General features: G+C 63.5%; 217 protein-coding genes, 2 tRNA genes and 1 pseudogene (1 of these 220 cut by a window edge). 112 read left to right on the top strand and 108 right to left on the bottom strand.

Annotated elements, in window-relative coordinates; all coding sequences use genetic code 11:
• Positions 1–201, top strand: partial view of a hypothetical protein gene (locus tag VB618_RS14650; RefSeq protein WP_329797443.1) — the 3' end only. The gene continues 714 nt to the left of window position 1, outside the view; 201 of the gene's 915 nt are visible here — the last part of the coding sequence; its start codon lies off the left edge, out of view; its stop codon occupies positions 199–201.
• 62 nt (positions 202–263) lie between these two features.
• On the opposite strand, the gene ssb is transcribed toward VB618_RS14650, so the two are convergent.
• The 4 genes from ssb to VB618_RS14630 all read right to left on the bottom strand — a co-directional run bounded on the left by ssb (position 264) and on the right by VB618_RS14630 (position 2,324).
• Entirely contained in the window at positions 264–761 is a 498-nt protein-coding gene (gene ssb / locus VB618_RS14645) for a single-stranded DNA-binding protein (protein WP_329797442.1), read from the bottom strand.
• 233 nt (positions 762–994) lie between these two features.
• Positions 995–1,270 carry a hypothetical protein gene (locus VB618_RS14640; RefSeq protein WP_329797441.1) on the bottom strand — a complete coding sequence of 92 codons (276 nt, stop codon included), beginning with the start codon at positions 1,268–1,270 and terminating at the stop codon, positions 995–997.
• Positions 1,271–1,299: 29 nt separating this feature from the next.
• Positions 1,300–1,713, bottom strand: coding sequence for a hypothetical protein (locus VB618_RS14635; protein ID WP_329797440.1), 414 nt, complete (start codon positions 1,711–1,713; stop codon positions 1,300–1,302).
• Positions 1,714–1,718: 5 nt separating this feature from the next.
• A complete protein-coding gene (locus tag VB618_RS14630; protein ID WP_329797439.1) occupies positions 1,719–2,324 on the bottom strand; it encodes a hypothetical protein in 606 nt (201 codons plus the stop codon).
• A gap of 292 nt (positions 2,325–2,616) precedes the next feature.
• Between VB618_RS14630 and VB618_RS14625 the strand changes: the two genes are divergently transcribed.
• The 3 genes from VB618_RS14625 to VB618_RS14615 are packed head-to-tail and all read left to right on the top strand — an operon-like array spanning position 2,617 to position 5,728.
• Positions 2,617–2,913, top strand: a complete 297-nt coding sequence (locus VB618_RS14625) for a hypothetical protein (protein ID WP_329797438.1) — start codon at positions 2,617–2,619, stop codon at positions 2,911–2,913.
• A gap of 2 nt (positions 2,914–2,915) precedes the next feature.
• Positions 2,916–4,730: an AAA family ATPase gene (locus VB618_RS14620; RefSeq protein WP_329797437.1), complete on the top strand. Its 1,815-nt coding sequence runs from the start codon at positions 2,916–2,918 to the stop codon at positions 4,728–4,730.
• Complete coding sequence (locus VB618_RS14615) at positions 4,727–5,728, top strand: metallophosphoesterase (RefSeq protein ID WP_329797436.1); 1,002 nt, start codon at positions 4,727–4,729, stop codon at positions 5,726–5,728. Before VB618_RS14620 ends, VB618_RS14615 begins: the two co-directional genes overlap by 4 nt.
• Here VB618_RS14615 and VB618_RS14610 read toward each other — a convergent pair.
• The gene (locus tag VB618_RS14610) at positions 5,725–6,375 is read right to left on the bottom strand and encodes a hypothetical protein (protein WP_329797435.1); all 651 of its coding nucleotides are present in this window, start codon (positions 6,373–6,375) and stop codon (positions 5,725–5,727) included. The two genes, VB618_RS14615 and VB618_RS14610, sit on opposite strands and share 4 nt — an antisense overlap.
• A gap of 361 nt (positions 6,376–6,736) precedes the next feature.
• Here VB618_RS14610 and VB618_RS14605 point away from each other — a divergent pair, with 361 nt between their 5' ends.
• From VB618_RS14605 to VB618_RS14595, 3 genes are all read left to right on the top strand, one after another.
• Positions 6,737–7,408, top strand: a complete 672-nt coding sequence (locus VB618_RS14605; RefSeq protein WP_329797434.1) for a trna delta -isopentenylpyrophosphate transferase — start codon at positions 6,737–6,739, stop codon at positions 7,406–7,408.
• A 91-nt stretch (positions 7,409–7,499) separates the two neighbouring features.
• Positions 7,500–9,689, top strand: a complete 2,190-nt coding sequence (gene recD2 / locus VB618_RS14600) for an SF1B family DNA helicase RecD2 (protein ID WP_329797433.1) — start codon at positions 7,500–7,502, stop codon at positions 9,687–9,689.
• A 65-nt stretch (positions 9,690–9,754) separates the two neighbouring features.
• Entirely contained in the window at positions 9,755–9,922 is a 168-nt protein-coding gene (locus tag VB618_RS14595; protein ID WP_329797432.1) for a hypothetical protein, read from the top strand.
• On the opposite strand, the gene VB618_RS14590 is transcribed toward VB618_RS14595, so the two are convergent.
• Complete coding sequence (locus VB618_RS14590; protein ID WP_329797431.1) at positions 9,865–11,751, bottom strand: glycosyltransferase family 2 protein; 1,887 nt, start codon at positions 11,749–11,751, stop codon at positions 9,865–9,867. The genes VB618_RS14595 and VB618_RS14590 overlap by 58 nt on opposite strands.
• Before the next feature lie 137 nt (positions 11,752–11,888).
• Between VB618_RS14590 and VB618_RS14585 the strand changes: the two genes are divergently transcribed.
• Both VB618_RS14585 and VB618_RS14580 read left to right on the top strand, forming a co-directional pair.
• Positions 11,889–12,704 (top strand): transporter substrate-binding domain-containing protein, encoded by an 816-nt coding sequence (locus VB618_RS14585; RefSeq protein WP_329797430.1) that lies wholly within the window; start codon positions 11,889–11,891, stop codon positions 12,702–12,704.
• Positions 12,705–12,917: 213 nt separating this feature from the next.
• Entirely contained in the window at positions 12,918–14,651 is a 1,734-nt protein-coding gene (locus tag VB618_RS14580) for a lysine--tRNA ligase (RefSeq protein WP_329797429.1), read from the top strand.
• A gap of 4 nt (positions 14,652–14,655) precedes the next feature.
• Here VB618_RS14580 and VB618_RS14575 read toward each other — a convergent pair whose 3' ends face one another.
• The gene (locus VB618_RS14575; RefSeq protein WP_329797428.1) at positions 14,656–15,288 is read right to left on the bottom strand and encodes a helix-turn-helix transcriptional regulator; all 633 of its coding nucleotides are present in this window, start codon (positions 15,286–15,288) and stop codon (positions 14,656–14,658) included.
• 154 nt (positions 15,289–15,442) lie between these two features.
• On the opposite strand from VB618_RS14575, the gene VB618_RS14570 reads away from it, so the two are divergent.
• Complete coding sequence (locus VB618_RS14570; protein WP_329797427.1) at positions 15,443–15,787, top strand: DUF952 domain-containing protein; 345 nt, start codon at positions 15,443–15,445, stop codon at positions 15,785–15,787.
• A complete protein-coding gene (locus VB618_RS14565) occupies positions 15,784–16,869 on the top strand; it encodes a quinone-dependent dihydroorotate dehydrogenase (protein WP_329797426.1) in 1,086 nt (361 codons plus the stop codon). The genes VB618_RS14570 and VB618_RS14565 overlap by 4 nt, the downstream gene beginning before the upstream one ends.
• 9 nt (positions 16,870–16,878) lie before the next feature.
• On the opposite strand, the gene VB618_RS14560 is transcribed toward VB618_RS14565, so the two are convergent.
• On the bottom strand, positions 16,879–18,216 hold the full coding sequence (locus VB618_RS14560; RefSeq protein ID WP_329797425.1) for an MATE family efflux transporter: 1,338 nt from the start codon (positions 18,214–18,216) through the stop codon (positions 16,879–16,881).
• A gap of 8 nt (positions 18,217–18,224) precedes the next feature.
• Positions 18,225–18,488 (bottom strand): DUF6460 domain-containing protein, encoded by a 264-nt coding sequence (locus VB618_RS14555; RefSeq protein ID WP_329797424.1) that lies wholly within the window; start codon positions 18,486–18,488, stop codon positions 18,225–18,227.
• Positions 18,489–18,583: 95 nt separating this feature from the next.
• Here VB618_RS14555 and VB618_RS14550 point away from each other — a divergent pair, with 95 nt between their 5' ends.
• Positions 18,584–19,525 carry an alpha/beta hydrolase gene (locus VB618_RS14550; RefSeq protein WP_329797451.1) on the top strand — a complete coding sequence of 314 codons (942 nt, stop codon included), beginning with the start codon at positions 18,584–18,586 and terminating at the stop codon, positions 19,523–19,525.
• On the opposite strand, the gene VB618_RS14545 is transcribed toward VB618_RS14550, so the two are convergent.
• The 4 genes from VB618_RS14545 to VB618_RS14530 all read right to left on the bottom strand — a co-directional run bounded on the left by VB618_RS14545 (position 19,522) and on the right by VB618_RS14530 (position 23,814).
• Entirely contained in the window at positions 19,522–20,193 is a 672-nt protein-coding gene (locus tag VB618_RS14545) for a response regulator transcription factor (protein WP_329797423.1), read from the bottom strand. The genes VB618_RS14550 and VB618_RS14545 overlap by 4 nt on opposite strands.
• Before the next feature lie 242 nt (positions 20,194–20,435).
• Entirely contained in the window at positions 20,436–20,888 is a 453-nt protein-coding gene (locus VB618_RS14540; RefSeq protein ID WP_329797450.1) for a secondary thiamine-phosphate synthase enzyme YjbQ, read from the bottom strand.
• Positions 20,889–20,890: 2 nt separating this feature from the next.
• On the bottom strand, positions 20,891–22,636 hold the full coding sequence (locus VB618_RS14535; protein WP_329797422.1) for a cisplatin damage response ATP-dependent DNA ligase: 1,746 nt from the start codon (positions 22,634–22,636) through the stop codon (positions 20,891–20,893).
• The gene (locus VB618_RS14530) at positions 22,633–23,814 is read right to left on the bottom strand and encodes a ligase-associated DNA damage response exonuclease (protein WP_329797449.1); all 1,182 of its coding nucleotides are present in this window, start codon (positions 23,812–23,814) and stop codon (positions 22,633–22,635) included. The genes VB618_RS14535 and VB618_RS14530 overlap by 4 nt, the downstream gene beginning before the upstream one ends.
• Before the next feature lie 730 nt (positions 23,815–24,544).
• On the opposite strand from VB618_RS14530, the gene VB618_RS14525 reads away from it, so the two are divergent.
• Positions 24,545–25,474: a class I SAM-dependent DNA methyltransferase gene (locus tag VB618_RS14525; protein WP_329797421.1), complete on the top strand. Its 930-nt coding sequence runs from the start codon at positions 24,545–24,547 to the stop codon at positions 25,472–25,474.
• 263 nt (positions 25,475–25,737) lie between these two features.
• On the opposite strand, the gene VB618_RS14520 is transcribed toward VB618_RS14525, so the two are convergent.
• Together VB618_RS14520 and VB618_RS14515 are read right to left on the bottom strand one after the other, a co-directional pair.
• Positions 25,738–26,112, bottom strand: a complete 375-nt coding sequence (locus VB618_RS14520) for a nuclear transport factor 2 family protein (protein WP_329797420.1) — start codon at positions 26,110–26,112, stop codon at positions 25,738–25,740.
• A gap of 83 nt (positions 26,113–26,195) precedes the next feature.
• Entirely contained in the window at positions 26,196–27,014 is an 819-nt protein-coding gene (locus tag VB618_RS14515; RefSeq protein ID WP_329797419.1) for an SDR family oxidoreductase, read from the bottom strand.
• Between the two features lie 274 nt (positions 27,015–27,288).
• Here VB618_RS14515 and VB618_RS14510 point away from each other — a divergent pair, with 274 nt between their 5' ends.
• Positions 27,289–29,985, top strand: a complete 2,697-nt coding sequence (locus VB618_RS14510; RefSeq protein ID WP_329797418.1) for a ligase-associated DNA damage response DEXH box helicase — start codon at positions 27,289–27,291, stop codon at positions 29,983–29,985.
• Positions 29,982–30,683 (top strand): ligase-associated DNA damage response endonuclease PdeM, encoded by a 702-nt coding sequence (gene pdeM, locus VB618_RS14505; RefSeq protein ID WP_329797417.1) that lies wholly within the window; start codon positions 29,982–29,984, stop codon positions 30,681–30,683. The genes VB618_RS14510 and pdeM overlap by 4 nt, the downstream gene beginning before the upstream one ends.
• A 102-nt stretch (positions 30,684–30,785) precedes the next feature.
• On the opposite strand, the gene VB618_RS14500 is transcribed toward pdeM, so the two are convergent.
• The 4 genes from VB618_RS14500 to VB618_RS14485 form a co-directional block, all read right to left on the bottom strand.
• The gene (locus tag VB618_RS14500) at positions 30,786–31,763 is read right to left on the bottom strand and encodes a nitrilase family protein (RefSeq protein ID WP_329797416.1); all 978 of its coding nucleotides are present in this window, start codon (positions 31,761–31,763) and stop codon (positions 30,786–30,788) included.
• A gap of 76 nt (positions 31,764–31,839) precedes the next feature.
• Positions 31,840–32,601 carry a TIGR02186 family protein gene (locus VB618_RS14495; protein ID WP_329797415.1) on the bottom strand — a complete coding sequence of 254 codons (762 nt, stop codon included), beginning with the start codon at positions 32,599–32,601 and terminating at the stop codon, positions 31,840–31,842.
• Entirely contained in the window at positions 32,598–33,527 is a 930-nt protein-coding gene (locus VB618_RS14490; RefSeq protein WP_329797414.1) for a sulfite exporter TauE/SafE family protein, read from the bottom strand. The genes VB618_RS14495 and VB618_RS14490 overlap by 4 nt, the downstream gene beginning before the upstream one ends.
• Positions 33,528–33,629: 102 nt before the next feature.
• Complete coding sequence (locus tag VB618_RS14485) at positions 33,630–36,776, bottom strand: hypothetical protein (protein WP_329797413.1); 3,147 nt, start codon at positions 36,774–36,776, stop codon at positions 33,630–33,632.
• A gap of 369 nt (positions 36,777–37,145) precedes the next feature.
• Between VB618_RS14485 and VB618_RS14480 the strand changes: the two genes are divergently transcribed.
• The 8 genes from VB618_RS14480 (at position 37,146) to VB618_RS14445 (ending at position 45,854) form a co-directional block, all read left to right on the top strand.
• A complete protein-coding gene (locus tag VB618_RS14480; protein WP_329797412.1) occupies positions 37,146–37,556 on the top strand; it encodes a MerR family transcriptional regulator in 411 nt (136 codons plus the stop codon).
• Positions 37,557–37,801: 245 nt separating this feature from the next.
• Positions 37,802–39,595, top strand: coding sequence for an acyl-CoA dehydrogenase C-terminal domain-containing protein (locus tag VB618_RS14475; protein ID WP_329797411.1), 1,794 nt, complete (start codon positions 37,802–37,804; stop codon positions 39,593–39,595).
• 127 nt (positions 39,596–39,722) lie between these two features.
• Positions 39,723–40,931, top strand: coding sequence for an acetyl-CoA C-acetyltransferase (locus tag VB618_RS14470; RefSeq protein WP_329797410.1), 1,209 nt, complete (start codon positions 39,723–39,725; stop codon positions 40,929–40,931).
• Positions 40,932–41,055: 124 nt separating this feature from the next.
• Positions 41,056–43,266, top strand: a complete 2,211-nt coding sequence (locus VB618_RS14465; RefSeq protein ID WP_329797409.1) for an FAD-dependent oxidoreductase — start codon at positions 41,056–41,058, stop codon at positions 43,264–43,266.
• 148 nt (positions 43,267–43,414) lie between these two features.
• The gene (locus tag VB618_RS14460; protein ID WP_329797408.1) at positions 43,415–43,924 is read left to right on the top strand and encodes a DinB family protein; all 510 of its coding nucleotides are present in this window, start codon (positions 43,415–43,417) and stop codon (positions 43,922–43,924) included.
• Positions 43,921–44,469: an acyl-CoA thioesterase gene (locus VB618_RS14455; protein ID WP_329797407.1), complete on the top strand. Its 549-nt coding sequence runs from the start codon at positions 43,921–43,923 to the stop codon at positions 44,467–44,469. Before VB618_RS14460 ends, VB618_RS14455 begins: the two co-directional genes overlap by 4 nt.
• Positions 44,470–44,524: 55 nt before the next feature.
• Positions 44,525–45,148 carry a 2-hydroxychromene-2-carboxylate isomerase gene (locus VB618_RS14450; protein WP_329797406.1) on the top strand — a complete coding sequence of 208 codons (624 nt, stop codon included), beginning with the start codon at positions 44,525–44,527 and terminating at the stop codon, positions 45,146–45,148.
• A gap of 7 nt (positions 45,149–45,155) precedes the next feature.
• Positions 45,156–45,854, top strand: a complete 699-nt coding sequence (locus tag VB618_RS14445) for an aspartate/glutamate racemase family protein (protein ID WP_329797405.1) — start codon at positions 45,156–45,158, stop codon at positions 45,852–45,854.
• Positions 45,855–45,959: 105 nt separating this feature from the next.
• On the opposite strand, the gene VB618_RS14440 is transcribed toward VB618_RS14445, so the two are convergent.
• Together VB618_RS14440 and VB618_RS14435 are read right to left on the bottom strand one after the other, a co-directional pair.
• Complete coding sequence (locus VB618_RS14440) at positions 45,960–49,469, bottom strand: PAS domain-containing hybrid sensor histidine kinase/response regulator (RefSeq protein ID WP_329797404.1); 3,510 nt, start codon at positions 49,467–49,469, stop codon at positions 45,960–45,962.
• A gap of 72 nt (positions 49,470–49,541) precedes the next feature.
• Positions 49,542–50,456, bottom strand: coding sequence for a LysR family transcriptional regulator (locus VB618_RS14435; protein ID WP_329797403.1), 915 nt, complete (start codon positions 50,454–50,456; stop codon positions 49,542–49,544).
• Positions 50,457–50,558: 102 nt separating this feature from the next.
• On the opposite strand from VB618_RS14435, the gene VB618_RS14430 reads away from it, so the two are divergent.
• From VB618_RS14430 to VB618_RS14410, 5 genes are all read left to right on the top strand, one after another.
• Positions 50,559–50,993, top strand: a complete 435-nt coding sequence (locus VB618_RS14430) for a DoxX family protein (RefSeq protein WP_329797402.1) — start codon at positions 50,559–50,561, stop codon at positions 50,991–50,993.
• Positions 50,994–51,004: 11 nt separating this feature from the next.
• The gene (locus VB618_RS14425) at positions 51,005–51,532 is read left to right on the top strand and encodes a VOC family protein (protein ID WP_329797401.1); all 528 of its coding nucleotides are present in this window, start codon (positions 51,005–51,007) and stop codon (positions 51,530–51,532) included.
• A 55-nt stretch (positions 51,533–51,587) separates the two neighbouring features.
• On the top strand, positions 51,588–52,022 hold the full coding sequence (mscL, locus tag VB618_RS14420; RefSeq protein ID WP_329797400.1) for a large conductance mechanosensitive channel protein MscL: 435 nt from the start codon (positions 51,588–51,590) through the stop codon (positions 52,020–52,022).
• A gap of 114 nt (positions 52,023–52,136) precedes the next feature.
• Positions 52,137–53,339, top strand: a complete 1,203-nt coding sequence (locus tag VB618_RS14415; RefSeq protein WP_329797399.1) for a pyridoxal phosphate-dependent aminotransferase — start codon at positions 52,137–52,139, stop codon at positions 53,337–53,339.
• A 115-nt stretch (positions 53,340–53,454) separates the two neighbouring features.
• On the top strand, positions 53,455–54,519 hold the full coding sequence (locus tag VB618_RS14410; RefSeq protein WP_329797398.1) for an AbrB family transcriptional regulator: 1,065 nt from the start codon (positions 53,455–53,457) through the stop codon (positions 54,517–54,519).
• A gap of 3 nt (positions 54,520–54,522) precedes the next feature.
• Here VB618_RS14410 and VB618_RS14405 read toward each other — a convergent pair whose 3' ends face one another.
• On the bottom strand, positions 54,523–55,410 hold the full coding sequence (locus VB618_RS14405; protein ID WP_329797397.1) for a MurR/RpiR family transcriptional regulator: 888 nt from the start codon (positions 55,408–55,410) through the stop codon (positions 54,523–54,525).
• A 125-nt stretch (positions 55,411–55,535) separates the two neighbouring features.
• On the opposite strand from VB618_RS14405, the gene VB618_RS14400 reads away from it, so the two are divergent.
• From VB618_RS14400 to VB618_RS14380, 5 genes are all read left to right on the top strand, one after another.
• Positions 55,536–56,324 carry an N-formylglutamate amidohydrolase gene (locus VB618_RS14400; RefSeq protein ID WP_329797396.1) on the top strand — a complete coding sequence of 263 codons (789 nt, stop codon included), beginning with the start codon at positions 55,536–55,538 and terminating at the stop codon, positions 56,322–56,324.
• Between the two features lie 63 nt (positions 56,325–56,387).
• A complete protein-coding gene (locus VB618_RS14395) occupies positions 56,388–57,923 on the top strand; it encodes an amino acid permease (RefSeq protein WP_329797395.1) in 1,536 nt (511 codons plus the stop codon).
• Positions 57,924–57,984: 61 nt separating this feature from the next.
• On the top strand, positions 57,985–59,355 hold the full coding sequence (locus tag VB618_RS14390) for a glutamine synthetase family protein (RefSeq protein WP_329797394.1): 1,371 nt from the start codon (positions 57,985–57,987) through the stop codon (positions 59,353–59,355).
• A 72-nt stretch (positions 59,356–59,427) separates the two neighbouring features.
• The gene (locus VB618_RS14385) at positions 59,428–60,819 is read left to right on the top strand and encodes an aldehyde dehydrogenase family protein (protein ID WP_329797393.1); all 1,392 of its coding nucleotides are present in this window, start codon (positions 59,428–59,430) and stop codon (positions 60,817–60,819) included.
• A gap of 11 nt (positions 60,820–60,830) precedes the next feature.
• The gene (locus VB618_RS14380; RefSeq protein WP_329797392.1) at positions 60,831–61,994 is read left to right on the top strand and encodes an iron-containing alcohol dehydrogenase; all 1,164 of its coding nucleotides are present in this window, start codon (positions 60,831–60,833) and stop codon (positions 61,992–61,994) included.
• Between the two features lie 72 nt (positions 61,995–62,066).
• Here VB618_RS14380 and VB618_RS14375 read toward each other — a convergent pair whose 3' ends face one another.
• Positions 62,067–62,663 (bottom strand): NADPH-dependent FMN reductase, encoded by a 597-nt coding sequence (locus VB618_RS14375; protein ID WP_329797391.1) that lies wholly within the window; start codon positions 62,661–62,663, stop codon positions 62,067–62,069.
• 103 nt (positions 62,664–62,766) lie between these two features.
• Between VB618_RS14375 and VB618_RS14370 the strand changes: the two genes are divergently transcribed.
• Positions 62,767–63,162: a winged helix-turn-helix transcriptional regulator gene (locus tag VB618_RS14370; RefSeq protein WP_329797390.1), complete on the top strand. Its 396-nt coding sequence runs from the start codon at positions 62,767–62,769 to the stop codon at positions 63,160–63,162.
• Positions 63,163–63,164: 2 nt separating this feature from the next.
• On the opposite strand, the gene VB618_RS14365 is transcribed toward VB618_RS14370, so the two are convergent.
• The 5 genes from VB618_RS14365 to VB618_RS14345 form a co-directional block, all read right to left on the bottom strand.
• On the bottom strand, positions 63,165–63,824 hold the full coding sequence (locus VB618_RS14365) for an HAD family hydrolase (RefSeq protein WP_329797389.1): 660 nt from the start codon (positions 63,822–63,824) through the stop codon (positions 63,165–63,167).
• A 226-nt stretch (positions 63,825–64,050) separates the two neighbouring features.
• A complete protein-coding gene (locus VB618_RS14360; RefSeq protein WP_329797448.1) occupies positions 64,051–65,154 on the bottom strand; it encodes an ABC transporter ATP-binding protein in 1,104 nt (367 codons plus the stop codon).
• Between the two features lie 5 nt (positions 65,155–65,159).
• Entirely contained in the window at positions 65,160–67,349 is a 2,190-nt protein-coding gene (locus VB618_RS14355; RefSeq protein WP_329797388.1) for an ABC transporter permease, read from the bottom strand.
• A gap of 112 nt (positions 67,350–67,461) precedes the next feature.
• Entirely contained in the window at positions 67,462–68,508 is a 1,047-nt protein-coding gene (locus VB618_RS14350; RefSeq protein WP_329797387.1) for an ABC transporter substrate-binding protein, read from the bottom strand.
• A 123-nt stretch (positions 68,509–68,631) separates the two neighbouring features.
• Positions 68,632–69,426, bottom strand: coding sequence for an inositol monophosphatase family protein (locus VB618_RS14345; RefSeq protein ID WP_329797386.1), 795 nt, complete (start codon positions 69,424–69,426; stop codon positions 68,632–68,634).
• 194 nt (positions 69,427–69,620) lie between these two features.
• Between VB618_RS14345 and VB618_RS14340 the strand changes: the two genes are divergently transcribed.
• From VB618_RS14340 to VB618_RS14305, 8 genes are all read left to right on the top strand, one after another.
• Positions 69,621–70,046, top strand: coding sequence for an NUDIX hydrolase (locus VB618_RS14340; protein ID WP_329797385.1), 426 nt, complete (start codon positions 69,621–69,623; stop codon positions 70,044–70,046).
• A gap of 137 nt (positions 70,047–70,183) precedes the next feature.
• On the top strand, positions 70,184–71,356 hold the full coding sequence (locus tag VB618_RS14335; RefSeq protein ID WP_329797384.1) for a zinc-dependent alcohol dehydrogenase: 1,173 nt from the start codon (positions 70,184–70,186) through the stop codon (positions 71,354–71,356).
• 11 nt (positions 71,357–71,367) lie between these two features.
• A complete protein-coding gene (locus VB618_RS14330) occupies positions 71,368–71,943 on the top strand; it encodes a cyclase dehydrase (RefSeq protein ID WP_329797383.1) in 576 nt (191 codons plus the stop codon).
• A gap of 9 nt (positions 71,944–71,952) precedes the next feature.
• The gene (locus VB618_RS14325; protein WP_329797382.1) at positions 71,953–72,402 is read left to right on the top strand and encodes a DUF488 domain-containing protein; all 450 of its coding nucleotides are present in this window, start codon (positions 71,953–71,955) and stop codon (positions 72,400–72,402) included.
• A 38-nt stretch (positions 72,403–72,440) separates the two neighbouring features.
• Positions 72,441–72,983, top strand: a complete 543-nt coding sequence (locus VB618_RS14320; RefSeq protein WP_329797381.1) for an MOSC domain-containing protein — start codon at positions 72,441–72,443, stop codon at positions 72,981–72,983.
• A gap of 308 nt (positions 72,984–73,291) precedes the next feature.
• Positions 73,292–75,103 (top strand): ABC transporter ATP-binding protein, encoded by a 1,812-nt coding sequence (locus VB618_RS14315; protein ID WP_329797447.1) that lies wholly within the window; start codon positions 73,292–73,294, stop codon positions 75,101–75,103.
• A gap of 43 nt (positions 75,104–75,146) precedes the next feature.
• Positions 75,147–75,644, top strand: a complete 498-nt coding sequence (locus VB618_RS14310; protein ID WP_329797380.1) for a GAF domain-containing protein — start codon at positions 75,147–75,149, stop codon at positions 75,642–75,644.
• 10 nt (positions 75,645–75,654) lie between these two features.
• The gene (locus VB618_RS14305) at positions 75,655–76,944 is read left to right on the top strand and encodes an NAD(P)/FAD-dependent oxidoreductase (RefSeq protein ID WP_329797379.1); all 1,290 of its coding nucleotides are present in this window, start codon (positions 75,655–75,657) and stop codon (positions 76,942–76,944) included.
• 295 nt (positions 76,945–77,239) lie between these two features.
• Here VB618_RS14305 and VB618_RS14300 read toward each other — a convergent pair whose 3' ends face one another.
• Positions 77,240–78,919 carry a M10 family metallopeptidase gene (locus tag VB618_RS14300; protein WP_329797378.1) on the bottom strand — a complete coding sequence of 560 codons (1,680 nt, stop codon included), beginning with the start codon at positions 78,917–78,919 and terminating at the stop codon, positions 77,240–77,242.
• A 785-nt stretch (positions 78,920–79,704) separates the two neighbouring features.
• Between VB618_RS14300 and VB618_RS14295 the strand changes: the two genes are divergently transcribed.
• Positions 79,705–79,827, top strand: a complete 123-nt coding sequence (locus VB618_RS14295) for a hypothetical protein (RefSeq protein WP_329797377.1) — start codon at positions 79,705–79,707, stop codon at positions 79,825–79,827.
• A 48-nt stretch (positions 79,828–79,875) separates the two neighbouring features.
• On the opposite strand, the gene VB618_RS14290 is transcribed toward VB618_RS14295, so the two are convergent.
• Positions 79,876–79,950, bottom strand: a tRNA-Thr gene (locus VB618_RS14290).
• Positions 79,951–80,014: 64 nt separating this feature from the next.
• A complete protein-coding gene (gene hemA, locus VB618_RS14285) occupies positions 80,015–81,241 on the bottom strand; it encodes a 5-aminolevulinate synthase (protein ID WP_329797376.1) in 1,227 nt (408 codons plus the stop codon).
• A gap of 154 nt (positions 81,242–81,395) precedes the next feature.
• Here hemA and VB618_RS14280 point away from each other — a divergent pair, with 154 nt between their 5' ends.
• From VB618_RS14280 to VB618_RS14255, 6 genes are all read left to right on the top strand, one after another.
• Positions 81,396–81,563 (top strand): hypothetical protein, encoded by a 168-nt coding sequence (locus VB618_RS14280; RefSeq protein ID WP_329797375.1) that lies wholly within the window; start codon positions 81,396–81,398, stop codon positions 81,561–81,563.
• 62 nt (positions 81,564–81,625) lie between these two features.
• A complete protein-coding gene (murA, locus tag VB618_RS14275) occupies positions 81,626–82,915 on the top strand; it encodes a UDP-N-acetylglucosamine 1-carboxyvinyltransferase (protein ID WP_329797374.1) in 1,290 nt (429 codons plus the stop codon).
• 130 nt (positions 82,916–83,045) lie between these two features.
• Positions 83,046–83,486 (top strand): DUF2948 family protein, encoded by a 441-nt coding sequence (locus VB618_RS14270; protein WP_329797373.1) that lies wholly within the window; start codon positions 83,046–83,048, stop codon positions 83,484–83,486.
• On the top strand, positions 83,487–84,779 hold the full coding sequence (gene hisD, locus VB618_RS14265) for a histidinol dehydrogenase (protein ID WP_329797372.1): 1,293 nt from the start codon (positions 83,487–83,489) through the stop codon (positions 84,777–84,779).
• 15 nt (positions 84,780–84,794) lie between these two features.
• Complete coding sequence (locus VB618_RS14260) at positions 84,795–85,280, top strand: UPF0262 family protein (RefSeq protein ID WP_329797371.1); 486 nt, start codon at positions 84,795–84,797, stop codon at positions 85,278–85,280.
• A gap of 3 nt (positions 85,281–85,283) precedes the next feature.
• On the top strand, positions 85,284–85,778 hold the full coding sequence (locus VB618_RS14255; protein ID WP_329797370.1) for an arsenate-mycothiol transferase ArsC: 495 nt from the start codon (positions 85,284–85,286) through the stop codon (positions 85,776–85,778).
• On the opposite strand, the gene VB618_RS14250 is transcribed toward VB618_RS14255, so the two are convergent.
• The 3 genes from VB618_RS14250 to VB618_RS14240 all read right to left on the bottom strand — a co-directional run bounded on the left by VB618_RS14250 (position 85,743) and on the right by VB618_RS14240 (position 87,510).
• Entirely contained in the window at positions 85,743–86,066 is a 324-nt protein-coding gene (locus tag VB618_RS14250; RefSeq protein ID WP_329797369.1) for an AzlD family protein, read from the bottom strand. The two genes, VB618_RS14255 and VB618_RS14250, sit on opposite strands and share 36 nt — an antisense overlap.
• A complete protein-coding gene (locus VB618_RS14245) occupies positions 86,063–86,764 on the bottom strand; it encodes an AzlC family ABC transporter permease (RefSeq protein WP_329797368.1) in 702 nt (233 codons plus the stop codon). The genes VB618_RS14250 and VB618_RS14245 overlap by 4 nt, the downstream gene beginning before the upstream one ends.
• 74 nt (positions 86,765–86,838) lie before the next feature.
• A complete protein-coding gene (locus VB618_RS14240; RefSeq protein ID WP_329797367.1) occupies positions 86,839–87,510 on the bottom strand; it encodes a TerC family protein in 672 nt (223 codons plus the stop codon).
• A 434-nt stretch (positions 87,511–87,944) separates the two neighbouring features.
• On the opposite strand from VB618_RS14240, the gene VB618_RS14235 reads away from it, so the two are divergent.
• The 5 genes from VB618_RS14235 (at position 87,945) to rarD (ending at position 92,476) form a co-directional block, all read left to right on the top strand.
• Positions 87,945–88,613 (top strand): tripartite tricarboxylate transporter TctB family protein, encoded by a 669-nt coding sequence (locus tag VB618_RS14235; protein WP_329797366.1) that lies wholly within the window; start codon positions 87,945–87,947, stop codon positions 88,611–88,613.
• Entirely contained in the window at positions 88,613–90,115 is a 1,503-nt protein-coding gene (locus tag VB618_RS14230; protein WP_329797365.1) for a tripartite tricarboxylate transporter permease, read from the top strand. Before VB618_RS14235 ends, VB618_RS14230 begins: the two co-directional genes overlap by 1 nt.
• 62 nt (positions 90,116–90,177) lie before the next feature.
• The gene (locus VB618_RS14225) at positions 90,178–91,152 is read left to right on the top strand and encodes a tripartite tricarboxylate transporter substrate-binding protein (protein ID WP_329797364.1); all 975 of its coding nucleotides are present in this window, start codon (positions 90,178–90,180) and stop codon (positions 91,150–91,152) included.
• Positions 91,153–91,274: 122 nt separating this feature from the next.
• Positions 91,275–91,351 (top strand) — tRNA-His (locus VB618_RS14220).
• Between the two features lie 306 nt (positions 91,352–91,657).
• The gene (gene rarD / locus VB618_RS14215) at positions 91,658–92,476 is read left to right on the top strand and encodes an EamA family transporter RarD (RefSeq protein ID WP_329797363.1); all 819 of its coding nucleotides are present in this window, start codon (positions 91,658–91,660) and stop codon (positions 92,474–92,476) included.
• 129 nt (positions 92,477–92,605) lie between these two features.
• Here rarD and VB618_RS14210 read toward each other — a convergent pair whose 3' ends face one another.
• The 5 genes from VB618_RS14210 to VB618_RS14190 form a co-directional block, all read right to left on the bottom strand.
• On the bottom strand, positions 92,606–94,111 hold the full coding sequence (locus VB618_RS14210) for a polysaccharide lyase family 7 protein (protein ID WP_329797361.1): 1,506 nt from the start codon (positions 94,109–94,111) through the stop codon (positions 92,606–92,608).
• A 979-nt stretch (positions 94,112–95,090) separates the two neighbouring features.
• Entirely contained in the window at positions 95,091–95,336 is a 246-nt protein-coding gene (locus VB618_RS14205; protein ID WP_329797360.1) for a hypothetical protein, read from the bottom strand.
• A gap of 226 nt (positions 95,337–95,562) precedes the next feature.
• A complete protein-coding gene (locus VB618_RS14200) occupies positions 95,563–96,348 on the bottom strand; it encodes a phasin family protein (RefSeq protein ID WP_329797359.1) in 786 nt (261 codons plus the stop codon).
• A 444-nt stretch (positions 96,349–96,792) separates the two neighbouring features.
• Positions 96,793–97,101: a hypothetical protein gene (locus VB618_RS14195; protein ID WP_329797358.1), complete on the bottom strand. Its 309-nt coding sequence runs from the start codon at positions 97,099–97,101 to the stop codon at positions 96,793–96,795.
• 214 nt (positions 97,102–97,315) lie between these two features.
• Positions 97,316–97,489, bottom strand: coding sequence for a hypothetical protein (locus tag VB618_RS14190; RefSeq protein ID WP_329797357.1), 174 nt, complete (start codon positions 97,487–97,489; stop codon positions 97,316–97,318).
• Positions 97,490–97,910: 421 nt separating this feature from the next.
• Between VB618_RS14190 and VB618_RS14185 the strand changes: the two genes are divergently transcribed.
• Positions 97,911–98,078: a hypothetical protein gene (locus VB618_RS14185; RefSeq protein WP_329797356.1), complete on the top strand. Its 168-nt coding sequence runs from the start codon at positions 97,911–97,913 to the stop codon at positions 98,076–98,078.
• A gap of 77 nt (positions 98,079–98,155) precedes the next feature.
• Here the strand turns inward: VB618_RS14185 and VB618_RS14180 are convergent, their stop codons facing one another.
• From VB618_RS14180 to VB618_RS14165, 4 genes are all read right to left on the bottom strand, one after another.
• Positions 98,156–98,863 (bottom strand): outer membrane protein, encoded by a 708-nt coding sequence (locus tag VB618_RS14180; RefSeq protein ID WP_329797355.1) that lies wholly within the window; start codon positions 98,861–98,863, stop codon positions 98,156–98,158.
• A 314-nt stretch (positions 98,864–99,177) separates the two neighbouring features.
• Positions 99,178–99,603, bottom strand: a complete 426-nt coding sequence (locus tag VB618_RS14175; protein ID WP_329797354.1) for an NUDIX hydrolase — start codon at positions 99,601–99,603, stop codon at positions 99,178–99,180.
• 61 nt (positions 99,604–99,664) lie between these two features.
• Positions 99,665–100,168: a hypothetical protein gene (locus VB618_RS14170; RefSeq protein ID WP_329797353.1), complete on the bottom strand. Its 504-nt coding sequence runs from the start codon at positions 100,166–100,168 to the stop codon at positions 99,665–99,667.
• 33 nt (positions 100,169–100,201) lie between these two features.
• Complete coding sequence (locus VB618_RS14165; RefSeq protein ID WP_329797352.1) at positions 100,202–100,582, bottom strand: phasin; 381 nt, start codon at positions 100,580–100,582, stop codon at positions 100,202–100,204.
• 200 nt (positions 100,583–100,782) lie between these two features.
• Here VB618_RS14165 and VB618_RS14160 point away from each other — a divergent pair, with 200 nt between their 5' ends.
• From VB618_RS14160 to VB618_RS14150, 3 genes are all read left to right on the top strand, one after another.
• Positions 100,783–103,485, top strand: a complete 2,703-nt coding sequence (locus tag VB618_RS14160) for a PAS domain-containing sensor histidine kinase (RefSeq protein ID WP_329797351.1) — start codon at positions 100,783–100,785, stop codon at positions 103,483–103,485.
• On the top strand, positions 103,485–103,943 hold the full coding sequence (locus VB618_RS14155) for a GNAT family N-acetyltransferase (RefSeq protein WP_329797350.1): 459 nt from the start codon (positions 103,485–103,487) through the stop codon (positions 103,941–103,943). Before VB618_RS14160 ends, VB618_RS14155 begins: the two co-directional genes overlap by 1 nt.
• Before the next feature lie 150 nt (positions 103,944–104,093).
• Positions 104,094–106,817 carry a bifunctional acetate--CoA ligase family protein/GNAT family N-acetyltransferase gene (locus VB618_RS14150; RefSeq protein ID WP_329797348.1) on the top strand — a complete coding sequence of 908 codons (2,724 nt, stop codon included), beginning with the start codon at positions 104,094–104,096 and terminating at the stop codon, positions 106,815–106,817.
• 58 nt (positions 106,818–106,875) lie between these two features.
• Here VB618_RS14150 and bfr read toward each other — a convergent pair whose 3' ends face one another.
• The 8 genes from bfr to VB618_RS14110 all read right to left on the bottom strand — a co-directional run bounded on the left by bfr (position 106,876) and on the right by VB618_RS14110 (position 112,389).
• Complete coding sequence (bfr, locus tag VB618_RS14145; RefSeq protein WP_329797347.1) at positions 106,876–107,361, bottom strand: bacterioferritin; 486 nt, start codon at positions 107,359–107,361, stop codon at positions 106,876–106,878.
• 81 nt (positions 107,362–107,442) lie between these two features.
• Complete coding sequence (locus VB618_RS14140) at positions 107,443–107,700, bottom strand: (2Fe-2S)-binding protein (RefSeq protein WP_329797346.1); 258 nt, start codon at positions 107,698–107,700, stop codon at positions 107,443–107,445.
• A 118-nt stretch (positions 107,701–107,818) separates the two neighbouring features.
• The gene (locus VB618_RS14135; protein ID WP_329797345.1) at positions 107,819–108,388 is read right to left on the bottom strand and encodes a putative glycolipid-binding domain-containing protein; all 570 of its coding nucleotides are present in this window, start codon (positions 108,386–108,388) and stop codon (positions 107,819–107,821) included.
• A 72-nt stretch (positions 108,389–108,460) separates the two neighbouring features.
• On the bottom strand, positions 108,461–109,036 hold the full coding sequence (locus VB618_RS14130) for a hypothetical protein (protein ID WP_329797344.1): 576 nt from the start codon (positions 109,034–109,036) through the stop codon (positions 108,461–108,463).
• Between the two features lie 58 nt (positions 109,037–109,094).
• Positions 109,095–109,766: a LutC/YkgG family protein gene (locus VB618_RS14125; RefSeq protein ID WP_329797343.1), complete on the bottom strand. Its 672-nt coding sequence runs from the start codon at positions 109,764–109,766 to the stop codon at positions 109,095–109,097.
• The gene (locus VB618_RS14120; protein WP_329797342.1) at positions 109,763–111,196 is read right to left on the bottom strand and encodes a LutB/LldF family L-lactate oxidation iron-sulfur protein; all 1,434 of its coding nucleotides are present in this window, start codon (positions 111,194–111,196) and stop codon (positions 109,763–109,765) included. The genes VB618_RS14125 and VB618_RS14120 overlap by 4 nt, the downstream gene beginning before the upstream one ends.
• A gap of 9 nt (positions 111,197–111,205) precedes the next feature.
• Positions 111,206–112,003, bottom strand: coding sequence for a (Fe-S)-binding protein (locus VB618_RS14115; protein WP_329797341.1), 798 nt, complete (start codon positions 112,001–112,003; stop codon positions 111,206–111,208).
• Positions 112,000–112,389, bottom strand: coding sequence for a c-type cytochrome (locus VB618_RS14110; protein ID WP_329797340.1), 390 nt, complete (start codon positions 112,387–112,389; stop codon positions 112,000–112,002). The genes VB618_RS14115 and VB618_RS14110 overlap by 4 nt, the downstream gene beginning before the upstream one ends.
• A gap of 134 nt (positions 112,390–112,523) precedes the next feature.
• Between VB618_RS14110 and VB618_RS14105 the strand changes: the two genes are divergently transcribed.
• From VB618_RS14105 to VB618_RS14090, 4 genes are all read left to right on the top strand, one after another.
• Entirely contained in the window at positions 112,524–113,957 is a 1,434-nt protein-coding gene (locus tag VB618_RS14105; protein WP_329797338.1) for an FAD-linked oxidase C-terminal domain-containing protein, read from the top strand.
• A complete protein-coding gene (gene glcE / locus VB618_RS14100; RefSeq protein ID WP_329797337.1) occupies positions 113,954–115,138 on the top strand; it encodes a glycolate oxidase subunit GlcE in 1,185 nt (394 codons plus the stop codon). Before VB618_RS14105 ends, glcE begins: the two co-directional genes overlap by 4 nt.
• Before the next feature lie 62 nt (positions 115,139–115,200).
• Complete coding sequence (gene glcF / locus VB618_RS14095) at positions 115,201–116,556, top strand: glycolate oxidase subunit GlcF (protein ID WP_329797336.1); 1,356 nt, start codon at positions 115,201–115,203, stop codon at positions 116,554–116,556.
• Positions 116,557–116,827: 271 nt separating this feature from the next.
• Positions 116,828–118,177: a chromosome partitioning protein ParA gene (locus VB618_RS14090; RefSeq protein WP_329797335.1), complete on the top strand. Its 1,350-nt coding sequence runs from the start codon at positions 116,828–116,830 to the stop codon at positions 118,175–118,177.
• On the opposite strand, the gene VB618_RS14085 is transcribed toward VB618_RS14090, so the two are convergent.
• Positions 118,178–118,537: a hypothetical protein gene (locus VB618_RS14085; RefSeq protein ID WP_329797334.1), complete on the bottom strand. Its 360-nt coding sequence runs from the start codon at positions 118,535–118,537 to the stop codon at positions 118,178–118,180.
• A 17-nt stretch (positions 118,538–118,554) separates the two neighbouring features.
• Between VB618_RS14085 and VB618_RS14080 the strand changes: the two genes are divergently transcribed.
• Both VB618_RS14080 and VB618_RS14075 read left to right on the top strand, forming a co-directional pair.
• A complete protein-coding gene (locus VB618_RS14080) occupies positions 118,555–118,905 on the top strand; it encodes an NUDIX domain-containing protein (RefSeq protein WP_329797333.1) in 351 nt (116 codons plus the stop codon).
• Between the two features lie 57 nt (positions 118,906–118,962).
• Entirely contained in the window at positions 118,963–119,673 is a 711-nt protein-coding gene (locus VB618_RS14075) for a DUF2076 domain-containing protein (RefSeq protein WP_329797332.1), read from the top strand.
• 140 nt (positions 119,674–119,813) lie between these two features.
• On the opposite strand, the gene VB618_RS14070 is transcribed toward VB618_RS14075, so the two are convergent.
• Positions 119,814–120,587 (bottom strand): L,D-transpeptidase, encoded by a 774-nt coding sequence (locus VB618_RS14070; protein ID WP_329797331.1) that lies wholly within the window; start codon positions 120,585–120,587, stop codon positions 119,814–119,816.
• Positions 120,588–120,793: 206 nt separating this feature from the next.
• Between VB618_RS14070 and VB618_RS14065 the strand changes: the two genes are divergently transcribed.
• Positions 120,794–121,639: a DMT family transporter gene (locus VB618_RS14065; protein WP_329797330.1), complete on the top strand. Its 846-nt coding sequence runs from the start codon at positions 120,794–120,796 to the stop codon at positions 121,637–121,639.
• On the opposite strand, the gene VB618_RS14060 is transcribed toward VB618_RS14065, so the two are convergent.
• Together VB618_RS14060 and VB618_RS14055 are read right to left on the bottom strand one after the other, a co-directional pair.
• The gene (locus VB618_RS14060) at positions 121,636–122,124 is read right to left on the bottom strand and encodes a PaaI family thioesterase (protein ID WP_329797329.1); all 489 of its coding nucleotides are present in this window, start codon (positions 122,122–122,124) and stop codon (positions 121,636–121,638) included. The two genes, VB618_RS14065 and VB618_RS14060, sit on opposite strands and share 4 nt — an antisense overlap.
• 60 nt (positions 122,125–122,184) lie before the next feature.
• Positions 122,185–122,619, bottom strand: coding sequence for a MarR family winged helix-turn-helix transcriptional regulator (locus VB618_RS14055; protein ID WP_329797328.1), 435 nt, complete (start codon positions 122,617–122,619; stop codon positions 122,185–122,187).
• Positions 122,620–122,813: 194 nt separating this feature from the next.
• Between VB618_RS14055 and groES the strand changes: the two genes are divergently transcribed.
• Both groES and groL read left to right on the top strand, forming a co-directional pair.
• Positions 122,814–123,104 carry a co-chaperone GroES gene (gene groES / locus VB618_RS14050; protein WP_036357429.1) on the top strand — a complete coding sequence of 97 codons (291 nt, stop codon included), beginning with the start codon at positions 122,814–122,816 and terminating at the stop codon, positions 123,102–123,104.
• Between the two features lie 53 nt (positions 123,105–123,157).
• Positions 123,158–124,807: a chaperonin GroEL gene (gene groL, locus VB618_RS14045; RefSeq protein WP_329797327.1), complete on the top strand. Its 1,650-nt coding sequence runs from the start codon at positions 123,158–123,160 to the stop codon at positions 124,805–124,807.
• A gap of 86 nt (positions 124,808–124,893) precedes the next feature.
• Here groL and gstA read toward each other — a convergent pair whose 3' ends face one another.
• Both gstA and VB618_RS14035 read right to left on the bottom strand, forming a co-directional pair.
• Entirely contained in the window at positions 124,894–125,511 is a 618-nt protein-coding gene (gene gstA / locus VB618_RS14040; protein WP_329797326.1) for a glutathione transferase GstA, read from the bottom strand.
• Between the two features lie 20 nt (positions 125,512–125,531).
• Positions 125,532–125,981 (bottom strand): DoxX family protein, encoded by a 450-nt coding sequence (locus tag VB618_RS14035; RefSeq protein ID WP_329797325.1) that lies wholly within the window; start codon positions 125,979–125,981, stop codon positions 125,532–125,534.
• Between the two features lie 96 nt (positions 125,982–126,077).
• On the opposite strand from VB618_RS14035, the gene VB618_RS14030 reads away from it, so the two are divergent.
• The 5 genes from VB618_RS14030 (at position 126,078) to VB618_RS14010 (ending at position 129,021) form a co-directional block, all read left to right on the top strand.
• The gene (locus VB618_RS14030) at positions 126,078–126,527 is read left to right on the top strand and encodes a MarR family winged helix-turn-helix transcriptional regulator (protein WP_329797324.1); all 450 of its coding nucleotides are present in this window, start codon (positions 126,078–126,080) and stop codon (positions 126,525–126,527) included.
• A gap of 105 nt (positions 126,528–126,632) precedes the next feature.
• Complete coding sequence (locus tag VB618_RS14025) at positions 126,633–127,178, top strand: VOC family protein (protein ID WP_329797323.1); 546 nt, start codon at positions 126,633–126,635, stop codon at positions 127,176–127,178.
• A gap of 90 nt (positions 127,179–127,268) precedes the next feature.
• Positions 127,269–127,655: a hypothetical protein gene (locus VB618_RS14020; protein WP_329797322.1), complete on the top strand. Its 387-nt coding sequence runs from the start codon at positions 127,269–127,271 to the stop codon at positions 127,653–127,655.
• A gap of 56 nt (positions 127,656–127,711) precedes the next feature.
• Positions 127,712–128,221, top strand: a complete 510-nt coding sequence (locus VB618_RS14015) for an RNA polymerase sigma factor (RefSeq protein ID WP_329797321.1) — start codon at positions 127,712–127,714, stop codon at positions 128,219–128,221.
• The gene (locus tag VB618_RS14010) at positions 128,218–129,021 is read left to right on the top strand and encodes an anti-sigma factor family protein (RefSeq protein WP_329797320.1); all 804 of its coding nucleotides are present in this window, start codon (positions 128,218–128,220) and stop codon (positions 129,019–129,021) included. The genes VB618_RS14015 and VB618_RS14010 overlap by 4 nt, the downstream gene beginning before the upstream one ends.
• 16 nt (positions 129,022–129,037) lie before the next feature.
• On the opposite strand, the gene VB618_RS14005 is transcribed toward VB618_RS14010, so the two are convergent.
• From VB618_RS14005 to VB618_RS13990, 4 genes are all read right to left on the bottom strand, one after another.
• A complete protein-coding gene (locus tag VB618_RS14005; protein WP_329797319.1) occupies positions 129,038–129,865 on the bottom strand; it encodes an aldo/keto reductase in 828 nt (275 codons plus the stop codon).
• 155 nt (positions 129,866–130,020) lie between these two features.
• Positions 130,021–130,809: a MetQ/NlpA family ABC transporter substrate-binding protein gene (locus VB618_RS14000; protein WP_329797318.1), complete on the bottom strand. Its 789-nt coding sequence runs from the start codon at positions 130,807–130,809 to the stop codon at positions 130,021–130,023.
• A gap of 34 nt (positions 130,810–130,843) precedes the next feature.
• Positions 130,844–131,509 (bottom strand): methionine ABC transporter permease, encoded by a 666-nt coding sequence (locus VB618_RS13995; protein WP_329797317.1) that lies wholly within the window; start codon positions 131,507–131,509, stop codon positions 130,844–130,846.
• Positions 131,499–132,593: a methionine ABC transporter ATP-binding protein gene (locus VB618_RS13990; RefSeq protein ID WP_329797316.1), complete on the bottom strand. Its 1,095-nt coding sequence runs from the start codon at positions 132,591–132,593 to the stop codon at positions 131,499–131,501. Before VB618_RS13990 ends, VB618_RS13995 begins: the two co-directional genes overlap by 11 nt.
• Before the next feature lie 262 nt (positions 132,594–132,855).
• On the opposite strand from VB618_RS13990, the gene VB618_RS13985 reads away from it, so the two are divergent.
• The gene (locus VB618_RS13985) at positions 132,856–134,952 is read left to right on the top strand and encodes an ABC transporter ATP-binding protein/permease (protein WP_329797315.1); all 2,097 of its coding nucleotides are present in this window, start codon (positions 132,856–132,858) and stop codon (positions 134,950–134,952) included.
• Between the two features lie 68 nt (positions 134,953–135,020).
• On the opposite strand, the gene VB618_RS13980 is transcribed toward VB618_RS13985, so the two are convergent.
• From VB618_RS13980 to VB618_RS13950, 7 genes are all read right to left on the bottom strand, one after another.
• Positions 135,021–135,503, bottom strand: a complete 483-nt coding sequence (locus VB618_RS13980; RefSeq protein ID WP_329797314.1) for an META domain-containing protein — start codon at positions 135,501–135,503, stop codon at positions 135,021–135,023.
• Positions 135,504–135,716: 213 nt separating this feature from the next.
• On the bottom strand, positions 135,717–136,691 hold the full coding sequence (hisG, locus tag VB618_RS13975) for an ATP phosphoribosyltransferase (RefSeq protein ID WP_329797313.1): 975 nt from the start codon (positions 136,689–136,691) through the stop codon (positions 135,717–135,719).
• Complete coding sequence (locus tag VB618_RS13970) at positions 136,691–137,785, bottom strand: ATP phosphoribosyltransferase regulatory subunit (RefSeq protein ID WP_329797312.1); 1,095 nt, start codon at positions 137,783–137,785, stop codon at positions 136,691–136,693. Before VB618_RS13970 ends, hisG begins: the two co-directional genes overlap by 1 nt.
• 165 nt (positions 137,786–137,950) lie before the next feature.
• Entirely contained in the window at positions 137,951–138,409 is a 459-nt protein-coding gene (locus VB618_RS13965; RefSeq protein ID WP_329797311.1) for a hypothetical protein, read from the bottom strand.
• A 70-nt stretch (positions 138,410–138,479) separates the two neighbouring features.
• A complete protein-coding gene (hisS, locus tag VB618_RS13960) occupies positions 138,480–139,964 on the bottom strand; it encodes a histidine--tRNA ligase (RefSeq protein ID WP_329797310.1) in 1,485 nt (494 codons plus the stop codon).
• A gap of 321 nt (positions 139,965–140,285) precedes the next feature.
• A complete protein-coding gene (locus tag VB618_RS13955) occupies positions 140,286–141,635 on the bottom strand; it encodes an aspartate aminotransferase family protein (protein WP_329797309.1) in 1,350 nt (449 codons plus the stop codon).
• Between the two features lie 100 nt (positions 141,636–141,735).
• Complete coding sequence (locus VB618_RS13950) at positions 141,736–141,957, bottom strand: heavy-metal-associated domain-containing protein (RefSeq protein ID WP_329797308.1); 222 nt, start codon at positions 141,955–141,957, stop codon at positions 141,736–141,738.
• A gap of 167 nt (positions 141,958–142,124) precedes the next feature.
• On the opposite strand from VB618_RS13950, the gene VB618_RS13945 reads away from it, so the two are divergent.
• From VB618_RS13945 to VB618_RS13930, 4 genes are all read left to right on the top strand, one after another.
• The gene (locus VB618_RS13945) at positions 142,125–143,372 is read left to right on the top strand and encodes an EAL domain-containing protein (RefSeq protein WP_329797307.1); all 1,248 of its coding nucleotides are present in this window, start codon (positions 142,125–142,127) and stop codon (positions 143,370–143,372) included.
• Between the two features lie 129 nt (positions 143,373–143,501).
• Positions 143,502–143,909 (top strand): hypothetical protein, encoded by a 408-nt coding sequence (locus VB618_RS13940; RefSeq protein WP_329797306.1) that lies wholly within the window; start codon positions 143,502–143,504, stop codon positions 143,907–143,909.
• Between the two features lie 106 nt (positions 143,910–144,015).
• On the top strand, positions 144,016–144,891 hold the full coding sequence (locus VB618_RS13935) for a TIGR01459 family HAD-type hydrolase (RefSeq protein WP_329797305.1): 876 nt from the start codon (positions 144,016–144,018) through the stop codon (positions 144,889–144,891).
• A gap of 93 nt (positions 144,892–144,984) precedes the next feature.
• Positions 144,985–145,929 (top strand): bifunctional riboflavin kinase/FAD synthetase, encoded by a 945-nt coding sequence (locus tag VB618_RS13930; RefSeq protein WP_329797304.1) that lies wholly within the window; start codon positions 144,985–144,987, stop codon positions 145,927–145,929.
• A 241-nt stretch (positions 145,930–146,170) separates the two neighbouring features.
• Here the strand turns inward: VB618_RS13930 and VB618_RS13925 are convergent, their stop codons facing one another.
• Together VB618_RS13925 and msrB are read right to left on the bottom strand one after the other, a co-directional pair.
• Positions 146,171–147,319 (bottom strand): DUF3095 domain-containing protein, encoded by a 1,149-nt coding sequence (locus VB618_RS13925; RefSeq protein ID WP_442931785.1) that lies wholly within the window; start codon positions 147,317–147,319, stop codon positions 146,171–146,173.
• A gap of 30 nt (positions 147,320–147,349) precedes the next feature.
• Positions 147,350–147,853, bottom strand: coding sequence for a peptide-methionine (R)-S-oxide reductase MsrB (gene msrB / locus VB618_RS13920; RefSeq protein ID WP_329797302.1), 504 nt, complete (start codon positions 147,851–147,853; stop codon positions 147,350–147,352).
• 291 nt (positions 147,854–148,144) lie between these two features.
• On the opposite strand from msrB, the gene ileS reads away from it, so the two are divergent.
• The 7 genes from ileS (at position 148,145) to mutL (ending at position 158,732) form a co-directional block, all read left to right on the top strand.
• Entirely contained in the window at positions 148,145–151,093 is a 2,949-nt protein-coding gene (gene ileS / locus VB618_RS13915) for an isoleucine--tRNA ligase (protein WP_329797301.1), read from the top strand.
• Between the two features lie 149 nt (positions 151,094–151,242).
• Positions 151,243–151,713: a signal peptidase II gene (lspA, locus tag VB618_RS13910; protein WP_329797446.1), complete on the top strand. Its 471-nt coding sequence runs from the start codon at positions 151,243–151,245 to the stop codon at positions 151,711–151,713.
• Positions 151,714–151,798: 85 nt separating this feature from the next.
• Positions 151,799–152,446, top strand: a complete 648-nt coding sequence (locus tag VB618_RS13905) for a hypothetical protein (protein ID WP_329797300.1) — start codon at positions 151,799–151,801, stop codon at positions 152,444–152,446.
• Between the two features lie 215 nt (positions 152,447–152,661).
• Positions 152,662–153,993: a M16 family metallopeptidase gene (locus VB618_RS13900; protein WP_329797299.1), complete on the top strand. Its 1,332-nt coding sequence runs from the start codon at positions 152,662–152,664 to the stop codon at positions 153,991–153,993.
• Between the two features lie 28 nt (positions 153,994–154,021).
• The gene (locus tag VB618_RS13895; protein WP_329797298.1) at positions 154,022–155,299 is read left to right on the top strand and encodes a M16 family metallopeptidase; all 1,278 of its coding nucleotides are present in this window, start codon (positions 154,022–154,024) and stop codon (positions 155,297–155,299) included.
• 154 nt (positions 155,300–155,453) lie between these two features.
• Positions 155,454–156,770, top strand: coding sequence for a glucose-6-phosphate isomerase (locus tag VB618_RS13890; protein ID WP_329797297.1), 1,317 nt, complete (start codon positions 155,454–155,456; stop codon positions 156,768–156,770).
• A 111-nt stretch (positions 156,771–156,881) separates the two neighbouring features.
• The gene (gene mutL, locus VB618_RS13885) at positions 156,882–158,732 is read left to right on the top strand and encodes a DNA mismatch repair endonuclease MutL (protein WP_329797296.1); all 1,851 of its coding nucleotides are present in this window, start codon (positions 156,882–156,884) and stop codon (positions 158,730–158,732) included.
• 46 nt (positions 158,733–158,778) lie between these two features.
• On the opposite strand, the gene VB618_RS13880 is transcribed toward mutL, so the two are convergent.
• The 6 genes and pseudogenes from VB618_RS13880 to VB618_RS13855 all read right to left on the bottom strand — a co-directional run bounded on the left by VB618_RS13880 (position 158,779) and on the right by VB618_RS13855 (position 166,887).
• A complete protein-coding gene (locus VB618_RS13880) occupies positions 158,779–159,183 on the bottom strand; it encodes a PilZ domain-containing protein (RefSeq protein WP_329797295.1) in 405 nt (134 codons plus the stop codon).
• A 115-nt stretch (positions 159,184–159,298) separates the two neighbouring features.
• Positions 159,299–160,342 carry an L-glyceraldehyde 3-phosphate reductase gene (mgrA, locus tag VB618_RS13875; RefSeq protein ID WP_329797294.1) on the bottom strand — a complete coding sequence of 348 codons (1,044 nt, stop codon included), beginning with the start codon at positions 160,340–160,342 and terminating at the stop codon, positions 159,299–159,301.
• Positions 160,343–160,429: 87 nt separating this feature from the next.
• Complete coding sequence (locus VB618_RS13870) at positions 160,430–161,470, bottom strand: zinc-dependent alcohol dehydrogenase family protein (protein ID WP_329797293.1); 1,041 nt, start codon at positions 161,468–161,470, stop codon at positions 160,430–160,432.
• 260 nt (positions 161,471–161,730) lie between these two features.
• On the bottom strand, positions 161,731–163,866 hold the full coding sequence (locus tag VB618_RS13865; protein WP_329797292.1) for a calcium-binding protein: 2,136 nt from the start codon (positions 163,864–163,866) through the stop codon (positions 161,731–161,733).
• A gap of 114 nt (positions 163,867–163,980) precedes the next feature.
• A pseudogene (gene rsmD, locus VB618_RS13860) lies at positions 163,981–164,541 on the bottom strand (16S rRNA (guanine(966)-N(2))-methyltransferase RsmD); the annotation flags it as partial.
• Between the two features lie 162 nt (positions 164,542–164,703).
• A complete protein-coding gene (locus tag VB618_RS13855) occupies positions 164,704–166,887 on the bottom strand; it encodes a pseudouridine synthase (protein WP_329797291.1) in 2,184 nt (727 codons plus the stop codon).
• 58 nt (positions 166,888–166,945) lie between these two features.
• On the opposite strand from VB618_RS13855, the gene VB618_RS13850 reads away from it, so the two are divergent.
• Positions 166,946–167,422 (top strand): nucleoside deaminase, encoded by a 477-nt coding sequence (locus VB618_RS13850; protein WP_329797290.1) that lies wholly within the window; start codon positions 166,946–166,948, stop codon positions 167,420–167,422.
• A 62-nt stretch (positions 167,423–167,484) separates the two neighbouring features.
• Here VB618_RS13850 and VB618_RS13845 read toward each other — a convergent pair whose 3' ends face one another.
• The 4 genes from VB618_RS13845 to purD form a co-directional block, all read right to left on the bottom strand.
• Complete coding sequence (locus VB618_RS13845) at positions 167,485–168,423, bottom strand: YsnF/AvaK domain-containing protein (protein ID WP_329797289.1); 939 nt, start codon at positions 168,421–168,423, stop codon at positions 167,485–167,487.
• A 169-nt stretch (positions 168,424–168,592) separates the two neighbouring features.
• Positions 168,593–169,027: a YsnF/AvaK domain-containing protein gene (locus VB618_RS13840; RefSeq protein ID WP_329797288.1), complete on the bottom strand. Its 435-nt coding sequence runs from the start codon at positions 169,025–169,027 to the stop codon at positions 168,593–168,595.
• A 91-nt stretch (positions 169,028–169,118) separates the two neighbouring features.
• Positions 169,119–170,027, bottom strand: coding sequence for an alpha/beta hydrolase (locus tag VB618_RS13835; protein WP_329797287.1), 909 nt, complete (start codon positions 170,025–170,027; stop codon positions 169,119–169,121).
• 147 nt (positions 170,028–170,174) lie between these two features.
• Positions 170,175–171,452 (bottom strand): phosphoribosylamine--glycine ligase, encoded by a 1,278-nt coding sequence (gene purD / locus VB618_RS13830; protein WP_329797286.1) that lies wholly within the window; start codon positions 171,450–171,452, stop codon positions 170,175–170,177.
• Positions 171,453–171,636: 184 nt separating this feature from the next.
• On the opposite strand from purD, the gene xseA reads away from it, so the two are divergent.
• Positions 171,637–173,211, top strand: a complete 1,575-nt coding sequence (gene xseA / locus VB618_RS13825) for an exodeoxyribonuclease VII large subunit (protein ID WP_329797285.1) — start codon at positions 171,637–171,639, stop codon at positions 173,209–173,211.
• 72 nt (positions 173,212–173,283) lie between these two features.
• The gene (locus VB618_RS13820) at positions 173,284–173,505 is read left to right on the top strand and encodes a DUF2093 domain-containing protein (RefSeq protein WP_329797284.1); all 222 of its coding nucleotides are present in this window, start codon (positions 173,284–173,286) and stop codon (positions 173,503–173,505) included.
• A gap of 9 nt (positions 173,506–173,514) precedes the next feature.
• Here VB618_RS13820 and lpxK read toward each other — a convergent pair whose 3' ends face one another.
• The 7 genes from lpxK to VB618_RS13785 form a co-directional block, all read right to left on the bottom strand.
• On the bottom strand, positions 173,515–174,522 hold the full coding sequence (gene lpxK, locus VB618_RS13815; protein WP_329797283.1) for a tetraacyldisaccharide 4'-kinase: 1,008 nt from the start codon (positions 174,520–174,522) through the stop codon (positions 173,515–173,517).
• The gene (locus VB618_RS13810; protein WP_329797282.1) at positions 174,522–175,811 is read right to left on the bottom strand and encodes a 3-deoxy-D-manno-octulosonic acid transferase; all 1,290 of its coding nucleotides are present in this window, start codon (positions 175,809–175,811) and stop codon (positions 174,522–174,524) included. Before VB618_RS13810 ends, lpxK begins: the two co-directional genes overlap by 1 nt.
• The gene (locus VB618_RS13805; RefSeq protein ID WP_329797281.1) at positions 175,808–176,542 is read right to left on the bottom strand and encodes a lysophospholipid acyltransferase family protein; all 735 of its coding nucleotides are present in this window, start codon (positions 176,540–176,542) and stop codon (positions 175,808–175,810) included. Before VB618_RS13805 ends, VB618_RS13810 begins: the two co-directional genes overlap by 4 nt.
• A 10-nt stretch (positions 176,543–176,552) precedes the next feature.
• Entirely contained in the window at positions 176,553–176,786 is a 234-nt protein-coding gene (locus tag VB618_RS13800; protein WP_190844795.1) for a DUF4170 domain-containing protein, read from the bottom strand.
• A gap of 60 nt (positions 176,787–176,846) precedes the next feature.
• Positions 176,847–177,653, bottom strand: a complete 807-nt coding sequence (locus tag VB618_RS13795; RefSeq protein ID WP_329797278.1) for an inositol monophosphatase family protein — start codon at positions 177,651–177,653, stop codon at positions 176,847–176,849.
• Positions 177,654–177,757: 104 nt separating this feature from the next.
• Positions 177,758–178,687 carry a 4-hydroxybenzoate octaprenyltransferase gene (gene ubiA / locus VB618_RS13790; RefSeq protein ID WP_329797276.1) on the bottom strand — a complete coding sequence of 310 codons (930 nt, stop codon included), beginning with the start codon at positions 178,685–178,687 and terminating at the stop codon, positions 177,758–177,760.
• 18 nt (positions 178,688–178,705) lie between these two features.
• Complete coding sequence (locus VB618_RS13785) at positions 178,706–179,182, bottom strand: hypothetical protein (RefSeq protein ID WP_329797274.1); 477 nt, start codon at positions 179,180–179,182, stop codon at positions 178,706–178,708.
• A gap of 206 nt (positions 179,183–179,388) precedes the next feature.
• On the opposite strand from VB618_RS13785, the gene VB618_RS13780 reads away from it, so the two are divergent.
• From VB618_RS13780 to VB618_RS13770, 3 genes are all read left to right on the top strand, one after another.
• Positions 179,389–180,135, top strand: a complete 747-nt coding sequence (locus tag VB618_RS13780; RefSeq protein WP_329797272.1) for a 16S rRNA (uracil(1498)-N(3))-methyltransferase — start codon at positions 179,389–179,391, stop codon at positions 180,133–180,135.
• A gap of 171 nt (positions 180,136–180,306) precedes the next feature.
• A complete protein-coding gene (locus tag VB618_RS13775; protein ID WP_329797271.1) occupies positions 180,307–181,446 on the top strand; it encodes a carboxylate-amine ligase in 1,140 nt (379 codons plus the stop codon).
• Between the two features lie 182 nt (positions 181,447–181,628).
• A complete protein-coding gene (locus VB618_RS13770) occupies positions 181,629–182,999 on the top strand; it encodes a glutamate--cysteine ligase (RefSeq protein WP_329797270.1) in 1,371 nt (456 codons plus the stop codon).
• Between the two features lie 29 nt (positions 183,000–183,028).
• Here VB618_RS13770 and VB618_RS13765 read toward each other — a convergent pair whose 3' ends face one another.
• The 5 genes from VB618_RS13765 to ilvD all read right to left on the bottom strand — a co-directional run bounded on the left by VB618_RS13765 (position 183,029) and on the right by ilvD (position 190,371).
• Entirely contained in the window at positions 183,029–184,522 is a 1,494-nt protein-coding gene (locus VB618_RS13765; RefSeq protein WP_329797269.1) for a sensor domain-containing diguanylate cyclase, read from the bottom strand.
• Between the two features lie 25 nt (positions 184,523–184,547).
• Positions 184,548–184,865 carry a quaternary ammonium compound efflux SMR transporter SugE gene (gene sugE / locus VB618_RS13760; RefSeq protein WP_329797267.1) on the bottom strand — a complete coding sequence of 106 codons (318 nt, stop codon included), beginning with the start codon at positions 184,863–184,865 and terminating at the stop codon, positions 184,548–184,550.
• A 138-nt stretch (positions 184,866–185,003) separates the two neighbouring features.
• On the bottom strand, positions 185,004–185,303 hold the full coding sequence (locus VB618_RS13755) for a hypothetical protein (protein ID WP_329797265.1): 300 nt from the start codon (positions 185,301–185,303) through the stop codon (positions 185,004–185,006).
• A 127-nt stretch (positions 185,304–185,430) separates the two neighbouring features.
• A complete protein-coding gene (locus tag VB618_RS13750) occupies positions 185,431–188,241 on the bottom strand; it encodes an autotransporter family protein (protein ID WP_329797263.1) in 2,811 nt (936 codons plus the stop codon).
• Positions 188,242–188,541: 300 nt separating this feature from the next.
• Complete coding sequence (gene ilvD, locus VB618_RS13745; RefSeq protein ID WP_329797261.1) at positions 188,542–190,371, bottom strand: dihydroxy-acid dehydratase; 1,830 nt, start codon at positions 190,369–190,371, stop codon at positions 188,542–188,544.
• A gap of 168 nt (positions 190,372–190,539) precedes the next feature.
• Between ilvD and VB618_RS13740 the strand changes: the two genes are divergently transcribed.
• On the top strand, positions 190,540–191,142 hold the full coding sequence (locus tag VB618_RS13740; RefSeq protein ID WP_329797259.1) for a cation diffusion facilitator family transporter: 603 nt from the start codon (positions 190,540–190,542) through the stop codon (positions 191,140–191,142).
• 48 nt (positions 191,143–191,190) lie between these two features.
• A complete protein-coding gene (locus VB618_RS13735) occupies positions 191,191–191,427 on the top strand; it encodes a hypothetical protein (RefSeq protein ID WP_329797257.1) in 237 nt (78 codons plus the stop codon).
• On the opposite strand, the gene VB618_RS13730 is transcribed toward VB618_RS13735, so the two are convergent.
• Complete coding sequence (locus tag VB618_RS13730; protein WP_329797255.1) at positions 191,424–191,861, bottom strand: YqaA family protein; 438 nt, start codon at positions 191,859–191,861, stop codon at positions 191,424–191,426. The genes VB618_RS13735 and VB618_RS13730 overlap by 4 nt on opposite strands.
• 161 nt (positions 191,862–192,022) lie before the next feature.
• A complete protein-coding gene (locus tag VB618_RS13725) occupies positions 192,023–192,496 on the bottom strand; it encodes an aminoacyl-tRNA deacylase (protein ID WP_329797253.1) in 474 nt (157 codons plus the stop codon).
• Positions 192,497–192,806: 310 nt separating this feature from the next.
• On the opposite strand from VB618_RS13725, the gene VB618_RS13720 reads away from it, so the two are divergent.
• Positions 192,807–193,985 (top strand): NAD(P)/FAD-dependent oxidoreductase, encoded by a 1,179-nt coding sequence (locus VB618_RS13720; RefSeq protein ID WP_329797251.1) that lies wholly within the window; start codon positions 192,807–192,809, stop codon positions 193,983–193,985.
• Positions 193,986–194,006: 21 nt separating this feature from the next.
• Here VB618_RS13720 and VB618_RS13715 read toward each other — a convergent pair whose 3' ends face one another.
• Complete coding sequence (locus tag VB618_RS13715) at positions 194,007–194,480, bottom strand: AAC(3)-I family aminoglycoside N-acetyltransferase (RefSeq protein WP_329797249.1); 474 nt, start codon at positions 194,478–194,480, stop codon at positions 194,007–194,009.
• Between the two features lie 243 nt (positions 194,481–194,723).
• On the opposite strand from VB618_RS13715, the gene VB618_RS13710 reads away from it, so the two are divergent.
• The 4 genes from VB618_RS13710 to VB618_RS13695 all read left to right on the top strand — a co-directional run bounded on the left by VB618_RS13710 (position 194,724) and on the right by VB618_RS13695 (position 197,262).
• A complete protein-coding gene (locus VB618_RS13710) occupies positions 194,724–194,999 on the top strand; it encodes a hypothetical protein (RefSeq protein WP_329797247.1) in 276 nt (91 codons plus the stop codon).
• 70 nt (positions 195,000–195,069) lie between these two features.
• Positions 195,070–195,852: an ADYC domain-containing protein gene (locus VB618_RS13705; protein ID WP_329797246.1), complete on the top strand. Its 783-nt coding sequence runs from the start codon at positions 195,070–195,072 to the stop codon at positions 195,850–195,852.
• An 81-nt stretch (positions 195,853–195,933) separates the two neighbouring features.
• Positions 195,934–196,179 carry a hypothetical protein gene (locus VB618_RS13700; protein ID WP_329797245.1) on the top strand — a complete coding sequence of 82 codons (246 nt, stop codon included), beginning with the start codon at positions 195,934–195,936 and terminating at the stop codon, positions 196,177–196,179.
• A 102-nt stretch (positions 196,180–196,281) separates the two neighbouring features.
• The gene (locus tag VB618_RS13695) at positions 196,282–197,262 is read left to right on the top strand and encodes an aldo/keto reductase (protein WP_329797244.1); all 981 of its coding nucleotides are present in this window, start codon (positions 196,282–196,284) and stop codon (positions 197,260–197,262) included.
• A gap of 3 nt (positions 197,263–197,265) precedes the next feature.
• On the opposite strand, the gene VB618_RS13690 is transcribed toward VB618_RS13695, so the two are convergent.
• Positions 197,266–198,459, bottom strand: a complete 1,194-nt coding sequence (locus VB618_RS13690; protein WP_329797243.1) for an aminotransferase class V-fold PLP-dependent enzyme — start codon at positions 198,457–198,459, stop codon at positions 197,266–197,268.
• Positions 198,460–198,475: 16 nt separating this feature from the next.
• Positions 198,476–199,300 (bottom strand): tryptophan 2,3-dioxygenase, encoded by an 825-nt coding sequence (gene kynA, locus VB618_RS13685; protein WP_329797242.1) that lies wholly within the window; start codon positions 199,298–199,300, stop codon positions 198,476–198,478.
• A 175-nt stretch (positions 199,301–199,475) separates the two neighbouring features.
• Here kynA and VB618_RS13680 point away from each other — a divergent pair, with 175 nt between their 5' ends.
• A complete protein-coding gene (locus VB618_RS13680; protein WP_329797241.1) occupies positions 199,476–199,718 on the top strand; it encodes a DUF3297 family protein in 243 nt (80 codons plus the stop codon).
• A 115-nt stretch (positions 199,719–199,833) separates the two neighbouring features.
• The gene (locus tag VB618_RS13675; RefSeq protein WP_329797240.1) at positions 199,834–200,124 is read left to right on the top strand and encodes a hypothetical protein; all 291 of its coding nucleotides are present in this window, start codon (positions 199,834–199,836) and stop codon (positions 200,122–200,124) included.
• A gap of 361 nt (positions 200,125–200,485) precedes the next feature.
• On the opposite strand, the gene VB618_RS13670 is transcribed toward VB618_RS13675, so the two are convergent.
• Positions 200,486–200,752: a DUF7696 family protein gene (locus tag VB618_RS13670; protein WP_329797239.1), complete on the bottom strand. Its 267-nt coding sequence runs from the start codon at positions 200,750–200,752 to the stop codon at positions 200,486–200,488.
• Positions 200,753–200,991: 239 nt separating this feature from the next.
• Here VB618_RS13670 and VB618_RS13665 point away from each other — a divergent pair, with 239 nt between their 5' ends.
• Positions 200,992–201,216 (top strand): hypothetical protein, encoded by a 225-nt coding sequence (locus tag VB618_RS13665; protein WP_329797238.1) that lies wholly within the window; start codon positions 200,992–200,994, stop codon positions 201,214–201,216.
• Between the two features lie 529 nt (positions 201,217–201,745).
• Here VB618_RS13665 and VB618_RS13660 read toward each other — a convergent pair.
• Genes VB618_RS13660 through VB618_RS13650 form a run of 3 tightly spaced genes read right to left on the bottom strand, consistent with a single transcriptional unit; the run spans position 201,746 to position 204,664 of the window.
• Complete coding sequence (locus tag VB618_RS13660; protein WP_329797236.1) at positions 201,746–202,516, bottom strand: ABC transporter ATP-binding protein; 771 nt, start codon at positions 202,514–202,516, stop codon at positions 201,746–201,748.
• Complete coding sequence (locus VB618_RS13655; RefSeq protein ID WP_442931789.1) at positions 202,510–203,550, bottom strand: FecCD family ABC transporter permease; 1,041 nt, start codon at positions 203,548–203,550, stop codon at positions 202,510–202,512. The genes VB618_RS13660 and VB618_RS13655 overlap by 7 nt, the downstream gene beginning before the upstream one ends.
• 28 nt (positions 203,551–203,578) lie before the next feature.
• Positions 203,579–204,664 carry an ABC transporter substrate-binding protein gene (locus VB618_RS13650; RefSeq protein WP_329797445.1) on the bottom strand — a complete coding sequence of 362 codons (1,086 nt, stop codon included), beginning with the start codon at positions 204,662–204,664 and terminating at the stop codon, positions 203,579–203,581.
• A gap of 263 nt (positions 204,665–204,927) precedes the next feature.
• Here VB618_RS13650 and VB618_RS13645 point away from each other — a divergent pair, with 263 nt between their 5' ends.
• Complete coding sequence (locus VB618_RS13645; RefSeq protein WP_329797233.1) at positions 204,928–205,710, top strand: class I SAM-dependent methyltransferase; 783 nt, start codon at positions 204,928–204,930, stop codon at positions 205,708–205,710.
• A 68-nt stretch (positions 205,711–205,778) separates the two neighbouring features.
• Positions 205,779–206,447 (top strand): hypothetical protein, encoded by a 669-nt coding sequence (locus tag VB618_RS13640; protein WP_329797232.1) that lies wholly within the window; start codon positions 205,779–205,781, stop codon positions 206,445–206,447.
• Between the two features lie 116 nt (positions 206,448–206,563).
• Here the strand turns inward: VB618_RS13640 and VB618_RS13635 are convergent, their stop codons facing one another.
• Positions 206,564–207,571 (bottom strand): threo-3-hydroxy-L-aspartate ammonia-lyase, encoded by a 1,008-nt coding sequence (locus VB618_RS13635; protein ID WP_329797231.1) that lies wholly within the window; start codon positions 207,569–207,571, stop codon positions 206,564–206,566.
• Between the two features lie 238 nt (positions 207,572–207,809).
• On the opposite strand from VB618_RS13635, the gene VB618_RS13630 reads away from it, so the two are divergent.
• The 7 genes from VB618_RS13630 to VB618_RS13600 all read left to right on the top strand — a co-directional run bounded on the left by VB618_RS13630 (position 207,810) and on the right by VB618_RS13600 (position 215,983).
• Positions 207,810–209,009 (top strand): calcium-binding protein, encoded by a 1,200-nt coding sequence (locus VB618_RS13630; RefSeq protein WP_329797230.1) that lies wholly within the window; start codon positions 207,810–207,812, stop codon positions 209,007–209,009.
• A gap of 295 nt (positions 209,010–209,304) precedes the next feature.
• Positions 209,305–210,393 carry a hemerythrin domain-containing protein gene (locus tag VB618_RS13625; RefSeq protein WP_329797228.1) on the top strand — a complete coding sequence of 363 codons (1,089 nt, stop codon included), beginning with the start codon at positions 209,305–209,307 and terminating at the stop codon, positions 210,391–210,393.
• 417 nt (positions 210,394–210,810) lie between these two features.
• Complete coding sequence (gene minD / locus VB618_RS13620) at positions 210,811–211,620, top strand: septum site-determining protein MinD (RefSeq protein WP_329797227.1); 810 nt, start codon at positions 210,811–210,813, stop codon at positions 211,618–211,620.
• Positions 211,617–211,895, top strand: coding sequence for a cell division topological specificity factor MinE (gene minE / locus VB618_RS13615; protein ID WP_329797226.1), 279 nt, complete (start codon positions 211,617–211,619; stop codon positions 211,893–211,895). The genes minD and minE overlap by 4 nt, the downstream gene beginning before the upstream one ends.
• An 87-nt stretch (positions 211,896–211,982) precedes the next feature.
• Positions 211,983–212,918: a DUF5996 family protein gene (locus tag VB618_RS13610; RefSeq protein ID WP_329797224.1), complete on the top strand. Its 936-nt coding sequence runs from the start codon at positions 211,983–211,985 to the stop codon at positions 212,916–212,918.
• 230 nt (positions 212,919–213,148) lie between these two features.
• The gene (locus VB618_RS13605; RefSeq protein ID WP_329797223.1) at positions 213,149–213,808 is read left to right on the top strand and encodes a ComEA family DNA-binding protein; all 660 of its coding nucleotides are present in this window, start codon (positions 213,149–213,151) and stop codon (positions 213,806–213,808) included.
• Positions 213,809–214,162: 354 nt separating this feature from the next.
• A complete protein-coding gene (locus VB618_RS13600; RefSeq protein ID WP_329797222.1) occupies positions 214,163–215,983 on the top strand; it encodes a PAS domain-containing sensor histidine kinase in 1,821 nt (606 codons plus the stop codon).
• Between the two features lie 75 nt (positions 215,984–216,058).
• On the opposite strand, the gene VB618_RS13595 is transcribed toward VB618_RS13600, so the two are convergent.
• The 3 genes from VB618_RS13595 to VB618_RS13585 all read right to left on the bottom strand — a co-directional run bounded on the left by VB618_RS13595 (position 216,059) and on the right by VB618_RS13585 (position 219,407).
• The gene (locus VB618_RS13595; RefSeq protein WP_329797221.1) at positions 216,059–217,231 is read right to left on the bottom strand and encodes an ABC transporter substrate-binding protein; all 1,173 of its coding nucleotides are present in this window, start codon (positions 217,229–217,231) and stop codon (positions 216,059–216,061) included.
• 124 nt (positions 217,232–217,355) lie between these two features.
• Positions 217,356–218,132, bottom strand: coding sequence for an SDR family oxidoreductase (locus VB618_RS13590; RefSeq protein ID WP_329797220.1), 777 nt, complete (start codon positions 218,130–218,132; stop codon positions 217,356–217,358).
• A gap of 75 nt (positions 218,133–218,207) precedes the next feature.
• Positions 218,208–219,407, bottom strand: a complete 1,200-nt coding sequence (locus VB618_RS13585) for an ABC transporter substrate-binding protein (RefSeq protein WP_329797219.1) — start codon at positions 219,405–219,407, stop codon at positions 218,208–218,210.
• A 204-nt stretch (positions 219,408–219,611) separates the two neighbouring features.
• Between VB618_RS13585 and VB618_RS13580 the strand changes: the two genes are divergently transcribed.
• On the top strand, positions 219,612–220,004 hold the full coding sequence (locus tag VB618_RS13580) for a GFA family protein (RefSeq protein WP_329797218.1): 393 nt from the start codon (positions 219,612–219,614) through the stop codon (positions 220,002–220,004).
• 50 nt (positions 220,005–220,054) lie between these two features.
• On the opposite strand, the gene VB618_RS13575 is transcribed toward VB618_RS13580, so the two are convergent.
• Complete coding sequence (locus tag VB618_RS13575; RefSeq protein WP_329797217.1) at positions 220,055–220,987, bottom strand: 3-keto-5-aminohexanoate cleavage protein; 933 nt, start codon at positions 220,985–220,987, stop codon at positions 220,055–220,057.
• A 191-nt stretch (positions 220,988–221,178) separates the two neighbouring features.
• Between VB618_RS13575 and pepT the strand changes: the two genes are divergently transcribed.
• The gene (pepT, locus tag VB618_RS13570) at positions 221,179–222,414 is read left to right on the top strand and encodes a peptidase T (RefSeq protein ID WP_329797216.1); all 1,236 of its coding nucleotides are present in this window, start codon (positions 221,179–221,181) and stop codon (positions 222,412–222,414) included.
• Between the two features lie 119 nt (positions 222,415–222,533).
• On the opposite strand, the gene VB618_RS13565 is transcribed toward pepT, so the two are convergent.
• Positions 222,534–223,289: a sulfite exporter TauE/SafE family protein gene (locus VB618_RS13565; RefSeq protein WP_329797215.1), complete on the bottom strand. Its 756-nt coding sequence runs from the start codon at positions 223,287–223,289 to the stop codon at positions 222,534–222,536.
• A gap of 94 nt (positions 223,290–223,383) precedes the next feature.
• On the opposite strand from VB618_RS13565, the gene VB618_RS13560 reads away from it, so the two are divergent.
• Entirely contained in the window at positions 223,384–223,692 is a 309-nt protein-coding gene (locus VB618_RS13560; RefSeq protein ID WP_329797214.1) for a hypothetical protein, read from the top strand.
• 33 nt (positions 223,693–223,725) lie between these two features.
• Here VB618_RS13560 and VB618_RS13555 read toward each other — a convergent pair whose 3' ends face one another.
• Positions 223,726–224,022 (bottom strand): potassium transporter TrkG, encoded by a 297-nt coding sequence (locus tag VB618_RS13555; protein WP_329797213.1) that lies wholly within the window; start codon positions 224,020–224,022, stop codon positions 223,726–223,728.
• Positions 224,023–224,353 lie beyond the last annotated feature (331 nt).

Here is a 224,353-nt window from a genome sequence, read left to right as displayed (position 1 = left end):
GCCCGCTGGCGCATGCCGACCCTGCAGGAGGTCTATCGCACGAGGCCGTCCCGTACGGGCGAGGATGCCGAGCTTCGCACAAGCCGCGGCTGGTGGTGGGCGAACCGCGAGGAACTGCGGGAGAGGGCGCGCAGGCTGCGCGAGGTGGAGCGGATGCAACGCGCGCGACACGAGGCCAGAAAAGCCTCCGCTGAGGTATGAGTTCAGGCATGAAAAATCCGGGCGTGGAGCCCGGATTTCGAAAAGCGTCGGCTCTGCAGCTATCAGAACGGGATGTCGTCGTCGAAGTCGCTGTGGCGGGAGGCGCCCGCCGGTTCGGGTCTGCGCTCCATCGGCGACGAGCGTCCGAAGTCACCGCCCTTGGCGATCTGGCCCGGCTCTTCCTCGCCGAACTCGGACGAGCCGCCGCCGCGGCTGTCCAGGATCGTCAGCTCACCCCGGAAGCGCTGCAGCACCACCTCGGTGGTGTACTTCTCCTGGCCCTGCTGGTCGGTCCACTTGCGGGTCTGCAGCTGGCCCTCCAGGTACACCTTGGAACCCTTCTTCAGGTACTGCTCGGCCACCCGGGCCAGGTTCTCGTTGAAGATCACCACCGAGTGCCACTCGGTCTTCTCCTTGCGCTCGCCGGAGGCCTTGTCCTTCCAGGTCTCGGAGGTGGCAATCCGCAGGTTCACCACCGGATCTCCGCTGCCCAGGCGCCGCACCTCAGGGTCACGCCCCAGATTGCCCACCAATATCACCTTGTTCACAGAACCAGCCATGATGGCTCTCCACTTCATCTCTCCTGAACGGCTGGGGCATCGAGGATGCCGCACGTTTTCAGGTCGGTTGCACACTCCTGCCCAAGGAGGGCATCACCTATTGTTCTATATTTGTTCCATGTGAAACACAAGTCTGAAGAGAGGTTTGGGTTGTCTCTTACGAAGGCGTGAGGCCATAAAAAAGGAGCGGTGATTTCTCACCGCTCCCAAAATTTATCTATCTAGCTTGAACTCTACTCGGCCGCCTGAAGATAGACCACCTTCGACTGCTCATTCTTCACCTCGCGCAGGGTGCGCGCCATGTAGGTGAGCTGCTCGATGGCCTTCTCGAGGTCGTCCTTGGTGCCGGCCTCGAGATCGTAAGCCTTGCGCCCTCTGTAGAGCCGGTTGACCTGGCTCTCCATCTCCGCGGCGGTTTCGCGGATGCGGTGGACGAGATTGTCTGCGATGACATTGGCGTTGCCGTCGACAACACAAAAGCCGACATCGCTCGCGCGGACCTTAGCCATGGGTTGATACCTCTTCTTGTTGTTTCGTCTCAGGCAACGGCCCGTTCTCCATGCATGGCATAGACGCCGAGCCGGCGGGCCAGAGAGTGTTTCGTCACAGGGCCGATCCAGGGCAGCGTCGCAATAAAGCGCAGCTTGTCTGGACTTGCCGTGTATTCTGCGAACAGGCGCTCACGCTCGCGCCAGATCATGTCGATGGCCTCGGCCTTCGCCGGGTGGCGAAAGCCCACGCGCGCCGTAGAGCCGAAGCTTAGCGCGCGCATGCAACGCTCGAACGTGCGCCGTCCGATGGCCGGCGTCACGCTGGCGTGGCAGACCGTCTCGATCACATGCTGCGCGAACTCGTCCGCCGTTTCAGGCGCCGGCGTCTCCGCACCGGAAATGTTGCCCTGAAAAGCGCTGGCGCCGTTGCGCATCATCTCTTCAAGCCCAAAATTCGGCATTGGCCTCACCGTATGTTCCAGGCCGCCTGCAGCAGCCGAACGAGCTTCGTTCCGGTCTTTCGAATCCGGCGCGGCGTCTGCCACGAGTGGCTGGCGTCGCGGGCCGGGTTCAGGCGTTCGGAACGTTGACGCGGGTTCTTCAACACGAGGCGCGCACCCAATTCGGTACGAATGCGCCAGGCTTCGTCCGGGCTCTGGAAACCTTGACCATTCAAGGGTTTATGCGAGGGGCGCGGCTTCATTAAAATGGGGTTTGCGCCCTCCGGATGCAAGGTGCGCGGGACCGCCGGAACCGAGCCCGCAACAGCTCTCGCGGCCTTCGGCCAAGCCGAGATTTCGCAGCGCGCGACTTTGAGACTCTGTGCAAGATCCACGTCCGCACCGACGCCGAAAACGGAGAGGGCGCAGGTGAAGGCCTCCGAGAACGGTTGCATGCCGCACCAGCTCTTCTCCGCCATGTGCAGCGGCCACGACCACAGACCGTCCTCGCGCCGCTGGCCGAGACTTTCGCGGTCGATGAAATAGCCGGTCGTCTTGTGCTCGAGGCCGCTCTCGCTCAGGAGCCATTCCTCGTTCTCGAAGATCGGTCGCTCTTCCGTCATAGCGCTCATCACCGGATCCTTGTGCCAGGGGCCGTTCCGCACCGCCCTAATGAGGTCACATCCACGACGCATACAGATGATGTGAACAAAGCAAGAACATAGCCTCGACGGGCTGCGTGTCAAGCAAAGTCCGCTGTTTGAGACTGTAATCTTGGAGTAACGGATACTATGTGGAGGGTCGGGTGCCAGGATTGAAGACATCGTCCCCGATCCAGACCAAAAAGAGGTAAAGTCGTTGCGACGAAATATCGCTGACGATAACTGAAGCTCGACCATTCATCTGCAGCGGAGCCGCGAATCCATGACCAGCCTGTCACGTCTCGAAACAGACCAGCTTCGCCGCCTGGAGGAGATGCGCAAGACCTTCGACAAGCTGCGGGCGGAGCGGATCCGGGCAGAGGGCGAGGTCGAGCGTCTGACGCGTGAACTCGACGAAGCGCGTGCTCTCGCTAAGGCCGAGCTTGGCACCGACGACGAGGCGCAGATTCAAAGCCTAATCGATGAGGCTCAAGCACGAAATGCCAAGCTCGCGGAGGAGTTCGGCGTTGCCCTGCGCGAGGTCGAGACGCGCCTCAAGCAACTCGGAGATGAGCGTTGATCTTGGCCGCAGCCACTCACGATGTGACTCGCGCGGAAGCGTTGCTCGCGCGCCTCGAGGGGCGGCGCGATGCCATCCGCGCGCGGGTCGATGAGCTAACGCGCGAGATCGAGTTCGCCAAAGGCCGCCTTGCGGTCAAGGACGAGGTGGAGGCCTTTATCGAGGCCGTTCACGGCTCGGCGAGCCGCCGCAGCCTGTCGGCCTTCGAGACGCTGCTGACGGCGCTCGTGCAGGAGGTGCTGCCGGGCGAGAAGCCAGTGGCCCTGGAGCTCTCGACGGAGCGGGGGCTTGCCTCCCTCGACATCTGCGTGCGGCGTGCGGATGGCTCGCTCGAAGACGTGCTGGAGGACAATGGCGGCGCGCTCACCAATGTGATCGGCATGGCGCTCCGCCTGATCGCCGTGGTCAAAGCGGATGTTGCCCGCTTCCTGGCGCTGGACGAAGCGGATTGCTGGATCGCGCCGGAGCGCGTGCAGTCCTTCTACACGGTGCTGGAAGACGGCGCAGCGCGGCTTGGCGTGCAGTGCCTTGCCGTCTCGCACCATGACCTGTCGCAGTTCTCCGGCAAGTTCCACATTGCACGCATTGCCGGCGAGCCTGCGACCGGCGTGGAGGTGATCTCCTCTGATACGACAGCACAGTGGGATGATGTACAGCCGGGTTTACGCTTCATCCGTCTCGTCAACGTGCAGGCGTACACGGATGCAACGCTGCATCTGAGCCCCGGTGTCAACGCGCTCATCGGACCAAACAACCGCGGCAAATCCACCTTCATCCGTGCGCTTCGCGCAGTGTTCTATGGCGAGGCCCGCGACAGTCTCGTGAGGGCTGGTGCGAAGTCCGCCATGGTGGAGATCGGCGTTGCCGGAAAGCGCACCTTGCGCTTCACGCGCCAGCCGCGCCGCTCGCCGGTCAACATCTGGTCACTGCACGAACCCGATGGCTCCATCGCCGAGGAGCAGGGCATGCGCTACGAGACCGGGGGGCGCAACGTGCCGGATTGGGTGGCCGATCTCATCCGCATCCGTAAGGTCGAGGATCTCGACGTCCATATCGCGCATCAGAAGTTCCCCGTGTTCCTGCTTGGCGAGACACCGTCGCGCCGTTCCGCCGTTCTCTCCATCGGGCAGGAGGCGGGCTACATCCGCGACATGCTCGTCATCCATCGCGAGCGCTGCCGCCGCGACAACGATCTTGCGCGGAACGGTGAGCGGGAACTGATTGCGCTCAGCGAGACGCTCGACGGGCTCGCCGAGCTTGAGCCGTTGAAAGAGAAGCTTACCGCTGCGCGTTGGCAGGCGGAACGTTTAACCACAGGAGCCGCGCGGCTGGAGCGGCTGCAGAGTCATGGGGCGCAGCTTGCCACGATCCGGCGCAGGCTCATGACTGCCGAGGCGCGCGCCCGCATCACGGAGATGCTTCCCCCGGCGGAGCGGCTCGCCGATCTCACCCGTGCGGTTGAGCGCGCCCGCGAGCGCGAGCGCATCGGGCGGCAGGTGCTGCAGCTTGGCCATGACTTGAAGCGCAGCAGAGCGCGGCTGAATGCGCTGCTTGGCCTTCCAGAGGCTGCGCCAGCCCTTGAAAACACCGCTGCGGCACAAAACATTCTGAAGAGGATGAGCGATCTTCGCGCGGCCTCCCAGATCGCCAGAAGCCGCATGACTCAGGTCGACGAGGGGCTGAAGTCCCTGCAGGCCGAGATGGCGCGCCTCGTCGAGGAAACCGGCGGGCTGTGCCCGACCTGCGGCTCGCCTGTGAAGCCTGAGACCCTGCTCGACCACCACACCCATTCGCCCACGGAGCGGCTCAGCGCATGATCCTGACCGGAGATCGTCTTCCTCCTGTTGCCTGCAACGGCATCCTCGTGATCGGGGATCCGCATGTGGGCTCGCGGCGTCCCGGACGGCGCAAGGATGCGGTCTGGCCCCAGGCCGTGCTGGGCAAGCTGGAGCGTTGCGTGACGATTGCGAATGAGCGGCAGCTCGCCGTTGTCATTCTTGGTGATCTCTTCGACCGACCGGTCGAGACCGACATGGCGCTCAAGAACCAGCTCGTCCGCGTCCTGAAGAACTTCTACCATCGGCCTATCGTGAACGTGGGCAATCATGACATTCAGCACACGACCCTCACCGACAGCGACTCGTTGGCGCTGCTGGGCCTGTGCGATGTGGTCGACGTGGTGGCGACATCCGCTCCAGTCGCCGAATTCCAGATCGGCACGCGACGGATCGGAGTCGGCATGACGCCCTACGGCCAAGCCATTCCGACGGATGCGCGCGGCTCCTTTTCGGGCACCGACCTCCAGACTTGGTTCACGCATCACGACATCGCCTTCGACGGCGGTTATCCTGGTGCCGTTCCGCCCTTCGCAGTCGAGGGCTGCGATGTGCTGATCAACGGGCACATCCACAAGACGCAGAAGTCCGTTCTCGCGGGCCGGACACGCTGGCTCAACCCCGGCAACATCACGCGCCAGTCCGTCGACCTCGTCGATCACGTGCCGCGCGCCTGGATCCTCAACGGCGGCGGTGAACTGGAAGCGCAGGCGCTGCCTTTCGAGAGCAATGTCTTCGATCTGACGGGGCGTGTAGTCGATGCGGCCGATGAGGCGCTGGTGGCGCGCGAGGTGGAGAGCGCCTTCGTCACCCTGCTTCAGGCGGAATCCTCGACCGAGCTGAAGCGCAGCGGCGACGGCTCGATCATCCGCGACGAGATCGAGGCCAAGTTCGCTACGGACAACACCTCAGGTGCCGTGCGCGCCATCGTGCGCTCGCTGCTCGGCGAGGCCGTGGAGCGCCACGCCGCGCAATCTTAAAAGGCAAAAGGATCGGCGAAGGGCAGGCGGCGCCGGCGCACCTGCGTTTCGGGCAGAATCGGGCGGCTGATATCGACCTCCACCAAGCCTTCGCAGGCAAGCGCCAGAACGGCCGCGACCCCATCCTGTGTGTTCATGACGGCGCTTGCGCAATCCACGAGCCTCATGGTCCCGAGTTCGTCGAGCTGATGCAGGATGCGCACCCGATCACCTGCTGATACCGGCGTGCGCTTGCAGGCCATGATCAGGCGCATGGTGGTAAAGCGCGGCTCCGCTCGGATGCTGGCCGTCGTTTCGATCAGAAAGGGGCGCCCGTCGCCAGAGGTGATGCCGTGGATCGCAGCAGCCCGCAGGGGATGGTTCAACAGGTCGTCATCGATCACCACGTCGACCAGGTAAGCCGAGCCGTCACGGACGATCTCGAAATCGGCCACATGCTCGACCGTTTCGTCAGCGATGGCGAAGGCGGCAGGATCGGCCGGCGTGCGCAGGGATTCCACATCCGCATCGAGTTCGCAGATCGCCAGGAAATCCGCGATCAGAGCATTGCGCGTGAGCGGCGTGGACGGGCGCTTCGCAGCCCGGCGGGCGCTGCCGCGACGGGCGGGGCGTCGATCCGATAGGTCGAGGATCGCTTGCGCGGACATCCGGTCCTCCAGGGTGGCGGTTGCGACGAGCAGTCAGGCGGCCTCGGGAAAAGGCGCAGGTTTGTATCCTGACTGACGAGAACATATATAGAACATACTAGTTATGGTCAAATCATGACACTTCATCTGTACCCACGTGTGAGGCTTACGATCCAAGAGATCGTGGCCGCATATTGAGACAAAATGGCACACCGAGTAAGAGACTGATTTATAAGACTGAATAAGCCTTCTCGGCTGTGCCTGGATTGGACCTGAGGGCCGAAATTTGGTATAGAACAAAGAACGAACACGCCTGCTGCTGAAGACGATTCGAGAAGAGCGTGAGCCGATATGCGGGCCTTGATAAAAGTTAGGATCGAGGATGAATACGACCGATAAGAAAATCTCCGAGGTGCTGGCCAAGTTCGGTGAGCCGATGGCCGGCAATGTCTGGCGTGTCCAGGGAACGGCCGTGGTCTACCACAAGACACTTGAGCGCATTGCCGCCCAGGCCAATGTGGTTTTCGACGAGCCCAAGATCATCCGCGCCGAGCGCGACGAGGCGGTGATCCAGGTCACCGGCCGCATGGGCGAACGGATCGAGTGGTCGATCGGCGAAGCTCTGATCGGCGTGAACTACCGCGTCTCGGGCAAGCAGGCGGCCTATGTCTACGCCATGGCCGAGAAGCGCGCGAAGGATCGCGTGATCCTCAAGCTCATCGAGCTGCACGGCTACGTCTATTCCGAGGAAGAGGCGGACGAGTTCAAGCAGGGCCGCCCGGGCTTTGCCGATCCGCATGTGGAGATCGAGAAGACCGAGCCTCAGGCGCAGAAGGGCAGGGTCGAAGCCGCTGCCTCGGACGGCAAGGTCGAGGATGACCTGAAGGCGAAGATCAAGAAGGCCAAGACCATCAATGCGGTCACGGACCTGATGCTCCATGCCGACACGCAGAAGGTGCTTGCCGAACTGCCGGAGGGCATCCGAGACGAGATCCGCGACTACGCCAAGGCACGGCTCGTCGAACTCGGCTGGCCGACCAAGAAGGCAGCCTAACTTTCGCTGCGATCATGGGCGAGACGGAACAAGCCGTCTCGCCTTTTTCATATCTCCAGTGGCGTCCCGGCGCTTGTGGTCCCGCTGATCGATGCCGAAATCCTCCGCCTTGGCTGCTTCCGATCAGGAGGCGCTGTCGCTCTCCGAACATCTCGTCGGCTCCATCGAGCGCGTGACGTTCCACAACGATGAAACCGGCTTCTGCGTGCTGCGGGTGAAAGCGCGCGGGCACCGCAAGCCGGTCGTCGTCGTGGGGCACGCACCGTCGGTCGCCATCGGCGAGGTGGTTGAGGCGAGCGGCGGATGGCTGCACGACCGCAATCATGGAGTTCAGTTCCGCGCAAGCGAGCTGATGACCTCGGCGCCGACCACAGCGGAAGACCTGCAGCGCTTTCTCGGCTCGGGCCTGCTGAAAGGCGTCGGTCCCTCCCTCGCCCAGAGGCTCATCGCATCCTTCGGCGCGCGCATTCTCGACGTGATCGAAGCGAAGCCGCATGAACTCACGCGCGTGCACGGCATCGCCATGGCCAAGGCGCTCGGCATCGGCGAGGCCTGGGCCGAGCACCGGGCGCTGAAGGACATCGCGGCTTTCCTCAATGCGCACGGCATTGGGGGCTTTCTGCTCACGCGGATCTATCGCGCCTATGGCGTTAGCGCCATCGACATCGTCAAGGCCAATCCGTACCGCCTGGTCCTCGACATTCCGGGCTTCGAGTTCGCGCTCGCCGACCAGGTGGCGCTGCAGCTCGACGTCGAACCCACCGCGGCGATCCGGCTTCAGGCCGGTCTCACGCACGTTCTCTCGGAGGCCGTAAAGGAAGGCCATTCCGGCCTGCGGGCGGACGAACTCCTGCGCCAGGCAAGTCGCCTGCTCGATATTCCTGAAGCTGAAGTGAAACCCGTGCTCGATGCGCAATGTGCGGCAGGGCAACTCGTCGCCGACGAACTCGATGAGCGGCGCAGCATCTTCCTGAAAGGCCTCTACGGCGCCGAACTCTTCATCGCGCAGCGCCTGAAGGAGATCGCCCAGGGGCTGCATCCCTGGAACGGACTCGATAGCGAGCAGGTGATCGCAGAGGCTGAAGCTGCCATCGGCGTGCGCTACTCGCCGAGCCAGCGCGAGGCCCTGGCTTCCGCCTGCCGCTCGAAGGTGCTCGTCGTGACCGGCGGGCCCGGTGTCGGCAAGACGACGCTGATCAGGAGCCTGACGCATCTGTGTGCGCAGCATGAATTGACGATTGCCCTATGCGCGCCGACCGGGCGGGCTGCGAAGCGGCTGTCGGAAAGCACAGGCTTTCCGGCCAAGACCGTCCACCGCTTGCTGGAAGCGTCCGAGGGCGGCTTCCGGCGCAATGCAAAGATGCTGCTCGACTGCAACCTCCTCGTGGTCGACGAGACCTCGATGCTCGACATCCGCCTGATGGCGGCGCTGCTGCGCGCGCTGCCGGATGAAGCGTCGCTCGTTCTCGTGGGCGACGTAGACCAACTGCCCTCCATCGGTCCAGGGCAGATCCTGTCCGACATCATCGCGTCCGGCGCCATTCCGGTGGTGCATCTAAAAGAGGTGTTCCGGCAGGAGCGGGAGAGCCGCATCATCACCGTGGCCCATGCCATCAACCGCGGGCTCGTGCCAGACCTCGGGCATCAGCCGGATTCGGATTTCTACTTCGTCGAAGCCGATACGCCGTCCGAGGCCATGGCCAAGATGACCATCCTGATCCGTGATCGGATCCCGCGCCGGTTCGGGCTCGATCCGGTGCGGGACGTGCAGGTGCTGTGCGCGATGAATCGCGGACGCCTCGGCACGCATATGCTGAACGGAGAGCTGCAGCAGCTCTTCAATCCGCCGGGCCTCGATAGCCTGCATCGGGCGGGCTGGAGCTACGGGCCTGGCGACAAGGTCATGCAGGTTCGCAACGATTACGAGCGCGACGTCTATAACGGTGAGGTCGGCATCGTGCGCGAGGTGCGCCGCGATCACGGCGAACTCACCGTTGCTTTCGACGACAGGCTGGTCGTCTATTCCCTTCAGGAACTCGACGAATTGGCTTTGGCCTATGCGGCGACGATTCATAAGGCGCAAGGATCCGAGTATCCGGCCGTGATCATCCCGGTTGTCCCGCAACAGGCCTCGATGCTGCGGCGCAAGCTGCTCTATACGGGCGTGACGCGGGCAAGCCGCCTGGTGATCCTCGTCGGCAGCCGGGCTGCCCTCGTTCAGGCCGTCGGCTCGGAAGGGGAGCCGCGCCTCTCACGGCTCAGGAACTGGCTTCAGGCCTGATCCCTTCCGCCGGGGGGCAAAGCGCTCTATATCTGCTCCTTCAAGAGCCCATTCCGGAGCAGGCGATGAGCGCGGGGACCGAACACAGCGATCAGCAGGAGCAGCGGGCCCGCCTGAGCCTCATTGCGGGAGCGGTCCTGTGTCTGGTGGCCTCGGGCGGTCTTCTGTGGTGGCGCTATGGTGGTGCCGTGTTCAACGATCTGGTGACCGCCGGCCTGGCCTGGTGCTTCTGAACCAGCCCGGCCCGTGAGGTGCGGGCGAGGCCGTGGCTCGTCTTGTTCCAGCGGAACGGCGCGGTGGCCAGTTCCCACAATCCTCTCCAGGCCGCAACACTGACGAGGCCGTAATAGAGCGGCAGCAGCAGGAGCCAGGGCATGAGGCGCCAGAGCCTGCGCCGGTGCAGAGCCACGCAGGCGGGGATGAAAACCGAGGCCGCCCCGGACAGGAAGAGCGTCAGGGCATAAGCATTGAATGCCGCCGTCCAGGACATGTCGAGAGCCTCTTCGGGACCGGCAAGCCACGATGCCACATAGAGCCCGGTGAAGAGCGGATAGACCAGGGCGCTGAGCACGGCTCCCCAGGTCAGGGCGAGCGCGCCGGAGAAGCGCCAGAGCCCGAGTTGGCGCAGCAGGATCCAGGGTTTGCGCGTATGGCTCGCGGCGGTCTGAACGTAGCCTTTCATCCATCGCGTCCGCTGCCGCATCCAGAGCCGCAGCGTGCCCGGTGCCTCCTCGAGAGTGGAGGAGGGCAGATCCCTGACCTGATAACCGAGACGGGCCAAACGAATGCCGAGATCGGCATCCTCGGTGACGTTCCAGGCGTCCCAGCCATGAATCGTCCGCAGCACGGAGGTGCGGAAATGGTTCGAGGTGCCGCCCAGGGCGATAGGGCTGCCGATCTCCGCCAGCCCTGGATTGAACACGTCGAACAGCGCCGCATACTCAATCGTAAAGAGCCGCGTAAGCCAGGTGTCGTCGGTATTGTCGATGGTCAGCCGCGCCTGCAGGCAGGCGACGCGCGGCGGAGCTTCGGCAAAGTGCGACATCGCCAGGCGCAACTGCCCCGGATCGGGCACGTCCTCGGCGTCGTAGATCACCGTATAGCGGCCCCGCGCGAGGGGCAGTGCGACATTGAGGGCGCGAGGCTTCGTGCGTGGCTCGCCCGGCGGTGCGATCAGGATCTCGACATTGGCTGGAACATCGATGGAGCGCAGAGCCTCCGGCGTTTCGTGATCGTCCGCTTCGAGCACGAGCTTGATGTCGAGCTTGCAGGCCGGATAGTCGAGCCGTTCTAGAGCGTCGAGAAACCGGGCAACGACGCGCTTCTCCCGATAGAGGGCTGCGATGATCGTGTAGACAGGCAGGTCCGCATCCTCGATGCGCAGCGGATGGCCTGTGGGCTCTACAGGATTGCTCAGGAATGCCGTCGCGATCCGGAGCACGATCACGCTGAGAAACAAAGGGCCTATGACGGCACCCAGAATCCCGGCGCTCAGCCCAGGGGCATAACCAAGGCCGAAGACGATCAATGTCAGAGCTATGAAAAGAAGCGCGATCTGCCCGTAGCTGATACCGGTCGCGAGGTGAGGGGCCTTGTCGGCCAGATCGTAGGCGGCTCGCCGGGCGATCAGCGACCCTTGAGCCCGAAAGACGGCCTCTCTCAGACGGGTGGGCGTGGTGATGGCGAGCAGCCGATGCCGGGAGCGGGTCTTGAGAAGGTCAGCCAAGGCAGGGCCATGCGGCGCCGCCACGAAGTTGGACCTTGCCCTGGCCAAAGGGGCGAGGCCTGCCAGGATGCTGTCCGGATAGCGAACATCCGATGACAGGCGCGGGGCTGCCAAGAACGGCAGCCCGAGCTCGGCCGCAAGGGCCCGGTAGAAATCATCCTCAGGGACCATCCCCTCCCTGATGAGGAATTCATCGGCCGTAAAGCCGGCAGCCTGGGCGAAGATGGCGGCCTGCCACAGGAGTTCGGGTGCATAGCCGTGACTGCTGAGAAATCCAATCTCGATCGGCAGTGCTGTTGACTGTGCGGCCCCGTCCGCTAGACCCTGCCTCATCATGAGCGTCGGGTGCTTCCTGCGGGCATTCCTGAGCAGCGCGAAGCCAAGAGCAAGAGAATGTCGCCTCGATGGTTCTAAATATCGTTACATTGGTTGCCCGCCTTTCCCGCAAGATCAAGCCCCTTGGGTGGGCCGGGATGCTTCTGCCCCTGGCTTTTGCGCTCAACGTTGGCGCGGTTCAGGCCCAAGGGGTGAGCATCCCGAATTTCTGGGATCCCAGGACGCAGCTCGAGCGCCCGGAGCTGCCGGCCACGCGCACGATCCGCTTCCTGGTCGACGACGATTTTCCGCCGCTCCACTTTCCAGGCCTCGATGGCAACCCGACCGGGTTGTCGGTGGAGCTCGCCCGGGCTGCCTGCGAGCGCCTGGTCCTCACCTGCACGGTTCAGGTCCGCCGCTTCGACACGCTTCTGATCGCCCTCAACGAAAGGCAGGGCGACGTGGTGGCAGCCGCCATCCCCATCACAGCCGATCTGCGCCGGGGCTATGCTGTGACCGGCCCCTATTTCAAAATCCCGGCCCGCTTTGCCGTGCGCCGTGACAAGAACCTGCCGGCACCGGACGCGAAGGCGCTGCAGGGCAAGAGCCTGGGCGTGGTCGGCGGCACAGCCCATGAGGCCTATGCCAAGGCCTTCATGGGAGGGGCCTCCCTCAAGCCCTATCCGGAGCTGGCGGCGGCGCAGACAGCCCTCAAGGCCGGCGAGATCGACTACCTGTTCGCCGATGGCCTTGGCCTTGCCCTCTGGATCGGCGGCGAGGAAGCGGCTGGATGCTGCGACTTCTCGGGCGGACCATACATCGAGAGCCGCTTCTTCGGTGAGGGCATTGGTTTCATCACCCGCACCGAGGACGATGCTCTCCGGCGAGCGCTGGATTTCGCGCTTCAGCAGCTCTGGCGCGAGGGCAAATACGCCGAGCTCTACCTGCGCTTCTTCCCGATCAGCCCCTACTAAGGCTCTCTGACCCTTGAAGGGTTGGGTTTACCGCATTGACCCTTGCAGGCGTGATCCAAGCGCATCGTCGAGAAAAGTGGATCCGGTTCTCCGCACAACGATGCGCTTGCAAGAAAAGGAGCGTCGAATGCGTCCTAAAAGTGGTTTCCACTTTTGGGTTCGATGCTCTAGTGTGCCGCGCTTCCGGAAGCATTTCCCTTAAGCACTAGGCCCATGTCCCGATCTCTGCCTCTCGACCCCGCCCTGATTGAAGCCGCCCAGACCGCCAATGCCTGGCCTTTCGAGGAGGCCCGCAAGCTCGTCGAGCGTCTCAAGAAAACGGGCAAGAAGGAGGCTCTGTTCGAGACGGGCTACGGCCCCTCGGGTCTGCCGCATATCGGCACCTTCGGCGAGGTGGCCCGCACCAGCATGGTGCGGCATGCCTTCCGGGTGCTGACCGGCGACACCATCCCGACCCGCCTCGTCGCCTTCTCGGACGACATGGATGGTCTGCGCAAGGTGCCGGACAACGTCCCGAACAAGGAATTAGTGGCAGCCTCCCTGGGCAAGCCGCTGACCCAGGTGCCGGACCCGTTCGGGACGCACGAGAGCTTCGCGCATCACAACAACGCTCGCCTGCGCGAATTCCTTGATGCCTTCGGCTTCGACTACGAGTTCATGTCCGCGACCGAGTGCTACAAGGCTGGCAAGTTCGACAAGACCCTGCTCACCGTGCTCGAGCGCTACGATGCCGTGATGGCCATCATGCTGCCTTCGCTGCGCGAGGAGCGTCAGCAATCCTATTCGCCGTTCTTACCCGTCCACCCGAAGACCGGCGTCGTGATGCAGGTGCCGATCGACGAGCGTAAGCTGGATGCAGGCACCATCGTGTGGCGCGACCCCGAGACGGGCGAGCGCTTCGAGACCCCGGTCACCGGCGGCCATGCCAAGCTGCAGTGGAAGCCTGATTGGGCCATGCGCTGGGTGGCGCTCGGCGTCGATTACGAGATGGCCGGGAAGGACCTGATCGACAGCGTGAAGCTCTCAGGAGAAATCGCCAAGGCGCTCGGCGGCCTGCCGCCGGACGGGTTCAACTACGAGCTCTTCCTCGACGACAAGGGCCAGAAGATCTCCAAGTCGAAGGGCAATGGCCTCACCATCGACGAGTGGCTCACCTACGGCACGCCGGACAGCCTGCGGCTGTTCATGTTCAACAAGCCGCGCGAGGCGAAGAAGCTTCATTTCGACGTGATCCCACGGCAGGTGGACGATTACCTAACCTTCCTGGAGAAGTATCCGGCGCAGGATGCGAAGATGCGCCTGATGAACCCGGTCTGGCACCTGCATGCGGGCGAGCCGCCGGCACCCGAGCTGGTATCGTCGGAGGGCTCCAACCAGCCGGGCACGACCATCTCCTTCTCCATGCTGCTTAACCTTGTGGCGGTGGCGAATTCCGAGGATCCGTCGGTGCTCTGGGGCTTCATCCGCCGCTATGCGCCGGGCGTGTCGCCGGAGACCCACTCGCGCCTCGATAGCCTCGCGAAGCGCGCCGTGCGCTACTTCGAGGATTTCGTGAAGCCGCAGAAGACCTATCGTCTGGCGGATGAGGTCGAGGCCGCATCGCTTCGGCGCCTCGACCAAGTGCTCGGATCCTTCGAGTCAGGGGAGCGTCCCGCAACGGCCGAGGCGATCCAGGACGAGATCTACAATGTCGGCCGTGCCGAGCCGCGCTACCAGGATTTCAAGGCCAAGGGCGCAACGCCCGAGCGTCCGGGCGTGTCCATCGAGTGGTTCAACACGATCTATCAGGTGCTGCTCGGCGAGCCGCGCGGTCCGCGCTTCGGCTCCTTCGTGGCCCTCTACGGCGTGAAGGAGACGCGGGCGCTGATCAAGAAGGCGCTCAACGGCGGTCTCGTGCGAGAGCACGAAGATTTCCTGAAGCAGCGTGAGGCGAACCGCGCAGCCTGAAGACCTACTGCCGCGCCCACATGATCCGGGCCGTCCAGGCGATCTCCTCGGTGGGGATCACCTGGTCCTCGTGGTCCTTCACGAGAGAGGTCATCTCCAGGGTCTTGGCCGAGCGGCGCTTGAGTTCCTGGGCCAGGATCTGTCCGTTCGTGGTGCAGACGACGATCCGGTCCCCCTTGCGGGTGCTGGCGGTGGGCGAGACGATGAGTACGTCTCCATCCCGGTAAAGCGGCGCGAGCGTGTCGCCGGTAACCTCGAGGGCGAAGACCTTCTCCTGACCGAAATCGGGGAATTCGAGCTCGTCCCAGCCAGAGCCTTCTATCGGCGTGCCATCCTCATTGAGGATTTTCGCCGAAGCTGCTTCCTCCATGCCGATCAGCGGAATCATGGAGCGGCGCAGGGAGCCGGTGGGTTCGACGAGACGCAGGAAATCCTCAAGCGTCGCGCCGGTCGCCTTTAGGATCTTCGAGATCGACTCCGTCGAAGGCCAACGCTCGCGGCCCTCCGGACTGACGCGTTTCGAACGATTGAAGCTTGTTGCATCGAGACCGGCCTTGCGGGCGAGGCCCGATGCGGTCATGCCATGACGTGATGCTAACGCATCGATAGCAGCCCAAACGCGCTCATGGGACAACATTGTAAAAAACCTTCGCTAGACGCGAATAACTGAAAGCGAACCTATGATTAGGAATTAAGATTGTTCTAAGGCATAGACAATGGGCTCCCGCCTCTTGAGACAATATGTCTAATCAGGATTGCTCCTGAAGCGACGCACGCGTAATCGGATATTCATGCGCATGATCTACAAAATCTGCCCGGCATTGCTCTGGCGCGAAGCCGAAGAAGCCGGTTTCTTCGCAGGAGCACCCATCGATATCCAGGATGGGTACCTCCATTTCTCAGCCGCCGAGCAGGTTCGAGAAACGGCCGCCAGACACTTTGCCGATCAAAGCGACCTCCTGCTGATCGCCATCGATGGCGACTCACTTGGGCCTGCCCTGCGCTACGAGCCCTCCCGTGGCGGCGATCTCTTCCCGCATCTTTACGCTCATCTGCCTTTGTCGGCTGTACGATGGGTGAAGCCGCTGCCTCTCGGCCAGGATGGCCAACACGTCTTTCCGGATCTTCAAGCATGATCGGCGCACTGTTTTCCCTCGCAAAGCCCGCGCTGCATGCGCTTGACGCGGAAACCGCGCATCAGCTGACGATCAGAGGGCTTGCCCTGATGCCGGTTATCCCGGCGTCCGCCGACGATCCCAGACTTTCCGTCGAGGTGTTCGGCAGGACCTTTCCCAATCCGGTCGGGCTTGCGGCCGGTTTTGACAAGCAATGCGAAGTGCCGGATCAGCTTCTTGGTCTCGGCTTCGGTTTTGTCGAACTCGGCGGCGTCGTGCCGAAACCGCAAGAAGGCAATCCGCGTCCGCGCGTTTTCCGTCTCGCCCGCGACGAAGCAGTGATCAACCGCTTCGGGCTCAACAGCGACGGGCTCGATGCGGCATGCCGGCGCCTGGCGCAGCGTCGCGGTCGTCCCGGCATCGTCGGCGTCAATATCGGGGCGAACAAGGACTCCGCCGACCGCATCGCCGATTACCTGCTGTGCATTCAGCGCCTGTGCGGGTTGGCCGATTTCCTGACGATCAACGTGTCCTCGCCTAACACGCCAGGCCTGCGCGACCTGCAGGGCGAAGCTTTCCTCGACGATCTTCTCGCCCGCTGCATCGAGGCACGGGATAGGAGCGAACAGGGCAAGCGGAAGACGATCATTCTGTTGAAGATCGCGCCTGACATTACGCTCGATACGCTCGACTCCATCGTAGCCACGGCACTCAAGCGCGGCATCGACGGGCTCACGGTTTCCAACACGACCGTCGCGCGGCCGGAGAGCCTGAGCGAGAAGGCGCTGGCATCGGAGACGGGCGGCCTGTCCGGCAAGCCGCTCTTTATGCCATCCACGAAGCTTCTCGCCGAGGCCTTCCAGCGTGTGGAACGCAAGATCCCGCTCATTGGCGTGGGTGGTGTCGATTCCGCAGAGACCGCCTGGGCCAAGATCCGCGCCGGCGCCAGTCTGGTGCAGTTCTACTCGGCCATGGTCTACAAGGGGCCTGGCCTTGTCGGTGCCATCAAGAAGGGTCTGATGCAGACGCTCGCGAACGAGAAGATATCGCTGGCGCAGGCGCTTGGCCGTGACGCATCGGCGATTGCCAGGGGAGAGTTCTGAAACCCAACCTCATGCGAAACTGGCGAAGGTCTTTCTCGCCAGTCTCGGATAGAGGATGAACTGGCCCAGGCCTCTCGCGCTCAGGAAGACGAGCAGCGCAATCCAGAGCGCCGTGTTGCCGAGATCTCCGGCGGCGAGAAGGATGCCGGCATAGACCGCGAAGGCGATGAGCATCAGGTCGCGCATGGAGCGGGTCCAGGTCGCGCCCGTATAGATGCCGTCGAAGGCGAAGGCCGCTGCACCCATGAGAGGCGTCAGAGCCGCGAAGACAAGATAATCCCGCGCGTAAGACCGCACGTCCGGATTGGTCGACACGAAGTCGATGAACGGCTCGCCAGCAATCAGGAAGAGACACGATACCGCAAGCCCGAAGCCGAGACTCCATCCCAGGCTTAGGCGGATGGCGCGGCGAAAGCCGCGCTCGTCACGGGCGCCAATGCTCTGGCCGCACAGGGTCTCGGCCGCGGTGGCGAATCCGTCGAGGAAATAGCCGCCGATCAGGAACATGTTGTAGAGCACCGCATTCGCCGCGAGCGTCACGTCGCCGGATCGCGCCCCCATGGCGCTGAAGATCGAGAAGGCGAGGATCAGGGCCACGTTGCGGATCATGATGTCCCGGTTCATGGCAAGCGTCTGCAGCATCGCCGCTCGGTTCAGCACCTCCGCCCATGTAACGGCCAGCGGATTGGAGCCGAGCCGACGCAGCACGAGGATGCCGATTCCCACGCCCAGCACCTCGGCCAAAGCCGTGCCGATGGCCGCACCCGCGATGCCGAGATCGAGGCCCAGCACCAGCGCCATGGTCAGCACGATATTAGCGACGTTGATCGCCACCTGCAGCAGCAGGCCGAGATCCGTGCGCCCGCGACCCAGAGTGGAGCCGAGGATGACGTAGTTCGCCAGGGTGAAGGGCGCCGCCCAGATGCGGATGAAGAAATAGGTCGAGAGCGCCTCCGTCACTGCTTCGCTGGCGCCGACCATGGAAAAGGCGATGGCGGCAATCGGCCATTGCAGCAGGATAAGCAGGAGACCCGTGACCGCAGCCACCAGGAATGCACGGGCGAGCGTCACGTCGACCTCGTGCCGGTTGCCCGCCCCCGTCGCCTGGGCCGTGAGGCCGGCGGTGGCCATGCGCAGCGACCCGAAGCTCCAGAACACGAAATCGAAGATGACGGCGCCAAGCGCCACCGCGCCGAGGAGATGCGCCTCGCCTAAGCGCCCGATCACCGTCGCATCGACGAGCCCCAGCAGGGGCGTCGTCACATGCGACAGGGTCATCGGCAGCGCGAGCGCCAGCGTCCGATAGTGGGATATCTCCAGCCGCTGCGTGCTCGGTGAACCGTCCATGGCGAGCCTCAGCGCCGGCTGCCGAACAGGCGAGAGATGAGCCAGAGCGGGACCACGATGATGGCGCCGTAGAGGATCCACAGGCCGACCTCCTGCCCGGTCTCGAAGCTGAGGTCGAGAACGGAGGCGATCCAGTTGAACAGCCCTTCGATAAGCCCAAGGGGTGTGATGCCTAGGAAGGCCAGGAAGGCGCCGACGAGGAGCGACAGGAAGATCAGCTTCACCAGCACCGAGCCAGGGGAGCCGCCGAGAAAACGGTTCAGGTTGGACATGCTTCTCATCTCGTCAGAAAGCGTAATGGACCTTGAGCTTTGCGTGTGCTTCATCGCAGGGGCCGGCGATGAACGCAACCCAACCCGAGTTCCGCATGATCGACCCCGCCCTCTTCGATCCCTCCAGCATCAGCGAGGAGATTCGTGCCCAGAATGCCGAGATCGTGGCCAAGCTCTCGAAGCTCGGCCGCTATTGGGAGGCGCCGCCGGCGCTGATCCGGGAGAACCGCCGCAAGGGGATCGGTCCATTTCCGCTTATGCCCCTGAGCAGCAGGGCTCAAACCATCACCATCGATGGGCCGGGCGGCTCCATTCCCCTACGCATCATCGCTCCGGAGAATCCTCGCGGAGCCTATCTCCACATCCATGGCGGCGGCTGGACTATTGGCACCGCCGACGAGCAGGATCCTTGGCTCGACCGGCTGGCGGAGAGGTGCGGCCTTGCTGTTGTGTCGGTGGAGTACCGGCTTGCGCCCGAGCATCTGTTTCCGGCCGGTCCCGACGATTGCGAGGCAGCTGCCCTCTGGCTGATCCGTGAGGCGCAAGAGCGCTTCGGCACCTCGCGCCTGTTCCTCGGTGGCGAGTCGGCTGGCGCCCATCTCTCGGCCCTGACCCTGCTGCGCCTGCGCGACAAGCACGGCCTCAATCCCTTCAGAGGTGCGAACCTCTTCGCCGGCTGCTACGACGTCAGCCTGACCCCGAGCGCCGCCAACTGGGGCGACGAGCCGCTCATCCTGAACACTCCTGGGGTCAAGGTTTTCGCGGACAACTTCTGCGGCCCGGATCTCGACCGGCGCGACCCGGCCGTCTCGCCGCTTTATGCTGACCTCAAAGGCCTGCCGCCCGCGCTCTTCTCGGTGGGGACTCGCGATCTGCTCCTCGACGACACGCTGTTCATGGCCTCCCGCTGGGTTGCGGCCGGCAACAAGGCGGAACTCGCGGTCTGGCCAGGCGGCGCCCACGTGTTCATCCGCTTCGACAGCGCGCTTGCCGAGCAGGCGCTGTCGCGGATCGATAGTTTTATCGAGAAGCTTTAATCCGCCCCAGCCTGGGAGGGGCGCTGCGTCACGCCGATCTTGGAGGCGGCGATCACGGCCTGCGTGCGGCTGTCGACGCCGAGCTTGTCGAGAATGGCCGACACGTGGGCCTTCACGGTAGCCTCGGAGACCCCGAGCTCGTAGGCGATCTGCTTGTTGAGCAGGCCCTCGGACAGCATGGTAAGCACGCGCACCTGCTGCGGGGTCAGGGTGCCCAGGCGACGGACGAGGTCGGCGGTTTCCGCGTCCTCGGTGGCCGAGAGGTCCACGTCCGGCGGGGTCCAGGTGTCGCCCGCGAGCACCGCCTTGATGGCGCCGCCGATGCTGTCGATGTCGATGGATTTCGGGATGAACCCGGAGGCGCCGAAATCCATGGCCCGGCGGATCACGGTGGGTTCTTCCGTGGCGGATACGATCACCACCGGCAGCTCGGGATATTGGGCTCTCAGCGACATCAGGCCGGAAAAGCCCTGGACGCCCGGCATGGTCAGGTCGAGCAGGATCAGGTCGACGTCGCGTTCCTGGGAGAGGGTGGCGTTCAGCTCATCCATGCCGCTGGCTTCCATCACCCGGGCCCCGGGCATGATGGAGGCCACGGACTGCCTCAGGGCGCCGCGAAACAGCGGGTGGTCGTCGGCAATGATGATCGTGGTGGATTGACTTTGCACGTGTGCCTACTCCCACGAGACGCTTGCCTTGTGTCCTAGAGCATCGTGCGGAAAAGTGGACCCGGTTTTCCGCCCGAACGATGCTCTAATCCAAAGAGAAAGCATCGGATCGATCCCAAAAGTGCAAGTCCACTTTTGGGTCCGATGCTTTAGCCGCATCCTTGAGGAAATGGCAAGGCGGCAAACGCTGTTCTTGGCTATTCTAAGGGAAACTACTGAGGCGTCCCATCCAATCATGTGGATTACGCCCCGATCAGATGCAGGATCAGGGTGCGGGTGTGCGGCCGGTCCCGGTGCTCTGCCAGATAGACGCCCTGCCAGGTGCCCAGCACCATCTGGCCGTCCACCACGGGGATGCCGAGGGAAACCCCGGACAGCATGGTCCTGATATGGGCCGGCATGTCGTCCGGGCCTTCGGTTGAGTGGACATAGCCTGCCTCTCGGGGCGCCAAGCGGTCGAGGGCCGTCAGCAGGTCCTGACGCACATCAGGGTCGGCGTTCTCCTGGATAAGGAGCGAAGCCGAGGTGTGACGGCAGAAAACCGTCAGAAGACCGTTCAGGACCCCGGTGCCGAACACCCAGCGCGCCAGGGCCTCCGTGATCTCGGTGAAGCCCTGGCCGTCGGTCTCCACCACGAGCCGGCCGTTCATCTGCTGCGTCACGCTTGCCTCGGACAAGGTTTCCACTTCGAGCATCGTCATGCCTCTTTCCGTTTCCCTTGCCGCTTGGCCCCTTGATCCTTCAACGGATGAACCTCCTGTTCGCCCCGTTCCAGGATCTTTTCCAAGGTCTCGATCCGGTCGGCCTCGGCCGCGGGCTTGTCCCAGCGGATGCGGTTGATGCGGGGAAAGCGCATAGCGACGCCGGATTTGTGCCGGGTCGAGCGCTGCAGCCCCTCGAAGGCAACCTCCAGCACGAGCCCCTTGTCCTTGCCGTATTCCACCTCCCGGACCGGGCCGAAGCGTTTGACCGTGTGGTTGCGGACATAGCGGTCGAGCTTCACCAGCTCCTCGTCGGTGAAGCCGTGATAGGCCTTGCCCACCGGCACCAGCTCCTCGCCACCCGGACCGTCACGCCAGACGCCGAAGGTATAGTCGGAATAGAAGGACGAGCGCTTTCCATGCCCCCGCTGGCCGTACATCATCACGGCGTCGACGAGGTAGGGGTCGCGCTTCCACTTGTACCAATAGCCTTTGGGGCGGCCGGGCAGGTAGGGGCTGTTCGCCCGCTTCACCATGCAGCCCTCAATGGCGTCCGCATCGGGGCCGGCTCCAACCGAGGCCGGATCGGCGCGGGCGGCGGCGAGATCCTCCCAGGTCTTGAACGGCACCATGGGCGAAAGGTCGATCCGCGGATCATTGAGCTTGGAAACGAGCACCTCCAGGCGTCGCCGCCGCTCCGCAAAGTGGAGGGCACGCAGGTCCTCCTCGCCCTCGAACAGGATGTCATAGACGCGCAGGTGGGCCGGGAACTCCGCGATGAGCTTCGGGGTCACGGCCTTTCGGTTCAGGCGCTGCTGCAGCACATTGAAGGTCTGCACCCGGCCTTCGCGCACGATCAGCAATTCGCCGTCGATGGCGCCTTCGAAATCGAGCGCCTCCACGAGATCCGGAAAGGCGCGGGAGACATCCTCGCCGGTGCGGGAATAGATGCGCCGCACCGGGCGCCCGTCGCTGTCGTGGCCTGCCGCTGCCTGAAGGCGGATGCCGTCCCATTTCCACTCGGCCAGGAACTCGCTGGCCTCAAGCTTCGCAAAGTCCTCATCCTCCAGCGGGTGCGAGAGCATGGACGGGCGGAATGGGGCGGGGTTGCCGGATTCCGGCTTCTCGCCCCGGCCCTCGACCCAGGCGAAAAGATCCTCGTAAGGCGCCTCCAGCCCGTGCCAGACCAGCTCGACCTCGTCGGGCTCGATCTGCCCCAGCTGGGCAACGGCGGTCTTGGCGAGCCGGGCCGAAACGCCAACCCGCAGCTCCCGGGTGATCAGCTTGATCAGCGCCCAGCGTCCTGTCTCGTCGAGGGCGTCCATCCACCCGGCGACACGGGCCGGCAGGTCGCTCTTGCCCGTGGTCGCCAGCGTCTCGATGACCTCGGTGAGCGTCGGAACATGTGGCGGCGGGTTGTTGTGGCCGATGGCGGGGATGTCCGAGGCCGGCGCCACGCTCTCGTGCCCCGGAGTGGGCCAGATCAGGGCCACGGTCTCTGCGAGATCGCCCACATAGTGATAGGACATCCGGAACAGCTCCGGATCGGTCCGCTCCTCGACCAGTCCCCGGATCAGGCCGGGCTTGGCCTCCTTGAACATCAGCGCGCCGGTCATGGCGGCGAGCGCATAGCCTCGGTCTGGGTCGGAGGTATGGCGGAAGTAATCCACCAGCAGCCGCAGCTTGGCGTTGCGGCGCGGCTCGTAGCCGAGGCGGTCGAGGAGGGCGGCGAAGCGGTTCATGGCGTTTCCACCTCACCCTTTTCATCCTCCCCTTGAGGGGGAGGATCGGCTCGAAGAGCCGAGGTGGGGTGATTGGCGCCAACGCTTTCTGAGGGTGGCGTTTCCACCCCACCCCGCTCGCTCCGCTCGCGACCCTCCCCCTCAAGGGGAGGGTGGGCAGCCTCCTCGGCCTCACCCTCGTCACCATAGCCCAGCATGTGCAGGGGGCGTGCCTTGATGCCGTGAGTGGTGCACCAATGAACCAGGGCGTCCTCCTGCCCATGGGTGACCCAGACCTCGCTGGCGCCGGTCTCCCGGATCGTGCGGCACAGGTCGTCCCAGTCGGAATGGTCGGAGATCACGAGCGGCAGTTCCACGCCCTTCTGCCGGGCCCGCGCTCGCACCCGCATCCATCCGGAAGCGAAGCAGGTGACCGGGTCGGGAAAACGGCGCGACCAGAGGTCCTGGATCGAGGAGGGCGGGCAGATCACGATGGCGCCGGCGAGTTTTCCGCGCTCGGAGGCCACGACCTTGGGGGTCTCGCCCAAGGGGATGCCTTCGGATTTGTAGAGCTCGGTCAAGCGCTCCATGGCGCCGTGGAGATAGATCGGCTGGTCGTAGCCCTCCTCGCGCAGGAGCGCCATGACCCGCTGTGCTTTACCCAGCGCATAGGCCCCGACGATATGAGCGCGTTCAGGGAACAGGGCAACGGAATCGAGGAGCTTGCGGACTTCTCCCCGCGTGTCCGGATGGCGGAAGACGGGCAGGCCGAAGGTCGCCTCGGTGATGAACACATCGCAGGGCACGACCTCATAGGGCATGCAGGTCGGGTCCTCGGCCCGCTTGTAATCGCCCGACACCACCACGCGCGTGCCGCCGGCCTCGATGGAAACTTGAGCCGAGCCCAGCACATGGCCCGCCGGCGTGAAACGCACGGTCACGTCCCCAACCTGGAGGCTCTCCCGCAAGGTGGCTTCCTGGGTCGAGCCGGCAAAGTCCTCGCCGTAGCGCACGCCCATGATCCGCAGGGTCTCCCGGGTGGCCATGACGGAGCGATGTCCCGAGCGGGCATGGTCCGAATGGCCGTGCGTGATCAGTGCCCGCTTCACGGGGCGGACCGGATCGATGTGGAAGTCGCCGAGGGGGCAGTAGAGCCCTTGCGGGGTCTGGGTGAGGATGTCGGTGGAACGCAGTGCCATAGCTGGGGATATAGGGTTCGGATTGTTGATGTCAGGCCGAGGGGTAACGCCGAGCCAGCGCCTTGGGGCCCGCAGCCGTTGGGCTGCGAGCCTGAAGGTGATCGAGGGTGGCGCGTCAGGCAGCCCGGCTCGATGATGTGTGGTGAAGGTGAGAGCCAGACTGCTCGTCACGCGCGGTTCTTTTCAGGTGGACCTGGTCAGAGCCAGGATCGACCTCCCGCGACCACAGGCATGCGAAACCTGCGGCGGGACCGCTCCCCGCCCCACTCTTGCGACGCCTCGCGAGCGCGCCCCTCGTCGGGCGAGGATGTCTTTGGCTATAGCCTAGCTTAGGAGGATTGTCAAGAACAAAGTGAGAACATTGCTCCTGCCAACCCACTGTCATTCCGGGGCCGCGCAGCGGAGCCCGGAATCCATAAACACGACGTTTCAGGAAGGGATGACCAGCATTGCGCCTCTTTCTGCACCGTAAGCGGTTATGGATTCCGGGCTCGCCTTTGGTGCCCCGGAATGACAGCGAGCGTGTCATTCCCACCATCCGCGCCTTCGGAACCATAGCGGTGCAAAGACGTGGATCCCCGGACCAAGTCTGGGGATGACGTTAGAGGGTAGCAGGACCGGAAGAGCGTCAGGACTGGAGCGTGTCATCCCCGGCCTCACGGCCGCCGGGGATGACACTAGGGCTTGTGCACCATTGACAGCCCTTGCGCCGTCCCGCATCCACAGCCTCATGCCACCGTCCTCGACCACTCGATCCACCGGCGATTTTCGCGCCGACCGCCGCTACGAATATGCCCGCGCCGCCTTCGACGAGCGCGACTTTGAGGCCGCGGCCGATCTGGCCCGGCAGGTGCTGGAGCTCGCGCCGGATTTTGCCGCTGCCCACGCCATGCTGGGGCGCGCGCTGGCCGAACTGGGCACGCGGGAGGAAGCGGTCTATGCGCTGCGGCGGGCTCTAGTCCTTGAGCCCGAGGATGCGCTGGGCGTGCGCCTCGACCTCGCGAGGCTCGGAGCGCTGGCGCCCGACGAGGCGATCACGCAGGGCTATGTGCGGGCGCTCTTCGACGACTACGCGCCGAAATTCGACCAGCACCTGACCAAGGGCCTGGCCTATCGCGGGCCGGCGCTGATCGCCGACGCCCTGCGCCGTGCCTGCTCCGAGCGAAGCCGAGATTGCCGCTTCGGCCTCACCCTCGATCTCGGCTGCGGCACGGGGCTGATGGCGCAGGCGCTCGACGGATCGTGCTCCTCCTTTGAGGGTGTCGATCTCTCGCCCGGCATGCTGGAGAAAGCGGAGAAGACGAAGCTCTACGATGCCCTGCATGAGGGCGAGCTCGTGTCGTTTCTCTCAGGCCGCGCCAATGCAGAGGCCGATCTCGTGGTGGCGGCCGACGTCTTCGTCTACATGGCGGCGCTCGATGCCACGTTCCGCGAGGCGCATCGGGTCCTGAAGCGCGAAGGGCTCTTGGCCTTCACGGTGCAGACGCACGAGGGGGAGGGCTTCATCCTCGGCGCGGATGCGCGCTATGCTCACAGCGAGGCCTACTTGCGCGATCTCGCGGAGGTGGTGGGTTTTAAGGTGGTAATCTTCGAGCGGGTTTCGACCCGGGAGGATCGCGGCGTGCCGGTTCCAGGGTTTATGTGCGTGCTGCAGCGCTGAGAGCGAGTGTGGGAACTTTTCGGAATTCTTCTCCCTCCTGCAGGGAGGTCGGAGGGTATCGGCGTAAAGGCGGAGCGCTTCTCTCGGCAATCTTGTCAACGCTTGTCTCCCTCGTCATCACCGGCCTTGTGCAGGTGATCCCGGTGATGTTGCGCGCCGTGCTTGCTGCATCGGGATGGCTGGGACAGGCCCGGCCATGACGGACATGTCTCACTCCGTCGGAGCATTCCCACACCTGCTCCACGCAAGAATCAAAGGAGGGACTAGGTTGTGACAGGCATGGTTTGACCCGCAGACCAGCGCCATCCAGACTCGGTCTGGCCGAACACGCAGAGTGACCGCAGGATGCCGGAATGCACTTCGCCCTCGTATTCTAAGATGTCGTGCACATTCATCGTAGCGACGGCAAAGGTGCCAAAGTCTTGGATTTGGACGTCGTCAAAGGACTGACTATGGAACCGGATGCCTTCTGGACCACAAAACGAGTTCACATAGCCTCCACGGTCGAAGCGTCGGCCTCGGGCATTGATATAGACGAACCTCGGGTCGAGGATTTCCAAAAGCTTTGAAGAGTCTCTCTGCACGAGCAAGGAGGCCTTGAGCTGCAGCAAACTTATAATCTCGTCCAAGACTGACACGACGGCATCCTTTCTCCGCCTGAGACAGGGGGCAAAACAGTGCGAATCGTAAACCCGCTGGTCATGCCCAAGGGATTTTAAGTCTACTGCGCCGGCTTCGAGGGGTGCGGCGCGCTCTCGTAGCAGCCCATCACCGATTGGTCGAAGTCGATGATCGAGCCGGTCATCATGCCGGATTCAGTGGACGTGAGGAATGCAACGGCGCGCGCCACTTCCCGCGGATCCAGAAGGCGCCCGAAGGGCTGCTCTGCCGCCGCTTTCTCCAGCCAGCCATCCTGGGCGCTGTGATAGGTCTTCATGATCCGGTCCTCGCCGGGCGTGTTCATCCAGCCGATGTTGAGGCCGTTCACGCGGATGCGCCACGGCATGAGGCTGAAGGCGGCATTTTTGGTGAGCGTCGCAAGCGCGCCCTTCGAGCCGCAATAGGCCGAGATGAACGGCTGCCCGCCATGGGCCGACATGGACAGGATGTTGACCATCGCGCCTTCGATCTTTTCCCGACGCATGATCGTGGCGGCTTCCTGCATGAGGAAGAAGGGCGCGCGTACGTTCACGGCGAACATGCGGTCGAAGAGCTCCGGGCTCGTGTCGAAGATCGTGCCCCGGTCGGTGATGCCGGCCGCGTTCACCAGCACGTCGACGCGCCCGAAGACGCTGTCGGCCCGCGCGGTCACCTGGCGCGCCTCCTCGACGCTCTCGAGATCGGCCCGCACGAATTCCGTGTGGCAGCCCTGGTTGGAGATCTCCCGCGCCACCGCATGCCCACGCTCCTCGTTGCGGCCGCAGATCACGATGCCCTTGGCGCCGCGCTCGGCCAGCGTGCGGGCGATGGCCTCGCCCACCCCTTGCGTGCCTCCGGTGACGACGGCGACGGCGTTCTGGAACTGGGTGTCGTGCGGCATGGCCTTGGCCCTTTCGTGTTGTTTTTGACGTTGGTTGAACTGAGGCGATCCTGGGCCGGATGGCAAGCGGGCGGATGACGACGTTCACATGTTCTAAGGCAGCACCACCAATGTCATCCCCGGCGGCCGTGAGGCCGGGAAGGGGATCCACGATCAGGAGCAGCGCTATGGATTCCCTTCCCTTCCCCTCCGCTACGCTCCGGCCGGGAATGACAGGGGAGAGCCGGGGCCCAACCATGGCGGAACCATTCCGGTAGCCTTATCTTGAGGACTCATGTCCCAGCGTCCCGCCTCCCTTCTCCCCAAAACCTTTCGTGACTGGTTCAAGAGCCGCGGCTGGAAGCCGAGGGCGCACCAGCTGGACCTGCTCGCCAAGGCCGGGCAGGGCCGCTCCGTGTTGCTCGTGGCGCCCACAGGGGCGGGCAAGACGCTGGCCGGGTTCCTGCCGAGCCTTGTGGAACTCTCGGAGCGGGGAGGCCGCGGGTTCAAGGAGAAGCGCGGGCTCCACACCCTCTACATTTCCCCCCTGAAGGCGCTCGCCACCGACGTCGCCCGCAACCTCGAGATACCGGTCGCCGAGATGGGGCTTCCGATCCGTGTCGAAACGCGCACCGGCGATACGCCCTCACACAAGCGGGCGCGGCAGATCGAGCGGCCGCCGGACATCCTGCTCACCACGCCCGAGCAGCTGGCGCTGCTTCTGGCCCATGCGGAGGCGCAGGAATTCTTCAAGGATCTGCGGCGCGTGGTTCTGGACGAGCTGCACTCGCTCGTCACCTCGAAACGCGGCGACCTGCTCTCGGTGGGGTTAGCACGCCTGATGACGATCGCCCCGCAGGTCACCGCGGTGGGGTTGTCGGCGACGGTGCGCGAGCCGGATGATTTGCGGAGGTACTTGGTGCCGCAGCGATCCACCTCCCCCTTGAGAGGGGAGGTCGCACCGGAGGTGCGGGAGGGGGCAGGAAGCGCGACCATTACGAATGTTGCGCTGCCACCCCACCCCGGAGCGCTGACGCGCTCCGACCCTCCCCCACCCAAGTCGGATGTTTCCGACTTGGGAAACCAAGAACGGATCACGGGAACACCCGTGATCCGAGGGGAGGATGAAGAGCGCCTCGCCGATCTCGTCGTGGTGCAGGGCGGCGCGCAGCCGAACATCCGCATGCTCGACCTCGACGAGCGCTTGCCGCTCGCAGGCCACACGGCGTCCCTGTCGATGCCGGCGATCTACGCACTCATCCGGACGCATAAGACCACGCTCGTCTTCGTCAACACGCGCCTGCAGGCGGAATACACGTTCCAGGAGCTGTGGAAGCTCAACGACGACAATCTCGCCATCGCGCTCCACCACGGCTCCCTTGACGTGTCGCAGCGCCGCCGCGTCGAGGAGGCGATGGCGGCGGGGAAACTGAAGGCTGTCGTCTGCACCGCGACGCTGGATCTCGGCATCGACTGGGGCGATGTGGATCTTGTGGTGAATGTGGGCGCGCCGAAAGGGGCCTCTCGCATCATGCAGCGCATCGGCCGCTCGAACCACCGCATGGATGAGCCGTCGGAAGCCTATCTCGTGCCGGCGAACCGCTTCGAGATTCTTGAATGCCGTGCCGCGCTCGATGCCGTGCACGAGGCTGCGCAGGACACGCCGGATGCCCGCATCGGTGCGCTGGACGTGCTCTGCCAGCACATCCTCGGCATGGCCTGCGCCGGTCCCTTCGACCTGGCGGAGCTGTACGAGGAGGTGCGTTCCGCCGCCCCTTATGCGGGGCTGACGTGGGAGGATTTCGAGGCCTGCGTGGCGTTCGTCGCGACGGGAGGCTATGCCCTTCGTGCCTACGAGCGTTTTGCCAAGATCGTGAAGGGCAACGACGGCCTGTGGCGCGTGCGCGATGCCAGGGTGGCGCAGCAATACCGGCTCAACGTGGGCACCATCGTCGAGTCGACCATGATCAAGGTGCGGCTCGGCAAGTCCATGCGCTCGCGTCCGGGCACGGTCCTGCCGCGCGGACGAATTCTCGGCGAGATCGAGGAGTCGTTTGCCGAGACGCTGACGCCGGGCGACACGTTTCTGTTTGCCGGCGAGGTGCTGCGGTTTGAGGGCATTTCCGAGGACGAGGTGCTGGCCACCCGCGCGGGCGCCGGCACCGATCCGATGATCCCGTCCTACGAGGGCGGCAAGTTCCCACTCTCGACCTTTCTCGCAGCCCGCGTGCGCGCGATCCTTGCCGATCCGTTCGAATGGGACCGTCTGCCGCTGCAGATGACCGAATGGCTCCTGCAGCAGCGCCGCCGCTCCATCGTGCCGGGGGCGCGCGATCTTCTGGTCGAGACCTTTCCGCGCGGCAACCGCTTCTACATGACCTGCTTTCCCTTCGAGGGCAGGCTCGCGCACCAGACGCTCGGCATGCTGCTCACCCGCCGCCTGGAGCGGGCCAAGCTTAAACCCCTGGGCTTCGTGGCCAACGATTACGGCATCGCGGTCTATGCCTCGGGCGACATCGCGGCCCGATCCGGGCGGGAGCCTGGATTTCTGGACGAGCTGTTCTCCGAGGACATGCTGGGCGACGACCTGGAGGATTGGCTGGCGGAATCCTCCCTCATGAAGCGCACCTTCCGCCAATGCGCCGTCATCGCCGGCCTCATCGAGCGCCGGTTTCCGGGGGAGAAGAAGACCGGACGGCAGGTGACGATTTCCACCGATCTCGTCTATGACGTGCTGCGCAAGCACGAGCCCGATCACGTTCTGTTGCGCGCTGCCAGGGCGGATGCGGCAACGGGACTCCTCGACGTGAGGCGCCTCGGCATGATGCTTGAGCGCATCCGGGGGCGAATCATCCACAAGCCGCTCGACCGGGTTTCTCCTTTGAGCGTGTCCGTCATGCTGGAGATCGGCCGCGAGCGCGTCTATAGCGACAACGCGGACGAGATTCTGGCCGAGGCGGAAGCGGCGCTTCTCGACGAGGCTTTGGCGTGACGGCATTGCGAAAGAACAAAGAGACAACGCACGAGATCGAGCTCAAGGGGCAGCCGGCGCTGCTCGACCTGACGGGCGCGATGTATCTGCCGCAGCACGACGCCCTGCTCGTGGCCGACCTCCATTTCGAGAAGGGCTCGTCCTTTGCCCGGCGCGGCATGATGCTGCCGCCCTACGACACGCGTGAGACGCTTGCTGCGCTCTCCGACGCGGTATTTCGCTTCAACCCGAAGACCGTGATCGCGCTCGGCGACAGCTTTCATGACATCGGCGGGCCGGACCGCCTCGGGAGCGAGGAGCGTACGGCCCTGTCAGAGGTGCAGCAGGGCCGCGAATGGATCTGGGTCACGGGCAATCATGACCGTATCCTGCCGGACAGCATCGGCGGGCAGGTGGTGGAGGAGATGAGCCTGGGCTCCCTCACCCTGCGCCATGAACCGGCGTCGGGAGAGCAGGCGGAGATCGCCGGCCATCTCCATCCGGTCGGCAAGGTGGTGATGCGCGGGCGCTCCACGCGGCGGCGCTGCTTCCTTACCAATGGCAGCCGCTGCGTGATGCCGGCGCTTGGCGCCTATGCGGGCGGCTTGAATGCCTGCGATGCGGCGTTCAAGCCGCTGTTCCCGAACGGCTTCACCGCGCACCTTATCGGCACCGAGCGGATTTTTGCTATCGCCAAGGCGATGCTCTGCCGGGATTGAGCATCGAACTGCGTCATGCCCGGGCTTGTCCCGGGTATCCACGTCTTCACCCGCCTAAAAACGTGGATGGCCGCAACAAGTGCGGCCATGACGTCGGGAGTGTCATTTCCCTGCTTTCACCACTGGCGCGTCCGAAAACCGCGCCTGCCGTGGTGCGAGCTCATGCCCCTGGGGCTGCGTGAGTAGGCCGTAGAGGTCTGGCCGGCGACCGCGGATCCACCGCCGTCCCGTGGCAAGCGGCAGGAGGCTGAGGTCGAGATCGGCAACGACCAAAGCATCGTCCGCTTTCCAGGTTTCCGCGACGATCCGGCCATAGCAATCGATGATCATGGCGTTGCCCGTGCGGACCTCACCGTCGTCCTCGCCGACGCCGTTGGCAAACAGCAGGAAATAGCCGTTGTCGTGGGCGCGGGCCGGCAACCAGCGCATCAGCCATTCGCGTCCCTTGGGGCCACGGAACTCCGCTTCGATGGCTTGCGGATTGCTTTGGCGGTTCTCCCAGAGGGCGGGATCGATCAACCCCATGGCCTGCGGGCTGCGCGAATGGCAGCCGCCGGTCTGGTGTGGGGCCATGACGATGTCGGCGCCGAGCAGGGCCGTGGCGCGCGCGTTCTCGACGAGGTTGTTGTCCCAGCAGATGAGAACACCGACCTTCACGCCCCAGGGCGTATCGAACACCGTGTAGCTGTCGCCGCTCGCGATGTCGTCGCTCTCGAAGGCATGGAGCTTGCGGTGGCGGTGGACCTGTCCGTCGGGCAGGCAGACCACATAGGTGTTGAAGAGCCGTCCGTCATCGGCCTGTTCGATCAACCCGACACCGATGGCCATGTCGTACCGGGCCGAAAGGCCTAAGACCGCCTGTGTGGAGGCACCCGAGGGCACAGCTTCCCCAAGCGCCTCCAGCTGCTTTCTTCCGAGATTGCGCACATGCCAGTAGCCGGTCAGGCACATCTCGGGAAAGGCGAGAATCTTCACTTGGCGCTCGACGGCCTCATGGCAGAAGCGCTCCACCACGGCCATGTTGTAGGCCTTGTCGTTGGCCCTGTGGTGAAACTGAACCGTTCCGGCCTTCAGCATCATCGCGCATGCTCTCCTTAATTGCCGAGCAGGATCACCTGACGATCCCGGCCTGTAAAGGCGGAGCCCGGTGTCTTGTTCAGTCGCGCCGGAAGATGACGTTGGCGAGCCAGCCGAAGAAGATCGCGATCACGGCCGTGGCAAGGCCATAGAACAACGACCAGTCGCGGGCGACAACACCGATCTGCTCCTCGAAGCCCGTTTTCACCAGCTCGAAATTGGTGTTGGTGCGGGCCAGGATCACGGTGTCAGCGAACAGCGTGACATCCACATCGTAGTTGCCGGGCGGCGCCGTGGCCGGCAGCGGAATTCCTGCGCGGAAGATGTCCGAGGTCAGGAAGGTCACGCCGCGCTCGTCCTCGAGATAGAGACCTTCCTGAGCCTTCAGGCGATGCAGCGCTTCTCGGAACGGCTTGTCCGCTCCGTCGCGGCCAGTGGTGAAATCGTTGGAATTGACGAGAGCCGTGAGACCGATCTTCTGCCGCTGGCGCAGCTGGTCGCTGGTGATCTCCGTAATCGGCCGTGAGGTCATCACGCTGATATAGGCAGGGACTGAGGGAAACTTCTGCTGTTCCTGGTTGATCCAGACCGGGCCGAGCCGCTCCTTCTCGCGCACGGTCAGGAACTGGCGTGGGCCGCGCACCGTCACCACCACATCATAGGCCGTGGCGCGAGCGACCGTCTGAGCATCGCGCTCGATGGCGCCGAACACCGCGATCTCCGTGCCGGTATAGTTGGAATTGATCAGCACCCGATGGTTCGACAGCGACGTGATCAGGGTCTCGGCCCGTGCGGGAGCGAGGCTCACCAGCAGGAGCAGGAGGAGACAGATCGCCCTCACGTGCGCACCTCCTGGACGGAGATGGAGAAGGGCTCCTCCGGTTGCAGCACGAGCTCGAGCCCGAAGCGCAGACCCACGGCCAGCAGCAGGATCGCGAGCAGGAAGCGGAACAGCTCCGCCCGCAGATGGCGCCCCATGCGGGCACCGAACTGGGCGCCGAAGACGCCGCCCACGATGAGGAGGATCGCCAGCACCATGTCGACCGCCTGGTTCGTCACCGCGTGGAGGATGAGGGCCACGAGGGTGGTGCAGACGATCTGGAACTGGGACGTGCCGACGACCACGGTGGTGGGCACGCGGAAGACGTAGAGAAGCGCCGGCACCACGATGAAGCCGCCGCCGATGCCGAGCAGCGCGCCGGCGAATCCGATGAAGAGCGAGAGCCCGAGGATGGGGATGACGCTGATATAGAGCTTGGAGCGGTAGAAGCGCATGCGCAGAGGCCAGCCGAGATAGGGCGCATGCTCGCCGGCCTTGCGCCGCAGGCGCACCACGCCTCCTTTCCGCCTGTGCCAGAATTCCCGGATGCTCTCCTTCAGCATCAGGCTTCCGACGATGGTGAACAGCGTCACGTATGAAATGACGATCACGAGATCGAGCTGTCCGGCCCGTCGCGCGGCCGCGAAGAACCAGACGCCGAGCACGGATCCAACGAAACCGCCCGCCACCAGGATGGCGCCGAGCTTGTGATCGAGCGCGTTACGTCTCAGCGCGCCGAGCACACTGGTGGTGGAGGAGGCGACGATCTGGGCCGATTGGGTCGCGACGGCCACCGCCGGGGGGATGCCGAGGAAGATCAGGAGCGGGGTCATGAGAAAGCCGCCGCCGATACCGAACAGCCCGGATATGAAGCCCACCGCCGCACCCATCCCCAGGATGAGAAGAACGCTCACAGGCATTTCAGCGATAGGCAAATAGATTTGCAACCCGGTTCCCCTATGGCCGGTGCAGCCACGTCGTTGTTACAGCATCATGCAGGCGATGTAACGGTCGTGTTCTGAACGAAAGATGACGGAGCCTGCCTGCTCTCAACTCCTGTCAGGTGAAGATCGATCCAGGGCAGCCGTCCATTCCGGGGCGGCCGCCGGGGGCTCGTTCGCGATCGGGTCTACGGCGCGCGGGCGCCAGTGGTCGATGGCGGCCTTGGCGGTCTTCAGATCCGCAGCGCTGAGGCGGGCGGCCAGTTCATCCCGCTTCCGTGCTGCTTCCGCATCGCCCTGAGCGGCCGCAAGGGAAAACCACTGGAAGGCCTTGGGCAGGTTGGGCTTCGAGCCGATGCCGCGGGTGAGCAGCAGGCCTGTGTTGAACTGGCTGTCGCGGAACCCGGCCTCTGCGGCCTCGGTGTACCAGCGCAGGGCCGTGGCGTAGTCCAGCTTGCCGCTGGCCCCGGAGGCGAGCAGGGTCGCGAGGTTATGCATCGCCCGGACATGGCCGCCCAGGGCCGCCCGCTCATACCAGAAAACGGCCTGCTTGAGATCGCGCCCGACCCCGAAGCCCTTCTCGAACATCGCGGCAAGGCGCTCCTGGGCCGGCGGGAGGCCCGCCTGGGAGGCGCGCTCGAAGAGGCGGACAGCCGCTGTCGGGTCCTCGACCACGCTGCGCCCTTCGGCCAGTCGAGCCCCGATCTCGTAGAGCGCCGCCGCATCCCCCGACAGGGCTGCCTGCCGCAAACCTACGGGAACATCGGCCGGGATGCCACTAACTGTTGCGGGATCCACGAGAAACCTGCCTGTGGCCAGAGGGGCTGGGGGCGCGGATGGCGCGGCAAGGCTCGAGTTCTGGAACGGGTTTAAATCCTGCCTTGTCGCAGGGGTGCTTGCCGTGATGTGGGTTTGCGCCTCGGGAGCTTGGGCTGCATGGGGCGCGCTTGCCGACGCGGAGCCGACGGCTGAGACGCTGTGCTCCCCGGACAGGATCTGGGCCGTACCGGCCGCCAGGACCAGGAAGGCGAGCCCCAGTAGGAGGGGACGACGGTGGCTGTCGAGGGTCCGCCGCAGGCGCTGGAACAGCGATGGCAGCAGCGGTGCGGCCGCCTCGGGTGCTCCGTCCTGCTCTTCGCTAATGCGACCTGCCTCCTGCGCCTCCGGCAATAGGGAGGGCTCCGCGGGTTCCGGCACCGCATTCTGCGCAGCCCTTCGTGCCGCCGCAATGAAGCTTGCGCGCACATGCCCGCCATCTTCGTCCGAGGTCGCAAGGGGCGTGGCCTCTGCGGGTCTTAAGTCATGCGCGGGTGAGCCGGAGCCCTGAGACGCAGTCTCTTCAATCTGGGACAGGGTAACCGTATGAAGCTTGCGCACGGCCGCCTCGAGGCGGTCCGCCGGCGGCAGCGACACAGGCGGCTCCGGGGGCGAGACGGTCAGGCCTCGCGTCGCCGGTGCAGCCTGGCTCGGCAGGCGGGACGCCAAGGCCTCCAGGGCCTCGTGAACCGATTTCAGTGTTTCCTGCGTCTTCCGGTCAGAACGGGTATGAATAGCTTTCATCTCGACGAAGCCATGCTTGAGCATGTCCAGATCGCCTGCATCCGGCAGGGCCGTTCGAATATCGTTCAGCGCGGTCCTGGCCGCACGTTCCGCAATCCCGGCAGCCTCGCTCTGCAGATTTGCCAGATGACCGGCCGCCTCATCCAAGGCTTTGTGCAGCGGTTCCCCGGGTATGGACCCAAGGCGCTCTGCAAGCGCCGCAACCTGCCGCTCCAGGGCATCGAAGCCCGCCGGTTGAGCTGCCGTGCGTTCGAGCTTTTCGTCGATCGAACGGAGCATCTCGGCCATGCTGGCGGTGTCGGACTGCCGGCCGAGCTGCCGCAGTTCCTGCTCGATCCGGTCGAACCGCTCCAGGATAGGTTCATTGGAGAGCGCCTCCCGCTCGGGTGCTGCATCGCCGCCGGTGGAGTGGCTGCCGGATAGGCTGGCCATGCGTTCGGTCAGGAGCGCCAACTGCTCGCTGATCGGCGCGAGATCCGCCGGTTTCGGGTCCGGGCGGCGGACGAGGAGATCGAGGCGGCGGTCCACGCTTTCCAACAGTTCCGGAACTTTGCTCGTGTCCTGGGCCGTGGCGGTCACGTAGAGGGCCGAGCAGACATCGTCGAGGGACCGCTTCAGGGCGGTGAAATCGCTTTTGCCGACCTGATGGAGGCGAAGCTCGGCAATCTGCCGGCCGAGAGCTTCGACTTCACCGGAAAGCCGGTCCATCTGCTGCGGGGCGGCCCGGCTCGCAAGATCCTGGCGCAGGTCCACGATCTGGCCGCTGAGGAATTCGATGGCCGAGCGGTCGACACCCGTCTCGGCCATGCGGTCGATCTTCCCCTTGAGCAGATCGATGGCTTGATTGATGTGCTGATGCAGGCCCTCGTTGACCCCCTCCGAGAGAGTCTGGACCTGCTCGTAGAGAACGGTCATCGAGCTTGCGAGGGCCCGCAGATCCTTCGTTGTCGGGCCTTGCGCGAGATCCTTCGCGACGGAGCCGATGGAAGCATCGAGAGCGGCGATCTCCTCGTGGGTCGCCAGGTAATTCATGCCGGCCCGGAGAGTGTCGATCTCTGCGCGGATCGCCTCGACGGCAGGCACCAAGGCCTGATCGGGCTGCTCCAGGCGCGTGGCGAGCCTGGCCATGTCAGCCCGCAGGCCGGACAGGGTCTCGGACACAGGGGCGAGCGCCTTGAGCGCCTCTGCAACAGGAAATTCGATGCGCGGCGGAGCGGCTCGCTCGGCGGCGACCCGGCGCTCGACCGTGTCGAGGCGCTCCTTCAGAGACGAGAGGGCTTGAGACAGGATCGCGGCGATGCGCTCCTGCTGATCCGTGGAGACACGGGTGGCGTCGTTGAGGCGGGTCTCGGCCTGCTCGATCCAGCTTGCCATGGACTCCAGTGCGATGGCTGTGCGCGAAGCCTGATCCTGGGCCTGCCGCTCGCTCTCGGCCGCAATGGCAGCCATGAGCGTTTCGTAATCCTTCTTCGGCGTGGAGCGCGGCGCGGAGGACACCCGGGCGATCAGGCTGTCGAGATCGCTGCCGGTCGTATGGCGCGCCTTGGGCCGATAGGAGGGAGCGTGTTCGGTGTCCTGTTCGGCCAGAACGGCCGCAGCCCATTCCTCAAGGCTCAAGCCCGCCCGGCGTGCAGCGGCTATGGCCAGCTCGCGGGCATCCAGGTCGTCAAGTCTTGAGAGGACGTGTCGTCTCATCATGGGCTCGCGGGGATACGCTGGAACTCCTCAAGACGGACAGCGGCCCCGTGCCGATCTCCGCCTGGCGAGCAAAGGGCACTGGAGACGAGGCGAATCACGGCGCCTCCAAACCCTTCATCCGACAGCGCAGCTTTCGTCGGGCGTAGTAAAAAACCCGTTAAATGGAGGGGGTTTGAGGGCAATTGCTCATTTGAGGGGCAGGATATTCCCTTGCGTCATGCCGCAAGGAGCGGGTTCTTCTGCCCTATCGGCATCGAATATCTGTAATACTCTTGCATCTGTTGAAATATATGTTCTATCATTTCGTTACCAAAGGGGATGTGCGCTGGGCACTGAGCCAAGAACAATGAGATGACGGGGCATTCCATGGACCAATACGCAGTCGGCGCCAAAGCTGAAGAGGCAGCAGAGGGTGCAAAGTCTTACACGATCGGCGATCTCGCGCGCGAGTTCGGTGTGACCCTCCGGACGCTCCGCTTCTACGAGGATCGAGGTCTCCTGTCCCCGCGCCGGGACGGCACCGCCCGCATTTACGATGCCCGCGACCGTGAGCGTCTCTCCGTAATCCTCAAGGGCAAGCAGCTCGGCTTCACCCTCACCGAGATCCGCGCCATGGTGGAAGAGCAGCGCTCCGGCAACGGCCCTGCCTTGAACCTCAAGCTGTCCCTCGACCAGATCGAGGACCAGATCCTGCACCTCGAGCAGCAGAAGAAAGAAATCGAGGAAGCGCTGGCCGAGCTTCAGGCCCGCCGCGCCGGCATGGCTGCAGCGGCCTGATCGTCGCGCCCTAATCCGACCTTCCCGAAAAGCCCTCCGGTATCAGGCTGCACGCCTCGGTGCCGGAGGGCTTTTCGTTTGTGTGCCCAAGCCCCCTTATCGAGCGGCCCGTCTCCATCCCTCGAAAGATTTAGTGCTCGCCTCTTCCAAATCCGGCGAGATAGTTTATATGTGAACTATCTGCTTGGCCGGTGATCTTCCGCATGGGAAGATGTCCGCCGGCAATCGATCTGGGAGACATCCGAATGCCTGTCTACAAGGCCCCCGTCGAAGACGTCATGTTCCTCCTGAACGACGTGTTTCCGATTGAGCGCTACAACAACCTCCCTGGCTTTACCGATGCGACGCCCGACACGGCAGAGGCAATCCTCGCCGAGGGTGCCAAGCTCTGCGAGGAGGTGTTCGCACCCCTGAACCTCTCCGGCGACCAGGAAGGCTGCACCCGCAATCCGGACGGATCGGTGACCACGCCCAAAGGCTTCAAGGAGGCTTATGAGGCTTACGCTGCCGGCGGCTGGATGGGTCTCGCCGCGCCTGAGGAATACGGAGGGCAGGGGCTCCCGTCCGTCCTCAATACGATCATGCAGGAATTCGTCTCCGCGTCGAACCTGGCGCTCGGCATGTACCCGGGCCTGACACAAGGCGCCATCGCGGCGCTGATCGAGCATGGCACCGAGGAGCAGAAGAAGACCTACCTGCCCAAGATGATCGAGGGCACGTGGACCGGCACCATGAACCTCACCGAGCCCCATTGCGGCACGGATCTGGGGATGCTCAAGACCAAGGCCGTGCCGAACGGCGACGGCTCCTATGCCATTTCCGGCACCAAGATCTTCATCTCCGCCGGCGAGCACGACATGGCGGAGAACATCGTCCACCTGGTGCTCGCCCGCATCGAAGGCGCGCCCGCCGGCACCAAGGGCATCTCGCTCTTCGTGGTGCCGAAGGTTCTCGTGAACGAAGACGGCTCGCTCTGTGAGCGCAACGGCGTGTCCTGCGGCTCGATCGAGCACAAGATGGGCATCCATGGCAACTCCACCGCCGTCATGAACTACGATGGCGCCAAGGGCTGGCTCGTGGGTGAGGCAAACCGCGGCCTCAACGCCATGTTCGTGATGATGAACGAGGCGCGTCTTGCGGTGGGCGTGCAGGGTCTCGCCCAGTCCGAGGTCGCCTATCAGAACGCGGTGGCCTATGCGAAGGATCGCCTCCAGGGCCGCTCGCTCACCGGCGCGAAGTTCCCCGACAAGCCCGCCGATCCGATCATCGTGCATCCGGACGTGCGCCGCACGCTGATGTCTATCAAGGCCTTCAACGAGGCCGGCCGCGCCTTCATCGTCTGGACGGGGCTGAACAGCGACATCGCGCACCGTTCCTCCGACGAGGCGCAGCGCCAGGTGGCTGAGGACTACATGGGCCTCATGACGCCGGTGGCGAAAGGCGTGCTCACCGATCTCGGCTTCGACAATACCGTCAAGGCGCAGCAGATGTTCGGCGGCCACGGCTATATCGAGGAATGGGGCATGTCGCAGTTCGTGCGCGATGCCCGCATCGCCATGATCTACGAGGGTGCCAACGGCATCCAGGCCATGGATCTCGTCGGCCGCAAGCTCGGCAAGGACGGCGGGCGCGCTGTCATGACCTTCTTCAACGAGGTCGGCGCCTTCTGCCAGGACAACGCCGGCGACGAGAGCCTCAAGGCCTACATCGCGCCGCTGCAGCAGGGCTTAAGCCATCTGCAGCAAGCCACCATGTGGTTCATGCAGAACGCCATGGCAAAGCCCGACAATGCCGGCGCCGGCGCCACCGACTACATGCACCTCTTCGGGCTCGTGGTTCTGGGTTATATGTGGGCCAGAATGGCGAAGGCCGCGCAAGTGAAGAAGGCTGAAGGCAACGGCGTTGCCGAGAAGATGGACGCCAAGCTCCTCACCGGCCGGTTCTTCATGGAGCGCATGATGCCTGAGACCGCCACGCGCTTGGCCCTCATCACCACGGGCGCCGACACGACCATGGCGATGCCCGTCGAGGCATTCTAAGCAACAGGCGTCATCCCGGCCGAAGCGCAGCACAGAGCCGGGATCGCATGACGAATGAAATGCCCTATTCTGATGACGATCCCGGATCGCTTCGCGTCCGGGATGACAACCTGACCGGGAGGCCTCCATGGCTGAAGCCTATATCTACGACGCCGTCCGCACCCCGCGCGGGCGCGGCAAGCCGGATGGTTCGCTGCACGAGGTTCCGGCGGTGGACCTCGCCGTCACGACCCTCGACGCCATCCGCCGCCGCAACAACCTCGACCCGAAGCTGGTCGAGGACGTGGTGCTCGGCTGCGTCGATCCGGTGGGCGAGGCGGGCGGCGACATCGCCCGTGCGGCGGCGCTGAAGGCGGGCTTCGGCAAGGAGGTGCCGGGCGTTCAGATCAACCGCTTCTGCGCCTCGGGGCTCGATGCGGTGGCTCTCGCCGCCGCGCAGGTCATGTCGGGCATGAAGGACATCACCATCGGGGGCGGCGTCGAGTCCATGAGCCGCATCGGCATGGGTGCTTCGGGCGGCGCATGGCCGGTCGATCCGGGCATCGCCATCGACAATTACTTCCTGCCGCAGGGCATCTCGGCGGACCTGATCGCCACGAAATACGGCTTCTCCCGCGATGACGTCGACGCCTACGCGGTCGAGTCGCAAAAGCGCGCCAGCAAGGCCTGGGACGAGGGGCGTTTCTCCAAGTCCGTCGTGCCGGTGAAGGACATCAATGGCCTCACGATTCTTGCGCGTGACGAGCACATGCGGCCGCAGACCAACATGCAGTCGCTCGGCCAGCTCAAGGCCGCCTTCGTGCAGATGGGCGAGATGGGCGGCTTCGACGCGGTGGCAATCGCGGCCCATCCTGACGTGGAGTTCGTCAATCACGTGCATCACGCCGGCAACTCGTCCGGCATCGTCGACGGTGCTGCCGCCGTTCTCGTCGGCAACAAGGAGGGCGGCACGAAGGCTGGCTTGAAGCCGCGTGCGCGCATCAAGGGTTTTGCCTCTATCGGCTCCGATCTTGCGCTCATGCTCACCGGCCCCATCGACGTGTCGGAGCTGGCGCTGCGCAAGGCCGGCATGACGAAGGACGACATCGATCTCTTCGAGATCAACGAGGCCTTCTCGTCCGTGGTGCTGCGCTACATCCAGGCGATGGATCTCGATCCGGCGAAGGTCAACGTTAATGGTGGCGCCATCGCCATGGGCCATCCGCTCGGCGCCACCGGCGCCATGATCCTCGGCACGGTGCTCGACGAGTTGGAGCGCACGAACAAGCAGACGGCTCTCGTCACCTTGTGCGTGGCCGCCGGAATGGGCACGGCCGCGATCATCGAGCGCGTTTGATCTTTCACTGTCATCCCGGGGCCGCGAAGCGGAACCCGGGATCGTAAGACCAGAAATCGGACAACGATCCCGGCTCTTCGCTGCGCTACGGCCGGGATGACGGGAACCCTCCCGGGAGGACACCATGACGAACTTCACCAATTTCCGCTTCGAGACCGACGCCGACGGCATCGCACTTGCCACCTGGGACATGCCCGGACGCTCCATGAACGTCATTACCCCAGAGGTGATGGGCGAGCTGGAGCGGATCATCGAGACTGTCGTGGGCGACGAGGCCATCAAGGGCTGCGTCATCACCTCCGGCAAGGAGGCATTTTCCGGCGGTGCGGACCTCACCATGCTTCAGGGGCTCGGCGCCGAATATGCGCGGCTTGCCAAGGAGAAGGGCGAGGAGGCTGCCATGCAGTTCTTCTTCGATGAGTCCCGCAAGCTCTCGCTGCTCTACCGCCGCCTCGAGACCTGCGGCAAGCCATTTGCAGCCGCTGTGCACGGCGTGTGCCTCGGTGGTGCCTTCGAACTGGCGCTCGCCTGTCACTTCCGTGTGCTGTCGGATGTGGATGCCACGCGCGTCGGCCTGCCCGAGGTGAAGGTGGGGCTCTTCCCCGGCGCCGGCGGCACGCAACGTGTGGCGCGTCTGATGCAGACGGGCGATGCCCTGCAGATGCTGTTCAAGGGCGAGCAGATCCGCCCGCTCATGGCGCGCAACATGGGCCTCGTTCATTCTGTCGCTCCGCGCGAAGGAATCGTGCAGGCCGCGAAAGACTGGATCAAGCAGGGCGGCTCGGCCGTCGCCCCGTGGGACCAGAAGGGCTACAAGCTGCCCTCCAACAAGGTGTTCTCCGCCGCCGGCATGCAGATCTGGCCGCCGGCCAACGCCATCTACCGTCGCGAGACGCAGGACAATTACCCGGCGATCCGGGCGATCCTGGAATCCGTATATCAGGGCCTGCAGTTGCCGATGGATTTGGCCCTCAAGGTGGAGTCGCGCTGGTTCGCCAAGATCCTGCGCTCGAAGGAGGCGGCGGCGATGATCCGCACGCTGTTCATCTCCATGCAGGATCTGAACAAGGGTGCGCGCCGTCCCAAGGACGTGCCGCCCACCAGCCTCAAGAAGGTGGGCGTGATCGGCGCAGGCTTCATGGGCGCGAGCGTGGCCTATGTCACGGCCAATGCAGGGCTTGAGGTGGTGCTCATCGACCGCGATGTGGAAGCGGCCGAGAAGGGCAAGGCGCATTCGCACAAGCTCATGAGCGATCAGGTCATGAAGGGCCGCGCCAAGACGGCAGATCGCGATGCGCTGCTCGCACGCATCACGACATCGGCTGACTACAACGATCTCAAGGATTGCGATCTCGTCATCGAGGCCGTGTTCGAGGATCCCAAGGTGAAGGCCGAGGTGATCCGACAAGTGGAAGCTGCGATCCGCCCAGACTGCATCTTCGCCTCCAACACCTCGACCCTGCCGATTTCGGGCCTCGCCCAGCAATCGAAGAATGCCGGGCAGTTCATCGGCATCCATTTCTTCTCGCCGGTCGAGAAGATGATGCTGGTCGAGATCATCTTAGGAAAAGAGACGGGCGACAAGGCGCTCGCCACCGCGCTCGACTACGTGCGCCTGATCAAGAAGACGCCGATCGTCGTCAACGACTCCCGCGGCTTCTTTGCCAACCGCTGCGTGCTTGCCTACATCCTTGAGGGTCATCTCATGCTGACGCAAGGCGTGCCGGCGCCCATGATCGAGCAGGCTGGCAAGCAGGTGGGCATGCCCGTGGGCCCGCTCTCGCTCAACGACGAGGTCGGCGTCGATCTCGGCCTCAAGATCCTGCGTGCTACCAAGGCGCAGCTGGGCGATGCCGCGATCATTCCGGAGCAGGAGCAGCTGCTCACCACGCTGGTGGAGAAGGAAGGCCGCTTCGGCCGCAAGAACCGCAAGGGCTTCTACGATTATCCGGAAGGCGGTCAGAAGCTCCTGTGGCCTGGACTGAAGGACCTGCAGGTGGACCCGGCGGCAGCCGAACTCATCGACATGGACGAGTTGAAGCAGCGCCTGCTCGTGACGCAGGCCCTGGAAGCGGCGCGCACCGTCGAGGAGGGAGTCGTCACCGATCCGCGCGAAGCGGATGTGGGCTCCATCCTCGGCTTCGGCTTCGCGCCCTATACGGGCGGTGCGCTCTCCTACATCGACTTCATGGGCGCAAAGGCCTTCGTGGAATTGTGCCGGACGCTGCAGGCCAAGCACGGCGACCGCTTCGCGCCGCCGAAGCTTCTCGTCGACATGGCAGCAAGCGGCGAGACCTTCTACGGACGGGCGGCCAAGGAGAAGAAGGCGGCGTAAGCTGCCTTTCCCTCTCCCCTTTGCGGGAGAGGGTGACCTGCAAAGCAGGTCGGGAGAGGGGCTGTGCTTGCTATCAACTGCCCCTCTCCCGGCTCACATTCGCTCGCCACCCTCTCCCGCAGAGGGGAGAGGGCAGAGGGAGCTTCCCATGAAACAGCACTTTGTCATGATGGCGGGCTACAATGCCTGGTGCAACGAGCGCCTCTATGAGGTTGCCGCGCAATTGCCCGATGCGGATTACCGCGCGGATCGCGGGGCGTTCTTCAAGTCGGTTCACGGCACCCTCAACCATATCCTCGTCGCCGACCGCATCTGGATGAGGCGGTTTACCGGGGAAGGAGAAGCCCCGAACCGCCTCGATGCCATTCTGTTCGAGGACTTCGCCGAGCTGCGCGCGGCGCGCGAGAAGGAGGATGCCCGGATCGCCGCCTACATCGACGGCCTTTCCGAGGCCGATCTCGCGGGGCGCTTCCGTTACCGGACGATCACGAACCCGACCGATGTCGAGCAGCCTCTGGCACCGGCGCTGATGCATTTCTTCAATCACCAGACTCACCATCGCGGGCAGGTTCACTGTCTGCTCACGGGCCTCGGCCGTGAGGCACCCTCTCTCGATCTGCTCCTCTTGCAGCGTCAGACCGGGATCGGCATGGCATGAACCTGTGGCTGCGCATCCTTCATTTGATCGTCGCGTCTTTTGTCCGGCCGAAGCTCGATCCGGTGCGGGATGTGTCACGCCTGACCTTCCGTGTCTGGCCGCACGATCTCGATACGTCGCTGCACATGAACAATGGGCGCTACTGGACGCTGATGGATCTCGGGCGCACCGACATCATGATCCGTTCGGGCCTCTGGCGGCCCATTCTCAAGCATGGCTGGGTGCCCGTGGTGGGCGCGGGGCAGATCCGGTTTCGGCGGGAGCTCAGGCCTTTCCGCATCTTCACCCTTGAGACGCGCATTCTCACCTGGTCCGACACGCACGTGGTGATGGAGCACAGGCTGGTCTCCCAATCCGAGGATGGCAGCACGATCCTCAACGCCATCGCCCTGGTGAGGGCAGGGCTCTACAACCGCAAGGAACGGCGCTTCGTCTCGATGGATCGGCTGCTGAAGGAGATCGGGCTTCAGGCGGAGGCGCCGGCGGCCGCGCCGGAGGTCGAGGCTTTCCTCCTGGCGGAAGAGACATTGAAGAGCGCCGCCTGATGGTCCAAGTTGGGGCCATCACCACCCTGGCCTCATCAACCGCGAGCCTCACCCCATGCCCCGCATCATCGACTACTACTTCTCCCTCGTGAGCCCCTGGGCCTATATCGGCCATGCCCCTTTCATCGAGATCGCCCAGAGGCACGGGGTCGAGGTCAATTACAAGCCGGTGTTTCTCGGGCGGGTCTTTGCGGAAACCGGCGGCCTGCCGCTCGCCCAGCGCCACCCGGCCCGGCAACGCTACCGGATCCTGGAACTGCAGCGCTGGCGAGAGAAGCGCGGCCTGTCCTTCAATATCACCCCGAAGCACTGGCCCTTCGACGTGAACCTGGCCGACCGCTTCGTGATCGCCATCAATGCCACCGGCAAGAGCCCCGATGCCTTCCTGCGCCGCGCTTACGCGGCGGTCTGGGAGGAGGAGCGCAACCTCAGCGACCCGCTCGTTCTCACGGAGCTGGCGGAGCAGGAAGGTTTCGATTCATCCACGCTCATGGGTGTGGCCACCGGCAGCACCACCGAGGCGATCTATGCCCTCAACCTGGAGAACGCGGTGGCGGCCGATGTCTTCGGCTCCCCGGCCTATGTGCTCGACGGCGAGGTGTTCTGGGGCCAGGACAGGCTCGACCTTCTCGCCGACGCCCTGGCGAGCGGACGCACGCCCTATACGCCAAACCTTTGATGCCTCCATGCGAACCATAGGGCTCATCGGTGGCATGAGCTGGGAAAGCTCGGCCGAGTATTACCGCATCATCAATCAGGAAACGAACCGGCGGCTTGGCGGCGTGCACTCGGCACGATGCCTGATGTTCTCCGTCGATTTCGAGGAGATCAAGCGGCTGCAGCATGAAGGCGATTGGGAGAGGCTGAATGAGGCCATGAAGGATGCGGCGCTCCGGCTCGAGCGCGGCGGCGCTGACTTCATCGTTCTGTGCACCAACACCATGCATCGCCTGACTGAAGCCATCTCCTCCGCGGTGAGCATTCCGCTGCTTCACATCGCTGATCCTACGGCCGAGAGGATCAAGGCTTCAGGCTTCGAACGTGTCGGCCTGCTCGGTACCGCCTTCACCATGGAGCAGAATTTCTACAAGGGTCGTCTGCAGCAGCGCCACGGTCTCGATGTCATCGTACCGGACGAGGATGACCGCCGGATCGTCCATGAGATCATCTATAAGGAACTCGTGCTCGGGCAGATCAGGCCGGAGTCCCGTCAAGCCTATCGGGAAGTCATCGCCCGTCTGATCGAGCGTGGCGCCCAATGCATCATTCTTGGCTGCACCGAGATCATGCTGCTCGTGTCGGAAGAAGACAGCGCCGTGCCGCTCTTCGACACAACGACAATCCATGCCGTTGCGGCGGTGGATGAGGCTCTGAGGTCTAACTGATTTTCTCGTCATGGCCGGGCTTGTCCCGGCCATCCCGATAAGGGGAACGCTGCGCTCCAAGCAATCGAGGTCACCGGCACAAGGCCGGTGATGACGTGAGGGCCTCTACTCCGCCGCCACCTTCGTGGCCCGCCACTGCGTGAGCAATGCGCGCAATGCCGCCGGCTTCAGCGGCTTGTTGAGGACGTGGATGTTCATCGCGGCTGCCGCGTCCCGCACCGCAGGCGTGCGGTCGGCTGTGACGAGCAGGGCCGGCATATCGACCTGGGTTTTCCAACGCAAGGCTTTGATGAGTTCGAGCCCATCGGTCTCGTCCAGGTGGTAGTCGGCGATGATCACCTCCGGCAAGCCTCTGCTCGTGCGCAGGGCCTGATGCGCGCCCTCCAGGTCGGAGGCGATCCAGACCTCACATCCCCATCCCGTGAGCAGGAGACGCATGCCCTCCAGGATGGCCGGCTCATTGTCGATGACCAGCACGCGCAGGCCTGACAGCACGGTCGCAGGGACCTTCGGCGGCTCGGGCGCTGCGGCCGTTGCCGGAAGAGCGGCGACCACAGGCACCTCCAGCCGGAACACGGAGCCGCGACCGACCTCGGAATTCAACGTGATCGGGTGCTTGAGCACCCGGCCGATGCGCTCGACGATAGAGAGGCCAAGTCCCAGACCCCGCGCAACCTTCATGCCTTGATCCAGGCGCTGGAACTCGCGGAAGACGACACGTTGCTTGGAGGTCGGGATGCCGAGACCTGTGTCCCAGACCTCAAGAACAAAGTGCCCGCCGCGGCGGCGTCCGCCGACAAGCACACGTCCGGAAGGCGTGTACTTGATCGCGTTGGAGATCAGGTTCTGCAGAAGGCGGCGCATGAGACGCCGGTCCGAACGCACCGTCAGGGAGGAGGGGGCGAAGGTGAGCTTCAGGCCTTTGTTCTTGGCCACCGGCTCGAACTCCCGCTGCAACTGGCGGAACAATTCGTCGATGCGGAAGCTCGACCATTGCGGCTTCATGGCGCCCGTATCGAGGCGCGAGATGTCGAGAATGGCCGTGAGGATCTCCTCGACTGCGTCGAGCGATGCGTCGATGTTCTCGGCCAGCGTGACATCGCCCGCTTCGCGATCCCGCTCCACGAGAGAAGTGGCATAGAGGCGGGCCGCGTTGAGGGGCTGCAGGATGTCGTGCGAGGCGGCGGCGAGGAAACGCGTCTTGGAGATGTTAGCCTCATCAGCCTCCGCCTTGGCGTTCCTGAGCGCTTCGTTGAGGCGCGTGAGTTCCTCGGTTCGCTCGCGCACCCGCTGCTCCAGGGTCTCGTTGGCACGGCGGCTCGCTTCCTCCGCCAGAACGGTTTCGGTCACGTCCGTGTAGGTGGTCACATGGCCGCCGTCGGGCAGAAGGTTCGAGCGGATCTCGATCACCTTGCCCGACGGATAAAGCCTGAGGCGCACCGGCTCCACGTCGTGCCGGAAGGAGTGGAGACGGGCCGCCACGAGATCCTCGATCTTTCCGGGACCATAGGAGCCGCGCGAGGCGTTGTAGCGCACGATCTGCTCCATGCCGATCCCCACCTGCACGAAGTTGGGCGGCATATCGTAGAGGTCCAGAAAGGCCTGGTTCCACGCCAGCAGCCGCAGGTCGCCGTCGATCACCGTGATGCCCTGCTTGGCATAGTTGAGCGCGTGCTGAAGAAGGTCGCGGCTGTGCTGGATCGCCGCCGATGCATCGTCGAGCAGCTTGAGGGCCGCTTCCGTAGAGACGGTGCGGCGGCGCAGCAGCAGGGACAGGGCAAGGCGAGAGGATGCGGTCCCGATGGCCGAGGCCAGGAGGTGCTCTGCATAACGCAGGAGATGGATGTCAGCCTCGGCGCGCGTGTCCAGAGTTTGTCCGCGACTGTGAGCGAACCCTTCGAAAGACCGGACCGTCCGCTCCTCGCCAAGATAGCGGGCGACGGTGGCGCGCAACTCGCCGACGCTCACGCTGGCGCGGAACAGGCGGAAGCTCGGTGTAGCGGAAGCCGCGGCCTCGCCAAGGAAGACATTGGCCTGGATCTGCTCCATGGCCGTCACTGGCCGCCACAGGGAGAAGGCGATGTAGCACAGGATGTTGAGCGTGAGGCTCCAGACGACGCCGTGGGTCAGCTGGGGCAGATCGACTCCGAACAGGGATGTGGGCTTCAGCGCGGTAACGCCGAAGGGCCCCGTGACAACGACATCCGACCAGAACACGCCGTCCCAGACGAGACTTGGCAGAAGGAGCGTGTAGGCCCAGGTGATGAAGCCGATGACCAGGCCGACGCTGGCGCCGAGTGCCGTACCACGGGACCAGATGAGACCGCCGAGAAAAGCCGGTGCGACCTGGGCGATGGCGGCAAAGGACAGAAGGCCGATCGCTGCGAGCGCCGCTTCGCCGGAGGCGCGGTAATACGCATAGCCCAGCAGGATCACCACGACGATGGAGATACGCCTCACGCCGATCACGAAACTGCCCGGATCGATGCCCGCAAAGGCGCGCCGTCGCAGCACGATGGGCATTACCAAGTGGTTCGAGATCATCACGGCCACGGCGACGGAGTCGACAATAACCATGGCGGTCGCTGCCGAGAAGCCGCCGAGGAACGCGATCACGGCCAGGATGCCGGCCTTGTCCATCAGCGGCAGGGCGAGCACGGTCATGTCCCGGTCAACAGTTCCCTCGGGAAAGGTCGCAAGGCCTGCCAGCGCGACCGGAATGACAAAGAGATTAATGAGAAGAAGATAGACCGGGAACAGCCAGGCGGCGCGCTTCAGATCCGAGATGTCGTGGTTCTCGACCACCGTCACATGGAATTGACGCGGCAGGAGAATGGTGGCGCAGGCTGAGAGCAGGATGAGGGTGATGTAGCTGCCGAAGCCGGAGGTCAGTCCCATCAGGTCGGAGCTGGTGCCCTGGGCGTTGAGGCGCTCCAGGATCCCATCATAGCCGTTGAACATCACGAAGGTGATGTAGCCGCCGATCATCAGGAAGGCGATGAGCTTCACCAGGGACTCGATGGAGATGGCGAGCAGAAGGCCGTTCTGGTGTGCTGTGGCATCCGTATGGCGCGTGCCGAAAGCGACGGCAAAGCCTGCCAGCACGAGAGCAACGACGAGGGCCAAATCTCCGAGGAACGGGAGTTGCGACAGGGATGCTCCGTCCGCATCGGACAGGAACACGTCGAGCGACGACGATACCGCCTTGAGCTGCAGGGCGATGTAGGGAATCGAGCCGACGAGCGCGATCAGGCTAACGAGGGCTGCCACGCGCTCGCTCTTGCCGTAGCGGGCTGCCACGAAGTCGGCGATGGATGAAATGTTCTGGGTCTTCGCGATCCGCACGATCCGGGCGACCAGCGGATAACCCAACCCGATCACCAGGATGGGGCCGATATAGATGGCGAGGAAGTCGAACCCGGAGCGACTGGCGAGCCCGACCGATCCGAAGAAGGTCCAGGAGGTACAATAGACCGCGAGCGCGAGGGCCGCGATGGTGGAGCGGGCCGGCCCCTGAACGAAGCGCCGTCCCCAGTTGTCGCCCCAATAGGCCACCGTGAAGAGGAAGCAGAGATAGACCAGCGCCGACAACACGACGGCCCAGGTGGCGACCATAGGCGTGAACCCTCGAAAACAGACGTAGATCAGCTTTAGCCGTTTAAGAGGGCGAAGGCCACCGCCAGCCGCTCACAGGCCCTGGTCCCATATCGGCTCCGGTGCGAAGCGTCTGGCTAGGAACTCTATGAAGGCGCGCACCTTGGCCGGGGCTTGGCGACCGGAGGGGAGGACGGCATGGATGCCGGGCTGATAGGTCGGGTAGCGGCCAAGCACCGGCACGAGGCTGCCGTCACGCAGGCAATCGCCCACGATGAAGGTGGGCTGGTAGATCAGCCCCTGTCCGGCAACGGCCGCAGCCAGCAGCGCATCGCCGTTATTGGCCCGCAGGTTGCCCTGCACCGGCACGACGATCTCGCCGTCCATGCCAAAGGTCCAGCGATTTGCCCCGATAGCACTCGGCAGGGTGTAGCCAAGGCAATTGTGTTGAGCCAGATCGTCGAGGGTCTCCGGAGTGCCGCGCTCCTTCAGGTAAGAGGGAGCGGCGCAAACGACGGTGCGGCAGGGGGCAAGGCGCCGAGCGACGAGGCTCGAATCCTTCAGCTGCCCGATCCGGATGGCCAGGTCCCACCCTTCCTCGATCAGGTCGACATAGCGGTCGGCGAGACCGAGATCGAAGGAGACGGCCGGATGGAGGCGGTTGAATTCCGGCAAGGCGGGAGCGATGTGCCGAAACCCGAAGGTGAGGGGCACATTGAGCCGCAGGGTTCCTATTGGCTCGATCCGTTCGAGGCTGGCGGACGCTTCTGCCTCCTCGATCTCGGCCAGGATGCGCTCGCAGGCTGCGAGATAGTTGCGCCCGCCCTCGGTCAGCACCAGCTTGCGGGTGGAGCGGTGCAGCAGTTTGACCCCGAGCCTCTCCTCGAGAGCGGCCACATGCTTCGTCACCATGGTCTGCGAAAGGTTGAGCGCCCGCGCGGCCGCGGAGAAGCTGCCGAGAGCTGCGACGCGAGCAAAGACCTGCATGCTGGTGACACGGTCGAGCATGGGACGATCTCACCCCCCCTGGTGTGAGCTGATATTCAACAGGAGGGATTATCATATTTCTGGTTTGAGATCATATGAAGGCTTCACTCTGGAGATATTTCGATGATCGATACCCGTACCGCTCCCTATGCCGCCCTGATCCTTCGCATCACCCTCGGGGTCCTGTTCCTGGCTCACGCCGGTCTCAAGGTTTTCGTATTCACGCCCGCCGGCGCCGCTCAGTTCTTCGGCAGTCTCGGTCTGCCTCCGGCTCTGGCCTATCTGACCATCGCGGCCGAAGCGGCCGGTGGCATCGCCCTCATCCTCGGCTTCTTCACCCGCTGGGTGTCGCTGGCCCTGATTCCGATCCTGCTCGGCGCGATCGTGTTCGTGCATGGGCCTGCCGGCTTCTTCTTCAACAACCCGAACGGCGGCTGGGAGTATCTCGCGTTCTGGATCGCTGCTCTCGTGGCTCAGGCGCTGCTGGGCGACGGCGCTCTTGCGGTGCGGACCGGATCGATGAAGGCTGCTCCCACGTTGTCCACACGTTCGGCCTGAAGGACAAAGCAATGTTGAAAACCGCTTCCCATGACGCCACCGGACAGCCGGCGGCACGGCCTATCGATCCCGGTGTCCGCATCGGCCATGTCCACCTCAAGGTAGCCGATCTCGACCGCTCGCTTGCCTTCTACTGCGGTGTGCTCGGCTTCGAGCTGATGCAGCGCTACGGCACCCAGGCTGCCTTCGTGTCGGCCGGGGGCTATCATCATCACATCGGCCTCAACACCTGGGAGAGCCAAGGCGGCTCTCCGCCGCCTCCCGGCACCACAGGGCTCTACCATGTGGCAATCCTCTACCCCACGCGAGCGGCGCTGGCCGACGCGCTCTACCGCCTCACGGAGGCCGGCATTCCGCTGCAGGGAGCGAGCGATCACGGCGTGAGCGAGGCGCTCTACCTGAGCGATCCCGACGGCAACGGCATCGAGCTCTATGTCGACCGGCCGCTCGCCCAGTGGCCGAGAACGCCGGGTGGCGAACTGCAGATGGTCACGCGTCGCCTGGACCTGCAGGAACTGCTCGCCAGCCGCGGCACTTGACCAAATTCCCAGATCGGGCAGCTTGAAGCGTGAGCAGGCGACAGGAGGTCCGGTCATGTGGAACGAGTTCAAGCAGTTCGCGCTTCGCGGCAATGTGGTCGACCTTGCCATCGGCATCATCATCGGTGCCGCCTTCAGCAAGATCGTGGATTCGTTGGTCGGCGATATCTTCATGCCCGTCGTCGGCGCTATCACCGGTGGCCTCGACTTCTCGAACTACTTCACGCCCCTGTCCGAGGCCGTGACGGCGCCGGCCCTGGAGGAAGCTAAGAACCAGGGAGCCGTGCTGGCCTGGGGCAGCTTCATCACGGCCGCCATCAACTTCGCCATCATCGCCTGGATCCTGTTCCTGCTGGTCAAGGGGATGAACCGCTTGCGCCGCAAGGAGGACGCCAAGACCGGCACGGCCGACAAGCCTGCGGAACTTCCGGCCGACGTGAAGCTGCTGACGGAAATTCGCGACCTGATGAAGACGGGCCAGACGCTCTGAACCATCACCGGTTTCGATCGGATTCTTCGCCTTTTGTCATGTGACGCATTCGAGACTTGCCTTGAGGGGCCGAACGGGCCATCCCTGTTCGCCGTATTTCCAAGGAACTCCCCCATGAATGCGTCCGTGTCGATCCCGTCCGTTCTCAACCTGCGCCCTGAAGCGGAGCAGGCGCCGACCAGCGGCATCGTCGACGTGTTCAGCTACGGTCGGTTGAAGCCCGGCATCATTCCGCTCTGGGTCGGCGAGGGCGATCTGCCGACGCCATCCTTCATCTGCGAGGTGGCGGCACAATCGCTCGCGAAGGGCGAGACGTTCTATACCTACCAGCGCGGCATTCCCGAACTGCGCCAGGCGATCGCCCGCTACCACGAGCAGGTCTACCGCAAGGCTTTCGACCCTGAGCGCTTCTTCGTCACATCCGGTGGCATGCCGGCCATGCAGCTTGCCTTCCGCATGCTCGCGGGCAATGGCGACGAGGTGCTGATCCCCACTCCTGCCTGGCCGAACTTCGCCGGTGCCATCACCATTACCGGCGCGCGTCCTGTGCCCGTGCCGATGACGATTGATGAAAAAGGCTGGCATCTCGACTTCGAGCGTCTCGAAAAAGCGATCACGCCGCGCACCCGGGTGCTCGTTATCAACTCGCCGTCGAATCCGACAGGATGGGTGGCGAGCCACACCGATCTTCGCGCCGCGCTCGATCTTGCCCGCCGTCACGGACTCTGGATCGTGGCGGACGAGATCTACAGCCGCTTCATCCACGATCCGGCGCTCACCATCGATGGGCGCACACCATCATTCCGGGATGTGATGGAGTCGGACGACAAGATCATCTTCGTCCAGACCTTCTCCAAGAACTGGGCCATGACCGGTTGGCGCCTCGGCTGGCTGGAGGCCCCGACTGCCTTGGGGCAGGTCATCGAGAACCTGATTCAGTATCAAACTTCGGGCACCCCGACCTTCATCCAGCGTGCGGGCGTGGCGGCCATCGAGCAGGGCGAGAGCTTCCTGGCCGAGCAGATCGTCCGCGCGCGCCAGGGTCGGGAGATTGTCGCTCGGCTTGCCGAAACCGGTCTCGTCGAACTGCCGCCACCAAGCGGCGCCTTCTACGCCTTCCTGAAGATCAAGGGCGCGAAGAGCTCCAAGGACATCGCCTTCCGCCTCATCGACGAGGCGAATGTGGGCTTGGCGCCGGGCTCGGCCTTCGGAGAGGCAGGCGAGGGGTATCTGCGCCTGTGCTATCTGCGCAAGCCCGACGATGTGGAAGAGGCGGTCCGTCGCATCAGCGAGGCCCTGCCGCGGCTCGTGACCTAGTAAACGGCCACGCTTGCTGCCGACATCGCTGAACACGTCTGGCCTGCATCGACAGGCGCTGATCGCATGGCCTCTGCGCGTCATCGGCATTTGACGGGAGAGGATAGGGCGTTCATTGACCAGAACCGTGATGCGTCTCGTCCTCGCCCATCTCGTCCAGATCCTGATCGCGGCTCTCGGCGGCCTTGTGTTCCACTGGCTCGGCGTGCCGGCCGCATGGTTGTCGGGTGCCGCCATCGCGGCCACCCTGTGGGGCCTCTCTGGTCGCGCCATGCCGATGCCTCGCGCTTTGGCCGATGCCGCGATGCTCATCTCGGGAGCGGCCATGGGCGCAGCGGTCACGCCCGCCGCTATTGCCGCCATAGGTCGCTATCCGGGCAGCCTGATCCTGCTGGTCATTGGCGTGTTCGCAATCTCCGCGTCATCCACGATCTGGCTCATGCGGATGTCGGGCTGGCGCATCGCCGATGCGGTGCTCGCTTCCGTGCCCGGCGCGCTCTCCACCGTTCTCGCCGTTGCCGCTGACCGGAAGGCGGAGGTCGCCTCCATTGCTATCGTACAGAACTTTCGCCTCTTCGTTCTGATCGCGCTTCTGCCGAGCCTGGTTGTTCTGACCGGGGATGGGGGCAACACCGGCGCGCTTATCGGCGAAGGCCTCCCCATCGAGAGCCCTGGCGGCATGGCCTTCCTCCTCCTCGGTGGGCTGCTCTTGGGAGCTGTCTTCAAAAGGCTGAAGGTGGCCGCTCCGATCCTGCTCGGCGCAACAATGGTGAGTTCCATCAGCCATGGCACCGAGTTCGTGACCGGCGTCATTCCTCCGGTGATTGCAACAGGAGGCCTCGTGCTGATCGGCCTCTTCATCGCCGAGCGGTTTCGCAATGTTCAGCGCGCCACCCTGAAGCGGGCACTCATGTCGGCGCTTGGGTCCTTCACGGTTGGCATGATCGTGGCTGCGCTCTTTGCGTGTGTTGCTGCGTGGCTCGCCGGCGTGAGCTTCGCCAATGGGCTCGTCGCCTTCGCGCCGGGCGGGCTCGAGGCGATGACGGTGCTCGCCCTCATTCTGGGGCTCGATCCGCTCTATGTCGGCATTCACCACCTCGTGCGATTTCTCGGCATCGGCCTCGTGCTGCCGTTCCTGATCGGCTGGCTGCAACGGGACAAGACCGCGGCTGCGGAATAGGCTCTAGGATCTCTCGCTCCGCAGGCGCTCCACCGCCTCCATGCGCGGTTTGGCCGTGTCCCACAGGCGCTTGGTGACCGACGCGACGAGAGCCTCGGTCAGGAGCAACAGGCCTGCCGAGGAATCCCAGTTGGACGGCGCGACGATGTGGGCGGGCAGCACGTGCCGCGCCACGCGGGCGATAGGGGACAGCCAGGGATCGGTGAGCAGGACCACCGTTGCCCCTTGTCTCGACGCCGTTTCACAGAGCGCCGTGACATCCTCCTGATAGCGGCGAATGTCGAAGGCGACGATCACGTCCTTCCGGCCGATCTCGACCATCCGGTCTCGCCACAGGGCCGGTTGCCCCTCGATGAAATCCACATGGCTGCGCACGATGCGGAAGTGGCTCTCCGCATACCGCGCCAGCGCCCCGGTGAAGCGCCCGCCGGTGAAATGGATGTGCCGGCGCGGATCGGACAGCAGTGCCACCACCGCGTCGAACTCGGCCGGGGCGATGTTCTCCACCGTTGCCCTCAGGTTCCCGATCACCGATTCCGCAAAGGAGGCAAGGGCTGGAGCGCCTTGGCCCTTGTCGGAGGGACTGGCCTTGGCGAGCGGCGAGAGCAGCTGCGCCTCCAACTCCTCCCGCAGGTGCTTCTGGAAATCAGGGAAGCCGCCGAAGCCGAGCCGGGTGACGAAGCGCAGCACCGATGGCGCCGAGATGCCGGCGCGGGAAGCAAATTCCGCAACGGTATCGAGGCCGGCGAAGGGATAATGGCTCAGGAGCAGGTGGGCGGCCCGCTTCTCGCTGGGCGTGAAGGCATCCATCTCGAGCCGGATGCGCTCGGCGAGGCTCGGCGGGTCTGCTGGAGGGAGGCGACCTTTGCCGCGCATACCGGATTGATTCACAGCCCCTCCTTGACGCTTCGCAAAAGCTGTATCAGAAATTTCAGAACCTGAGAATTCAAGAAGAAACGTATCAAGCGTTCAACCGGGGGCAATCCCTGCTTTAGGGCAGGTTGACGGAGAACCGCATGACGCAGGCGAGTCGGGTGACAGCCGATCAATCCTCTGCCGGAACGGCAGAGCAGGCGGTTGCCGCCATCGAGAACCTGCAAGGGCGCTCGCCCATCCTGCTCATCTGCGAACATGCTTCCAATCGCTTGCCCGCCCGATACAGCGCGTTGGGCCTCGGACCTGAGGAACTCGAAAGTCATATCGCTTGGGACCCCGGCGCCCTTGGAGTAGCAAGGGAACTCTCGCGTCTGCTCGATGCACCGCTGGTCCATGCCACGGTCTCGCGCCTCGTGCTCGACCTCAACCGCGAGCCGTCTGCGCCGGATTCGATCTGGACCCTGAGCGAGCGCACGACGATCCCCGGCAATCTCGACCTCGACGCGGAGGAGCGGGCAACCCGTGTGCGGGAGGTCTACGATGCGTTCCACGACGCGGTCGACGCCTTCGCGAATCCGCGGATGGCGGCAGGCCAGCTCGGCGCCGTCGTGTCCATCCATTCCTTCACGCCCGTCTATCGCGACGTGCCGCGTCCCTGGCAGGTCGGCCTCATCTTCAACCGCGACGAGCGCTATGCCCGCCACCTGGAAGCCGGCCTGAAGCAGGATCCGGCGCTGAACGTGGGCATGAACGAACCCTATTCGCCAGCGGACCGGGTGTTCCACACCCTGGAGCGCCACGCCGAGCGGCGCGGTCTTCCTCCGCTGATGATCGAAATCCGCAACGACCTGATCCGCACACAAGACGGACAGGCGTCGTGGGCCAACCGTCTGGCGCCGCTTTTGAGGGAGGGGGCACGGACGCTCTGATGACGGGCATGGCGCAGGACGTGCCGTGGCCCGAAACGCAGAACTTCTTGGAGGATCAACTCGATGTCAGCCGGACAAGGAAGTCCCGGGGTTCACGCCCCGCCAGCCGGGGTGCAGAACGCCCCCGGTGTCACCTACACCACGGTGGATCAAAACTATTTCGAAGCCCGGCGCCTCAAGCGCCACGCGCGTGTCTGGTCGCTCTGGGCGCTCGGCGTCGGCGCGGTGATTTCGGGCCATTACTCGGGCTGGAATCTCGGACTCGCCAATGGCTTCGGGGCGATGTTCTTCGCCACGATCATCATTGCCATCATGTATCTGGGCCTCACCTTCTCGCTCGCCGAGATGTCGCCGGCCCTGCCGCATACGGGCGGCGCCTATTCCTTCGCCCGCACGTCCATGGGGCCGTGGGCGGGCTACATCACGGGCATTGCCGAGAACATCGAGTTCGTGCTCACGCCGGCGGTGATCGTATTCTTCATCGGCTCGTATCTCTCGGCGATCTTCGAGACTGCGCCGGCGTTCCAGCCCGTTTACTGGGTGCTGTGCTACGCGCTGTTCGTCGGCCTCAACATCATCGGTGTCGAGCTCTCGTTCAGGGTGACTGTGGGCGTGACGCTTGCAGCCCTTGCCGTGCTTGCCGCCTTCTACCTGTCGGTCCTGTTCTCCGGCCAGTTCGACTTCTCGCGCTGGGCTCTGAACATCGGGCCCGATGGCGCAGAACTGCCAAGCGGCAACGGCCCCTTCCTCCCCTTGGGCGTCGGCAGCATCCTGGCATCTTTGCCCTTCGCGGTCTGGCTGTTCCTCGCCATCGAGCAACTGCCGCTGGCAGCCGAGGAATCGCACGATCCGCAGCGCGACATGCCCAAAGGCATCATCGCCGGGATCCTGACGCTGATCGCCTCGGCGTTCCTCGTGCTCTTCCTGAACACGGGCATTGCGCCGGGCGCGGTAGGCCTGGGCAAGTCGGGCGAGCCCCTGCTCGACGGGTTCCGCACCCTGTTCGGCACAGACATCGCCAAGATCCTGGCGGCGATCGCGGTGATCGGCCTCATCGCCTCCTTCCACACCATCATCTTCGCCTTTGGGCGGCAGATCTACTCGCTGTCGCGGGCCGGCTACTTCCCGAGCTTCCTGTCGGTCACGCATGGCGAACGCAAGACGCCGCATGTGGCGCTGATCGCGGGCGCGCTGCTGGGCCTCCTGGTGATGCTGATCATCTGGTTCTCGGCAGGAGCCGAGGCGGGTGCGACGGTCATCGGCGGCACGCTGCTGAACATGGCGGTGGCGGGTGCGATGCTGGCCTACTTCATGCAGGGCATGTCCTATGTCGTGCTGAAAAGGAAGTTCCCGAACCTGCACCGGCCCTACAAGAGTCCGTTCGGCATCGCAGGTGCAATCATCTGCATGGTGACCGCCGCGGTGACGCTCTACTTCCAGCTCACCGACTCGGTCTTCCGCACTGCCGTCATCGGCGTCGCGGTCTATTATGCTGTGATGATGGCCTACTTCCTACTCATCGGGCGGCACAAGCTCATCCTCTCCCCGGAGGAGGAGTTCGCAGTCACCAAGGGCGAGAGCGAGTACAAGTCCTACTAAATCCTTCGGGAGCGCGCATGTCGCGCGCTCCCCTTCTCCACTTGCGGTCAAGGTCATTCGTATGGACGCTCCCAAGATCAAGAACGCCGCCGACGCGCTGGAATACGTACGCAGTCGCGATCTTCCCTTCGTGAAGATCGGCGTCACCGATGTCGACGGCATCATGCGCGGCAAGTACATGGCCCGCGACAAGTTCGAATCAGCTCTCGAAAAAGGGTTCGGCTTCTGCGACGTGGTGTTGGGCTGGGACTCCAACGATCAGCTCTACGACAACACCACGCTCACCGGCTGGCATACGGCCTATCCCGACGCCACAGCGCGGGTGATTCCCGAATCCATGCGGCTCATTCCTTTCGAGAACGACCTGCCGTTCTTTCTCGCCGAGTTCGAGGGCTATGCGGAGGCGGCCTGCCCGCGCGGCGTGTTGCGGCGGGTGCTCAAGAAAGCCGAGGACATGGGATTCGCAGTCTCGGCTGCGGCCGAGTTCGAGTTCTTCCTGTTCGAGGAAACGCCGCATTCCGTGCGCGAGAAGAGCTATCGCAATCTCAAGAATATCACGCCTGGATTTTTCGGTTATTCGGTGCTCCGCTCCGGCGTGCATGCGGATTTCTACCATGAGCTTCTCGACCTCGGAAAGACAATGGATTTCGAGATCGAGGGCCTGCATACGGAGACCGGCCCCGGCGTGCTGGAGGCCGCAATCCGCGTCGACGATGCCTTGAAGGCTGCCGACAAGGCGGCGTTGTTCAAGACCTATACCAAGATCCTTGCCCAGCGCCGCGGCTGGATGGCCACCTTTATGGCCAAGTGGTCGCGAGACTGGCCGGGCCAGTCCGGACACCTGCACTCATCCTTGCGGGATCTGCGCACCGGCAAAGGCGTGTTCTACGACGCTAACGGCAAGCACAGCATGTCGGAGACCATGCGCTGGTACGTGGGCGGGCAGCAGAGGCTGATGCCCGAGATCCTCGCCATGGTGGCCTGCACGGTGAACAGCTACACGCGGCTGATCCCCGGTTTCTGGGCTCCCACCGACTCCGCCTGGGGCGTGGAGAACCGCACCACAGCACTTCGGGTCATTCCCGGCTCCGAGAAATCGCAGCGGGTGGAGTATCGGGTCGCGGCTGCCGACATCAACCCGTATATCGCGCTCGCCGCCGCCATCGGCTCCGGCCTCTGGGGCATCGAGAACCGGATCGATCCGGGCGAGCCCATCCAGGGCAACGCCTATGCGGTCGAGCACCCGAAGGAGATGGCCCTGCCGCGCTCTCTCGGCGAGGCGGCCGAGCGGCTCAAGGGCTCGCAGCCCGCGCGCCAGCTCTTCGGCGACACCTTCGTCGACCATTACGCTGCAACCCGCGAATGGGAGGAGCGCGAGGCGCGCAAGGCTATCACCGATTGGCAGCTCGCCCGTTACTTCGAGATCATCTAAAAGCCTTTTCAAGACTCAAGCACAGGAGAAGACCATGGCCCTCTCGGGTCCTGGTCGTTCAGGCATCACACCATGGCCGATACCGATATCGTCTGCATTTCCCCCGTCGACGGACGCGAGCTTGTCCGCCGCCCCATCATGTCCGAAGCTGCCATCGATGCGGCGGTCACGTCCGCCCGTGAGGCGCAGAAGGCCTGGCGCAACACCACTATCGCGGAGCGTGCGAGCAGGGTCTCGGCCTTTCTCGATGCGCTGCTCGCCATGAACCAGGAGGTGGTGCCGGAAATTGCCCAGCAGATGGGCAGGCCCGTGCGCTATGGCGGCGAGTTCCGCGGCGTCGAAGAGCGGGCGCGCTACATGATCTCGATTGCCGAGAAGAGTCTGCAGCCCATCCCGGCCGATGACGAGAAGCCCGGCTTCCGCCGCATGATCAAGCGCGAGCCTGTGGGCCTCGTGCTGGTCATCGCTCCCTGGAACTATCCGTATCTGACGGCCATCAACACCATCGTGCCGGCGCTCATGGCCGGTAATGCGGTGCTGCTGAAGCACGCCTCGCAGACGGTGCTGGCAGGCGAGCGCTTCCAGATGGCCATGGACCGGGCCGGCCTGCCGAATGGCCTGTTCCAGAACATGCATCTCAGCCACGACCAGACAGGCCGCATTTTGAGCGGCGGCCTCGTCGATCACTGCAACTTCACCGGCTCCGTCTCCAGTGGGCGTGCCATCGAGCGCGCGGCGGCCGGATCCTTCACCTCGCTTGGTCTCGAGCTCGGCGGCAAGGATCCGTCCTATGTGCGCGACGATGCCAATCTCGATCACGCCATCGAGAATCTCGTCGATGGCACCTTCTTCAACTCAGGGCAATGCTGCTGCGGCATCGAGCGTATCTATGTGCACGAAAAGCATTACGACCGCTTCGTAGAAGGCGCAGTCGATCTCGTGAACAAGTATATGCTCGGCAATCCGCTCGATGAGGCGACGACGCTCGGACCTATGGCACACCGGCGCTTCGCCGACCTCGTACGCCGGCAGAACGCGGAAGCGGTGGCGAAGGGTGCGAAGGCGCATATCGATACAAAGCGCTTTGCCGCTGACACCGGCAACACTGCCTATCTCGCGCCGCAGGTGCTTACCAATGTCGATCACTCCATGAGCGTCATGCGTGAGGAGAGCTTTGGCCCAACCGTCGGCATCATGAAGGTAAGCGGCGACGAAGAGGCGATCCGCCTCATGAACGACTCACCTTATGGCTTGTCTGCCGCAATCTGGACCTCGGACGTCGATGTGGCCGAGGCCATCGGCGAGAAGCTCGAGACCGGCACCGTGTTTATGAACCGCTGCGACTATCTCGATCCCGCCCTCGCCTGGACCGGCGTCAAGGATACCGGCCGCGGCGCGAGCCTGTCGCGGCTCGCCTACGAGTTGCTCACCCGCCCGAAATCCTACCATCTTCGCCAGATTTGATTGAAAGCATCATGACCATGTCTCCCCGTTCCAACTGGAGCTATCCCACCGCAATCCGCTTTGGCGCAGGCCGCATCTCGGAACTCGCCGAGGCGTGCAAGTCTGTGGGCATGCAGGCGCCGCTCATCGTCACGGATCCGTTCCTCGCTACGCAACCGATGACGAAGGCGGCGCTCGACCAGCTTTTGTCTGCAGGACTCAAGGCGGCGATCTTCTCCGACATCAAGCCGAACCCAGTCGAGACGAACGTGTACAAGGGCCTGGAAGCCCTGAAGGCCGGCAAGCACGACGGTGTCGTCGCCTTCGGCGGCGGCTCGGCGCTCGATGCCGGCAAGGTCATCGCCTTCATGGCGGGCCAGACCCGGCCCATGTGGGAATTCGAGGATGTCGGCGATTGGTGGACCCGCGCGGACCCTGCAGGGATCCAGCCGATCATCGCCGTGCCGACGACCGCGGGCACTGGCTCGGAGGTGGGTCGCGCCGGCGTGATCACGCAGGAGGCGACCCACACCAAGAAGGTGATCTTCCATCCGCTCATGATGCCGAAGATCGTGATCTGCGACCCAGAGCTGACGGTTGGCATGCCACCCCATATCACCACCGGCACGGGCCTCGACGCGCTCGCGCATTGTCTCGAAGCCTATTGCGCGCCGGGCTATCACCCCCTGGCCGACGGCATTGCGGTCGAGGGCATCCGCCTCGTGAAGGAATACCTGCCGCGCGCCTACAAGGACGGCAAGGACATTGAGGCCCGCGCGCAGCTGATGTCGGCGGCCGCCATGGGCGCCACGGCGTTCCAGAAGGGGCTTGGTGCCATCCACGCCCTGTCGCATCCGACCGGCGCGCTCTACGACACCCATCACGGCCTGACCAACGCGGTCTTCATGCCCTACGTGCTGGTCTATAACCGCAAGGCCATCGAGGAGAGGATCGAGCGGCTCGCCGCCTATATCGGGCTCGAACCCTCGTTCCAGGCCTTCCTCGACTGGGTGCTGCAGCTGCGCAAGGATCTTGGCGTGCCGCACACACTGGAAGGGTTGAAGGTCGACAGCGCACGCTTCGACGAGATGTCCGAGATGGCGCTCAATGATCCCACCGCCGGCGGCAACCCGGTGCCGATTACCAAGGAGAGCGCGCGCAAGCTCTTCGAGGATGCGCTCGCCGGACGTGTTTGATCCAGCAGGCCAAACGAAAAGGCACCGCTGATAGCTTCAGCGGTGCCTTTTCGTTGATGGCGTCTTGGTGCTTTAAGCAGCCGCTTTCATCGTAGTCTTACGTTCGGCTCTGAGCGACTTGAGAGCTTCCGTCCAGCGGAGGAGCTCGTCGAGCATGGTCGCTGCCGATGTCTTGTAGATGTCTTGCGGCTTGAGGTTGCCATTCTCGTCCAGGTTCTGGAACACCATCGGCATGGGCACGCCTTCCGGGATCGGCATCATCTTCAGGGTCGTGACGATCTGCTTCGCCACCTGGACCGAGCGCAGGCCGCCGGAAATGCCGCCATAGCTCACGAAGCCGGCAGGAGCGTAGTTCCATTCGCGGGACAGGTAGTTCAACGCGTTCACCAGGGCCGGCGGCGGAGCGTAGTTGTACTCGGGCGTCACGAACACGAAGGCGTCGGCCGCCGACACGCTTTCGGCCCAGGCCTTCGTATGAGCGTGATGGTAGTTCTGCTTCATGGGGTGCTCTGGCTCGTCGAAAAGCGGCAGGTTGAACTCCGCGAGATCGACCAGGACCGGTTCGAACTTGCCGTGCTCGGCCACGTATTCGGAGAACCACCGGGCGATGCCTGGGCCGACCCGGCCGGGACGTGTGCTGGCGATGATGACGTGAAGCTTGGGCTTCATGGGACTTCCTTGGTTTGCAATCAGGCCTGAGAACACTTAAGTTCCCTTTTGTTACCGAGGCTCATTAAGTAACTTAAAACGCATTCCGCAAGGAGGCACTTTCATGTCACCCAGTCACATCCATGTGCCCACTGACTGCCGGACCGTGACGGAGATCCTGTCACGGGTTGGCGACAAATGGAGCGTTCAAGTTGTGGTCCAGATGGGCGAAGGCCCTAAGAGATTCAATGAGTTGCGCCGTCTTGTAACCGGCATCTCCCAGCGCATGCTGACCCTGACGTTGCGCGGGCTGGAGCGCGATGGACTCGTTACGCGCACCGTCTACCCAACGATTCCGCCCCGGGTGGATTACCAGCTCACAGGGCTGGGTTGCTCCCTGCTCAAGACTGTACGCGGCTTGGGGGAATGGGCGATCCAGAACCGGGACGAGATTCTGGCCGCCCGGCGACGCTTCGATGCGGCAGGCGACGAGCTTGACCGGCAGCCCGATGCAGCTTGAGGTTAAGCCGCGATCCTGCGCTCCAGAACCTCCCAGAGCGCGCTGTCGCGGAAGGTCTCGATGGTCCTGTCGGCGCCGACTTTGGTGAGTTCCGCGGCGCTGAGGCCGGTCAGGACGCCGAAGGAGAACAGCCCCGCTGCCTTGGCCGCCCTCATGCCGGAGGGCGAATCCTCGAAAGCAATGGCTTCATCTGCCCGAATGCCGAGTCGCTCGATTGCCGTGAGATAGGGCAGGGGATCGGGCTTGCCGCGCTCGACCTGATCGATGGTGATCTCGACCTCGAAGCGATTCGCCAGCCCCAGCGCCTCCAGCATATGATCGGCATTAAGCCGCGGCGCGTTGGTGACGAGGGCGATCCTGATGCCCCGCGCTTCGACCCATTCAAGCAGGTTAAGGAGCCCATCCAGCGGCGTGAGATCCTGGGCCATGCGGCGGAAGGTGGCCTCTTTCTCGTTCGCATACGCCTCGTGCCGCTCTACAGGCAGGTGTGGTAGGAGCGATGCGAAGATGGCCTCGTTGGTGCGCCCGATGATCGTGGAGTGATAGATTTCCTCGGTGATGGCCACGCCCTCTGGCTTCAGGACCTTGGCAAAGGCCTCCAAGTGAACCGGGTCGCTATGCACCAGGGTGCCGTCCATATCGAAGATCAAGGCTTTGAGCATCACGTCGTCTCTAGAATGGGTCAGAACTCCAGCAGGGGTTAAAGCTCTACGGTCAGAAAAGCACCCCGTTGGAAATGTAGCCCTGCTCTATAGATATTTTGCGATCGGGCAAAGTGCGGCGCCATGCCGGTTTGCGACCTTCAGTGCCGCGACCGAAGAGGCGTTCATTGCAAGGCTTGTGGCACGGATCCTCAACATTTCCGACGAAGGCGCTGTCCTGACTGCTTTATGCATCCGGAATGATGGCGACGCCGCGCTGGGTCGAGAATGAGATTGACACCGGAGTTCCGGGCGCGATCGCCTCCTTGCGCCCGTACTGGACCACGAACAGGTTTCCAATCGGGCTCTCCACGTCGTATTCCACCTGCGCGCCGAGATAGGACGTCTTGCGCACAGTACCGGCCAGGGCTCCGGCCTGCACGGCCTCGTCAAGAAAAATGGCATCCGGCCGGGCGGCCAGCTTCACAGGGCCCTGGCCAGCGCCCCGATGGGGAAGCTGAAGATTCACGCCGCCGATCCTCACCTGCGCCATCGGACCAACAATGCTCGCGAGATCCCCGGTGATGATGTTGGCATCACCTATGAAGTCGGCGACGAACAGGTTCGCCGGTTCCTCATACAGCTCGTGCGGCGTGCCGGTCTGGGCGATGCGGGCGTTCGACATGACGATGATGTGGTCGGAGACCGCAAGTGCCTCTTCCTGATCGTGCGTCACATAGGCCACGGTAAGATTGAGGTTCTGCTGCAGCTCGCGGATGTCCTCGCGCACGCGCCGTCGCAGCTTGGCGTCGAGGTTCGACAATGGCTCGTCGAAGAGCAGGACCTGCGGCTCCAGCACGAGGGCGCGGGCCACCGCCACACGCTGCTGTTGCCCGCCGGAGAGTTCAGACGGTGAGCGCTTCTCGAGACCTTTCAGGCCGATGATATCGAGCTTCTCCATCGCCATTGCGTAGGCGTCCTTCTTCGGAACGCCCTGCACGCTTGGGCCATAGGCGACGTTCTCCAGCACTGACATGTGCGGGAAGAGTGCATAGGACTGGAACACCATGCTCACGTCCCGGTCGGCGGCGGAGAGGTTCGTCACGTCGCGGTCGCCGATCAGGATCTGGCCTTCGCTTGCCATCTCAAGTCCTGCGATCATGCGGAGGGTTGTGGTCTTGCCGCAGCCGGAGGGACCAAGCAGGGTCACGAGCTGGCCGGGCTCGATGGTGAAGGAGACGCTGTCCACGGCCGTGACGGTGCCATAGCGCTTCGTCACGTTGCGGAATTCCACGGAAGCCGCCTGCTTCTTGGACGCGGCGGGGCGTGAGATGGAGTGGACGGAGGACATCTTGTTCATGGAACCGCCTGCACGACAACGGGGGAGGGGGCGGCGCTCGCGCTGCGGCGCCCGAGGCGCCGCTCGCCGACCACAAGCTGGATCGCCACGATGGCAAGCAGCATGACGAGGATGAGCGCGGTGGAATAGGCAATGGCAAGGCCGAACTCGCCCGCTTCGACGCGGCCGACGATATAGGTCGTCGCCATGTTGTACTCGGCGGTGACAAGGAAGATCACGGCGCTCACGGCCGTCATGGCGCGCACGAAGGAATAGACCAGCGAGGCGACGATGGCCGGCCGCAGCAGCGGCAACACCACGCGGCGCATGGTGGTGGCCGAGCCGGCCCCCAGAGTGAGGGATGCCTCGTCGAGGCTCTTGTCGATCTGGCTCAAGGTGGCGATGCCGGAGCGCACGCCCACGGGCATGTTGCGGAATACGAAGCACATCACGAGAATGAAGCCCGTTCCGGTGATTTCAATCGGCGGCACGTTGAAGGCCAGGATGTAGGACACACCCACGACGGTTCCGGGAATGGCGAAGCTCAGCAACGTGCCGAACTCGAAGGACCGCTGGCCGGAGAAGCGCTGGCGGGTGAGGAGGTAGGCGGTGAGCAGGCCGATGGCAGCGGTGAGCGGCGCCGACAGGGCCGCCACCTTCACCGTGGCAAAGAATGAGTTCCAGGCCGACCCAGAGAAATAGAGGCCCCAATCGGCACGCTCGACGCGGAAGGCGGTGACGAAGTGCTCGAAGGTCGGCGTGTAGTCGCGGCCCATCGAACGGACGAAAGCCCCCACGACGATGATCGCATAGACGGCAACCGTGAAGAGTGCCCAGGGGATGGCCGTGAAATAGGAGGCCAGCGCGACCCGTCGCGGCAGCGGCAGCGGAATGCCTGAATCGCCCTTGCCGGTCACCGTGGTGTAAACCTTCTTGCCGAGCCAAGCGTGCTGCAGCCAGAAGGCACCGAGCGTGAAGGCGAGCAGGATGATGGAAAGCACCGCAGCTCGGCCCTGATCCTGTTGCGCGCCCACGACTGCGAAGAAGATCTTGGTGGAGAGCACCTCATAATTGCCGGCGAGCACCAGCGGGTTGCCGAAATCGGCAAGGCTCTCGACGAAGCCGAGCAGGAATGCATTGGCGAGGCCAGGGCGCATGAGCGGCAGCGTCACGATCCAGAAAGTCGTCCAGCTCTTGGCGCGCAGGGTCTGGGAGGCCTCTTCCAGCGTCGGGCTGATGCCCTGCACCACGCCGATGAGCACCAGGAAGGCAATGGGCGTAAACGCAAGGAGCTGTGCGATAAGCACGCCGGGAAGGCCGTAGATCCAGCGCGAGCGCGGCACGCCGAACCATTCCCAGAGAAGGTTCGACAGGGCGCCCGAGCGGCCGAAGAGCAGGATCAACGCGAGGCCGATCACGAAAGGCGGCGTGATGATGGGCAGGATGCTCATCACCCGCAGGAGCTTCTTGTAACGAAAATCGGTGCGCGTTGCGATGAGTGCGAAGGCAAGACCCAGAGCCGTGGTGCCGAAGGCGACGAGCAGCCCAAGGAACAGGGTGTTCCACGCCACGCCGCAGCGCAGGTCGCTCGACAGGCAGTCGAGGCCCCAGATCGACTTGTCCATGAATTTGGTCACGAACTCCGACGGCGCGAAGTTGCCGCTGTTATCGGCAAATGCGCTCGCCAGGATCGTGGAGACCGGGAAGAACACGAAGACCATGATGAGTGCGACGACTGCGCCGATGGATGAGGTGACGAAGGCATCGCCCCGGCACCAGCCGCGCGCCGCAAGGCCGTGGCAGAGAATGATGAGGAACGCGGCCGCTGTGAGGGCTGCGCCATAGCCCATGCCGGCTTGGCTCGGGCCCGGCTCACCGAACAGGCTCCTCAGGATGTCGAGCGTCCAGCCGTTGAGGCCGATGCTGAAGCCTTGAAGGACGATGAGAGCAAGACCGAGCAATCCTGATGCGACGAGCCAGGTGCCTTTCTGCTGGACCGAGGGCCGGACGACAGGGATCAAGGCTAGGCCAAGGGGCAGGAGGATCGGCAGAAGCCACCAAGCTCCGCGGAGCCCATGGAGGAGCGCCGATCCGCTGACGAAGTAATCGGCCATGGTAGGAGAGGCGGAGCGATCGAAACCATACCAGGGCAGGAGGGCAAATCCGACCCAGCTCAGAACGATCCAGCCAAGGGTTGCCCGTGACATCTTTGGATTCCCGCCTCACGGCCGGTGCGAGGACCGGCCTGTCATTCGAACGCATCTAAAATTAAGCCTTCGGCGAGACGTGAGCCGCCTCGCCGAAGGCGATGAAAGCCGACTATTTCGGCAGGTTCTTCACCTCGTTGTCCCACTTGGACAAGAGGCGCTTGCGCTCGTCGGACGATCCGTACTTCGCGAAATCGAAGTTGATCAGCTTGATGTCGGTGAGCTTCGGAGCCTGCGGCGGGATCGGCGTGCTCTTGTTCGACGGCACCTGATAAGACTTGGCCTCGGCGCCGAGCTTCTGCGCGTCGGCGGTCAGCGCCCAGTCGTAGAACTTCTTGGCGCTGTCCATGTTCTTGGCGCCCTTGATGATCGACATGGAGCCGATCTCGTAGCCCGTGCCCTCGCAGGGAGCCACGACCTTCACCGGGGCCTTGTCGACCACCATCGTCACCATGTCGTGCAGGAAGGTGATGCCAACGGTAGTCTCGCCCAGGGCTGTCGCCTTTGCAGGAGCGGCACCGGACTTGGTGTACTGGTTCACGTTCTTATGCAGGGCCTTGAGGTACTCGAAGCCTTTGTCCTCGCCCATGATCTGGATGATGGTGGCGAGAAGCGTATAGGCCGTGCCGGAGGAGTTCGGGTCGGCGACCTGCACCTCGTCCTTCAACTCGGCCTTGAGCAGGTCGGCCCAGCATTTCGGCTCGCCGATATTGTTCGCCTTGGCTTGTTCAGTGTTAAAGCCGAAGCCGAGTGCGCCGGAATAGATGCCGACCGTGCGCTGCTTGGACTGATCCCACTGGCGTACGGCCCAATCCTGCAACTCGCTCATCTTGGCCGACTTGTAGGCTTCGGTGAGGCCTTCCTCGGCCGCCTGCATATGAGGATCGCCGGTGCCGCCCCACCAGATGTCGGCGCGTGGGTTCTGCGACTCTGCCTTGACCTGCGCATAGATCTCGCCGGAGCTCTTGCGGGTCATGGAAACCTTGATCCCGGTCTCGCGCTCGAACGCGGAGGTCATGGCGCGGCACCATTCCTCCTGGACGGCGCAGTACATGACCAGAGCGCCTTGGGCCTGGGCTGCTCCGGCGGACATGAAGGACAAGGCCGTCATGGTGCCTGCCAGCATGGTCGCCGCAGTGAAAGTCTTCTTGAGTTCCATTCTATCCTCCCGTGATGATGTAGTTATCGTTATTATTGGCCGGCTAAGCTCTCCCCATTGCAACGGCGGGTCAAGAGCCTTGCCGATCATTCAAATGTGAATCTTTAGAATAACATGCCCGGCTCAAGGCTCCTTGGAAATTCCGGTGGCAGCCGTCAGGGCTAGCGCCAGTTCCGGCGTGCAGGCAAGAACCGGATTACCCTTGCGAAGGCCGTCCTTGGCCAGGAAATTGTTGGTCCAGCCGCCTGCCTCCTCGATGATCAGCAGGCCTGCCAGGGCATCCCAGGAGTTGATGTGGAGCTCGCAATAGGCGTCGATGCGCCCATCTGCGACATAAGCCAAGCCGAGGGTTCCTGAGCCGGCGCGTCGCACATTGGCCCCGCCGGTTTTCAGCTTGTCGACGGCGGCGATGTAGGGCTCGGGCGGCAGGCGCGGGGACCAGCCGGCCTCCACGGTCGCCTGGTTCATGTCGGCCAGGCCACTCACCCGGATCGGCTCACCGTTGAGGATGGCGCCGCGCCCCCGCTGGGCCGTGTAGAGCTCCGCATGCATCACGTCATAGATCACGCCGATCTCAATGCTGCTGTCGCGCACGAACGCGATCGAGATGGCGAAATGCGGGATGCCGCGGGCGAAGTTCGCAGTGCCGTCGATGGGGTCTACCACCCACACATCGCGCTCGAAGGAGCCGCCGCCTTCCTCGCCGAAGAACGAATCCTCCGGGAACAGGACGCTCAAGCGGGTGCGGATCAACTCCTCCACCTCCGCATCCGTGGCGGTGAGAAAGTCCTGAGGGCCCTTGAAGTCGGGGCGCTGCGAGCGCGGACGCTCCAGAAAGCGCTTGCGCGCCAGCACGCCGGCCTCCCGCGCAATGGCGCAGGCGGCGGCAAATCTCATGTCCAGACCGTTGGTCGTCATAGGGGCAGCGTGTCCTTCCGGATCAAAAGCGGGGCCATTGTTGTTATGAACCCGTCATGGAGCTTTAAGAGGATGGACGATGATATGAGTTCAAAGGCAACAATGTCCTCATATTGTTTCGCCTGAGTCCTTTCTTAGCCGGCTTAAATCATCTACGTTACATTTTTACCCGATAGGAATCCTACTCTCGTCGAATGAGTCAGACCTCCAAAGACAAACTCAGCCAGGTTGCTGCATTGCCCTTTCGGATCCGGGACGGAAGGATCGAGGTGCTTCTCGTTACGTCACGCGAGACCAAGCGCTGGCTGATCCCCAAGGGCTGGCCCATGAAGGGCAAGAAGCCCCACAAGGCGGCCGCGCAGGAAGCGGAGGAAGAGGCCGGCGTCAAAGGCGAGATCAAGAACAAGCCTCTCGGCTCCTACGACTACTGGAAGCGTCGGGCCGCGCATTTCGATCTGTGCCAAGTGAATGTCTATCCGCTCGAGGTGTCCAAGCAGCTCAAGTCTTGGCGCGAGAAGGGCCAGCGTCAGGCCCAATGGTTCGATGTCGAGGAGGCCGCGCACCAAGTGCTGGAGCCAGCTCTCGCCGATCTCATCCGCAGCCTGCCGGAGCATGTCTGATCGACTGGCTCCGAGGGGGTAGACAGCAGTTTTTGCAGCCCTCCAGGGAACGCAAAGCCCTTCAAGAAGTATTTCCTCTGACGAAGGCGGTCGAGCGTTGAAGCTTGGCCATTTTCCAGACAGTGAGGGAGACATCGATGAAGGCGCTTGTTTGGCATGGCACCACCGATATCCGCTGCGATTCTGTTCCCGATCCCCAGATCGAGCATCCGCGCGACGCGATCATCAAGGTGACGAGCTGCGCCATCTGCGGCTCGGACCTTCATCTCTATGATCATTTCATGCCGGGCATGAAGTCCGGCGACATCATGGGCCACGAGTCCATGGGCGAGGTGGTCGAGGTCGGAGCGGAATCGAAGGGCAAGCTGAAGGTCGGAGACCGGGTGGTGATCCCCTTCACCATTATCTGCGGCGAGTGCGACCAGTGCAAGCGCGGGAACTTCTCGGTCTGCGAGCGGACGAATCGCAACGGCCACATCGCCGCCAAGGCCTTCGGACACACCACGGCAGGCCTCTTCGGCTACACGCATCTGACCGGCGGCTATCCAGGTGGGCAGGCCGAGTATCTGCGCGTTCCCTTCGCCGACGCCACCCACATCAAGGTTCCCAGCACGCTGTCCGACGAGCAGCTTCTCTTCCTCAGCGACATTTTCCCGACAGGTTGGCAGGCCGCGGTGCAGTGCGACATCGAGCCAACCGATACGGTGGCAATCTGGGGTGCCGGCCCCGTCGGCCAGATGGCGATCCGCAGTGCCATCCTGCTCGGCGCCAAGCAGGTGATCGCCATCGATCGCGTTCCCGAACGTCTCGATATGGCGAAGGCCGGCGGCGCCATCACCATCAACTTCGATGAGGAGAGCGTGATCGAGCGTCTCAACGAACTCACCAATGGCAAGGGGCCTGAGAAGTGCATCGATGCCGTCGGCATGGAGGCGCATGCCGCCGGTACCGTCGATGCCATGTATGATCGCGTGAAACAGGCGACTATGATGGAGACGGACCGTCCGCATGTCTTACGCGAGATGGCCTATGTCTGCCGTCCCGCAGGCACGCTCTCGGTGCCCGGCGTCTATGGCGGCCTTCTCGACAAGATCCCGTTCGGCGCGATCATGAACAAGGGTCTCACCATCCGCACGGGCCAGACGCATGTGAACCGCTGGACCGACGATCTTCTGCGCCGCATTGAGGAGGGGCAGATCGACCCGTCCTTCGTCATCACCCACACGGTGGGGCTCGAAGAGGGGCCCGACATGTACAAGATCTTCCGCGACAAGCAGGACGGCTGCATCAAGGTCGTTCTCAAACCCTGATAGGTGAGATCATGCGCTACGAAACCGAAAGAACGCGCCGTCGCGGACATGCCGACACGGCCACCGACACCCTGGCCCGTGGTCTTGGCATCTTCTCCATCGCGCTCGGCATTGCCGAGATCGCCGCACCGCGCGCCTTGGCGCGGGCGCTCGGCATGAAAGGGCAGGAGGGCCTGATCGCAGGCTATGGCGTTCGCGAGATCGCGACCGGCATCGGCATCCTGGCCTCGAAGGATCCGACACCTTGGATCTGGGGCCGCGTGGCAGGCGACGGGCTCGATCTGGCGACATTGGCGACGGCGCTTGAGGGCAGGAACCCGAAGAAGGGCAATGTCGGCATCGCCATAGCGGCGGTGGCCGGCGTGACGGCGCTCGACGTCTACTGCGCCCAGACGCTCAGCCGCGAGACCGCGTATCCGTTGCCGCCAATGCAGGATTATTCCGACCGCACGGGGTATCCAGGCGGGATCGAGCAGAGCCATGGCGCTGCGCAAGACTTCGAGGTGCCGCGGGACTTCCGCACGCCCGAGGCCATGCGGCCCTACACCCAGCCGCAGGTGCCGCAGCGGCCGATGCCGTCCATGTAATCCAAAGGCATGGCAAAGCCGCAGGTTTTTACCATCGGATACGAGGGAGCGGACGTGGACCGCTTCCTCACCACCTTGAAGGATGCAGGCGTCGCGACGTTGGCCGACGTGCGCGCCGTTGCGCTCTCCCGCAAGCGCGGGTTCTCGAAATCCGCCCTGCGTGATGCCCTGGCGCATCAGGACATCGGCTATGAACATTTCATCAAGCTCGGGACGCCGAAGGAGGGCCGGCAGGCGGCGCGCGCCGGCGACGGCGATCTCATGCGCCGCATCTATTGCGACGAGGTTCTGGCGACCGAGCCGGCTCAAGCCGCTTTCCGCGAACTGGAGGCGCTGGCCGGAGCCCAGCCGATCTGCCTGTTGTGCTTCGAGCGGGACCCTGCCAACTGCCATCGCACCGTGCTGGCGCAACGATTGGCTGAGCGCGGCTTCGAGACGGTGGATCTCACGGTTCTCTGACGCTACAAGGCAGGAAAGCGCAGGGGAGTGGGGCATTCATGAACGCGATCGTCACGGCCGTGAGCCTCAGTTCGAGCCACAGCTTCAGCAAGCCCAATCAGGTTTCCGTCCGCCTTCTGGCAGGCCTCGGTGTCGAGGGAGACGCCCATCTCGGCACCACGGTCAAGCACCGCTCGCGGGTGGCCAAGGATCCCACTCAGCCGAACCTGAGGCAGGTCCATCTCATTCATGCGGAGTTGTTCGACGAACTCGCGGTCCAAGGCTTTACCGTCGCGGCTGGTGAGATGGGCGAGAACGTCACGACCCGCGGCATCGATCTTCTGAGCCTCCCCACCGGGGTGCGCCTGCGTCTTGGCGAGAGCGCGGTCATCGAGGTGACCGGCTTACGCAATCCTTGCGTTCAGATCGACAGGTTTCAAAAGGGGCTCATGAAGGCAGTGCTGGGCAAGGACCCGCAGGGCAACGTCATCCGCAAATCCGGAATCATGGGCATCGTGCTTGAGGGCGGGGAGGTCCGGCCCGGAGATGCCGTCCGGGTAGAATTGCCGACGGGGCCACACAGGTCGCTCGAAGTCGTGTAAATCCGTCAGAAAACGGTGAAACAAAAGTGCGGTTGCCAAGTTGAACGAACTGCACTACTTTGCATTCAGGTTTTTATTCCAGAGAGGGAGGACTGCATGGCTTTTGTGTGCTTGCTGAACGTTCCTCCCGCGTCCCGCCCGAAATCCTAGGTTGGACCAGGCGGGGCTCCAAGGCCCGGCAAACCTTACCATACTTTCCATATCCATGACAATCGAGCGACTTCGAACGCGCTGAGCCGCCGTTCCTGCTGTCGCTCCTCAAAATTCCGGGAGAGGTGCGCGCACTTAAGCGTCACCTGTTCGTTGCTATGAACCAGCAGAAGAAGGGCGGGGATGCGACCCGCGACGTCTTACGATTCACGTTCCGCCATTGGCGCGAGGAGCCGCGCTACGTGGTGCTGATCGTCGTCACCATGATGGTCTCGACCCTGGCCGACGTGTTCATGCCGGTCTTCGCCGGCCAGCTCGTCGACGCCATCGCGGCGGGTGGTGACAACCGCGAGGCTGCCTTGCATGCGGCTCTCATGGCGTTCGCGTTCATGACCGGGCTCGGCCTGCTCATGATCGTCATGCGTCATCTTGCGTTTTACGGCATCGTGGAGCTGACCCTGCGCGTCATGGGCCGTGTGGCTCAGGATGCTTTTGCGCGCGTGCAGCGCTTTTCCACCGACTGGCATGCGAACTCCTTCGCTGGCTCGACGGTACGCAAGATTACCCGCGGCATGTGGGCGCTCGACCTCATGCACGACACGCTCCTGCTCGCGCTCCTGCCGTCGCTCACGGTGCTCGCGGGCTCGATGATCGTGCTCGGGCTTCGCTGGCCTGTGATGGGGCTCGTCATTGGCGTAAGCGCATTGGCCTACATCGCGATGACGGCTCTGCTCTCGACCCGCTATGTCGCTCCCGCTGCGCGGCTGGCAAATGCCTGGGACACGCGCGTCGGCGGCACGCTGGCGGACGCGTTGAGCTGCAATCCCGTGGTGAAGGCCTTCGGTGCGGAGACCAGGGAGGATGCGCGCCTTACCTGGGTGCTGAACAAGTGGCAGAAGCGCACGAGCCGGCTCTGGCAGCGCGGCACCAATAGCGGAACGCTGCAGTTCATCGCGCTGCTTTTCATCCGCGCGGCGATCATCGGCACGGCCATCTGGCTGTGGTGGGATAACCGCGCGACGCCGGGCGATCTCGCTTATGTGCTCACGACCTATTTCGTGATCCATGGCTATCTGCGCGACGTGGGCATGCACATTAACAACCTGCGCCGCTCCGTGAACGACATGGAGGAACTCATCGAGATCCACCGGGAGCGCATCGGCGTGCCGGACCGTCCCGGTGCGAAGCTCATCCGCATCGACCGCGGGGAGGTCGCGTTCGACCGCGTGACCTTCCACTATGCCGGGCACGATACGCCGCTCTACCAAAACCTATCGCTGACGGTTCGCGCCGGCGAGCGCGTGGGCCTCGTGGGGCCGTCCGGATCGGGCAAGACGACCCTCGTCAAGCTGATCCAGCGGCTCTACGATGTCACAGATGGCGCGATCCGCATCGACGGCCAGAGCATCGCGGATGCGCAACAGGCGTCGCTGCGCTCGCAGATCGCCATCGTGCAGCAGGAGCCGATCCTGTTCCACCGCACGCTTGCCGAGAACATCGCCTATGCACGGCCCGGCGCCGGCATGGCGGAGATCGAGCGCGCGGCGCAGCTTGCCAATGCGCACGAGTTCATCATGAGCCTGCCGAAGGGCTATTCCACGCTCGTGGGCGAGCGCGGGGTGAAGCTCTCGGGCGGCGAGCGCCAGCGGGTGGCCATCGCCCGCGCGTTTCTCGCCGACGCGCCGATCCTGATCCTGGACGAGGCGACCTCCGCGCTTGACTCGGAATCGGAGGTACTGATCCAGCAGGCCATGGAGCGGCTCATGGTGGGGCGCACCTCCATCGTGATCGCCCACCGCCTCTCGACGGTGCGCGCCCTCGACCGCATCCTCGTCTTCGACAAAGGGCGGATCGTCGAGGAGGGCGATCACCACAGCCTCTACCGCAAGGGCGGCCTCTATCGCCGCCTCTGCGACCACCAAGGGCTGGATTTCGCCAGGGCTCACCGGCCCGACATGGCGGCGGAATAAGCTGGTCTCGACAAGGAACCCGCAGACTCATAAGGAAAATCGCATGTTCGAAGCCAAAGACATCCCAATCTCCGACAACAAGCGGGACTTTTATGCCTCGCTCGCCCAGCAGCTCACCGGCCTCCTGGAAGGCGAGCGTGACATGATTGCCAACGCGGCCAATATGTCCGCGCTGATCAATCAGTTCCTACCCAGTCTGAACTGGGCCGGGTTCTACTTCATGCGTGGAGGCGAACTCGTGCTCGGGCCGTTCCAGGGCAAGACGGCCTGCGTGCGCATCGCGGTCGGGCGTGGCGTCTGCGGCACGGCGGTGGAGCGCCAGGAACCCATCGTGGTGTCGGATGTCCATGCCTTTCCGGGTCACATTGCCTGCGACAGTGCTTCTCGCTCCGAACTCGTCGTGCCGCTCATCAAGGACGGCCGGGTGCTGGGCGTGCTCGATCTCGACAGCCCCAATCCGAACCGCTTCGATGACGAAGATCGCGAGGGCTGCGAGACGCTCGTGCGGATCTTCCTCGCAGCCACCGACATGTCGCTCTAGCTCTTCCAGCATGGCATCCGCCTATATCGACACCTATTACAGCCGGACCGTCGCTACGTCGGAGACCTATCCTGCTGCGACCGGCCGGACCCAGACGGATGTCTGCATTGTCGGCGGCGGGCTCGCCGGACTGACCGCAGGGCTGAAGCTCGCCCGCAGCGGGCGCAAGGTCGTGCTGCTCGAGGCGCAGCGCGTTGCGTGGGGCGCGTCCGGGCGCAATGGCGGTTTCGTCTCGGCGGGCTACGCAACGGGCCTGTCGTCGATCGAGCGGCGCGTGGGAAGAGACCAAGCGAAGGAGCTGTATCGCCTGTCGATGGAGGGCGTCGAGATCGTCCGTCGCACCATCGACGAACTCGATCTCCAGGATGCCAAACTTGTTCCCGGTATCGCAAAGGCGCTGCGCTACGACTCGCGAGGTGCATTGCAAGCTGCCTGCGAGACCCAGCAGCGCGAGTTCGGATTGAACCTGCGCTACCTGCCCCGTGACGAGGTAAGAAGGCTCTTCGTCTCGCCCAAGTACCATGAGGCGATCCTCGACGAGGGCGCGTTCCATTTTCATCCACTGAATTACGGACGCGCGCTTGCCCGCGAAGCAGCAAGCCTTGGCTCTGCGATCCACGAGAACTCCCCCGTGATCTCCGTCGATCTGGAGGGTGCTCGGAAGATCATCCGGACGAGGGACGCCGAGATTGCGGCAGAGCACGTGGTGTTTACGACGGGCGGGTACACGGGTGCCGTGCTGCCGGCTCTGAAGCGCGCCTTCCTGCCGATCGCCACTTACGTCCTTTTGACGGAGCACGCGCCTGAACTGGTGCGGAGCGCCATCCGCACACGCGCTGCAATCCTCGACGACCGACGGGCCGGGGATTACTACCGCCTCGTCGAGGATGGCAGCCGCATTCTCTGGGGCGGGCGCATCACCACACGCACGACGGATCCGCGTGACATCGCGGCCCTGCTGCGACGGGAGATGGTGACCACCTATCCGCAGCTTGCCGGCTTAAAGGTCGAGATTGCCTGGTCGGGGCTCATGGCTTACGCCCGGCATCTGATGCCTCAGATCGGACAGTGGAAGCCCGGCGCCTGGTACTGCACGGCCTTCGGCGGCCACGGCATGAACACCACCGCCATCGGCGGCATGGTGATTGCGGAGGGGATCACGGGCGAGAGCGACCGCTATCGTCTTTTCGCGCCTTTCGGTCTCGCGTGGAATGGCGGCATTCTGGGGCGTACCGCAGCTCAGCTCACTTATTGGAGCTATCAGGCTGCCGACGCAGCCAAGGAATTCCGCTCCCGCTGAAGCAGCCGGAGCAAGGCTGTCTTACATCTTGGCCGCGGAGGCCACGACCCACAGGCAGCTGATGCTGAACGCCAGCCCGATCAGGTTCATCAGACAGGCCAATGCGTCATTGGCAGGGTGGCGTTTTTCCGGGCGATCCATTCGCGCTTCCCCAAGAGCCGAAAGATGGTCCAGTGGGAATAATGCTTAAGCTTGGGGCTTGTCCAGATGGTTAACGCGGAGTTTCTGTGCATGTGGGCTCAGCCAATAGACTGAGCCCTATAACCGGTTTGCAATATTGTATATCGAGCGCCGATCAGAGGTAGAAGTCGCCCTTGGACAGCGCCGAGAGTCCGGCGACATTGATGCCGAAGTCGGCAATCTTGTCCCCGTTCGTATCGCCCGCTGCAATGCCGTCGACAAAACGCAGTTCACCGGCTTTGCCGTGGAAGGCGTCCTTTCCGATTAAAGCAAATGCCTGATTGCCTACGACCTTTGTGTTGGCATCGATAGCGCGCAGATCGATGTGGTCGGAGCCGCGACGGAAATCCTTGATGGTATCGGCCGAGGACATCCGTGAATGAGACGACGAGGAGAAGATGAAGGTATCCGCTCCGCTTCCGCCGATCAGCAGATCTTTCCCGCCTTCTCCGTAGAGTTTATCGTTGCCTGTGCCGCCATCCAGCACGTCATTGCCGCTTCGGCCATAGAGCTTATCACTGCCGGAGCCACCCTTGATCTGGTTGGCCGACCCATTGCCGCGAAGAGTGTCGCTGTAGGAACTGCCAATGATCGACTCGATGTTTGAATACGAGTCGCCCGTGGCATCGCCGCGATTGTTGGCTCTGGTTACGAGGTCAGCCACCACGCCGGATTTCGCGGTGCTGTAGCTTGCCGTGTCCGTACCGGCGCCTCCGCTCAGTACGTCCTTGCCGCTGCCGCCGATCAGCACGTCATTGCCGCTCAGGCCATAAAGCTTGTCGTCGCCGGCATTGCCGCGCAGGTTATTGTCGATGACGTTGCCCTTGATGGAGTCGTTGGCCGAGCCGCCATAGGCATTCTCGATGAGGGCGCGGGTGTCGCCCTGATGCAGAAGCGCATTGGCGATGTTGCCAGCAGCGGTCTTGGACCCGTCCCAGTGAAGTTTGGCCCGCTGTTCCTGCGAGGTGATGCTCCACGCACCAGGTTGAAGATCGATCGTCAGAGCCGTCGTGTAGTTGGTGAAGCTGTACGTGTCCGTGCCGCCACCGTCCCAAACTGTGAGGAAAACCTGGTTGCTGCCTGGAGCGCCTTGACCAACGCCATTGATGAACATCTCACCAGTCGTCGCGCTCCATGAATATGTCGTGCTGCCGCTGTTCGTCTGATAGTTCGCACCGTAGATATGCTGGAGAGCAGCGATGTCGTACATCATCAACGACTGCGCGTAGCCCCAGGTCTCGTTCATATAACCCGTGCTGGTCGATGCACCCGAATATGAGCGGTAGCTCATGACGGTGTATTCCATGCTGTCTCGATCCAGAGGCATGTTGCCCTCATGGGCATGCTCGAGTCCGAGAGCGTGCCCGATCTCATGCACGATGGTGAGATAGGCGTAGTTGCCCTTGGCAGGGCTTGCGTAGTTCCGGCTGGAATTGTTGACCCAGACATCGCCGCCGGTTGAATCCGTTGTCGGAAAGTAGGCCCATGCGGTTCCCGGCACATCCGATTGCGCGAAGCGCAGATCGGCGGATGATGCGCCTGCCCCGGCGGCTTCCTGGAACGTCAAATTGCTGACAGATGAGAAGAGCTTCAAAGCCGACCGGGTGATGGCTTGCTGCGTATCGTTGAAGGAACCGAAGCCTTTGGCGGTCTCACCGTCTCCATAAACCGCGCCATAAGCGACGGCAGCGGTGGGGAAGCTGTAGGTCAGGTCGCTTGGCACCCATTTGATGTTGCCGAGGATGGAGTCAATGTAGGGATTTCCGGCGGAGCTATATGTCTCGACAGCGGGCATTTTCAATAAACTTCAAGCATAGATTGAGAGATGCGATGTCTCGCGCGTGATTGGCGCCAGATGCAGGCCGGATTACTCTTTGAAGGATAAGCTAATCTTCGGAGAGAGCCCGCGACTGCTGCGCCACGTCGTGCAATACGAAGCGCTACAGTAAATAAACGTGTGTCATTGTATTATGCCCCATAGCGAGACTTTTATGGTTGATTTGTCTCGCTTAAAAATAACGTTAGGTAAGTTATTAAAAGATTAGCGGCAGGACTAAAAGCAGATTGGCTTGAATTTTGCCCTTCCTGACAATGTGCCGCACGGCTGTCCTTTGAAGTCTAAACAGGCGAGACAGTAGGAAGTATTCGAGAGCAGGGCTTCAGGTGAGGCAAGGACCAGGACTCAGGGGCGCCGCCCCTGGATGAGCACGTCTCGTCGTTGGCTTGATCCGGTGGTCTACTTCAGGATGGGAGACCCTCGCCTCGCTGCCCGGAAACCTGCACCTCTGGACCTGTCCTCAGGCGAATCCGGGACTGAAGAGCGTGCATAGCCGCCCTGGCGCTCTCTTTATCGTCGGCGCTGCCTCGTTTCGCGATCGTCTCCTGGGCCAGGAGACGAATGTCCTCAAGCCGCCATTCCTCGCTCAGCCACGATCTGCCGATAATCTTGAGAATTGTTTCGAGAGTCGCATACGGATCCGCGATCTCAGGCGTTATGGCCGAGTCCTTCATGGTCCTCATACCCCTTGTCCAAGCCGGATGTTTTCCTCCGGTCATGTTCTTCAGGAGGGCTTCGTCTCGATGGCGAAAGCCTCTCCCGATGCAGTATTATTGCAGGGCTTTGAAGAGAAAGACAACTTCGCCTTTGGTCAGGACGTGCAGGCACGATCTCGGCCGCATGAGCGTTCAGGTGTCAGGGAATAACGGGATCTCGCGGCCGCGACTTCGAACTCTTGAGTCATACGGCGGGGCTGGTGCTGCCAGAGAGGATCGAACTCTCGACCTCTCCCTTACCAAGGGAGTGCTCTACCACTGAGCTACGGCAGCGCGCCAACGGGGAGGGCCGCTTACTGCCACAGGGCTGCCCTCCATGCAAGCTTGAAAATGATCTTTACTCGGCCGCCTGCACTTTCGGCTCCAAGGGGAGCCTGAGCGCGGTCCAGACCTCGACCAAGGCGGCAGCCAAGGCGTCGATATGGGCGTTCGAGTGGAAGGGCCCCGGTGTGATGCGCAGCCGCTCGGTGCCTCTCGGCACGGTGGGGTAGTTGATCGGCTGGATGTAAATCCCGTGCTTCTCCAGCAGCCGGTCGGAGGCCGCCTTGCAGGCTTCCGCATCGCCTACCATCACCGGCACGATATGCGTGGGCGTGTCGAGGACCGGCAGGCCGGCGCTGCTGAGCACCGCCTTGGTGCGGGCGGCCTGGCGCTGCTGCTGCTGGCGCTCGGTTGAGGAGGACTTGAGGTGCCGGATGGAGGCTGTGGCGGCGGCTGCCACCGCCGGGGGCAGGGCCGTGGTGAAGATAAAGCCTGGGGCGAAGCTGCGGATGGCATCCATCACGGCCTTGGTGCCGGTCAGGTACCCGCCCATCACGCCGAAAGCCTTTGCCAGTGTGCCCTCGATCACGTCGATCCGGTGCATGGCGCCCTCGCGCTCGGCGATGCCGGCGCCGCGGGGGCCATACATGCCCACCGCATGAACCTCGTCGATATAGGTCATGGCGTTGTAGCGCTCGGCCAGATCGCAGATGGCATGGATGGGAGAGATGTCGCCATCCATCGAATAAACGCTCTCGAACACGATGAGCTTGGTCCGGTCGCCGGCCGCTTGGAGCAGTTCTTCTAGGTGCTCAAGGTCGTTGTGGCGGAAGATTACCTTGTCGCAGCCGGACTGGCGCACGCCCTCGATCATCGAATTGTGGTTGAGGGAATCCGACAGGATCAGGCAGTTCGGGATCAGCCGGGCCAGCGTCGAGATGCCGGTCTGATTCGAAACGTAGCCCGAGGTGAAGACGAGGGCCGCCTCCTTGCCGTGCAGATCGGCAAGTTCGGCCTCAAGACCAACGAGGGGGTTGCTGTTGCCGGAAATGTTGCGAGTGCCGCCGGCCCCGGTGCCGAGGCGCCAGGCCGTCTCCACCATGGCGCGGGTCACCTCCCGGTTCTGGCCCATGCCGAGATAATCGTTCGAGCACCAGACCGTGATGGGGCGGGAGCCCTCCGGGGAGTGCCAGATTGCCTGGGGATAACGTCCGGCCAGGCGCTCGATGTCGGCAAAAACGCGGTAGCGGCGCTCCGCCTGGAGGCGGTCGAGGGCTGACGTGAAGAAGTTTTGATAATCCATCATCTCACCGGGTGGGCAACGCAATGCCCGGGGATACTGAGCCTATTATGCCAGATCACATTGATCCGGGTCAAAGTCCGCAAGCGTGATATTGCGGTTGAGGGCCGGGTGCGAAGCCTCTATTTGGTAAAGGCGACGATGGGTCGCGTGAACCATGACTGACGTGAAATCGCAAGCGAAAGCCGATCGGCTCAAGGCGGCCCTGAAGGAAAACCTCAAGCGGCGCAAGGCACAGGCGCGGGGACGGCAGGCCGTCAAGGTGCCTGGAAACCAAGCCGAGAGCTTGAGCGTTTCGGCAGAGCGCGACAAGCCGTCCGACTAGCCTGATGAGCTCAAGGCGCGCATAGCGCATGGCTTATTGAACATTTTTGCAAGGGGATATTGATGGATCGCATTCGCATCCGGGGCGGCGCGCCCCTCAACGGCCTGATTCCCATCTCAGGCGCCAAGAATGCGGCCTTGCCCCTCATGATCGCGAGCCTGCTCACGGAGGATACGCTCGAGCTCGGTAACGTGCCGCGGCTTGCCGACATCTCCTCCCTGTTGCGGATCATGAGCAATTTCGGCGTCGATCACTCGATCGCCGGGCGCCGGCCCGGGCAGTCTTCCGAGACAGGGCAGGCCATCCGCCTGTCGGCCAAGAATGTCATCGACACCACCGCCCCCTACGAGCTGGTCTCGACCATGCGGGCGAGCTTCTGGGTCATCGCTCCCCTGGTGGCCCGCTTCGGCCGCGCCAAGGTTTCCATGCCCGGCGGCTGCGCCATCGGCACCCGCCCGGTGGACCTGCTCATCATGGCGCTGGCCAAGCTCGGCGCTGCCATCGAGATCGAGGCTGGCTACGTGGTGGCGACAGCTCCGAAGGGGCTCAGGGGCGCCGAGATTGATTTCTCGAAGGTGACGGTGGGCGGCACCCATGTAGCCCTGATGGCGGCGACCCTGGCCCAGGGCACCACCGTGATCCGCAACGCCGCCCGCGAGCCCGAGGTGGTGGATCTTGCCGAATGCCTCATCAAGATGGGGGCCAAGATCCAGGGTGCCGGCACGTCCGAGATCGTGATCGAAGGCGTGACCAGCCTGCACGGCGCCTCCCATGACGTGATGCCGGACCGCATCGAGACCGGCACCTATGCCATGGCCGTGGCCATGACTGGGGGCGACCTCGTGCTCGACAACACCCGGCCTGAGTATCTCCAGGCCGCCCTCGACGTGCTTGGCCAAGCTGGGGTTGAGGTTACCTCGACCCATGGGGGCATTCGCGTCCGCCGCAACGGCAACGGCCTTCAGCCGGTCGACGTGACCACGGATCCGTTCCCCGGCTTCCCGACGGATCTTCAGGCCCAGTTCATGGCCCTCATGACTCGGGCGAATGGCACTTCGCGGATTCGCGAGACGATCTTCGAGAACCGCTTCATGCACGTGCAGGAGCTGGCCCGCCTCGGCGCCCAGATCCGCCTTGACGGCGACAGCGCCTATGTGGACGGCGTTCCCGGCCTCAAGGGGGCTCCGGTCATGGCCACGGACCTGCGCGCCTCCGTATCCCTGGTGATCGCCGGCCTCGTGGCGGATGGTGAAACCACGATCAACCGGGTCTATCACCTGGATCGCGGCTTCGAAGCGCTGGAAGCCAAGCTCGCCCGATGCGGCGCTCTTATCGAGCGCGTCAGAGGCTAAAGACCAAAGGCCGGCACCATTGCCGGCCTTTTTCTTTTCAGGGTCTGGAAGGCAAACCCGGGCGAAAGGTTGCGCCGGGGCAGGGGGCCCTCTACCTAAAGATCAAAGTTCAACAACAGGTTGGTGGGCTATGGATCTCCTGAGACTCGTCGCGTTCGACCCTGAAGACCTTTCTGTCATCTCCGCTCACCTGCAGGATGCGCTGCTGCAGGTTGGGGATATCGCCTATCTGCCCAAGGAACGGCGCTTCGCCATCCAGGTCCGCCGCTACGACTGGGAGGCAGCCACGCCCCAGCGACGGCTGACCTGCATGCATTTCGAGAATGTCACGGGCGTGCGGGTCCGCGGCATCGAACAGGGCAACAAGGACGCTGTTCTTAACCTTCTCGCCATTGCGTTCGAGGCAGGGGATGCTCCATCGGGCACCGCCACCTTGATCTTTGCCGATGGTGGCGCCATCCAGGTGGACCTGGAGTGCATCGAAATGCAGATGAAAGACACCGGCCCGGTCTGGGCTGCCGAAAGCCGCCCCTCCCACGAGGACCAGCTTCAAACGGCGGAGCGCCCGTAAATGGCGCAGAGGCTCGATGTGCGGGACGCTTCCTTCCCGCAGGCCTTCGCTGCCCTGCTCGCCGCCAAGCGTGAGGTTTCGGAGGATGTGGATCAGGCGGTGCGTGCCATCATCGAGGATGTGGTGGTGCGCGGCGACGAGGCGCTGATCGATTTCACCTACCGCTTCGACGGATTGGCGCTTCAGCCCGAGACCCTGCGGGTCTCAGATGCCGAGATCGACGCAGCCGAAGCCCAGTGCCCCAAGGAGTCCCTGGAGGCCCTGGCGCTCGCCAAGGAACGCATCGAGACCTATCACCGGGAGCAGCGCCCAAAGGACTTCAAGACGACGGATTCCGTCGGAGTGACCCTGGGCTGGCGCTGGACGGCGATTGAATCCGTGGGCCTCTACGTTCCCGGCGGCCTTGCGAGCTATCCGTCCTCCGTGCTGATGAACGCCGTCCCGGCGAAGGTGGCAGGGGTTCCGCGCATCGCCATGGTGGTCCCGACCCCGCGTGGCGAGACGAACCCGCTCGTGCTGGCGGCGGCGCGCCTCGCCGGCGTCGACGAGGTCTTCCGCATCGGCGGTGCCCAGGCCGTGGCGGCGCTCGCCTATGGCACCGAGAGCGTCAAACCGGTCGCCAAGATCGTCGGCCCCGGCAATGCCTATGTGGCCGCCGCCAAGCGCCGCGTCTTCGGTCAGGTCGGCATCGACATGATCGCGGGTCCGTCCGAAGTGCTCATCCTGGCCGATGCCGATGGCAACCCGGACTGGATCGCCGCCGACCTGCTGGCCCAGGCTGAGCACGATACAGCCGCTCAATCGATCCTCATCACGGACAGTCCGGCGTTGGCCGATGCGGTGGAAAAGGCTGTCGAGCGCCAGCTCAAGACCCTTCCCAAGGCGAAGATCGCGGGCGCGAGCTGGCGCGATTACGGGGCAATCATCCTGATCGACCGGTTGGAAAACGCCATTCCCCTCGTGGATCGCCTGGCTCCGGAGCATCTCGAAATTGAGACCGAGAACGCAGAGGAACTTGCGGCTAAAGTCCGCAATGCAGGCTCGATCTTTCTCGGCAGCCACACGCCCGAGGCCATCGGCGATTATGTGGGCGGCCCCAATCACGTTCTGCCCACGGCCCGCTCCGCTCGGTTCTCGTCGGGACTCGGCGTGCTTGACTTCATGAAGCGAACCTCGATCCTGAAATGCGATGCGAGTGCTCTTAGGGCGCTCGGCCCGGCAGCGATCACGCTCGGGCGGTCGGAGGGTCTGGAGGGGCATGCGCGGTCGATCGCGATCCGCCTGAATCTCTAAGAGATCGGAGGCGGGATGGCGAGCGAAGCGAAGGAGCGGACCCGGCTGGTCGCCGTCACTCTCGACGAGGCATCCATCGGCCGTGGCAACCCGGATCAGGAGCATGAACGGGCCATCGCCATCTACGACATCCTCGAAGAGAACACCTTCGCGCTGCCGAACTACGACGGCGGGCCCTATGCCCTTCGGATCTCGCTGATCGACAAGAAGCTCTGCTTCGAGGTGACCACGCAGGATGGCGCGCATCTCGTCTCACATCATCTGTCGCTGACGCCGTTCCGCAAGGCCATCCGTGACTACGAGATGATCTGCGACAGCTATTACCAGGCAATCCGCTCCGCCTCACCGGCGCAGATCGAGGCCATCGACATGGGGCGGCGTGGCCTGCACAACGAGGCGGCCGAACTGCTGATGAAGCGATTAGAGGGCAAGCTCATCCTCGATTTCGGCACGGCGAGGCGCATCTTCACGCTCATCTTCGCGCTTCACTGGAGGGGCTGACGCTTGGAGGAGCGCCCCGACGAGCCGCGCCACAAACGGATCCATTCTGTCCTGTTCGTCTGTGCGATGAATGCGGTGCGCTCCCCCATGGCGGAAGCCCTCGCGCGGCATTATTTCGGCAAGTCGATCTATGTGCAGTCCGCCGGCGTGCGCAAAGGCGAGTCGGATGGTTTCGTGGCGTCGATCCTGTCCGAGATCGGCATCGACGCGTCCAAGCACAAGCCGCGCACCCTCGACGAGCTTGAGGAGTGGGAGGGGCTGAATTTCGACCTCATCATCTCCCTTTCGCCGGAGGCGCATCACGCGGCGCTCGAGCTCACGCGCACCATCGCGGCCGACGTGGAATACTGGCCGACGCCGGATCCGACGATTACGCAGGGCTCACGCGACCAGGTGCTCGATGCCTATCGCAACATCCGCGACGGGTTGATGTACCGCATCCGCCTGCGGCTCAAGCAGACCTCACCCAAAAGCCCGAATGACGGCGAGGGTGCCTAGGCCAGTCACGAGACCGACGATGTCGATCCGCGCCACCGCCATGGCGATGATGGCAGCTGCAAGCGCGATCATGGCAGGCCAGCCGTTGTCGATCACCACGGGCAGGATCGTCGCCAGGATGATGGAGCCGGGAAGGGCGCGCAGGCCCCGCTCGATGCGCGGCGTGATGCGCACACGGCTCATGACCACGACACCTGCGATGCGGCACAGGAACGTCACCAACGTCATGCCCGCGATGGCGAGAACCGACCCCCACGGGCTCGCGATGAAGCTGCCGAACGCGTTCATTCGATCAGCATCCCGGCGACGACGCCTGCCAGCGCACCGGCGATGATGAAGAGATAGCCTGGCACCAGCGCATGGACGATGAGCGAGACAACACCTGCCGCGAGCCAGGGCAGGGCGGGCTTCGCGCCTTTCCACAGAGGCACGAGCATGACGCCGAAGAAGATCGGCATCACCAGGTCGAGGCCGAAGCGCTTGGGTTCAGGCACGAGGGCGCCTGCGAAGAAACCAACGAACGTCGTTGCCAGCCAGACCAGCCAGAGGATCAGCGCGCATCCCAAAAGCACGCCTACGTCGCGGCCGCCCTCATTGTGATACCGGGTGCCGATGAGCCAGCCAGCCTCCGTGAGGAGGAAGAGGTTGAGTGCCGTGCGCGGGAGAGGCTCGTGCTTGAGCCATGGCTGGAGGGTCGCCCCAAGCATGATCATGCGCGCATTCACAACAGCCGTGACGGTCATGATCGTCAGGATCGTGGTCGGCGTCCAGACCTGCTGCCAGATCTCAAGCCCCACCATCTGCGAGGCGCCGGCATAGACGAAGGCGGAGAGGCCCAGTGTCTCGCCAAGCGAGAGGCCTTTCTGGGCCGCTGCCGTGCCGAAGGCCAGGGCGAACATGATGAAGCCCGGGAAGGCCGGGAGTGCGGCGCGGGCGCCCTGGCGCAGGCCTTGTGCAGAAAAATGAGGGCGGAGAACGGGGGACATGAGCGTCACGCTCTGTGCCTTCCCGCATCTCCGCCGTCAATTGGAGATTGGTGATCTCGGATCGATGTTTCGGCTTAGCCGACGGCACCGTTGACGAATGGAGCCACCTCGACATAGCCCTCGTAGATCATCTTGATCGCCACATAGAGGATGATCGCCAGGCCCACATAGGCAATCCAGCGGTAGCGCTGGAGCAAGCGGGCGATATACGAGGCCGCCAAGCCCATGAGGGCGATCGACAGCAGGAGGCCGAAGGCCAGGATGTAGGGATGCTCGCGTGCAGCGCCCGCCACGGCAAGCACGTTGTCGAGGGACATGGACACGTCGGCGATGACGATCTGCCAGGCTGCCTGAGAGAAGGTCTTGCGCGGGACGCCGCCGGCAATGGTGCCGTCCTGGTTGATGTCGCGGCCCTCCAGGGCCTCCTCCGCCGCATGCTGCTCTTCCTCATGGCCTGTGCGAAGCTCACGCCACATCTTCCAGCACACCCAGAGAAGGAGGACGCCGCCTGCAAGCAGAAGTCCTACGATTTGGAGGAGCTGGGTTGTGAGAAGAGCGAAGATGATGCGCAGGACGGTTGCAGCGAGGACGCCAAGCAGGATCGCCTTGTTGCGCTGCTCCTTGGGGAGACCGGCGGCGGCCAGGCCGATGACGATGGCATTGTCGCCGGCCAGCGCCAGATCGATGCCGATCACCATCAGAAAGGCGACGACCTCGGGTCCAAAATACTGCGAGAGATCAAACATGCGGTGCCTCATATGTCGGGTTGCGGGCAGCGCATGCGAAACGTTCAAAGAGACGCATCTGGCATTGCCCTGCCACGGAATTTTTCGAAGCAGGAGCCGAAATGCAGGCAAAACCGTCTTTTTGAACGAACCCAGGCCGCCCTGGTTTTCATCCAGTCCGACATCGCCGCTCCTGTGGGGAGCGACCAGAGGGGCCCGGCCTGGCTATAGAGGGTCCATCTAGACAACCCGGGTCCAGGGATCAAGTCACCTCTGATGGAAGGCCGCGCTTATCCTAAGGATGATAGGCGCTATCCCTCCTGCCCCTAGTTCTCAAGACGTATTGTTGAGAAGGCCTGCTTCCGGGAAACAGAAGCTTGATCCCGGTTAGTGCCTCAGGCCATATCGGACGGAAAGTACATTGGGCGCTCGAGGCGTCTGGCGGGAGGTCATTCATGTCCACTCTTCACGAAGGCTCAGGGCCTTCGAGGCCCAGCGGGCCAGTCCGCGCCCCCCAAAACATAGCGGGCGGGGTGGTTCTGCTGGCGCTGGCAGCCCTGGCGCTGTGGCTCACGCGGGATCTCGACCAGGGCACCCTCAATGCCATGGGGCCGGCCATGCTGCCCCGGTGGCTGGCCATCGCGGTCGGCCTGTCGGGCCTGGCTCTCCTTGCCTTCGCCTTCATCAAGGAAGGCGATGTCCTGGAGCGCTGGAACCTGCGCGGGCCGGTTTTCGTGATCGGCGGCATCCTGGCCTTCGCGCTGACCATCCGCCCCTTCTCGTTCGGAGCCCTGACAACCCCAGGTTTGGGTATGCTGTTTGCCGGTCCGCTGGCCATCATCATCGGCGGCTATGCCACGCCCGAGGTGCGGCTGCGTGATCTCGTCATCCTCAGCTTAAGCCTCACGCCGTTCTGCATGGTGCTGTTCGGCGATCTCCTGAACCTGCCGATTCCGGTCTTTCCCCAGGCGCTCACGGGCCTGTTCCCCTCCGACTGGTCACAGAAGGCGGTGCTGCGGGCGACCGCAGCTATCATGGCCGTAGCAGCCGTGATCGTCTTTCTCGCGACCCGAGGGCGGCGTCGGGGGCCGGTTGACGTGGCCGACCACAGCGGGAGGATCTGATGGGTGACTTTTTCTCCAATCTGAGCCTCGGCTTCGGGGTCGCCCTGACCCTGCAGAACCTTGGTCTGGCCTTCCTGGGCTGCCTGGTGGGTACGCTCATCGGCGTGCTGCCGGGCGTTGGCCCGATCGCCACCATCGCGATGCTGCTGCCCATCACCTTCGGGCTTGATCCGACCGGTGCGCTCATCATGCTCGCCGGCATTTATTACGGCGCTCAGTATGGCGGCTCGACCACCGCCATCCTCGTCAACATCCCGGGCGAGGCCACCTCCGTGGTCACGGCGCTCGACGGTCACCAGATGGCCCGCCAGGGCCGCGCCGGCGTGGCGCTCGGCATCGCGGCCATCGGCTCCTTCTTCGCCGGCACCGTGGCGACCCTGGTCATCGCCGCGCTTGGGGCTCCGCTCACCAGACTGGCGCTGATCTTCGGGCCGACCGAGTACTTCTCGCTCATGGTCATGGGCTTGGTCTTCGCGGTCGTGTTGGCACGTGGCTCGATCCTCAAGGCCATCGCCATGATCCTGGTGGGCGTCCTGCTCTCCACCGTCGGCACGGATTTGGAGACCGGCGAGGAGCGGATGACCTTCGGCCTGCCATTCCTGGCTGATGGGATCGACTTCGCCGTGCTCGCCATGGGAATCTTCGGTATCGCCGAGATCATGCGCAATCTCGACCATACCGAGACACGCGACGTGGTGCGTCAGGCCATCGGCCGCCTGCTGCCGAACAAGGATGACTTCAGGCAATCCTACAAGCCCATCCTGCGCGGCACCCTGATCGGAGCGACGCTCGGCATCCTGCCCGGCAACGGGGCGGTGCTCGGGCCGTTCGCGGCCTATACGCTCGAGAAGAAGCTCGCCAAGGACCCCAGCCGCTTCGGCCGGGGCGCCATCGAGGGCGTGGCGGGACCTGAGTCCGCCAACAATGCCGGTGCGCAGACCTCGTTCATCCCGCTGCTGACCTTAGGGATTCCACCAAATGCCGTGATGGCCCTGATGGTCGGTGCCATGACCATCCACGGCATCATCCCGGGCCCGCAGGTGATGACCAAGAACCCTACACTGTTCTGGGGCATGATCGCCTCCATGTGGGTGGGCAACCTGATGCTGCTCATCATCAACCTGCCGCTGGTGGGCATGTGGGTGCGACTGCTGAAGGTGCCGTACCGGCTGCTGTTCCCGGCGATCCTGATGTTCTGCTGCATCGGCATCTATTCGATCAACTCGCTGCCCACCGATGTGATGTTCATCGCCTTCTTCGGGCTGGTGGGCTACATGCTGATCAAGTTCGGCTTCGAGCCGGCGCCGATGCTGCTCGGCTTCGTGCTCGGCAGGCTCATGGAGGAAAACTTAAGGCGAGCGCTCATCATCTCGCGTGGTTCGCTTGAAACATTCATCGAACGCCCGGTCAGCGCCGGCCTGCTCGCGGTGGCGGCTATCCTACTTGTGATCGCCCTCCTGCCCTCCATCCGAAAGGGAAGGGACGAGGTGTTCACCGAGTAGCTTGCCTTCAACTCCATCTTGCCCACATGTAAAGCCATAACTTTCCCAAGGGAGGAAAATTGATGAAGAAGACTGCTCTGGCCCTTGCCGCTGTTGCTGGCCTCGCTGCAACGGGCGCTCAGGCCCAAGGCTATCCCACCCGTCCGATCACCATGATCGTCCCGTTCGCGGCCGGCGGCCCGACGGACGTGATCGCCCGCATCGTGTCCGACAACATGAGCCGTACGCTGGGTCAGCAGATCGTGATCGAGAACGTGGCCGGTGCAGGCGGCACCACGGGCATCACCCGCGCGGCCCAGTCTCAAGCAGACGGCTACACCATCATGATGGGCCATATGGGGACCCATGGTGCAGCTCCTGCCCTCTATCCGAACCTGAAGTACGATCCGACCAAGGACTTCGCCCCCATCGGCCTGGCGGCCGGAACCCCGATTGTGATCGTGGCCAAGAAGGACTTCCCGGCCACCGACCTGAAAGGCTTCCTCGATTATCTGACGAAGAACGCCGACAAGGTGAACATGGCCCATGCGGGCGTGGGCTCGGTCTCCCATTCCACCGGCATCTTCTTCAATTCCGTGGTCAAGGCGAAGCCCACCATGGTGGCCTATCGCGGAACCGGCCCGGCCCTCAACGACCTGATGGCCAACACGGTCGACTTCATGACCGACCAGATCGTCAACGTGGCGCCGCAGATCCAGGGCGGCAACATCAAGGCCTACGCCATCGCGACGCCGCAGCGCTCCCCCGTGCTGCCGAACGTGCCGACCACGAAGGAAGCCGGTCTCGAAGGCTACGAAGTCAGCGCCTGGAACGCCGTCTTCGCGCCCAAGGGTACCCCGCCGGATGTGGTCAAGAAGCTCAGCGATGCTCTCATGAAGTCCCTGGACGACGAGAACACCAAGAAGCGCCTGCTCGAACTGGGCGGCGTGATCCCGAGCAATACCGAGCGGACCCCGGAAGCCCTGCAGAAGCTCGTCGAGAGCGAGGTCGCCCGCTGGACTCCGGTTCTCAAGGCTGCCGGCGCGACGGCGGAATAACCGTTTCCAAGCTTGAGCATGTAATGCGGCGGGCCTTGAGCCCGCCGCAGTCATTTCCGGATCATCAGGCCTCAATCAGGTCTTGAAATTACTCGCCTGGGCGATTACACCCTGCCTCACGTGCAGCCGTAGCTCAGTTGGTTAGAGCACCAGATTGTGGATCTGGGGGTCCCCTGTTCAAGCCAGGGCGGCTGTACCACTTCAAAGTCAATGACTTAGGCCTCGCAGGTTCGAGGCATTGCTTCCCAAAGATCCCAACTTGATGTTCCTTTCAAAGGCGTGGCGGCTTGTCGTGTTCCGCTCTTGGACGGAAACCGGCTGCCGGCGGCTATGCCGTTTTTATAATTTGGATTAGGACCGCTATCGCGGGTTCCCTGGGTCATCGCGCTCAAAATGTCTAACAAGGTCGATATCGATGGGACCTAAGTCTGAAGTCGCCGAGGCGCGTCGGACGCAGGCTGGCGTTCTCTATGCGCTCGCGGCGTTCTTCATGTGAGGCTTGGCGGTGCCGCTGCACTTCAAGCTCCTTTCGTCCATACCGCCGCTTCAGATCCTCGCTCACCGCATCGTATGGGCGAGCCTGTTCGCGCTGGGGCTGATCTTTGCCTCCAGGCAATGGGGAAAGCTCGTTGAGGCCGTCCTCTCCGGTCGGCAGCTGCTTCTGCTCGGCATCTCGGCAGGGCTGATTGCGATCAATTGGCTGATCTATATCTGGGCGGTGAACTCCGGACACCTCGTTCAGACGAGTCTCGGCTACTTCATCAACCCGCTCCTAAACGTGGTGCTGGGGGTGCTCTTCCTTCGGGAGCGGCTTCGTCCTGCCCAGGTTGCAGCTTGCCTCCTTGCAGGAGTGGGCGTTCTTGTTCTGGGGATCTCTTCCGGTGAGATGCCTTGGGTCGCCCTGACCCTTGCATGCAGCTTCGGCTTCTATGGCTTGGTCCGAAAGATCGTGCTGGTGGCGCCTCTCGTGGGCTTTTGCATTGAATCCCTTCTGCTCACACCTTTGGCGCTTGGCTATCTTGTCATGACATTCGCCGATGGCAGCGCTGCGGCGTTCCGAGGACAGGTTGGTCTCGACATTCTTCTTGTGCTCACCGGCTTCACCACGGCGGCGCCGCTGATTTGGTTCGCTGCCGGGGCGCAGCGGTTGAAGCTGTCCACCATTGGCCTTCTGCAATACCTGGCGCCGTCTGGACAGCTGGCGCTCGGCGTTCTCGTCTATGGGGAAGCCTTCGGATGGGTAGATGCCATCGCCTTTGGCCTAATCTGGACGGCCTTGACGATCTACACAGCGAGCGCCTTGAGGTCTCCACCCGGCCAATGATGGAACGAAAACTGCTGTCATGATCCTGTGGCTTTAGATCTACCCGAAGCAGGAATATTGCACGACACGCAAAGAGAAGCGGCCCCGGTTGTCCCGGGGCCGCCTCACGGCTGATAGTTTGGGCTGCCTTTAGATGACGAGGAAGTCGGCCGCCGTGAGTTTGGCGCGGTTCTCGATCTCGGCGAACTTGATGGCTGCCATCGAGCCGGAGCCGTCCGCATCGTAGGACAGGGCGCCGGTCTTGCCGTCGTAGATGATGCGGTCGTCGGAATCCAACGCCTTCGTGCCGACCACGAAGCTGCTGGCCGAAAGCGTGCCCCACTTGAGCTTAGTGAACGCCGAGTCGTTGAGGCGGATCGTGTCGTCAGCCACATTGAAGTCGACGATTACGTCCACGTTCTTGCTGCTCGGCATGGTGTCGAAGGTAAACGTGTCCTTGCCCGTGCCGCCAATCAGCACGTCGCTGCCGTTCTTCGCCCAGATCTTGTCGTCGCCGCCTTTGCCGTCGATAAGATCGTTGCCGGACGTACCCGTCAGGCTGTTCGCGCTGCTCGTGCCCGATAGGGTCTTCGTCGTGGTCGGCCGTGAAGTGGTGGGCGGGGGCGTCGGTGCGTCCGTCTCCGCCACATCGGCAACCGCAAGTGTCACGGTACCGGTATCGGTGTCGCCGTCCGCGTCCTTCGCGGTGTAGCTGAAGCTATCCGAGCCGTAGAAGTTGGCCTTCGGGGTGTAGATGAAGGAGCCATCGGCGCTGACCTTCACGCTGCCGCCCTGAGCGGTGGCGAACGTGCCGGCGACGGCCACCTTGCCGCCATCGGCCGCGGTGTCGTTGATCAGAACGCCCTGTGCCGCGCTGACGGTCAGAGCCTTATCCTCAACTGTCGCATAGCGATCGTCTGCTGCCGTGACCGCATTGTCCTTGGAGTCAGGGGTCGGAGCAGGCGTCGTCACGGTGCCGTTGTGATTGAAGTTCAAGGCGTAGAAGGAGGTTTGACCGTAGCCCGTGCCGTTGGTCTCGTTCGCGCCGAGATAGGCGCCGGCCTTGAAGTAGAAGGCATCCGACTGCCACACGCTGTTGATCGCGCTGACCGACTTGTAGACCTGCCCATCGGCGAAGACCGTCACCTCGAGCGTGTTGCCCTTGGCATTGATCGTGTAGGAGAAGCGCTCGTCAAGAGACACGCTCGGCTGCTGACCGGACGCATTCACAAAGTAGAACTTCGTCTCACTGTTGCTGGAGCCCGCCTGATCGTTGGCGAAGTACAGCTTGCCGTTTTCCCAGTAGAGGCGGACCAGCTCGTCGTCTTGGCCATGGATCTGGCCGACAATGATGCGGCCGCCCATGCCGTCGCGGTTGGGAGCGGCATCGACTTCAAGAGTGGCGCTCATGAAGCCGCCGGTCTTGAGGTCCCATGCGGCATTCGCAGTGCCGTTCATCTCGCGCAGCTCGGAACGGGCATAGGAGGAACCGCTGGTGGTGGCACCATCGACCGGAGCCACGAAGGTCATGGCGCCGTCGGCAGCGGTGTAGAAGTACTTGGAGTTTTGGTAGGTGGAGAGGTTCTTCACCTCCATGGCATTGCCGCTGAGGCCGCCATTGGCATCGACAGGAAGGGTAATCTTCCAATTGGACAAGTCAAAGTTGCCGCCAGGTGCGACTGAAGGATTCAAAGCCATATTATCTGCCCCAAAATTGAGTGAGCCTCTTTTCGAGGTCTCCGAATAGTAATTATGCAGTTTATGTAGAATTTATTGTGATTACGCAGGAAGGAGACGACGAGCTACTATATATTCAGGTGAGCACTTCTGGCGTTGCTCATAATATTTCGGATTTCAGAATCAAAATCTTGTGATCCGTTGAGGTTGTTTTGATTGTTGAATAAGGCAACATCGTGGCAGGTATTTATTTTTATCAGCCGAGATGCCAAAGTCTAATAGTAAAAGAAGCCTATAACCTAAGAATATCATCCGATAAACAGAGATCTCAGGAGCGTAGATTGCTCCTCGGTACTTTGGCGGCCCGTGCCTTCAATCTGCTCGTTCTCATTCGCCGTGTGCAGCTTAAAGAAAGAGCGCCGTGTCAGATGGCGCTCTAGGAGGGTCGCTGTCGCGACCGAGAGGGAGGACCGTGCCAGTCAGGCACCTAGGAAGGCTGCGCCTGAAAGGTAAACAGGTGATTACGAAAGGGAAGGATGCGCGCCATGTCCCTGAAAATGTATTTGAGGGGCAAAGCCTCACGCAACTTTGCACTTTCGATCGAGCCGCAGCGACCCTAGCCGGCGATTACAAGACCAACTGATGATCTTGCCGTTCTGCGCCCTGACAGACGGGGAGATGCCGCATCAACGCTGTCCAAAGCGATGGCATGGCCCAAAGCAAGCCTGCCCGATATGAAGCGGCCGATAGGACAGATCTCCTCCTGACAAATCTTCAGGGGCCGGTTCAATGCAGCACAAGCAACCAGCTCACCAGAGCCAGAGGAGCGACGATCCCAAGGACGAATGAAACAGCACTGTGAGCCATAAAAGCCTCCTGCTGATTACCGAAAGGTAAGCCAGGACTCTTCAGGCAGCGGTGTGCTGCAGCACGTCCAGCAACTGCGCTGTCAACGCAGTTACGGTCTCTTATCGGCAGGCTGATCTATTGGTTGGGATAAGGCGTTTGTTTGGGCCGGCGCACCCGGCGCATCGCCGCGGGCCTTGCGCTTACGGCCGAGCCATTTGTACAGCATCCAACCCAGTCCGGAGCTGACGGCGGCAATCACGACCAGACCAGAACTCGGATAATCCCGGAAATTGACTCGGCTTGCGGGGTCAAGCTCGTCCAATTCCTCGTCATGCTTCTGGTCGGTCTCGGGCATGGATTCGCCTCGTCGGGAATGCTCCACATATAGGCCATGTAAGCTGACTGTCCATCAATGGCGGGCCGTGAAGGTCGTGAGAGAAGGCTCACGGCCAGCCATTCTTAGGAGCGGGTGGGAATGGCCCAGGATCATGTCGCCCGGTGCCATTCCATGCTTAATGCTATCCTGAGCCAGAGAAGGGCTTTCTCACCCTCGGCTCCTGAAAGGCGGTATGGATGGATGTCTACCTCTTGGCAGCACCGTGCCACGTCGCTTTCTCGGAGAGCTTTACGGCCAAGTCAGCCAAGCGGAAGCTGTTCTGGAACGTCAGCTCAAGATTGTCCTGCAGGAGCGAGACCTGGGTCTTGGTGAGATCCTGAAGCGACCGGCACTGGGCGAGCTTGGTCCATCCATCGAGGTTCGTCTGAAGCCGCTTCTGGCTCATGCGCAGGCACTCCTGCGAGAGATCCTGGACGCCGACCGCAATGGTATGCGTGCTGTCTGCCCCCATGCGAACCACGTCGTCGACGCCATCCAGGCTGCTCCGGATCGCAGAGCTCATGTCGGCAGGAACACGGGCCTCGACTTGCTTGGCGTCGCTGAGGTTCTCCAGCTCGTCTTCGACCTGGTCTGCAACCGCTTGAGCCTCCTCATCGCTGAGCACCTCGAGAACGGCCGGGAGAAGCTGTTTCCGGTCATCCCGGATATGCTGCTGGAAGGCTTTCCTGAGCTCGGCGACTTTGCCAAGAAACTCGCCGCTGCTCTTTTGCATGCGCTCGAGCTCTCCCAGCAGCGAAGCAGTCTCCTCATTGTCGCCGATGGAGGCCGCGAGCAGGTCTTGCATCCCATGCCTTTGCAGAATCGGGAAGAGATGCTGCTCCTGCAGGCTGGCGAGAAGCTCCAGTTCATCCTTCAGGTCTGCGAAGAGGCGCTCACGCGTTTTCGTCGCGCTATCCGAGGTCGCAAGAATTTTGTCGAAAAGGTCGTTGGCCTTATCGGGCGGTGTCTGGCTGAAATGTTTCGCAGGCATTGTTTTTCCTCATTGTTATAAGAATGAATAAACTCAAACACACTCGGCTTATGCGTCACAGCCGGAATCCTCCGACGTCACGCTAATTTCTTGTGGCTCCGGACGCAGCCGCCATCCATCGGATGTGTGCAGTGACCTCACCAGCAAACCATGACCTGAATACGACAAGGCCATGAGAATATTGCAATTCCTACGGACCTACCGCCGATAAAACTGAATCGATGTAGAAAACCGGTGCGGCAACGCGTAATCAAAGTCGTCTGCATCGCACGTTGGCGGACTCAATGAATCGATAAAGGCCCAACACAACCTCATCACTCACACTGAGGTTGTGTTGGGCCTCTTCGCCTGCCTCTGACGGCACACAGAATAGGCTTGGACGTCTCGGCAGAACAGCGGGCCTCATGCCCGCCGTGCCGTGAGCGAAAGTGATAGCAGCTGTGCTCAGCGCGCAGCGGTCATTCCGGCGGCTTCCGGAACAGGGCTCTTAGTGAGCGTAATCTTGTTTGCGCCTCGGTCGCACGAAACGGTGACGAAACCGTCTGAGGCGTGGATGCGAGCCGTCACGACATCGCTCGTGTTGACGAGCTTGACAGGTTCCTCATCCATCTCCTGCGCAGCCTCGCTGATGATGGACAGGCATTCTCCGAACGGCATCGACGCAATCCGGGTATCAGGGGACTGAGCCTGAGCAGCCCCGAGAACTGCCATGCCGAAAGTGCCAGCCAAGATTATCGTCAGAAGGGAGCGCATTGACCTATTCTCCAACACCCGGAAGATCATCACGCCCGAGTCTTGCCCGCTGTGCTCTATCGCACAGGAGGGGAACGTGCCTCGGCATAGGCCGTTCCTCGCCGTCAATGTCGCAGGGGATGTCCACCAGTCGGCATGAATCCTATCCTGCCACCGTTAGCAGAGATTGAATCTTGGCCCTGAAAAGCTGAGCCGCCTCATCCTTGGCAAAGCTTCAGCCGCTCGATTCCTTCTGATTTCCAAGGATCTGGCGCCCGCGCCGCTCCGCCTGCTCCAAGGCCTCGGCAAGAAGACGCCGGCTCTGCACCAGCGCCTGCTCGTCAGGAACGGTGAGGCTCAAGGCAGAGAGAATTTTGTCCGCTTCTGTTTCGTGGCGCGTGTCTGGCATGGGGTATTCTCTTTTCCAAGCTCTGCCGGTGGAACTGCCAAACGTCACCTCAGGTTCCAGGCTGATTCCGAGCACCCTTTTCAGAGGTCGAATACCTCGGCCTCAAAAGAGCCAACCTTGACCCTTAGGCCGCTTGAAATGCATCGGTGACCCTTGCCAGCCTCCAGGAATTGTAAGACACTTACATCCATTAAGCAGAGTTCTCATGATTGCAGATACACGAGCCTCATTCCGGGGCCGTGACGAGTATCGTTTTGCGTATGGCCACACCTGCCGCCGGGCCCGTTCGTGGCGGGCCCATCCGATTGACGTTCATCCGATTGCGCGTTCAGACATGATTCATCGCCACATTGGCAGTCATAATTTCATGACATGCCGCCACCCAGATCCCTTGAAGGATGCCCTCGATCTTGAGAATCGCGTGAGGTCCTTGAGAGCCTTGCTCGAGTTGCAGCGCTGGCAGATCGAAGTGCTCAGTGACAGGCTCTACTCATCCGATCCGGGTGGGATCGCCGCCAAGCGGCTGCTGGCCCTCAAGCGAAGCGAGGCGGAGAGCCTCCAGGCGCCCAAAGCTGTCAACGATCCCTGATGCAGTTGCCAGCCAACACAAAACGAAAAGGCCCGGTGCTGTCACCGGGCCTTCGTGTTTCGAGAAACGGTGGGCGATCAGTTGAACTTGTAGTTCACGCCGGCACGCAGCACGCCGAATTCCGCATCGCGGTTGATGTTGACGCGGCCGCCGCGGTCGAAATTGTCCTTGGTGTCGATGTCCACATAGAGGCCTTCGACCTTGGCGGTGAAGTTGTTGGTGATCGCATATTCGACACCGCCGCCGATGGTCCAGCCCCAGTTGATCTCATCGCCGGAATGGTGGCCGAGGAGCGGATCGCTGCCCCTGTTGCCGCCGATGTCGCCATAGGCAAAGCCGCCCGTGCCGTACACCAGAGCGCGGTCGAAGGCCACGCCGGCGCGGGCCCGGATGGTGCCGAAGAAGCCGCCCGAGTCGCCCGGATAGTAGGTCGTGCCGTAGGAAGCGCCCTTGTTGCCGACAGCGGCGTACTGGAGGTCCGTCTCCACGCCTGCCACGAACATGCCGAACTGATAATTGTAGCCGGCCTGCGCACCACCCACGAAGCCGCCGCGGCGTCGGCCGGAAACGTTGCCGAAGGCCGGATCGTAGAAGCGGCTGTCGCCCATGTTCCAGGCATAACCCGCGTTCAGGCCCGCATAGAAGCCGGTCCATGTGAAGACCGGAAGCGCATTGTAGGCGGGGGCAGGGGAGTAGCGGGACGGAAGATCGGCCGCCTGGGCGCTCAACGACGCAAGGCCGAGAGCCGCTGTGGCAGCGAGCAGTCCAAGAGCAGATTTACGCATGATTGTATTCCGTACTTGTGAGCCAGAAATCGCTAGGCATCAATTGCCTGTCGCTGAGGTCATAAGAGGATATGAGAGAATGTTGCAATATGTTTGAATGTAACCATTCTCAATATGATTGACGCTTTATGAAAATTTACTCTTCATCAACCATGATGCGGAGGCGCGGATTGAGATCAGCTGGCGATTATGTGCATATTGGAGGGCGACGTTAGGCCTTCCAGCCTCAAGTTAAGAGACAACAACTTGGCCTCATCCGAACAGGGGTGAGGCCTTTTTCTTAAACTGAGATGTTGTTTGTTTGACAGCTGGAATCAGTTCAACCCGAGGGCCTGAGCACGCCTAGCGATCACGTCCACATCTGCGCTCATGGCAAGCCTGTCCTGTTCAAGGTCGATCACCGGAAACCAACCGGCCTCGAGCGCATCGTCGCCTGCGGCAGGTTCTCCGGAGATCCAGCGGCAACGAACAGCAATCAGGATGTAATGCTGGTGGATCGCTCCCGAAGGATCCGGCACCAGGATGTCGAGCGTGGTGATGATGTCCTGGGCCTCAGCATGAACGCCCGTCTCCTCCAGGAGCTCCCGGGTGGCTGCCGCCCGGACCGTCTCGCCGAATTCGATCTTCCCGCCGGGGAAACCCCACAGCCCCGCATCGGGCGGATTGGCCCGGCGGACCAGCAGGGTCCGATCCTCATGGATAACCACGGCAATGACGGCTGGAACGGGTGATGTAGACATGAAAAAGGCTCGGCCGATGTGGCCGAGCCTTAGCGCATGATCATGCAGTGGGATAGGCTAGTTAGCGCCCCGGCCGTTGAAAGGCCGATTGCAGAGGCTCAAGGCTTTTGGTGAACCAGAGAGCCGTGGACTCTGCGACGTCCTTCCACTGGGCGGAAGCCGCCTCGTAGGCTTGGCGGGTCGCCTGGCTGTGCGCCTTGAGGACCTCGGGCAGAGGAGCCGGGCTGATTGCCGAGCGCCAGAGGTCGAGAGCCGCGCTGCTCTGGACCGTCAGGGCGCCGATGATCTTGCCGTTGACCTCCAGGGCGCCTTGTGCGGACGCCGTCACGGCCTCGCCGACGGCTTGGCGGAAGGCATCGCTCTGCTTCTTCGCCGAGGAGAAGAGTGCCTCAGGCGCGACAGGCTTCACCTCGGGCGCCTTCGCCTGCGTCACGGGCTTTGCAGCCGGGACCGCCTCCAAGACCGTTGCGGCTCGAACGGCCGCCAACTCGATGAGATCGGCCTTCGGCTCGGGGCTGACGGCCTTCGTTGCACTCTTGACTCTTGGCTTCTTCGCTTCCGCCATCGTGAGGTCCTCGCGGGGCTGTTGGAGAGTGTCTTACTTCTTGGAGCCCGGCTGCTTCATGGCCGATTGCGCCATGGAGCCGAATTCCTTCATCTGAGCCTGCATCGCCTCGAACTGGCTGCGTACGAACTCAGCCTGGATCTGCATCACTTCCTGCATGTCCTTGGCGCGAACCATCCTCTGGGCGAGGTCGAAGGCCGCGTTCAGGTTCTGCTCGGTGTAGGTGAAGGTCTTGCGGGCGGCATCGCGGGCGCTGGTCTGAACCGTAGTGGCCGAGCCTTCGAAAGTGTCGGCCGTCTTCTGAGCCGCGCTCATGAAGCCGTCGATCGCCTTGCGGGCCTGCTCGACGCTCTTCTCGGCGAAGTCGCGCATCTCCGGGGGGATCTCATAACCTTGGGGCTGGTTCGCTGCCATGACATGCTCCTTGTTGTAAGGCATTTGTGCAGTGCAATATCACATTGTGCGCTGCAAAATCAACTCCATTGTGCCTTGCGTTATTAAGGTTACCTCAAAGTAAACGGATTCAAGGGTTCCGCCTTGCATGCTTGGCCGCAGATATTAGTCTAGAAGCTCAACCAGAAGAGTTTCAATGATATTCCTCATAAGGACCGTTGATGACGGGTGGTCCCGATCCCTTTGAAATGTTGATCGCGCGGCTTGCCGCCGAGCCGGACCTTGGTCTGCTCGCCGAGCCAGGCGCGGTCGTGTTCATATGGGATCGGACAGGTGAGAGGCTGCTCTGGACATCACCGGGCACTGAGGGATTGAGGCATGCCTTTGCCGAGGGCTTCGAACGGGTAACCGGCGATGCCCGCACCCGTGAGCGCATCAAGTCCCTCGCCGGCGGCCTTGCCCCACGCGGGGGCGTTCGGATGGAGCGTCTGAGGCTCGATCCAGCTCGCCCTTGGCTTCCGGTTGCCTGTGCCTGCCGCTTGGCGGCCTTGGACAATGGCGAAGCCGTGCTGGTGACGGCATTCACTGGATCGGTGAACAGGGCCGGGCGCCCTCGCGCTCCTCAAGCCGCCGACGATAATTCACTGGCTCGGAAACAGGCCCCTGAAATCTCCGGCGATGCTGCTCCCAAGGCGGACCAGCCCCGCGGCACGATCCGCTTCGTCTGGCAGGCGGATGCGCAGACCCGTTTCACGGAGGTCTCGCCGGAACTCGCCCAAGCTGTCGGACCCGATGCGGCCAATATCGTCGGGCGGACCTGGGATGAGGTGGCCCGTTCGGTCGTCGAGGATCCAGATGGCGCCGTTGCAGACCTGTTTGCACGCCAGGATACCTGGAGCGGACGAACTGTTTTCTGGAATATCGACAACGCTCCCCTGCAGGTGCCTGTCGACTGGGCCGGTATGCCTGTCTTCAGCACGGACCGGGGACTGACCGGCTTCCGGGGCTTCGGACTGCTGCGCATGGATGCGGCGCGCGAGCGGACGGATATCGACGAGATCCCAAGCGATGTGGGGAGCAGCCGGGAGGATCTGATCGCGCAAAGCCTTGTCCCTGATGATACCTTCCCGTTCCGTCCGCCAGAGGAGATGCCCTCGCAGGAGCCAGAGGACGAGAGCGAGGTGCCCGATGAGGACAACTGGTTCACCAATCTTCGTGAGCAGGTAGCAGAAGCTCTCTCCAGCACCGCTCCGCCGGAACCTGCGCCGCAACGCAAGCTCGCCGAAAGACAGTCTCCGGGATCGACCCTTTCCGATACCGAGCGAAACGCCTTTCGAGAAATTGCCCGGGCGCTCGGCGCCCGGTTGGAGGACGTGGCATCTCAGGACAAGACCCCGGATCAGACTGGCGGTTCCGAAGAGACCGAACCGGCTGCCGAGAGAGACGCTCCTCCCAGGCCAGCCGTGCCTCCGGTTAGCAGCGACCCCATCCTCGACCGGCTGCCGATCGGCATCCTGATCCATCGTGGTGAGCACATTGTCTTCGCCAACCGCTTCCTGCTTGATCTCACCGGTTATGAGACTGTTGAGCAGATCCGGGTCGATGGCGGCCTGGTGCATCTGTTTCGCGGCTCTCCTGCGCTCGGCGGTTCGGGTGAGGAGGACACATCTCTTGCGCTGACGACCCGCAGCGACGAGAACATCGCCGTCACATTGCGTGCCTCGCCGGCCGAATGGGATGGAGGCGAAGCGGACCTTCTGGTGATCCGCAGAGCCTCCAATGTCGATCTTCATTCGCATCCGTCACAGAACAGCCGAGTCCACGAGCTGGAGGCGATCCTCGATACGGCAACCGATGGCGTGATCGTGCTCAACGAGACGGGGCGCATCCTCTCCCTTAACCGTTCCGCCGAGGCGCTCTTCGGCTATGACGAGCGGGCAGTCGCGGGCGACGCGATCACGGTGCTGCTGGCGCCCGAGAGCCACATCGTCGCCCTTGATTACCTTGAGCGCCTGCGCTCGCCCGGTGTCGGCAGCCTGCTGAACGATGGGCGTGAGGTGCTCGGTCGGGAGCGTCAGGGCGGATCCATCCCGCTCTTCATGACCATGGGCCACCTCGGCGATGGTCCAGAGCGGCGGTTCTGCGCGGTGTTGCGCGACATCACCGCCTTCAAGAAGACCGAAGGCGAGCTGATCGGCGCCAAACATGCAGCCGAGGAAGCAAGCGCGCAGAAATCCGATCTTCTGGCCAAGATCAGCCATGAGATCCGCACGCCTTTGAACGCCATTCTGGGGTTCGCCGAAGTCATGCTCGAGGAACGCTTCGGCCCGGTCGGCAACGACCGCTACAAGGAATATCTGAAGGACGTTCACGCCTCCGGCTCCCACGTAATCAGCCTCGTGAACGATCTTCTGGATCTTGCAAAGATCGAGGCAGGGCGTCTGGAGCTTTCTTTCACCGGCGTAAGCCTGAACGACCTCGTTGCCACCTGTGTGTCCCTGCTTCAGCCGCAGGCCGCCCGTGACCGCATCGTCATGCGCATGAGCTTCGCGCCCAAGCTGCCGCCCGTCGTGGCTGACGAGCGCTCCATGCGCCAGATCGTGCTCAACCTCGTGTCGAACGCCATCAAGTTCACCGATGCGGGCGGGCAGGTGATCGTCTCCACGGCTATGACGGACCGCGGCGAAGTGGCCTTCCGGGTGCGCGACACCGGCATCGGCATGACGCCCGAGGAGGTCGAGGCTGCTCTCGAACCGTTCCGCCAACTCGCCACCTCGCGCAAGCGCGGCGGAACCGGTCTCGGCCTACCCCTCACCAAGGCGCTCGTCGAAGCGAACCGAGGTGCGCTGCAGATCTCCAGCCGGCCCAGCGAGGGAACCCTCGTCGAGGTGATCTTCCCGCCGACGCGGGTTTGGGCCGAATAGTGCGCAGCTTCGTTCTTCGGCGCGCCGCCCGCGCCGACATGGAGGCGGTCGCCCGGTTGCATCGCCACGTGCGCAAAGCCTGCCTCCCATATCTGCCCGAGCTTCACACGCCGCAGCAGGATCTGGCATTCTTCGAGCAGCACGTCTTTCCAGCCTCCACGATCTGGTTGGCCGAGGATGAGGGCCAGGTGATCGGATTTGCAGTCTTCAAGCAGGACTGGCTCGATCATCTCTATGTCGATCCGGCTTGGCACAGCCGCGGGGTGGGAACGGCCCTTCTGACGACTGTCCGGCAGGACGCGGCGGAGCTGAACCTTTGGACGTTCCAGGAGAATGGGCAGGCGCGCCGCTTCTATGAGCGCCACGGCTTCAGGGCGGTCGAGCTGACTGATGGCTCCGGAAACGAGGAACGCACCCCGGATGCGCTTTATCGCTGGACGCGCAATCAAGCCGGGTAGGGCGGTGATCCATCGCCTTCACGAGACTGACACTCGCTCGTGATCCTGTGCGATCGATCAAAGCCGCCGTGTGACTTGCGGTTATAGCCAGGCGCAATAGGTTCTGGTGGGCTGCTCCGCCCCGAGATGTCCACGAGACGAAGGATCCTCATGTCTACCTATCGCCTCGACAAGCTGCTCGCCCCACGCTCCATCGCGGTTGTCGGTGCAAGCCCGCGCCCGGGCTCCCTCGGCCTGACCTTTCTGCGCAATCTCATTGCCGGCGGGTTTGAGGGAGACATCGCGTCCGTCAACCCGCACCATGTGGAGATCGAGGGGAGAGCGTGTTTCCCGTCCCTGACCGAGCTTCCGGAGGCCCCCGACCTCGTGGTTGTCGCAGTGCCGCCGGAGAGGGTGCCCGGCGTGATCGAAGAGGCTGGGCGTGTCGGCGTGAGCGTAGCCATTATCGCGACAGCCGGGCTGGGCTATGGCGAAAGCTCCTTGAGCGAGCAGGTTCGGCTCGCGGCGCGCGCCCATGGGCTGCGCATCGTCGGACCCAACTGCATCGGCGTGCTTAGCCCCCGGGCCAAGATGAATGCGAGCTTCGCGGCCCACAGCGCCAAGCCCGGCGATCTGGCGCTCGTCTCCCAGTCGGGTGCGGTGGCGGCAGGCCTCGTCGAGTGGGCAGCGCAGAGGAATGTGGGTTTCTCGGCCATCGTATCGCTCGGCGACAAGATTGACGTCGACTTCAGCGACTGCCTCGACTTCTTCTCCGCCGACAGCGGCACGCGGGCGATCCTTCTCTACATCGAGTCCATCGACAACGCGAAGAAGTTCATGTCCGCGGCCCGTGCCGCGGCGCGCGTGAAGCCGGTGGTGGTCATCAAGGCTGGACGGCATGCGCAAGGGGCCAAAGCCGCCGCAACGCATACAGGTGCGCTGGCGGGTGCTGACGCGGTCTATGACGCAGCCTTCCGCCGGGCCGGTCTGTTGCGCGTGCTCGACCTCGACCAACTTTTTGCGGCGGCGGAGACGCTGGGCCGTCAGAAGCCTTTCCCGGGCAATCGCCTCGCCCTTCTCACCAATGGCGGCGGCATCGGCGTGCTGGCGGTGGACCGCCTCATCGATCTCGGCGGAACACTGGCCGCCATCTCGGAGACAACCCGCAATTCGCTCGATGCCATCCTGCCGCCGACTTGGTCGAAGGGGAACCCAATCGACATCATAGGCGATGCAAAGCCGGAGCGTTATGCGGGAGCGCTGGAGGCGCTGCTGGCTGATCCGGAGAACGATGCCATTCTCATCCTGAACGTGCCGACGGCCGTGGCCGGCGCTTCGGACGTGGCCTCCACTGTCGTGAACGTGGTCAAGAAGGATCGGGCGAAAGGCTACCGCCAGAAGCCGGTTTTTGCCGCCTGGATCGGGGAGGATCCGGATTCGGCCCGCGTGTTCGAGGAGGCGCGCATTCCGCATTTTGCCACGGAGGCCGATGCGGTACGCGGCTTCATGCAGCTCGTGCGCTACCGCGAGGCGCAGAACCAGCTGATGGAAACGCCCGACGACCTTCCGGGCGATTTCGCGCCGGATACGGAAGCGGCCCGCGCTATCGTCGAGCACGTGGTCGCGCAGAACCGCCGCTGGCTCGATCCCATCGAGGTGAATGCGCTGCTCAAGGCCTATGACATTCCCACTGCGCCGGTCATGCTTGCGACGACACCGGAGGAGGCCGCAGAAGCCGCACGCCCGATCATTGCGGAGGGCGGTACGGTGGCGGTCAAAATTCTCTCGCCCGACATCGTGCACAAGTCCGACATCGGCGGCGTGAAGCTCGATCTCACCACCGAGGAGGCGGTGCAAAGGGCTGCCGCCGACATCTTCGAGCGCGCGGCGCGCCTGAAGCCGGGCGCGCATGTCACGGGCGTCACGGTGCAGCCGATGGTACGCAGAACCAAGGCCCGCGAGCTGATCATGGGCATTGCCGATGATCCATCCTTCGGCCCGGTCGTGCTCTTCGGGCGCGGCGGCACGGCCGTGGAGGTCATCAACGACAAGGCACTGGCCCTGCCGCCCCTCGATTTGAAGCTCGCCCACGATCTCATCGCACGCACCCGCGTGTCGCGCCGCCTCAAGGCCTACCGCGACGTTCCGGCGGCCGACGAGGGGGTGATTGCCTTGAGCCTCGTGAAGCTCGCCCAGATGGCGGCCGACCTGCCCGAAATCCGCGAGCTCGACATCAACCCGCTGCTCGCCGACGAGACCGGCGTGATCGTGGTCGATGCCCGCGTGGCGGTTGCGCCCGAGACCCGCAAGGGCAGTGGCCATCCGCGCTTTGCTGTGCGGCCGTACCCGAAGGAATGGGAGCGCACCATCGAGCTGCGCAACGGCACAAACGCCTTCGTGCGGCCCGTGCGGCCGGAGGACGAGGACGAGTTCCGGCGCTTCTTCGAGAAGATCACGCCGGAGGACCTGCGCCTGCGCTTCTTCGCGCCCGTTCGCGACTTCAGCCACACCTTCCTGGCGCGCCTGACGCAGCTCGACTATGCCCGCGCCATCGCCTTCGTGGCGTTCGATGGGGAGACGGGCGAGATGATGGGCGCTGTGCGCCTCCATGCGGATGCGAACCACGAAACCGGGGAGTATGGCATCCTGCTCCGCTCGGACCTGAAGGGGCTCGGCCTTGGCTGGGAGCTGATGCGGCTCATGATCGAATGGGCGAAGGTGGAGGGCCTGCGCGAGGTCGAGGGGCAGGTGTTGCGCGAGAACTCCACCATGCTCGACATGTGCCGCAGCCTCGGCTTCTCGATCCGGATCGATCCGGACGATCCGGAACTGCGCCTCGTGACCCTGCCGATCGCCTCGATCGAGGAGCCGGGCAAGCTCGCAAAGTCGACCTGAAAAGCAAAAGGCCCGCCATGGAGCGGGCCTCATCCTACATCCGTACGATACGAAATCGTCAGTGGTCGTCGTCGAGCCCGCCGATATGCTTCTGGGCATAGAGCTCGATGCCGATCTGCTCGACGAGATTGATCTGGGTTTCGAGGAAGTCGATATGGCCTTCCTCGTCCGTCATCAGCTCTTCGAACAGGTTCTTCGAAACCCGGTCGCCGATGCTGTCGCAATAGGCCGCCGCCTCGCCGTAGAGGTTGCGGGCTTCGTATTCCGCCGCGAGGTCGGATTCGAGGATCTCCTGGATGTTCTGGCCGATGCGCAGGGGATCGAGCACCTGCAGGTTGGCAAAGCCTTCGAGGAAGATGATGCGCTCGATGAAGCGATCCGCGTGGTGCATCTCCTCGATGGATTCCTTGCGCCAAGTCTTCGCAAGCTCCTTGTAGCCCCAATCGTCCAGGAGCCGGTAATGCAGCCAGTACTGGTTGACCGCCGTCAGCTCGCTGCGCAGGCCGCGATTGAGATACTCGATTACCTTGGGATCACCCTTCATTCTAACCCTCTCGTCCAAACGGCGCCGATGCGCCGGACCATTCCTTAGAGGATTTATGAACTAGGGTAAAAGCCCCTTTGTTCAAAGGGTGGGTTCGGCAGCCGCTTTTTCAAGGGTCGTCGGGCAGCAGCCGCGCTGGCAGGCGGCAATAGGCTCCACGCCCGCCGCGGTCAGGGCTTGGTCCATGATGGCGCGGATCGTCCGGGCGCAGCGCCCGCAATTGGGGCTGCAGCCAAGGCAGCGATAGACCTGCGCCGGGGTGCGGGGACATTCTGGACCCGGCTTGAGGCAGGCTTTGACATCACCGTCGGAGAGGATGTTGCAGGAGCAGACGATCATTTGTTGTTCTAGTTTAGAATGACTAAAAACTACTTGCGATTTCAAAGACTTAACTGAAAAAGGAGATAGGCGCCAGCGCTATCTCCTGTGCCCAGATGTCACGGTTGGGAAAGTCGGGTCAGCCCAGGCGCTTGAACAATCCGGGATAGTCGAGCACGAAACCGTCCTCATCGACGGGCAAATCAGCAGTGAACCCGTCTTCCAGGCTCTCGAAGCGATAAAGCGAGCCTGCCTCAAGCGCGGTATAGCGCTGGTTCGAGGCAAAGACGGTCAGATCGGGCACGGTGATGTAGCAGAGGCGGATCTCCATGCTCTTGCCGGTCTCCAGACCAAGGCGCCGGATGGGGAGAGTGTTGGTGAGCGGTGTCGCCTGGACATCGATGTCAATGCAGCCCTGGAGCGCCGGCTGGTCCTTGCCGTTCTCCTGCCAGTGCCCCTGGCCATCGCTTTCAAGGTGAAGAGCGTGACCAGTAGTGGTTGTGAGGCGGACCTCCCTGGTTCGCCACAGGGCATCGAGCTTGAGGCGATAGGAGAGACCGAACTGGGTCTCATCCTCCCGGGCGATCACCACGCCGGAGATATCAAGCCCACCATCGGCGGGCCGGATGTCCACATGCTCCAGCCCCGCCTCGCAGCCGTCCCAGGCCGACCAGCGGATGGTGCGGAAGATCAGCGTCGGGATGGACATGCCGGGGCTCCAGGTCATCACAACAAGGGACTGCATTCTGCATGGAGCAAGACCTCCGAGATAGACCACTCGTTAGTCTGTCTCCCCGTCTTTCAGGGACGCGGCTTCATCGGATATTCGCATGGCTGCGGCCGTTCCATTCAAGGCAATAAACACAGACACACACAGCATAATTACAAAAGATAGGTTCGGATGGATCAGAACCTCTAAGAAGCGATCCATGATGTCCGATAGAACGTCGAAAGACGGAAAGCCTTCTGTCACGGTTATAGAGAGTATTTCCAATAACCGTGCCATGGCGGTGCTGAATGCATAAACGCTGAACAGAGTTCCTAACGTGACAAGCGAGGCTCCGACGCGAGTGGTGGTTCTCAGGTAATACTTTGAAACGATTGTTGAGCCGACTAAGAGGGAAGCTATGTAGAGGCTCGGGAGCGCGCGTGTGAAATAGCCATGGAGCTGATCCACATAAGTAGGGCCTGAGCCCCATCGCAGCAGATTGATGAACAATGAAAGCGTGACGATGCCAGCATTCATGCCGGCAAAAAGGGTCGCGATACGATAGCCTCTGTTCCGGCTCAGAAATGGAAGGCCAACGATCAGGGGGCTGACAACAACGAATCCCCCAAGCCAGTACAAATATGCCAACGGACTCTTCTCCGATTGAGAGAAGAGATATGTATTAACGTTTTGTATGTGTCAGTGCTTAGTCGCACATCAGGATCACATGCAGCCGCCTTGGTCCATGAGCACCCAGCAGCAGCGTCTGCTCGATGTCGCCTGAGCGGGACGGGCCGGTGATCCAGTTCACCGTTCTTGGCATGCTGCCCTTGCCATAGGCGAAGCGCACCCGGTTCCAGACGGATTCGTAATCGCCTGCGATGTCCTTGGCCGAGACCACGATGATGTGGTTGTCGGGCAGGAAATTGAGGGTGGAGGGGTTGTCCGCGCTTGAGACCATCGCGAGCGTACCGGACTCGGCGATGCCCCCGAAGGCATGGCTCACCGCATTGAGATCGCGGCCTTCGCTCGGCCCGTGGGCGATCTCGAGGGTGGTGTCGGACCAAGGCATGGCGTTGAGGCGCGGATCGTCGCCCATGCGCAAGCTGGCCGGAAGGTTGTGGTTGCGCAGGAAGAGCGCGATAGATTGCGGCACTTCCGATGCGGAGGCGACTTCCGTCACCGTCGCCAGCGAGGTCTCGACCATGGTCTTGAACAGGGCGATCCGCTCCTCGCCGGAAACCTGCCCGCGCTGGGGGATCACGCCCCGGGGCGAGCGCTCCAGCCGGTCGGCCACGATCTGCTGCCGGATCGTCTCGCTGCCCTTCACGCCGAGCGAGCGGCGGATGTTGCCGAAGATGTCGTCGCGGGCACTCATGCACGGGCTCCCTTGCGCTCGCGCTTCCAGCGCTGCTGGAACGTCTCGCCCTGCGGGGCAGGGAAGTCGCGGTACTTGGTCCAGCCCTTCGCCATCGGCAGCCAACTGAAGCGGCCGCGCTGGCGGCCTGCCAGAGCGAGAGCGCCCATAGCCGCGCGGGTCGCGAACCGGTAGAGAGCCGGGCGCTTGGCGAAGAAGCCCCAGAGCTGGAGGCCCGAACGCACGGTGGCGGGCGTCAGGTGCCGCTCGAACTCCCGCTCGCGCCAGTGGCGCATGAGCTTGGGCAGCGGAATGCGCACCGGACACACGCTCTCGCAGCGTCCGCAGAAGGTGGAGGCATTGGGCAGGTGACCGGCCTTGTCGACGCCGATCAGCGATGGCGTAAGCACGGCGCCCATGGGGCCGGGATAGACCCAGCCATAAGCGTGCCCGCCGACCGCGTGATACACCGGGCAATGGTTCATGCAGGCGCCGCAGCGGATGCAGCGCAGCATCTCCTCGAAAGCCGTGCCGAGCATGGACGAGCGGCCATTGTCGAGGATGATGATGTGATAGTTCTCCGGCCCGTCCGCATCCTGGCTGCGGCGGGGGCCGGTGGAGAAGGTGGTGTAGACCGACATCTCCTGGCCCGTGGCCGAGCGGGCGAGCACGCGCAGGAGCTGGCTCACATCTTCGAGCGTCGGCACGAGCTTCTCGATGGAGGCGAGCACGATATGGGTCTTCGGCAGGATCTGCGTGAGATCGCCGTTGCCCTCGTTGGTGACGATGATCGAGGTGCCGGTCTCGGCCACCAGGAAGTTGGCGCCGGTGATGCCCACATCGGCCGCGAGGAAACGCTCGCGCAGCACGGCGCGCGCTTCGGTGAGGAGTTGCACGGGCTCGGAGAGATCGCGCTTGGCATCAAGATGCGTATGGACGCGCCGGAAATCCTCCTCCACCTGGGTGGCGTTGAGATGAACGGCGGGTGCGATGATGTGGCTCGGCAGCTCGTTGCGGAGCTGAATGATGTATTCGCCGAGATCCGTCTCGACGGGCGTGATGCCGTTTGCCTCCAGGTGATGGTTGATCCCGATTTCCTCGGAGATCATGGACTTGCCCTTCGTGACCGTTTTGGCACCTGCCTCGCGGCAGATCTCTAAGATGATGTCACGGGCCTCCTGCGCATCGCGGGCGAAATGCACGTGCCCGCCGGACGCCTTCACCTTCTCCTCGTAGGCCTCGAGGTAAAGATCGAGATGCTCCAGGGTGTGGTTCTTGATGTCGCGGGCGGAGTCCCGCAGCGCCTCGAATTCCGGCAGCTTGTCGGCGGCCATCTGGCGCTTGTCGATGAAGCCCTGCTTCACGTTGCCGAGCGCCTTCTGCAGCTGAACGTCGTTCAGCGCCCGCGCGGCATTCTGCTTGAACTGGGGAGAGGTGGAATGAACGAGCATGAATGATTTCTACTTGATTGCCGCATTTTTTGCAGCACCGATTGGCGGCTCGTCGGTCATGCCAGCCAAAACCTCCGCCACATGACGCACCTGGATGGGCCTGCCGTCACGGCTCAGCTTGCCGGCCATGTTCATGAGGCAGCCGAGATCGCCAGCGAGCAAGGTCGGAGCGTGGGACTCTTCGATGTTCTTGGCCTTGGCCTCCACAATGGCCCCGGAGATGTCGCTGTACTTGACCGCGAAGGTGCCGCCGAAGCCGCAGCACACATCGCTGTCCTTCAACTCGACCAGGGTGAGGCCTTCGACGCTCGCCAGCAGCCTGCGCGGCTGGGTTTTCACACCGAGTTCGCGAAGCCCCGAGCAGGAATCGTGGTAGGTCACGGCGCCGTCGAAGGAAGCTTCGACCTTCGTGACGCCGAGCACATCGACCAGGAAGCTCGTGAGCTCATGAGTCTTGGCCGCCAGGGCATCGGCCTTGGCGCGCCAATTCGGATCCTCCTCGAAGAGTTCCGGGTAATGCGCCTTGATCATGCCGGCGCAGGAGCCGGAGGGCGCGACCACGTAGTCGTAGCCCTGGAAGGCCTCGATCAGCCGCATCGCCAGATCCCGCGTGGTGCCCCGGTCGCCCGAGTTGTACGCCGGCTGACCGCAGCAGGTCTGAACCGGTGCGTCGACAATGCAGCCGGCATCCTCGAGGAGCTTGACGGCCGCGAAGCCTACGGAGGGGCGCATCAGGTCGACGAGGCAGGTGACGAAGAGACCCACCCGGGGTTTTGCCGGGCGGGCTGGAGACGACGTGGCGCTCATTGGGTGGCCTTCTGGCCCTTCGCGTTGAACTGCTTGAGATAGGCGACGAGATCGTTGATGCGCTGCTCGTCCTTGAGGCCGGCATAGACCATCTTGGTGCCGGGGATCTTGGCGCGCGGGTTCTGGATGTATTCCCGGAAGACCGCTTCATCCCAGGTGATGCCGGAATTCTTGTTGGCCGGGGAGTAGGTGTAGCCTTCGACCGACCCGGCCGGACGCCCAAAAATACCATTCAGCACCGGTCCAACGGCGTTCTTGGCAGTCTCACCGACCTGGTGGCAGGCGCGGCACTGGGTAAACACCTTCTCGCCGGCGGCCGCGTCCTGAGCCTGGGCCTGACCGAACCCAACGAGGAGGAGGGCGGCGGATAGAACGAAGGAACGCATCAAAAACTCCTTTGCGGGACACCTGTCCCATCTTAGAGAGATTCTACATTATTGGAAAAAGCTCTCGGTGAAAGCTACCTTCTTGTTAAGGTAGACATACCGCAAGCGCAGGCGATGATCTCAAGGAGGCTTCCATGACCATTGCATTTCCCAAACCGGACGAGGCTGTTCTGGCGCGCCGGAGGGAGATCATCGAGGGGCTGGGGCGCCTTGTCGCGTCGGAGGCCCTGATCGTCTCCGAGGATGAGCGCCGGGCCTTCGAGACCGATGGCCTGACCGCCTATCGGCAGATGCCGCTTGCGGTCGTGCTGCCTTCCACGACGCAAGAGGTCTCGGCTATCATGCGCTTCTGCAACGACCATGGGGTCAAGGTGGTGCCGCGCGGGGCAGGGACCTCGCTGTGCGGCGGGGCGATCCCTCAAGCAGACGCCATCGTGCTCGGCGTCGCCAAGATGAACCGGGTGCTCGACGTCAGTTTCGAAGGCCGCACCGCGCGAGTCCAGGCCGGGATCACCAATCTCGGCATCAGCCAGGCCGTGGCCCATGAGAGCTTCTTCTATGCGCCCGACCCCTCGAGCCAGCTCGCCTGCACCATTGCCGGCAACATCGCCATGAATTCCGGCGGCGCCCATTGCCTGAAATACGGCGTGACCACCAACAACCTGCTGGGCGTTACCATGGTGCTCCTCGACGGCACGGTGGTCGAGATCGGTGGCGATCATCTCGATGCTGCCGGCTACGACATTCTCGGTCTCGTCTGCGGCTCAGAAGGCCAGCTCGGCGTGGTCACGGAAGCAGTGGTGCGAATCCTGCGTGCGGCGGAGGGCGCTCGGCCTGCGCTTTTCGGTTTCGAGAAGGCAGAGGATGCGGGCGCCTGCGTGGCGGCGATCATCGGTGCCGGCATCATTCCGGTCGCGCTCGAATACATGGACAAGCCGGCGATCCAGATCTGCGAGGCCTTCGCCCATGCAGGCTACCCCCTCGACGTGGAGGCCATGCTGATCGTCGAGGTCGAGGGCTCGGACCAGGAGATCGACGACATGCTCCGCCGCATCGTCGCCATCGCCGAGCCATTCCGGCCAAAGACCATGAAGGTTTCTCAGTCCGAGGCTGAGAGCGCGGCGATCTGGAAGGGTCGCAAATCCGCCTTCGGGGCCACGGGTCGCGTGGCCGACTACATCTGCATGGACGGCACGATTCCGACGGGGCAGCTGCCTTACGTGCTCAAGCGCATCGACGAGATCGTGAAGTCCTATGGGCTCGGCGTCGCCAACGTGTTCCATGCCGGCGACGGCAACCTGCATCCGCTTGTCATGTTCAACACCAATATTCCAGGCGAGATGGAGAAGGCGGAGAAGGCAGGCGAGGATATCCTCAAGCTCTGCGTCGAGGTCGGCGGCTGTCTCACGGGCGAACATGGTGTCGGGATCGAGAAACGCGACCTCATGACCTATCAGTTCAATCCCGTCGATCTCGAGCAGCAGATGCGCGTGCGGGGCGTATTCGATCCCGGCTGGCTCCTCAACCCGGCAAAGGTGTTTCCGCTCGAAGGAAGGTTCGCCGCGTGACCACCTATACTCCCCGCGACGAGCAGGACGCTTCCAACATCATCCGCGACGCCGCCGACAAGGGCACTCTTCTCAACGTTTCTGGCAACGGCACCAAGGCGCCGATGGGGCGGCCGAACCAGACCGATGCCTCGGTCTCATCGTCGGCGATGGCCGGCATCACGCTCTACGAGCCGGCCGAACTCGTGATCTCCGCCCGCAGCGGCACGCCGGTGCTGGAGGTCATGCGCGTTCTCGCTGCAAAAGGGCAGGAGCTGCCCTTCGAGCCGATGGATTATCGGTATCTGCTCGGCACGAAGGGCGAGCCCACCATCGGGGCCGTGGCGGCCATGAACATTTCCGGCCCACGTCGGATCATGGCGGGGGCAGCGCGTGACAGCCTCATCGGCGTGCGCTTCGTCAACGGGCGCGGCGAGGTGGTGAAGTCCGGCGGGCGCGTGATGAAGAATGTCACGGGCCTCGATCTCGTCAAGCTCATGGCGGGCTCCTGGGGGACGCTCGGCTTTCTTACCGAGGTCACCTTCAAGGTGCTCCCGAAGTCGGAGCGCATGGCGACCCTGGTCATTCGCGGCCTCGATGATAGGCAGGCCATCGAGGCCCTGTCCATGGCCCTCGGCTCGCCCTTCGATGTGACGGGCGCGGCGCATCTCCCCGACCGCGACCGGCGCGGCGGCAGCACACTGATCCGCCTCGAAGGGTTCCGGGTCTCCGTCGATTACCGCATGAACGAGCTCAAGCGCCTCCTGAAGCGCTCTCGGTTCATGGACATTCTTGAGGGCGTCGGGGCCGAGGCGCTCTGGCAGTCGGTACGGGACGCAACGATCCTGACGGACCAGGGCCAACGCGCAATCTGGCGCGTGTCCACCGCGCCAACGAAAGGCCCCGACTTCGTCGGCCAGATTGCACAGTCGCTCGACGCGCAGTGGTTCTACGACTGGGGTGGCGGGCTTCTCTGGATTTCGACGCCCATCGACGGCGATGCGGGTGCCGCCGCCATGCGCGAGGCCACTAAAGCCTTCGGCGGCCACGCCACCCTCGTGCGCGCACCGGCCGAGATTCGCTCGACCCTCGACGTGTTCGAGCCGCAATCCGACGCGCTGATGACGCTGACCCGCGGCATCAAGGCTTCTCTCGATCCGGCTGGGATTCTCAATCCAGGCCGGATGTATGCAGGGGTGTAGTCAATGCGTGCAGGAAGCGTATTGTGAAAGCGGCTTTTGGCAGAAAGTATTTTTGATCCGTCATGCAAACCAATTTCACGCCCGATCAGTTGAAAGACGCCGCCATGGCGTCCTCGGAGAAAATTCTCCGCACTTGCGTTCATTGCGGCTTCTGCACTGCGACCTGTCCGACCTACCTGCTCCTCGGCGACGAGCTCGATTCCCCACGCGGGCGCATCTACCTGATGAAGGACATGCTGGAGAGCGGCAAGCCTGCGTCACCTGAGGTGGTCAAGCACATCGACCGTTGCCTCTCATGCCTGTCCTGTATGACCACCTGTCCGTCCGGCGTGCATTACATGCACCTGGTCGATCATGCCCGAGCCTATATCGAGGCCACCTATACGCGGCCGTGGCACGACCGGCTCCTGCGCTGGGTTCTCGCCACCGTGCTGCCCTATCCGAACCGCTTCCGCTTCGCGCTTGGCGCCGCGATGCTGGCCAAGCCCTTCAAGGGTCTGGTCGGCGCGCTACCGCTGCTGGGCAGCCGCCTGCAGGCCATGATCGAGCTGGCACCGGCGCGGGTGCCGGCCCGCACGCCGTTCGATCAGCCCGGCACCTATAAGGCCCATGGGGAGCAGCGGGGCCGCGTCGCCATCCTGTCCGGCTGCGCCCAGCCCGTGCTCAAGCCCGGCTTCAACGAGGCCGCCATCCGCCTCCTCAACCGCCACGGCATCGACGTGGTCCAGCCGAAGGGGGAGGGGTGCTGCGGCGCGCTCGTCCACCATATGGGGCGAGACGAGCACAGCCACGCCTTCGCCAAGCGCAACATCGACGCCTGGGTCGCCGAGATGGATGGGGAGGGGCTAGATGCCATCGTGATCACGGCCTCCGGCTGCGGCACCACGATCAAGGATTACGGCTTCATGTTCCGGGAGGACCCGGATTATGCCGAGAAGGCGGCCCGCGTTTCCGCCATCGCCAAGGATGTCACTGAATACGTCACGTCCCTGACGCTCATGGAGCCGGTGCGCGAGACGGATCTCGTGGTGGCCTACCACTCGGCCTGCTCCATGCAGCACGGTCAGGCGATCCGCACCGAGCCGAAGACCTTGCTGAAGAAGGCAGGCTTCACCGTGAAGGACGTGCCGGAGGGTCATATCTGCTGCGGCTCGGCCGGCACCTACAACCTGCTCCAGCCCGAAATTGCCGCCCAGCTCCGGGCCCGCAAGGTCGCCAATATCGAGCGCACCAAGCCCGACCTGATCGCCACCGGCAATATCGGCTGCATGACCCAGATCGGCCAAGGCACCGGGATCCCCATCGTCCATACCGTCGAGCTTCTCGACTGGGCGACCGGTGGCCCCATGCCGGAAACCCTGGAGGAGGCGGGCTTCGGCAAGCGCTCCGATCAGGCGTTAACCATGGCGGCAGAGTGAGGCTGCTACACTCTTACGCAACGAAATTTTATTTCCAAACTGGGCCCGACTGGGTTAAAAGTTACGAAAGTATGAATTTCAGGACGTAAGGGCCGGCATCATGTCTTCGGGATGGACGTCTTTCAGGAACCGTTTTGGCAAAAAACAGGATGAGGCTGATTCTGCCCTTCTGTCGCCGCATCAGCAGGGTGGCGGGGCGGCTGCCGCCCCGGCGCTCCCGGCTCCCGCTGCGCCGGAAAAGGCTGAGCCGGCCCTTGTTCGGCCCAATGGCATGCTCGATTCCGTCGGCCAGAAGAACGAGCTGATCCGCGTTCGCTTCGCCAACATGATCGACCGGCTGGAAGAGCTCCGCAGCCTCAAGGAGGATTTTACCCTCCTGAATGAGCCGGTGACCGAACTGATCCGGCACTATCCACAGCTCCAGTCGCGGCTCCTCGAGACCGAGGCGGTTCTCAGGCAGGAAACCGAGAACGCTCAGGCCCTGCGCCGGGAGCTTGGAGATATCGGCAGCGTCCATGCCAGGACGGTGGATGACCTGAACGCCGCAGTCTCGCAGCTCCGCAAGGCCGAATCGAAGATTCGCGAGCAGGACAGCTTTGTCGAGGACCTGCGCCTGAACGTGAAGGACAAGGAGGCGATTGTCGCCGACCTTGAGAACCAACTCGCCATCGAGACCGAGCGCGCCCGCAACATCACGGAAGAGAACCAGGCCCTGCGCCTCGAAACCCAGGAGGCCGACCAGACGGTGGCCCGCGCCGAGCGGGAGCTCATCGAAACCCGCGAGCGCAACGGCCTGCTCGATCATGAGGTCAAGCGCCTGCAGAAGGTGGCCGAGGAGCAGAACTACCGTCTCTCCAGCCTTGGCAACCGCTATGGCGAGATTGAGACGCAGCTCGAATCCACCCGCCAGCGCGCCTCCGAGCTTGAGACCAAGCTCATGGCCGAGCAGGTGCTGCGCCAGCGCCTGGAAACGCAGATCGATTCCGAGCGCTCTGCCCATCAGACCGATCTCTCTTCGCTCGACATGAAGATCGAGGGCCTGACCTCGCGTCTGTCAGCCACTGACAAGATCCTGGCCCATACCCGCGACCAGCTGCGCGACAAGAACGAGGCCCTGCGCGGCGTCGAGCGCACCTTGAAAGAGACCACCATCGAGAAGAACACCGTCGACCGTCGCTTGGAGGCGACCCAGCAGGAGGTCGAGCGTCAGGTGGCCATGGTCAACGAGCTCCAGCGCTCGCGCATCGAGCTGCAGGAGCGTGTGGAGATGCTGGGCAAGGCCATCGCGGCCAAGGACTTCCAGATCGAAAGCTCCGACAACAAGGTGGCGAGCCTCTCCGAGCGCATCGACCAGCTCACCAAGCGCTTCGAGCAGGATCGCAGCACCCTCGAGGCCGCCAACCGCCGCCTCACCGAAGAGTTGCAGAACGAGAAGGCCGAGCGCTCCCTCATTCAGGGCGCCCTTGAGATCGCTCGCGAGAGTCGCACCAAGATCCAGAAGAAGTATGTGGCCCTGCGCAAGAGGACCCGCCTCGACACGCAGGAGGACGATCCGTCCCTCTTCGATGAGGAAGAGGTCGAGACCAATGTCCGGCCTCTCAAGTCGCCGGACGCTGAATAATCAGAAGCCTTGAGCCCCGCAGAGATGCGGGGCTTTTTCGTTCTGCGCCTTTCCAGTCTTGACGCGATGCCTGTGAGGCGTGACAGCATGGTTGCGCTCGGCATGTGCCGAATGCAGGCAGCCGCCGATGCTGGATGATAGGGCCCCATGAGCTTCGATCCTGCCGCCTTCCGAAGGCATGTTCTTTTGCTCCTCAGCGAGTACGCGAGAGCATTCGACCTGCCTGAGGAAAGACATGCTCTCCTGCGGCGCCAGATCGCGAATGGCGACGACATCCACTCCCGCCGCACCTTTCCCGGCCATGTCACGACATCGGCCTTCATCCTCGATGGAACTGGCGAAAAAATCCTCCTCATCCATCACCGCTCCCTCAAGCGTTGGCTGCAGCCCGGCGGGCATTACGAGGCCCGGAGGATCTGGCGATCTCCGCCCTGCGCGAAGCCGTGGAGGAGACCGGGATGGAGGGGCTTGTGATCGATCCCTGGCATCGCACGTCCGGTCTTCCCATAGACATCGACAGCCACCGCATTCCCGCCCGTCCCGAACGAGGCGAGCCCGAGCATTGGCATCACGACATCCGCTATGTGGTGAGAGCCGAGAAGGGTGCCGCCATCCGGCCCGATCTGCAGGAGGTGCATGGGGCCGAGTGGAGTGACCTCCACCAGCTGGACGCACTCGCACCGCAGGCCTTGCGGAATATGCGCAATCTCGGCCTCGTGCGCCCCTAACAAACCCGATGGCCATGCTTACATCTGTCTCCAACGTTCACTGTAAGGAGGCTTGCCATGAACGATCAGGAACGCCAGGTCATCAGCGACATCTTCCGACGGCTCGAACAGGTGGCGAACCAGCCGCGCGATCCCGAGGCCGAGCGCTTCATCGCCGAGAAGATTCGCGAGCAGCCCTATGCGCCCTACGCGATGGCCCAGGCGGTCTACGTGCAGGAGCAGGCGCTCGCCAATCTTCAGGGGGAGAACGAGCACCTGCGTGCCGAGCTCGATCAGGCAAGCCGGCGGCCGCAACAAGGTGGCTTCCTCTCCAGCATCTTCGGCGGCGGCTCCCGCCCGCCTGGTCCGGCCTACAACACTCCGCCGGCCCGTCAGGCTTCCCCTTGGGGGCACTCCCAGCCCCATCATCAGCAACAGCAATTTGGCGGCCCTCAGGGTGGCATGACGGGCGGCGCGCCCGGCCCTTGGGGCGGCGGCATGATGCAGCGCGGCGGCGGAGGCGGGTTCCTGGGAACGGCGCTTTCGACGGCGGCCGGCGTCGCCGGCGGCATGATGATCGCCAATGCCCTGACGAGCGCCTTCAGCGGCGACAACAATCCGGTGAGCGATGTGGCGTCTGCGGCCGGTCTTGGAGGCGCCGATAAGGCTACTGACGCCGGCAATTCGGGCATCACGGACTCGCTCTACCAGGATCAGGGCAACCAGGATTCCGGTCAGGACTTCGCTGATTTCGGCGGCGATGGCGGGGACGCGGGCGATTGGGCCTGATCGGCTTCAAAACACCAGGCGCGCCCACCATCGGGCGCGTGCGCTTAAATGAGCCGCTCTCTATCTGATTCCGCGATAATCAAAAGCAGATGGCCGGGCTTGAGCCCGGCCATCGTAAGATGGTGTGACTCCGCTCGCGATCAGATCACGATCACGCTCGTGCCGACCTTCACGCGGTTGTAGAGGTCGACCACATCCTCGTTGAGCATGCGGATGCAGCCCGAGGAAACAGCTTGCCCGATGGTGTGCGGCTCGTTGGTGCCGTGAATGCGATAGAGCGAGGATCCGAGATAGAGCGCACGCGCGCCGAGGGGGTTGTCGGGGCCGCCTTCCATGAACCGAGGAAGGTCGGGGCGGCGGCGGATCATCTCGGCCGGTGGACGCCAGGACGGCCATTCGCGCTTCATGGAAACGGTCTGGCGCCCGCTCCACTCAAAGCCTTCGCGGCCGACGCCGATCCCATAGCGGATGGCGCGGCCGCTGTCCTGCACGAGGTAGAGGAACTTGTTGTTGGTATCGACGACGATTGTGCCCGGGCGCTCGTTGCCGCGGTAGGACACAATCTGGCGCTGGAATTCCGGCGAGATCGCATAATCGATGCTGTTGTCGTAGCCCGTGCCGTTGCCGTAATCCTGCGGCAGGGAGGCGACGACGCTGCCGGTGGAGCGCACGTCATACGGATAGCCGGTGGTGCGCTCGCTGCGATAGACCTGGGATCGGGACGAAGGACGCGTGACGAGCGGATAATCCTCCGCGTATCCGTCCTGGGACCGAGCGTAGGGATAGTTGTCATATTCCGAGGAGATGTAGGTGTTGCCGTAGAACTGTCCGGCGCGGCCCATCGGCTGCGCCGAGACCGCAGCCGGCAGGAGGGCGGCCAAAAGCATTGCAGACCAAGGGATCCAAGCACGCATTGAAGTTTCCTGTTGCTGTTTTGCAGAGTAAACGGCAAGCGCGGCTTTTGTTTCCGCCAAGCTCGCATGAATTTAAGCGCGGAGCCCAGGATCGCTTTCCTGTCAATCCTGTGAAAAGAAGCGTGAAGCCTTCCGGAAAGTGCTGTAAGAGCCTTCGCTTCGACGGCGCTCATCCCGGACGCTGCTTTTTCACACGTCGTAACATCATGAAATTCGGTCCCGCCCTGCGGGCAGCCTCGGGCATCGCGGTCCTGTCCATCATGGACGCGGTCATCAAGGGAATGGCCGCCTTTTACCCGATCTTCCAGGTGGCTTTCCTGCGCTTCGCCTGCGGCTCCCTCATCGTGGCCGCCGTCGTGTCCATCATGCGGCCCGGCTGGCCGAGCCGCGAGACGGTGATCGCCAACGCGTTCCGGTCGGTCATCGCCGTGGTGACCGCCGTCAGCTTCTTCTATGCGCTAGGTCAACTGCCCCTGGCCGAGACCCTCGTCCTGTCCTTCCTCTCGCCCATGTTCATTGCCCTCTTCGGGCTGTTGATGCTGAAGGAGCGCGTTGATATCCGGATCATCGGGGCGATCGGCATCGGGTTCGCCGGAACGCTCATCGTTGTTCTCGGGCAGACCGAGGAAGCCAATTCCGCAAGGTCCTGGACCGGAGTCGCCGCAGCGCTGACATCGGCCGTCACCTATGCACTCAGCCTTGTGCTGCTGCGCCAGCGCGCGCAGCGCGATAAGTTTCTGCACATCGTGGTCTTCCAGAATATCGGTCCGGCCATTCTCGTGGCGCCCTTCGCGCTCTTCGTCTGGCAGTCGCTCGATCTCATGCACCTGGGCTGGTTCATGCTCATGGGGCTCTTAGGCTTCATGGGCCACATGCTGATGGTCACGGCCTATGCCAAGGCCGAGGCGGCGCGGCTGGCCCCGCTCGAATACACCGCCCTGATCTGGGCCGTGCTGATTGGCTACGGGGTGTTCAGCGAAATTCCGACCTGGGCCACACTCGGCGGCGGCCTGTTGATCGTCGCGGCGGCGGCGATGACTTCGAAGCGTTAAGCCGCCTTACGGGCTGTCGCGTCGAAGATCATGCAGGTCTCGGTACCGTGCGCCAGAAGCCTGCCCTTGGCATCAAAAAGTTTGCCCTCGGAGGTCGCCAGCGTTCCTCCTCGATGGATGAGAGTGCCCTCGCAGGTCACCTTGCCCATGTTCGGCAGAATCGGCCTGACAAAGTTCAGCTTCATCTCCACCGTCGTATAGCCCTGGCCGGCAGCAAGCGTCGTGTGGACCGCGCAGGCCATGGCGCTGTCGAGGATGGCGGATGTCCAGCCGCCATGGATCGTTCCGAGCGGGTTGAAGAACGCCTCCGTCGGCTCGCCCTCGAAGATAACCCGGCCTTCGTCCACCTGGGTCATGTAGACATTGGTGGAGCGGGAGAAGGGCGGGGCCGGATGACGGCCTTCGAGCATGCTGCGCAGGAACATCAGCCCTGGCTCGGCCGTCAGAACGTCCCGCGATACGATCCCGTGAACCCGCTCAAGCATCGCTCTCTCCCATTTGTGCATATACACAGTATGGAAAAGGGCGGGATCCTGCAATGAGCATTATGGACAGTAAGAGGCCTTTCTCAGAGCCCGCATGGCCCTGCGGGCCTCATCTCCCTCCACGTCCTTGAGCCGAGCCTCTACCTGGGACTGAGCCTCTTGCCAGAGGGGGATGGCGGCTTCGAGGAGGGCTTGGCCCGCGGGGGTCAGTCTGTGCCGCAAGCCGCGTCCATCTCCGGGCATGGGTTCGACCCAGCCGTTCTGGATCAGGAGCTTCAGGTTGCGAACAAGGGTTGTGCGCTCCAGCCCCAGTCGCTCGGCCAGGACTGTTTCGGACACAGTTGTTCCATGCCCGATAGCGCCCAGGATACCGAACTGGGGCAGCTTGAGGCCTATAGGGCGCAGAGCCGCCTCGTAGGTCCGGCTCAGGAGCCGTGCCGTCATGCGTGCATGCAGAGCGAAGCAACTCCTGCCGATGGCTTCCAGGTCGGTCATGAAAAGATCATGACCCGCCCCTATACTGCGTCAAGGCCTCTTTCTGAGCCTGACCTTGAGGCAGGTGCCTTGACTCCCAATCAGCTTATGCCTATCTCGCGACCAGCGTTAGCACTCGTCAACGAACAGTGCTAACAGCCGTAAGACCAGGGTGTGGCCACAGGGGTCGCCCCAACAGTCAAAGGGGAAGTTCCATGAAGTTCCGTCCGCTGCACGACCGCGTCGTCGTCCGCCGCATCGAAGCCGAAGAGAAGACGGCCGGCGGCATCATCATCCCGGACACCGCCAAGGAAAAGCCGCAAGAGGGCGAAATCGTCGCCGTCGGCCCCGGCGCCCGTGACGAGAGCGGCAAGGTTGTCGCCCTCGACGTGAAGGCCGGCGATCGCGTGCTCTTCGGCAAGTGGTCCGGCACCGAGGTGCGTATCGATGGTCAGGATCTCCTGATCATGAAGGAATCCGACATCATGGGCGTCGTCGCGAAGTAAGTTCGCCAAAAGCCCTTTCCTGAATTTTTTGAACATACCTGGAGGCAAAGCCCATGGCTGCCAAAGACGTTAAGTTCTCCTCCGATGCCCGTGACAAGATGCTCCGTGGCGTCGATATCCTCGCCGATGCCGTGAAGGTTACCCTCGGTCCCAAGGGCCGTAACGTGGTGATCGAGAAGTCCTTCGGCGCTCCGCGCATCACCAAGGACGGCGTCACCGTCGCCAAGGAGATCGAGCTCGCCGACAGGTTCGAGAACATGGGCGCCCAGATGGTGCGCGAAGTGGCCTCGAAGACCAACGACATCGCCGGTGACGGCACCACCACGGCGACGGTTCTCGCCCAGGCCATCGTCCGCGAGGGCGCCAAGGCGGTTGCCGCCGGCATGAACCCCATGGACCTCAAGCGCGGCATTGATCTTGCCACCGCCGAGGCCGTGAAGGACATCCAGTCCCGCGCCAAGAAGGTGAAGTCCTCCGACGAGGTTGCCCAGGTCGGCACGATTTCGGCCAACGGCGACAAGGACATCGGCGAGATGATCGCCCATGCCATGCAGAAGGTCGGCAACGAGGGTGTCATCACCGTCGAGGAAGCCAAGACCGCCGAGACCGAGCTCGACGTCGTGGAAGGTATGCAGTTCGACCGCGGCTACCTCTCGCCGTACTTCATCACCAACGCTGAGAAGATGGTGGCCGAGCTTGAGGATCCCTACATCCTCATCCACGAGAAGAAGCTCTCCTCGCTGCAGCCCATGCTGCCGATCCTCGAGGCTGTCGTTCAGACCGGCAAGCCGCTGCTGATCATCGCTGAGGACGTGGAAGGCGAGGCTCTGGCCACGCTGGTGGTCAACAAGCTCCGCGGCGGCCTCAAGATCGCAGCCGTGAAGGCTCCGGGCTTCGGTGATCGCCGCAAGGCCATGCTCGAGGACATCGCCGTCCTGACCGCCGGTCAGACGATCTCGGAAGACCTCGGCATCAAGCTCGAGACCGTGCAGCTTGCGATGCTCGGCCGTGCCAAGCGCGTTCGCATCGACAAGGAAAGCACCACGATCATCGACGGCGCCGGCCAGAAGGCCGACATTGAGGCTCGCGTTTCGCAGATCAAGGCGCAGATCGAGGAGACCACCTCGGACTACGACCGTGAGAAGCTCCAGGAGCGTCTGGCCAAGCTCGCAGGCGGCGTCGCGGTGATCCGCGTCGGCGGCGCGACCGAGGTCGAGGTGAAGGAGAAGAAGGACCGCGTGGATGACGCTCTGAACGCCACCCGCGCTGCGGTGGAAGAAGGCATCGTCCCCGGCGGCGGCACGGCTCTGCTGCGCGCCAAGGTTGCGGTTGCGAAGCTCAAGACCGACAACCCGGACGTTCAGGCCGGCATCAAGATCGTGCTGCGTGCTCTTGAGGCTCCGATCCGCCAGATCGCCGAGAACGCCGGCGTCGAAGGCTCGATCGTTGTCGGCAAGATCAACGACAACACCTCGTCGGACACTTATGGCTTCAACGCCCAGACGGAAGAGTTCGTGGACATGCTCCAGGCCGGTATCGTCGATCCGGCCAAGGTGGTTCGCACCGCTCTGCAGGACGCAGCTTCGATTGCCGGCCTGCTCGTGACCACCGAGGCTATGGTTGCCGAGGCTCCCAAGCGCGACAACGGTCCGGCGATGCCGGGCGGCGGCGGCATGGGCGGCATGGGCGGCATGGACTTCTAAGAAGTCCAAGCACCACAGCCTAAGAATGAAGAAGCCCCGGATTTCTCCGGGGCTTTTTTTGTCATCTAGATCAGCTCAGATCAGCTTCATGCCGCCTTCTTCACCAAGCCTTCCGCCTCAAGCGCCTGCTGCACGGCCGGACGCGCGGCGATGCGGGCCTGGAAGGCTTGCAGGTTCGGGAAGGGCGAGATGTCGATGGCGTGGAAATTCGTCCAGTTCACCACGGTGAACAGGTAGGCGTCGGCGATGGTGAATGTGTCGCCCATCAGGAATGGCTGCGAGCCCAGCTTTTTATCGAGATAGGCGAAGCGGCTGGCCAGACGCTCCTTGGTGGCGATCTTCACGGCATCCGGCGTTGCCGGATTCCAGAGAGGGCCGAAACCCTTGTGGATCTCGGTGCTGATGAAGCCGATCCACTCGAGAAGGCGGTAACGCTCCATGGTGCCGTGGGCCGGCGCAAGGTCTGCGGCAGGCTGGCTGTCAGCCAGGTACTGGATGATGACACTGGCCTCGGTGAGCACGGAGCCTTCCTGCAGACCGAGAGCCGGAACATAGCCATTCGGGTTGATAGCGGTGTAGCTCGCGCCGGTCTCTGTGGTGCGGTTGGCGAGATCCACCTTCTCGAGGGTGAGGGCAATGCCGGCCTCGCGGGCCACGATGTGAGGTGCGAGCGAGCAGGCGCCAGGAAAATAATAAAGCTTCATGATAATCCTCGGAGGTTGGATTAGGCCGCTGCCTTGAGCGATGCCGGGGCGGGGGAGAGGGAAAACTTGCGGGAGGGCTTCAGGGCATAGGCCCCGTCACCGAGCAGTGCTTGTGCAACGGAGAGCACGATCAGGTAAAGCGGGTATTCCCAGCCGCCGCCTTGGGCCGAGAAGACCCAACCGTTGCCGATATGAACCCAGGCTGCGCCGAAGAGAACCGGTAGCAGGCCGAGAGCGACCCAGCGGCTCTGAACGCCAAGCACGAGCAGGATGCCGCCGATGAGCTCAGCCCAGAAGGTGGCATAGGCCAAGAAGGCGGGCAGGCCGAGGGATTCGAAATACTGTGCCGTGCCGGCAAGCGTGAAGGTCATCCACTTCAGCACGAGGCTGTGGGCGATAAACATGATGCCGAGAGCAACCCTGAGGAGCAGGGCTGCATAGTCGGAATTGGTAGGCTGAGCGTTTGACATTGCCAATCTCCATGCAAGTGCATATGGTTTTGATGCAGATGCATGGAACTGTCAATCTTAATGCAGTTGCATTAAAAACAGGAAAGCTTTGCCACGATGCAAGAACACGGTCCGGAGCCATCTGCCGCCGTTATCAGGGCCTGGGGGCGTCTCATCCGGGCGGAGCGCACGGTGGTGGGACGGATCGAGGCGGAGCTGAAGAGTGCCGGCTTTCCATCCCTGCACTGGTACGATGTGCTGCTCGAACTGAAGCGGGGACCGGAGGGACGGCTCACCCCGCGTGAGATCGAGGAGGCTGTGCTCTTCGAGCAGTACAACCTCTCAAGGCTGCTCGATCGCATGGAGAACGAGGGGCTGGTGCGCCGCATCCCCTTTCCGGGCGACAAGCGGCGCCAGCTGATCGAGATCACCGAGGAGGGCAAGGCCCTTCAATGGCGGATGTGGAGCGTCTATGGCGCGGCGATCAACCGTTTCATCAGCGCGAAGCTCACCGACAAGGAAGCCGGGCAATTGTCGGCTCTGCTGCTCAAGCTCATCCAGGAATGACTTGACCGCATAGCTCGACGGTTCAGCCCATTGCTAAACGATCTGCCGCGCTGCGCGTTCATGTGTATACGGCTAAGCGATAGCTGACTAAGCGAGGGTCGAGACGTGAGAGCAGGACAATCAATTGTTTCGAAAGGGTGGCAGAGCCTGCGACAGGTTCTTCTTGCGGCACAGCTGATCATCGCCTGCTTCGGCCTCTCGGTCTTATTACCGGCGCTGGCCGACACTGATCCTCGTCCGAGTTCGGCCTCAATCCGCACGCCGGATTTCGACGAGAGCGTCAGCTGGTACCAGGACAAGCTGGGTTTCCGGCTGCTCGGCAGCCAGAGCCTCGTGGCAGGACGCAAGGCGGTACTAGAGCGCAGCGGCTTCCTAATTGAGATTTCCGAGGCGGATCACATCCTGCAGCAGGAGCCTGAGGCGACGGCAGCCGTGCAGGTGACAAAGGCACCCGTCGTCAGCTTGCTCGTGCCGGATGTCGACCGCGAGGTGAGGCGCCTCGACGAGGCTGGAGTCGACATTCTCCAGCCGCCGCAGGACGAATTGAACGGATCCTACCGGACGGCGCAGATCCGCGACAACGGCCGCCACCGGATCGAACTGCGCGAGCCCCTTGATGACCCGTCGCGGTTTCACCCCATGGGCCGGTGAGACACAGGGAATATTGTCAAGCTTCCGGGAATAAGCAGCTCTGCCGCGTGTCTTACAGGTTGTGGTCAAACCTGACCTTGGAGAACATCCATGAAACAGATCCTGCGCCCTGCCACCCTGGTCGGAGCCCTCATCGCCGCATCCGTTGCTTTTGCCCAGACCGCCGCCCCCGCGAAGGTCGCCGATACGAGCAAGGGCAAGGCCCTCGTTGATGCCAAGGGCATGACGCTCTACACCTTCGATCGCGACACGGCCGGCAAGTCGGCCTGCAATGGCCAATGCGCCCAGAACTGGCCGCCGCTGATGGCCGCCGCGAATGCACCGGCCTCCGGCGAGTGGAGCGTGGTCACCCGCGACGACGGCTCCAAACAATGGGCCTACAAGGGCAAGCCGCTTTATCTCTGGGTGAAGGATACGAAGCCCGGCGAGGTCACAGGCGACGGCGTCAACAACGTCTGGCATGTGGCGATGCCCTGAGACTTGCTGAGATCGGCGGTTCATTCTTGAATGATGCCGCCATGTGAGAGCTGACCTTGGACGAGATCGCCTCCCTTCTCGAACCGCAGATCCCGGCCCTGAGGCGTTACGCCTGGGCCCTGCTGCGCGACCACGAGGCGGCGGACGATCTCGTTCAGGACACCCTGGAGCGTGCGATCAGCCGGTGGAGCCAGCGCCGCCAGGAGGGCGACCTGCGAGCCTGGCTCTTCACGATCCAGCGCAACCTGTTCCTTAACGGGATCAGGCAGCGCAAGACACGCGGGACTCAGGTGGGAGAGGAGGCCCTGAACGACATTCAGGCGCCCGGGACGAATCCCGAGAGCCATGCCGGCCTGCGCGACGTTCTCGCAGGGCTCGATGCCCTGCCAGAGGAGCAGCGTTCGCTTCTGCTGCTGGTTGGCATCGAGGACTTGTCCTACGAGCAGGCCTCAAAGGTTTTGGGGATTCCGCTCGGCACAGTGATGTCGCGCCTGAGCCGGGCGCGGGCGCGGCTGCGGGAATTCATGGAGAACGGGCGTAGCACCGCCTTAAGGAGAGTGAAGTGACGGGCGAGCGACCCATCGGAGAAGATGATCTGCAGGCTTTCGTGGACGGAAGGCTTGGCTCGTCGCGGCACGAGGCAGTCAGGGCTTATCTGGACGACCATCCTGCCCTGGCCGATCAGGTCAAGCTCGAGATCGACCTGCGCGAGGCCCTGCGCGCCCGGTTGGCCTTCAAGGCCGCGGAGCCTGTTCCCTCGCGCCTGCGGATTGCCAATCTCATGGCCGCGCAGCGCCGTCCGTCATGGGGCCGTAATGCGGCCGTTGCGGCCGCCGTGGCGGGGCTCTTCATCGGCACTGTCCTGGGAGCTGCGGGCGGGGTCTGGTGGGTCGGATCAGACCATCGGGCAGGGACAAGCGTTGCAGGCAATGCCATTGCGGCGCATCGGATCTATGTCGGCGAGCGCCTGCATCCGGTCGAGGTGCCGGCCGAGCAGGAGGCGCATCTCGTGCAATGGCTGTCCCGTCGCGTCGGCAAGCCGCTCACTGCTCCGAACCTGACGGTGCAGGGCTACCGGCTCATCGGCGGACGGCTTCTCCCGGACAGCGGCGAGGCGGCGGCTCTCTTCATGTACGAGAATGCGGGCGGCAACCGTCTCACGCTTTATGCGCGGTCGGGCGGAACCGAAGAGCAGACGTCGTTCCGCTTCGAGTCGCGCGACGATGTATCCGCGTTCTCCTGGATCGATAACGGCCTGTCCTACGTGGTCACCGCAAAAGCGGAGCGCGCGCAGCTGCTCCCCATCGCAGAGACGATCTACCGGCAGCTCGAAGCGACAAGCGACCCGGCGAAGAGCCGCCTGTAGCGCGCATTCCTGACGATCAGGCGAACACCGCCGGGTCGGGTCCCACGCGACCCGAGGCGCTGTCGAGGCGCTCGATGGCGCGCATGTCGTCCGCATCGAGGTGGAAGTCGAACACGTCGATGTTCTCGCGGATGCGCGACGGCGTCACGGATTTCGGAATGACCACGAAGCCGTTGTCGAGGTGCCAGCGCAGGATGACCTGAGCGGATGTCTTGCCGTACTTGCGGCCAATCGTGGCGAAGGTTTCATCAGCCAGGATCGTGCCCTGGCCGAGTGGGCCCCAGCATTCCGTGACGATGCCGTTCGCCTTATGGAAGGCGCTCAGCTCCTTCTGCTGGAACCGCGGATGCAGCTCGATCTGATTGACCGCAGGCGTCGCGCCGGTCTCGTCGATCACGCGCTGCAGGTGCGGCACCATGAAATTCGAGACGCCGATGGATTTCGCACGTCCGTCCTGCTGCAGCTTGATCAGCGCGCGCCAGGTGTCTCGGTATGCCTCGCTGCCCGCCACCGGCCAATGGATGAGGTAGAGATCCACATGTTCGAGCTTGAGGCGCGCCAAGCTCTCGTCGAAGGCGCGTAGGGTGCTGTCGTAGCCCTGGCGGTCGTTCCACACCTTGGTGGTGATGAAGAGCTCCTGGCGCGGGATGGGTGTCGAGCGGATCGCCTCTCCCACACCCTCCTCGTTGCCGTAGATGGAAGCCGTGTCGATCGAGCGGTAGCCTGCCTCGATAGCGCCTGCGACAGTGCTCTTGGCTTCATCGTTGGAGACCCGCCAAACACCGAAGCCCACTTGCGGCATCGCGCTTCCATCGTTCAGGCGGATTGTGGGCGTTGTCGACATCGGCTGCTCCGTTGATCGTGCGGCAGGAAGGTAGGGCCTGAGAGGCGATAAGCAAATAGCGACTGGGTAGGTGGGAGGTATGCCGCCGCGTCGGCGGATATGAAAAAGCCGGCTCCACGAGCCGGCTTTCCATCGGTGTCAAGGGTGGACGCTGCTTACCAGGAGGTCAGAACCGAGCCCTTGAACTTCTCTTCGATGAACGCCTTCACCTCGGGGGTGTGATAGGACTCGACAAGGGTCTTCACCCAGGTCTTGTTCTTGTCCTCGCTGCGCACGGCGATGATATTCACGTACGGACCCTTGGGGTTCTCACGAGCGATGGGATCCTTGACCGGATCCAGCCCGCCCGATGTCGCATAGTTGGTGTTGATGATTGCGGCGTCCACATCGGTGAGCACGCGCGGTCCCTGGGCGGCTTCGATCTCGACGAACTTGATCTTCTTTGGGTTGTCGGTCACGTCGAGCGGCGTCGGCTTGTAGCCAGTGCCTTCCTTGAGCTTGATCAAGCCTTTGTCCTGCAGAAGGATGAGGGCGCGGCCGCCATTGGTCGGATCGTTCGGAATAGAGATCGTCGCGCCGTTCGGCAGCGCGTCGAGGCTCTTGTGCTTCTTGGAGTAGATGCCGATCGGGAAGTTCACCGTAAGCGCCACGCTCTCGATCTTGTAGCCGCGGTCGGCCACCTGGTTATCGAGATAGGGCTGGTTCTGGAACGAGTTCGCTTCGATGTCGCCGCCGGCCAGGGCCGTGTTCGGCACCACGTAGTCGGAGAACTCGACGATTTTGATATCGAGGCCCTTCTTGGCGGCGATCGGCTTCACGGCTTCCAGGATCTGCGCGTGTGGACCGGGCGTCGCGGCGATGCGGACGGTCTGCGTCTGCTGCGCGAGAACCGGCAGGGCGGCGAGGGAGAAGAGGGCGGCGAGGCTTAAGTGCTTCAGGGACATCGTGTGACTCCTTGTTCGATGTTCTTGCTGGTAATCAGGCGTGGCGGATGCGCTTGTTGAGGCGACGGGCCAGGCGGTCGCCGGTGCTCTGCACCGCCTGGACGAGGACGATGAGCACGACCACGACGGCGAGCATCATCTCGGGCATGAAGCGCTGGTAGCCGTAGCGGATGCCGAGATCGCCGAGGCCGCCGCCGCCGACCGCACCCACCATGGCCGAGAAGCCGAGCAGCGAGACGATGGCGAGCGTCAGGCCGAGCACGATGCCGGGAAGGGCTTCGGGGATCAGAACTTTCAGCACGATCTGAAGCGGGGTTGCGCCGAAGGCGCGCGCTGCCTCGATGAGCCCCTGATCGACCTCGCGGATCGCGCCTTCGATAAGACGCGCGATGAACGGTGTTGCGGCAATGGTCAGCGGCACGATGGCGGCATTGGTGCCAATCGACGTGCCAGCGATCAGGCGCGTGAAGGGAATGATCGCGACCACGAGGATGATGAAGGGCGTGGAGCGCGTGGCGTTGACGATCACGCCGAGCACGCGGTTGATCCAGGGAGCGGCGAACAGCTCACCCTTGCCAGACGTGGCGAGAAAGACGCCGAGCGGCAGCCCGAAAAGGGTGGCGATCAGGGCCGAGACCGCAACCATGTAGAGGGTTTCGCCGGTGGAGGCGGCGATAAGGTTGATCATCTCAGGCGACATAGCCGAGGACCTCCGTGTCGAGACCGTGCTTCTTCAGAAAGTCGAGGGTGGTGGAAACCGATGTTTCCGGCACGCCGACGACCAGAGTGCCGAAGGGGCGTCCTGCGATCTCATCAACCGACCCGGACAGGATGTTGGCTTCGATGTTGAGATCGCGGGCGAGCCGCGCCAGCACCGGATCTGTTGCATGAGGTCCGCGGAAGCCGATGCGAATGACCGCCTGGCTGCCTGGCGTCGCCTCAGATGTGAGTCTGCTCTGTACATAGGGCGGAAGCGCACGACCGGACTCGTCGGCGAGGAACGAGCGGGTAACCTCGTGCTGCGGCCGGGTGAAGACCTCGAACACGTCGCCTTGCTCGACGATGCGGCCGCCTTCGATCACCGCGACCTCGCGGGCGATGTTGCGGATCACCGCCATCTCGTGGGTGATGAGCAGGATCGTCAGGCCAAGCTCGTCGTTGATACGTGCGAGCAGGTCGAGAATGGACCGGGTGGTCTCCGGGTCGAGGGCCGAGGTCGCCTCATCGGACAGAAGAACTTTAGGCTTGGTGGCGAGCGCGCGGGCGATGCCGACGCGCTGCTTCTGGCCGCCGGAGAGTTCGGACGGATAGCGGTTGCGCTTGTCGGAAAGGCCGACGAGGGCGAGAAGCTCCTCGACCCGTGTCCTGATCTCCGCCTTGCCAAAGCCTGCTACCTCCAGGGGTAGGGCAATGTTCTGAGCGGCCGTACGCGAGGAGAGCAGGTTGAAGTGCTGGAAGATCATGCCGATGGAGCGGCGGGCATGGCGCAGGGCCGCCTCGGGCAGGGCCGCGATATCGGCGCCGTCCACGATGATCTTGCCGGAGCTGGGTTTCTCCAGGCCATTGACGAGGCGGATCAGGGTCGACTTGCCGGCACCGGAGCGGCCGATCACACCGAGGATGGAGCCCTGCGGCACCGCGAGGTCTGTCTCGCGCAAAGCCGTCACGGGCTGACCATCGCGGCCGGGGAAGATCTTCGAGACCTTTTCCAGGCGCACGATGGGCTGGGCCGGGATCAGGCGCTGTGCCGGCGTGTCGCCGATATAGCCAAGAGGGGCGTTCATAAACTGGCCTTCGGAAATTTTCGTCTTAGGTCGGTGCGACACATGAGCCATTTTGTTCTCTATGTCAACTATTTCGTCCTTTAAAAAGGACAATCTGTTTTGAAGAACGCCTATCAGGCATTTAAGCGCCTGTTGCTGTTGTCACAAGGCTGCTATCGCTTGCCCCAAGAGGAAGTTCCTCCTTTCTTTCGCCACAAGCGCCATTGATCCGGCTGCCTTGAGTTTCTAAGAGCCGGGGCAGGGACCCTGGCAGGAGATATGTATGATCAAGGCGAGCCTCGTGCTGGCACTCTTAGGGTTGGTGGTTCTCGTGGCCTCCGTATCAGGAGCCGTCGCTGTTCCGTTCTACCTGCCTCTCTCCACCCTGGCCTTGGCCGGGGTGATCTATGTCGGGCGCGATATCCCGAAGTTCCTGCGTATCTTCCTCGTGATGCTCTCGGGCATGCATCTGGTGCTCGTCGCGCTGATCCTCGGTGCGCGGGCCGGCCTCATCACGGGCGACTACACGGGCTATGTGCCGCCCCCGTCTGCTGCTCTCGGCGCAACGGCGTTCGGCGCCATCATCTTTGGGCTCTCCTACATTCCCGTCATCCGAACCATCTGCCGCATCACCGACCGTTATCTCGAATCCCAGGCCGACAGCATCATTCGCATCCCGTTCATCGGTCTCGTGCGGGCGCGGGAAGGCACCATCGGCACCTGGATGATCGGGATCCTGATCGCGATCAACCTCGCGCAGGTGGCCCTCAATGTCCGCCTCAGCTTCTTCTCGCGAGACATGTTCAATGCGCTGGAAGTTAAGGATGCGGCCGCCTTCTGGTATCAGCTCTTCATCATCTTCACGCCTCTCGCTGCGGTCTTCGTGGCTATCGCGCTGACCGAAGTGCTGCTGCAGAACGTGCTCACCATCCGCTGGCGCGCTTATCTCAACACCTATTATGTGGGTGAGTGGCTGGGCGACGGCGCCCACTACCGGATGCAGCTTCTCGGTCGCGGTGCGGACAACCCGGACCAGCGCATCTCGGAAGACCTGCGCAAATTCGTCGAGAGCACCTATTCGCTCTCTGTGGGCCTCATGAACCAGGCCGCCACGCTGGTCTCCTTCGTGGCAATCCTCTGGACCATCTCGGCCGGCTTCACCTTCCCGGGCACGAACGTGGAGGTGCCGGGCCTTCTGGTCTGGGTCTGCGCCGGCTACGCCATTCTCGGCACCTGGATCACCCACCTGATCGGCCGGCCGCTCATCGCCCTCAACTTCGAGCAGGAGCGGGTGGAGGCGAACTACCGCTTCTCCCTGGCACGCCTGCGCGAATACACCGAGCAGGTGGCACTTCTGTCCGGCGAGCCGGCCGAACGGGAGGGCATTGCCCGGCGGTTCGGCCAGATCGTCGACAACTACATGCAGATTGTGGTCCGCCTCATCAAGCTGAACACCTTCACCTCGGCTTATTTCCAGGCGAACGTGGTGGTGCCCTATATGCTCACCGCACCCTACTACTTCATCGGCAGGATCTCGCTCGGCCAGATGCAGCAGGTGGTCGGCGCCTTCTCGCGGGTGGAATCCGCGCTCACCTATTTCATCACCATCTATACGACGCTCGCCGACTACAAGGCCGTGCTCGACCGCCTCACCACCTTCGAGGGCGCCATCGCGTCGGCTCAGCGGGTCGGCGGTGAGAGCAAGCTTGCCATCACGCAGGATTCCGGCCGCGAGCTGCGCCTGCAAAATCTGGACGTGCGCCTGCCCGACGGCAGCACTCTCCTGCATACGGACGGCCTCGCCTTCCGTCCGGGGGAGCGCACGCTCATGACTGGGCCGTCCGGATCCGGCAAGTCTACCCTGTTCCGTGCCATCGCTGGGATCTGGCCGTTCGGCGAGGGCGAGGTTCTGGTGCCGGAGGGGCAGACCATGATGCTCCTGCCGCAGCGGCCCTACATTCCCATCGGCACGCTGCGTGATGCAGTCACCTATCCGGGCAAGATCGACGCCTATACCGATGCCGACATCACGGAGGCGCTTCGGGCCGCCAGGCTCCCGCAGATCGTGGACCGCCTCGACGAGGAGCGCGCCTGGGCCCAGACCCTGTCGCTCGGCGAGCAGCAGCGCCTCGCGGTCGCCCGCGCGCTTCTGGCCAAGCCCGACTGGCTGTTCCTGGACGAAGCGACGGCTGCCCTCGACGAGCCGACCGAGGCGGAGGTCTACCGGATCATCCAGGAGAAGCTGCCGAACACGACGGTGGTCTCCATTGGCCACCGCTCGACGCTCGCGGCCTACCACGACCGGCGTATCGACATGAAGAAGACGGAGAGCGGCCTCTCCACTCCCGTCGACATGCGTCAGGCCGAGCCCGCGGAGTGACGCAGGCGCCGTTCCAAAAATAAAAGGCCGGCGTAAAGCCGGCCTTTTCTGTTCACGTCAGCTAACCCTTAGAGAGAGCGTTCGAAGCGCAACTCGCCGCCATTCTGGGTGCGGATCACCAGGTTGCGGCCCTCAATGTCCCACTTGCCCGAGGAGCGGAGCGCCACGAGGAACGCCTGCTCGATGGCCATGGCAGACTTGTCGCAGCTTTTCTTCGTCAGGGCGAAGGGGCCGACGGCGAGTGCCTGCTCGCGCAGGGGATAGGCTGCGGTGGCATAGGTGTTGCAGCCGGAAAAGCCCGTGGCGCGCATCTGGTCGTCGAGCCTGAAGCTCGGACGCTCGCCAGAGAACGGCTTGCCGTTCAGGCTGACAGCCACCCAGGATGAATTCAATGGGAAGACCTTGCCTGTCTGGCCGGGCTGCGGAACCTTGGGGTCAACCTGACGAGTCGGGCCGACCGTGCGGCCGAGGGTTGCGGCTGGTGACTGGGCATGAGCTCCCGAGACAGCGGCCAGTGCCACCAGACATGTCGCAAGTCGAAGCGCGTTCATCGGAACCTCTACAACGGAAAAACGCCCGGACCATAAGGGGCCTTGGGCTTTGAGGCAACGCCCTAGCGCATCGTGCGGAAAAGTGGCCACGGTTTTCCGCATGAATCGATGCGCTCATTAAGAAGAAGTATCGGAGTAGATCCCAAAAGTGGTGTCCACTTTTGGGTCCGATACTCTCGTGATGTTGTCCTATCGCGGCGTGATGAAATGCACCTAACCAATTCGCCGCAGAAGGCGCTCGGTGAGAGCATTGGTGGGACGGAACAGATAGTCGAAGGCGCGGACGGAGATGTCCTGGGCGCCGAGGCTCTGCAAGGCCGTCACGATGTCGAACACGGTCGCGGCGCGGCAATGGAGCACGATCTCGCGCCCCAGAGCATGGCCATAGGGGAGGGCTGCGCCATGCTCCCTCGCCAGCGGCAAAAGGGCCGAGGCTTTCGCCGGATCGAGGCACGCCCGAACCTCGCGGCTCGTGCGCGCTTCCTCTTCGGCAGCGATGCGCGTCAGCAGGGCGGTGGCGGCAGCCTTGGCCCGGTCCGTCCAGGGCGCGCGGGTGGAGGCGACGATATTAGCCTCGGAGCGCAGCATCACGCCATCGTCGAGGATTTTCAGGGCGTTGGCCGCAAGCGTGGCCCCGGTCGTGGTGATGTCCACGATCAGTTCCGCCGAGCCCGCGCTCGGCGCGCCTTCCGTCGCACCCAGGCTCTCGACGATCCGGTAGTCGGACACGCCCTTCTCGGCGAAGAACTGGCGGGTGAGATTCACGTATTTCGTGGCAACCCGCATCTTGGTGCCGTGGCGGGCTCGGATGTCGGCCGCCACCTCGTCGAGGTCGGCCATGTTGCGCACGTCGATCCATGCCTGCGGCACGGCCACGACCACGTTGGCGTGGCCAAAGCCGAGCGGGGTCAGCAGTTGGACTGCCGCATCCGCATCCGGGATCTGCTCGCGGATCAGATCCTCGCCGGTGATGCCGAGATGGGCCGTGCCTGAGCTAAGCTGACTCACGATCTCGGAGGCCGACAGGAACGCAACCTCCACGTCAGGCACGCCCTTGAGCGTGCCGCGATAATCGCGTGCGCCGCGGGTCTGGGTGAAGACCAGTCCGGCGCGAGCAAAGAACGCAGCCGCGTTCTCCTGCAGACGTCCCTTCGAAGGAACGGCCAGGATAAGGGGATAATCGGTCATCAGAGCCTCCCCACGATGCGGTCGAGCCAGAAGGAGCAGCCGACCGCCGGGATCGGCGCTTCGGCACCGAGATGCTCCAGGAGACGGTCGTAGCGACCGCCGCCGACAACCGGCTTGCCGTCGCTGCGGCGCGGGTCCTGCACCTCGAAGATGAAGCCCGTGTAGTAGTCGAGATTGCGCGCGAAGGTGGCGGCAAACGAGAAGCTGCGAACGTCGAGGCCCCGCGCGGCCATGAAGCCGGTGCGCTCCTCGAACAGGGTCAGGGCCGGGCCGATATCGAGGCCCGCGTCCCTGGCCAGGGCTCTAACCGAATGAGCCGCCTCATCCGGATCGCCGGTAATCGTGAGATAGCGCTCCAGCACCTGCCTGGCTTCGTCCGGCAGGCCGGTGCGGTTTGCGGCGCGCGCCAGGAATCGCTCGGCGATCTCGCCCGCGCTGCGCCCGCCGACCCGGGCGATGCCTGCAATCGACAGAATATCTTCCACGAAGGCTTTCGCCGCCTGGGGGGCTTGGCCCTCGATGGCGGCGAGAAGGCCGGCGTGCTCTTGGCTGCCCGGACCCTCGGGCTCGGCAAGGCTCGCGAGTCCCTGGCCCGACACGATGGCGCGGATCACGCGCCGCTTGGCGGCGGGTGCAACCCCGAGGGCGTCGATGAGGGCATGGAGAAGGCCCATGTCGCCGAGCTTCACGACAGGGGAGAGGGTCTCAAGCCGGGCGAGGCCCTCCAGGGCAAGCGACAGGATTTCCGCATCGACCGCCGACACATCCGTCCGGCCGATGGACTCGAGCCCCGCCTGCAGGAATTCGCCGCTCTCATGGGGGCGCATGCGGAAGACCGGGCCGCCATAGGAATAGCCCAGGGGCTCGGCGCCGCGCTGTGCGAGATGCTGGAGGCAGACGGGAATGGTGTATTCCGGCCGCAGGCACAGCTCCGTGCCGACCGCATCCTGCGTCACGAACATGCGCCGCCGGATATCCTCGCCCGACAGGTCGATGAACACGTCCGCAGGCTGGAGCACCGGCGGCTCGACACGCGCATAGCCCTCGCGCTCGAACAGCGCGATCAGCGCAACAATGGCATCCGTCTCCGTCACTGGCCTTGCCCAATCCTGAATTCAGGCATGCTCTCTAGCAATGCCGGGGCACGAAGGCGATTGTTTTCGGCCAGAAGGGTGAACGGGAGGGGCAGGGTCATAAAAACGCGAATGGCCGGGACGAGCCCGGCCATGGCGCTAGAAAATGGTAGGAGGCCGATAAACTCAGCGCTTTTCGGCCGCGCCGCTTTTCTCGCTCTTGGCCTTCGTCGTCTTGCGCTTGCTGTGATCGCTGGAGCGGTTGACGTATTTGACCTTCTTGGGTTCTGCCTTGCCCTTTTCCGAGCCATCCTCTTCGCCCATGAGGCTCGGCGGCAAGAAATGACGGGCTGCTTCCGTCACGACGCCGGCGACGGCGCCGGCGGCGGTCTGGGTCAGGTCGGCGGTCTGGGAGCCCGCGTCGGCGACAGCTGCGCCGGCCTTCTTGGCCGTCCGCGTTCTGGTCAGGGCAGCGGCGGCGGCTCCCGCAGCGGCAATCAGGGCATCGGCCAGGATCTCGCGCCCGAGGCTGGAATTGACCAGCTCCATGAGGCCCGACTTCTTGGCGGATTTCGCCAGCTTCGTGCCGGTGCTCTTGCCGGTGCCCTTCTTCGCTTTACTAGTGCTCTTCTTGTCCTTCGGCATCATCATCTCCTGATGGTCAAGCTTCCGAGACAACCCCGAGCCAAGCACAGGGGTTCCCGAACGGCCAAGGTTATCCGAAATGGCGGGCCAGAACCTCCCGCACGGCCTCGATCAGCTTGCTCTCGGCGACCGAGAACTGCGCCGGACGGGCGGCTTTCCACTCCTCGTTGGAAGCAATGGCCTTAGCCGCCTTGGCGCCCTCGATCAGGTCCTTGATCTCGACCTCGCCGCGCTCGCGCTCGTTCGAGCCCTGGATGACCACGCAGGGGCTCTGCCGGCGGTCGGCATACTTCATCTGCGCCTTCATGCCCGAGGAGCCGAGATAGAGCTCGGCCCGGATGCCTGCCTGGCGCAACGTCGAGACCATGCGCTGGTAGGCGGCGACCTGGTCCTTGTCCATGACGAGCACCACCACCGGACCGGGCTTTGCGGCGCCCGACACGATGGGGCTTTTGACCATCTGCAGGGCCGAGAGCAGGCGCGAGACGCCGATGGAAAAGCCGGTGGCCGGAACGGGCTCTGAGCGGAAGCGGCCCACGAGGCCGTCATAGCGCCCGCCGCCGCCGACCGAGCCGAAGCGGACGGGCCGCCCGTCCTCGTCCTGCACCTGGAAGGTCAGTTCGGCCTCATAGACGGGGCCGGTGTAGTATTCGAGGCCGCGGACGACGGAGGGGTCGATGGTCACACGAGCCTCGTACCCGGATGAGGCCACGAGGGAGGCAATCTCCGAAAGCTCGTCCGCGCCTTCCAGACCTCGGGCGGAAGAGCCTACAACCTTGCGCAGATTTTCGACCGTCGCCGCATTGTCCGCGCCTTTCGCGGCAGTGAAGGCCAGGACGCGTTCGATAGCATCGGGCTCAAGGCCTGCGCCTTTCGTGAAGTCGCCGCTCTCGTCCTTGCGACCGCCACCCAGGAGCTGGCTCACGCCCTCAGGCCCGAGGCGGTCGAGCTTGTCGATGGCGCGCAGCACGGTGAGACGCTGGCCTGCCTTGTCCTCGCCGCCAAGGCCGATGGCCTCGAGCACGCCGTCCAGAACCTTGCGGTTGTTGATCTTGATGATGAAGTCGCCACGCTTGAGGCCAAGCCGCTCCATCGTATCGGCGGCCATCATGCAGATTTCCGCATCCGCCGCGACGGAGGCCGCGCCCACCGTGTCGGCGTCGAACTGCATGAACTGGCGGAAGCGGCCGGGGCCCGGCTTCTCGTTGCGGAACACCCAGCCGGCCCGGTAGCTGCGATAGGGCTTGGGCAGGGCATCGAAATTCTCGGCCACGTATCGGGCCAGCGGCGCTGTCAGGTCGTAGCGGAGCGACAGCCACTGCTCGTCATCGTCCTGGAACGAGAACACACCCTCGTTCGGTCGGTCCTGGTCGGGAAGGAACTTGCCGAGGGAGTCGGTGTACTCGACGAAGGGCGTCTCGACACCCTCGAAGCCGTAGAGCTCATAGGACTCGCGGATCGCCGCGAGCATGCGCTCGGTGGCGGCAAGGTCGGCGGGAGTGCGGTCGGCAAAGCCGCGCGGCGCGCGAGCCTTGATTTTGTCGGCCTTGGACATGGATTTTTACAGCAGCCGTTGGAATGGAAAAACGTGCTGCGGTCCTACTCCCTGCGTCGGTAAGGGGCAAGGGTTTCGCCAAACACGTCATCCTGGACGAAGCGCAGCGGAGATCCGGGATCGCTGGACGAGGGTGGCTCCCTTCACCTCTCCTTGTGGGAGAGGTCGCGCCGGAGGCGCGGGTGAGGGGTTAGTGTCCTCTCCTGATGAACCTGTAACCCCTCATCCCAACCCTTTCCCTCAGGGAGAGGGAGTGCGCTCTATCCTGCACCCGATCCCGGATCGGGTGCGCCGTCCGGGATGACGCTTGTCATGGGTGGTTTAAGCCACCGCTCTGATCACCTTGGTGAGCTTCTCGACGATCTCGCCGATCTGCTCTTCCGTAATGACCAGAGGCGGAGATAGGGCAATAGTATCGCCCGTGACGCGCATCATGATGCCGTGTTCCTGGAAGCCGCGGTCTATGGCCTCGAAGGCGCGGGCGCCGACCGCATCCGGGCGCGAGGCGAGATCGATGGCGGCCACGATGCCGATGGTGCGGATGTCGAGTACGTTCGGCAGGTTCTTGAGGCCGTGGATCGCATCGGCCCAGACCGGCTCCATGGTCTTTGCCCGCTCGAACAGCTTCTCGTCCCGATAGATGTCCTGAGCGGCAAGGGCAGCCGCACAAGCGAGCGGGTGACCGGAATAGGTATAGCCGTGGAACAGCTCGATCATGTGCTCCGGCCCCTTCATGAAGGTGTCGTAGAGCCCCTGGCGCACCATCACGCCGCCCATCGGCACGGCGCCGGAATTTACGCCTTTGGCGAAGGTGATCATGTCCGGGATGACGCCGTAGCGCTCGGCGGCAAAAGCCGTGCCGAGGCGCCCGAAGCCGGTGATGACCTCGTCGAAGATCAGCAGGATGCCGTGCTTGTCGCAGATCTCGCGCAGACGCTTGAGATAGCCCTTAGGCGGCGCCAGCACACCAGTGGAGCCGGCCATCGGCTCAACGATTACGGCAGCAATCGTCGAGGCGTCGTGCAGCGCCACGATGCGGTCGAGCTCGTCCGCGAGATGTGCGCCCCATTCGGGCTCGCCGCGGGAGAACGCCTGCTGTTCCCGATTGTAGGTGTGGGGCAGGTGGTCGACGCCGGCGAGGAGCGAACCGAAGAACTGGCGGTTCTTGACGATGCCGCCGACCGAGATACCGCCGAAGCCGACGCCGTGATAGCCGCGCTCGCGGCCGATCAGGCGCGTCTTGCTGCCCTGGCCCTTGGCGTTCCAGTAGGCGAGGGCGACTTTGAGGGCCGTGTCCACTGCCTCGGAGCCCGAGTTGCAGAAGAACACGTGGTTCAGGTCGCCGGGTGCGAGCTGGGCAAGGCGCGACGCGAGGGCGAAGCCGCCCGCATGGCCGAACTGGAACGCAGGCGAATAGTCGAGCTCCTCGGCCTGTGCCTGGATGGCCTGGGTGATCTCATCCCGGTTGTGACCCGCGTTACAGCACCAGAGGCCGGCAGCGCCGTCGATCACTTCACGGCCCTCGGGCGTGTAGTAGTACATGCCCTTCGCGCGGGCGATCATGCGCGGGCGCTGCTTGAAGGAGCGGTTTGCCGTGAACGGAAGCCACCAAGCCTCTAGGTCGTTGGGTGCGAGGGAGTCGTTGGCGGCTCTGGAAATCTGGGCGGTCATGGCTAATCCCCGGAAATGACTGGCCGGGAGCCTAGCAGCCGTTTCCGGACGCAGCAAAAGGATCTTTGCGCCAAGCCATGAGCAGGGCGCAACCCTTGAGCTACATCGTCATGCCGGTCGCCTCATAGCCGGCGGCATTGAGTGCCTGGGCCACTTCGAGAGTCTGCGCCGTGGTGACCACGTGCACGCGTCCATGATCCAGGTCCACCTCGACCTTGGCGCCGGGATCCAGCCGCTGGATCGCCTTGGTGACCGAGTTGACGCAGCCCTGGCAGGTCATTCCCTCAACCTGCATGAGCAGGTCCTTGCGAGGCTCTTCCATCGATACGCCCTTTCCAAACTGTCTGACAGACACTGACCGAGCAACGCGCGGTTGCGCAAAAATGTCCATTGCGGGAATACGAAACTTGCCTCGCGATTCGCCTTGATTCACATTCGGTTAAGACACTGATTCGGCACCTGCGCCGAGCCAGGGGAGCGGGGGCACCCATGGTCACCAACAAGAAAATGAATCCGGTCCTGAAGGGCCGGAAAGCGGTTTTGCTCGCCTTCACGCCGGCCTTTCTGACAGCATCCGCCGCGGCCTATGTGCCGATGGAGGCGGGCCTCGTCATGCCGGTCTTTGCCGTTCTGATCACCATGGTGATCGGCGTTCTTCTCATCCTCCGGCAGCAGGCGGGAAGCCCTGCCGCTCCGCTCGTGCTGAGCCCTGGCAGGGGAGCGGGGCAGGGCCCGGCGGGACTTCTGCGTGATCTCGCCAAAGCTGCGGATGTGCCGGAGAGTGCCGTGCAGGCTGTTCCGACGCTGCGCGGCAGGCCTGCCCTGACGCTTGTGGCCGGATCAGTCATCAACCCTGAAAAGTTTCCCGAACCATCCCTGCTGCCTTGCATCCGCAGGCTCTCGGCCGACGAGACGAGCCGGATCAGGCTTGTCACCCAGGCTTTCGAGGCGGACCGGATCGAGCTGCACCTGCAGCCCATCGTGTCGCTGCCACAGCGCAAGATCCGCTTCTATGAGGTTCTGGCGCGGCTGCGCCTGGCGGACGGGACCCTGCTGGCGCCAGTGGAGTTCCTGCCCATCCTGGAATGCTCCGGCCGTGCTTCCGATTTCGACCGGCGCATCCTGATCCGCGCCATGGCAGTCGCCCGCCACCTCATGGCCCGCGGCAGCGAGGCCATTGTGGGGGTGAACCTGTCGGCCCATTCCATCGTCGAGCCGGGCTTCCTGTGGTCGCTCGCCGGCCTGCTGGATTCCTCACCCGAAATCCTCGGCAGGATCGTCCTGGAACTGCCCCAGCACAGCTGGCGCCACGTCGATGCCGATCTCAAGGGCGCGCTGGCGACCCTGCGGGAGCGCGGCGTGCCGTTCTCCCTCGACCGCGCGGCCGATCTCCGGTTCGACCCGAAAACGCTGGCCGATCTCGGCATCCGCTTCATGAAGCTGCCGGCCGGCCTGTTGATCAAGGCCGCCGAGCAGGCGGATGGGCGCTATGCGGGACCTGAACTCGACGTGCGGGATTTCGCCTCGGCGTTGCGCCGCCAGGGCATCCGGCTGATCGCCGAGCGGGTGGACCAGGATGAGATGGTGCCAACTCTCGAAGATCTCGGTATTCCCGTCGCGCAGGGCTTCGCCTTCGCGGCGCCGCGTCCGGTCAAGCCGGAGATCGCGGGTGAGCAGGATCTGCCGCGCCCCTTCGGCCTGGAGGATGCGCCGACCCGTCTGCGGCGTACCGGTTGACTAGGGACTATGCCCGCTTCCATGACACAGCCGGGTTGAAAAATTATCGTTATGTTGTATCGATAAGCTGAGCGGTGGGCATTGCTGGGATAGCCAATGCCTCACGAACATTCTCGACAAGGGGATACAATGTCAGCCAGCACTCAGGTCAATTCTTTCAAACTCTTCCATCAAACCAGCATCGTAGGCTGGCTACACCGTGTCACCAGCGCTCTGATCCTCCTAATGGGCATCGGCCATGTCGCTGCAACGCCCGCCATGCTTCAAAACCAGACATGGGCCAGAACGCTCGATGGCCTTTATTTTGGCGGCGCTGGTCTGGCGGTCGTCTTCATCGCGCAAATGAACCTCCTGCTGGCTTTCGGCAGCTTGACTGGGAGGTGGGCTCGCCTGAGTTTGCACGCGGCAAACTTGGTCTATCTAGGGTTTGTTGCCGCTCTGCTCTCTGTGGAACTGTCTCCACCCATCATCGTCGCGACATGCTTAGCATTGTTGACAACAATCTCCGCATTTATTGCAACTCGCGAACAGGCTTGAGATCGGTCTGAGCGGTCTGTGTGATAGGCCGGCTCTACCAGGGCAATAGAGTTGACTTGAGCGGCTCAAGGGCCTACGCGCCCCGGTCTACCAGATGTGAGACCCTATGACCGCCTTGCCCCGTCCCCTTCACGTCGAAGGGCTGCAGCCTCTCGCCGAAAGCTACGATCTCATCCTCTGCGATGTCTGGGGCGTGCTGCACAATGGCGTCAAAGCCTATGAGGCCGCGAGCGATGCGCTCACGCGCTTCCGCGCCAAGGGCGGCCGGGTGGTGCTCGTCTCCAACGCCCCGCGCCCCGGCGCCTCGGTGGGAACGCAGCTCGACGGGTTCCAGGTGCCCCGCTCGGCCTATGACGCCATCGTCACCTCGGGCGACCTGACCCGGCTCGCCATCCAGGAGCGCATCGACAAGGTGGTGCACCACATCGGCCCGCCCCGCGACATGCCGATCTACAACGGGATCGACGTGCGCTTCGGCTCCATTGAAGAGGCGGATTACGTGGTCTGCTCCGGCTTCGACAACGACGAGGAGGAGACGGTCGAGGATTACCGCCCGCAACTCGAGGCCATGCGGCGGCGCAACCTGCTCATGGTCTGCGCCAATCCCGATCTCGTCGTCGAGCGTGGCCACATGATCCTGCCCTGCGCGGGCACCATTGCGCTCGCCTACGAGGAGATGGGTGGCGAGGTCTTTTATGCGGGAAAGCCCCATCGCCCGGTCTACGAGCAGGCTCTTGCCGTGGCATCCGACCTGGCCGGCCATCCGACCCCGAAGGAGAGGGTGCTGGCCGTCGGCGACGCGATCCGCACCGATATAGCCGGCGCCATCGGCTTCGGCATCGACGCCCTGATGATCGCCCGCGGCATCCACGCGGAGGAGCTTGGGCTTCACGAAGGTGATCTGGTTTCAGATCACGTGCAGGATTGGGTGGACCGGCAGCCTGTCCGGCCAACTGCTTTTACCGAAGTGCTGTCCTGGTAGGGCAAACGCCGGCAGCTCTTGACCCCTGGATCGGTTTTCGACAGGGTCGCGCGGCACTGACCAGTCCCAGATGAGTTCCGAGGTTCTCCCCTGATGCCTACTTCCTTCGCGATCTGCCGCGATGGCGAGCCTGTGCCCGAGAGCCTCAAGGGAGCCGTCGCGGCCATCGGCAATTTTGATGGGGTTCATCGCGGGCACCGGCACCTACTGACCATGGCCCTGAACACCGGACGGCCCGCTGCCATCGTCACCTTCGAGCCGCATCCGCGCACATTCTTCCAGCCCGACAGCCCGCTGTTTCGCCTGACGCCTGAGCCTGTGAAGCTGGCGATCTTCGCGCGGCTCGGCCTCGCGGGCGTCTTCCAGAGGCGCTTCGACGGATCGCTTGCGGCCCTCACGGCTGCGGGCTTCGTGGAGCTGCTGGCAAAGGACCTGGGATTGTCGGGAGTCGTGATCGGCCACGACTTCCATTTCGGCCGCGGCCGCGAGGGCAACCCGGACCGCATGATGGAGCTGTGCCGGGAGCAAGGGCTCGACTGCATCATAGCGCCTGCCATCGTCGAGGGCACGGAGCCGGTCTCCTCCAGCGCCATCAGGGCGGCCCTGGAATCAGGCGACATTGCCACGGCCAACCGGCTCCTCGGCTATCGCTGGTTCGTCCGTTCCGAGGTCCGCCATGGCGACAAGCGCGGGCGTGTCCTTGGCTATCCGACGGCCAATATGCGTCTGCCCGACGATTGCCGCCTGCGGCACGGCATCTATGCGGTGCGGGCATCGGTCGCCGGCACTCTGGTCGATGCCGTCGCCAGCTTCGGCCGCCGCCCGACCTTCGACAGCGGAGCGCCGCTCCTTGAGGTGCACCTCTTTGATTATTCAGGTGATCTCTACGGGCATGTCCTGGACGTGGAGTTCATCGGTTGGATTCGCGGCGAGGAGCGCTTCGATGGAATCGAGGCGCTGATCGCCCAGATGGACCGGGACTCGGTCGAGGCAAAGCGGATGCTGGCTGAAGACCGGATAGCCTCGATGATCGTCTAATCAGCTTGGGGTCATCCCGGACGGCGCAAGCCGATCCGGGATCGCGTGCAGGATAAAGCGCTTGTTTCCTTCCCCCTTGTGGGGAGGGGCTAGGGGTGGGGGTGCTGGCGCCTGACCTGTATAGGCTATCGCTCACACCCCCACCTCCATCTCCTCCCCACAAGGGAGAGGAGGGCCGGTTGAGCCACACTCGTCTTGCGATCCCGGATCTGCGCTGCGCTCCGTCCGGGATGACGATTCTTCACAAGGCCGGCTTCATCGCCTGCGCGGCCATGGCGTAGCCGCCCATAGCGCCGTCGACGAAATGGATGTGGTCGGCTCTGGTGGGCGAGGGGACGAAGCAGGTCATGAGCGCCGCCTCCTGCCGGTGCAGGCCGTGGCGGGCGATGCCCTGCCGTTCCGCTTCCTGCAGAAGGACCTCGAGCCGGTCGGCCAGGGCGGGCGTGCAGTCGAGCGTCATCCGCAGGCCATCGTCGAACTTGCGAAAGTCCGTGTTCTCGACGAGTTGGTGGCGGTACCGGGTGGGATCGAAGCCGCCGAACGAGCGGCCTGTCCGGAAGATCATGAACGCGGCCAGGCGCCCGGCTGCGAGCTGCAGCACGGGCCACAGGTGAAATCCGCCTGTTCTCACGGTTTTAGCCTCGATTCCAAAACCTTGGAACGGAGATGCAAGCGGAGGCCCCCGGTCCGACATCGGGCGACCTGCTTCCTGACCTTCCGCCAGGACGAGCACCTTGTTGACGAGAGTGTTGAAAGCCTCGGGATCTGTGGTTGCGGTGGGGAGGATGATCAGGGAGAGGATGACGCCGCGCTCCGGCGTGATCTCGTCGAAGCGGCAGCTCAGGCCGGTCAGGTCCGGCAGGGTGCCCGATGGAGCCGGTGGAATGGCGAAGACGCCTCCCTTCATCTGCCGCTCGGCGTAGGCCAGGCCGCCGCCCGCGAACATGGCATAGAACACGTCCGGTGAGGCGGAAAACCGGGCGATACGCACGTCGTGACCTTGTGCCCTGATGTCTGACACCGGCACGAGGGCGATGCGCAGTTCGAAGCCGAAGGCATCCCGCACCCAGGCTGCGACGGCGCTCAGCGCCTCCCGGGCGAGATCGGATTGAGAGGCCGGTAGCGCGAAGCTCGCGCCGTCGCCCCCGAATACGAAGGGAAATTCGCTCGTGCCGAGCTTGTTCGCCACCGCCGCGATGACGGCGGCGGCAGCCGTGTTGACCTCCTTATAGCGTCCCGACTGGATCGCCGCAGTGGAGCGGACGATGTCGCTGAGGCCGAGCACCCAATCGTCCGGAACGGGCATGTAGCGTCCGGGATCGGTCAGGTCGGAGAAATGATCGAAGACCGGCAGGCGGGCGTAGAAATCGCCGCCCATCCTGCTCTCCATGTCCTGCCGGCTCGCCTCCATGGGGAGGCCCTAGCCCACCGACTCACCCTCGGGCGCGCCGCGACCCAGGTCGTCCGGCAGCGGATCGCCGTCGGCCACGAAGCGCATCGAGACCGAATTCATGCAGTAGCGCTCGCCGGTCGGGGGAGGGCCGTCGTTGAAGACGTGACCCAGGTGGCCCTCGCAGCGGGCGCAGCGGATCTCCGTGCGGACCATGCCGTAGCTGGAGTCGCGCACGAAGGCGACGTGATCGCGGTCGATGGGATCGAAGAAGCTTGGCCAGCCGGTGCCGGATTCGAACTTGGTGCCGGCATTGAACAGGGGCAGGCCGCAGAGGCGGCAGCAATAGGTGCCCTTGTCCTTGGCCTCGTTGAAGATGCCGCAGAAGGGCCGCTCCGTGCCATGCTCCAGGAGAACGCGGCGCTCCTCGTCGTCGAGGTTGTTCACGAGAGCGCGGAACTGCTCAGGCGCCGGCGGCGTGAGGTCGAAGCCTGCACGGGAACGCCGGTCGGCCGTGGTGGTCGAGTCTGCCATGGTTTGATCCTTCCTGCCGTAGCCTGTCGGAGAGAGTGTAATGCTGGGTTCCGCTCATAAATAGGGACCCGCTCCCGGAATCACCACGCTTTATTATCCGGCCCGGCGCTGTTAAAAGGCTCCCTATGCCCATGGTTTCTCAGGCCCTGCCGGCGGCCCGGATAGGCGCGGCGCGAATTATCGGCCCGGCTTTCGCATGACCTGCGAAGGTCCGGGATCCTAGCCGTTCGTCCCTGAGATAAGCCCGATGCGCCCGTCTGTACCCGGGCCACACAGACCTGATTGACCGTTATGACCGATAAGCCTGAAAGCGCTGCCCGCGACTATTCCGAAACCCTGTTCCTGCCCCAGACCGAGTTCCCGATGCGGGCCGGCCTGCCGCAGCGGGAGCCGCTGCTCCTGCAGCGTTGGAACGAGAACCGGCTCTACGAGCGCCTGCGCGAGGTCCAGAAGGGCCGTCCGCGTTTCGTGCTTCATGACGGGCCTCCCTATGCCAACGGCAACATCCATATCGGCCACGCCCTCAACAAGATCCTGAAGGATCTCGTCGTCCGCTCGCAGGGCATGCTGGGCTTCGATTCCAACTACGTGCCCGGCTGGGACTGCCACGGCCTGCCGATCGAATGGAAGATCGAGGAGGAGTACCGCGCCAAGGGCAAGAACAAGGACGACGTGGACATCGTCGAGTTCCGCCGCGAGTGCCGGGCCTTTGCCGAGAAGTGGATCGACGTGCAGCGCGAGGAGTTCAAGCGCCTCGGCGTCGAGGGCGACTGGACGAACCCGTACCAGACCATGTCCTTTGACGCGGAAGCGCAGATCGCCCGCGAGATCATCAAGTTTGCGGTAAGCGACCAGCTCTATCGCGGCTCGAAGCCCGTGATGTGGTCCGCTGTCGAGAAGACCGCTCTGGCCGAGGCCGAGGTCGAGTATCACGAGAAGACCTCCACGACGATCTGGGTGAAGTTCAAGATCACCAATACGCTGGACGGCGATCTCGACGGCGCCTCGGTTGTGATCTGGACGACGACTCCCTGGACGATTCCGGCCAACCGCGCCATCGCCTATGGCGAGAACATCGCCTACGGCCTCTACACGGTGACGGAAGCGGCCGACGACAACTGGGCCAAGGTGGGCGACCGGTTCGTCATCGCCGACAAACTCGCGGCCGATGTCTTCGCTGCTGCACGGGTCGCAGGGTTTGAGCGCGTCAAGGACGTGCTGCCGGTGATGCTCGAGCGCTGCGCGCATCCGTTCCGCGGGTTGGAGGGCGCGAACGGCTACTGGGATTTTGGTGTGCCGGTGCTGCCAGCCGACTACGTCACCGACGACGCAGGCACGGGTTTCGTTCACACGGCTCCCGGCCACGGCGCTGACGACTACAACACGTATGTGAAGCATCGCGACGTATTCGCGGCCTGCGGCACACGGGAGGTGCCGCATACGGTGTCGCCGGATTCGTCCTACTTCCCCGACGTGCCGTTCTTCGCGGGCGAGCGCATCTACGACGATAAGGGCAAGGATGCGGGCGCTAACGAAGCCGTCATCAAGAAGCTCGTCGAGGTCGGTGCGCTGATTGCGCGTGGCCGCCTCAAGCACCAGTATCCCCATTCCTGGCGCTCGAAGGGCCCGCTGATCTTCCGCAACACGCCGCAATGGTTCATCTCCATGGACAAGCCGCTCGATGACAAGGGCGATACGCTCCGTCAGCGCGCGCTCCATGGCATCAAGACCGTCGAGTGGGTGCCGGAAAGCGGCGAGAACCGCATTAACGGCATGATCGAGAACCGTCCTGACTGGGTGGTGTCGCGCCAGCGCGCCTGGGGCGTGCCGATTGCGGTCTTCGTGAAGAAGGGAAGCAACGAGATCCTCAAGGATGAACGCGTCAACAACGCCATCGCCGAGGCCTTCGAACAGGAGGGCGCCGACGCGTGGTATGCGGATGACGGTTCGCGCTTCCTCAAGCCCTTCGGCTACGATTTGAACGATTTCGACAAGGTCAACGACATCCTCGACGTGTGGTTCGATTCAGGCTGCACGCATGCCTTCGCGCTGGAGAAGCGCGAGGACCTGAGGGTGACACGCAAGGTCGATGGCGGCCCCGATCAGGTCATGTACCTGGAAGGCTCCGACCAGCATCGCGGCTGGTTCCATTCGTCGCTCTTAGAGAGCTGCGGCACACGCGGCCGCGCGCCCTATGACATCGTGTTGACCCACGGTTTCGTTCTGGACGAGAAGGGCCAGAAGATGTCGAAGTCGCTCGGCAATGTGGTCGCCCCGCAGAAGGTGATCCAGGATTCGGGCGCCGACATCCTGCGCCTGTGGGTGGCGGCATCCGACTACTCGGACGACCTGCGCATCGGCCCGGAGATCCTGAAGACCTTTGTCGAGACCTATCGCAAGCTGCGTAACACGATCCGCTGGATGCTGGGCTCGCTGGCGCATTTCCGCGAGGCCGACAAGGTCGCTTTCAACGAGATGCCGGAGCTGGAGCGTTTCGTGCTGCACCGTCTCGCTGAACTCGACGGCGAGATGCGCGAAGCCTACAGCACCTTCGATTACAAGCGGGTGATCGCGCTCCTCAACTCGTTCATGACTACGGACCTGTCGGCATTCTATTTCGACATCCGCAAGGACGCGCTCTATTGCGATCCGATCTCGAGCAAGGTGCGCAAGAGCGCGCTCACCGTGATCGACCAGACCTTCCGCCGCGTGGCGACTTGGATCGCGCCGATCCTGGCCTTCACGGCCGAGGAGGCGTGGCTTGAGCGCTATCCGGAGGCCGAGTCGGTGCATCTCGAAACCTTCCCTGACGTGCCGGCGGAGTGGCGCGACGAGGCGCTCGCCGAGCGCTGGTCGAAGGTGCGCCGCGTGCGCCGTGTCGTCACGGGTGCGCTCGAGATCGAGCGTGCGCAGAAGCGCATCGGTGCGAGCCTTGAAGCCGCTCCCGTGGTTCACATCGCGGATGAAAGCCTGTTCAAGGCCGTGCAGGGTCTCGACCTTGCCGAGATCTCCATCACGTCCGGCATCCAGGTGGTGCAGGGCGAGGGGCCAGCCGAGGCCTTCCGCCTCGAGGATGTGAAGGGCGTGGCCGTTGTGCCCGCCCTCGCTCAAGGCCGCAAATGCGCCCGGTCGTGGAAAGTCACCCCGGAGGTGGGCACGGATGCCGATTACCCGGATGTGACACCTCGCGACGCTGCGGCCCTGCGGGAGTGGGACCAGCTCAAGGCGGCAGCGGAATGAGCAAGCCAAACGAGACCGGCGCGCCGCTTCCCGACGCAGGAACGACCTCTCAGGCTGGCCCGCAGCGCCCTGGCGCTGCGACGCGTCCGCGCAGCTCGAGGAGTTCCGGCAAGAGCCGCACGGCTCGCAAAAGCCTCTCAACTGCTGCGATCCTCGGCTTTTCCGCCGCCCTGATCACACTCATCCTCGATCAGGCGACAAAGCTCTACACCCTGTTCGTCTATGACCTGCCGGTGAAGGAGCCCGCAGAGATCGCGCCCTTCATTAACCTGATCGTGGTCTGGAATCGCGGCATCTCCTATGGGCTGTTCCAGCAGAACTCGGAGCTCGGCCGCTGGGCATTGGTCGTCATATCGATCCTTGCCTCCATCGGCTTAAGCGTCTGGATCCACCGCACCTCGGCCAAGCTCCTGGCCACATCCCTCGGCCTGATTGTCGGCGGGGCCATCGGCAACGTCATCGACCGGATCGCCTATGGGGCCGTGTTCGACTTCATCCAGTTCCACATCGGCACATGGTCCTGGTACGTGTTCAATGTGGCCGATGCCGCCATCGTTGCGGGGGTGATCGGTTTGCTTTATGACTCCTTCGTCCTGGAAGGGCGCCGAGCGAAGAAATGATATTTTGGAGCGCCCGGCTGCCATATGTTCGCCAGAATGAGCGATCAGGCCTTCCAGCCACAACGAGAAACCAATGGTGGGTGCCATGAAGGGAATGAAAATCGTAGGGTGCGCGGGGGCTCTGGCGCTTCTGGTCGCCGCTACCGGCGCTTCGGCGCAGGAGGGCGAGGCCGTCAAGAGCCTGCTCGGCAGCATCGGCATCATTCCCAAGGAGAAGGACCCCATCGTTTACAACGAGCGTGCTCCTCTCGTGCTCCCGCCGAGCATGAATCTGCCCGCTCCCGCGCAGGGCGGCGGTGCCGAGGCGCGTAACGGCAACTGGCCGAAGGACCCTGACGTCGCAGCCCGCCGCAAGGCAGCGGCCGAGGCCCGGACCCCTTGGACCAGCTCCGAAGCCTACAAGCTCAATGAAGGCCGCCGCCTCTCCATCGAAGAGATGCGAGCCGGCCGCAACCCGAACAACATCGCCACGACGGCCCCCGTCCGCTCCGGCGCGCAGGCCGATATGAGCCGCATGACTCCGGACGAGCTGCGCTCCTACGCGACGTCGGACGATGACGTGAAACTTCAGGGTGACGGGTTGGAGCGCCGCTACCTCAGCGATCCTCCGGCAACGCTCCTTAAGGCCCAGGGGGGCGGCAGGCTCAAGGCCTCGGCCGATCCGATGGTCAACGGCGATCCTGAAGGCCCTCAGGCCTTCATCCGCCAGCAGCAAGAGCGTCGGCGGCAATAGCCATTCTCTCTTCTCTCTTTTTCAGGCGAACGGGGCTCCCCCGCTTCGCCTGAAAACGTTATGGGGTCCTGAAAGGCCAAGTTCGGTTCGCCTCCCGGTGCGAACCGCCTCCCCACCGGAAAGTTTCGCGGCCTCGCTTGCGTACCCCCCCAATTTGACTATTCCCGTAGGTCTGATCCTGCGAAACGATTTGATGTCGCCAAGGTTGAAACGTCATGGACACTGCCTCTAAGCCCATTCTTCGCGCCGACGCCGCTTCCTTCGGGCGGACGGAAGGCAGTGGCCCGAACCTGTCCTCCTTCACCCTGGACAACGGTCTCGATGTGGTAGTCATCCCCGATCATCGCGTTCCCGTGGTCACGCACATGATCTGGTATCGCAACGGTTCGGCGGACGATCCGATCGGCCAGTCGGGCATTGCGCACTTCCTCGAGCACCTGATGTTCAAGGGCACGGAGAAGCACCCGGCCGGTGAGTTCTCCAAGGTCGTGTCCGGCCTCGGCGGCCAGGAGAATGCGTTCACGTCCTTCGATTACACAGCCTATTTCCAGCGCGTTGCCCGCGAGAACCTCAAGACCATGATGGAGTTCGAGGCCGACCGCATGACGAACCTCCTCCTGGAGGAGGCCGTCATCGCTCCGGAGCGGGACGTGGTGCTGGAAGAGCGCCGCATGCGTGTCGAGACCGATCCTTCGGCGCAACTGTCCGAGGCCATGGCCGCCTCGCTCTTCGTGCATCATCCTTACGGCATTCCGATCATCGGTTGGATGCACGAAATCGAGACCCTCAACCGCGAGCACGCCCTCGACTATTACCGCCGCTTCTACACGCCCGAGAACGGCATCCTCGTGGTTGCCGGTGACGTGACCGAGGACGAGGTGCGGCGCCTCGCCGACACCACCTATGGCCGCATCGCGCCGCAGGGCAAGCGGCCGACCCGCGTGCGTCCGCGCGAGCCGGAGCCGGTGGCAGCACGCCACATCACCGTGGCGGATCCCAAGGTCGAGCAGCCGACGATGCAGCGGCTCTATCTCGTGCCGTCCTGCCGCACCGCATCCCAGCGCGACTGCTATTCGCTCGAACTGCTTGCCGAGGTCATCGGCGGCGGGCCGACCTCGTATCTCTATCGCAAGCTCGTCATGGAGCGCGGCATCGCGGTCAACGCGGGCGCCTGGTACATGTCCTCCGCCATGGAGGACACCCGTTTCTGCGTCTATGCGGTTCCGTCTGAGGGCGTGTCGCTGCAGGCGCTGGAAGAGGCTGTGGATCAGGTGCTCAAGACGATCCCGTCTGAGGCTCTGGATGGGGATTCCATCGAGCGTGCCAAGACGCGCCTTGTGGCGGAGACGATCTATTCCACCGACAGCCAGTCCTCGCTCGCCCGCATCTACGGTTCGGCGCTCGCCATCGGCGAGACCATCGAGGAGGTGCGGCGTTGGCCGGTCGAGATCGAGACTGTTCTCAAGGGCGACCTGGCCTCAGCCGCCGAGCGCTATCTCATCCCCCGCCGTTCCGTGACGGGCTACCTGCAGAAGTCGGCTTCTTGAGCGGCCTGCCCCAGAATTTGAGGTCACAATGACAGCTTCTGTCGAAACCCTGTCTTCGTCTCCGACCCAGGTGAAGGCGCTCACCTCGGCCGGCGGTGTCGAGGTCTGGCACGTCGAATCCGACGTGGTGCCGCTGATTGCCGTGTCGTTCATTTTTGAGGGCGGTTCGGCGCATGATCCTGAGACTAAGCCGGGCGTGGCGCAGATGCTGGCGCGGCTGCTCGACGAGGGTGCCGGCGAGTACGATTCCGACGCGTTCCAGGAGCGCTTGGCGGCGCGTGCCATCGAGCTGTCCTTCAATGCCGGCAACGACGCGCTCGGCGGCTCCCTGAAGACACTGGTCAAGCATGCGGACGAGGCTTTCGAGCTGCTGCGCTTGGCTCTCGCCGAGCCGCGTTTCGATCAGGATTCCATCGAGCGCGTGCGCGCCCAGACGATTGCCGGCCTGAAATACCAGCAGAACGATCCCGGTGTGATGGCGACCCGCCGTTTCTTCGAGGAAGGTTTTGCGGGGCATCCCTACGGTCGCCCGACCTCCGGTACGCCAGAGAGCGTCGCGGCGATCACGCGGGACGATCTCGTGGCCATGCATCGGGCGATCATCGCCCGCGGCCGCGTCAAGATCGCGGTCGTGGGCGCCATCGGGGCCGACAATCTGTCAGCGCTGCTCGACCGGGTGTTCGGCTCCCTGCCCGAAGCGAAGCCTCTCGGAATCATCGAGCCCGCGACGCTGCAGAAGATCGGCTCGCGCATCGTGGTCGATCTCGACGTGCCGCAATCGGTCATCCGTTTCGGCATGAACGGCATCGCCTGGAGCGACCCAGGCTTCATTCCTGCCTATGTGCTCAACCATATCCTCGGCGGCGGCGCCTTCACGTCCCGCCTGTTTCAGGAAGTGCGCGAGAAGCGCGGCCTTGCCTACAGCGTCGGCACATCGCTGGTGAGTTACCGCTCCGCCGCCATGACCTGGGGCTATACGGCCACCAAGAACGAGCGTGTTGTCGAGGCCCTCGATGTCATCACCGGCGAGATGGAAAAGCTCACGAGTGAAGGTCCGTCCGACGAGGAACTGCAGAAGGCGAAGGACTATCTCATCGGCTCTTATGCGCTCGGCTTCGACACCTCGACAAAGATCGCCCATACGCTGGCCCAGATCGCCTTCGAGGGCCTCGGCATCGACTATATCGGCCGCCGCAATGCCCTTGTCGGTGCGGTGACCCAGGCCGATATCCGCAAGGCTGCCGAGCGCATCTTCGGCGATGGCCAGATGCTGACGGTGATTGCGGGACGACCGACCGGGGTGTGAGTTCGTCCTGATGGCCGGGCATGCGTTGGGCTTATCAGGCAGAATAGCGAGCGGGTCTGCCCCTTGTGCAGTGGGCATTCCGGCTTAGCCCTAGCCGTGCTCCCCTCCGTGCCCTAATCTTGCGCTCCAACTTGCACCGAGTCGGAGTACGCCTATGCCTTTGCAGCAATCGATCGATCTTGCCCTGGATGCCACTATCGGGGAGGGCGGTCTGCCGCAGGCGGCGCTGGACGAGGCGCTCGCGCTCGTAGGCCAAGCCATGAAGCGGCTTGCGGAGGACGATTCCTCAGGGCGACTGCCGCTGCTCCATATGCCTCGGACCACGGACGACTTGGCGAGCATCCGCGAGGCGGCGACCTTCCTGCGCGACGATGCCACCGATGTGGTGTTCCTCGGCACGGGCGGATCGAGCCTCGGCGGCCAGACCCTGGCACAGCTGAGGGATTATGCGGTGCCGGGTGCCGGGCGCTTCACCGAGAGCCCGCGGGTCCACTTCCTCGACAATCTCGACCCCATCACCTTCGATCGGGTGCTGCACAAGCTGCCGCTCTCCTCGACCAAGTTCGTGTCGATCTCGAAATCCGGCGGCACGGGCGAGACCCTGATGCAGACGATCGCCGTGCTCACGGCCTTGGACAAGGCAGGCTTGAGCGCCCACCCGAAGGACGTGTTCCTCGGCCTCTCCGAGCCGCGGAAGCAGGGCGTCCGAAATGCGCTGCGCGATCTGCTGGAGCCCGAAGGCGTGCGGTTTCTCGAACATCACACCGGCATCGGCGGGCGCTACTCGGTGCTCACCAATGTGGGCCTCTTGCCGGCAGCCGTGCTCGGCCTCGATATCGCAGCCATCCGCCAGGGTGCCGCGGATGCCTATGAGCCTTTCCGCAATGGAGCTGCGGCCAAGGACGCCCCGGCCGCGCTCGGTGCGGCTCTCAACGTTGCCATGGCCCGCGACGGCAAGGGCATCACCGTGGCCATGGGCTATGCGGATCGGCTCGAGCGCTTCACCCGCTGGTGGGTTCAGCTCTGGGCCGAGAGCATCGGCAAGGATGGCCACGGCACTCAGCCGGTGGCCGCCATCGGGCCGGTGGACCAGCACAGCCAGCTTCAGCTCTATCTTGCTGGCCCCAACGACAAGCTCTTCACCGTCATGACCACGGGCGTTGCGGGCAAGGGGCCGCTCATGGACGAGAGGCTCGCCAAGCGGGCCGGCGAGCCGGGATTCGGCGGCAAGCATATCGGTGACCTCGTGGCCGCGCAGGGGCGCGCCACCGCCGATACGCTGGCCCGCAACGGCCGCCCGACCCGCCAGATCCACATCGAGAAGCTCGATGAGCGCGCGGTGGGCGAACTCCTCATGCACTTCATGCTGGAGACGATTCTGGCCGGCTATGCACTCGGCGTCGATCCGTTCGACCAGCCGGCTGTGGAGGAGGGCAAGATCCTGGCGAAGCAATACCTGTCGCAAGGATAGTTGCCCCTCGTCAACGGGACGGGAGAGCAGGGGAACAAGGGCGTGCGTTCTGGTTTTCGGCGCCCTCAGTCCTTATCTTCCCGTTATTGAATCTGAAAGTTGAATGCCCTCATGCACGTCCGCCGCCTCGATCCCATCCTCGTCGACCGCATCGCTGCGGGCGAGGTCGTCGAGCGCCCGGCGGCGGCCGTGAAGGAGCTGATCGAGAACGCGGTCGATGCGAATGCTACCTCCATCGAGATTGCCGTGGAGGCAGGCGGGCGCCGCCTGATCCGCATCGTCGACGATGGCCGGGGCATGACGCCCGAGGATCTGGAGCTTGCGGTCGAACGGCACGCTACGTCCAAGCTGCCGGACGGCGACCTGTTCGCCATCAACACGCTAGGCTTCCGCGGCGAGGCCCTGCCGTCCATCGGCGCAGTGGCGCGGCTCGCCATCGTGTCCCGGACAGTTGAGGCCGAGACCGGCAGCGCCATCGTGGTGGAGGCGGGCGTGAAAAGTCCGGTGCGGCCCGCACCCGCGCCGAAAGGCACCCGGGTCGAGGTGACGGACCTGTTTTCCGCCACGCCCGCGCGCCTGAAATTCCTCAAGAGCGACCGCTCGGAGGCGCAGGCTGTGGCCGAGATCGTCAAGCGGTTGGCCATCGCGCATCCCACTATCCGCTTCACCTTGTCGGGCGAGCACATCACGGCGTTCACCTATCCGCCCGAGGAGCCAGGCGAGCACGGTTTCCTGCGCCGCCTCTCGCGTGTGCTGGGGCCTGAGTTTCACGAGAACGCCATGGCCATCGGCGTTGAGCGGGAAGGCGTGCGGCTCGCCGGTTTCGCGAGCCTGCCCACCTTCCATCGCGGCACCGGAACTTCCATCCATTTCGTGGTCAACGGGCGGCCCGTGCGCGACAAGCTGCTGCTCGGAGCGGTGCGTGGCGCCTATGCGGATGTGATGGCGTCCGACCGGCACCCGGTGCTTGCCATCATGATCGATCTCGATCCGCGTGCCGTCGACGTAAACGTGCATCCGGCCAAGACGGAGGTGCGCTTCCGCGATCCGAATTTCGTGCGCGGTTTCGTGGTGGCGGCCCTGAAGGAAGCGATCACCCGCTACGCCTTTCGTGCTTCCTCGACGGGCGGTACGCGCACGCTGGAGAGCCTGCGCCCGCAAGGCGCAATGTCAATGCGTCCGGCCTATCCGCACCGCACCCATGCGATCCGCCCCACTGGCGCTTTCGCCAATTGGCAGGCACCGCTCGATTCTCCCGAACCATCCTACACAGCGAGTCACGGCCTTGCAGAGAGGCAGGCGAGCCTGCCCGATCTCGCTGCGCCCTCTGCCGATAGCCGCGCGACGCTGCACGAGGTGGAGCCCCAATCGGAGGAGTCGCCGCTCGGTGCTGCACGGGCACAGCTGCATGGCACCTACATCGTGGCGCAGACGCAGGACGGCATCGTCATCGTCGACCAGCATGCGGCGCATGAGCGCCTCGTCTATGAGCGCCTGAAGCGCGAGCGCACCTCGTCCGGCATCGCCCGGCAATTGCTGCTCATCCCCGAGGTGGTCGATCTCGATCCGGTGGATGCGGACCGGGTGCTTGCGGAGGCCGCTTCGCTTGAGGGTCTCGGCCTCGTGGTCGAGCCGTTCGGTCACGGCGCGCTTCTCGTGCGCGAGGTGCCATCCGCCTTGGCGGGCGGGCGCATCAAGGCACTGGTGCAGGACGTGGCCGATGCGCTCGCCGAATGGGGGCAGGGCGCTTCAAGTCCGCTTGAGGAGCGGCTCGATGCGGTTCTCTCGCGCATGTCCTGCCACGGCTCGATCCGCGCTGGGCGGCGGCTGCGGCCTGAGGAAATGAACGCTCTGTTGCGCGAGATGGAGGCGACGCCGATGTCGGGCCAGTGCAACCACGGGCGGCCGACCTACGTTGAGCTCAAGTTGAGCGACATCGAGCGCCTGTTCGGACGGCGCTGACGCGTGCCTGTCTGAGCGCTTCGCTTGTAGAAGCGCGCGAGTGAAGTCAGATGCTGGTCTGCCAGAGCTTGAGGTTCTTGCGCGCCGGTTTAGCCGCAAGATGGGCCGGCATGGCAGCCTGATCCAGGCAATCCTCAAAGGTGAGCGTCCGCGGCACTTCCGCGATCACAACGGCATCGGCCTCGTCTGAGCTGAAAGCGATCCCGGCGAAAGCACCTCTGCGCCAGCACACCCGCGCCCGGCGGACCTGCAGGTCGTGGGCTGCGATGAACAGCTCGAAGGTCTCAGGGAGATCCATCTGCGGCTTCAGGGCAATCCTGGCGCCGCCGGTCGAGATGTCCCGCACCATGCAGGGGATCATCGCGTCAGGCCCCAGCAGGATCTGCGCCGGATGATGGGCGGGAAAGCGCCTGGCGTGCCGGCGGTTGTCGGAGGCAGTGACGGGGACCATGGAAGCGACCTGGGACAAATGGCCAATGAAGCTTTGCATTAACCATTTGTTAACCGGCTTCTCAAGTCCCTCGAAAGAGGTATCCCCGAAGAGACTGGGGATTGCGCGTCCCGTCTTAGCGAGAAGGACCCGTCCGCTCAGCGGAAGCCGCCCAGATGTTCAGGTTGCCCTCGCCGGCGAAGCGGTCGATCTCGGCGAGTTCATTGGGCGTGAACGACAGGTTCTTGAGTGCGCCGACGCAGTCGACGACCTGCTCGGGGCGGCTCGCGCCGATGAGCGCCGAGGTGACGCGTCCGTCGCGCAGCACCCAGGCGAGCGCCATTTGCGCCAGAGTCTGCCCGCGCTGATCGGCAATGCCGTTGAGGCCGCGAATGCGGACCAGATTGTCCTCACTGAGAAAGCTCGTGCGCAGGGACTTGCCTTGCGCGGCGCGGCTCTCGTCGGGAATGCCGTTCAGGTATTTCGTGGTCAGCATGCCCTGCGCCAGCGGCGAGAACACGATGGAGCCCATGCCGACATCATCGAGGGTGTCGAGCAGTCTGTCCTCCTCGATCCAGCGGTTGAGCATGGAATAGCTCGGCTGGTGGATGATGCACGGGGTCTTGAGCTCGCGCAGGATCGCAACCGCCTCGCGGGTGCGCTGGCTGTTGTAGGACGAGAGGCCGACATAGAGCGCCTTGCCCTGCCGGACCGCCGAGTCCAGCGCCAGCATGGTCTCTTCGAGCGGCGTCTCCGGGTCGAAGCGGTGGGAGTAGAAGATGTCCACATAATCGAGCCCCATCCGCTTGAGGCTCTGGTCGAGGCTGGAGAGCACATATTTGCGGCTGCCCCATTCGCCATAGGGGCCGGGCCACATGCGGTAGCCCGCCTTGGTGGAGATCACCAGCTCGTCGCGCAGGCCATGGAACTCGCTGCGCAGGATCTCGCCGAACAGGGTTTCGGCAGAGCCCGGGGGAGGGCCGTAATTGTTGGCGAGGTCGAAATGCGTGATGCCGAGATCGAAGGCCGTGCGGCAGATCTCCCGCGCGGTCGCAGTGGATTTGTCCTCACCGAAATTGTGCCAGAGCCCCAGCGATATCGCCGGCAGCAAGAGCCCGCTGTGTCCGCACCGGTTGTAGATCATTTCATCATAGCGATTTTCAGCGGGCAGATAGGCCATCGATCTCTCCAGCGCAGCAACAGGGCAGAAGACTTACATAGCGCGCTTGGCGCGCCTTCAACAATGCGAGCTTAGCGTTCATTATATCTAGAAGCGCGTGACGACGCTGATCCCGAGCCCTTCGAACCGGTCCATCGCCATCAGGGCGGCGGGCGCCTCATCCAGGCTCAGATGTTTGCCGACGAGCTTTTGCGGCGCGAGCCTGCCGGTACGGATCATGTTCATCATGTCCTGATAGCGGAAGGCCTGCATGCCGTGGCTGCCGTAGATCTCCAGCTCATGCGCAATCACTTGAGCCATCGGCACGGATGCGCGAGCGTGATCGCCCACCATTAGACCAACCTGCACGTGACGCCCGCGGCGGCGCAGGTTGGCGATGGAGTTGAAGCAGGTCGTTGGGCTGCCCAGGGCGTCGATGGAGACATGAGCTCCGCCCCTGGTGATCTCCTTGACCGCGCCGATGACATCCGTGCTTTCACGCGCATTCACGGTCGCCACAGCGCCCATTCCACGCGCGAAGGCGAGCTTCCCATCGGTCACATCAACGGCGATCACGTTCGCCCCCATGGCGCTTGCAATCATGATCGCCGAGAGCCCAACTCCGCCGCAGCCGTGAACGGCAACCCATTCGCCGGGTTTCACCCGGCCTTGGTCGACGATGGCGCGAAACGACGTGACAAACCGGCAGCCGAGGCTAGCGGCTGTCGCAAAATCAAGCTCCTCCGGCAGCGCCACAAGGTTCGTGCCCGCGTAGTCGACGGCCACATATTCGGCGAACGATCCCCAGGCCGTGAAGCCCGGCTGGAACTGCTGCTCGCAAACTTGATGGTTGCCGGAGTTGCACTCGTGGCAGTGCCCACATCCCCCGACGAACGGCACGGTGACACGGTCGCCCTTCTTCCAGCGCGTCACCTGCTTTCCGGTGCTGAGAACGGTACCCGCCAACTCGTGCCCCGGCACATGCGGCAGCACCACGTCAGGGTCATGCCCCATCCAGCCATGCCAGTCGCTCCGGCACAGGCCCGTTGCCTCGACCTTGATCACGACACCCTCAGCCGAAGGCGCGGGATCCGGCACATTCTGCACGCGGGGCGGCTGGCCGAACCGCTCGAAGAGAACCGCTTTCATGATGAGCCCTTCCTTCGCGACGAGTGAAGAGGCGGTATAGCGGTCGGAGCAGGGGAGGGCAAATGCTCACCCTGTCGTTCAGGTGGGCTCTTCCATCGCCATTGTCATCCCCGCGAAGGCGGGGATCCATAATTACGACATCTGAAGAAGAGGCGATCCGCGCCCCGGATATTCCTGCACCGTTAGCGGTTATGGATCCCGGGCACCGCTGCGCGGTCCCGGGATGACAGCACGCGACATGCGCGGGCCATCGATCCCAATCAGATCACGTAGAAATCGTAGAAGTAGATCTTGAGGTTCTTGTTGAGCGTGGCGATCTTGATCTGCGCGGCCGAGCCCGTGCCGTCCTTGTCGTAGTAGAGCGCGCCGGTGTCTTTGTCGTAGATGATCCGGTCTTCCCGATCCAGCGCCGCCTTGCTCTTTACGAACATGTCCGACTTGAACTTCACGCCCTTGACCGAATCCTTGCCGAGTTTGGTGAAGATCTTGTTCTCCAGCTGGATGGAATCGTACTTCGAGTTGAAGTCGTAGATGCGGTCAACGTTCTTGGTGTTGCTCAGCTTGGTGTCGAACACGAATACATCCTTGCCCGTGCCGGTGCCGCCATAGAGCTTGTCGTTGCCCAGGCCGCCGTAGAGCTTGTCGGAACCAGCATCGCCCTTGAGCGTGTCATTGCCGGAGGAGGCTTTCAGCACATCGTTGCCGCTTAGGCCTCTGAGGGTGTTCTTGCCTGCGTGACCGATGATTTCGTTGGCGATGTTCGAGCCGGTGAGATTGGCTGTTTGCTTCGTGGAGACGCCCGAGAGCTTGAGCAATTCGATCTGTGCATCGGCTTTCAACGCATAGCTCCTGCCGGCGATCACCGTATCACGGCCTTCATTGGCGGCTTCCTCGACAACATCTCCTGCTTTGATGGTGTAAGTGTCGTCACCGCCGCGTGCGCTAAGCGTCGCGGAGCCGTTGCCGATGAGGGTGTCGGCAAAGCCGGAGCCGATTACGCCTTCGATGCTGATGAAGGTGTCGCCATCCGGGTTTGTGGCAGTGGAAAGGTTGACCGTGACGCCCGAGGCCGCGCTGGCATAGGACGCGAAATCGAAGCCGTTGCCGCCGTTCAGAATGTTGCGACCTGTGCCACCGTCAAGGACATCGTTGCCGCCATCACCCCGCAGGATGTCATCGCCCGCGCCTCCCGCAAGTGAGTCATCAAAGGCGGTGCCAATATATTGGTCGTTGCGGGCGGTGCCTTGCAGTGACACGGCCGCATCGCGTGGATCCACGATGCGCAGACCCTCTGAATGGTGCACGACAATGCGCCCGTCGCCCATGAGCGAGAGGCCAGCGACATTTGATGATTGATTGTCCGTATCGTTGCTGACCAGCAAGTCATCGCTCACGCGATTGCCTTTGGCGTCGAAGAGAGCGACATAGACCTCGCGCCCCGGTGCTCCGCCGTAGCTTTGAATTGCTTTCTCATATGCAACGGCAAAGCCTCCGTTTGGCAGCGCGAGGAGCTTTGGAGACTCCGAGGTGATCGTGCCGGCGGCGGTGGTGATACGATTGGTCGTTGAGCTCCCATCTGCGCCATAGATCCGGACGTAAGCCGTTGAGCTGTTACTTTGTCCGTCCATGTACGCTAGGGCAAACCCGCCACCTTTGAGGGCGGTCACTGTTGCTTCATCAAGCGTGCCTTGCGACCCAATCGAAAACAGGCTTGATCGGACCGGGCTGCCGGAGCCCGATGGCGTGACCAGATAGCCTTCGATGAGATCGGAATTTGCTCGGACCGTTACCACTAGGTCTCCATTGGCAAGCGGCGTCAGGGCAGTGACGGTCATGTGAGGATTCGCGCTGGCTGAACCGAGTTCGACAGCACTTGAGAGTTCTCCGCCAGGACCGAGGATACGCAGAAAGGCTCCGCCTCCGGTCTCGCCGATGTAGCTGATGGCAAGGCTGCCATTCCCGAGGCTGGTCACCGCATCAAAATGGTAGAAGCTCCCGGTGTCTCGGATCAGAGGGGTAACCGGCGTGGGATTTCCGAGCGGAGTTAGATCGGCCCCATAGAGGCCTGACCAGACATTGACATAACCATAACCGCGCATGTCAGACGTCCAAGTGAGGGCGATGCGCCCGTCAGGCAGCTCGGTGGCTGTGAGGTCGATTGCCGAGACATCGAGCTCCGCTTGAGGTCGTTCGAAACCTGGATCGGGGATGTTGATAAGCTGCTCGTGCTTCAGAGAGCCGTCGGCATCGTAGATCCAAGCCTTTGGCAGGTAATTGCCGGGCGTGCCAACCTTGCCGACGACGAGGAAGGTGCCGTTTTTGAGCGCCGTCACCTGCGACATTTGAATGTCATCTGGAAGCGCAATGGGAGATCCCCACAGAACAGGTTGAGCCATGACGATCTCTCCATTGCATTAGCCAAAGCGCCTCAAGGGCGCCGGGCGCAATGTTATGCAGAATCGTATCTAGGACAACCGTCCGCCCTGAAGGGATGGCCAGGGTGCGGCATTTCAACCTCTGAACCGCCCGAACACCACTTTCGTCTCCCCATAATCTCGCCGCTCGATCTCCTCGAAGCGCTCGGGCAGCGAGACCTCGACGCCTTGCGCTTCCTCGACGATCACGAGCGCGTCCGGCACCAGCCAGCCGCCTTCGGCACAGGAGCGGAACGCCTTGGGTGCAAGATCCTTGCCATAGGGCGGGTCGCAGAACACAATTGAGAAGGGAGCATTCGGCGCAGCCTCGCCCATGCGGGTCGCGTCGCGGCGGAACAGGCGGGTGGCGCCGCCGGCGCCGAGGGCTTCCACGTTCTCGCGGATGATGCCGCGGGCCTGGGCACCGTCATCGACGAAGAGCGCGAAGGCAGCGCCGCGCGAGAGTGCTTCCAGCCCCAAGGCGCCGGTGCCGGCGAAGAGGTCGAGCACGCGCGCGCCCTCGAGAGGGTCGTCGTAGGAATGCTGGAGGATATTAAAGAGCGTCTCGCGCAGGCGGTCCGAGGTCGGGCGGATCGCATCCGAGCTCGGCCCCTTGAGCGAGCGGCCGCGCCAGCGCCCGCCCACGATTCTCATGGCATGAACCTCATGAAGAGAGTCTCACAAAACTCAAAAAGAGCCTCATCCTGAGGAGGACCTTTTGGTCCGTCTCGAAGGAGGGTCCATAGGGCACTGGATCCTCCTTCGAGACGCCTGCTGCGCAGGCTCCTCAGGATGAGGTTGGTGTTTCTTTGCAGTTTCCTATCGGCGACCGCGCGGGCCGCCCTTGGAACCGCCTTTGAAGCCGCCCTTCGAGGGGCCACCCTTCGATGCGCCGCCCCTGGGGCCGCTCTTGAAGCCGCCGCCGGCACCGCCTCTTGGTCCGCCGCGAGATGGTCCATCACCGCGCGGAGGGCCACGACGGGGACGGTCATCGTCGCCACGAGCGCGGAACGGACGGTCTCCCTCGGTGCGGCGGGGGCGGTCATCGCCGCCCTCACGGGAGCGGAAAGGCCGATCCCCTTGGGGCCTGCCAGGGCGATCCGTCCCACCTTCGCGCGAGCGGAACGGGCGATCCCCCTGCGGCCTGCGGGGACGATCCTCGCCCCCTTCGGTGCGGGCGCGAAACGGCCTGTCACCGGTTGGCCGCCGTGGGCGCTCGTCATCGCGACGTGGGGGACGAGCCCCATCGGCACGGTCACGACGGGGCGGAGCCGCATCGCGATCGTCACGGCGACGCGGACGATCCTCGCCACCTGCGGCACCACGGCCCCGGCGCGGAGCGGGCGCCTCTTCTTCCTGCGGCTGGCGCACAAGGCGCTCCACCCGGACCTTGCGGCCTTCCTTGGAGGTGATCGCGCCCATACGTTCGCGCTGACGCTCCCCGGTCGCAGCACGGGCCTCGCGCGGATCGGCGCCGCGGCGGGGCATCTTCCTGCTCGGTGCGTTCTCGTCGGTCTCCCCGGCGCGCCATACGCTGCGCTTCGGGTCGAGGCGCGAGGGGCGCTTCTGGGGTTCTTCCTCGTCGCGGCCGCGACGTTCGCCGTCACGGGCGCGGAATGGCCGTTCGTCATCGTCGCGACGGCGGCGCGGGCGCTCCTCATCGCGGCCGCGTGCGGGGCGGGCAGGGCGCTCGTCACGCTCCTGATGCTCCTTTTTCGACGAGCCGAAGGGCGCGATGGGCTCGCGCACGGGGCTTTCGAAATCGACTCCGGCTTCAATAGCCAGCGCTTCGCCGAGCTGATCCTTCAGCACCCTTGTGCGGACCTCTTCCACCAGGCCGACCTCGAGGTCACCGAGCTGGAACGGGCCGAAGGACATGCGGATCAGGCGGTTCACCTGCACGCCCATATGCTCCAGAATGCGCTTGATCTCGCGGTTTTTGCCCTCGCGCAGACCCATGGTGATCCAGGCGTTGTCGCCCTGGATGCGGTCGAGGCGTGCCTCGATGGGCCCGTAGTCGATGCCGTCGATGGTAATGCCGTTGCGAAGCCCGTCGAGATCGGCCTGGTTGATCTCGCCGTGGGCGCGCACCTTGTAACGGCGCAGCCAACCGGTGTCCGGATGAGCAATGATACGGGCAAGCCCGCCGTCATTGGTGAGCAGCAGCAGGCCTTCCGTGTTGATGTCGAGCCGGCCCACCGCCACCACGCGGGGCAGATCCTCGGGCAGGTTGTCGAACACGGTGGGGCGCCCCTCGGGATCCTTGGCCGTGGTCACGAGGCCGCGCGGCTTGTGGAAGAGCCACAGGCGCGTGCGCTCCTTGGCGGGCAGAGGCTCGCCGTCCACGGTGATCGTGTCGGCGGCGGTCACGTTGATGGCTGGGCTCTCCAGCACCTTGCCGTTGAGAGTGACGCGGCCTTCCGCGATCATAACTTCCACGTCACGGCGGGAGGCGATGCCCGCCCGGGCGATCACCTTGGCGATACGGTCCTCGACCGGCTCCTGCGGTTCGGCCTGTACGGCAGGCTGCTCCTCGCGGGCGCGGCGCGGGCGATCCTCGCTCGAGGGGTCGAAGCGGCGCGGACGCTCGTCGCCGCCACGGCCCCGGAAGGGGCGATCACCATCCTCGCGGCGCGGACGGAAGGGCTTGTCGCCGCCTTCGGCGCGGGCGCGGAACGGCTTGTCGCCGCTCTCCGTGCGCGGTCGGAAAGGCTTCTTGTCGCCGCCCTCGGAACGACGCGGACGGTCGTCACTGTCACGGCTGCGGAAAGGCCGGTCGCCTCCCTCGGCCCGCGGGCGGAAAGGCTTGTCCCCATCGCGGCTGCGGAAAGGTTTGTCTCCGGCGTCACGGGGCTTGCGCGGGCGGTCATCGTCGCCACGGGCGCGGAAGGGGCGCTCGCCGCCTTCGCGGGGCTTGCGGGGGCGGTCGCTAGATGAGGGGCGGCCACGGTCGGAGCGTCCCGGCGGACGGCCCTTGCGATTATCGTCGTTGCTGTCGGTCATGGGAGCCTGATAGCAGAGGTGCCCAAGAGAAGCGAGGGCCAAGGGAACCAAGAGAGTGATGGACAACGCCGATCACAAGCCGCTTGATCCAGGACAGGCCGATCCTATGAGCTTGGCCTTCGACGAGGCCCGTGCGGCTGCCGCGCGTGGCGAGGTGCCCGTGGGGGCTGTGATCGTCAGGGATGGGCGCATCGTGGCTTCTGCCGGCAACCGCCCGCGGGAGCTGCGCGATCCCTCCGCCCATGCCGAGATGCTCGCCATCCGCCGGGCCTGCGAGGCCCTCAACGACGAGCGTCTTTCCGGCTGCGATCTCTACGTGACGCTCGAGCCCTGCACCATGTGTGCTGGAGCGATCTCCTTCGCCCGCCTCCGGCGGGTCTATTACGCCGCCCATGACCCGAAGGGAGGCGCGGTGGACAACGGCGTGCGCTTCTTCGACCAGCCGACCTGCCATCACGCTCCGGAGGTCTATAGCGGCATCAGGGAGAGCGAGGCGGCTGCATTGCTGCGGGAGTTTTTCGAGGGGAGGCGGTAGGAGCCGCATGAAAAAGCCCGGAGCGAGTCGCTCCGGGCTCTGCTTGAGGTCGTGAACCCGGGTTAGCGGTTCTTGTCCGTGGTGCCAGTGCGCGAGATGCCGGCGCTGCGGTCGTCGTCAACCTCCACCTCGGTCTTGCGCACCGTGTCGGAGACAGTCTGCGTGCGCTGATCGGCGTCCTTGCGCACCACCACTTCCTCGACCACGCGGGCTTCCTTCGAGACGACGGCTTCCTCGGCACGCTCCTCCATCTCGATGGAGCGCTCGCGGAAGAGATCGCCATCGTTCACCGAGCCGGTGCGCATGGTGCCCTCGACCGGGCGGCGTTCGACGGACACGTGCTCTTCCCTCAGAGAAACCTGCTCCTCGACGGGACGCTCAGTCACGTGGGAGCGGATACGCACGCGGCCGTGGCTGACCTCGCGCTTGCCCACATGCAGCTCTTCCTCGGCCACCGGGATCACCTCGTCTCGATCGGAACTGCGACCTTGAGCGTACAGGCCATCGTCCCGAAGGCTTTCACGGTCGCGCATGGCGCTGCCCTCTGTCATGCCGCTGCCCAACATGCCTGCCGATGTCGTTGCCGTGCCGCCCAGATCCGCAACGCCTGAACCTTGGTGGCTCCAGCCTTCCGACCGCCAGGCATCCTGGCGCTCGTCGAGATCGAGTACATCATCATCGTCGAGGATGTCGACCACACGGTCGACCTCGTCGTCAGCGCAGCGCACGGCGATGAGAGCGTGGCCGCGACGCACACCTTCCGCATAGGCGCGGGCGTCATCGTGCGGCACGCCGTTCGTGGTCAGGTAATTCTCGACGCGATCATGATGCGATCCGCTGGAGCTCTCGTCGAAGCTGCTGGTGCCGTCCCAGGTGCGGTTGTCGCCGGAAGCGGTGAACAGGCAGATCTTGCCCTGGGAGATGCCCGATTGCTCCAGCTCACTGACGATGGAAGAAGCTTGAGAGTCGCTGCCGAAGAGGCAGGTTACAGTCTTGGCCATTGCGCAAAATCTCCATGGGCCGTCAAAAGCGGCACGGTTGCTAAGCAGTTCATGTGCTTCAGGATGCCTGTGCCGCATCACAGGAACACATCGCGGCATCAGCTGCATTGACCTACCAATTGCTGCTCGCCGACTTCGTTCCCAATAACGCGGCGTTAGCAGTGTAAATTCACGAATTGGATTTCGTATCATCATCGACTGGCATGCGCTCAATCACGGCGCGCTGCTTGCGAAGCTCCACCGGAGTCTCGACGTCTTCACGGGTTCTGCGCTTGTGAACGTGCAGTTCCTCTTTCAGGACAAGACGCTTCTCGACGACAAGAACTTCCTCCAGGATAGGAATGATCGTCACGTCGTTCTCGGTGCGGATTTCGGGAGCGTGATCGATGATCCGATCAACGGGAACCCGCGTTACTTCGACGGTCTCGCCATCGAGCGTGGCCTTGACCAGCTCCGTCTCCACATCGACGCTTGTCTGGACACGAACCTTGCCCGTCGTGACCATTCGCTTGTCGAGGCGCAGCTCCTCTTCCGTCAACGGAATGACCTCCGTGTCGGAAGATGAGGCCTGTGAGTTCGGCTGGTCAGGAATGTGCTTGGTCATGAAAGGGGTCCCGTCTTCAGCGGTGAACGTACCGCTTGCAAGACAGGTTCCTCTCGCCAAGGATGCGAGGACCGGCGCAGATTGTCAGGCTTCAGCTGAGCAGGAAAGTCTGCAACGCTTCCAGAGTCGTGCCCGGGTTCTCCTCCGCCACGAAGTGTCCTGACGTGACGCCGATGCCGTTCGCCTTGGGCGCGAAGCTCCGGCGCCAGATGTCGAGCGGCTTCTGCGCGTGGCCCATCGGGCCGCTGACGAGATAGAAGTCGCTCCAGATGACATAGGTCGGACAGGAGATCGTCTTGCCGGCAGCAAGGTCGGCCTCATCGGCCTCGATGTCCTGCGTGGCGCCGGCCCGGTAATCCTCGCAGAAGGCATGAATGCGGGTGGGTTCGTTGCAGCTCTGCCAATAGGCTTCGAGCGCTCGGTGATCGAAGGCGCTGAGGTCGCCGGCCGCAGACCATTGCCGCATCAACCCTTCGAAATAGGGGATCGGATCGCGTCCGATCTCCTCCTCCGGCATCGGGTAGGGTTGGGAAAGATAGCCCCAATGCGCTTCCGGTATCGCGCCCGCCCGCATCTGCTCCCACACATGGTAGGTCGGCAGGATATCGAGGAGCGCAAGGCGCTCGACCCGGCCCGGATGATCCAGAGCGAGCCGGTAGCCGACACGCGCGCCGCGATCATGCCCGGCGACGGCAAAATGCACATGGCCCAAGGCTTCCATGACCTCGATGACATCCCGGCCCATGGCGCGCTTGCAATAGGTCTCGTGCTTTGCATCCCCTTTTGGCACCGTGGACCAGCCATAACCACGCAGATCCATGCAGACGACCGTGTGGGTCTCGGCGAGCGCCGGTGCCAGATGGTGCCACATGGCATGCGTCTGCGGAAAACCGTGCAGCAGCACCAGCGGCTTTCCGCGGCCCTTGCTGCGCGCGAAGATGCGCCCGACCTCGGTGTCGATCCAGTGGCTCTCGAAACCGGGAAAGAGATCATCGCTCATGGGCAGCCGCTCAGCGTTATGGAATGGCCTCCACGTTAAGCTAGAGCGCCGATCCTCAAAGTTGATGGCTGGCTCTGGAAAATGAGGCGCAACCCGGAGGAGAGAAAGCTTACCTAACGTCATCAGTCAATAGGAGTAATCGCGCTTTCAACCCTGCTCACGTTCCACCGCCCGCCAGCCGATGTCCCGGCGGCAGAAGCCCTCGGGCCAATCGATCCGGTCCACCGCCTCATAGGCCTTTCGCTGAGCCTCGGTGATGTTGGCGCCGAGGGCGGTCACGTTGAGCACCCGCCCGCCATTGGCGACAATCCGGTCGCCGTCCTGCTTCGTGCCGGCATGGAAGACGATCACGTCGTTGAGGCTCTCGGCCCGGTCGATGCCTTTGATCTGAGAGCCTTTCTCGACCGCACCCGGATAGCCGTTAGCAGCCATCACGATTGTGAGTGCCGCCGCGTCCGACCATTGCAGGGAGATGCTGTTCAGCATGCCGTCGCATGCGGCGAGTAGGGCGGTCACGAGGTCGGATCTCAGGCGCGGCAGCAGCACCTGAGTTTCCGGATCGCCGAGGCGGGCATTATATTCGATGAGCTGCGGCCCGTCCTCGGTGAGCATGAGCCCGGCATAGAGAATGCCCGTATAGGGCGTGCCGCGAGCCTTCATGCCCGCAAGGGTCGGCTCGATGATCTCGCGCATGACGCGTGCCTGCAGGTCCGGCGTCAGCACGGCGGCGGGGGAATAGGCGCCCATGCCGCCGGTGTTCGGGCCCTTGTCGCCGTCGAACACGCGCTTGTGGTCCTGGGCTGTGCCGAACGGAATTGCGCGGGTGCCGCCGCAGAGCGCAAAGAAGCTCGCCTCCTCGCCGTCGAGAAAGGCTTCGATCACCACCTCGGCTCCGGCAGCACCGAGGCCGCCGCCGATCATCATGTCGATGGCGCCCTCCGCCTCTTCGAAGGAGGTGGCGACCACCACACCCTTGCCGGCGGCCAAGCCATCCGCCTTCACGACGATCGGCACGCCGTAGCTGCGCACATAGGTTTTCGCCGTCTCCGCATCCGTGAAGCGCCGGTAGGCGGCGGTCGGAATGCCGAACTCGGCGCAGAGATCCTTGGTAAAGGCCTTCGAGCCTTCGAGCTGGGCGGCGGCCTTGCTCGGCCCGAAAGCTTTGATGCCGGCGGCCGTCAGATCGTCCACGAGACCGGCCACCAGGGGCGCCTCCGGCCCGACGACCACGAAATCGACCTTCATCACCCGGCAGAACTCGATCACCGCCTGATGATTGGTTACGTCGAGCACCACGTTGGTGCCGTGCTGCGCCGTGCCGGGATTGCCGGGGGCAATGAGGAGCTTATCGCAGAGAGCGCTCGCCGAGAGGCTGCGGGCCAGAGCATGCTCCCGCCCGCCGGAACCGATGAGAAGAATGTTCATGGGCCTGCCTCCTCGTGATGCCTGCGCTCTTAGCGGTTCCCTGCGTTTTCGCCTACCCGGAAACTGAGCGATCAGGGCTCTTTCCAAGGGCGCGGCGAAATGCACAGGGGATAGCGTGCCGTTGTCGCCGCCTGTTGCACCCGCGCCCTTGGCAGACCCCCAGGGGGAGGATTAGGTTCACCTCATGTTCGCCGAGAAAGCTCCCTCGAATGCCCAGGAATGGTCGGTCTCCGACCTCGCGGGCGCCCTCAAGCGCACCCTGGAGGACGCGTTCGGTCATGTGCGCCTGCGCGGCGAGGTGTCGGGCTATCGCGGGCCGCATTCCTCGGGGCATGCCTATTTCTGCATCAAGGACCAGAATGCCCGCATCGATGCGGTGATCTGGAAGGGCGCATTCTCCAAGCTCAGGATCCGGCCCGAGGAGGGGATGGAGGTCATCGCCACCGGGCGCATCACCACGTTCCCGGGCTCGTCCAAGTACCAGATCGTCGTCGAGAGCCTGGAGCCCGCCGGCATCGGTGCGCTCATGGCACTCCTCGAGGAGCGTCGCCGGAAGCTCAATGCGGAGGGGCTCTTCGCCCCCGAGCGCAAGCGGCGTCTGCCGTTCCTGCCGCAGGTGGTCGGCGTCGTCACTTCGCCGACGGGGGCCGTGATCCGCGACATCCTCCACCGGCTGGAGGACCGCTTCCCGCGCCGCGTGCTGGTGTGGCCCGTGCGCGTGCAGGGCGAGACCTGCGCGGCGGAGGTCGCTGCCGCCATTCGCGGCTTCAACGCGCTCGAACCGGGCGGGAGGATCCCGCGCCCGGATGTGCTCATCGTCGCCCGCGGTGGCGGCTCCATCGAGGACCTGTGGGGTTTCAACGAAGAAATCGTGGTCCGTGCCGCGGCCGAGAGCGACATCCCGCTCGTCTCGGCGGTAGGTCACGAAACCGATACCACGCTGATCGACCATGCTGCCGACGTCCGCGCGCCGACGCCCACGGGTGCTGCCGAAATGGTGGTGCCGGTGCGCGTCGAGCTCATGGCCGCTGTCAACGACCTCTCCCGCCGTCACGTTGAGGCGGCGCTGCGGCTTGTCGAACGGCGGCGCTCGGACCTGCGGGCCACGACCCGGGCCATGCCGAGCGCCGAGGCCCTGTTCTCGCCCAAGCGCCAGCGGCTGGATCTGGCCGCCACCAAGCTCTATCCGGCGCTCTCCCGCAATGCTCGAGGCCACGAGGAGCGCCTGCTCAAGGTGGCGCGCCAGCTCGCCCATGTCTCGCCTGTGGCGAACGTGGCCCGCATGCGCGCCCGCCTCGATGCCGTAGGGCCACGCCCCCACAATGCGGTCTGCCGCTCCATCCTGCTCCGCGAGGAGAGCCTCAAGCAGATCGGGCGGCGCCTCGTGGTCTCTCGCGAGGCCCTGCTGCGCGCCGAGCGGACGCGGATTACTCAGATAAATGGTGTCATGAAGAGCCTCGCTGAACGGCTTGCGCCGGCGATGGAGGGGCAGGTCACCCGCAAGGCCGACCGTCTGGAGGCGGTGTCCAAGCTCTTCGACAGCCTGAGCTACAAATCCGTTCTCAAGCGCGGCTTTGCTCTTGTCCGCGATGCGGAGGGTCGGCCCATGAACTCGGCTGAGGCCGTGCATGACGGCCAGGCGCTGGTGCTCGAGTTTGCAGATGGCAAGGCCGACGCCACCGGCGGGCGGATCGGATCGCGGCCAAAACCCGCAAAGCCGAGGCTCGTCGTGGCGGAGGAGCAGGGCGCCCTGTTCTGAGTTAAAATTGGTAATCCACCGGCGCAGTCCTTATGTGAAGGATAAGCGCAACGCATTTCATCGATGTCTTTCATGTTGAACAAGTTCGAACGCAGTGGCGGCGAGGCCGTCGTGCAATATCTCGACAGCAATCTCCGGGTGGTGAAGCCCGGAGCCTATGTGCGCTGCGCGGTGACGGGAGCCGAGATCCCGCTGGACGATCTGAAGTACTGGAGCGTCGAGCGTCAGGAGGCCTATGCCTCGCCCGAGGCGGTGATGATGCGCATCACGGGGCAAGGCGCACCCGGCAAATAGGCGACCGCTTCAGATGACGCGCAGGCGCCGCTCGTTGATGCGCCGCATGAGCAGGTTGCGAAGGCCTGTCTCGTTGTCGATCCGGAGCCGCACCGGCAGTGCCATCAGCTCTGGCCAAGATTCTGCAGCGTCGGCGATCCGCACAAGATCCTTTTCCGTCGTAACCGGCAGGAGCCCAAGCGTTTTGGCCTCCTGCCGCAAGGCTGCCATTTCCTCCGTCTTGAAGGGGTGGTGGTCGGGAAAGGCATGGGTCACGTCCACGATGGCGCCGCAGGCGTGCAGGGTGTCGAAGAATTTCTCCGGCCGCCCGATGCCGGCAAAGGCCATGACCCTCCGGCCCTTGAGCGCTTCGGCCGCTTCCGGCGCCGGTTCGAGCGCCGCCGTGAATATACGTTTGCCGTGTTCGTCCGCCTCCACGGCGATCCGCCGTCCCGGTTCGCCATCCCCGATCACCAGCACAGCGTCAACCAGAGGCCATTGAGCCTCCATGGATGCCCGCAAAGGCCCGGCCGGCAAGGGTAGGCCGTTGCCGATGCCGGTGGTTCCGTCGACCACGGCGATGGCGCAATCCTTGATCAGTGATGGATTCTGAAGCCCATCGTCCATGATGACGACTGTGGCGCCGATCTCGTAGGCGAGCCGCGCTCCGACGGGGCGGGAGCGGGATACGATGGTCCGGGCGGTGCGGGACAGAAGAACGGGCTCGTCGCCGATATCGGCAGCCCCGTGCTGCGGCTGGACTCTCACGGGACCTGCGAGACGGCCGCCATAGCCCCGGGACAGAAAGGCCGGACTCTCGCCTGCTGCATCCAGGAGGGCGGCAACCGCAATGGCAGTCGGCGTCTTGCCGGCTCCACCGGCTGTGAAGTTGCCGATGCAGATGACGGGCAGTTCCACCTGCTCGCCGCGTCGTTTCATTCGACTTGCCGCAACGGAACCATAGACCAGGCCGACTGGGCGCAGCAGGTTCGCCTGCAGCGAAGGAGAGGGGTACCACCAAAAGCGCGGAGCGCGCATCAGCGGCGGGCTCCGAGCTTGGCCTGCACGATGAACGGCTCGACGGACTGCATCGTGCGGTCTACAGCGCCGCCCAGCGCCTGCACCGCGTCTCCGGCGGCACGGGCCATGTCCCGGGTGAGGGCGGCATTGCCGAGCATTTCGCTCACCGCCCGCGCAAGGCTGTTGCTGTCCTTGACCATCAGGGCACCGCGGGATCGGTCTAGCGCCTCGTAGATCTCGACGGCCGAATGAACATGCGGCCCGTGCAGGATGGCGGCTCCCAGCTTGGCAGGTTCGATGGGATTGTGCCCGCCAATCGGCACAAGGGTTCCACCCATGAGGACGATGGGGGAGAGCCGGTAAAACAGCCCCATCTCGCCTACCGTGTCGATCACATAGACATCTGTCGCCCGGTCGGGATGCATCCCTTGCGAGCGGCGCCCCGCTCGCAAACCAGCCTGGCCAGAAAGGGCAGCAACCTCAGGTCCCCGGTGCGGGTGGCGGGGAGCAATGATGGTCAGGAGGTGGGGGTGACGTTTCGCCAGGGCGCGATGAACGGCGATGATGGCGCTTTCCTCACCCTGATGGGTGCTGGCGGCAAGCCATACCGGCCGTCCTGCAATCAACCCTGAGAGCTGCGCCACCACGCGCGGATCCGCCGGCGGCGGGGCTGCGTCGAACTTGATGTTGCCGGTCACGACCACACGCGGGGCGCCGAGCCGCGCCAGCCGCTCCGCATCCTCGGAGGTTTGAGTCAGGCAGAGGGCGAAGCGCTCGAGCAGGCCGCGGATGATGCCCGGCATCTTCTGCCAGCGCTGGTACGACCGATCCGACATGCGGCCGTTGACCATGACGAGCGGGATGTCCCGCTCAGAGAGCGCCATGATCGTATTGGGCCATATTTCCGATTCAGCGATGAGGGCCAAGTCAGGCTGCCAGTGATCCAGGAAACGCCTTATATAACGTGGCACGTCGAGCGGCACAAACTGATGCACGGCACCGGGCGGCAGCCGCCGAGCGATCAGGGCGGCCGAGGTCTTGGTTCCCGAGGTCACCAGGACCGCAAGGCCGCGTTGCGTCATGCGCTCCACGACCGGCAGGAGGGACAGGGTCTCGCCGATGCTGGCGCCATGGACCCAGATCAGGTGGCCCTTGGGCCGCTGCCTGCTCGGATGTCCCTGACGCTCGCCGAGCCGGGTCTTGTCCTCACGTCCCTTGCGTTGGCGCCAATAGAGGAGGCCCAGGACGGCGGGTTCCAGGATGGACACGACAGTCCGGTAGGTCCTGAAGGTGAAAGGCAGCTTCATGCCCGGGAGCCTTCCGCAAGCATGGGGCTGGTCTTGGCTCCCGGATCCCTGGACCCGACCAGCGCATAAGCACGCTCGTGCACCCGGTCCAGCTCCCGCTCGACACTTTGCCTCAGTCGCTCAAGAGCATGCTCGTCCGCATCTCTTGGCACCGAGACGGGCTCGCCGAGCACGATGGCGCCCCGGCCGAAGGGCAGGCCGATGCTGGCCCGGTCCCAGCTGTTGAAGTCGATGCGGCGGCTCGTGACGACGGCGACAGGCACGATTGGCCGCTCGGACAGCTGCGCGAGGGTGACGATGCCTTGGCCGCACACGCGGGAAATCTTTGGGATGTCGGCGGTCATCACCACCATCTCGCCTTCGCTCAGGGCCCGCAGCATGGCGCGCAGGGCCTGGGCGCCGCCCTTCTTGCGAATGTCGCGACCGCGCGCTCCCGAGCCGCGAATCGCCCGGACCCCGAGGTGGCGCAGGGCGATGGCGTTGAACTCGCCGTCGCCCGAGCGCGAGACGAGGCTCGCCGCACGATCCTGGGGCCGCTTTGCGAAGTGGATCATGAAGTGCTGCCCGTGCCACATGGCGGCGATCACAGGCATCTCGATCCGCTCATACGCATCCGCCGGCTCCATGACGAAGCGGTTCGTGCGCTGCACGAGCTTGAGATAAGCCGCTACAAGAAACCCGAGGGTCTCCTGCACCGCACAGGAGCGGGTGATGCGCTTGACGAGACCCATCGTGTCCGGGTCAGCCCTGCTGCGGGTCCAGCAGGCGATGAAGATGGACGATGAAGTAGCGCATCTGCGCATTGTCCACGGTCGCCTGCGCCTTGGCTTTCCAAGCCGCATGGGCCGAGGCGTAGTTCGGGAAGACCCCGACGATCTCGAGCTTGGATAAGTCCTTAAATTCGGTGGATTCGAGGCTGGTGAGCTCGCCGCCGAAAACCAGATGCAGGAGCTGCTTGCCAGGCGTGTCGGTCATGGTGATAGGGCTCTTCTGACGAGGGTTGTAACGATGAGGGCTTGAGGAGCCAGCGATGCTTCAGGCTCTCATGGCTCCAATAGCACGAGGATGCAACCGTGACGCAACGGCAATCATCTCATCATGAGAAGGGTCGGGCTTGTTATAGACCGGGATCGAACCGTCAAGCCCCGTCAGGCGGCCTCCGGCCTCCTGCAGGATGAGATCGGCGGCGGCAATATCCCAGTCCTGTGCATGAGCCGAGACGAGGCCCACATCGATGGAGCCGTCCGCCACCCGAGCGAGCCTGAGTGCCAGCGACGGAACCTTGGGCAGGCGCTCAATAGGGTTGATATGACGCTCAAGCTGGTCGACAAGGGGCTTGGGGCCTGCCACCCGTGCCGCGCCCGAAAGAGACTCCACCTCGGGTAACCGCAGCCTCACGCCGTTGCTCCACGCGCCTTCGCCTAGCCTTGCCTCATACAGACGGTCATGGATCGGGGCATGCAGGATCCCCAGAACGGGCTTGCCGTCCCGCACCAGAGCGATGGAAATCGCCCAGTCTGGATGGCCCGAGGCGAAGGCCCGAGTGCCGTCGATGGGATCGACGATCCACACATAGCTTCGCGCGAGCCGTGCCGGGTCGTCGGCCGTTTCCTCGGAAAGCCAGCCGGCTTCGGGGAGCAGTTCGGAGAGCTGGTTCTTCAGAAAGGTATCGAGGGCGATGTCCGCCTCGGTCACCGGGGAACTTCCGCCCTTGTACCACAGCTTGGCAGCGGTCTGCGCACCGGCGCGGAAATAGGGCACAGCTAGCTCTCCCGCACGGCGGGCAGCATCGCGCACGGCCGGAGCGAGAGACGACAAGGAAAGGGATGAAGAGGACAGCATCAGACCTGAGATGGGAGTTACAGGCAGGAGATACCATATCTCGCTGCCCCATCCCTGGGCTTTCCCGGACCAATAGGTGCGATGTCTTAAAACGGTCTTGAGAGCTAGATCAGGCAGTCCAGAATCATAGCCGTGAACAGGATCAGGCCCGCATCACGGTTCGACCGGAAAAGCCGCAACGCTCCGGCGCCATCGTTCCGGTCGATACGCGCGACCTGCCACCCCAGGTGAAGGGCGAACAGGGCCAAGCCTGCGAACGAGACGAGCCCCGCTCCGGCCTGCATGAACGCGGCGCTGATGAAAACCACGGTGAGCGCATAGCAGATGCCGACGCCCTGCTTCACCTGCTCGCCGAAGAAGCGGGCGGAGGACTTGATCCCGACGACCTCGTCATCCTCGATATCCTGCAGGGCATAAATGGTGTCGTAGCCCACCACCCAAGAGATGCTGCCGAGATAAAGAAGAATGGCCGCCCAGCCCAAGGAGCCGAAAGCGGCAGCCCAGCCCATCAGGGCTCCCCAGGCGAAGGCGAGGCCGAGCACGATCTGCGGCATCCAGAAGAAGCGCTTCATGAACGGGTAGAGGGCGACGATTCCGAGCGAGGCAAAGCCGGTGGCGATGGCGAAGCCGTTGAACTGGAGCAGGACGATCAGACCGACGAGACCCTGGAGGGCAAGGAAGGCCAGGGCGCCCTTGAGCGTGACCTGTCCCGAGGGGAGGGGACGCTGGCGGGTCCGCTCGACCTTGGTGTCGAGATCCCGGTCGACGATGTCGTTGTAGGTGCAGCCTGCCCCGCGCATGGCCACAGCCCCGATCAGGAACAACAGGCAGTGGAGCGGATTGGGCCAGGCCTGACCCGCGTGAAGCGCCGCCAGCGCCGCCGACCACCAGCAGGGCAGGAGCAGCAGCCACCAGCCGATGGGGCGCTCGATCCGGGCGAGGCGAAGGTATGGCTTGAGCGACGGCGGTGCCCACCGCTCGGCCCAATGGCCTCTGACGGCATCGGGCAGGGAAGGCGCTGCCGGGCGCTCCATGATGGTTGAGTGCTAGGCTTAGAGGGCGCCCTTCGGGACCGACAGGGTGCCGGTCAGGCCGCCGCCCATCTTGCCGGCCATGCCGCCCTGCTGGGCTTGCTGGGCCTTCTGCTTGGCGCGCTTTTCCATCTCGGTCATCTTGGCGGCGGCACCGCAAGCCTGGCCTTTGATTTCCTGGGAGCGCTGGTGGTCCTTGGTGAAGCCCTCGACCACCTGATCGGGGATCTGGCACCAGTCCTTGTTGTCGGTCATCCACTTCTGACCGGCACTGCCGTTCGTCACGAGCTTGGAGAAGACCGTGCAGGCGGAGCGCGGATCGATCTGCTTCTTCTTGCCGCCCTCGGTCAGCTTGTTGATCTGCTGCACGAGATTCTGCCGCTCCTGCAGGATCTTCTGCCCTTCCTGGCAGGCGTTCGACTGCGCGAAGGCAGGAGCGCTCATGAAAAAGCCCGCGACGGCAAACGCAGCCAGAAGATGCGAACGGATATGCGCCATGCCAAAATTCCCTTAAAAAGCCTGCGACGTCTCGCATGCCTGCGTTCTGTTATCAGGTGAAGGGCCATGTGGCCAAGAGGCGAATGGTCGCCTTGGCCTCAAGCTGTGCCATTCCGCACCTGAATTTCCCGTGACCAAAGCGGCCGCCCCTCTCCCTGGGGATGGAGGAAATTGATACAGCAAGGGCTGCTCAGTTCAAGGTTGTCATGGCTGAATACGATTTCAACGCTCCCCGCCTCTTCGTCGACGCACCCTTTCAGGGCGGCGCCAGGATCGCTCTCGATCGGGGTCAGGCCAACTACCTGCTGAATGTCCTGCGCCTGAAAGCTAAGGATTCCGTCCTGATCTTCAACGGCCGGGACGGGGAGTGGCGCGCCGAGGTCTCGGTGGAAGGCCGCAAGGCCGCCGATCTCGTCTGCGTGGAGCGGACCCGTGACCAGAGTCCGGCGCCCGACATCATCTATGCCTTCGCGCCCCTCAAGCACGCCCGGCTCGACTACATGGTCCAGAAGGCTGTGGAGATGGGGGCGGGCGTTCTCCAGCCTGTCCTGACGCAGCGGACCCAGGCTTCCCGGGTCAATCTGGACCGGATGCGCAGCAACGCCATCGAAGCCGCCGAGCAATGCGGGATCCTGGCGATCCCGGAGGTGCGCGAGGAGCATACTTTAGAGCGTTTTCTCAAGGGCTTGGAGGCGGAGCGGCTGGTGATCTTCTGCGACGAGGGCGCGCCTGTCTCCAACCCGGTCGAGGCCCTGGCCAAGCTTGGGAACATTCAAGCTGGTCTCGTTGTTATTGTGGGACCCGAAGGGGGCTTTACCGATCAGGAGAGAGCGCTTGTCGCTGCCCGCGAAAGATGTGTTTGCGTATCGTTGGGACCCCGAATCCTGCGTGCCGACACAGCCGCTGTGGCCGCACTGGCAATCGTCCAGTCCGTGCTCGGCGATTGGAACTGATCTCACCGTCCGACGACGGCTCAAGCCAATCTGCCTCTAGTCTCAAAAGCTTAGCAGTTTCATGCCGCCTCGCCCCATTCCGGCCCCATTGAGCCGGAGTTTGAGCGATCGCCGCAGGCCGATCTGCATGGGCGAGGGTCATTTCTAAAGAATAAAGAAGGACACGAGGAAATGAGCTGGGATTTCAAGTTCGGCATCGAGGAAGAGTACTTCGTCAACGATGCGCCCAGACGGGATGTCGCCAGAGGCAAGATCAGGGAGTTCTTTGCTGCCTGCCGGGACCAGGTTTCGGGCGATATCCAGCCCGAGATGCTGGAGCCGCAGATCGAGATCGCCACCAAGCCTTCCCTGGAACTGGCCGACGCCCGTGCTCAACTGGCCGGCCTGAGGTCCTCGGTTGGGGCCGTGGCCCGTGACTTCAACCTGTCCATCATGGCTTCCGGCACCCATCCGCTGGCCGTCTGGTCGCGTGTGCGGCCCACGGCGCAGCCGCGCTATGGCAAGGTCATGCACGACCTGCAGATGCTCGGGAGCCGCAACGTGCTGTGCGGCATGCATGTCCACGTGGAGGTGCCGGACCTCGACATGCGCGTGGACATCATGAACCGGATCCAGCCCTACCTGCCGCTGTTTCTGGCGCTCTCCACCTCCTCGCCCTTCTGGCAGGCGCAGCGGACGGGCCTTCTCGGCTACCGGCTGGCGGCCTATCGCGAGCTGCCGCGCACGGGCTTGCCCGATCTGTTCGAGAGCGCGCAGGACTATCAGCGCTACATCGACACGCTGGTGGCTGCCCGCGCCATCGAGAATTCCAGCTATGTCTGGTGGGTGATCCGGCCGTCGCTGAAGCATCCGACCCTGGAGCTGCGCGTGGCCGACAGCTGCACGAGGGTCGACGACACCATCGCGATTGCGGCCCTCTATCGTTGCCTCGTGCGCCGTCTCAGTTTTGATAAGACCCTCAATGCCGGCCAGACCGGCGCCTCCCGCGCCATCAACGACGAGAATGGATGGCGGGCCCAGCGCTACGGCATCCACGGCAGCTTTGTCGACGAGAAGACCCGCACGGCCAAGCCGGTCCGTGAGATTCTCGAGGAGACCCTGGATCTTGTGGCCGAGGATGCCAGGGAGCTCGGCTGCCAGCGCGAGCTCGATCTCGCCCGCTGGATCGTCGCCCGCGGCACCAGTGCCGACCGGCAGTTGACCCTCTACACCGAAGCGGTCGGCCGCGGCCTGTCGAACCGGGATGCGCTCGCCGGGGTGGTCGATTGGCTCAGTGCGGAGACAATGGGGGAGCCGGCGTTCCGGCATTGACGAGGGCGTCAGAGCATCGGGCCTAAAAGTGGCCTCCACTTTTGGGATCGATCCGATGCTCCTCTCCCTAAGCCATCATGCTTTTGTGCATGGGTCCCGCATTGCACCTTGGCGTTAAGCACCTTATTGAGTCCCGACCCTGAGTCGGCGCGCCTTGAACGCGCTTTTTGATGAGGTGATGCATGGCGCGGGACGTATCCGATACGACCCCCATTGGTGCGCGTTCGGAACTCGTGGAATGGATCGCCTCCGGCGAGAAGCCACGCGAGGACTGGCGGCTCGGCACCGAGCACGAAAAGATCCCCTTCTACAGAGCCGATCTCTCGCCCGTTCCCTATGACGGCGGCCGGGGCATCCGTGCGCTGCTGGAAGGCATGCAGGAGCGCACCGGCTGGGCGCCGATCATGGAGGACGACCACCCCATCGGCCTCGCGGATGAAGAGGGCGGGGGGGCGATCTCCCTGGAGCCCGGCGGGCAGTTCGAGCTGTCCGGCGCTCCGCTTGCCAACCTCCACGACACGGTCCGCGAGACGGCGCAGCATCTCGACGACGTGAAGGCTATCGGCGAAAAGCTCGGTATCGGCTTTCTCACTCTCGGCATGAGTCCCCTTTGGACCCGGAGCCAAACGCCGGTGATGCCGAAGGCACGCTACCGCATCATGACGGACTACATGCCGAAGGTGGGCTCCCTCGGGCTCGACATGATGTACCGCACCTCCACGGTGCAGGTGAACATGGACTACGCCTCCGAGGCCGACATGGTGAAGAAGCTGCGCGTCTCGCTGGCGCTGCAGCCGATCGCCACCGCGATCTTCGCCAACTCGCCCTTCACCGATGGCAAACCCAACGGCTATCTGTCCATACGGTCGAACATCTGGCTCGACACGGACAGGAACCGCACAGGCATGATGGCCTTCGCCTTCGAGGAGGGCTTTGGCTACGAGCGCTATGTGGACTGGGCGCTCGACGTGCCGATGTATTTCGTCAAGCGCGACTCTACCTATCACGATGTGGCGGGCGCATCCTTCCACGATCTCCTTGCCGGCAAGCTTGCGCAACTGCCCGGCGAGCGCGCCACGCATTCGGACTGGGCCAACCACGTCTCGACCCTTTTTCCGGAAGTGCGCCTCAAGCGCTATCTCGAAATGCGCGGCGCGGATGTGGGCAATCTCGAGCACATCGTTGCGCTGTCCGCCTTCTGGACCGGTCTTCTCTACGACGAGGCCGCTCTCGACGGCGCTTGGGAATTGGTGAAGGCGTGGAGTGCCGAGCAGCGCGAGCAGTTGCGCGCGGATGTGCCGAAGCTGGCCCTGAACGCGCACATCGCCGGTCGCTCCGTCCAGGATGTCGCCCAGGACGCCCTGGCGCTGTCGCGCGCCGGTCTGCAGCGCCGCGCCTGTCTCAATGAGGCCGGTCAGGACGAGACCCGTCACCTCGCCTATGCGGAAGAGATCGTCGCGTCGGGCCGCACGCAGGCCGAGCGGCTGCTGGAGCGCTATCACGGCGCTTGGAGCGGTTCGGTGAGACCGGTTTTCAGCGAGTGTGTATTCTGATCAAGGGGCGCTATCAGGGCAGGCCCTGATTAGGCAGCTTTCTCGCTGGCCACGCAGTTGCGCCCGTTCTGCTTGGCGCGATAGAGGGCAGCGTCCGCCAGCGTGATCAGATGGTCCGGGCCGATGCGGGAGCGGTCGAGGCTCGGGATCCGGGTGGCGCTGCCGATGCTGATCGTGAGGATGCAACTGGGAGGATTGGTGTCGTGCCGTACGCGAAGAGCCTCAACCTTCGCGCGCAAATTCTCCGCAATGGTCGCTGCATCGGCTTCGTCTGCTTCCGGCAGGAGAATAGCGAGTTCTTCGCCGCCATAGCGCGCTGCCAGATCGCCGGGTCGGCGGGCTGCTGCAGCAATGGTCTTGGCGATGATCCGCAGGCATTCGTCTCCGGCTTGGTGCCCATAGACGTCGTTGTAGGCCTTGAACTGATCCACATCGATCAGGAGCAAAGACACGGAAGTTTTCTGGCGCGCAGCTCGAAGCCATTCCACTTCGAGCTGCCTGTCGAAGGCACGGCGGTTGGCGAGACCCGTCAGGCCGTCAGTGGTGGCCAGGATGGCGAGTTCCGCCTCCGCGTGCTCACGTCGTCGAAGGGCCCCGGCAAGGATCCAGCCGAGCGAGCCGATGGTGAGAATGAGCAGGCCGATGATGCTGCTGCGGAAAACGAGCTCTTCGTTCCAGCGTGCGAGAGCCTCATCCCGTCCGACGGCGGCAATCACGCCGACGGGAAAGATGTGGTTGCGCTGGTAGCCGCCGATGCGCATCAGCCCATCGACTGGAGAAGTGTAATCGTAATTGCCGGAGCCTCGCGCATTCCTGAATTGCGGGTCGTTCAGGACATTCGATCCGATTGCACGCTCGATATAGGGATAGCGCGACAGGATCGTTCCGTTCTGGTGAATGAGGGTGATGGTGCCTTGTGACCCGACGTCGAAGCGACCGAAGAAGTTTCCGAAATAGCGGGGCGGGATACTTGCCTGGACGACGCCTCCGAAGCTTCCATCCGGTTTGTTGAAACGCCGCGAGAGGGTCAGGATCCAATCGCCTCCGAGCGGGTCGCGAATCAAAGGCCCGACGAACCAGTCGCTGCTGGTTGTCGCCCTGTGATGCTGAAACAAGGCAAGGGCGTCGATGCTTACGCGCCCACGATGGCCGGGCAACGAACTGCTCAGAAGAGTGCCGTCCTCTCCGTAGATCGTCAGCGCCTTGATGCGCTGCAGCGATTGAACCCGCTCGACCAGGAAAACATCCAGGCGTGCAATGGCATTCGGCAGGATTCCGCCTGTCTCGACCCGGTCCACCACATCCACCAGGAGCGCGTCCGCGAGCTCAAAAGTGTCCTGGGCATGCTGAGTCAGAGATTTTGCTAAATTCAGGGTCTCGGCCCGGATCCGTTCGAACTCGTGCCCCTGATCATGCCAGTACCGCCAACCCTCCAGGCCTAGGATCACAAGACAGACCGCAAGCACGAAGACCCGGAGGCCTCGTGCCGAGGATCTCGGCCTTTCCTGAACGAATGTGGTCATGACGCCCCCACCATACCGGCCCAAGCTAGCCTGAGGCTAACTTCAGGCCGAGGATCCCGGAGACGATCAGGCCGATGCAGACCAGGCGCATCGCGGTGGCCGGTTCGCCGAAAAGATAGATGCCGAGCAAGGCAGTTCCAACTGTGCCGATCCCGGTCCAGACCGCATAGCCCGTTCCGACCGGCAGCTCTTTAAGAGCAAGACCGAGGAGCAGGACGCTGATCACCATGCTGAGGCCCGTCAAAACGGAAGGAACCAGCCGGGTGAAGCCCTCGGTATATTTCAGGCCGATGGCCCAGCCGATCTCGAACAAACCGGCAAGGGCGAGCAAAGTCCATGCCATGACAGGGCCTCCGTCATAGGCAGGGCCGTCCCTACCGTGTGTCATGAAGCCGAGGTCGTCCTCGACCTCCCTGGATATAGAGGGTCCGGAAAACCTTCTCAACTGAATCCTAGCGCGGCCAAAGGTCAGCCTGTGTAGTTAGTTACCGGCGTCGTCGGAGGGCTGGGCGGTACGGCCTAGCGCCGCATAGGGGTCGAACGGGGCGTAGATCTGGTGCTTCCACTCGTCGCCGCAATTGATGCAGATCGAGCGTACCATGTGGTTGCTCCGCTCCAGGCGCCTGAGGAGCTTCTGCTGCCGCTCGACGGCCTCGTTGACCGCCGGCTCGGTTCCGGATGGGCGGACTGTGAGCCGGAGCGGCTTATCGTCCGGCGCATCCTGAGCCAAAGCCGGACCTGTGAGCAAGAGGAGGCTGGCGGTCCATAGAAAGCGGGTCATCGGAAATCCTGCGGCTGATTTGGCCCCTCCGACTGGACTCCAGGCGATACTGTTTCGTCAAGGCAGGATTGCCGCCCTGAGACTTTTGGCTGCGGCGAGCCTCGCCCACCGCAGCCTACCCAGGTTTTCAGAACCGCACGCTCAAGCTGCCGCGCACGGTATGCTCCTGGTCGCGCTGGCCGATGGCACCGTCATACATCAAGCCCACGGCGACCTTCTCGCTCACCTGCCAGTTAAGGCCGGCCTCGACCACGAGGCTGTCGCGGTCGATGGGAGCGCCGACCACGAGGAACGGCGTGGGGAAGCCATCAACGGTGAAGCGCGCCTCGGGAGCCACATCTCCAAAAGCATGGCGCCAGCCGAGCATGCCCTTGAAGGTGACGGTGCCGGCCTCTGTCGGCATCGTGGCGACAAGCCGCGCGCCGAGGGTGGAATAGGTCGTGTCGAACGAGGCCACCTCGCCGGTCGCCCGGAACGGGGAGGCATTCTCCACCACATCGTGGCTGCTCACGTGCACATGGGCGAGCCCCGCAAAAGGCTCCAGGGTGACGCGATCCGAGAGCCGGAACGTGTAGCCGACCTCCCCGAAGACCTGCACTGAATCGGCGGAGGTGTCGGTCTCACCACCCTGGAAGCGGCCGGCCACCGCGCCGCGGGTGAGGCCGATCTCGTGATGGGCGTAAGCCACGCCGCCGCGCAGGGCCCAAGCCCCGAAAGCGGCAGACCCGTAGGCACCAATGTGGAAGCTGTCGACGTCACCGGATGCGGCAGCCGCATCGATGTCGAAGGACGTGGCGAGGTAGCCTGCCGCGATGCCAAGGCGGTAAGGCGTGCCGAGACCTCCGTCCACGCCGACCACCATGCCGCCGGTTCTCCGCTCCATGGCGGCGGAAGTCGGCGTCGCGTCGGTGCGCCCGAAGGAGCCAAGGACCTTACCCCACACGCCCCAGCCGGTTCCCCGCGAGGCCGGAGCGTCTGCAACCGGAGCAGCCACTGGCGTCCCCCGTACGGGAAGATCAGTCGTGTACTGAACCGGCACGGAGTCGATTGCCACGAAGGACGGAACCGCCCCCATGGCATCGGAGGACGAGCAGCGCAGGCGGCAGAGGATGGCCGCGCGGAACAGGTTCTCGTGATGCAGGATCGTGACCGGCGGCGTGGTCTCAGGCTGTAGCGGAGGAACAGGCCTCGGGCGGGGCGGACGACCCGGATCCTGAGGATCCCGCGGATCCTCAGGAGGCGCGGGATCGAAGACGTTCGGCAGCAGCTCGAGATAGACGTTGTTGGCGTCCTTGGTCAGAAGCGGCTGGAAGAAGATCAGGTCGTCGACGCCGCTGAACTGTCCAGTCACCCCCCGCTGTGCCGTCAGGATCGTCCAGCGCCCCGGCGAGTAGGTTGCCCGCTCCGCATGAACTTCGACCGTGCCGCCCCGGATGGTAGCGCGCCCGTTCGCCACGATCCGGTCGCTCTCGAAGCGATTGTTGAGATCGACGCGATAGGTGGTGCCCGCCGCGATATTGACGTCGCCTCGTACATTCAGCGTGCGGATGTCGCCGACGCCTGCGCGGCTCGTGGCCCCATCAATGCCGGGAGAGAGGATGCTGCCCGCCAGCGCATCGATGCTGCCGACTGTGCCAGTGCCGCCAAGGGTGGCGCCGCGATGCACGGTCATGTCCGATCCGCCCATGCTGCCGGTCACGAGGAGCGTGCCCTCGCGCACGGCCCAAGGCATGGCAGCGTTGTTGTCGTTTTCCGTGGTCCAGGTGGAGGTGTCGACCTTCTCGAACCGCTCGAAGTCGCGATATTTGGCGCTGGCACCGATCTCGCGCACGTCGAAGGTCGCGTCCGTCTGGCCACCGAGCTTGAACGTGTCCGTGCCCGCGCCTGCGCGCACATGGCCCTCGATCCTCGAACTCGCGCCGATCAGAAGGGAATCGTTGCCACCCGCCAGATCGACCGCCGCGCCCTGCGCCCCTTGCGTGCGGATCGTGCCGAAATTCTCGATGGCTTCCGATCCGTGCCGGCCGCGCAAAGCCACCTCGTCCCGGCTCTCGATGGTGCCGCCGTCCCGGTTGATCACCGTGTTGGTCTGACCCGTATTGCTGATGACGTAGAGACCCTCGCCGTCGTTGCCTAATCCCTGCACGATGCCGCGGTTCTCGATCCGGTTGCCGTTGCCCTCGATCTTGATGCCGCGTCCCTCGAGCCCCGATGCGGTGATTGTGCCTTCGTTGGTGATCGTGCCATTGTTGCCGATCAGCCGGATACCGTCCGCCGTGTAGCCGCTGGTCGTGATGGTGCCGCTGTTGGAGATGGTGGCGTTCTCAGCCGCGTTGAGCGTGCCTCCGCCATCCGCGCGGATGCCCTCGCCACCGGCGCCGGTGGTGCGGATCGTGCCAGAATTGACGAAGCTGTTGTTATGGCCTTCTGCGATCATGCCGCGGGCGGAGGAACCCGATGTCTGAAGGGTGCCGCTGTTGCGCAGGATGTTGTTGTTTCCTCTGGCAATCAGCGCCTCCGAGGAAGTCCCTTGTGTCGAGACATTGCCTGTATTGACGAGCGTGTTCCTGCTGCCCGTAGCTTCCAGGCCGTCCACCGAGTTCTGGATCGTCGAGACCGAACCGTTATTGGTGATCGTGCTGCCGTCATCTTCAGCATAGATCGCGTTAAAGGCATGATCCGCGTTGCCGCCGGTTACGGTGATGGTTGCCCCGTTGGCAATCGTCACCGAGCTGTTGCCCTCCACGCGGATGGCGGCCTCACTGGTTTCCATTCTGGTGCTGGCCTGCACCTCGACCGAGGATGGTGTGTTATCTGTCGCCCAGTAGGGATCGGTCGTGGTGCCCGAACACACCACGCGCGTCTGACCACCCGAGACACTTGGCGTGCAGGCTGCCTGCGCCGAACCAGTGAAAGCCGCCACTGCGGCAAGGCTCAAGGCCACCATGCTCGTTGCGGACGACCAGTTAAGAAAGGAGATTGTTAGGTGGGCCGAGCAGGCGCCTGGCCGCTGCCGGCGAACTGAAAAAATCGACCCTGCGTCGCCTCGATTCGACATGTCGCTTCCTCACTGACGTTATTTTATAACTGCGTCAGCTAGGAAGGACGGACGACCGGAGTACTGCTCATTCAGAGAGGAAAATGGTCCCGACAGAGGAAAAGATGAAAATGCGCGACACCATGTGCGTTTTCGCACATTTGACCTTGGAGGGGCCCGGCCTCACCAGGCGCTCCCCGATCAGATCTGCCGCACGGCGCCCGTGGCCGCGCTGGTGGCGAGCATGGCATAGGCCTTGAGGGCCGCCGACACCTTGCGCTTGCGCGGTTGAGCCGGCTGCCAGCCCTTGGCCTGCTGCTCGACACGGCGGCGCTGGAGTTCGGCATCGTCAACTGCCAGATGAATACTGCGGTTCGGGATGTCGATCTCGATCCGGTCGCCGTCCTGCACGAGGCCGATGGTGCCGCCTTCGGCTGCTTCCGGTGAGGCGTGGCCGATGGAAAGGCCCGAGGTGCCGCCCGAGAAGCGGCCGTCGGTGATGAGGGCACAGGCTTTGCCGAGGCCCTTCGATTTCAGGTAGCTCGTGGGATAGAGCATCTCCTGCATGCCGGGGCCGCCGCGCGGTCCCTCGTAGCGGATGACGACTACGTCACCGGCTTTCACCTTGCCGTTGAGGATGCCGCTCACCGCGTCGTCCTGGCTTTCGAAAACGACGGCCGGACCCGAGAACACGAGAATGCTCTCGTCGACGCCCGCGGTCTTCACGATGCAGCCATCGAGCGCGAGATTGCCGGAGAGGACCGCAAGGCCGCCGTCCTTCGAGAAGGCGTGCTCCGCATCGCGGATGACGCCGGAGGCGCGGTCCGTATCGACGCTGTCGTAGCGGCTTTCCTGGCTGAACGCCGTCTGTGTCGGCACGCCACCCGGTGCTGCACGGAAGAAGTCGTGCACCGCATGGGAGTTGGTGCGCCGCACGTCCCAGCGGTCGAGGGCCGTCTTCATGGTCTCGGCGTGGACGGTCGGCACCGAAGTGTGGAGGAGTCCCGCGCGGTCGAGTTCGCCCAGGATACCCATGATGCCGCCTGCGCGGTGCACGTCTTCCATGTGCACGTTCGCGATGGCGGGCGCGACCTTGCACAGCACCGGCACCTGGCGCGACAGGCGGTCGATATCCGCCATGGTGAAATCGACTTCCGCCTCGTGAGCAGCAGCCAGCAAGTGCAATACCGTGTTGCTCGATCCGCCCATGGCGATGTCGAGCGTCATGGCGTTCTCGAAGGCCGCGAAGGTGGCGATCGAGCGCGGGAGCACGCTCTCGTCATCCTGCTCGTAATAGCGGCGGGCGAGATCGACGATCACGTGGCCGGCTTCCACGAACAGGCGCTTACGGTCGGCGTGGGTTGCCAGCGTCGAGCCATTGCCGGGGAGCGACAGGCCCAGCGCCTCGGTGAGGCAGTTCATGGAATTGGCCGTGAACATGCCGGAGCACGAGCCGCAGGTGGGGCAGGCGGCGCGCTCGATGGCCTTGATGTCCTCGTCGGCGATCTTATCGTCGGCGGCGGCCACCATGGCGTCCACGAGGTCGAGCTTCTTGGTCACGCCGTTGAGCACGACCTTGCCAGCCTCCATCGGGCCGCCGGAGACGAAGACCACCGGGATGTTGAGGCGCATGGCGGCCATCAGCATGCCCGGGGTGATCTTGTCGCAGTTGGAGATGCACACCATCGCGTCGGCACAATGGGCATTGACCATGTACTCGACGCTGTCGGCGATCAGCTCCCGGGAGGGCAGGGAGTAGAGCATGCCGTCATGGCCCATGGCGATGCCGTCATCCACCGCGATGGTGTTGAACTCCTTGGCGACGCCGCCCGCCTTTTCGATCTCGCGCGCCACGAGCTGGCCGAGGTCCTTGAGGTGGACGTGGCCCGGCACGAACTGGGTGAAGGAGTTCACGACGGCGATGATCGGCTTGCCGAAATCGGAATCCTTCATGCCCGTGGCCCGCCACAGGCCGCGGGCGCCGGCCATGTTGCGGCCATGGGTGGTGGTGCGAGAGCGATAGGCTGGCATGATGTCCCCCGGAACTTTGGGTTCTTGTTCAACGGAAATTGCGCGACTTGCAAGGAAAATTGCCATTCCTTGTGGTCACGCCTGCATTGCCGCAATGGAATTGCTGAAGGCAGCGCTTGGTGGAAAGGGGTGGCTGTCCTTGATAAGGCTCGGCTTGAGGGAGATGGAATGGATCAGACGGCCTTCAATCAGTCCCTACGTCGGGTGGTTGCCATCGTGGCGGCCCTCAACCTCGGCTATTTCGGCATTGAGTTCTCGGTGGCGCTCGTCATCGGGTCGGTGTCGCTCTTTGCCGACAGCATCGACTTTCTGGAGGATGCCTCCATCAACCTCCTTATCCTCCTGGCGTTAGGCTTTACGCTGAGGATGAGGGCACGCGTGGGAATGCTGCTCGCCGGCATCATCCTCGTGCCGGGGTTTGCCACTCTCTGGATGGCCTGGGAGAAATTCTGGGCGCCAGTTCCGCCGGAGCCCTTGCCGCTTTCGCTCGCCGGGGCAGGGGCTCTCGCGGTCAATCTCGCCTGCGCGCTCCTACTCGTCCGGTATCGCCATCATAGCGGCAGCCTCACGAAGGCGGCGTTCCTGTCCGCCCGCAACGATGCCTTCGCCAATGTGGCGATCGTGGCCGCAGGCGTCATAACGGCGGCTACGCTCTCTGCCTGGCCTGACCTGATCGTCGGCCTCGGCATTGCGGCCATCAATGCCGATGCGGCCTGGGAGGTCTGGGAAGAAGCCCGTGAGGAACATCGGGCTGAAACGCCTGAAGCTTGAGCTGCGTTGTCCTGCCTTAAGCCATCCTCACAAAGACAGGACCGCGCCATGCTGACCAAAGACGAACTGGATGCACCGGCCCATCTCCAATACGAGCCCATCGGCACGGCTGGCCAGGGCCACCCCAGCGATGTGCGAGAGTTCAAAACGCTGCGGGAGGCCGTGCATTGGGCCATGAACAACGAGGCCCCGGCCGGCATGGAAGCCGTGATCCGCGCCGCTTCCGGCGCAGTGCTCAGCCCGCGACACTTGGAGGAGATCTGGTCGAGCCTGCAGGGGCCTTAAACCCACCCCAGACTCAAGGCTCCCACGGCGAGATAGCGTCCGGTTTTGGCCAGTGCCACGAGCGGGATAAAGACCCGCAAGGGCTCGCGCAGAAGCCCAGCGACAATGGTGAGCGGATCGCCGATGACCGGTACCCAGCTCAGCAGCAGGGTCCAGCGCCCATAGCGGTGGTACCAGGCTTCGGCCTTGGCCATCTGTTGACGCTTCACCGGAAACCAGGGCCGATCCTCGAAATCGGCGAAGAAGCGACCCAAGAACCAGTTCACGACCGAACCGAGAATGTTGCCCACGCTTGCCACGAGAATGAGCGCCCACCAGGTATAGTGCTCGGCCACAAGCATCGCGAACAGCACGGCTTCCGACTGGAACGGGAAGATCGTAGCCGACAGGAAGGCGGCGGCGAACAGGGCGCCGTATTCGGCAAGATGCGGCATGAGGCGGGGTGATCACATAGGACAGGAAAGATTCAGGCAAGGCTCCAAGCCTGAATGAGGTGAGCCCTACCACAGTTCCGCTCTCATGCCGAACTGCCCTGCGCAAAGCAGGTCGGCACTGTGCCTCAGATCGCTTCCTCAGCAGTCGTCACGATGCGTAATCAGTACATGGGTTCACTGAACGATCCATGCTGCGCCTGGGGATTGAGGCGCGCGAATTCTTCCCCCTTCACATGCACCAGGGTGGCGTGATCCCCGCCTTCGAAATAGATGTCTCGCTGCCGGTCCATGTCATTCTCGATGATGACATTGAGCCCATAGCAGGAGCCGACGGGCGGGATGGCGCCACGATCGCAATCGCGGAACACCTCCACGATCTCGTCCTCCGACGCGAGGCGCAACTCCTGGCCCAGTTCCGCCTTCAGGTCGGACAGGCGCAGGTGATGAGACGCCGGCATGACGGCGAGCATGTAATGCTGACCATTGCTCAGCATGACGCCCTTTGCCATGCTGCCGCCGGGGATGTGACCGGCATGGGCCGTGCCCAGCGATGTCATGGCTGGCTCATGCGGGATCAGGTCGAATTGAATGCCCTTATCGACCATGTAGTTTTGAAGGGTCGGGGCGATTGTCATGACAGCCTCCTATGAGACGAGAATGCTCGCGTATCAGGAGGGCGGCTTTACTGACACACCGTCTCTACGGGATGCGCAGCTGCAAGTAATCTGCAGATGGTACACCCCTGGTGGGGCGGCATCAATTGATGAGTGGCTGCATCCGGAAAGAATGTGCCCATAGCCAAGCTTAGGTGCAGCGCTCATCCGGGGGCCTGAGGCTTGCACCTTCGGACGAGGTTCAGTACGAGCAGGTCGCGCGCTTTGCCCAGGCTGAGCCTCTTTCATCCGCTTCCTTGAAGCATGGACGCATTTTCCGCAGGGTAATCTCTTGGACCAGTTCGACGTTGTGGTGATCGGCGCGGGCGCTGCCGGGATGATGTGCGCGGTCGAGGCCGGCAAGCGCGGGCGATCCGTGCTGGTCATCGACCATGCGGCCAAGCCCGGCGAAAAGATCCGCATCTCCGGCGGCGGGCGCTGCAACTTCACCAATCTCAACGCCTCGCCTGCCAACTTCATCTCGCAGAACCCGAGCTTCGCCATTTCGGCCTTGCGCCGCTATACACAACGCGACTTCATCGCCCTCGTGGAGCGCTATGGCATCGCCTATCATGAGAAGACCCTAGGACAGCTGTTCTGCGACGGCTCGTCGAAGCAGATCATCGATTTGCTGCTGAACGAGATGCGCCAAGTCGATGTGGAGCTTCGGCTCTCCACCTCTGTCCACTCCGTCGAGAAGACGTCCGAAGGGCTCTCGCTCAAGCTCTCGCAAGGCGCGGTGCAATGCCGCTCGCTCGTGGTGGCGAGCGGCGGAAAGTCCATCCCGAAGATGGGCGCCACAGGCTTCGGCTACGATCTCGCGCAGCAGTTCGGCTTGAAGATCGTCGAAACGCGGCCGGCCCTTGTGCCGCTCACCTTGGAGCCAACCCTGCTGGAGCGGCTCGCGCCTCTCGCAGGCGTTGCCGTCGATGCGGTGGCAGGCTGCGGCAAGACTCAATTCGCCGAGGCGCTGCTCTTCACCCATCGTGGATTGAGCGGCCCTTCCATCCTGCAGATTTCCTCCTATTGGCGCGAGGGCGACGAGATCACCCTGTCCATGCTGCCGGGCGTGAACCTGTTCGAGGAACTGCGGGCGGCGCGTGCGCAGAACGGCCGGCAGGCCCTGCAGACCTCCCTCTCGGTGTTCCTGCCGAAGCGTCTAGCGCAGCTCATCGCGGAGACCGAGAAGGGGCCTGCCAACCTCGCGGATTATTCCGACAAGCGGCTTCGGGCCGTCGAAGAGGCCGTGAACCGCTGGCGCTTCAAGCCGACGGGCTCGGAGGGCTACCGCACCGCCGAGGTGACGCTCGGTGGCGTCGACACCCGCGAGCTCGATTCCCGCACCATGGAGGCCAAGGCGGTGCCGGGCCTCTACTTCATCGGCGAGGTGGTGGACGTGACCGGCTGGCTCGGCGGCTACAATTTCCAGTGGGCCTGGTCCTCGGGTTGGTGCGCCGGGCAGGCAGCCTGACGGTCGTAAGCGCCACGCCGGTCAGCGGGATGCAGGTGCCGTCGCGATGTCGAAGTGCAGCACGTCCTCACGAGTCCCGAGTTTCTCGTAGAGTGCGATGGCCGGGTCGTCGCCGTAATCCGCCTGCACATAGATCACCCAGGCTCCACGCTCGGCGGCAATCCCGCGCAGGTGCTCGATGAGAGCGGTCGCGATACCCTGCCGCCGATGTGCCGCGCTGACGGCGAGATCATAGATATACACCTCGCGCCGCGCCCGCTCGAACTTGTCGAGCTCATAGGCCACGAGCCCGCCCAGGACTTCTTCTCCAGCCAGCGCCACCACGGCGAAGATGTGCTCCTTCGCGAGCAGCCCTTCCAGGTAGGCATCGGCAGGCTGGTCACCCGTATAGGTCTCCGGGTCCGCGAAGGCCTCCCCGAACAAGGCGTTCAGCCGGCGAAGCACCGGAACGTCCGTTGGCCCGAGACGGCGGAGTGTGACGGATGGCGAGAGCATGGCCCGAGGATAGCACGGTTGCGCCTCTGGTTAAGCCTCCCGAAGCAGACGTTCGGCTTGGAAGAGAGGGGCTAGGCCACTGCGGCCCCAATCTCATTCATGTGCGCTAGGACACAGCATCGCCCAGTTAGGAAGGTTTTCAACCCAAGGTTCATTGAGCTTCGCATGCCCGCTATCGATATAAAGTTTCAAAACAAGATCTGACAAGGTCATATTCAATCAGAGGGGCTTTAGGTGAACACAATGATCAAGTCTCTATCCATCCTCACTGCCGCCTTGGCGGCTGGTCTCGTTGTCGCTTCGGAGGCCAATGCTGGCAGGCCCGGCCTGTCGTTCAACGGCCGCAATCTCAATGGCGTGTCCGAGAATGGCCGTAATCTGAACGGCATCCTGCTCAACGGCCGTGGCCTGAATGGCCGGAATCTCAATGGTGCTGCCCGTGAGGGCGCCGTTGCCGGCCAGGACGTGCAAGCCATGAGCATCATCCTGAAGGATGGTGCTCGCGTGACGCTCAACTAAGCCCGAACCAGAGAACCCTCGTGTCTTCCCTGCGAGGGTTCGCCTGGCACCCGTCAGTGAGTGATATGTCATGCACGCGCCTTTGCCGATTGCCTTCAGCGCCATTCTGATCCTGGCCACGTCCGGTGCAGGGCAGGCTCTGAATGGCCGCCTGGAGGCGGACAGGGGTGAGTTCAGGCTTCATCTCGACGAGGGACGGGTGCTGGAGCGGGATGCTTTGGCTGGAGCCCGCATCGTCATGCAAAGCGGCGAGCGGAGAATTCAGGTCCTGATCGATGCCGTCGAGACGGAAGACGAGGTGCCCGGCGGCCCGGTCGTGCTCTACCGGTTTCTGGTCGAGGATCCTGTCGGGCGGACATTCTGGAATGCATGCATGCCCGATACACGCGGCCGGCAGCTGGGCCTGCCGCTTCAAAATGGGGCAGGCGTCGACCTCACCTGCACCAGCGGCGCCGAGGGAAAGTGCATCCTTATGGGCTACCGTCCCTGGGATGCCCGAGCGGACGTGCCGATGCAGGATCTGCATGCCGCCTGCGTTCACATGATGCGCGCCGATTACGGTGGCGATGATCATCCTGCAACGCGCGACGGCACGCTCGTCGATGTCTACGACCGCTTCGGCATCCAGACGCCGGAGAGTGTTGATCCCCTGCCATTCGAGGCCGCCTGGAGCAAGGACGGAGCCCTCTGCGTGGCCCATCCGCGCATTGCCGAGAATGTGAGCCTCGACGAGCTGGCGCAACGCTATCCAGCCCTCAGCGGCCGTTTGGGATCCGAGGCTTGTACGGAAGAGGCGATGCGCAACCATCCGAATGCACTTCTCTTCAACCGTTCGGCTCTTACCCTTCGCTGACAGAATACCTCCCTTCCTGGGCCTTTCGACACAGCCATGATATGCTGATCTGCATCGGGTTCTCACATCGGGGAGAGTCTCATGCAGTCAGGCATGGTCCTCATCTGGGTCGGTGCGCTGCTCATCATAGCAGGGATCGTGCTGGCGGCAGGCCAGATGCTCTGGAAGGGGCGTCTGAGCGATGCGCACCGGATGGGTCCCACGGGCTCAAGCGCCACGCTCGAGCCGCAGGGGCGGGTGCGCGCATTCCATCCGAAGCACCACTGGCCCAGCATCGCGCTCGTCGCACTCGGCATCATCCTGATGCTGGCGGAAGCGGCCGTCTGAGCTTTGTCCTGGACTTGAAACTGAGCCGGGTAGGGCCAGTTCAGACTTCTCCTGCCGTCATCGCCACGGCGACATCCTCACGTTCAAAACCGGAGATCTCCCATGCAGCAGCGTCAGCTCGGTCAGTTGCAGGTGTCCGCCCTCGGCCTCGGCTGCATGGGCATGTCGGAGTTCTACGGCAGCGGCGACGAGGCTGAATCGATTGCCACTATCCATCGCGCCATCGAGCTCGGCGTCACCTTCCTCGATACCGCCGACATGTACGGCGTGGGCCGCAACGAGGAACTGGTGGGCCGCGCCATCGCGGATCGGCGCGACAAGGTCGTCCTCGCCACCAAGTTCGGCAACGTGCGCGGCCCCAATGGGGAGCGCCTGGGCATCAGCGGCAAGCCCGATTACGTGCGCCAGGCCTGCGAGGCGAGCCTGAAGCGGCTGAAGCTCGATCACATCGATCTCTACTACCAGCACCGGGTCGATCCCGACACGCCGATCGAGGATACAGTGGGCGCGGTGGCCGATCTGGTGCGCGAGGGCAAGGTGCGCTATCTCGGCCTCTCGGAAGCAGGGCTACAGACGATCCGCCGCGCCCACGCGGTTCATCCCATCACCGCCTTGCAAACGGAGTATTCTCTCTGGAGTCGCGATCCGGAGGATGAGCTTCTTTCCACCGTGCGCGAGCTCGGCATCGGCTTCGTGCCATATTCGCCTTTGGGTCGCGGTTTTCTCACCGGGCAGATCAAGAGCGTCGACGATCTGGCCGAAGACGATTTCCGCCGCAACTCGCCGCGCTTTCAGGGCCAGAATTTTCAGAAGAACCTCGACCTCGTGCGCGAGATCGACACCATGGCGCGCGAGAAGGGCTGCGCGCCTTCGCAGCTCGCGCTCGCCTGGGTGCTGGCGCAGGGCAATGACATCGTGCCGATCCCCGGCACCAAGCGCCGACGCTATCTGGAGGAGAATGTGGGCGCGCTCGACGTGAGGCTCACGCGAGACGATCTTGCCCGCATCGACCGCATCATTCCGCCGGGCGCGGCCGCCGGAACGCGCTATCCGGAGCCGGCCATGAAGATGGTCGGGCTCTGATCCTTAGGCCGCCGATGAGGTGTTGACGGACAGGGATTCAAGCGCTCCCGCTTCGTCGATGCGGCGGACGAGGTCGTCCACCTCTTCCTCGGTCTGGTAGATTCCGAAACCGAGGCGCAGGCGCTGGCCGCGCACGTCGGTCACCACGCGCAGCGCCTTCAGGTCGCTGTGAATGGCCTGCGCCGCGGGTGTCTGAAACGTGAGGAAATTGCCGCGCCGCGTCTCGTCCGCCGGCACCACGGGCGAGGCGTTCGCGAACAATGCGGAACCGGAGATGCGCCGCAGGAAGTGTTGCTGCAGCGCCTTCGCATGCGCGTGGATAATGCCGGGGGTGATGCCCTCGTCCGCGAGCCAGCGCATGACCGCGTTGAAGCGGTAGAGGCCGGATGGATCGAAGGTTGAGCCCATGAAGCGCCAGCCATCCTCGCTGTAGCCGACCTGTCCGCTCTGCGCGTTCGTGAGATTGCCGAAGGCGGCGTACCAGCCGGTGTCGCGCGGGCGAATGCCCCAGCCGGGCGGGCAATGCATGAAGCATGCGCCTTCGCCCGCCATGGCATATTTGTAGCCGCCGGCAATGTAGAACACGCGATCTGCGATGCTGCCGAGATCCGTCGGCCGCGCCATGAAGCCGTGATAGCCGTCGATCACGATCATCGCGCCGTCGCGGTCGCATTCTGCAAGGTGACGCCCATCCAGCGCGAAGCCGGAATTGAAGAACACCTGGCTGACGAAGACGAGATCGTAGCCGGCCTTCGCGGCGGCGTGGAAGCGATCCTCGAAACTCGCGAAGGGCTCGGCCGGCACGCGTGTCACGTCCACGAGCCGCTCCTCTTCCAATCGCGCGATCTGGCGCGTGAAGGAATGGAACTCGCCGTCGGAGGTGAGAATGCGCACCGGGCGGTCGGCGGGAAAACAGGAGAGGATGCGCTTCAGGAATTCGTGCGTGTTCGGCGCCACCGCGATAGTGGAAGGGTCCGGCAGGTTGAGATGCTCGGCCACATGGTCGCGAAACTCGTCGAGCACCGGCCCTAAGATGTGCTCCCACTTGTCGTCCATCAGGCGGGCAGCATCGTCCCAGGCCTGCAATTGCGCCTCGCGTGTCACGTCCGGCCAGGGGTGGTGGCTGTGGGCTGCGAAATGCAGGCGGTCCGGCTCTGTGTTGAGGAAGCGGGAGAACTGGGAACGAAGATCAAGCATGATGCTCTTAACCTGATTAAAGCTTGCCGCGCACGGACCAGAGTTCAGGGAAGAAGTATTTTTCCAGCGCCTTGCGCAGGTAGCTGACGCCGCTGCTGCCGCCAGTGCCGCTGCGCATGCCGATGATGCGCTCCACCGTCTTCATATGCCGGAATCGCCATTGCTGGAACGCATCCTCGAGATCGACCAGCTCCTCGGCGAGTTCGTAGAGATCGAAGTGCTCGCCCGAATGGCGATAGATCTCCTCCCAGATCGCCTCGACGCCAGGATGCGCCGTGTAAGCTTGCGTCACATCCCGGTCGAGAACCTCCTGGGGAACGGCATAGCCGCGGCGGGCCAGCAGGCGTAAGGCTTCGTCGTAGAGGCCAGGCGCCTGGTAGGCCGCCTCCAACTGCTCCGCGAGATCGCTCCGGTGCCGGTGCGGCGCCATCTTCGCCGCGTCCTTGGCCCCAAGCTTGAATTCGACGAGCCGGTACTGCCAGGACTGGAAGCCGGAGGATTTGCCGAGCGCCGGCCGGAAGCTGAGATAGTCCGACGGCGTCATGGTGGAGAGCACGGTCCAGGCCTGGATCAGCTGCTCCTGGATCCGGTTGATGCGGGCCGTGCATTTGAAGGCGGGCTGGAGCTCGTCAGCCCGGATATGGGCAAGCGCCGTGTCGAGCTCCCGGTTCAGGAGCTTGAGCCACAGCTCCATCACCTGATGGATGGTGATGAAGAGAAGCTCGTCGTGTTCGGATGTCAGGGGAGACTGGGCGGAGAGGAGGGTGTCGAGCCGGAGATAGTCTCCATAGCTCATGCCTTCGGAAAAATCGGTGTGGATCCCGTCTGTCGCTGCCGACAAATCTGTCTCTCCCTGATCGCTTCCGCTTGGGTGCGGATTGTCGTCCTGCCGTTGGGCGTACAACGAAAGTAGGACATTGCGGCGGGGTTGTCACGTCGGACAGGCCGGAATTGGCTTTCGGCCTCTGAGGCGATAGGTTGCCGCCCCTGAACGATCCCTACGGAGAGACCCTCGCATGACCGATACGCTTCCTGACCGCCTGGCTTCGAATCCCGACAGCCCCTTCTATGACGAGGAACTGCTGGCGAAGGGGATCGGCATCCGCTTCAACGGGGTCGAGAAGACCAATGTGGACGAGTATTGCGTCAGCGAGGGCTGGGTCCGGGTCACCGCCGGGAATGCCAAGGACCGGTTCGGCAACGCGATGACCATCAAGCTCAAGGGCAAGGTCGAGCCCTACCTCAAGACCGAGGCTTAAGCACGCCTGCGGAAAGCCGGCCGTTGGGGCAGGGCTGGACGTGCCGCAGGGTGCGCCCCAAGATCAGGTGCAAGCTCGTCAATCGAGGCGCATCCTCGGGAAAGGCTTGCCCTGAATGGCCTCGTTGAAGGCTTTCGCTCTTATTGCAATGGCTTTCCTGCTCGCCGGGACGGCCTTCGCCCATGACTGGTACCCGGCCTGGTGCTGCGACGAGCACGATTGCCGCGAACTCATTGAGGCCCAGGGCGAGACGGTAACGGAAACCGCCGAGGGCTGGCGGCTATGGGACGGACGCCTGATCGGCCACGAGCATTCCAAAATGTCGCCGGACGCCAAGTTCCACCTCTGCGAGGAGGTGACGACCAAGGCCATCATCTGCTTCTTCGCCCCGCAGGGCGCGTCGTAATGGATTTCTGCTGAGGCCGCGAATCAAAGGCAGGCCACAAAAAGGAAGCGCCCGCTCTTCGAGGGGCGCTTCAAGGTCCGACCCGTAGGGGCAAAATGAGGGTCGTGAACCTCTCTATTCGTAGGGTAATCTGGCGAAAGTGTGACGAATCCTAGTGTCAAATGAGCATGTCAAGAGAACTGGTGTGATATTATGACGCAAATGATCGTTTATTTAAGAACTATTTGCCTTGCTCGGCCATAGATGATGGTTTATTCCGGGTTAACCGTAGGGGCAAATACGGTCACAAGGGTCGCGAACACAGTCAAAAATTAGGACTGGGCGCGACCCTTTTTCTTTTTATTGCTAGGAATAGGGTCCGTTACTTGGATCCGCTGCGGAATGCCTGCAGCCGTTCCATAGTCGCTTTGATCTCCTCGGCGGCCTCTAGTCCTCGGATGCCGATCACTCCGCGGTCGACAGTTCTCCCATCCGCGTCCTTTCGGCCGTTGAAGAACGCGTCCCTTTGCTCCTTGGACATCTTCAGGAGGGCGCGAGCCTCGGTCTCGATCCGCCATTCCTCGGACCAGGTGCTGACGGACTGGCCGGTGAGTTCGGAGATGGCTTTGGTGTCACGGGAGTAGGTCATGGCGATGGGTATCCCATGTCCGCGTGAAGATCGTGTTACCGTTTGGGAGGAGGCGGCCATCAGCCAGGATGCTTGATGAAACGCCCTGTTTGACACCCGCTCCAAGGCCAGGAAGCCTGAGTGCTTTCCCGCACAGCATCTTAAAATTAACATAAGTTAATGTAATTGGCGCGGCTCGGCCAAGGCTTTTGAGTTCCACTCCCAGGCTAGGGCGGCCAGGTCAACCTAGAGGGAAACACATGCCAAATCATTTCAACGAGCGTTGGGGAGGCCCCATTGAAGGTCTTCGTCTCCCTCTCACCGCTTGGAACAGCTTGAAGGACGAAGGCATCACAACCATTGACCAGCTTAAGGCGATTGCGCATCAGCTCGAACAATTGCCTGGGATCGGGGTGAAAATAGCTCGGGTCGTCCGGGATGAAATCACCCGTGTGTCAGCTCCTGAAGGGCGACTGTTAGATTAGAACGAAAGCCGCATGGTTCTGCTAACGGGAGGTGCGGAACCCGCCATTCCTCGCGTCAGGTGCTGACGGACTGGCCGGTGAGTTCGGAGACGGCTTTGGTGCCGCGGGAGTAGGCCTTGCGGGACAGCATGGCATGAAGGGGTGAGAGAGCGTCGAGCGAAGTCCCCTTCTAGCTTGTAAATTTCGCCCCGTAATGGGTTCCGTCCGTCCACACCAGCCGCGCCATGGCTGTTGCGCCGGCATCGGGGATCTGAAGCTCGAATTCCAATGGGACGTCTGCGGCACCGGAAATCACCAGGCGCACGCCGGATTTCGACAGATCCCACACGGAGCATTCTATGGGTGCCCGACAGTTTGGACCCGCGATCCACCCTGCCAAAACAGTGGCAAATCGCTCGTCCAATCGACGTTCAGGCTGTCCAAGGCTCATGCACGGGATTCCAGGATTCGAGAGGGTCCCGTTATAGTCATGCGGGCTGGTGCGAGGCTATCCAGTTCCCACCTGTCTTGTTGATGGACGAGGCTACCCTCACGCAGGTTCGAGCGGCCCATCGATGATCACGTGCGGGCACAGGCGCGAGCAGCGCTCAATCCGGCCATCCACCCGATAGATGTTCTGCAGGAGGGTGGGGGTGATCACCGTCTCCACCGGACCGCAGGTCACCATAGTGCCGGCGTCGATCACCATGACCCGGTCGGCGACGCGCAGCACCTGGTTGAGATCGTGAATGGCGAGCACCACGCAGATCCCCCGTTCCCGCGCGAGCGAGCGGATGAGCGCCAGCACCTCCACCTGCCGGTGCAGGTCGAGGGCGCTCGTCGGCTCGTCGAGCAGGAGGATCTTCGGTTCGCGCACCAGAACCTGAGCGAGCGACACCAGCTGCCGCTGCCCGCCGCTGAGCTCGTTCAGGCCCTTGAAGGCAATCGATTCGATCCGCAGGCTGAAGAGCACACGGTCGACCTCCTGGAGGTCCTCGTCGCTGACTTTACGCGGCGCTCCCTGCTTGCGGGCGAGCAGCACGGATTCGTAGACCGTCAGCACCGTATTCACCGAGGTATCCTGCGGCATGTAGCAGACAGGGCTCGGGCCGGGCCTCAAGGCGACGTCGTCGATGCGGATGCTGCCCGGCCCGTCGAGCAGACCGGCGATGCGCCGGAACAGGCTCGACTTGCCGGCGGCATTCGGGCCGATCACCGCCGTCACCTCGCCGCCCTTCAGCACCGGCGTTGTCACGCCGGAGAGCACTTCCTGCTTGCCGTAGAGGACGCCGACTTGGTCAAGTTGCAGGGTCGCTACCATGCGCGCCTCCGGGTGGACATAATCAGGCTGAAGAGGAACGGCACGCCCACCAGCGCCGTGATGATGCCGATGGGAAAGATGGTGCCGGGCACGATGGACTTGCTGATGACCGATGTCAGCGAGAGGATCGCCGCGCCCGACAGCACCGAGGCCGGCAGGAAGTAGCGCTGGTCCTCGCCCACCAGCATGCGGGCGATGTGCGGGCCAACGAGTCCGATGAACCCGATGGTGCCCACGAACGCAACGGGCACGGCAGCGAGCAGGCTGATGACCATCATGGTCTCGAGCCTGACCCAGCGCACATTGACGCCGAAGCTCGCCGCCTTGTCGTCACCGAGCCGCAGGGCGGTCAGCGCCCAGGCACGGCGCATGAAGAGGGGGAGCGCAATCGCAACGACTGCCGTGGTGATGGCAAGCTTCGGCCATGTGGCCCGGGTGAGACTGCCCATGGTCCAGAACACGACGGCCGACAGCGCCTGCTCCGAGGCGAGATACTGCACCAAAGCGAGAAGCGCATTGAACGTGAAAACGAGCGTGATGCCGAGGAGCACGATGGTCTCAACAGTGACACCGCGCTGCTGGCTCATGAAATGGATGAACAAAGCCGCAGCCATCGCCATGAGCAGCGCATTGATCGACACGATGTAGTCGATGGCCCAGGGCAGGAAGCCGATGCCGAACACGAGGGCAACGGAGGCGCCGAAGCTCGCGGCTGCCGAGATGCCGAGCGTGAAGGGGCTGGCGAGCGGGTTGTTGAGGATGGTCTGCATCTGCGCGCCGGCAGCGGACAGCGCCGCGCCGACCACCACAGCCATGAGCGCCACCGGCATGCGGATGTCCCAGATCACGACGCTGAGCTGCTGCGAGACCTCCGGCGAACCCGTGAGCGCCAGCACGACCTCATGCATGGAATAGCGGGCGGGACCTAAGCCCAGATCGGCGATGACGGAGAGAACGAGAACGACGGCAAGCGCAAGAAGCACGAGCTTCTTGCGCTGCACGAGGACGCGGTAGGCACCGCGTCCCTTAGGCATGGCAATGGCAGGGGAGTGGGCCAAGAGCCTATTCCTTGTCGCTGAGGGAGACCCAGTAACCGGTCTTGTAGGGCACGGGCAGGAAGCGCTCGTAGAGCGTCTTCATGGTTGCATCGGGATCGACATCCTTGAACAGTTCCGGATGCAGCCACTTGGCCATCGCCTGGATGGCGATGAACTGGTAGGGGCTGTTGTAGAACTGGTGCCAGATCGCGTGGACCTTGTTGTCCTTCACGGCCTTCACGCCGGTATAGGCTGGACGCTTCATCAGGCCTGCGAGCTTGGTGCGAGCCTTCGCCTTGTCCGCCCCGGAGCCGACGCCGACCCAGGCGCCGCCGGGCACATAGAGCTCCCAGTTCGAGCCGGTGACGATGACGTGGTCGGGATTGGCCGCAATGATCTGCTCGGGGTTCACGACGCCGAAGGTGCCGGGGATGATCTTGGCAGCCATGTTCTGGCCGCCTGCCACCTCGACGAACTTGCCGAAGTTCTCGTTGCCGAAGGACATGCAGCAATCATCCGAATAGCCACCGGCACGCTCCACCATCACCAGGGGCTTTGCGGGGTTGGCCTTGGCGAGGCGCTCGGTCACGAGATCGATCTGTGCTTTACGGAAAGCGATGAACTCTTCAGCGCGTGCTTCCTTGCCGAACAGCTTGCCGATCAGGCGCATGCTGGCATCGGTGTTCTCGAAGGGCTTTTCGCGGAAGTCGACGAACACCACCGGAATGTCGATCTTGGCGAGCTTCTCGATGAGCTTGGCGTCGTCGGTCGCGGTCTTCGCCTCGATGTTGAGGAGGATCACGTCGGGCTTGAGCGCGACGGCCTGCTCCACATCGAAGGTGCCTTCCTTGAAGCCGCCGAAGGTCGGGATCTTCTCGATCTGCGGATACTTGGCGAGATAATCCTTGTAGCCGTCGAGGTCCGCCTTCTGCAGGTCGTCGCGCCAGCCGACGACGCGCTTGAACGGCTGGTCCGTGTCGAGGGTGGCGACGAAGTACATCTGCCGGCCCTCACCGAGGGTCACCTTCTCGACGGGCGCCTTCACCTCGACCTTGCGGCCGGTGATGTCCGTCACGGTGATCTTGTCGGCGGCATGGGAGGAGGCGGGCATGAGCCCGACGAGCGCCAGGGCGGCACCGAATACCAGTTTGGAGAGTTGCATCATGCGCCTCGTAGCGATTTGAGAAAGCGCGCCCCTCCTAGGTTCGATCAAACAGTAATGCAAGGATTATCTTTTAGAATTACTTTAATTAAAAACAGTAAAACGGTTCTTTAAAATAGTTCTATTCTACAGTTTAAAATAATTCCAGTTTGACGTCTTTCGATTCTGCACTTAGAGGAGCGCCGGAATTCATCATCTGTCATGGGCTTCTCATGAACGCGAACTACACGCTCCGGGACGAGATCAGGGACTACTGGTCGGCACGCGCGGCAACCTTCGACGAGCAGGTCGGGCACGAGATCTTCTCGGAGGCGGAGCGCCAGGCATGGCGCGATCTGTTCCGGCGCCATCTCGGATCGGGCGAGGGGCGCCGGGCGCTCGATCTTGCCAGCGGCACGGGCGTGATCTCCCATCTGCTGCATGGTCTCGGCTTTAACGTCACCGGCCTCGATTGGTCGGAGGCGATGCTGAACCAGGCGCGCGCGAAGGCAGCCCGGCGCGGTGCCGACATTCGCTTTGTAATCGGGGATGCCGAGCGCACCCTTGAAAAGCCGGAGAGCTACGATGTGCTCGTCACGAGGCATCTGGTGTGGACGCTGGTGGACCCGAAGGCGGCGTTCCGGGAATGGCATTCCCTGCTGAAGCCAGGCGGGCGGCTTCTCATTGTCGATGGTGACTTCGTATCGGACACCTTTGTTAGGCGCGTGATCCGGCTCGTCGAGAAGTTGGTGCCGGGTCTCACTGGTGCCCCGCACGCTCCCAATGCCATGCGTGAAACCCATGAGCGCATCCTGAGGCGGGTTTACTTCTCGAAGGGAGCGCGGGCTGAAGAAGTCGCGGCCCTGCTGCGGGAGGCCGGTTTCGCGGAAGTGACCATCGACCGAAACCTCAAGCCGATCCACCGGGAGCAGGCCAAGAACCTGCCGCTGCTCAAGGGCCTCGAGCGCGCGACGCAGCATCGCTACGCTGTCCTGGCGGTGAAGGCCTCATCCTGAAAAGCCCTGGCCTGCCGGTCGCAACCGTGCTCTCCTGATTTGTGGAGAACCTGAAATCAGGAGCGGGAATGGGACGCTGCGGCCGAGCTCTCGTGCTTTGCATCCTGCTGACATCGGCGCCACCAGCCTGGGCGCAGCAGGGCGTCGATGTCGCGACACCTGAAGGCTTGCCCACCATTGGCAAATGGATGCTCACGGCCAAGGGAGCTCTGTCCGACTGGCTCGGCGAGATCTACCGCGGCAAGAACCTGCGCGAGCCGATCAACGTGATCATCATCGACGAGAGTGCTGCAAGCGCGGAGGACGCAAAGGCGCGATTGCTCGCGGCCACCGCTCGTGCCGGATATCCCGTGCGCTTCGGTCATTCGGCAGGCTATCAGGGCGTCATCGGCGGGCAACTCCATGCGCAACTCCCGCAAGGCAGGGACGATGCCTTCTCCAACGATCTCTTCGAGGTAAGCAACAATCACGGCCGCATCTTCGGGCCGCATGTGTTCGGACAGGGCTATCTGTTCACCGGCGCCTTCAGCCGTGAGGAGGTGGATCTGCTCCGTGATCCACCGCACCAATACGGTTCGTTCAACCGGGCCAGGGATGACTTCACGCAGAGGCTCGATCGCAGTACAGCCTACAAGGTAAGCGGCTTCGTCAATCTCGGCAATGCGCTTATCGACGATCCCAAGCTCACCACCGGCGATCACGACGGCATGGCGGTGCTGGTGCGGGCGGAAAGATAATACGACACTTTCCCGTCATGGCCGCACTTGTTGCGGCCATCCACGTCTTATAACCGCTGAAAGACGTGGATCCCCGGGACAAGCCCGGGGATGACGAGGAGGGCGTGGTCAGAAACCTACCCCGCCAAGAACCCCGCCAGCGCCCTCGGGTCCACATTGCCGCCGCTGATGATGATGCCGACGCGCTTGCCCTCGCAAGGGACGAGTCCGTTCAAAGCCGCAGCCGCCGACAGGCAGCCCGTGGGCTCCACAACGATCTTCATGCGCTCGACGAAGAACCGCATGGTGTCGACGAGCTGCGCGTCGGACACGGTGAGGATGTCGTCGACGAGGGCGCGCATGATCGGGAAGGTCTTGGATCCGACATAAGTTGTCTGCGCCCCGTCGGCGATGGTGGCAGGCACGGGGATCTTCACGATGGAGCCTGAGCGGAACGATTGCTGCGCGTCGTTGCCCGCCTCAGGCTCGACACCATAGATGCGGCATGCGGGCGAAAGCGCCTTCGTGGCGAGCGCCGAGCCTGCCAGCAGGCCGCCACCGCCAGTGCAGACGAACAGCATGTCGAGGGGGCCGACCTCCTCGAACAATTCCTTGGCGGCCGTGCCCTGGCCGGCGATCACGTCCTCATGGTCGTAGGGCGGAATGAGCGTGAGGCCGCGCTCCTCCGAGAGCCTGCGCCCGATGGCTTCCCGGTCTTCCGTGTAGCGATCGTAGAGCACGACCTCGCCGCCATAGCCCTTGGTGGCAGCCACCTTCATGGCCGGCGCGTCCTGCGGCATGATGATGACGGTGGGCACCCCCTGAAGCTGCCCGGCATAGGCGATGGCTTGGGCGTGGTTGCCGGACGAGAAGGCCACGACGCCGCGCTTCTTGGCCTCGGCGGACAGCCGCGCAATCGCGTTGTAGGCGCCGCGGAACTTGAAGGAGCCCCCGCGCTGGAAGTTCTCGGCCTTGAAGAACAGCCTGCCGCCCGTCCGCTCGTCGGCGGTGCGGGAGATGAGAACCGGCGTGCGATGGGCTATCCCGTCGATGCGCTGCGCCGCCGCCACTACGTCGTCATAGGCGGGCAGAGGCGGCGTAGCGGCAGAAAGATCCTCGGAGACTTTGGAAGTCGGCAGGCTCATGTCAATGCACCGATCTTGACGGGCTCAAGGTGAAGAGCTCCTCCACGCCCGAGAGAGTGAGCCGGGTTGCCCAAAAAGGGGACTAATCCTTCTGAGTCCTATACAACCTTGCATGGGAGGGGGAAAGTCCGATGGGGCCTATGAGAGACACGGGCTGAGCAGCCGGAGATAAGCGTCCCGATCCAAACGATACGAGCGGATTGTCTGCAGCCGTGCTTCTCCTCGCTATGGAGATCCCATGTCAGCGATACGCTATGTCTTCTATGGCGGCGTCGAGGGCGCCTATCAGAATCAGGATCTGAACGATCTGTCGTTCCTGGACCCGAACTACGGGGTAAATGTGGGCGGCTACAAGGAAGGTCAGCTCATCAGCGGTTACTTGGCTCTTTCCGGTCAAGCTCTCGCGATTGCCAACAGCTATCCGCGCGGCACTCAGTTCGAGTTGCCCGGTACCACACCTGGGCTTGACTTCTTCTTTAAGCAGCCGCGGGTCGGGGATTATACCGAGGCTGAAATTCTCCTAAATGTCAGGCTGACTATTGGTGGGGCAGGAGAGCCCCTTTCATCCCTGCAGGTCAGAGTCTTCGATGGCGCCGACGGGCCGAACGTCACCATCACTTCGACCGGCGCCGACATCAGTGACGACAACGATGCCATCGCCCGTGTCGACGGTCTCTGGCTGCCTGAAGATGTGAAGCCGCTGGTGCTGAGCGGTACAAGCGGCGGCAACACACTGCGTGGAACGGCCCAGTACAACTTTCTCTCCGGCGAAGAGGGGAACGATACCCTGTTTCTGAAGACGGGGCAGGGCTGGATCTGGGGCGGCAACGGCAAGGACTATATCAAAGGCGGCAGCTTCGGTGACTACCTGTTCGGCGGCTATGGCAACGACAAGATCCTTGGCCGCGGCGGAGATGATGTGATCCGCGGCGGCGACGGCAAGGACGATCTGCGCGGCGAGCAAGGGGACGATACGATCCTCGGCGGAACCGGCAACGATTCCGTCAAGGGCGGCAGCGGGAACGACGACCTCGAAGGCCGGGCTGGCAACGACAGGATCAACGGCAACGACGGCCAGGACACCATCCATGGCGGGCGCGGCAACGACACCATGGATGGCGGCAGCGGCAACGATCTGATCTTTGATGGCGCCGGCAACGATGTCCTGAAGGGCGGCCCGGGTGCCGACGAGTTCTCGTTCTCGTTTCTTAGAGGCGGCGGCCGTGATCGCGTGACCGACTTCAGGCCGGGCGAGGACACGATCATCATTGAGAGCGGAGAGTACGAGTCCTTCGAAGCGATGATGCAGGGCGGCTATGCGGTCCAATCGGGCGACAATGTCGTGATCACCTACGGTTTCGAGTCCATGATCACGATTGAGGACATTCGCCTCGCCAAGCTGCGGGCGGACGATTTCGGCTTCGGGGTTCCCGGCTAGCGCATCGCGCGGAAAAGTGGATCCGGTTTTCGCTTGCGCGGCCCGCTGGGTCCGCGCTCAACGATGCGCACTTCAAAGGGTGGAGCATCGGATGTATCCCAAAAGTACAAATCCACTTTTGGGTCCGATGCTCTAGGAGCAGCTACGTGCGGCCCGGGCAATCCCATGAGCGCCCGGCCGCCACGTTCCCGTGGCCTCAACAGGTCAAGCCGCGCAAACACAAGCTCCCGCCGGAACAGCCGTCCACCCAAGCCGTTCATCCTGATCGAGGCAAAGGCTCAACAGGAGGCTTCCCATGGACCTATGGCAAATGGTCGTGTCGGATCACGCGAATATCGATGAGCTCTGCCGCGAGGTGCTGAAGGCCACGAGCAGCGGGCCCAACAGCCGCGCCGAGCTTTTCGACGATCTCCAGGACGAGCTGGAGCGGCACGTCGTGGCGCAGCAGAACGTGCTCTACCCCGCCCTGGCTCATCATGAACGCACGTCCAGTTATGTGGCCGATCTGGAGCGCAAGCAGGACGAGATCCTGCGCCAGGTCGATGAGCTGGCTGCCCGTCCCGACAAGGACAGCCACGATTGGGCGGTGGATTTCAAGGATCTGACCGGCTCCATTCGCCATGCCTTCACATTAGAGGAGAACGGGGTGATGATCGTCGCCCGCGGCGTCTTCTCGCCCAGTGAGCTCAAGAGCCTACAGCGCGATTATGAGCGCGAGCGCATCGCATCCTACGAATCCAGCCGCTGGCACATGCCGCAGGCCGTGATGCCGAGCCGCTACGGGCTGCCCACCGGTACCGTCTTCGGCGTGCTCGCCGGCGTGATGGCCGTCGGCGCCGGAGCCCTGCTGTGGAGCATGAACCGGTCCGGCTCCATGGGCTCGCGGCAGAGCCAGCCTATGCGCCCTGCACCCCGGCGCCCCGAGCCGCCGTTCCCGCTCGATAGCGGCGTGATCGACCGGCGCCTGGAAGGCTCCCGCACCGCAGCGGGACGGTCATCCACAACCACCCGCATGTCGCCCACGGCCGGAGCCTCGTCGGCCTCCCGAGCGTCCTCGGCCCGGGTGTTCGGCCATGAAGGGCAGGGAGCCGGGCAGCAGGCCGGTCAGGCGGATGACGCCCTGCTTCACGGCGCAGGCTCAGGCACGGGTAAAGGCACGGGCCCGGCAACGTCCGCTGCGCCGGCTCCGGGCGGCAGCCCCTCCGACGACAACTGGTTCTCGTCGGCCAACCCACCCCGGGCTCCCTCGGGCCTCTCGACACCGCTGCAACCGGGCGGAACCCTGCCGGCCGGCGGCCCCGCTGCTTCCGCAGGCACCATCGGCACCGGAGGCGCTCAGACGGGCGGTGCGGATACAGGTGGTCTGAAGAGAGACGGGCGCTAACACCCAGAAGGCCTCACGCTTTGAACGTGAGGCCTTTTCTATGCCGCCACGGTCTCGGCAGGGCATGGGCAATCTCATACTGCTTGCCTCGGTGCCGAGCACGGCATGACCATCCAGACGGCGCCATTATCGGGGCAGAGTGAGCCAAGACCGCCCTGCAGTTCACGCTTCATGTCCCAACGGCATCCGGCACGATCCGCGCAAAACCTTTGGTTTTCGGCAAAAATACAGCCTCTGCGTCAGCAATATTAACCGTCCAGTAACCATACAGAGCGCGCAATAGGCTTTCTACATGACGTAAGGAAAAGCGACAGCCTCAAGCCGCCTCCGCTCTCCGAACATGTTCTGCGGTCCTCCGGGGAACCTGCTGGTGATGCCGTCGCAAGCACAGATTTGAACGGGATAGGAGAACCAAGGATGGCGAAAGTACTGGTCGTGACATCGGGCAAGGGAGGCGTCGGCAAGACGACCTCCACGGCGGCCCTCGGCGCGGCGCTGGCCCAGTCGGGACAGAAGGTGGCGATGATCGACTTCGATGTCGGCCTGCGCAACCTCGATCTGATCATGGGTGCCGAGCGGCGCGTCGTGTATGACCTGATCAACGTGATCAAGGGCGATGCGAAGATCGAGCAGGCGCTGATCCGCGACAAGCGCGTGGAGACCCTGTACCTGCTTCCGGCCTCCCAGACCCGCGACAAGGACAACCTGACGGACGAGGGCGTTGCCCGCGTCATCGAGGGCCTGCGCGAGAAATTCGACTGGATCATCTGCGACAGCCCGGCCGGCATCGAGCGCGGCGCGACGCTCGCCATGCGCCATGCGGATGTCGCCGTCGTGGTGACCAATCCGGAAGTCTCCTCCATCCGCGATTCCGACCGCATCATCGGCATGCTCGATTCCAAGACCTTGAAGGCGGAGAATGGCGAGCAGGTGGAAAAGCACCTGCTGCTCACCCGCTATGACGCTGCCCGCGCGCAGCGCGGCGAGATCCTCAAAGTCGAGGACGTGCTCGACATCCTGTCGATTCCGCTTCTCGCCATCATTCCGGAGAGCACCGAGGTGCTGCGCTCCTCCAATCTGGGTGCGCCAGTGACCCTCGGCAGCCCGAACTCCGCGCCGGCCCGCGCCTATCTCGAAGCCGTGCGCAAGCTGCAGGGCGAGACGATCGTCGAGGTGCAGAAGCAGCGTGGTCTGTTCAGCAAGTTGTTCGCCAGGAGGGCCGCATGAACCTGTTCAACTTCTTCAAGAAGAACAACACCTCCGCCCCGGTGGCCCGCGAGCGCCTGCAGGTTCTGCTGGCGCATGAGCGCACCATCGTCGGAGGTGGTGAGTCCGATCTCGTGGCCATCCTGCGCGAGGAGATCATGGCGGTGATCGCCAAGCATCTGTCGGTGCCGCAGGACAAGGTGCAGATCAAAATGGATCGTGGCGCCTCCGTGTCGACCCTCGAGGTCGATATCGAAATCCCGGCGACTCTCGCAGGCCTGCGCCCGGCCGCCTGAATACTCTGATCGCAGGCTGCCCTGTCCAGCCTGCGATCCACCAGTTATACTCGTCATTCGCGATCCCGCTCCGCCCGGAGGCGCTCCATGGATGACGATGCTTGGCCCGAACTCTCCTATCCTGCCTGGCGCGACACGGCCGCGACCCTGCAACTCTGGACGCAGATCGTCGGCAAGATCCGCCTCGCGCTCACGCCCTGGCTCAATCACGGCTGGCATGTACCGCTCTACGTCTCCGCGCGAGGCCTGAGCACCTCGCCCGTGCCCATCGGTCGCGAGATCCTGGAGATCGAGTTCGATTTCATCGGCCATCGCCTGCTCGTGCGCACCAGCCGCGGCGACGAGCGCATGCTGCCGCTTAAACCGCAGAGCGTGGCGGCGTTCTACACTAATCTCCTCAACCTCCTCGACAAGATCGGCATCAGGGTCTCGATCAGCGAGATGCCGAACGAGGTGCAAAACCCGATCCGGTTCTCAGAAGATCACGAGCATGCGTCCTACGACGCCGATGCGGCTCATCGCTTCTGGCGCGTGCTGGTGCAGAGTGACCGGGTGTTCAAGCTCTTCCGCAGTGGCTTCCTGGGCAAAGTCTCGCCGGTGCATTTCTTCTGGGGCAGCTTCGATCTCGCGGTGACGCGCTTTTCCGGGCGCGCCGCGCCGCGCCATCCCGGCGGCGTGCCGGGTCTGTCGGATGCAGTCACCCGCGAGGCTTATTCTCATGAGGTCTCGAGCGCAGGCTTCTGGCCCGGCAGCGATGCCTACCCTCACGCCGCTTTCTATTCCTACGCCTATCCCGAGCCGCCGGGGTTTCGGGACGCTGCAATCCCGGCGGGCGCAGAGTTCGATCCAGCGCTTGGTGAGTTCATCCTGTGCTACGGTGTCATGCGCCGGGCGCCCGATCCCGATGCGATGCTGCTCGATTTCCTGACCTCCACCTATGCGGCAGCAGCCGATGCAGGGCGCTGGGACCGCGCCGCCCTCGAATGTGACTTCGGTGCACCCGCACGCGTGCGCAGCGTCTGAGAAGGGTCACTTCGAAAGGTGATGACGTTGCCGAACTGGCGTCATCCCGCAGAAAATCAGCGCACCTATCCGAAATTGTCGTTGATCCGCGCCAATAACGGCAGATCGCCACGCCTCTGCCACATCCCGCCTCTAGCCCTAGCGCTGCATGCGAGGAGACGGACTTGGTATCCTGCATGCACGCTCATCAAGAGTGGAGCATCCACCACGAGTAAAGGTGCGAGGACCCCATGCAGGTCGGCGACTTGTCACGAACCCATCCTTCCCATGAGCGGCGCGACAATGCAGCTTTCCAGGCGCTGCGCATTCTCCTGGTGATCGGCCTCATGGCTGGCGGATCGCTGGCTCTGTGGCTCGCTGCAGGCAGCAGCGCTTCCTCCGGCGGCATGGTTACCGCCGCGCCGCCCCAGATCCTGGCAGGCGAGGAGTATGTTGTGGAACTGCCGCAGCGCACCGAGCGCGTCCAAGTGGCCGATGCGGATCCTGCAGCCTCAGGCTCACCGGTGGAGGCTTCCTACTTGCCCGCATCCGGCCCGCAGGATCCTAGCGCTGCTCTCATGGAAGCCGCCCCGCTGCCGCTCGCTCGCGAACAGGCTTCCGCTGCCCCGGAGCCAACAGTCTCAGCTCCTCCCACCGACGTCGACATGACGGGTGCTGTGGCCAAGCATGCGAGCCTCGCGGAGCCCGTGCGTTCTGAGAGCCCAGCCGCAGATCTGGTCGATCTCAACCGGGCCTCCTTCGAGCAGCTGAACTCCCTGAAGGGGGCAGGGGCCCTCGGCCGAGCCATCATCAAGCACCGGCCTTACAGGTCCGTCGATGATCTGGTGAAGAAGAAAGTCGTGCGCCGCCCGGTCTTCGAGAAGATCAAGGATCAGGTGAGAGTGCAGTAGGGGCGGCGAGGCCCCTCACTCCTGCGCCTGTCAACGGCGCAAATCCCTCGATACGGGCCTGCTCCTGCCAGGGCCTCAGCGGCGCCTGCGTCAACGATAGGTCGCTGGCCCCATTGCCACGGAAGAGGGAGGCGCTACAAAGGATCAAAACCTCGCCATCCCATCAGTAGACCGAGCTCATGCTTTCTCGAACAGCTCTGAACGTGTCTTTCGCACCAGGGCTTGCAGCACACATCTCCGTGAATGCGGGGCCAATCTCCCATCGCAGCTCCAGCCAAGCCTTGCTCCAGGAGGATTTCATCCTGGGCGGATATGTCCCCTGCAGCGGGGCTGTTCGAAACGACGTGCAAAGCGATGGACACTAGAACCCCGCTATACACCGATTTCCTCCGGGACGGCGGCGAGGTCGGGGCGCTGATCCGCGGCTATGATTGGGTCGGCACCCCCATCGGGCCGATCTCCGGCTGGCCCCAGAGCCTGAAGACGACGGTCGGGCTGATGCTTCGCTCCCCGATCCCGATGGTTCTGCTGTGGGGCGAGCACGGGGTGATGATCTACAACGATCCCTATTCGGTCTTCGCCGCAGGGCGCCACCCGCGGCTCCTCGGATCGAACGTGCTGGAGGGCTGGCCGGAAGTCGCCGCGTTCAACGCCCATGTCATGAAGGTCGGTATGGCGGGCGGCACCCTCTCGTTCCGGGATCAGGAGCTGACCCTCTACCGGAAAGGGGTGCCTGAGCAGGTCTGGATGAATCTCGACTACAGCCCTGTGATCGACGAGAGCGGTCAGCCAGGGGGCGTGCTCGCCATCGTGGTGGAGACCACCGGCCGAGTGACCATGGAGGCAGCCCTGCGCGACAGCGAGACACGCCTGCGCGGCGTGCTCGACGGTATGGGCGAGAGCCTGGCCATCCTGGACCGGGATTTCCGCATCGTCGACATGAATGCGGAGGCGCTGCGCCTCGAGAGCCGGCCCCGTGACCAGATCATCGGCAAGACCCATTGGGAGGCTCACCCGGATGCCGATCCGGCTCTCGGTGAGATGTATAAGCGCGCGCTGGCGACCAAGAAGCCTGTTGAAATGAAACATCGCTATGCCTGGCCTCATGGCCGGGTAAGCTGGATCTCAATGCACGCCTACCCGGTCGGTGACGGCTTGGCGGTGTTCTACGGCGATGTCACCGAGCAGGTGGAGTCCGAGGAGCGCCTGCGGGAAAGCGAGGAACGGCTGCGGCTCATGGCCGATGCCGTGCCGCAGATCGTCTGGGTCACCGATTCTGAAGGAAAGACCGAGTTCTTCAATCGACAATGGTTTGAATACACCGGTTCTGCCCACAACCCAGCCAGCGCGACCCAGGTCGCGACAGACTTCGTTCATTCCGATGATGAAGCGGTGACACTGGAGGCATACGAGAACGCCCGGCGCACAGGCAGCATCTTCGAGGTCGAACATCGTATCCGCTCGAAGGAGGGTGACTATCGCTGGTTCCTTGTCAGGGCAGAGCCCTACCGCGATCCGCACACCGGTGAGATTGTCCGCTGGTTCGGCGTCTCCATCGACATCCACGACCGCCGAGTCGCGCAGGAGCATCAGCAGCTTCTCATCAACGAGCTGAACCACAGGGTGAAGAACACCCTCGCCACCGTGCAGTCGGTGGCATCGCAGACGCTGCGCAATGCGGCCTCGACCGAGCAGGCCAAGGAGTCTCTGGAGGCCCGCCTCTTTGCCCTGTCCCGTGCCCATGACGTTCTCACCCGCGAGAACTGGGAGAGCGCGGACCTGTATGACATCGTCGAACAGGCCGTGGCGCCTTATTCGAGCCGCGGCGAGGATCGCCTGCACCTCGCAGGCCCAAGGGCTCGCGTGCCGCCCCGCATGGCCCTGGCGCTCGCCATGGCGCTGCAGGAGCTGGCGACCAATGCGGTGAAGTACGGAGCTCTGTCCAACGATATGGGAATGATCAGCATTGCCTGGAGCGTGCAGCGCGGCGATTCCGGGCCGCGACTGCATCTCAAGTGGGAGGAAAGCGGAGGTCCCGCCGTCCATCCACCATCGCGGCGGGGGTTCGGATCACGGCTGATCGAACGGAGCCTGTCGCAGGACCTCGATGGCAAGGCCCAGATTGCGTTCCTGGCCAGCGGCGTCGTCTGCATCGTGGATGCGCCGCTGACCTGAAGCCGCGGCCAGCTATTCTACGGAACCTTGTGAGAAGCGCCGCCCTTCAGCGGCGCTTCCTGTGGTGTGCTGAGGTCAGTTGGCCTTGGCGGCTTTGACCGGGTCCTTGACGTTCGGGATCGTGGCGAACTCCATATTGTAGAGCTCCCCGTTCACCCGCTCGACCTTGCGTACATAGATGTTCTGGATGATGTCACGCGTCTGCGGGTCGATCGACACGGGCCCGCGCGGGCTGGTCCAGCTCATGCCCTTCATGGCATCGATCAGCGCCTGACCGCCCTGGCCGTTGGTCTTCTTCAGGCCCTCGTAGATCAGGTGCATGCCGTCATAGCCGCCCACCGCCATGAAGTTGGGACGCGTGCCGCCACTCGCCTTCTTGAAGGCTTCCACGAAGGCCTTGTTCTCGGGGCTGTCGTGCGCGACCGAGTAATGGTGCGTGGTGATCGCGCCCAGCGCTACGTCCCCAATGTTGTTGAGCACTTCGTCGTCCGTGACATCGCCAGGACCGATCAGCTTGATGCCGCTCTTGTCGAAGCCGCGCTCCACGAACTGCTTCATGAACTGCGCGCCCTGGCCTGCGGGGACGAACACGAACAGCGCGTCGGGCTTGGCATCCGCCACTTTCTGCAGGAAGGGCGAGAAGTCCGGGTTCGCCAGCGGCACCCGAAGGTTCTCCACCTGACCGCCGGCCTTGGTGAATACACCGGAGAAGGCTTTTTCGGAGTCGATGCCCGGACCGTAATCCGACACCAGCGTCACAACCTTCTTGATGCCGTTCTTAGCGGCCCAATCGGCCATCGGCTCGGTGGCTTGCGGCAGGGTGAAGCTCGTGCGCGCGATGAAGGGCGAGGCTTCCGTGATGGTCGCCGTTCCCGCCGCCATCACCACCATGGGGATCTTTGCTTGCGTGGCGAGCGGCGCTGTCGCGAGTGCCAGCGGCGTGAGGCCGAAGCCTGCCAGCACGTTCACCTTCTCGTTGACGATGAGATCCTGAGCCGTCCGCTTCGTGGTATCCGCGACGCTGCCATCGTCCTTGACGATCAGCTCGATGGTCTGGCCTGCGACCGTGTTGCCCTTCTGCTGCAGGTAGAGCCGGGCGCCCATTTCGACCTGGCGGCCGATGGCCGTGAAGGGCCCGGTCAGCGGCAGGATCAGGCCGACTTTGACAGCCTGCTGCGCCTGCGCGCCTGAAACGGCAGCCACGAGCGCGGCGGTGCCTGCGGCGAGGATAAGGGTTCTACGGTGCATCGTTGGTCCTCCCATGGTTCTTCTTTGCAATCTTATGGCACAGATTGAACAAGGATACTCGGGCGGCCCAGGGATAAAGCAAGCAGGAGATTAGGCGAACCGAACATCTCAGGACGCAGGCCGGTCACGCGAGGGACTGGGTGTCCCCGTCGATGGCAATAGCCTGACCCGAGATCGTCCGCCCGCGGGGCGAGCACAGAAACACGATCTGATCGGCAATCTGCTGCGGGGTCACGGCGGCTCGCAAGGAAACGTGCCGGAGGAACTCGCTCTCCATCTCCTCGTAGCTGACCCCGCGGGCTTCAGCCTTGCTGCCGATCACGCGGCGGATCCGCTCGCCTTCCACGACGCCCGGAAGGATGGCGTTGACCCGGATTCCGAGCGGCCCCAGCTCCATGGCGAGCGTTTTCGTGAATCCCACCGCGGCCCATTTCGCAGCGGAGTAGGGGGAGCGCAAGGGAAAGCCGAAACGGCCTGCCGCGGACGAGAGATTGATGATGGAGGCGTTATCGCTCTTCTGCAGATGCGGGACGGCCAGACGGGCGCAGTTGAACTGTCCCGTGATGTTGACCGCAAGCGTTCGGTCCCAATCCTCAGGATCGACCTCATCCACTCGCGCGGTCGGGCCGGCGATGCCCGCATTGTTGACGAGAACGTCGAGGCCGCCGAGGGCATGAAGGGCTTCATCGAAAAGGCGGCTCACATCCGAACGTTTCGCCACGTCGGCGCGGGACTGCGTGACATCGGGATCGCTCGCCGCGAGGGAGGCAAGCGCCGCATCGTCGACGTCGCAGACATGCACCTTCGCGCCCTCGCGCACAAAGCTTCTGGCGATCTCCAGGCCGATGCCGGCGGCACCTGCCGTCACGAGAACGCGCAACCCTCGAATGTCTAGATCCATCGCAGCCTCTTTCGTCGCTGAGCCTCAAAAGAAATAGGGCCAGGGTGAACCCGGCCCTATTGCTGTCAGTTGCGATCAGCCCTTCACGAGCGGGCAGCCGCCTTCGTTGAGAGGCCGGAAGGCCTGATCGGCCGGGATCGTGGCAAGCTGCTTGTAGAGATCCCAGGGGCCCTTGGACTCAGCCGGCTTCTTGACCTCGAACAGGTACATGTCGTGGATCTTGCGGCCGTCCTGACGGACCATGCCCTTGCCGAACAGCGGATCATCCGTGGGCATCTCCTTCATCTTGGCCATCACCTGCGCGGTGTCCTTGCCCTTCAGGGCCTCGACGGCCTTGAGGTAGTGAAGTGCACCGGCATAGACGCCTGCATGAACCATGGTGGGCATCTTGCCGCCGTTCTTCTCGGCGAAGCGCTTGGACCAGGCGCGGGTCTGGTCGTTCTGGTCCCAGTAGAAGGCCTCGGTCATGACGAGACCCTGAGCCACCTGAAGGCCGAGAGAATGAACATCGGTGATGAAGACCAAGAGCCCCGCGAGGCTCTGCCCACCCTGGACGATGCCGAACTCCGCCGCCTGCTTCATCGCATTGGTGAAGTCGCCGCCCGCATTGGCAAGGCCGATCACCTTGGCGCCTGAGGATTGCGCCTGCAGCAGGAAGGACGCGAAATCCTGGCCGGGGAAGGGGTGTCGCACGGTGCCCACGACCTTGCCGCCAGCCTTCGCTACCAGGGCCGAGGTGTCACGCTCCAGGGCATGGCCGAAGGCATAATCCGCCGTGACGAAGAACCAGGTGTTGCCTCCACGCTTCACCATGGCGCCGCCGGTGCCGTTCGCGAGCGCCCAGGTGTCGTAGGTCCAGTGGACCGTGTTGGGCGAGCATTGGGATCCCGTCAGGTCCGACGTGCCGCCGCCGGAATTGATCAGGATCTTGTTCTTCTCGCGGGCGATGCCGTTCACGGCAAGCGCCACCGAGGAGGTCGGAACGTCGAGAATGACGTCGACGCCGTCCTGATCGTACCATTGCCGCGCGATGCCAGCGCCGATATCCGGCTTGTTCTGGTGGTCCGCCGCCACGATATCGACCTTGATGCCCTTCTCGGCCGCCTTGAAGTCTTCGGCGGCCATGCGGGCCGCGATCACCGATCCCTCGCCGGTGAGGTCGGAATAAACGCCAGACCGGTCGTTCAGGACACCCAGCTTGACCGAGGTCTGCGCCTGCGCGGCTCCTGCCATGGCCATGGCCACCAGAGCGCTGAGAACATAACGCGTCTTCATTGTTTCCTCCCTGTTTTAGGACATGCATCTTAGGCATGCCTGCGCATGATTGGGAAGCCGGGCAGCAGCCGTGCACGGTGTGGCCTGAAGTATTACAGATCAAAGCGCCTTAACTTGCCGACGGCTTGCTCGATGCGGGCAATTGCAATGACCTTGCTGCCCGTTGTAAAAAATTTTGCCGCCCGATCGTGGAGGAGGCGCAGCATGGACCGGTTCAGGGGCGGCTGCCTGTGTGGCAATGTCCGATTTGTTGCCTCAGGACGCCCATACCGGGTCGGCCTTTGTCACTGTCTCGACTGCCGCAAGCATCACGGAGCCCTTTTCCACGCTTCCGCGATATTCCCTCAGGATGCAGTGACGATCGAGGGCGAAACGCGCGACTATGCCGGGCGGTTCTTCTGTCCCCGCTGCGGATCGTCCGTTTTCGCGCTCAGCGCAGACGAAATCGAAGTGAACCTTGGCTCCCTGGATGCCCCTGACCAGATGATGCCCACTTACGAACTCTGGACCGTGCGTCGCGAGTCCTGGCTGCCGCCGTTCCCGCTCACGAGGCGATACGAGCGCGATCGTGAATCCACGAGCCGCTCCGAGGAATAGGCTGCACTCACGCTACTAGCCCGCTAGCGGTGCGGTTCTCCCTCATCGCTTTAGAAGGCTGTGTGCTCCGGCCCTTTCGTCTGAAGCATGCGGCGCGCGTCGCCCGGGGTGGCGATGGTGAGGGAAAGCTCCTCCAGGATGCGGCGGATCTTGCGCACCTGATCGGCATTGGACGGCGCGAGTTCGCCCTTAGCCAGATAGAGGTTGTCCTCCAGGCCCACGCGCACATGCCCGCCGAGGATGGCCCCCATCGTGACGAACGGCAGCTGATGCCGGCCGGCGGCCAGGATGGAGAGATAGTAGTCGTTCCCGAACAAGCGGTCGGCCGTCGCCTTCATGTGCATAAGGTTTTCCGGCTCCGGACCGATGCCGCCGAGGATCCCGAAGATCGCTTGTACGAAGAAGGGCGGCTGCACGAGCCCACGGTCGGCGAAGTGGGCGAGGTTGTAGAGATGGCCGACATCGTAGCACTCGAACTCGAAACGGGTGCCGAGCGCGCCGAGTTCGGTCATGCCCCGCTCGATCTGCGTGAAGGTGTTGGACAGGATGAAGTCCTTGGTCATCTCCAGGTACGGCTTCTCCCACTCGTTCTTGTATGACGCGATGCGTCCGCCGGCGCCGGAGATGTTGAAGTTGAACGATCCCATGTTCATGGAGGCGATTTCGGGCTGCGCCCATTTGGCCGCGGCGAGGCGCTCATCAAGCGACATGCCGAGCCCGCCGCCGGTGGTGATGTTCACGATGGCATTGCAGCCGTCCTTGATGGCCGGCAGGAACTGCCTGAACACCTCGGGGCTCTGCGTCGGGCGGCCGGTCTGCGGATCGCGCGCATGCAGGTGAAGGATCGCAGCACCGGCCTCTGCCGCCCCAATGGCGCTCTCGGCGATCTGCTGCGGCGTCACCGGCAGGTACGGCGACATGCTGGGCGTATGGATCGACCCGGTGATCGCGCAGCTGATGATGACTTTGTCCGATCGCTTCATCGAAACCTCCAGGGCTCTTCAGACCGCCTCGCCTATCGGCGCCAGCCCCCAGGTTAGGCGAAACGGCCGGTGCGGGTCCATAGAGCACCGTAACGGGGCGAAATCGGCACGAGATTTTTGTCCAGCCCATTCCCGTGGCGGCCTTTCCCGGCTAAAAGTCCATCGTCTCTTCGCGAATTGGATTTCAATCTATGGCCGCCAGCGTTACCGACCGTTTCCTCCGTTACGTCGTCATCGACACCCAGTCCGACGCCTCCTCGAAGTCCCAGCCTTCCACCGAAAAGCAAAAGGATCTCGGCCGCCTGCTGGTCGATGAGCTCCTGTCCATCGGGGTCTCCGACGCGCATCTCGACGAGCACGGCTACGTCTATGGGACCATTCCGTCGAACACCCACAAGAACAGCGTTCCGGTCATCTGCATCTGCGCCCACATGGACACGGCGCCGGACTTCTCCGGCACGAACGTCAAGCCGCAGATCGTCAGGAACTACCAGGGCGGCGACATCCGCCTGCCGGGCGACACCACCCAGGTCATCCGCGTCGCCGACCATCCGGTGCTGAAGGATTTGATCGGCCACGACATCGTCACGTCGGACGGCACCACGCTGCTTGGCGCCGACGACAAGGCGGGCGTCGCCGAGATCGTGGCCGCCGCCGAGTTCCTGATCAACAACCCGGACATCAAGCACGGCACGATCCGCATCCTGTTCACCACGGACGAGGAGATCGGCCGCGGCGTCGACAAGGTCGACCTGAAGAAGCTCGGGGCCGATTTCGGCTACACCATGGACGGCGGAGCCGCCGGCAGCATCGAGGACGAAACCTTCTCGGCCGATGCGGTGGAGATCGCCATCAAGGGCGTGGCGATCCACCCGGGCCAGGCCTACGGGCGGATGGAAAACGCCATCAGGATCGCTGGCGACATCGTCGCGCGCCTGCCGCGGGACATGGCGCCCGAGACCACGAAGGGACGCGACGGTTTCATCCATCCGACCGGCGTGTCGGGCGTGATGGAGAAGGCGAACTTGAGCCTCATCGTCCGCGACTTCACGGAAAAGGGCCTCAAGGCCAAGGAGACTCTCCTGGAAGACATCACCCGCGAGGTGATGAAGAACTATCCGAACTCCAGCTACACCTTCACGGTCAAGGAGCAGTACCGCAACATGAAGGAGGTGCTCGACCGGCACCCGGAGATCATCGAGCATGCCGTGGAGGCGATCCGCCGAGCCGGCATGGAGCCGCGGCGCGACAGCATCCGCGGCGGCACGGACGGCTCACGCCTCTCCTTCATGGGCCTGCCCTGCGCCAACATCTTCGCCGGCGGCCATGCCTTCCACTCGCCGCTGGAATTCGTCAGCAGTCAGGACATGGAGAAGGCGGTAAACACCATTGTCGAACTCGCGAAAGTCTGGGAAGAGCGCGCTTAGCGCATCGTGCGGAAAAGTGGGTTCGGTTTTCCGGCCCACACGATGCGTCGCTCAAAGATTGAGCATCGGGTAAATCCCAAAAGTGGTGTCCGCTTTTGGGTCCGATGCTCTAGCGCTCCTCAATTCTGCAGTACCGATCTCAGCACAAGTTCAGCCCCGAGGAGCAGCAGGCCGATGAGGAACCATCGCCGGAACATCTCGGGGCTGACCCTGCGCCTGACAGCCTGCCCCAGCCACATGCCGGCAAGCGCCGGCGCGATGGCGAGCGACGACAGGACGAGGCCATCGAGCTGGAACGCTCCGCGCCATCCCAGTCCGACCGCAAGGGCGATGGTCGACACGGTGAAGGACAGCCCCAGCGCCTGGATCAGGTCGTCCTTGCGCAGCCCGAAAGCCTGAAGATAGGGAACGGCCGGGATGACGAAGACCCCCGTGCCTCCCGTGACGATGCCCGTCGTCAGACCGACCAAAGGCGACAGCCATTTCTCCCAATGATCCGGCACGGACAGCTGCCGCGCCAGCAGAGTGAAGCCGGCATAGACGACAAGGGCCGATCCTAAGCCCGCCGTGGTCCACCGCGTATTCCCCTCAGTCAGAACGAACGAGCCGGCTACCGTGCCAAGCGCGATGCCCAGCATCATCGGCCACAGCCGCCGGACCAGCGCCGTGAAGTTCGGACCGGCGAAGAGCTGCCACACATTGGTGACGAAGGACGGCACGATCAGCAAAGCGGCGGCCGTCACGGGTGCCATGAGCGCTCCCAGCACTCCCATAGCCACGGTCGGCAGGCCCATGCCGGTGACGCCCTTGACCATGCCGGCAAGGAAGAAGGTCAGACCAATCGAAAGAATGAGCCATAGGGACGGATCGCGCATGCTCTATTGGCCCATGGGCGGACGAGGGCGCAATGCGTATCTAGCGGAGCAAGCCTTCGCGGAGGAGCAGGGTCAAAGGCGGAGATCTGTGTGGATGGAACGCCTCGGCGGCACGGGAATTGCCTTGGGAGGCGGCCATGGGGTCGCCCCTGGAGGAGTTCGCCCCATGCCCAACCGCATGCAGGATGGTCAACAGCCCGAGGCTCTGCGCTCCCTGAAATCGGCCGCCAAGGCGGGAAGCCAAAAATCCGAGGATCAAGGTCTCGAAGCCCGCGGCGACACCGCGCCGGTGCCGGCCTCTCCCGAGGAGGAGCAGGGCGCCGCCGCGAAGGTGCTCCGTGAGGGGGTGAAGAAGAACCCTCGCGGCATGGAGGAGGCGGCCAAGAAGGCTCCCCGGCGCTGATCGCCTGAAGCCGCTCCTGCCGACCGGGCGGTCTTATCCGCGCCAGAACTGCGGGAAGAACAGGATCAGGACGGTGAACAGCTCAAGCCGCCCCAGGAGTATGCCGAAGCACAGGAGCCACTTGGAGGCATCCGGCAGCGTGCCGAAATTGCCGGCTGGGCCAATGATCGGACCCAGGCCCGGCCCGACATTCGACAGGGCTGCTACGGCGGCGCTGGCGCTGGTCAGGAAATCGAGGTCGAACGCCATCAGGGCGACCGTGAGCGCGCTGTAGCAGATGAAGTACAGCGAGAAGAACACCACCACCGACCCAATCACGTCGTCCGGCAAGCAGCCGGCCCGCATAGACGCGCGGAAACACGCCCCGTGGATAGAGCAGGCGCAGGAACTGGCTCTGGAGCATGCGGATCATCACCTGGAAGCGGAAGATCTTCATCCCGCCCGCGGTCGATCCCGTGCAGCCATATGCGAGCCATCCTATATCCTGCATTCTCCCAGAACTGTTAGAACTGAACCCTATGCAGTGCAGCTACGTTAGAACAAGGGTTTATCCTTAACGAAGAATAGGTGGGGTACATGGCCGCGACGGGGATTAGCGAACGGGTGGATGTCGGCCCTGCCGGATACGGGCACGCAACTCCGACCTCCTTCTGGGCTCTGA

The organism is Microvirga sp. CF3062, assembly GCF_036314045.1.
GTDB lineage: Bacteria > Pseudomonadota > Alphaproteobacteria > Rhizobiales > Beijerinckiaceae > Microvirga.
This window is presented reverse-complemented; position numbering and strand designations above follow the sequence as displayed.

What these genes read in the sequence shown, in the direction of transcription:
- ssb (WP_329797442.1), bottom strand. Translation starts at nt 761, where the DNA reads ATGGCTGGTTCTGTGAACAAGGTGATATTGGTGGGCAATCTGGGGCGT.
- VB618_RS14640 (WP_329797441.1), bottom strand. Translation starts at nt 1,270, where the DNA reads ATGGCTAAGGTCCGCGCGAGCGATGTCGGCTTTTGTGTTGTCGACGGC.
- VB618_RS14635 (WP_329797440.1), bottom strand. Translation starts at nt 1,713, where the DNA reads ATGCCGAATTTTGGGCTTGAAGAGATGATGCGCAACGGCGCCAGCGCT.
- VB618_RS14630 (WP_329797439.1), bottom strand. Translation starts at nt 2,324, where the DNA reads ATGAGCGCTATGACGGAAGAGCGACCGATCTTCGAGAACGAGGAATGG.
- VB618_RS14625 (WP_329797438.1), top strand. Translation starts at nt 2,617, where the DNA reads ATGACCAGCCTGTCACGTCTCGAAACAGACCAGCTTCGCCGCCTGGAG.
- VB618_RS14615 (WP_329797436.1), top strand. Translation starts at nt 4,727, where the DNA reads ATGATCCTGACCGGAGATCGTCTTCCTCCTGTTGCCTGCAACGGCATC.
- VB618_RS14610 (WP_329797435.1), bottom strand. Translation starts at nt 6,375, where the DNA reads ATGTCCGCGCAAGCGATCCTCGACCTATCGGATCGACGCCCCGCCCGT.
- VB618_RS14605 (WP_329797434.1), top strand. Translation starts at nt 6,737, where the DNA reads ATGAATACGACCGATAAGAAAATCTCCGAGGTGCTGGCCAAGTTCGGT.
- recD2 (WP_329797433.1), top strand. Translation starts at nt 7,500, where the DNA reads ATGCCGAAATCCTCCGCCTTGGCTGCTTCCGATCAGGAGGCGCTGTCG.
- VB618_RS14595 (WP_329797432.1), top strand. Translation starts at nt 9,755, where the DNA reads ATGAGCGCGGGGACCGAACACAGCGATCAGCAGGAGCAGCGGGCCCGC.
- VB618_RS14590 (WP_329797431.1), bottom strand. Translation starts at nt 11,751, where the DNA reads ATGATGAGGCAGGGTCTAGCGGACGGGGCCGCACAGTCAACAGCACTG.
- VB618_RS14585 (WP_329797430.1), top strand. Translation starts at nt 11,889, where the DNA reads ATGCTTCTGCCCCTGGCTTTTGCGCTCAACGTTGGCGCGGTTCAGGCC.
- VB618_RS14580 (WP_329797429.1), top strand. Translation starts at nt 12,918, where the DNA reads ATGTCCCGATCTCTGCCTCTCGACCCCGCCCTGATTGAAGCCGCCCAG.
- VB618_RS14575 (WP_329797428.1), bottom strand. Translation starts at nt 15,288, where the DNA reads ATGTTGTCCCATGAGCGCGTTTGGGCTGCTATCGATGCGTTAGCATCA.
- VB618_RS14570 (WP_329797427.1), top strand. Translation starts at nt 15,443, where the DNA reads ATGCGCATGATCTACAAAATCTGCCCGGCATTGCTCTGGCGCGAAGCC.
- VB618_RS14565 (WP_329797426.1), top strand. Translation starts at nt 15,784, where the DNA reads ATGATCGGCGCACTGTTTTCCCTCGCAAAGCCCGCGCTGCATGCGCTT.
- VB618_RS14560 (WP_329797425.1), bottom strand. Translation starts at nt 18,216, where the DNA reads ATGGACGGTTCACCGAGCACGCAGCGGCTGGAGATATCCCACTATCGG.
- VB618_RS14555 (WP_329797424.1), bottom strand. Translation starts at nt 18,488, where the DNA reads ATGTCCAACCTGAACCGTTTTCTCGGCGGCTCCCCTGGCTCGGTGCTG.
- VB618_RS14550 (WP_329797451.1), top strand. Translation starts at nt 18,584, where the DNA reads ATGATCGACCCCGCCCTCTTCGATCCCTCCAGCATCAGCGAGGAGATT.
- VB618_RS14540 (WP_329797450.1), bottom strand. Translation starts at nt 20,888, where the DNA reads ATGCTCGAAGTGGAAACCTTGTCCGAGGCAAGCGTGACGCAGCAGATG.
- VB618_RS14535 (WP_329797422.1), bottom strand. Translation starts at nt 22,636, where the DNA reads ATGAACCGCTTCGCCGCCCTCCTCGACCGCCTCGGCTACGAGCCGCGC.
- VB618_RS14530 (WP_329797449.1), bottom strand. Translation starts at nt 23,814, where the DNA reads ATGGCACTGCGTTCCACCGACATCCTCACCCAGACCCCGCAAGGGCTC.
- VB618_RS14525 (WP_329797421.1), top strand. Translation starts at nt 24,545, where the DNA reads ATGCCACCGTCCTCGACCACTCGATCCACCGGCGATTTTCGCGCCGAC.
- VB618_RS14515 (WP_329797419.1), bottom strand. Translation starts at nt 27,014, where the DNA reads ATGCCGCACGACACCCAGTTCCAGAACGCCGTCGCCGTCGTCACCGGA.
- VB618_RS14510 (WP_329797418.1), top strand. Translation starts at nt 27,289, where the DNA reads ATGTCCCAGCGTCCCGCCTCCCTTCTCCCCAAAACCTTTCGTGACTGG.
- VB618_RS14500 (WP_329797416.1), bottom strand. Translation starts at nt 31,763, where the DNA reads ATGATGCTGAAGGCCGGAACGGTTCAGTTTCACCACAGGGCCAACGAC.
- VB618_RS14485 (WP_329797413.1), bottom strand. Translation starts at nt 36,776, where the DNA reads ATGAGACGACACGTCCTCTCAAGACTTGACGACCTGGATGCCCGCGAG.
- VB618_RS14480 (WP_329797412.1), top strand. Translation starts at nt 37,146, where the DNA reads ATGGACCAATACGCAGTCGGCGCCAAAGCTGAAGAGGCAGCAGAGGGT.
- VB618_RS14475 (WP_329797411.1), top strand. Translation starts at nt 37,802, where the DNA reads ATGCCTGTCTACAAGGCCCCCGTCGAAGACGTCATGTTCCTCCTGAAC.
- VB618_RS14470 (WP_329797410.1), top strand. Translation starts at nt 39,723, where the DNA reads ATGGCTGAAGCCTATATCTACGACGCCGTCCGCACCCCGCGCGGGCGC.
- VB618_RS14465 (WP_329797409.1), top strand. Translation starts at nt 41,056, where the DNA reads ATGACGAACTTCACCAATTTCCGCTTCGAGACCGACGCCGACGGCATC.
- VB618_RS14460 (WP_329797408.1), top strand. Translation starts at nt 43,415, where the DNA reads ATGAAACAGCACTTTGTCATGATGGCGGGCTACAATGCCTGGTGCAAC.
- VB618_RS14455 (WP_329797407.1), top strand. Translation starts at nt 43,921, where the DNA reads ATGAACCTGTGGCTGCGCATCCTTCATTTGATCGTCGCGTCTTTTGTC.
- VB618_RS14450 (WP_329797406.1), top strand. Translation starts at nt 44,525, where the DNA reads ATGCCCCGCATCATCGACTACTACTTCTCCCTCGTGAGCCCCTGGGCC.
- VB618_RS14445 (WP_329797405.1), top strand. Translation starts at nt 45,156, where the DNA reads ATGCGAACCATAGGGCTCATCGGTGGCATGAGCTGGGAAAGCTCGGCC.
- VB618_RS14440 (WP_329797404.1), bottom strand. Translation starts at nt 49,469, where the DNA reads ATGGTCGCCACCTGGGCCGTCGTGTTGTCGGCGCTGGTCTATCTCTGC.
- VB618_RS14435 (WP_329797403.1), bottom strand. Translation starts at nt 50,456, where the DNA reads ATGCTCGACCGTGTCACCAGCATGCAGGTCTTTGCTCGCGTCGCAGCT.
- VB618_RS14430 (WP_329797402.1), top strand. Translation starts at nt 50,559, where the DNA reads ATGATCGATACCCGTACCGCTCCCTATGCCGCCCTGATCCTTCGCATC.
- VB618_RS14425 (WP_329797401.1), top strand. Translation starts at nt 51,005, where the DNA reads ATGTTGAAAACCGCTTCCCATGACGCCACCGGACAGCCGGCGGCACGG.
- mscL (WP_329797400.1), top strand. Translation starts at nt 51,588, where the DNA reads ATGTGGAACGAGTTCAAGCAGTTCGCGCTTCGCGGCAATGTGGTCGAC.
- VB618_RS14415 (WP_329797399.1), top strand. Translation starts at nt 52,137, where the DNA reads ATGAATGCGTCCGTGTCGATCCCGTCCGTTCTCAACCTGCGCCCTGAA.
- VB618_RS14400 (WP_329797396.1), top strand. Translation starts at nt 55,536, where the DNA reads ATGACGCAGGCGAGTCGGGTGACAGCCGATCAATCCTCTGCCGGAACG.
- VB618_RS14395 (WP_329797395.1), top strand. Translation starts at nt 56,388, where the DNA reads ATGTCAGCCGGACAAGGAAGTCCCGGGGTTCACGCCCCGCCAGCCGGG.
- VB618_RS14390 (WP_329797394.1), top strand. Translation starts at nt 57,985, where the DNA reads ATGGACGCTCCCAAGATCAAGAACGCCGCCGACGCGCTGGAATACGTA.
- VB618_RS14385 (WP_329797393.1), top strand. Translation starts at nt 59,428, where the DNA reads ATGGCCGATACCGATATCGTCTGCATTTCCCCCGTCGACGGACGCGAG.
- VB618_RS14380 (WP_329797392.1), top strand. Translation starts at nt 60,831, where the DNA reads ATGACCATGTCTCCCCGTTCCAACTGGAGCTATCCCACCGCAATCCGC.
- VB618_RS14375 (WP_329797391.1), bottom strand. Translation starts at nt 62,663, where the DNA reads ATGAAGCCCAAGCTTCACGTCATCATCGCCAGCACACGTCCCGGCCGG.
- VB618_RS14370 (WP_329797390.1), top strand. Translation starts at nt 62,767, where the DNA reads ATGTCACCCAGTCACATCCATGTGCCCACTGACTGCCGGACCGTGACG.
- VB618_RS14365 (WP_329797389.1), bottom strand. Translation starts at nt 63,824, where the DNA reads ATGCTCAAAGCCTTGATCTTCGATATGGACGGCACCCTGGTGCATAGC.
- VB618_RS14360 (WP_329797448.1), bottom strand. Translation starts at nt 65,154, where the DNA reads ATGTCCTCCGTCCACTCCATCTCACGCCCCGCCGCGTCCAAGAAGCAG.
- VB618_RS14355 (WP_329797388.1), bottom strand. Translation starts at nt 67,349, where the DNA reads ATGTCACGGGCAACCCTTGGCTGGATCGTTCTGAGCTGGGTCGGATTT.
- VB618_RS14350 (WP_329797387.1), bottom strand. Translation starts at nt 68,508, where the DNA reads ATGGAACTCAAGAAGACTTTCACTGCGGCGACCATGCTGGCAGGCACC.
- VB618_RS14345 (WP_329797386.1), bottom strand. Translation starts at nt 69,426, where the DNA reads ATGACGACCAACGGTCTGGACATGAGATTTGCCGCCGCCTGCGCCATT.
- VB618_RS14340 (WP_329797385.1), top strand. Translation starts at nt 69,621, where the DNA reads ATGAGTCAGACCTCCAAAGACAAACTCAGCCAGGTTGCTGCATTGCCC.
- VB618_RS14335 (WP_329797384.1), top strand. Translation starts at nt 70,184, where the DNA reads ATGAAGGCGCTTGTTTGGCATGGCACCACCGATATCCGCTGCGATTCT.
- VB618_RS14330 (WP_329797383.1), top strand. Translation starts at nt 71,368, where the DNA reads ATGCGCTACGAAACCGAAAGAACGCGCCGTCGCGGACATGCCGACACG.
- VB618_RS14325 (WP_329797382.1), top strand. Translation starts at nt 71,953, where the DNA reads ATGGCAAAGCCGCAGGTTTTTACCATCGGATACGAGGGAGCGGACGTG.
- VB618_RS14320 (WP_329797381.1), top strand. Translation starts at nt 72,441, where the DNA reads ATGAACGCGATCGTCACGGCCGTGAGCCTCAGTTCGAGCCACAGCTTC.
- VB618_RS14315 (WP_329797447.1), top strand. Translation starts at nt 73,292, where the DNA reads ATGAACCAGCAGAAGAAGGGCGGGGATGCGACCCGCGACGTCTTACGA.
- VB618_RS14310 (WP_329797380.1), top strand. Translation starts at nt 75,147, where the DNA reads ATGTTCGAAGCCAAAGACATCCCAATCTCCGACAACAAGCGGGACTTT.
- VB618_RS14305 (WP_329797379.1), top strand. Translation starts at nt 75,655, where the DNA reads ATGGCATCCGCCTATATCGACACCTATTACAGCCGGACCGTCGCTACG.
- VB618_RS14300 (WP_329797378.1), bottom strand. Translation starts at nt 78,919, where the DNA reads ATGCCCGCTGTCGAGACATATAGCTCCGCCGGAAATCCCTACATTGAC.
- VB618_RS14295 (WP_329797377.1), top strand. Translation starts at nt 79,705, where the DNA reads ATGGCGAAAGCCTCTCCCGATGCAGTATTATTGCAGGGCTTTGAAGAG.
- hemA (WP_329797376.1), bottom strand. Translation starts at nt 81,241, where the DNA reads ATGGATTATCAAAACTTCTTCACGTCAGCCCTCGACCGCCTCCAGGCG.
- VB618_RS14280 (WP_329797375.1), top strand. Translation starts at nt 81,396, where the DNA reads ATGACTGACGTGAAATCGCAAGCGAAAGCCGATCGGCTCAAGGCGGCC.
- murA (WP_329797374.1), top strand. Translation starts at nt 81,626, where the DNA reads ATGGATCGCATTCGCATCCGGGGCGGCGCGCCCCTCAACGGCCTGATT.
- VB618_RS14270 (WP_329797373.1), top strand. Translation starts at nt 83,046, where the DNA reads ATGGATCTCCTGAGACTCGTCGCGTTCGACCCTGAAGACCTTTCTGTC.
- hisD (WP_329797372.1), top strand. Translation starts at nt 83,487, where the DNA reads ATGGCGCAGAGGCTCGATGTGCGGGACGCTTCCTTCCCGCAGGCCTTC.
- VB618_RS14260 (WP_329797371.1), top strand. Translation starts at nt 84,795, where the DNA reads ATGGCGAGCGAAGCGAAGGAGCGGACCCGGCTGGTCGCCGTCACTCTC.
- VB618_RS14250 (WP_329797369.1), bottom strand. Translation starts at nt 86,066, where the DNA reads ATGAACGCGTTCGGCAGCTTCATCGCGAGCCCGTGGGGGTCGGTTCTC.
- VB618_RS14245 (WP_329797368.1), bottom strand. Translation starts at nt 86,764, where the DNA reads ATGTCCCCCGTTCTCCGCCCTCATTTTTCTGCACAAGGCCTGCGCCAG.
- VB618_RS14240 (WP_329797367.1), bottom strand. Translation starts at nt 87,510, where the DNA reads ATGTTTGATCTCTCGCAGTATTTTGGACCCGAGGTCGTCGCCTTTCTG.
- VB618_RS14235 (WP_329797366.1), top strand. Translation starts at nt 87,945, where the DNA reads ATGTCCACTCTTCACGAAGGCTCAGGGCCTTCGAGGCCCAGCGGGCCA.
- VB618_RS14230 (WP_329797365.1), top strand. Translation starts at nt 88,613, where the DNA reads ATGGGTGACTTTTTCTCCAATCTGAGCCTCGGCTTCGGGGTCGCCCTG.
- VB618_RS14225 (WP_329797364.1), top strand. Translation starts at nt 90,178, where the DNA reads ATGAAGAAGACTGCTCTGGCCCTTGCCGCTGTTGCTGGCCTCGCTGCA.
- VB618_RS14205 (WP_329797360.1), bottom strand. Translation starts at nt 95,336, where the DNA reads ATGCCCGAGACCGACCAGAAGCATGACGAGGAATTGGACGAGCTTGAC.
- VB618_RS14200 (WP_329797359.1), bottom strand. Translation starts at nt 96,348, where the DNA reads ATGCCTGCGAAACATTTCAGCCAGACACCGCCCGATAAGGCCAACGAC.
- VB618_RS14195 (WP_329797358.1), bottom strand. Translation starts at nt 97,101, where the DNA reads ATGCGCTCCCTTCTGACGATAATCTTGGCTGGCACTTTCGGCATGGCA.
- VB618_RS14190 (WP_329797357.1), bottom strand. Translation starts at nt 97,489, where the DNA reads ATGCCAGACACGCGCCACGAAACAGAAGCGGACAAAATTCTCTCTGCC.
- VB618_RS14180 (WP_329797355.1), bottom strand. Translation starts at nt 98,863, where the DNA reads ATGCGTAAATCTGCTCTTGGACTGCTCGCTGCCACAGCGGCTCTCGGC.
- VB618_RS14175 (WP_329797354.1), bottom strand. Translation starts at nt 99,603, where the DNA reads ATGTCTACATCACCCGTTCCAGCCGTCATTGCCGTGGTTATCCATGAG.
- VB618_RS14170 (WP_329797353.1), bottom strand. Translation starts at nt 100,168, where the DNA reads ATGGCGGAAGCGAAGAAGCCAAGAGTCAAGAGTGCAACGAAGGCCGTC.
- VB618_RS14165 (WP_329797352.1), bottom strand. Translation starts at nt 100,582, where the DNA reads ATGGCAGCGAACCAGCCCCAAGGTTATGAGATCCCCCCGGAGATGCGC.
- VB618_RS14160 (WP_329797351.1), top strand. Translation starts at nt 100,783, where the DNA reads ATGACGGGTGGTCCCGATCCCTTTGAAATGTTGATCGCGCGGCTTGCC.
- VB618_RS14150 (WP_329797348.1), top strand. Translation starts at nt 104,094, where the DNA reads ATGTCTACCTATCGCCTCGACAAGCTGCTCGCCCCACGCTCCATCGCG.
- bfr (WP_329797347.1), bottom strand. Translation starts at nt 107,361, where the DNA reads ATGAAGGGTGATCCCAAGGTAATCGAGTATCTCAATCGCGGCCTGCGC.
- VB618_RS14140 (WP_329797346.1), bottom strand. Translation starts at nt 107,700, where the DNA reads ATGATCGTCTGCTCCTGCAACATCCTCTCCGACGGTGATGTCAAAGCC.
- VB618_RS14135 (WP_329797345.1), bottom strand. Translation starts at nt 108,388, where the DNA reads ATGTCCATCCCGACGCTGATCTTCCGCACCATCCGCTGGTCGGCCTGG.
- VB618_RS14125 (WP_329797343.1), bottom strand. Translation starts at nt 109,766, where the DNA reads ATGAGTGCCCGCGACGACATCTTCGGCAACATCCGCCGCTCGCTCGGC.
- VB618_RS14120 (WP_329797342.1), bottom strand. Translation starts at nt 111,196, where the DNA reads ATGCTCGTTCATTCCACCTCTCCCCAGTTCAAGCAGAATGCCGCGCGG.
- VB618_RS14115 (WP_329797341.1), bottom strand. Translation starts at nt 112,003, where the DNA reads ATGAGCGCCACGTCGTCTCCAGCCCGCCCGGCAAAACCCCGGGTGGGT.
- VB618_RS14110 (WP_329797340.1), bottom strand. Translation starts at nt 112,389, where the DNA reads ATGCGTTCCTTCGTTCTATCCGCCGCCCTCCTCCTCGTTGGGTTCGGT.
- VB618_RS14105 (WP_329797338.1), top strand. Translation starts at nt 112,524, where the DNA reads ATGACCATTGCATTTCCCAAACCGGACGAGGCTGTTCTGGCGCGCCGG.
- glcF (WP_329797336.1), top strand. Translation starts at nt 115,201, where the DNA reads ATGCAAACCAATTTCACGCCCGATCAGTTGAAAGACGCCGCCATGGCG.
- VB618_RS14090 (WP_329797335.1), top strand. Translation starts at nt 116,828, where the DNA reads ATGCTCGATTCCGTCGGCCAGAAGAACGAGCTGATCCGCGTTCGCTTC.
- VB618_RS14085 (WP_329797334.1), bottom strand. Translation starts at nt 118,537, where the DNA reads ATGGATGAGGAGGATTTTTTCGCCAGTTCCATCGAGGATGAAGGCCGA.
- VB618_RS14075 (WP_329797332.1), top strand. Translation starts at nt 118,963, where the DNA reads ATGAACGATCAGGAACGCCAGGTCATCAGCGACATCTTCCGACGGCTC.
- VB618_RS14070 (WP_329797331.1), bottom strand. Translation starts at nt 120,587, where the DNA reads ATGCGTGCTTGGATCCCTTGGTCTGCAATGCTTTTGGCCGCCCTCCTG.
- VB618_RS14065 (WP_329797330.1), top strand. Translation starts at nt 120,794, where the DNA reads ATGAAATTCGGTCCCGCCCTGCGGGCAGCCTCGGGCATCGCGGTCCTG.
- VB618_RS14060 (WP_329797329.1), bottom strand. Translation starts at nt 122,124, where the DNA reads ATGCTTGAGCGGGTTCACGGGATCGTATCGCGGGACGTTCTGACGGCC.
- VB618_RS14055 (WP_329797328.1), bottom strand. Translation starts at nt 122,619, where the DNA reads ATGACCGACCTGGAAGCCATCGGCAGGAGTTGCTTCGCTCTGCATGCA.
- groES (WP_036357429.1), top strand. Translation starts at nt 122,814, where the DNA reads ATGAAGTTCCGTCCGCTGCACGACCGCGTCGTCGTCCGCCGCATCGAA.
- groL (WP_329797327.1), top strand. Translation starts at nt 123,158, where the DNA reads ATGGCTGCCAAAGACGTTAAGTTCTCCTCCGATGCCCGTGACAAGATG.
- gstA (WP_329797326.1), bottom strand. Translation starts at nt 125,511, where the DNA reads ATGAAGCTTTATTATTTTCCTGGCGCCTGCTCGCTCGCACCTCACATC.
- VB618_RS14035 (WP_329797325.1), bottom strand. Translation starts at nt 125,981, where the DNA reads ATGTCAAACGCTCAGCCTACCAATTCCGACTATGCAGCCCTGCTCCTC.
- VB618_RS14030 (WP_329797324.1), top strand. Translation starts at nt 126,078, where the DNA reads ATGCAAGAACACGGTCCGGAGCCATCTGCCGCCGTTATCAGGGCCTGG.
- VB618_RS14020 (WP_329797322.1), top strand. Translation starts at nt 127,269, where the DNA reads ATGAAACAGATCCTGCGCCCTGCCACCCTGGTCGGAGCCCTCATCGCC.
- VB618_RS14005 (WP_329797319.1), bottom strand. Translation starts at nt 129,865, where the DNA reads ATGTCGACAACGCCCACAATCCGCCTGAACGATGGAAGCGCGATGCCG.
- VB618_RS14000 (WP_329797318.1), bottom strand. Translation starts at nt 130,809, where the DNA reads ATGTCCCTGAAGCACTTAAGCCTCGCCGCCCTCTTCTCCCTCGCCGCC.
- VB618_RS13995 (WP_329797317.1), bottom strand. Translation starts at nt 131,509, where the DNA reads ATGTCGCCTGAGATGATCAACCTTATCGCCGCCTCCACCGGCGAAACC.
- VB618_RS13990 (WP_329797316.1), bottom strand. Translation starts at nt 132,593, where the DNA reads ATGAACGCCCCTCTTGGCTATATCGGCGACACGCCGGCACAGCGCCTG.
- VB618_RS13985 (WP_329797315.1), top strand. Translation starts at nt 132,856, where the DNA reads ATGATCAAGGCGAGCCTCGTGCTGGCACTCTTAGGGTTGGTGGTTCTC.
- VB618_RS13980 (WP_329797314.1), bottom strand. Translation starts at nt 135,503, where the DNA reads ATGAACGCGCTTCGACTTGCGACATGTCTGGTGGCACTGGCCGCTGTC.
- hisG (WP_329797313.1), bottom strand. Translation starts at nt 136,691, where the DNA reads ATGACCGATTATCCCCTTATCCTGGCCGTTCCTTCGAAGGGACGTCTG.
- VB618_RS13965 (WP_329797311.1), bottom strand. Translation starts at nt 138,409, where the DNA reads ATGCCGAAGGACAAGAAGAGCACTAGTAAAGCGAAGAAGGGCACCGGC.
- hisS (WP_329797310.1), bottom strand. Translation starts at nt 139,964, where the DNA reads ATGTCCAAGGCCGACAAAATCAAGGCTCGCGCGCCGCGCGGCTTTGCC.
- VB618_RS13955 (WP_329797309.1), bottom strand. Translation starts at nt 141,635, where the DNA reads ATGACCGCCCAGATTTCCAGAGCCGCCAACGACTCCCTCGCACCCAAC.
- VB618_RS13950 (WP_329797308.1), bottom strand. Translation starts at nt 141,957, where the DNA reads ATGGAAGAGCCTCGCAAGGACCTGCTCATGCAGGTTGAGGGAATGACC.
- VB618_RS13945 (WP_329797307.1), top strand. Translation starts at nt 142,125, where the DNA reads ATGGTCACCAACAAGAAAATGAATCCGGTCCTGAAGGGCCGGAAAGCG.
- VB618_RS13940 (WP_329797306.1), top strand. Translation starts at nt 143,502, where the DNA reads ATGTCAGCCAGCACTCAGGTCAATTCTTTCAAACTCTTCCATCAAACC.
- VB618_RS13935 (WP_329797305.1), top strand. Translation starts at nt 144,016, where the DNA reads ATGACCGCCTTGCCCCGTCCCCTTCACGTCGAAGGGCTGCAGCCTCTC.
- VB618_RS13930 (WP_329797304.1), top strand. Translation starts at nt 144,985, where the DNA reads ATGCCTACTTCCTTCGCGATCTGCCGCGATGGCGAGCCTGTGCCCGAG.
- VB618_RS13925 (WP_442931785.1), bottom strand. Translation starts at nt 147,319, where the DNA reads ATGGAGAGCAGGATGGGCGGCGATTTCTACGCCCGCCTGCCGGTCTTC.
- msrB (WP_329797302.1), bottom strand. Translation starts at nt 147,853, where the DNA reads ATGGCAGACTCGACCACCACGGCCGACCGGCGTTCCCGTGCAGGCTTC.
- ileS (WP_329797301.1), top strand. Translation starts at nt 148,145, where the DNA reads ATGACCGATAAGCCTGAAAGCGCTGCCCGCGACTATTCCGAAACCCTG.
- VB618_RS13905 (WP_329797300.1), top strand. Translation starts at nt 151,799, where the DNA reads ATGAAGGGAATGAAAATCGTAGGGTGCGCGGGGGCTCTGGCGCTTCTG.
- VB618_RS13900 (WP_329797299.1), top strand. Translation starts at nt 152,662, where the DNA reads ATGGACACTGCCTCTAAGCCCATTCTTCGCGCCGACGCCGCTTCCTTC.
- VB618_RS13895 (WP_329797298.1), top strand. Translation starts at nt 154,022, where the DNA reads ATGACAGCTTCTGTCGAAACCCTGTCTTCGTCTCCGACCCAGGTGAAG.
- VB618_RS13890 (WP_329797297.1), top strand. Translation starts at nt 155,454, where the DNA reads ATGCCTTTGCAGCAATCGATCGATCTTGCCCTGGATGCCACTATCGGG.
- mutL (WP_329797296.1), top strand. Translation starts at nt 156,882, where the DNA reads ATGCACGTCCGCCGCCTCGATCCCATCCTCGTCGACCGCATCGCTGCG.
- VB618_RS13880 (WP_329797295.1), bottom strand. Translation starts at nt 159,183, where the DNA reads ATGGTCCCCGTCACTGCCTCCGACAACCGCCGGCACGCCAGGCGCTTT.
- mgrA (WP_329797294.1), bottom strand. Translation starts at nt 160,342, where the DNA reads ATGGCCTATCTGCCCGCTGAAAATCGCTATGATGAAATGATCTACAAC.
- VB618_RS13870 (WP_329797293.1), bottom strand. Translation starts at nt 161,470, where the DNA reads ATGAAAGCGGTTCTCTTCGAGCGGTTCGGCCAGCCGCCCCGCGTGCAG.
- VB618_RS13865 (WP_329797292.1), bottom strand. Translation starts at nt 163,866, where the DNA reads ATGGCTCAACCTGTTCTGTGGGGATCTCCCATTGCGCTTCCAGATGAC.
- VB618_RS13855 (WP_329797291.1), bottom strand. Translation starts at nt 166,887, where the DNA reads ATGACCGACAGCAACGACGATAATCGCAAGGGCCGTCCGCCGGGACGC.
- VB618_RS13850 (WP_329797290.1), top strand. Translation starts at nt 166,946, where the DNA reads ATGGACAACGCCGATCACAAGCCGCTTGATCCAGGACAGGCCGATCCT.
- VB618_RS13845 (WP_329797289.1), bottom strand. Translation starts at nt 168,423, where the DNA reads ATGGCCAAGACTGTAACCTGCCTCTTCGGCAGCGACTCTCAAGCTTCT.
- VB618_RS13840 (WP_329797288.1), bottom strand. Translation starts at nt 169,027, where the DNA reads ATGACCAAGCACATTCCTGACCAGCCGAACTCACAGGCCTCATCTTCC.
- VB618_RS13835 (WP_329797287.1), bottom strand. Translation starts at nt 170,027, where the DNA reads ATGAGCGATGATCTCTTTCCCGGTTTCGAGAGCCACTGGATCGACACC.
- purD (WP_329797286.1), bottom strand. Translation starts at nt 171,452, where the DNA reads ATGAACATTCTTCTCATCGGTTCCGGCGGGCGGGAGCATGCTCTGGCC.
- xseA (WP_329797285.1), top strand. Translation starts at nt 171,637, where the DNA reads ATGTTCGCCGAGAAAGCTCCCTCGAATGCCCAGGAATGGTCGGTCTCC.
- VB618_RS13820 (WP_329797284.1), top strand. Translation starts at nt 173,284, where the DNA reads ATGTTGAACAAGTTCGAACGCAGTGGCGGCGAGGCCGTCGTGCAATAT.
- lpxK (WP_329797283.1), bottom strand. Translation starts at nt 174,522, where the DNA reads ATGCGCGCTCCGCGCTTTTGGTGGTACCCCTCTCCTTCGCTGCAGGCG.
- VB618_RS13810 (WP_329797282.1), bottom strand. Translation starts at nt 175,811, where the DNA reads ATGAAGCTGCCTTTCACCTTCAGGACCTACCGGACTGTCGTGTCCATC.
- VB618_RS13805 (WP_329797281.1), bottom strand. Translation starts at nt 176,542, where the DNA reads ATGGGTCTCGTCAAGCGCATCACCCGCTCCTGTGCGGTGCAGGAGACC.
- VB618_RS13800 (WP_190844795.1), bottom strand. Translation starts at nt 176,786, where the DNA reads ATGACCGACACGCCTGGCAAGCAGCTCCTGCATCTGGTTTTCGGCGGC.
- VB618_RS13795 (WP_329797278.1), bottom strand. Translation starts at nt 177,653, where the DNA reads ATGCTGTCCTCTTCATCCCTTTCCTTGTCGTCTCTCGCTCCGGCCGTG.
- ubiA (WP_329797276.1), bottom strand. Translation starts at nt 178,687, where the DNA reads ATGGAGCGCCCGGCAGCGCCTTCCCTGCCCGATGCCGTCAGAGGCCAT.
- VB618_RS13785 (WP_329797274.1), bottom strand. Translation starts at nt 179,182, where the DNA reads ATGGCGCATATCCGTTCGCATCTTCTGGCTGCGTTTGCCGTCGCGGGC.
- VB618_RS13780 (WP_329797272.1), top strand. Translation starts at nt 179,389, where the DNA reads ATGGCTGAATACGATTTCAACGCTCCCCGCCTCTTCGTCGACGCACCC.
- VB618_RS13775 (WP_329797271.1), top strand. Translation starts at nt 180,307, where the DNA reads ATGAGCTGGGATTTCAAGTTCGGCATCGAGGAAGAGTACTTCGTCAAC.
- VB618_RS13770 (WP_329797270.1), top strand. Translation starts at nt 181,629, where the DNA reads ATGGCGCGGGACGTATCCGATACGACCCCCATTGGTGCGCGTTCGGAA.
- VB618_RS13765 (WP_329797269.1), bottom strand. Translation starts at nt 184,522, where the DNA reads ATGACCACATTCGTTCAGGAAAGGCCGAGATCCTCGGCACGAGGCCTC.
- sugE (WP_329797267.1), bottom strand. Translation starts at nt 184,865, where the DNA reads ATGGCATGGACTTTGCTCGCCCTTGCCGGTTTGTTCGAGATCGGCTGG.
- VB618_RS13755 (WP_329797265.1), bottom strand. Translation starts at nt 185,303, where the DNA reads ATGACCCGCTTTCTATGGACCGCCAGCCTCCTCTTGCTCACAGGTCCG.
- ilvD (WP_329797261.1), bottom strand. Translation starts at nt 190,371, where the DNA reads ATGCCAGCCTATCGCTCTCGCACCACCACCCATGGCCGCAACATGGCC.
- VB618_RS13740 (WP_329797259.1), top strand. Translation starts at nt 190,540, where the DNA reads ATGGATCAGACGGCCTTCAATCAGTCCCTACGTCGGGTGGTTGCCATC.
- VB618_RS13735 (WP_329797257.1), top strand. Translation starts at nt 191,191, where the DNA reads ATGCTGACCAAAGACGAACTGGATGCACCGGCCCATCTCCAATACGAG.
- VB618_RS13730 (WP_329797255.1), bottom strand. Translation starts at nt 191,861, where the DNA reads ATGCCGCATCTTGCCGAATACGGCGCCCTGTTCGCCGCCGCCTTCCTG.
- VB618_RS13725 (WP_329797253.1), bottom strand. Translation starts at nt 192,496, where the DNA reads ATGACAATCGCCCCGACCCTTCAAAACTACATGGTCGATAAGGGCATT.
- VB618_RS13715 (WP_329797249.1), bottom strand. Translation starts at nt 194,480, where the DNA reads ATGCTCTCGCCATCCGTCACACTCCGCCGTCTCGGGCCAACGGACGTT.
- VB618_RS13710 (WP_329797247.1), top strand. Translation starts at nt 194,724, where the DNA reads ATGATCAAGTCTCTATCCATCCTCACTGCCGCCTTGGCGGCTGGTCTC.
- VB618_RS13705 (WP_329797246.1), top strand. Translation starts at nt 195,070, where the DNA reads ATGCACGCGCCTTTGCCGATTGCCTTCAGCGCCATTCTGATCCTGGCC.
- VB618_RS13700 (WP_329797245.1), top strand. Translation starts at nt 195,934, where the DNA reads ATGCAGTCAGGCATGGTCCTCATCTGGGTCGGTGCGCTGCTCATCATA.
- VB618_RS13695 (WP_329797244.1), top strand. Translation starts at nt 196,282, where the DNA reads ATGCAGCAGCGTCAGCTCGGTCAGTTGCAGGTGTCCGCCCTCGGCCTC.
- VB618_RS13690 (WP_329797243.1), bottom strand. Translation starts at nt 198,459, where the DNA reads ATGCTTGATCTTCGTTCCCAGTTCTCCCGCTTCCTCAACACAGAGCCG.
- VB618_RS13680 (WP_329797241.1), top strand. Translation starts at nt 199,476, where the DNA reads ATGACCGATACGCTTCCTGACCGCCTGGCTTCGAATCCCGACAGCCCC.
- VB618_RS13675 (WP_329797240.1), top strand. Translation starts at nt 199,834, where the DNA reads ATGGCCTCGTTGAAGGCTTTCGCTCTTATTGCAATGGCTTTCCTGCTC.
- VB618_RS13670 (WP_329797239.1), bottom strand. Translation starts at nt 200,752, where the DNA reads ATGACCTACTCCCGTGACACCAAAGCCATCTCCGAACTCACCGGCCAG.
- VB618_RS13665 (WP_329797238.1), top strand. Translation starts at nt 200,992, where the DNA reads ATGCCAAATCATTTCAACGAGCGTTGGGGAGGCCCCATTGAAGGTCTT.
- VB618_RS13660 (WP_329797236.1), bottom strand. Translation starts at nt 202,516, where the DNA reads ATGGTAGCGACCCTGCAACTTGACCAAGTCGGCGTCCTCTACGGCAAG.
- VB618_RS13655 (WP_442931789.1), bottom strand. Translation starts at nt 203,550, where the DNA reads ATGCCTAAGGGACGCGGTGCCTACCGCGTCCTCGTGCAGCGCAAGAAG.
- VB618_RS13650 (WP_329797445.1), bottom strand. Translation starts at nt 204,664, where the DNA reads ATGCCCGCCTCCTCCCATGCCGCCGACAAGATCACCGTGACGGACATC.
- VB618_RS13645 (WP_329797233.1), top strand. Translation starts at nt 204,928, where the DNA reads ATGAACGCGAACTACACGCTCCGGGACGAGATCAGGGACTACTGGTCG.
- VB618_RS13640 (WP_329797232.1), top strand. Translation starts at nt 205,779, where the DNA reads ATGGGACGCTGCGGCCGAGCTCTCGTGCTTTGCATCCTGCTGACATCG.
- VB618_RS13635 (WP_329797231.1), bottom strand. Translation starts at nt 207,571, where the DNA reads ATGAGCCTGCCGACTTCCAAAGTCTCCGAGGATCTTTCTGCCGCTACG.
- VB618_RS13630 (WP_329797230.1), top strand. Translation starts at nt 207,810, where the DNA reads ATGTCAGCGATACGCTATGTCTTCTATGGCGGCGTCGAGGGCGCCTAT.
- VB618_RS13625 (WP_329797228.1), top strand. Translation starts at nt 209,305, where the DNA reads ATGGACCTATGGCAAATGGTCGTGTCGGATCACGCGAATATCGATGAG.
- minD (WP_329797227.1), top strand. Translation starts at nt 210,811, where the DNA reads ATGGCGAAAGTACTGGTCGTGACATCGGGCAAGGGAGGCGTCGGCAAG.
- minE (WP_329797226.1), top strand. Translation starts at nt 211,617, where the DNA reads ATGAACCTGTTCAACTTCTTCAAGAAGAACAACACCTCCGCCCCGGTG.
- VB618_RS13610 (WP_329797224.1), top strand. Translation starts at nt 211,983, where the DNA reads ATGGATGACGATGCTTGGCCCGAACTCTCCTATCCTGCCTGGCGCGAC.
- VB618_RS13605 (WP_329797223.1), top strand. Translation starts at nt 213,149, where the DNA reads ATGCAGGTCGGCGACTTGTCACGAACCCATCCTTCCCATGAGCGGCGC.
- VB618_RS13600 (WP_329797222.1), top strand. Translation starts at nt 214,163, where the DNA reads ATGGACACTAGAACCCCGCTATACACCGATTTCCTCCGGGACGGCGGC.
- VB618_RS13595 (WP_329797221.1), bottom strand. Translation starts at nt 217,231, where the DNA reads ATGCACCGTAGAACCCTTATCCTCGCCGCAGGCACCGCCGCGCTCGTG.
- VB618_RS13590 (WP_329797220.1), bottom strand. Translation starts at nt 218,132, where the DNA reads ATGGATCTAGACATTCGAGGGTTGCGCGTTCTCGTGACGGCAGGTGCC.
- VB618_RS13585 (WP_329797219.1), bottom strand. Translation starts at nt 219,407, where the DNA reads ATGAAGACGCGTTATGTTCTCAGCGCTCTGGTGGCCATGGCCATGGCA.
- VB618_RS13580 (WP_329797218.1), top strand. Translation starts at nt 219,612, where the DNA reads ATGGACCGGTTCAGGGGCGGCTGCCTGTGTGGCAATGTCCGATTTGTT.
- VB618_RS13575 (WP_329797217.1), bottom strand. Translation starts at nt 220,987, where the DNA reads ATGAAGCGATCGGACAAAGTCATCATCAGCTGCGCGATCACCGGGTCG.
- pepT (WP_329797216.1), top strand. Translation starts at nt 221,179, where the DNA reads ATGGCCGCCAGCGTTACCGACCGTTTCCTCCGTTACGTCGTCATCGAC.
- VB618_RS13565 (WP_329797215.1), bottom strand. Translation starts at nt 223,289, where the DNA reads ATGCGCGATCCGTCCCTATGGCTCATTCTTTCGATTGGTCTGACCTTC.
- VB618_RS13560 (WP_329797214.1), top strand. Translation starts at nt 223,384, where the DNA reads ATGGAACGCCTCGGCGGCACGGGAATTGCCTTGGGAGGCGGCCATGGG.